This window comes from Phaeobacter sp. NW0010-22 (assembly GCF_040365955.1).
Classification (GTDB): domain Bacteria; phylum Pseudomonadota; class Alphaproteobacteria; order Rhodobacterales; family Rhodobacteraceae; genus OMPR01.
In genome coordinates, this window is sequence record NZ_BAABWT010000005.1 from 173,014 (window position 1) to 403,699 (window position 230,686).

Consider the following 230,686-nt stretch of genomic DNA (forward strand, 5'->3'; position numbering starts at 1 on the left):
CCGCAAACAATTGGCTGGGCTTTTCTAGGAGGCGCGATCGCCCTGCTTGGGGCTTGGGCTGCAAGACGGGTCATCAAGCACCGTGCAGCAAACGCGTATCGGAAAATCGCATTACAGAACCTTGAACACTTGCAAGATGACCCTGCCCAAATCGCCGTTCTTTTGCGACGTACTGCATTGGCTGCCTATCCGCGTAGCCGGGTTGCGGGATTGTATGGAAATGAGTGGCTCACGTTTTTGGACCGGACTAGCGGGAATTGTGGATTTTTGTCAGAAACCGGGCAAAACCTGATCTCTGCACCTTATCGGGCGCCGAAGCCCAATAAAGATGTGACCAAGTTGGCCCGTTTTTGGATTAACAAGCACCAAAGTGAGGTGCCGCAGTGAGCTATTCCATTGCCATGCCTTGGGTTTTGATCCTGCTTCCACTGCCATGGCTCGTCTGGCGTTTTTTGCCGCCGCACCGGGATCAGGTTGCTGCCATCCGTGTTCCTTTTTTTCGTCAAATTACTGAGGCCGCTGGAGTCGAAGCCCGCGCTGGTGCGGTCGTGCTACGGCGCAAACGGATACAGGTCATAGCAGCGATTGCTGTCTGGGTGCTCGTCCTTGTCGGGCTCTCTCGCCCCGAACGATTGGGGGAACCCATCGTTGTGGAGACTGCCGCGCGCGATGTGGTTCTTGCATTGGATATTTCCGGTTCAATGGATGATCGCGACTTCAAAACTGCTGATGGATCACGTCAACAAAGACTAGAGGCCGTCAAATCCGTTATCCGCAGCTTTATCGCCGAGCGTAGTGGTGATCGTATCGCGCTCATTATTTTTGGAACACGGGCCTACGTTCAGGCCCCCTTTACCGAAGATTTACAAAGCCTAAACGGCTTTCTTGATCAAATCGTTGTAGGAATCGCCGGGCCAAACACCGCTTTAGGCGATGCGATTGGTTTGGGAATTCAAACCTTTGAGGCCAGCGAAGTCGAAAAAAGATTGATGATTCTGTTGAGCGATGGAACCGATACCTCCAGTCGTATGACTCCGATCAATGCTGCTCAGATCGCTTCTGACAAAGGTGTGGTTGTTTATACGGTCGGCGTCGGGGATCCTGACGCGACGGGCGAAAGTCGCGTTGACCTTGCTACGTTGAAAGAGATCGCCAATCGCACAGGAGGGCAGTTCTTTTTCGCCGACGATGAAACCGCTCTGACCGCGGTGTATTCCGAGATCGACAAACAAAACCCGCGTGCCACCGAAACGTTGTCTTATCGCCCCAAACGCAGTCTGACACATCTCCCTTTCGCGCTCGCGCTTCTGATCATTTTAGGAACGGTTGCAGGGTTCACGTTATCTCAGCGACGCAACGCGCGGGCACGCCAATGATCGAAAGCTTTGATCAGTTTCATTTCCTTAGACCGCTTTGGCTATTGGCGCTTCCTGTCATTGCCTTGCTATGGCGTTTTGCCCGACCAAAGCGACAGACAAGCGAACCCGCAGTTCAGGGGATCGCACCGCATTTGGCCAAGGCCCTGCAGGTCGGAAGTGGTCAAACGCGACGGCTAGTTCCGATTGATGGTGTTATGCTGTGCGGTTTGCTTATCGTTTTAGCCGTTGCTGGCCCCACATGGAGCCGGGTTCCCAACCCTTTGGTCGCAGAAACCGCACCGCTGGTCGTGGCATTAAAAGTTACAGAGAGTATGGAGCAAAGCGATTTGGCGCCATCCCGTTTGGAGCGCTCAAAGTTCAAAATACTTGACCTGATTTCAGCGCGAGCCGGAGCGCGAACAGCTCTGATCGCCTACTCCGGAACAGCACATCGCGTTGCCCCGTTAACCGAAGACCCCAATATCCTCAGACCGTTGTTGGAAGGGTTATCGGCTGCTGTCATGCCAGTCTCCGGAGACGCGGCTGGTGCAGCACTTGAATTGGCTGTCGACAACATTGGAACAAAGAACTCTCCGGGGGCTGTTCTTTTTGTTTTGGATGATATGAATCCAGCTCAGATTGCCACCTTTACAGCAGACCGAGACCCACCACGCCCACCGGTCATTTTCCTGACCGCTCTGCCCTCTGGTTCCAAACTGTCTCAGTTGGGCAAAGTCCCGAATGCCAAAATTGTAGAAATGACAGCAGATAACAGTGACATCTTACAGATCGAGCGCGCCGTACGATCGGCATATGCTGCAGCGTTGGCCGATGACGATCGATTGGATTGGGATGACTGCGGCTGGATTTTGGGATGGCCTGCCCTATTATTAATTTTGTTTTGGTTTAGACGTGGTTGGACCATGAAATGGCTTAGCATTGGGATGTTCGGAGTTTGGGCGCTGGCGCCGCAAGCGAGCTATGCTGAAGGGTGGCAGGACTGGTTCTGGACCCCAGACCAGCAAGGACAACGCGCCCTTAACCATAAGGAATTTTCAAAAGCAGCGACTTTGTTTCAAGATCCTTATTTGAAAGGCTATTCGGCCTACAAAGCAGGGCAATACGCCGAAGCATCGGAAATATTTGCCGCCCAAGCTACTGCAGACGCTGCCTTTGCTGAAGGAATGGCCCGCATTCGAAACCGAGAGTATCGGCCAGCTATCGCCGCCTTTGACAAGGCATTAGAGCGCAAGCCAGGGTGGCAAGAAGCAGAACAAAATCGCGACCTAGCCAAATTTATTCTCGACTATGTGGAAACCAGCCGAGAGCAATCTGACACCGGTGAAGACTCTGGAATCGGGGCTGATGATGTTGTTTTTGACAACGCCGAGGCCAAGGGGAAGGATACAGTCATCGAAGCCTCAGATCTCGACGCCCCCCCTTTGACATCAGAGCAATGGATTTCCAGCATCGACACCGATATGGGCAAATTCCTGCGCAGCCGGTTCCTGCTTGATAATCAAGGGGTGCGCGAATGATACGGACTTTGATCTGTTTCTGTATGCTCGCCAGCCTAGGCTTGCCAGCCTTTGCACAAACACAGCAACGCAGGTCCTACCCGCAGCCATTGGCTCAGGAAAACGTGGCACCGACGCAAGACAGTATGCAAAATGCCCCCACATCTGAAGAAACGGCCGCCAAATCGAACCAGATCGAACCATTAATCCGTGTCGAAATACCGGAAGAAAACATAATCGTGGGCCAACCAGTCGTTGTTCGGCTGACGGTTCTGGTCCCGACTTATATGCCCAAGCCGCCAGTTTATCCCAATTTTGAAGTTCCTAATTTGATGGTCCGCCTTCCCGAGCGCGCCACCCAGCCAATTAGCGAGCGGATTGATGGGGAAACCTGGTCCGGAACAACCCGCAGCTACCGATTATACCCCTTGGTCGCCGGGGATTTCGAAATTGCAGGTCAAGACCTGATAATCACGTTCTCCGACCCCACATCCACAGGGGCAGAAAATCAGGTCAACGCCCCAATTGAACCGATACAATTTACTGCAATACTTCCGCCGGGGGCTCAAACACTCTATCCTCCAATTTTGGCACAGGGATTTACACTCAAACAAGAGATCGAAGGCCAACATAACCTTGAATTCGGTGATGCGTTTACTCGACGCATAACTGCGACGATCAGTGGAACAACAGCTGTGTTGATCCCAGAATTGATCCCCACTCTAGAGCCAGGTCCGCTGCGCGCTTATCCGAAGTCCCCTCGGGTCACAGAAACCGAAAACCGCGGTGTGCTGTCCGGTACCCGACAAGAAGAGACAGTATATATCGCTCAGGAAGGTGGAACAGTTCAGCTCCCCGAAGTGTCATTCCAGTGGTTTAATCTCCAAAGTCAAACGCTCGAAACAGTTACAGTCAACGGAATAGAACTCAGCCTCGCCGCTCCCCCATCTCCGCCCATCAACACACGCTCAATGGCAGTTTTCACGCTATTTCTGTTCGGCGCAGCAGCTTTGGCTTATGGAATTTTTCGCAGATACCGACGCACAGTTTCGCTTTGGTTTAACGCGCTTCATGAGCAGCTTCTTGCAACAGAACGCCAGGCCCATCGTGATGTGTTGAACGCAATTCATAAAAAAGACTTAGGCCTGTCGATTGAGGCGCTACGTCGTTGGAAAAGCTTCTATTCGTTTCTCGACTCGCGCTTAGAAAATAACGTAACATCAACCCTGACGAACATAGGAGGAAAGGAATTCAACTCCCCTTCCTCGCCTGTTAGCACGCAAGATTGGGATGCCCTTAAACGGTCCTACCTGACAGCTCGCCACGATGTGATTCAACAAAACAAAAGGTCAAAACACGCGAGTAGACTGCCAAAACTGAATCCTACTGGGGTGCAGTAATTGCAAAGAACAATCCCACAGGTCCTACAGACCTGTACAACCAAACCGCTCGACTCAAATATCGAAGAAATTTTCAAGTTCAAATTGCCAAAAAGGAGGCTTAAATGAACCTTATCCGAAACAGCCTAAAGCTTGTTTCGATTGCTGTCACCGCAACCGTGGTTAGTGCCACGGCTGGGTTTAGCGCCGATGGCGACAAACCAAATATCCTCGTCATTTGGGGCGACGATATCGGGCAATCGAACATCTCAGCATACACTATGGGTTTGATGGGGTATCGCACCCCCAACATCGACCGTGTTGCAAACGAGGGCATGATTTTTACCGACTACTACGGTGAACAATCCTGTACTGCTGGGCGATCTTCCTTCATTACCGGTCAGTCGGTCTTTCGGACAGGTCTGTCCAAAGTCGGCATGCCCGGCGCACCTGAAGGCATGCAGGTCGAAGATCCGACAATCGCTGGCCTGCTCAAGGCGCGCGGCTACGCCACCGGTCAGTTCGGCAAAAATCACTTGGGCGACCGGGACGAAATGCTGCCAACCAATCATGGCTTTGATGAATTCTTTGGCAACCTCTATCACCTGAACGCCGAAGAAGAGCCCGAGTTGGAAGACTACCCAACCGATCCCGCATTCCGCGAACGCTTCGGCCCTCGCGGTGTGATCAAATCCAAAGCAGACGGCACCATCGAAGACACCGGCCCGCTCACCAAAAAGCGGATGGAAACTGTTGATGACGAAACCGTTGCTGCGGCTTTGGATTTCATCAAACGTCAAGAAGAGCAGGACGTTCCTTGGTTCGTCTGGTGGTCTGGCACTCGGATGCATTTCCGGACACACGTCAAACCGGAATTGCGCGGGATTTCCGGGCAGGACGAGTATGGCGACGGCATGGTCGAACACGATATGCACATCGGTCAATTCCTGGATATGCTCGATGAAATGGGCATCGCGGATGAAACTCTGGTGCTGTATTCAACCGACAACGGTCCACACATGAACAGTTGGCCAGATGCGGCGATGACCCCGTTCCGCGGTGAAAAGAACACCAACTGGGAAGGTGGCTGGCGCGTGCCTGCAATGGTTCGTTGGCCCGGAAAAGTTCAATCTGGTACGGTTTCTAACGAGATCATGCACCACATGGATTGGTTGCCAACATTTGTTGCTATGGCGGGTGAACCACAGATCAAGGAACAGCTTCTTGAAGGTGGTGTCGAAGCCATTGGACGTGAATACAAAGTTCACTTGGACGGCTACAACACCCTGCCCTACTTGATGGGTGAAGAGGAAACCACACCGCGCAAAGAAGTGTTCTACTTCTCGGATGATGGCGACCTGACGGCTCTGCGTTATAACGATTGGAAGGTAATCTTCCTTGAACATCGTTTCCCGCAGACCCTACGCGCTTGGGCTGAGCCATGGACTGAACTGCGTATTCCATTGCTGTTCAACCTGCGCCGGGATCCCTATGAGCGTTCGAACATTACGTCGAACACATATTGGGATTGGTATCTTGATCACGTCTTCCTTCTGTTGCCAGCGGCTGACTATGTTTCGCAGTTCCTTGCAACGTTCGAAGCTTTCCCGCCGCGTCAGAAACCCGGCAGCTTCACCATTGGTGATGCGAAAACAAAAATCTTGTCTCAAGTCGGTTCCAAGTAAGCCGCTGAAACAATTGAGGCGCAACGGTTGTTGCGCCTCTTACAGTATTACCGGCCCTTGGGCTGTTGCTTATTATACAAATGGAGATTTCCATGATCAGCGTTGATTTTAAACTTCTCACAAGTGCAACGGGGATCGCAGTCCTGTTCGCAACAAGCGTTCTGGCGGATCCCTTGCCCTCTTGGACCGACACCGAGGCCAAATCACGGATCATGGCTTTTGTAGATACGGTAACCGACCCTGATTCAGTCCAATATGTCACCCAGTCTGATCGCATTGCCGTTTTTGACAATGACGGCACCCTCTGGGCTGAACAACCTGTTTATTTTCAACTCTACTTCGCCATTGATCGCTTACGTGAACTGGCTGAAAAAGACCCTTCGATATTAAAGACTGATGTCCTTCGATCCGCTGTTGCCGGTGATTTGGAAACTGTTGCCAAGGGCGGAACCGCGGCCCTGTTCGAGATACTTGATGCTTCTCATTCTGGTATGACAGTCGCGGATTTTAGCACCGCCGTTCGCGATTGGATAAATACTGCCAAACATCCGGACACCGGGATGGGTTATGACGAAATGACCTATCAGCCGATGACGGAATTGTTACGGTATTTGCGCGATGAGGATTTCAAAACCTACATCGTTTCAGGCGGTGGCATCCATTTCATGCGTGTCTTCGCAGAAGAGGCCTATGGCATTCCTGCGGAACAGGTGTTGGGGACTTACACAAATGTTGAATACCAAGTGAACGAGGGCAAACCTGTTATCGTCAAAACACCGGGTATTGCGTTTGTTGACGACAAAGACGGCAAACCTATCAACATCGAACGCACCTTAGGTAAGCGCCCGATCTTTGCGGCAGGCAACTCAGATGGAGACTTTGCGATGTTAGAGTGGACCACTGCTGGGGATGGTCCGCGATTTGGGATGTTGGTCCACCATACCGACGCACAACGAGAGTACGCCTATGATCGTGACAGTCACATCGGTCGGTTGAATGACGGGTTGGATAAAGGGCCGGATCTGGGTTGGCTCATAGTAGATATGGCAAAGGATTGGTCTCGAATCTACACTGGGACCAAATAACACCTTTCACCGCGGGGAACCATGTGGGCTTTTCTTGCCTCTCTTTTCGTAGTTGTACTTTATCTGGCAGCGGTAATTTCCGCTGTCCAAGCAGCAAAGACAGCCCGCACACCGCAAGGCGCGGTCGGATGGGTGGTTTTCCTACTGACAATACCTTGGCTTGCTGTACCGTCTTATTTATTTCTTGGCCATCATCGGTTCAGAGGGTATCGGATATCACGACGTGAGAGCCAGCGTGTTATGCAAGGGCTCAAGTCGTTTGCGGCGCAAAGGGCACCCCAAGCTCATACTCTGACCATGAACGTGCGCCCGTTTGAGGCGATTTCTAATCTAACAGTCACTTGTGGCAACAACATGGATCTTCTGATTGATGGAGACGCGACCTTTCGCTCCATCTTTGAGGCGATAGATGCTGCACAAAACTACATCTTGGTTCAGTTCTATATCGTTCGTGATGATGATTTGGGATTGGATTTGCAAGATAAGCTGATCGCTGCGGCAGCGCGTGGCGTTCATGTTCGGTTTCTGACGGATGCAGTTGGCAGCTACTCCCTCCCTCGTACTTACTACGAAGACCTACAAGATGCCGGCATTGATGTCGTTATCCCCTCAGAACAACGCGGCCCCAAATTTCGCTTTCAGCTAAATTATCGCAACCACCGGAAAACGGTTATTGTCGATGGAAACGTTGGTTTTATTGGCGGCCACAATGTCGGTATCGAATACCTTGGGCAAGATCCTCAAATGGGGTACTGGCGTGACACGCATGTGCGATTGACCGGGCCTATCGTATTGCAGTTACAGCTAATTTTTGCAGAAGACTGGCACTGGGCGAATGACGAAGAACTGTTGGATCAACTTAACTGGCAGACCACAATAGACGCAGCAGATAAGAATGCTTTGCTGGTCGCAACCGGTCCCGGGGATCAAACGGAAACGGGATCAATGCTGTTCTTTTCAGCTATCGCTGCTGCACAGGAACGGATCTGGATCGCATCCCCATATTTCGTTCCAGACATTGATGTAATGGCCGCGCTGAAAAACGCTGCATTCCGTGGGGTTGATGTACGCCTTTTGATTCCAGATAAAATCGATCACAAAACCCCATGGCTTGCAGCCTACGCATATTTTGATGAGATATGTGAAACTGGGGTTCGGGTGTTTCGGTATACCGATGATGGCTTTATGCATCAAAAAGTATTCCTAGTTGATAATTCTTTGGCCGCTGTCGGTACAACAAATTTGGACAACCGCTCGTTCCGTCTAAATTTTGAGGCGATGGCACTGTTTTTCGATGCTGACGCTGCGACCCAGATCCAAGAGATGCTGGAACGTGATTTCCTGCAAAGCAAAGAGATGGTCAAACCTTTGTCGTTGCAACCTGCCTATATTCGCTACGGTGCTCCTTTGGCGCGGTTGTTTTCACCGATCCTTTAGCGCGGCAGCTTACCCTCAAACAGGCGTGTCATCAAAGCAACCATATAGGCCGTCGATAATCCAAAGGCCAACAACCCAGCAACCGAAGCAAAAGCCCCAAATATCCGAAGTCCCGGCCCAAGAACGATATCGCCATAGCCCAAAGACGTGTACGTCACGAGCGAGAAATAGAGCGCGGAATTCCAATCCGGCATTACATCTCCTATCATCCATGCCCCAGCCCAAATCCAAACCTGAATCGTATGCGCCAACACAATGCAAAACAGGGTAAATGCAATGGGTGCAGCAATTCGGATTGTGTGAGAATATCGGTGCCAATGATGGGCAAACGCCTGAATCGTGAGCGAGCACCATACCAAAAGAGCCAACTCGACGGCAAAGCAAACGCCAAGGTAAAAACTACCCCACATAATTTGAAGCGGTAACGACACGCTGAATTTGCTCCTGATTGGGTTTCTCTGAGATACATACTTCCTGTTGTATCACACAGATCGCAAGCCCAATCCGTGTGCAAGCCCGCGCCCAAACGCAGCATGCTGCCCAATAGGTCTGGACTGGCAAGGGAAATGCACCACTATCCCTTTAAGCAAACGATTAAAGGCCACGATACCATGCTGTTGTCTGTTGACCGGATCAGTAAAACATATCCCGGATCACGGCCGGTGTTGCAGAATGTTTCCATCACGCTTGGACAAGGAGACACACTGGCACTGACTGGCGAAAGCGGCAGCGGGAAAAGCACCCTTTTAAATCTGGTGGCGGCGCTGGATGAATTTGACGAAGGTGAGATTACGCTAGGGACAAAGACATACTCAATGCTAAACGATGCGGGACGCGCTGAATTGCGGAGAACGCAAGTTGCGTTGGTTTTTCAACAGTTCAATTTGATCCCTTCTCTGACTGTAAAACAAAACTTGTCCTTTCATGCGCGCCTTGGAAACAAGAACGGCCCTGAATGGATCGCACATCTTACAGAAAGTCTGGGCCTTGAGGCTTTGGTATCGCGATACCCCGAACAGTTGTCTGGTGGCCAGCAGCAACGGGTCGCAATTGGGCGTGCTCTCGCGCTTAAACCTGCACTTTTGTTAGCTGACGAACCGACCGGAAATCTGGATGATACAGCCAGTAACGCGGTCATGACCTTGATGCTGGACTTGGTTCGAGAAACAGGCGCGGCGTTACTCCTCGTCACTCATTCAAACGCAATCGCGGCCCAACTGGACCATCGCATTCATCTGGCAGGTGGTCGGATTACATGATCTGGCCCGTCCTTTCAGCCCTTTGGTCCCATTGGAGGCGACATCCTATTCAATTGATCACATTGTTGACCGGCTTGGCACTGGCGACTGGGTTGTGGTCGGCAGTGCAGGCAATCAACACAGAAGCTCGTGCAAGTTACCAACGTGCCAATGCGCAACTTTCCTTTGGGCAGCTGGATCGATTGTACCCCACAAACGGATCGATACCACTATCACGCTACGTAGACTTACGCCGCAGCGGCTGGCAGGTTGCGGCCGTCTTAACGGATACACTTCGAGTTTCGGGATACTCTTATGACGTGTTAGGGGTGGATTTGCTGGCTTATCCCACCTTGCCTGCAATTGCCGAAGTTTCACAAACAGTCGGGGTTGCCCCTGTTGATGCGCTGACCGCACCGGGGCGATTGTTCATGCGGCCAGAAACGGCGCAAAACCTGCGCAAACAAGGCAGTTGGCCGCCGATAATCGAAACCGCGTCAGTCCCTCTGGATACAATATTGACGGATATTGGCGTTGCCGAAAATTTGCTGAATAGAAAAGAGCAGATTTCATATCTGCTTGTACTGCCAAACCAGCCAATGAACCGCCCTTCGTTGAGCCAAATCACACCTGAATTGAGACGAGTCGCCACTCAAGGAACAGATCAGACCACACGCCTTACGGACAGCTTTCATTTGAACCTGACGGCATTTGGATTGCTCTCCTTTGCGGTAGGATTGTTCATCGTCCACGGAACCGTCGGCTTGGCGTTTGAACAACGCCGCGGCATGATCCGAACCCTGCGTGCTTTGGGGGTTCCATTGCGCCTGCTCACTAGGCTTTTGCTGGCCGAGTTGCTTGTCTGCGCCATGGTCGGGGGCGCGATCGGGTTGGGACTTGGTTATTTAATAGCCGGTATTTTGCTGCCCGACGTGGCTGCAACGTTGCGGGGGCTATACAGCGCTCCGATAGAGGGCAATCTCAGTTTACGCCCAACTTGGATTGTCGCCGGCTTTGGAATGGCCATCTGTGGAACGCTCATTGCAAGTTTTCAAGCCTTGTGGCGTGTTTCACGATTACCATTGCTGGCGGCTCCGGGGGCACATGCCTGGGTAAGCAAGGGCGTTGATCGCCCAATTCAAGCAATCGCTGGAATGGGCCTGATCCTTGGCGGTATCAGCATATTCGGCGTTTTAGACGGATTGATTGCCGGGTTCATCATGCTTGCCGGTATTATGATGGGAACCGCCCTTTTACTCCCTTGGTGTTTAGAACAGGTCCTAAAATTCGGACAAGGTCGCGCCCGATCCCCGCTGAGTGAATGGGTTTGGGCTGATATGCGTGCGCAACTCTCTGGCCTTTCATTGGCCATGATGGCGCTCATGTTGGCCCTCGCGGCCAATATTGGCGTGGGAACGATGGTGTCCAGCTTTCGCCTTACTTTCACGGGCTGGCTTGACCAACGCTTGGCGTCTGAATTGTACGTGACGGCAAAAGATGACGTACAAGGGGCGAAAATCGCGATGTGGCTTTCAACGCGAAGCGACGCTGTTTTACCCATTCGCGCAAGCAAACTACAATTTCAAAACAAGTCATTGTTTGTTTACGGTATCGTTGATGATTCCACGTATCGAGACAACTGGCCTCTGATCGCTCAAACTCCTGAGGTCTGGGATAAAGTTGCGGCTGGTCAAGGGGTTCTGATCAACGAGCAATTGGCAAGGCGTGAACAAATATGGCCCGGGGATCATATTACCATTTTGGAGAATTGGACCTTTTCCATTGTGGGGGTGTACTCCGATTATGGAAACCCAACGGCACAGGCAATTATCAGTTTGCCCAGTCTACTGAACCATCTACCAGACCTCCCCAATCAACGCTTTGGGGTGCGTGTCGCACCAGACAAAGCTGCTGCGCTCGCAAACGACTTGATCACCCGGTTTGATTTACCGGCTCAGGCGGTTATCAACCAGGCGGGTCTAAAAGCAAGATCAATGGCCGTCTTTAACAAAACCTTTGTTGTAACAGGTACTTTGAATGTTTTGACATTGGGTGTTGCAGGGTTCGCGATACTCACCAGCATGCTCACGATGTGGACGCAGCGTTTGCCCCAAGTTGCTCCGGTTTGGGCTTTGGGGATCACGCGAAAACAGCTCGCCAAACTTGAAATTATCCGCAGTGTTGCATTGGCTGCAATGACCGCGTTGTTAGCTCTCCCGCTTGGTCTCGTTTTGGCTTGGGTGCTGCTCGAGATCATCAACGTCGAGGCTTTTGGCTGGCGCTTGCCGATGCACCTGTTTCCCACAGATTGGCTCATATTGGGTTTGGTTGCCCTCTGCGCCGCCAGCATCGCCGCGGTGCTGCCAGCGTTGCGCCTGAAACGCGTGCCACCATCTGATCTGCTCAAGGTGTTTACCAATGATCGTTAAGTTGTCGATGTTTCTAATGTTGTTTCCCTTTATGGCCGTTGCACAGGGATTTGCAGGCTTAGGGCAAGATGCCGAAGGGTTCGACGTGCCCTTTAAGGGCCATACTCTGACTTTCCCCAAAGACCATGGCGCCCATCCAGGGTTCCGGATTGAGTGGTGGTATGTCACGGCCAACCTGTCAGATGACAAAGGATCACAATACGGCGTTCAGTGGACCTTGTTCCGTTCAGCACTCAGACCACAACGTCAAAGCGGTTGGCAAGATCCAACGGTTTGGATGGGACATGCTGCCCTAACCACCCCAGAACATCATTTCTTCGGTGAGCGTCTAGCGCGCGGCGGTATCGGACAGGCTGGTGTAACCCCTACCCCTTTCAGCGCCTGGATTGACGAATGGCAGTTGCAAGGACCCACATTCCAAGACTTGTCGATGACAGCCGCGACCGAAGAATTTTCTTATAATCTACAGTTAACATCTCAAGATCCACTTATCTTACACGGTGAGAACGGATATTCGGTCAAATCCGAACAAGGCCAAGCGAGCTATTACTACGCCCAACCGGCCTATCAAGTTCGTGGGACGCTGAATCTTCCCGCAGGCCCCATTGCTGTGACAGGGACAGCTTGGCTTGACCGCGAGTGGTCTTCGCAACCGCTGTCGGCGGATCAAACAGGGTGGGACTGGTTTTCCCTCAGCTTTAATGATGGCACGCGCCTCATGGCGTTTCAATTGCGTGGCGAAAAATTCAATTTTATTTCAGGGACATGGATTACGGAAAAAGGCGAAACAACGCCACTCAAATCCAACGAGATTCTTCTAACCCCTCTTGCAACAACCGTGGTTTCAGAACGTGAAATCCCTACCCAGTGGTCCTTGAGCGTTCCCGAATATCAGGTTGATGTCACAATTTCTGCTCTAAATAGAGAGGCATGGATGGAAACCTCATTTCCCTATTGGGAGGGGCCTGTCAACGTCACAGGCAACCGGACCGGCGTCGGATACCTGGAAATGACGGGCTATGAATAACCTTGATCAAAAACCAACAACGTTTCAACTCAACGGGCAATAACGATGTCCGCACACAGGCCACCCAAACGCTTGCTGTCGCCCAAACGAAGCGTTCCACCATGGGCGCGTGCGATGTCAATTACGATCGCCAATCCCAGCCCTACACCAGACCCACGGTTTTGATTGCGGGCGGGGTCTAGTCTGGAGAACGGTTTTATCGCCTCTGTTCGCTTGTCGGCTGCAATGCCGGGTCCGTCATCTTCGACACGGATACGCAAAGACTTCGACGTCAAAACAACGCTCACCTCCGCCTTTGTTCCATATTGCACAGCATTCCCGATGAGGTTTTCGACGGCGCGGCGCAAAGCCAGCGTACGCAACATAACAGATCCATCACCCTCACACGTAATCAGATTAACGTCTTTACCCGACCGTTTTGCGTCTTCCACAATCAGTTTGATGAATTGACAAGGAATAACAGGTTCGGGTTCGGCCTCAGAAGTGCCCCGCGAGAAATCTAAAAAGGCGTCCAACAGCCTCTGCATTTCATCTACGTCATTCAACAATGGTTCAATATCATCTTGGGTGTCCAGCAAAGCCAACCCGAGTTTGAGCCGTGTCAAAGGGGTTCTTAGATCGTGACTGACTCCCGAAAGCATCAGAGTGCGCTGTTCTATCTGGCGCTCGATCCGAGCGCGCATATCCAAAAAGGCACTGCCAGCGGCGCGAACTTCGGTCGCACCAGACGGTGAATATGGCACCGTCCGACCGCGCCCAAATGCCTGCGCGGCGGTCGCAAGACGCGTAATTGGTCTTAACTGATTGCGCATGTAGAGAAACGCAATTGAGGTCATAAGAACCCCAAAAAAGACCATCGTCACAAACAGTTGATGAGGCGCCGCCGGAGAAAGTCGGCGACGATCTAGGGCGAGTTCTACGATCCCCTGTTCTGACTGGACAAAGATATAAGCCATCAAATTATCTGGCAAAACCACCTGCAACGTGTTCGGCAATTGCTCGGTCAACGTCTCTTTGGCAATGCGACCAGTATAATCATACCATCGTAGCTTTGACGTTTCAGGAACCTCCCCAGTGTTCACAAAGCGCATCTGAATTTGAAGCGCTGAGAGGTAGGGCCGCAGTTGCGCCAGAACCTCTTGTTGGTTCTCAGCCTGATCTACTTGGCCTGAGATCATGAGAATTTCGCGCACGACTGTTTTGGTCATTTGTTTTGTAACATCGTCAAGGTTTCGTTCGAGAAATGCGACTGATACAACCAGTTGCAAAACAACGACTGGCAGTATCAAAATGAGCGCGGCGCGCCCATAGAGGCTGCGCGGCATATAGTTTTTCAGCCATCGAAACATAACGCGTTGAACCTAACGACCAGAACAGCAGAGAGAAAGAGCCGATGCCCCTTCCGCCTGACAATTTCAACCCACCAGTTGGGCAAGCGATTCAATTATCACGGGGCCTTCGGCGTATTCTGGCCCCCAACCCGTCCCCGATGACCTATCGTGGTACCAATACATACCTGGTTGGTGAACGAGATATCGCTGTCATTGATCCTGGTCCTTTAAGTGAATCACATTTGGACGCGATCCTGAGCGCCTTGTTGCCGTCTCAACGCATCAGCCACATAATTGTCACCCATACGCACTTGGACCACTCACCTTTGGCTAAGCCGCTGTCTGAACGGTGCGGTGCGCCCATTTATGCGTTCGGCGGTCCAGAATCCGGGCGAAGCGAAATCATGCAGCGCCTCGTGCAAAACGGATTGCGAAGCGGCGGCGAAGGGATTGATCTCGCGTTTCGACCTGACATTGAAGTTGAGGATAAGGATCTCATCGAAGGGGAAGATTGGGCGTTCGAAATCATTCACACACCAGGGCATCTTGGCAATCATATTGCACTGGGATGGGGGGAACTGTGTTTTACAGCGGATCACGTCATGGGATGGGCCAGTTCCCTAGTGTCTCCTCCGGACGGAGACCTTACTGATTTCATGCAAGCTTGCCAGGATTTGCGGGCGCGGCCCTGGTCAGTGTTCCACCCTGGCCACGGTGCGCCAGTCACAGACCCAGCGGCCCGAATTGACTGGCTCATCCAGCACCGTCTGAGCCGCGAAACTGGGATTCTTAGGGCGTTAGAAGACGGGCATGCAACCGCTCACGACCTTGCCAAACGTATCTATACCGAGACGCCGGCGTCATTGCTCGGCGCGGCAGAACGAAACGTTTTTGCACACCTGATCGACCTCACAAATAGATCTCTGGTCGTGCCAACTCAGGAGCTATCAGAAACCTCAGAGTTCAATCTTTTAGCCTGATGTTTTTTTGCAAAAGAGTGCAAAATCCCTCTGGACCTTGGAAAAATCGATAGCTATACGATGCGAACCGTTCCGGCGTAGCTCAGCGGTAGAGCAGTTGACTGTTAATCAATTGGTCGTAGGTTCGATCCCTACCGCCGGAGCCAATTTACTGCTTGTTAGTAAAGCAAAATGGGCGATCCTATGGGTTCGTCCTTTTTCGTTTTTGCCGAGCAGGCGGGAGCCGCCAGGTTCACAGCCTATTCGCCCGGCAAACGACATTCAGTAGCACCAAAGTAAGGTGTTACCAAATATGGCCGGCTAAACACTTCAGTTGGCAATATGAACTTCATCGCGTTAGAGACCGAGCAGAAACCACACGGTGGTTACTATACTCCCTGCCCCCCCCAAAAAAAGTGGTCTGCGCCGATAATTATGAGACCGGAGGACCATAGATGGCGAAAAAGAATCCAAACCCGAAGAGAGTGTCGTGAAGTTGCAGCAGGTTGAAGTCCTGTTGGAGCAAGGTATGCCTTGTATAGACGCAATCAGACTGATCAATGTAACAGAACAAACCTATTAGTGCTGGAAGAAGAATTACATCAGATTGGGCACAGAACAACTCAGTGAACTGGAGCGGCTCCATAAAAAGAATGAACGATTTCGTCGAGCCGCGTCAGATCTGGCTCTAGACAAATTGATCTTGTCGGCAGCCACTCGGAGAAACTTCTGAGCCCTTCGCGTCATCGAGCCTGCATCAATCTCGTTCGCAGCAAGGTCGAGGTTTCCGAGCGTCGCCTTTGTCGTGAATTAGGCCAGCATCGATCCCCACAACGGCGATTGCCGCAGTATGTTACTGACGAGAAGCGCTTGGGCGCGCACATGATCGGGCTAACCCACCAATATGGCGATCGTCGAGTTATTGCCTTACTGCGAGACACTAGCTGGCAAGTGAACGACAAATGTTTCGAACGCCTATGGCCACGTGAGAGGTTTAAAGTGCCTATGACGTAACCCAAGTCGGGGCAGTTATGTCTCAAAAACGGTTCGTGTGTCCGGCTGCGACCGGGGTATCGCAACCACATTTGGTTGTATGACTTCGTGCATCATCAAATTTAAGACGGCAGTGCTTTCAGGACATTGAATATTCTGGACGAACACGGTCGAGAATATTTGACGATCCGGGAAAAGCGAAAACTAAACTCTAACGAGGTCATGGAAGCACTGACAAGCCTGTTAATCGTGCGTAACGTAATTGCCTCTATCATGTCGGACCACGGGCCTGAACTCATAGCTGAGGCAGCCAGGGGCTGGATCAAAGCTGTCCGGGATAAGACCACGTATATAAAAGCTGGGTCACCCTGAGAGAACGAGAACTGCGAAAACTTCAAAGGGCCAATGCGGAATGAATTGCTAAATGGCGAAATTTTCCACCTCTACGCAAAGCCCAAATCATCATCGAAAACTGGAGGAAACACTCCAACACCAGACTCCCCCCATTCCTCTGGGCTATCGCCCACCGGAGCCTGAAGCCATCGTTCAGATGGCCCAAAGCCAAACCATGCACTAACTTTCAAATGGGACCATTCAAATGAGGCTACTCAGGCCGCTTGGCAATCTCCCATCTAGATAGATGTGTTGCCCGAAGTTTGTACAACAACCGCCTTTTCATCCTCCCTAAGTATCTGAAGGTAGGCACTCAAGCCCCGAGGTTTCGCCACCAGAATCTCAACAGGGGCGAAGATTAGCCCCATCCGTTAAGGTGTTGAAATGTCTCGCTGTCTCGGCAAATCGATTTTGCGGAGGTCGAACACCCTGTTGGGTTCAGCTCAATCGATCATTTTTTGTCTCCAAAGAGATCCAAAATATATCAAACCAAAGGAAACAAACTCGGATCACTCCCATCCCCTAAAAATTTACTTAATTAAATCAATTGCTTAGAGTGGGAAAGGTATATTTATTCGTATCAGCCTATTGCGTGCCTCTAAGTGGGGCCCATAACTTGTTGTTTAGGTTTAGGCCCCAAGACACAGGCATTTGCATCAAGGTTAAACGGTTGGGAAACGTTTAACACGATACCCTCTCATCCTTATTGAACCGATTGTATCTCATTGCGTGTTCAGTTTAACTATTGTTGATCGAAGCGGAGGCAGCGCTGTCCATTTCAGCATTCAGAACGAGTGATAGCTATGGACGTCCGTTAAGGCGCGCCAAAGGTGGTGTTAGTACAAAGTTGCATACTTCCCCTGAGCCGATCGAGCGACCAATTCAGGTCGTCCTGTTTGCCAATCAAGAGATTGAGTATACTAGTGCCAGCACGCTGGTGAGAAACCTTCCCGCAACCGACCGGTAGCTTTGGAATCGTGGTGATTGGTCACACTGATTGCTAAACGGATGTTGAAACAAAATCAGCGATTTCAAGTCCCTAGGAAGAAACTTGAAATCGCTGATTTTATTTTGATAAACGGTCGGGGCGGCGAGATTCGAACTCACGACCCCCTGTACCCAAAACAGGTGCGCTACCAGACTGCGCCACGCCCCGGACCGTGTCGCCTTCCTAACTATACTGTAGGAGAATGAAAACCCCTAACATGGCCAAATTGCAGGTCCCTTTGAAAAAACTTTATGGCGCAGGACTGTGCCCTTAGAAATTCCATATCTCCGGGCGAGACCAGTATTGATTTCAAGCACGGCAAAGACGGAATCCCCCCCCGGAATCGGGGTTTCGTTCCCAGGAATCGCCCCTTCGTGCACCAAGGTTATGGTGCCGGTCTTATCAATAAAGATCATGTCGAGGGGAATCAGTGTGTTCTTCATCCAGAACGCCACACGCTGCGGCCGTTCAAAGACAAATAGCATTCCTGAATTTCGGGGAAGGTGTTCGCGAAACATCAAACCACGAGAACGCTCGGGCTGAGAATCAGCAAGTTCGATATTGAAGCTTACTTCGGTGAGGTCGTTACGAAGCTGGACTTGATCAAGTCTGCAAGGAGCTGCGTGCGCGGCCCCCAGACCTGTGATCAAAAACCCCAGTCCCACGGCCAACGCACGTATACCCATGTTTATTCCTCAGTGTTCAGCGCGGCCTCCCAAGCCAAAACTTCAGCAGCCATGCGCCCGCGTTTTCCATCGATTACACGCATAGCAAGGGCTTCGCCCGGCTGTAAATCCGCAAGTCCTGATTGGCGCAACACTTCAATGTGTACAAACACATCTTCGTCTCGGCCAAAGACGTTGGCAAATCCAAATCCCTTGCCCTTGTCGAACCACTTGACCCGCGCGGGTTCTAACGGCGCATCGGATAATGCTTCTACATCCAACTCGGCAAAATCGGACAATACCGCAGTCTCACCACGATCAGGCGGAACGATCGAAACGACTTCGACAGCTTGAACGCCCCGATCAGTTCGGTGGGTCGTAATCTCGATTTGGGCCCCATCCGCCACCGAACTTTGGCCAAAGTTTCGCAACACATTCACGTGCAGCAAAATATCAAGGCCACCATCTTCGGACACGACAAACCCGTACCCTTTTGTTGGGTCAAACCATTTCACGTGACCACGCACATGATATAAACTGCTCAGATCTTCAGCCACGTGTTTTCCCGTGCGGTACTTGTGTTATTTAGGCCCCAGATGTGCCGGATTTTCACGGCCAATATCAAGCGAAAAAATCCCTTCAATTTCAACATGATGCATTTCACGTTACGTGAACATCACGGATTCAAGCGCATTATGTCCCAGGTTGAGAGCTCATTTTGGCGCCGCCACACAAACCGATCATGCAAGCGAAATGCCCCATCAGCCCAAAACTCGATCTCGGTTGGCATCAGTCGAAAACCACCCCAAAAAGCCGGACGTTTTGGGTTGGTGCCTTGTACAGCGGTAACCTTGGCAACTTCGGCGACCAGCGCGGCGCGACTGCTTAGGGGCTGTGATTGTTTTGAAGCCCACGCACCAAGCTTACTTTTCAGAGAGCGGGACTGATAATAGTCATCAGCCTGTGCCCCCTCCTCGCGCGTCACAGCGCCTCGGACCCGAATCTGACGGCGCAGGGATTTCCAGTGCATAACAAAAGCAGCCTTGCCAGCTGTCTCCAACTCGACACCCTTGGCGCTTTCGTAATTCGTATAAAACACAAAGGCGCTTGCTTCAATTTCCTTCAAGAGAACCATGCGCGCATTGGGCAAGCCATCTTGATCTATTGTCGAAAGCGCAATGGCATTTGGGTCATTCAGTTCTGTCTTCTCAGCTTCGGCCAACCAACGACTCGCGATTACAAACGGGTCGTCACCAGCAAAGATGCCGCTGCGGTCTGTCATGTCCATCCCCTTGAACGTAATCCAGCGACCCTAAGACGTCCTGTTCTGTCCGGCAAGCCCACTCACCCTTGAAGCAGAGGGGCCAATGGCTTAGACCACAGGTTCATAACGCGAAGACAGGCGGAGAACCGAACATGTCAAATCAGTTGATGGCAGGCAAACGTGGCCTCATCATGGGGCTGGCGAACGATAAATCCATCGCGTGGGGCATCGCAAAAGCGCTGGCTGACGCCGGTGCAGAGTTGGCTTTTTCCTACCAGGGCGATGCCCTCAAGAAACGGGTCGACCCATTGGCTGCCCAATTGGGTAGTGAAATTGTACTGCCGTGTGATGTTGGTGACGAAGCATCCATTGATGCGTTGTTTGCTGCATTAGAAGAGAAATGGGGCAAGCTGGACTTTATCGTTCACGCGATCGGTTTCTCAGACAAAAACGAACTACGAGGTCGCTACGTCGACACCAGTCGATCAAATTTCCAGCTGACCATGGATATTTCGGTCTATTCCTTTACTGCCGTCGCTGCGCGCGCAGAAAAAATGATGACGGAAGGCGGCTCTATGCTGACGCTCACCTACTATGGCGCTGAGCAGGTCATGCCACACTATAATGTCATGGGCGTCGCCAAAGCAGCGCTGGAGGCGTCGGTCAAGTATCTGGCTGAGGATCTTGGCAAAGACGGCATTAGAGTGAATGCCATCTCAGCGGGTCCAATCAAAACACTGGCCGCCAGTGGAATTGGAGATTTCCGCTATATCATGAAGTGGAACGAGTACAATTCGCCTCTGCGCCGGAATGTAACCATTCAAGATGTAGGCAATTCTGCGCTCTATCTCTTGTCCGATCTAAGTTCAGGTGTGACAGGCGAGAATTTGCATGTGGATGCCGGATATCATGTGGTCGGTATGAAAGCCGTCGACGCCCCAGACATTACGAAGTAAGCACGAAAATGACTCTCACGGCTTTCTTCGCCACTTGGGCGATTTGCTTTTTGGCAGCCGCCAGTCCGGGGCCAGCCGTCTTGATGGCTGCTCGTATTGGGTTGACCGAAGGTTTTCGGACCGGCTTGGCGTTAGCCGTGGGAATCGGACTCGGCGCCATTATCTGGGCCATGGCGGCGCTCTTTGGTCTGTCACTACTGTTCGAGTTTGCACCGGTCTTACTCACTGCTTTCAAATTCGGCGGAGCCCTGTTTTTGATCTGGGTTGCCCTTAACATTTGGCGAAATGCAGATGCGCCCATTGCTGAACCAACCACTGGCGCGGCCTCCCGGACTATTCCAGGGGCGTTACGCTTGGGCGTGACCACACAGTTGGCTAACCCGAAACCAGCCATCTTTTTTGGCGCCGTTTTTGTTGGCATGGTTCCGACAGATACGCCGAACTGGATATTGGTTGCGCTCTTGGGGTGCATTTTCTTAGGCGAAACCTTGTGGACTGCTGGCGTCGCACGGCTTTTCTCTCTTGAGAAAACACGCCGCTTCTATATCACCGTCAAACATCTAATCGACCGCGCTTTTGGTGGGATTCTTGCGCTTCTGAGCATCAAGATTGCAACCAACTGACGCCAAAACGACCTCGTGGGGAGCTTAAACATGACTGACCGTCTGCCACATGAAAAAGGGTTCCACATAAGTTGGGATCAAATTCACCGGGATAGCCGTGCCTTGGCATGGCGGCTTGATGGCCAAGGCCCTGCCGAAGGCGGTTGGCGCGCGATTGTTGCCATCACACGAGGCGGCTTAGCTCCGGCCATGATCATCGCCCGCGAGCTGGATATCCGCACAGTTGATACCATTTCCGTAAAATCCTATCACCATCAGGACCAAGGCAGAGCACAAGTCCTGAAGTCCCCTGATGCAGAGCTGATGGGCGATGGCAGCGGCATTCTGGTCATCGACGATTTAGTAGACAGCGGGAAAACACTCGAGCTGGTTCGGGAACTGTTCCCAAAGGCCCATTTTGCGACAGTTTATGCAAAACCCAAAGGCCGCCCTATGGTTGATACGTTCATCACCGAGGTCAGCCAAGACACATGGATCTTCTTCCCGTGGGACATGGCGTTGCAATACGTCGAGCCCTATCGCGGCACCGATTGATCGGCAGAACGCGCCCCATTCTGGTCGCGGTTTTCTGTTCCTCTTAATCACTTACAATTTCAAGAACGCTCTGGCGCTCTTACAGCTGACAGGATCAGTCTATGACACAGAGCCGCACTGCCACCACGTTCGCCCCACCGGTGATGGAGGCCCGTCGTTGGCTCGAAGGTGTGAGCTTTCCAGTTGATCGCCCTTTGATCAATGTGAGCCAAGCCGCCCCCGTGGAACCACCCACACCGGAACTCCGCAAGGCCATGGCTGATTTTGCCCTGAACGAAGACAGCGCACATCTTTATGGCCCGGTTCTAGGCAATGACGACCTGCGCACAGAACTGGCCTACCAAATTTCAGAGCATTATCATGGCCAGGTGGCCCCGTCGCAGGTCGCGATTACCTCCGGCTGCAACCAGGCCTTTTCGGCGACAATATCCGCGCTGACGACTGAAGGGGACGAGGTAATCCTGCCAACACCATGGTATTTCAACCATAAAATGTGGTTGGACATGGCGGGTGTCACTTCGGTCGCGTTGCAAACTGGTGATGATCTCTTGCCCGATCCCACCAAAGCCGAAGCCCTGATCACCCCGCGTACCCGCGCCATATCCCTCGTCACCCCGAACAATCCCGGCGGTGTAGAATACCCAGCCGAATTGGTGCAGGCGTTTTTCGACCTAGCCCGCAAACATGGAATCCGTTTGTTGGTCGATGAGACCTACCGCGACTTTGACAGCCGCGATGGTGCTCCGCACACCCTATTCTCGATCCCGAATTGGGACGAAACGTTGGTCCATTTATATTCTTTCTCCAAGGCCTATCGTTTGACAGGTCACCGCGTCGGCGCCTTGGCGACCAGCACTACGCTTCTCGCAGAAATTGAAAAGTTTCTGGATACCGTCGCGATTTGCCCCGGACAAATCGGGCAACACGCGGCCCTTTGGGGTATGCAAAACCTCGAAACCTGGCTGGCAGGCGAACGGCAAGAGATATTGGATCGTCGCGCGGCTATCGCTGACTTCATGCCCGATATCGAGGCCAAAGGATGGAAACTACGCGGATTGGGTGCGTATTTCGCCTATCTGGAGCATCCTTACGACATGCCATCCGATGAGCTGGCGCGACGTTTGGTGTCTGATGCTGGCGTTCTATTGCTGCCGGGGACCATGTTTATGCCTGCCTCAGATGCAGCAGGTCAACGACAGGTGCGCATCGCTTTTGCCAATCTTGATCGTGCGGGACTGCGTCAACTGTTTGACAGATTGCAAAGCCTCAGCTTCTGACCTTGCCCACCGGCACAGCCCATCGTAGACAAGGCAACGATCAATAAGGCACAAATTGCCGAACAAGGGGGCGAACCATGGCTGCAGGCGTTAAAAGTCTATCGAAAACATTCGTATGGATCCTGATGGGCCTACTCATGCTAGGCCTTGCTGGGTTTGGTGCGGTGAACCTGTCCGGCACCGCCCGCACTGTGGCAGTCGTGGGCGATCAAACAGTAAGCGTTGACGCCTACGCGCGCGAGTTGCAGCGCGAAATACGTGCCGTCGAGGCGCAAACCGGTCAGACCCTTCCGATGCAACAGGTGCGTGCGCTTGGTATCGACCAACTGGCGCTTTCTCGTTTGATTTCGCTCGCTTCTATCGACAATGAAGTCGCTTCATTGGGCGTTTCCATCGGTGACGAGAACCTGCAAAAGGAAATCGTCACTATCCCTGCGTTTCAGGGCGTCGACGGCAGCTTTGATCGTGAAGGTTACCGTTTCGCATTGGAACAAGCAGGTTTGAGCGAACCCCAGTTCGAAGATGATCTTCGTCGGGAGTCGGCCAGAACTCTGGTTCAAGGTGCCATCATCGGTGGTGTGCAAATGCCAACAGTAATGACCGACACGATCGCCAACTATGTTGCTGCACGCCGCAGCTTCACAGTTGCGACCCTCTCCTCGGAATTGCTGGATGCCCCGGTGGCCACGCCAACCGAGGCGCAAATCCAAACCTTCTACGATGAAAATACTGAACAGTTCTTTCTGCCCGAAACCAAACGTTTGACCTATGCCGTATTGTCCCCTGACATGGTTTTGGATCAAGTCACCGTAGACGACAGTGCCGTCAAAAAGTTATTCGAAGACCGCGCAGTGGATTTCAATCAACCCGAACGGCGTTTGGTAGAGCGTTTGGTCTTTGGCGACACAGCCAAAGCAACAGATGCAAAAGCGCAACTGGAAGTCGGCGGAACAACCTTCGAACAGTTGGTTCAAGACCGAGGTCTTGCGCTGTCGGACGTCGATCTTGGCGATCTGACGGTTGAAGAGCTTGGCGAGGCAGCAGAGGTGGTATTTGGCGCGCAGGTTGGCGACGTAGTTGGCCCCTTGACGTCTGACCTTGGGCCCGCACTGTTCCGGATAAATGGCACACTGGCAGAACGCATCACACCGTTTGAGCAAGTCCAAACGGAGTTGCGCGATGAGTTGGCATTTGAACGCGCACGCCGCCTGATCGAAGCACAATCCGAAGACGTCAACGACCTCTTGGCCGGAGGTGCAACTTTGGAGGAGCTAGAGGCAGACAGCGGGATGAAAGTTGGAACCATTAACTGGACAACTGAAACCACTGAAGACATCGCGGCTTACGAGACGTTCCGCACCGCAGCCATGTCAGTGACCGCTGAGGATTTTCCCGAAATCGGATTCTTCAAAGACGGATCCATTTTTGCGCTGCGCCTTGACGAAGTTCTGGCTCCGCGTCCCGAACCTTTGGTTGACGCTCGAACTGCCGTGCAAAACGCCTGGATCATCGATCAGACACAGCAGGCGCTTCAAGCTAAAGCGAACAGTGTCATTGCGGATTTAGAAGCGGACGGCGACTTTACCAACTCAGGCCTGCCATTCCGGGTTGAAAATGCTCTTACTCGCACTGCCTTTCTTGAAAACACACCCGCCGATTTCATGAATCAAGTTTTCGATATGGATCTTGATCAGATTGTCGCAATTCCCGCTGAAGGCACTGTATTGATCGTTCGGCTAGAAGAAACGCTGCCTCCGGCAGAAACCGATGAGTTGATCCAGATGCAAACCGCATTCCAGCAGCAGATGAATCAAGCGTTGGCGCAAAACCTATTTGACGCCTATGTCCGTGATGCGCAGACCCGTAGCCAACCAATGTTGGATCAGGCTGCACTAAATGCCGTGCAGGCAAACTTCCAGTAACGAAGGCAGACCCATGGCCCTGACCCCTGACTTTGACGGCTTCGCCCGCGCCTATGAAGCGGGCGAAAATCAGGTTGTCTATACCCGCCTCGCGGCGGATCTAGATACGCCTGTGTCGCTGATGCTGAAACTGACTGGCGCGCAAAAAGACGCCTTTATGCTTGAATCAGTCACCGGCGGCGAAGTCCGCGGACGCTATTCCATCATCGGTATGAAACCGGATTTGATCTGGCGGTGTCACGGTGATCAATCAGCGTTGAATCGTACGGCCCGCTTTGATGCCGACGATTTTGTCGTGCAAGACGGCCATCCGATGGATAACTTGCGCGCCCTGCTCGCAGAGTGCCGGATTGATCTACCCGATGAAATGCCCCAAGCCGCAGCGGGGCTGTTCGGCTATTTGGGCTATGATATGGTGCGGCTGGTCGAACATTTGCCCAATGTGAATCCTGATCCGCTTGGCTTACCGGATGCTGTTATGATGCGCCCTTCGGTTGTTGCGGTGTTGGACGGCGTTAAAGGCGAGGTCACAGTGGTATCGCCCGCTTGGGCAAGTGAGGGTCAAAGCGCTAAGGCCGCTTATGCTCAGGCCGCTGAACGCGTAATGGATGCTGTGCGAGACCTAGAACGCGCAATGCCGGCGGAAACCCGAAACTTGGGCGAGGCCCACGAAACCAGTGCACCAGTTTCGAATTTCACGAAATCCGGGTATATGGAAGCGGTTGAAAAGGCGAAAGATTACATTCGTGCAGGTGATATCTTTCAAGTTGTTCCCGCGCAAAGATGGACACAGGAATTCCCGCTTCCTCCCTTTTCTCTTTATCGGTCTTTGCGACGGACCAATCCGTCACCATTCATGTTCTATTTCAACTTCGGTGGATTTCAGGTCATCGGGGCCAGCCCTGAAATCCTTGTGCGTGTCTTTGGAAACGAGGTCACTATTCGACCGATTGCTGGGACGCGCCCACGCGGAGCAACCCCTGAAGAGGATCGTGCACTCGAAGCGGATCTACTTGCAGATAAGAAAGAATTGGCCGAGCATCTCATGCTGCTGGACCTTGGGCGCAATGATACCGGACGTGTTGCTAAAATCGGCACGGTAAAACCTACCGAGCAGTTCATCATCGAACGCTATAGCCATGTGATGCATATCGTTTCAAATGTGGTTGGTGAGTTGGCAGACGGCAAAGATGCGCTTGATGCATTTTTCGCAGGTATGCCCGCAGGCACCGTCTCAGGTGCTCCTAAGGTGCGCGCGATGGAAATCATCGACGAACTGGAACCCGAAAAACGCGGCGTCTACGGTGGCGGTGTTGGATACTTTTCTGCAGGTGGCGATATGGATATGTGTATCGCGTTGCGCACAGCAGTCGTGCAGGACCAAAAGCTCTACATTCAGGCCGGTGGTGGTGTTGTCTACGACAGCAACCCCGAGGCTGAATATATGGAAACAGTCCACAAATCCAATGCTATTCGCCGGGCAGCAGCGGATGCAGCCCGGTTCGTTGGCAGCGGAAACAACTAATTCCCGTTGGGGCTCGAAACTCAATTTTGTGGCGTAAGGCAATGCCGCTTTACGCTACACATGTTTTTTAAGTTTGGTTCGGGCAAAGACCATTCCCAACTGAATCCGACCATTCGCCCAGACGAAATATTACTCTCGCGTCAAAACGGCGGAAACAGGGGCAAGTGCTACGCGGCTGACACGATCTTGCAATCCCCACAGCAGCAACGCCGACACAGTATCAGGACGGACACGGCCCAACATAATGACCGCCCCTTCCTGTCCTGCACGAAAGGCCGCTTGATCTAAGAAGCGGCGCATGATGGTGGGTGTTTGCCCTGCGCCATCAAAATCGCGAAACACAACTGCCGCAGGAACACCGGCCCGAACCGCCAGCTTTTGAACTGTGTTCAATCCATTGTCCTGCGTGATCAGCCCACGTCCCGTATCCCCTAAGATGGCGGACACCTGCCCAGATAGTTCCCGGTTTCCTTGAATGCCGCTTTTGGTGCCCTCAAGAATCGCAACGGTTTCTGGCAACGCATCGACCCAAACGGACAACGAAACCTCAGCATCCTGAGCCGTAGCTGCTGCTGGTAGGTCGGCAAGGAGCACGACTTCAAACCCAGAATCTCGATAACGCGCCATTTTTTCCTTGGCTAACGGGTCAGTGGGATCAATCGCAAAGCTCAGAGGATAGGGAAAATCTTGCAAAGCCTCTGCACCCAGCCCCTTTGCATCATCCATCAAAACGATCGCCATCATGGGTTTGTTTTCGGGGTTGTCGAAAGGTTCTGCATACATCTCAATCGGACGCTCTTCAGGATTGAGCGCTGTCGCGGTTTCACCCGTCGCGACTGGTACTGTATTGCGTTCGGTTAGGGGCACCACAGGTGTGCCAATTTGCGGCCGCACAGTACTGGTCTCATCACTTCCAATCTGCGGCAGAGCTGCAATTTCAGGCGCCGCATCAGAGGTTTGCGGGGCAGGACTTTCGTTTACCGGTATCACAGACGATGATTGCGTATCTATGCTGGGAGCTTGATCGCTTTGTGTAGCCGGCGTCGGTGCAGCAACTTCTTCCGTGCTCAAATCAGCATCAGGCTGAGAGGCTATGACTGGATCCGCCTCGGTTTCAACGGGCGATTCCAAGCCGGATCCGGTTTCCGAAACATCGGGCGTCAAGGGTTGCGTTGGTTGATCTTTGGAAACCGCGAGCTCAGCTTCATCTGTTGGAACGCTCGGAGCCTCACCCGGTGCAGGCGACATAACTGGGGCTTCGGTCTCAACCGTAACGGATGCGGTACTGGCAGTGTCGGGCTTGTCCAAAGCGCCGGTTGCCGCACCAACTTTTGGTTTATCTCCTGGCTCCGTGATCTCAGAGTCCAGCGAATTTAGGCTATCGGATGGCTGTTCTGTCTCGACAGGCGCGCGCGGTGCCAGTTCGACCAAATCAGCGTCTTGACCGGCAGGATCTACGCCACTGCCCCCGGTATCTGGTTCAGAGGATTCCCCCCCTGTCGTGGCTGGCGCAACGCTAGAAACGTCCGGACGTACCGGCAATGGTGATGTCAGCGACACATAAGCCGACACAGATCCAACAACGAGAATCCCTGTCAGAGCTCCCCCAAAAAATCCACCCATCCCCGTCTCGCCCCTTTTGGTCCCAGTTGCCCGTACGCATTGTCTTCGCCGTCTCAGCGGCGTTGATGAAGCATGCTCGGAATCGCCATGGCCCTTGACGCTGCCGCGCAACCCTGAACATGTATGTCCCGACTACTATACTGCGGCTGAGGCCCTCGCCACCAGCCCCTAATGAACGTGTTAAAATGCTGCTGCTGATCGACAACTACGACTCTTTTACCTATAATTTGGTCCACTACTTGGCCGAGCTTGGGGCGGATGTGGAAATTCGCCGCAACGACGCGCTGGATGTCCAAGAAGCTATGTCCTTAAATCCAACCGGCATATTGCTCAGCCCTGGCCCATGTGACCCAGATCAAGCGGGAATTTGCCTTGCACTGACTCAGGCGGCGGCTGAAACGAAAACGCCTCTAATGGGTGTTTGTCTTGGGCATCAGACAATCGGACAAGCCTTTGGCGGCAACGTTGTTCGGTGTCATGAAATTGTGCACGGCAAGATGGGAACTATGAAACACACAGGCAAAGGCCTTTTTGAGGGATTACCTAGCCCATTTGAGGCCACTCGCTACCATTCGCTGGTTGTTGATCGGGGCACTCTGCCTGACTGTCTAGAAATCACTGCCGAGTTAGATGATGGCACCATCATGGGGTTACAACACAAAGAACTCCCCATTCATGGCGTGCAGTTTCACCCCGAATCAATTGCTTCGGAACACGGTCATGCCTTGCTCCAAAACTTCCTGAACGAAATGAAGGTTTCCGCATGAGCGATGCTCTAAAGCCCCTGATTGGAGCCGCTGCTGAACGGTCCCTTACACGCGCCGAAGCGGAAGACGCGTTTGGCATCCTGTTTGCAGGTGAAGCGACACCCAGCCAAATCGGCGGGTTGTTGATGGCCCTACGCACGCGAGGCGAGACCGTGGATGAATATGCGGCCGCTGCGGCTGTTATGCGATCCAAATGCAACGCAGTCAAAGCCCCAGCTGGCGCAATGGACATCGTCGGAACTGGTGGTGATGGGAAGAACACGCTGAACATTTCGACCGCGACTGCCTTTGTAGTCGCTGGTGCAGGCGTCGTTGTCGCGAAGCACGGCAACCGCAATCTCAGCTCGAAATCTGGAACGGCTGACTTGCAATCTCAGATGGGCATCAATGTCATGGTTGGCCCCTCGGTTGTAGAACGCGCGCTGAACGAAGCCGGGATCGGCTTCATGATGGCCCCAATGCACCATCCTGCTACGGCCCATGTCATGCCGACCCGGTCAGAGCTAGGAACGCGCACGATCTTTAACATCCTCGGCCCCCTTACCAATCCAGCTGGCGTGACACGCCAGCTGACAGGTGCCTTTTCGCGTGATTTGATCCGGCCGATGGCTGAAACGCTCGGCGTGTTAGGATCAGAACAGGCATGGCTTGTGCACGGTTCTGACGGCACTGATGAGTTGACAATCACTGGCATCAGCTGGGTTTCGGCCTTGGAACATGGCGTTGTGACAGACGTCGAACTCCACCCAGAAGACGCTGGTCTGCCTGTGCATCCCTTTGAAGCAATCGTTGGTGGTACACCGGCGGAAAACGCCGTTGCCTTTCGCGCCCTGCTTGATGGAACCCCATCAGCCTATCGTGATGCCGTTTTGTTAAATTCTGCGGCAGCTTTGGTCGTTGCAGATGTGGCGAGCGATTTACGCGAAGGCGTTGCCATGGCAGTCGAGAGTATCGACAGTGGAAAAGCCAATGAAAAGATCGCCGCACTGGCCCGTATCACGCAGGATCCCGCATGACCGATACCATTCTCGACAAGATCAAAGCCTATAAACTGGAAGAAGTTGCTGCGGACAAAGCGACCAAATCCCTTGATGCGCTTGAGAGTGAAGCACGCGACGCCAGCCCCGTTCGCCCCTTTGCGCAGGCTTTGCTTGATGCCAGTCGTGATGGGTATGGGTTAATTGCGGAAATCAAGAAAGCCAGCCCATCCAAAGGCTTGATCAGATCCGATTTCAATCCTCCTGAATTGGCCAAAGCGTATCAAGCCGGGGGTGCAGCTTGTTTGTCAGTGCTAACAGACACTCCCAGCTTTCAGGGCGCCAAAGATTTTTTAACAACAGCGCGTGCAGCCTGTGATTTACCGGCCTTGCGCAAGGATTTCATGTACGACCCCTATCAGGTGATCGAAGCACGTGCACTTGGAGCGGATTGCATCTTGATTATTCTTGCCTCTGTCTCTGACGCTCAGGCGGCTGAGCTGGAACAGGTGGCTTTTGATTGGGGCATGGATGTTCTGCTCGAAGTTCATGACGAAGCTGAACTTGAGCGCGCCGAGAAGCTGAAAAGCCCGTTCATGGGGATTAACAATCGCAATCTCAAAACGTTCGAAACCACCCTGGATACCACACGCCGCTTGTCAAAACTGGTATCTGCGGAACGGACCATTGTGTGCGAGAGCGGCCTAACAGAACCGGCAGATTTGGCTGATATTGCGCGCTATGGCGCCCGCTGTTTCTTGATTGGCGAAAGCTTGATGCGGCAAGAGGATGTTGCCACCGCGACACGTGAGTTGCTTGACAATCCCTTGGTTCCAGGAGCTATGTAATGTCACTGACACATTTTGACGGCAAGGGCGATGCCCACATGGTTGATGTGTCAGACAAGGCCGTGACCTCGCGGATCGCCACGGCAGTCACTTGGATCAAAATGAGCCAAGACGCCTTTGATATCATCTCTGAAGGACGCGCCAAAAAGGGCGATGTTCTGGGTGTGGCCCGTTTGGCAGGCATAATGGGCGCGAAAAAGACCCCAGAATTGATTCCACTGTGCCACCCATTACCTATCACCAAAGTCGCAGTTGAACTGACACTTGATCCTGAACTGCCCGGTGTTCAAATCGAAGCAACGGTTAAAACCACAGGACAGACTGGCGTTGAGATGGAAGCGTTGACCGCAGCATCAATTACCGCGTTAACCGTCTATGACATGACGAAAGCTGTTGATAAATCAATGGAAATAGGTGGCTTGCGTGTGGTTCTTAAAGACGGTGGTAAGTCAGGGCGCTACCAAGCGATCTGATACACCCAATGTCAAGAACCCCCGCAGACAAGGAAGACACATGATCACCGTTGAAGCAGCGCAGGATCTCCTTTTCGGCTTAGTGTCCCCGCTTGAGGTGGAGTTTGTGCCACTTGCAAACGCTGCGGGGCGCGTTCTGGCGCAGGATGTTGTGGCAACGCGCAATCAACCTCCCTTTTCAGCCTCGTCGATGGATGGCTATGCCATGAAAAGCGACGAAGTAGAGTTGCATGCGATGTTCAAAGTTGTCGGGGAAGCGGCGGCGGGGCATGCGTTCCCGGAGATCGTTGGTGCGGGCCAGGCGGTCCGAATCTTTACTGGGGCGCCTGTGCCTGAGGGAACCGACTTTGTTGTTATTCAGGAAAACATTACCCGCCGAGGGGATTTGATTACAATTACGGATGATCCCGGAACCAAAAGCAACATTCGCGCTGCAGGCGTTGATTTCAAGGTTGGCACGACTCTCGAAAGCCCTCGTCAGCTTGCTCCGCAAGACATCGCGTTAATGGCTTCAATGAACATTCACCAAATCCCAGTGACCCGAAAACCTGTTGTCGCACTGATCTCGACCGGTGACGAATTGGTTATGCCCGGCGAAACGCCTGGCCCGGATCAGATCATCGCATCAAACACCTTTGGACTTAAGGCAATGCTTGAGGGTCTGGGGGCCGAAGTACGGGTTTTGCCCATCGCACGAGACACTGAACAGTCTTTAATAACTGCATTTGGGCTGGCTAAAGGCGCAGATTTGATTGTTACGATTGGTGGGGCATCGGTTGGCGACCATGATCTTGTTGGCCCCGTGGCCAAGGATCTAGGCATGGAGCAGTCCTTCTATAAAATCAAAATGCGTCCCGGCAAACCTTTGATGGCTGGGGGTTTGGGTGATAGTGTTTTGATTGGCCTTCCCGGAAATCCGGTGTCGGCCATCGTCTGTGGTCACGTCTTTCTAGCCCCCGTCATCCGCCTCATGTTGGGTTTGAAAGACATTGTTCCTACCTTGCAAACAGCGACACTGACGCACGCCTTGGAGGCGAACGGCCCACGTCAACACTATATGCGGGCGCGTGTCGACAACGGTCAGATGACTGTATTCGAAAACCAAGACAGTTCATTGTTGACGGTCCTAGCAGATGCCAACGCACTGGCTATACGCCCAGCCTCTGACCCAGCTTGTGAAGATGGGCAGCGCATTCACTATCTGCCAATATAGTTTCACCAATCACACCTATTGACACAAAACAAGAACATGCGTAGAACATTTGTAAACAGATGATCAAGAGGTGTGCACCATGCTGACCAAGAAGCAACTGGATTTGTTGGAATTTATCCATAAGCGGTTGCAGGCGGACGGTGTTCCTCCCAGCTTTGATGAGATGAAGGTCGCTTTGGATCTTCGCTCCAAATCCGGAATTCACAGATTGATTACCGCGCTCGAAGAACGCGGTTTCATTCGACGTTTGGCACATCGTGCGCGTGCAATCGAAATTGTCAAATTACCTGAAAGCCTTGGTGGCGCCTCAACCAGTGGGAGATTTAGCCCGCGTGTTATTGACGGCGATAAACCTCAAGCGGGTGCACCCGCAAATAGCGATCCCGTCGTTGTCCACGCAATTGAGTTGCCGGTTATGGGACGGATTGCAGCCGGTGTTCCAATCGAAGCAATCAGCCAAGTATCACATCAAGTTGCCGTGCCCGGTGGCATGGTTTCTGGAGCCGGCGAGCACTACGCACTCGAAGTCAAAGGCGACTCGATGATTGATGCTGGGATCAATGATGGCGACGTGGTTGTCATTCGAGACACAGCCACCGCCGACAATGGCGATATTGTTGTCGCTCTGGTCGAAGATCACGAGGCAACTCTAAAGCGGTTCTTTCGACGTGGAAATGCCATCGCTCTTGAAGCCGCTAACCCGGCTTATGAAACCCGTGTTTTTCCCGAGGATCAGGTTAAGGTGCAAGGGCGTCTGGTTGGGCTGATCCGTACCTACTGAAGTAAAGTCACCTGTTCTTTCTGTTCCACAATCTGTTTCCAGACAAAGATTCTGCTGTCACGATCCCTTTGGGGCCCAAAGCTAGGCTGCCAGTTTGTAAGAGACGTTTGCTATCGTAGATCTCACAAGGTCCATCTAGGGCGAATGGGACAGCGGAAATAACCAAGTCTTTGACCGAACAGGTTGTAAGCGATTGCGCCGCTTGTTTTCCGGTAACGTGGATGATTTTTGCATTGTCATAGTCGATGAATCGGAGCTTTCCCTGCTCGTCTGGCCATCGCTGTGCTGCCGCAATCTGGTTCGCTCCATCGCCGTCGTTTTCCAGCCAAACCTTTGCAACAAATCCGCTCCCTTTGGATTTGCTAAGGGCCCTGCCCTCATTAGTCATGACCCCAATCAGCCCACCAGTGCCTGCAATCAAAACGTCCGGGCGATGTACTAGACTCCAGCTAACGAACGCGCAAAAAATCGCGACAGACCCTGCCCATCTCAACCTGCCCCGCCAAAGGATGAGCCACAGGAACCCAAAAGCAAGCAATGGCAAAATCCAAGGTGTTGGTGTCGGAACATGACCTTGCGTTCCTGGTAAATTTGTTACCCATTCAGCTACTGTCAGAATCCAAACCAAGCCAAAACCCATCAGATCAAGTCCAACCCAATCCAAACCCAATGGGAAAAGCACAACTGCCAAGACGGCTGCGGGAATAACAATAATCCCCATCAACGGAACTGAAAGCAAATTGGCCAGCAATCCATAGTGCGCCAGAGTATTGAAATGCGCCGCTCCAATGGGAGCCGTTGCCAGCCCTGCCACCGCTGAAGAAAGCACAACGCTCAAGATCGCCGATATCCATTTTGGCCCCAATGAAATTTCGTTCTCTCGGATCACACCAAACACTGCCACCAATGCAGTTGTCGCAGCAAAAGACATTTGAAATCCGGGGCCCAACAAGGCTTCTGGACGAAGAAGCAAAATTAAAACCGCTGCAACAGCGACGGCCCGTAAGGATAGTGCACGCCGATCCACCAACACAGCGCACAACATGACCGCTACCATTACAAATGCCCGCTGGGTTGCAACATTGCCGCCTGATAAAACGAGATAACCCGACGCAACGATTAACGCACCGCAAGCGGCAAGTTTCTTTACCGGCAAACGCAATGCCAATGCCGGAAACAACGACAGGCCTATACGCAACGAAGAAAAGATAAATCCGGCCAAAAGCCCCATATGCAATCCTGAAATGGCCAACAAATGCGCTAAGTTACTGGCTCTAAGGTACCCCATTGTTTCCTGACTAATGGCACTGCGATCACCGGCGGTTATAGCCGCTGAAAATCCACCGACATCCCCCAACAATCTGCTGCGCACGCGTTCCGAAATCGCCAGTCGCATCCGCAAAACTAACAAATCACTAGAGGACTGGCCGGCTGGTTCAAGAGTCAAAACAGGTGTTCGTGAATAACCCACGCCGCCCAATTGTTTAAACCAAGCGTATCTGCGAAAATCGAACCCGCCGGGTTCCACTGGCCCTTGCGGAGGCGATAAATGGCCAGTCGTCATAATCCGTTGCCCCGGCTTTAGATCGATCCCGCCACCATGCAAAGATATTCGAACCCTCTCTGGTGCTTGGTCAAAAGAAATTCTGTTCAGGCGAACTTGATCTAAGGTAATCCGTTGGGCATCTGAGGCAGACCGGTCTAGGGCAACAACGCGCCCCTCAATGGGTCCATAATAGCGCCAAGCCAGGCTTGGCGTTCCAATTGCATGGCTTCGCCCCCCCGCCCAAATCAAGCCACTTACACTTAATGCTACGGCCCAAACCAAAGGCGACCAAACACCCGGCCAACGCATTGCGAAGGTGGTGGCAGATGCGGCCACACACGTCAGCAGCGCATAGCTAACTAAGCCCGGCTCTTGCGGCAGAACAAAGTATCCACCAATCCCAACTGCAAAGAAAACCGGCACCCATGGGAACAAATATCCCTGCTGATACAATACTGTCGCCTTGAGCTGCAGCAATATGCGCATGGTTGCTCCCGTCGGTCCGGCTCGCTAGACAGGCCTTAACGCTATCCGCTCCACAGTTACCAAAAGGTAAACGACAACAATGTTAGACCAAGTCGTCACCCGTTTCGCCCCTTCACCCACTGGCTTTCTACACATCGGTGGGGCACGTACAGCTTTATTCAACTGGCTTTACGCCCGTGGACGCGGCGGCAAATTCCTTTTGCGGATCGAGGACACAGATCGCGAACGCTCGACACCCGAAGCGACAGCAGCGATTCTACAAGGAATGGAATGGTTGGGATTGGATCATGATGGGGATGTGATCAGCCAATTCGAAGGTGCCGCGCGTCATGCCGAAGTCGCGCATGATTTGCTATCTCAAGGCAAAGCCTACAAGTGCTTCTCAACACAGGATGAAATTGCAGAGTTCCGCGATGTCGCGCGGGCCGCGGGAAAATCCACCCTGTTTCACAGCCCTTGGCGGGATGCGGATGACGCAACCCACCCCGAAGCACCCTATGTCGTACGGATCAAAGCTCCCTTAGAAGGGACAACAATCATCCACGATCAGGTTCAAGGTGATGTAACGATCCGCAATGATCAGTTGGATGACATGGTTCTGCTACGGTCAGATGGAACGCCAGTGTATATGCTGGCTGTTGTTGTTGATGACCATGATATGGGGGTTACCCATGTAATCCGTGGCGATGATCACCTCAACAACGCGGCGCGGCAGATGATGATTTACAACGCCATGGGATGGGACGTCCCTGTGTGGGCGCATATCCCGCTGATCCATGGCCAAGACGGCAAAAAACTTTCAAAACGCCACGGTGCGTTGGGCGCCCAAGAATATCAGGCGATGGGCTACCCTGCCGCGGGTATGCGCAACTATCTGACCCGCTTGGGCTGGAGCCATGGGGACGACGAGTTCTTTACCGATGCACAGGCACAAGACTGGTTTGATCTGGGGGGAATCGGCAAAAGCCCTGCGCGATTTGACGTCAAAAAGCTGGAAAATCTCTGTGGGCAGCACATCGCGATTTCAAATGACGCTGCACTGCGGCATGAGATAGAGGCCTTTCTGACCGCTGCAGAACTGCCCGCTCTCAACGAGACACAATCTAGTGATCTGGAACGTGCGATGTATTGCCTCAAGGACCGCGCGAAAACATTCCCTGAACTCCTTGAAAAAGCTGAGTTTGCACTGGTTTCACGCCCTATTTCACCAGACGAAAAGGCGTCCAAAGCCCTGTCAACGGTATCCAACGGTATACTGGATGAATTGACGCCGCAGTTGCAAAATGTTAGCTGGACCCGAGATGAACTGGAGGCGGCTCTGAATGCTTTTTCTGAAGCTCAGGGTACAAAGTTCGGGAAACTGGCGGGTCCATTGAGGGCTGCGCTGGCGGGTCGTGCTGTGACACCTTCGGTATTTGACATGATGCTTGTGCTAGGACGCGATGAAACCCTAGCACGGCTCTCAGACGCAGCGAACTTAGCCCGAACTTCATAATCGGGTAACGCTGCTCCGCTACGACCGGTCCTGCGCCTTGATGCGCAGGCACTGCCCGCACGGGTCAGGCGATGCCCCGCCCCGTGCCTGTAAGAGGAAGGGACATCTATGACCGAGAACAATAAATCAGCCACTCTAAATCTGAATGGCGAATCCTACGAGCTGCCAATTTTTTCACCGACCGTCGGCCCCGACGTAATCGACATTCGCAAGCTATACGCTGCAGCTGGCGTATTTACTTACGATCCAGGTTTCACGTCTACGGCTAGCTGCGATAGCACCATCACCTATATCGATGGAGAAAAAGGTGAATTGCTTCACCGTGGTTATCCGATCGATCAACTCGCAGGGAAATCGCATTTCCTCGAGGTTTGTTACCTGCTGTTGTACGGTGTTCTTCCAACTGCAGAAGATTTGGAAAATTTTGAAACAACAATCACTCGTCACACAATGGTGCACGAGCAGATGATCAATTTCTTCCGTGGATTCCGGCGCGACGCACATCCGATGGCTATCATCGTCGGTGTTGTGGGCGCAATGTCTGCATTCTATCACGACTCGACGGATATCAACGATCCCCGCCAGCGGGAGGTCGCATCGCATCGCCTGATCGCGAAGATGCCGACGATTGCTGCCATGGCCTATAAGTACACAATTGGTCAGCCGTTTGTGTATCCGCGCAACGATCTGGATTATGCGTCAAACTTCCTGCGCATGTGCTTTGCTGTTCCTTGTGAAGAATACGAAGTGAACCCGATCCTGAGCCGTGCTATGGACCGGATCTTTACGCTTCACGCCGATCACGAACAGAACGCATCTACATCAACTGTACGTTTGGCGTCGTCTTCTGGTGCAAACCCGTTTGCATGTATCGCTGCGGGTATTGCCTGTCTTTGGGGCCCAGCACACGGTGGCGCAAACCAGGCCTGCCTGGAAATGCTCAAAGAAATCGGCACTGTTGATCGCATTCCCGAGTTCATTGATCGCGCAAAAGATAAAGACGATCCTTTCCGTCTGATGGGTTTTGGTCACCGCGTTTACAAAAACTTCGACCCGCGTGCGACTGTGATGAAGCAATCCGCAGACGAAGTGTTGGATCTGCTGGGTGTTGAAAACAATCCTTTGCTGCAAGTGGCCAAAGAGCTGGAGCGAGTCGCGTTGAGCGATCCGTATTTTGCTGAGAAAAAGCTGTTCCCGAACGTCGACTTCTATTCGGGCATCATTCTCGAAGCGATGGGCTTCCCCACGTCGATGTTCACACCAATTTTTGCGCTGTCGCGTACTGTTGGCTGGATTTCCCAGTGGAAAGAGATGATTGGCGATCCTCAGAACAAGATCGGTCGTCCTCGTCAGCTGTATCTTGGTGAAACACAGCGCGACTACATTGATATCGAAAACCGCTAAAGCTTGAACTTTTGAGTTTTGAAGGCCCCGCAGAGACCACTCTGCGGGGCCTTTACTATTTGCACAACATTTTCACAAAGTTTTACAAAAAAACGCCGCATTTCCCGGATCTAGTGTTCTGGACAACCTCTCTTCTCGCGGGCGTAACTTATGCTTTTACTTATCGGTCTTATCAGTGCTGCAGCAGTCAGCGGAATCGTCGGTTATATCGACGAACTTGGCCCGGACGGCATTCCTCAGGAGGACGGCGGACCTGGCGAAGTGATGCGGGGGACTGACGATGATGACTTCATTACCGGGTCAAACCAAGATGATTTGCTGGCTGGGTTAGGTGACAACGACCAATTGGTTGGAGAGGCAGGAAATGACACCCTGAAGGGCGGTGCCGGAGATGATAACCTGTTGGGGTTCGACGGAAATGACAGCCTGTCTGGCTCAGATGGGAATGACTCTTTGTTTGGTCAAGCCGGGAATGACACTCTGTTTGGCGGCAACAATAACGACACATTGAATGGTGGTTCAGGAGATGACGCGCTGGGTGGCAGTCTGGGTCGCGACCTGTTGCAGGGCGAGTCGGGTGACGATTTCTTAAACGGCGGATACGGGCAAGATACACTGGAAGGCGGAAGTGGCAGCGATTCACTGCAAGGGCACGTCGGACGAGATATCCTGTCAGGGGAAGACGGAGAAGATCAGCTATCTGGCGGCGCAGATTCGGATATCTTGGATGGCGGAAATGACTCAGATATTCTGCTTGGAGATCAGGGCAATGACATCCTGCGCGGCGGTACAGGGAATGACACCTTGGACGGAGGCACAGGCCAAGAGATCCTAGAAGGTGGCGCCGGTTCTGACACCTTGTTAGGTGGGGATGGTGCTGACCTGTTAGTGGGTGGAACCGCGTTTGCGGATGGCACGTCATTATCGGATTTGATCGGCCTGAGATCAAATCTTGATGCAGGGATCAGCTCCACTTCACCCAACGCCCCATCACAATTCGTCGACGATGGTGAGGCAGATCATTTAGACGCGGGTGCCGGCGACGACATCATCGTTGCTGGTGACAATGATATCATTCTGACCGGAGATGGCGCTGATGACATCATTGTGCTGGATGGAATCGGTGATAACGCCGCCGTTATTGAGGATTTCAACGCTGCGATAGATGAAATCCTATATTATCAAAATGCCAACGACCCCGAACCAGACTTTGCGTTGGCCGCCAATGATGATGGGTCTCAAACCTTGTTCGCGGACGGTCAACCGTTTGTGGTGATCAAGGGAAGCACCGCTAGCTTGACAAACATCCGCGCGGTTATTCAAGCCGCGTAATACTTAAAAGAAACTCAGTTGGTCACCCGCTTGTTTCGGCAATGCAAATAGATCGGTTCGTAAAGACGGTGTGTTTGTTGCAAACCCTAACCGTTTTACAGCGGTGGCAAATCTTTGTGCGATGATACGCGCATAAGGCCCCTCGCCGCGCATACGATGCCCCCATCTAGGGTCATAGTCACGGCCCCCATGCATCTCTCGCAAACGGGACATCACTTTGTTCGCGCGCCCCGGCTCGTGCTCTGCAAGCCAATCTTGCCAAAGTTGGGAGATTTCGCGCGGTAGACGCAGCATGATCCAACTGGCTGCATCCGCACCAGCGGATCGACCGGCCGCCAACAACGCCTCTAATTCATGATCAGTCAGTCCGGGGATCACAGGCGAGGTCATCACCCGCACCGGAATGCCCGCACTGCTCAGACGTTCTATCATTTGAAGCCGTCGCACAGGCGACGGGGCTCTTGGCTCCAACTTTCGACTTAAACTGGGATCTAGCGTCGTCAACGATACCCCGACACGCGCAAGACCACGTTCGGCCATCAGGGCCAGAATATCGATATCGCGCTCGATCAACGCCCCTTTAGTGACAATCGCGACGGGATGACTAAATTCGGCCAGAACCTCAAGACAAGCGCGCGCAATGCCGCGTTCCTTTTCGGCGGGTTGGTAGGCATCGGTATTGGTTCCAATCGCAATGGGCGCCACCTTATACCGCTTTGATGTCAATTCTTTACGCAAGACATCCGCAGCATTGGAACGTGCAACCAATTGCGTTTCAAAATCCAAACCCGGTGACAACCCAAGATAGGCGTGGCTAGGTCGCGCGAAACAGTAAGCGCATCCATGTTCGCACCCACGATACGGATTGATAGAGCGATCAAATGGTAAATCTGGGGAGGTATTGTACGTAATAAGCGTACGCGCCTGTTCGTCTCTTACCTGAGTGCGAAAGGCCCCGCGTGATTCTGGTATGTCCCACCCATCCCAAATTTCGCGTCGGGCCAGATCAAAGCGGCCAGATTCATTTGTGGTGACGCCACGGGCCTTACGCCGGTCCAAAGCCAAAGAGAGTTCTACATTCATACCTAAACATAGAACAAAAAGTGAACACATGCAATCTCGGCAAGATCATTCTGCATATTTCTCATTATCAATGTAGGAAATTCCACCCTATAGGTCGGTTGCAGAACCGCCAATGTCGCAATCGACGCAGTCGAAATCCGACCAACACGCAAAAAAGAAAACAACGGCCAATATCGGGGAATCCCCGTCCAGCGTAAGGAATACCACCATGTCGGAAGAAGAAGACATCATCCTGTCGGAACTCGACGACGAAGAACTGGTCCAACAGATGTTCGACGACCTTTATGACGGTCTCAAAGAAGAGATTGAAGAAGGCGTCAACATCTTGCTCGAACGCGAGTGGGCCCCCTATGACGTACTGACCAAAGCGCTTGTGGGCGGCATGACCATCGTTGGTGCCGATTTCCGCGACGGGATTCTGTTCGTTCCAGAGGTTCTTCTTGCTGCAAACGCAATGAAAGGTGGCATGGCTATCCTCAAGCCACTGCTGGCAGCCACAGGCGCGCCACGCGTTGGTAAAATGGTAATCGGCACCGTCAAAGGTGACATTCACGATATCGGCAAGAACCTAGTTTCCATGATGATGGAAGGCGCTGGTTTCGAAGTTGTAGATCTGGGCATCAACAACCCTGTCGAAAACTATCTTGAAGCGTTGCAGAATGAAGAGCCTGACATTCTGGGCATGTCCGCCCTGCTGACGACCACCATGCCTTACATGAAAGTGGTCATCGATACGCTGGTCGAACAAGGCATTCGTGATGACTATATCGTGCTGGTCGGTGGTGCGCCCCTGAACGAAGAGTTCGGCAAAGCCATTGGTGCCGACGCCTATTGCCGAGACGCTGCGGTCGCAGTGGAAACGGCCAAGGATTTTGTTGGCCGCAAGCACAACCAAATGAGCGCCTGATCCGATGGTCAGACGCAGCAAATCGGCCCGCCCGCAAAGGCGGGCCGTTTTGCCTCCTACCGGGCATTCATTAGATGATCAAAGCCTGACAGAGACCGGCCTTGCCGCGCCGGAAAAGAAAGTTGGCCGCATACTTTTGATAGCCTGTGGTGCGCTCGCGCGCGAAATCTTGACGGTGAAAACACGCAATGGGTGGGATTATATGGATCTGACCTGTTTACCCGCGATTCTGCATATCCATCCTGAAAAAATCACCCAAGCGGTGCGGGAAGCGGTGGAGAAACATCGTGAGGTCTACGACCATATTTATGTTGTTTACGCTGATTGCGGCACGGGCGGTCTGCTCGAGGTGGCCTGTAAGGATCTTGGAGTTGAGATGGTCAAAGGTCCTCATTGCTATTCATTTTTTGAAGGCAATGATGTGTTCGATGCTCGAAAAGAGGATGAAACGACGGCGTTCTATCTGACGGATTTTCTTGCGCGCCAATTTGATGCATTCATCTGGAAACCCATGGGTTTAGACCGACACCCTGAATTGAGTGACATGTACTTTGGGAACTATACAAAGGTAGTTTATCAGGCCCAGCTAGATGACCCAGACCTCACAGCGCGTGCGAAAAACTGCGCAGACAAAATGGGTTTGGCTTTTGAGCGCCGGTTCACTGGGTATGGGGATCTGGAAACCACGATGGCGCAATGGGCGCGTACAGCGCCCACAGGTGGTACCCCCAAGAAATCGGATTGAAACGTAGTGTGCCTGACCAGCCTTTTGTCACCCGTTTGCTGCCAGGTTTTCTGTGGCAACTTGCTGAATGCGCTCAATCATCGAGCGAAGCCCGTTAGAGCGTTGCGCGGACAAATGGTCATTCAAACCCAGGCGCGCCAATTCACCACGTGCATCCGTTTTCGTAACGTCCAGAACAGATAGATCGTTATAAAGAGACCGCAAAACAGCAATCAGCCCCTGAACAATCATGGCGTCACTTTCACCATCAAATCGAAACACTCCGTCTTCGACAATGGGGTGCAACCAGACCTGACTGGCACATCCATGCACTTTAGTGGCAGGAACTTTCAGGGCCTCGTCCAACGGCGTCAGGGCCTTGCCCTGTTCGATAACGTAGCGATAGCGATCTTCCCAATCTTCCAGGAATTCAAAATCCTCGACGATCGCTTCGAATGCGGGGCTTGCCATGAATTTTCCTCTCAGAACGCGTTAGGTGTGACCTAAGCCTCTGACTGGGGCCTGTCCAGCCCTGCGATGCCTTTTCAATAGGGACAGGATGCGCTAACCGATAGACAGGAAAGTTTAAAATCGGCAGGGTCCTTATGCGCAAACCTCTGACAGTTCTTTTGACAGCCAGCCTGTTGCTATCTGCCTGTGGCGGGTGGAGCACTTCTCGGGTTAACCCTACCAATTGGTTTGGCAGCAGCAGCTCAACGCCCGTCCCTGCGACTGAGGGTACAACCGTTGCAGCAAACCCTCTGCTCCCGGCCAATGCTGACCGAAAAGGCGTTTTTTCACGCCCCGATCAAGTAGATAAAAGCGTTCCAATTCAAACAATCAGCGCATTGTCTGTGGAACCGACAACAACCGGGGCAATCCTGAGGGTAACAGGGTTAGCCTCCCGTCAGGGCGCCTATAATACCCACCTTAAACTTGACCTGTCTGAGGAAAATATCGCCAACGGGACACTCAGCTACACATTCCGCGTGGTTTACCCCAATGAGCCGACCCCTCAGGGGTCTGAGCGAACACGCACCATCACAGAAGCCGTCAGCCTGTCCAACAAAGACCTGGAAGGCATCAAACTTATCCGTGTTATTGGCGAATTAAACGTGCGTGAAACGCGTCGCCGTTGAGCGACGCGTCTTAAGCGAAGCACATGCGCTTGCTAAAGGGTTACAACTTTTACAGTTTGCCCTTTGGCGGCCAATGCAATCTTGCCATCGCACAGACGTAATGCATCTTCGCCAAACACTTCATACCGCCAGCCGGACAAAGCTGGCACATTGCGCTCACCCGCAGCGATCTGATCCAGATCTGAACTGGGTGCAATCAGTTTAGCAGCCACGCCCGCGCTTTCGGTTTTAGATTTCAATAGCACCCGCAACAGATCAGCCAAAGCGGGATTCACCTGAAGTTTTTCACGCGATTTATCTACCTTCGGATGCTTTTCCGGAGGGCAGTCAATGCCCCGTTGCACAGCCGCAAGAATACCCTCGGCAATCACGCCTTTCCTGGCCTCGCGTAGCAATAGCCGAGACCCACCCAAATCCGATATTGTGCGCGGTTTGGTCGAGGCCAGCTCGACCAATGCATCATCTTTGATAACGCGATTGCGGGGCACATTGTTTGTCTGAGCATGCGTTTCGCGAAATTGAGCAAGCTCTTTCACGACTGCAAGGAACTTACCCGAATTCGTACGCGTTTTAACGCGCTTCCATGCTTCTTCGGGCTGAATGTCATAGGTGGCTGGATTGGTCAGAATCTGCAGCTCTTCTGCAACCCAATGACTGCGCCCTGTCTTAGCTAATTCGGCCGCCAAGTATTCATAGATCTGACGCAGATAGGTGACGTCAGCCAGGGCATAGGTTTGTTGGGCCTGTGTCAACGGGCGACGCGTCCAATCCGTAAACCTAGAGGTCTTGTCCAAACCTTGTTTACAGATCTTTCGCACCAGCGTTTCATATCCGGCCTGTTCACCAAACCCGCAAACCATGGCAGCCACTTGGGTGTCAAACAAGGGTGTTGGAAACACACCGGATTCGACCCAAAAAATTTCGAGATCCTGTCGCGCAGCATGAAACACTTTGACGACATTTGGATTACGAAACAAATCCAACAATGGATCCAGCGACAGCCCCTCGACCAGCGGATCAACCAAAACGGCGCTATCTTCGCTATCTGAGGGGTACGCAAGCTGCACCAGACAAAGTTTGGAATAATAGGTCCGTTCCCGTAGGAATTCTGTGTCAACGGTAACATAGGGATGGGCGGCAGCCTGTTCGCAGAATGCTGCCAGCTCTTGCGTCGTGGTGAGGGTTTTCATTCAGGTTTGGCTTCTTGTTTTTGTTATTGATCAATCCGCCAATTGTTGGCGTGTCCGGTCATGCATGCAACCATAGGCCGATGTTGGACGCACTGCAAATCGCGGGTGTATTCTAACATGTGACACTTTCTAGCTCAGGAGTATCGGTGTTCGATCCCCTTGTGCAAACCGGCGCAAAACCGCCGGGTAAAGCAGGTGTTCTTTTTTAAGAACCCGAGCTGCCAGAAGGTCAGGCGTATCTTCTGGCAATACATCTACAGTTGCTTGCCCCAAGATCGGACCATCATCCAATGCGGCAGTCACTTCGTGCACAGTACAGCCATGATGTGCATCACCAGCCTCTAACGCGCGTGCATGGGTATGCAGGCCTTTGTATTTGGGCAGCAGTGAAGGATGGATGTTCAGCATCCGGCCCTGAAACTGGGTTACAAAATCTCCGGTTAACACCCGCATGAACCCAGCCAGACACACGATATCAGGCTCAGCTGCCATCAAAGGCTTAATCAATTCCGCCTCGAACGTAGCGCGATCGCCTTTGAAGGGGCGATGATCCACTGCAGCGGTTGTTATGCCTCGTACCGCGGCTTTCTTGAGGCCACCGGCCTCAGCATCATTGGACATGACTAGACAGGCACGTGCAGGGTGATCGCCAGTCATACTGTCCAGCAGCGCGACCATATTGGAGCCGCCACCGGACAGAAGTATTGCAACCTTTTTGTGGCTCACAACAGCGCGCCTGTATACTCAACACCCGGCGTGCCTGTCACGACACCCAAGCGAGAGACCGTCTCGCCCTGCTCACTCAGCAATGCGGTTAACTCATCTGCCTGATCCGCAGCACACACAACAATCATGCCAATGCCACAGTTAAACGTTTTCAGCATTTCAGCTTCAACAATACCGCCTGTTTCCGCCATCCAACGGAAAACGGCCGGCAATTCCCAGCTGCTCAAATCAATCGAGGCACCTAAGCTGTCAGGCAGAACACGTGGCAAGTTTTCAGTCAAACCACCGCCCGTGATATGAGCCAGCGCATGAACGCCCCCTGCCCGCACGGCAGACAGAACGGATTTTACGTACAAACGAGTTGGCGTCAGCAAATCCTGTCCCACAGTTCCCTCGCCAAAGGGGCTTTGCGAATCCCAATCGAGACCCGAAACCTCTACAAGGCGCCGGACGAGGGAATAGCCATTTGAATGCACACCGTCACTTGCAAGGCCAAGAAGAACGTCCCCTTCCTGCACCCCTGCGGGCAAGGCGTTTCCGCGCTCCATGGCCCCGACAGAGAAGCCGGCAAGATCAAAATCGCCCTCGGGATACATGCCCGGCATTTCAGCCGTTTCACCACCGATCAGGGCACAGCCGGATTTCTCACACCCTGTCGCAATGCCTTCGATGATCCGGGCTGCAATTTCTGTTTCCAACTTTCCAGTCGCGAAATAATCAAGGAAAAACAGAGGCTCAGCGCCCTGACAGACCAAGTCATTTACACACATTGCAACAAGGTCGATCCCGACCCCGTCCACATTTCCAGTATCAATGGCAATCCGCAACTTGGTGCCGACACCATCCGTCGCGCCTACCAAAATGGGGTCATTATATCCTGCGGCCTTTAGATCGAAGAGCGCTCCAAAGCCACCCAATCCGCTCATCACGCCCGAGCGATTAGTGCGTTTTGCCGCCGGCTTGATCCGATCGACCAAAGCGTTGCCCGCATCAATATCTACCCCAGCCTCGGCGTAGGTCATGCCGTTTTTGCCCGCTGTCATTGGTCCATCCTCATCATTGCTTTCGCGCGAATTATTCGATTGTGGCATCGTATGCAACGGTCAGGCTTGACGCGGGCGCGGATCATGGTACGGAAGGGACAAAGACGGGCCTGTAGCTCAATTGGTTAGAGCAGAGCGCTCATAACGCTTTGGTTGCGGGTTCAAGTCCTGCCGGGCCTACCAAATTTCCGTCTTTTGCTATTCACTGTGCACTATTGATCTGCAACTAGTGCAACTCAGAATTTTGAGTTTCAATGAGATGCACACAAGGGTCCCTCGGATCTTAAACTTTCGCAAAAAAGCGCAGATGACAACCATAGGATTCGCTTAGTGGTGCAACAATCCGCGTGGATACTCCTTAAAATCCGCGCCCGTTTCTGCTGTGTGAATGACCGCCCTGCCAAAAACTTTACTACGGCCGTCTCACACACTGAAGAAACAGATTTAAGCGGCGTGGATCACTGTCGAGCCATTGACGGATAGAGCATTGCCAAGCTGCGTCCCGAAAGCTTGGATCGATCCAGAGACGGGCTAGAAATCGCCACCAACTGGCAAACGGGGTCGACAGCAGAAATTTAGTGACGCCGCCATTCAAACTTGTCTGACGTAGGAAACCCTCTGGTTGGCATGTTGTTTTGCCAACCAGCTGCGGTCGTCTAGAGATAGCGGCGGCTGGTCGGGATGGACAGGGAGTTCCGGTTTTTAGTAACTTATTTCGAAACTGGATCGGAAACCATTGAAGAATCCGCACCGAAACGGACCCTCCCATGGTTTGCAGGCAAACTACAGCCAGAAAGTGGATGCACTGCCTGACACTACTCAGCCAACTACTGAGGACGAGAGACTTTGAAAGAAAGATCGCGAATAATCAAATTCGCCTCTTTGTCCTCTAACAAGATAGGGTTCTTGGCGTACCAGTGTCTGTGATAAACGGGGAATTCCCTCTGGGAAAAAGGTGAGAACGCCCTGCAACAGGATTATTACTAAATGGCCCATCAGCATCAGGCTGGCGCTGGTATCGTATAGCACGCTATCCTCTTCTCAAGTATTTCCTGAAACAGACCTATAAAGAAGCTTACAACTTTTGAGGATAGGTCCACACAAGGTTGGGGACGTCATTCATGAATAGCCCAACCGGCTCTCCAAGCGGGTTTTTTCGTCTTTCCAAGCAACATTCAACATTTGCTCTAACTGGCGTAAATTAGAAGACCCCGACTGCAGTTCATCTTCCAGCTGACCAAGCAATCGTGAGACAGCATCACACCCCAGAACCGAAGCAGATCCTGCACATTTGTGTGCTCGGGTCGCAAGTGCAACGCGATCAGTTTGCATCTTAGTGGAGTTTGAGAGCGTGGAAGTTACCTGATCCATGCTTGTAATGAATTCAATTACAAGATCACGAGCAGCTTCAGGACCTTTGCGGGCTTTTATAGCTTCCAAAACGCTTTCAATCCCTCGATCGGACCGTGCTTCCACACCTTTTCCGACACCTGCATGTGTCTCGATTGCTCGCAGTAACACTTCAGCGGTCAGTGGTTTGACAACAGTTTCCGAAATACCCGCATTCCGAAACCGGTCCTTATCTTGCGGGAGCGCATGGGCCGTCAAAGCCAGAATTGGTGTAGTACAGTTGGGACCTGACCCGTTGCGAATAATGCCGGTCGCCTCGACGCCATCTAATTCAGGCATGCTGATATCCATCAATATCAGGTCATACGCGTATTCATTTGCCATGCGGACACCTTCGACACCGTCCTGGGCGACGTCAGGAGAGTGGCCCGCCTGTTCAAGCATATCTATGGCTACTAGGCGGTTAATCTCGTTGTCTTCAACGACCAGAATTCTGACCGGAGTAACCGCGGACCTTTTTTGCGAAGCCTTGATTTCGTCAGCCCTCTTAGAGCGCTTATCCTCTTCAAAGAGGTTACGCTGCCCAATTGGCAACCTTATCCAAAAGATGCTGCCAACCCCCAACTCACTTTCCAAACCAATCGTGCCACCCATCGCCGTTACAATGCGTCGGGAGATCCCAAGGCCAAGACCGCTTCCTTCAGCCATCCGGCCATAGCTTGTATCCAGGGTTCGAAAATCCTCGAAAATTGTATCGTAATGCTCAGATGCAATTCCAATACCGGTATCGGTCACGCGGAATTCTACGGTTTCACCATCTGACAGCTGATCACAATCAACAGATATTGCACCGTTTTTCGTGAACTTATTCGCGTTGGCAACAAGGTTCAGAACAACTTGCAAAAGTTTAACCCTGTCGACCCAAATTCGATCAGGTGCGTGGTTCACATCGTAGATAATAGTGTTGCTGTTTGCTTTGAATGCGGGGCGCTGGCTCTCGACCAACTCTTCCAAGAAAGCTGAGGGTTCAAGTTCCGCATTTTCAATTTGCATAAAACCGGAATCTGCCCGTGACATGCTCAGTACGCCGTTCACATGATGCAAAAGTAGGTTGGCCGATGTCTCCATGCCTGAAAGATACTTACTTTGCGTGGTGTTCAGTCCTGTTCCCCCCAATAGCTCCATCGTGCCAATCAACCCATTCAGGGGAGTACGCATTTCATGGCTCATAACAGCGATTAGGTCTGCTTTTGCTTTTTCTCCCGCAACCGCCTTGTCGCGCGTTTCAATCAGTTCTTTCTCGACCTCAACACGACTGGAAATATCCCGAAGGTAGGACACAAAAATCGCTTTTCCATTGGCGGTCGCCGACGAGATGGACAATTCTACCGGAAACACCGAACCATCTTTGCGTTTGGCTTCCAATAACAACAGACCCTTCCCAACAACATGATGCTCGCCGGTTTCGCGAAATCTCGCCATCCCGGCTTCGTGTACATTTTGCAAGTGTTCGGGAATGACCAATTTGCTCATCAATTGACCAATGGCTTCTTGTCGCGTGTAGCCAAAGATCCGTTCAGCAGCACCATTGTAATCAAGAATGTGCCCATCTGTATTGATAGTAAGGATGCCGTCGATCGATGTAGAGATGACTTCCTGAATATGGTTGCGAGATTCCGCAGCTGCAGATTCAGCGCGAACGCTACGCTGCACAAGTTTAAGCAGAAATAAGACCACAACAAAGATTATGATTACGAGAGCCAAAGTCAGAAAGGCGATCCGACTAAGCAGGGTTCCAACTGAAGCTCTATGCGTATCGGCCCCTTCTGCGAACTCGCGTACCCCAGCCAGTGAGAATCGTCGTGCGTCTTGTGCGATGTTATGTAGCTCTTCATCGATTTCGGGCAATCGTTTGCGTATTTGCTCCTCATCGCCATCAAAAACAGGGGAGAAGGTATCCAAAAAGTCAGTCAGAGACTTCAGAGCATTTTGTGCGTTCGCTTCCCTACGAAGGCCTGCGAATTGCTGGCCATAGGCGATTGTGACGACCCTGCTGTAAAAGATATCGAAACGGTTCCGAAGCTCTTTAAGTGCGATGCCCTCGTCATTCATTGCCTCTAGAACCGCAAACTGCAAACGCCTGAGATCAACTTCTGTTTGGGCAAGAGACCATTGCGTCGTATCTGCTGTGGCCGTCGCCTGATCGTCAATCTCTTGACGCAGGCTGCCTGCGACCACAAAGATCATGACTGCAATAAATGCAATTGCTGTTGCGGACGCCAGCAAACCAGCGCCCTGAATCCCTCGGATTGGAAAAGTGGAAAGGCTTTTTAACAAGTTTAGAACACGCCTTTGATAAGAGGGAGCGGGGGGCAAATCTATTCGCTCACCACAATCCTATCAAGTTGCCATATACTACGGGAATACACAATTTCAGTCCGAAATTTGGCATCGGAATCATAAGGGTAAACAAGCCACAGAGGCCCCTTTTCACGAATGGACATACGCTCGTCATTTTTAAGGTACGCAATTATCGGGCCATCAAACAATGCTTCTGAAACCGGGATCTCGACTGCGTAGTCATTTACAGCCGTAGCTTTTAGAACCCCTGCTTTAAGATCCAACGAAGACACAAACATTGCGAGGGGCACGCCTGTGAATGTCTGTTCTCCCTCGGTCCAGGGCGTAGTCGTGGAAAAGGTTATTTCTCCAATCCGGCGGAGCTCTTCCAGCTCGAACTCAACCGTAGCTTCAGAACCAGAAGCCACAGGGAGGCCGGAAACAGTCAATATGGTTTCACTGGCTACCGTCGAAATCGCAGAAAGGAAGAGGAGCGTTAAGGCTGCTGTACATTGAGTTACAAATCCCATTGGTCTTCCTCGAGCCTGATTAATGATGTCGCTGAACGTGCCAGAAACATTCGCGCAGGTCACAGACGCATACGGTGGTTCGAGCTATACTTTAGTATAGGTGCTAAGGCGAATTCGCCGGACATGCCCCCATTTGGCCAGCAGTATAGAAAAATCGTGCCTGCTAAACCGTTATTGAACGCAAAAATCTTTAACGACTCTAACGAGTGCAAATTGGAGTAGGACCGGCTATGCATACTCAAGACATTGAAACCCCACCGTTTACGTATTCTCAAGCGGTACAAACAGGTAAATTGACGATGCGGGTACTTATTGCCGATGATCATGATCTCGTTCGCGAAGCGATCGCTTCGTTATTGGTGCAAGAAGGCATCGAAAATGTTGAAACCGTCTCCGATCTCAGTGAAGCAATCACGCGTGTGAACGAGACCGGTACGTTTGATCTTGTGCTCCTCGATTACAAGATGCCTGGCATGAATGGCCTTGAAGGGCTGACCAAAATGAAGGTTGCCAATGACGGCAAACCTGTTGCCCTTTTGTCCGGCAACATGTCCCGGGCTGCGGTTCAGGACGCCATCGATCAAGGCGCTGCAGGGTATGTTCCTAAAACGATGTCCTCCATGTCCCTGAGCAACGCAGTAAAGTTCATGATCGCAGGGGAAACCTTTGCCCCTTACAATTTCATGCAAGAACCCGATTCAGCAGTCGGTAACTTAAGTACCCGCGAAACCGAGGTCCTCCGCGGTTTGTGCGATGGTCTGTCAAACAAAGAGATTGCCCGTGATCTGGATTTGCAGGAGGCGACGATTAAGCTGCACGTCAAGACATTGTGCCGGAAACTAGAAGCCCGGAACCGAACCCATGCAGCCATGATCGCAAGGGATCAAAACCTCTTGTGACTTAGTCCAAGGTCAGTGATCCCATTTTGATCAATGCTAGGATCGCCTTGTGCTGCAAAAGTACTTAGTAGGCCCCTTGACCGCCAAGCACGGCGCCAACGGTGCGCAAAAGGATACGAACGTCGGTCAGCACCGAAACCTGTCGAACATACTCCAGATCCAAGGCAATCATTTCGTCAAATCCGATCTCAGCGCGACCCGATACCTGCCACAAGCCCGTAATCCCAGGCAAGACTTCGTGCCGTTGATGAGCGTATTCTGGGTATTGGGCAACTTCGCAGGTCAAGGCGGGACGTGGCCCAACGAATGACATATCACCCTTGAATACGTTGATAGCCTGAGGCAACTCATCCAATGACCAGCGGCGTAGAAACCGGCCCAATGGTGTTACGCGGGGGTCTCGTTTTACTTTGAGGCATATCCCTTCGCGGTCACTGAGTTGCGCGACTTCATCGCGTCGACTTTCCGCATCTGTGTACATCGACCTGAATTTGTACATTTCAAAGGTTTTTCCCCCCAATCCTACGCGCGTCTGAACAAAGAATGCCGGTCCACGCGATGTTGTTATGACTGCCAAAGCGACAAGAGCCAGGACTGGCACTAATATTGGAAGGGCGATCAAACAAAACCCGATGTCCATAAACCTCTTAAGGCTCCAGACTAGAAACTTTGGTTTTGAACAGGCAGAGTTCACGGTCATCATAACCATTGGGAAACCTCCATACGGGAAAACTCAGGTACGAACAGCCAGCCAGGGATCACTCGGCAGGGCATTTCTCATCACTGCGACGGTGCCATTGGCCGGCAAATTGTCGAGCTGCTCGACAAGACCCAAAACTGCTGCATGATTGTCGCTGGGCGTGAGATAACAAACGCCGACATCAGCATTTGACAGGATGAACTGGGCGGATAGGCAGTCCAGCATTCCGCCGGTTGAAACGATAACAACGTCAAATGATTTTGCAGCGCGTTTAAGTGCTGACTGGACCATTCGTGCGGATACATCGCTGTCTCCCACTTGATCAGCAGACCCCTTGCCAACAGTCGACAGTCCCGGAATACCGCTCGTGGAACGCGGCTTGATGCCGGCTCCAAGCAACAAATCGCTCCATCCTGCGGGTTCGATTTCCTGGTTCGACGTTGTTATATCTGCGTCAATGAACAGAACCTTCATGCGAGCGCGTGAAAAGCTCTCAGCGAGGGCACGCGCGCAATCCAAGCCGCCCCCGGAATGAAGACTGGTTACCGCGATAACTGGGGCAGTCCCCACCAATCTTGGCTTTCTAAGGCTTTGCAATTGTAATTCATTGCGCAACAGATCCGCAGCATGAGAGTCATCAGCGGAAGCGTCTGTAACCTGACGGATGGGCAGCTGTCCGTTGACTGACAAAAGACTTTCAGCATACCGAACACGCCGCTCACGCAGTCCAAGCACCAGCATAGTAACCAGCGCAATGACAAGGCCACAGGCAAAACCAGTCACCATCATTAGCTTTCGTGTATCTTCCGCCGGCTTGATCGGGCGCGAGGGTGGCGACATCACAACTGCATACCCCGGAAGCGCGCGCCCAAACTCAAGCCGGATAACCTCTAGGGCCCTGCGCGTTTCTTCTAAAAGCCTTTCCGCAGCGGAAATTTCTGTTTCGATCCCATCCAGATCGATACGGCGACGATTGAGATCTCTGGCTTCACCACGCGCTTTGCCCAATTGCCCAGATACCTTTTCGAGCAGAAATCTGATCTCAGCAAGCGTGGTGTCCTCGCCGGTATTACTTGCAGCGGTCAGGGCACCGGTCTGGCCCAACACGCGAATTTGATCTCGGCGATTGGATATTGCCTGTTCAATGACAGCGATCTCATCGATTTTTGAATCGACCTTACGCTGAAACCTCAGGTTGGTTTGGTCGCGATATCCGGCGCGCAGGCCTGCAAGCTCGCTTTTAAGTTTTGCACGCTCAAAGCTAAGATCGGCCATAGCGCGATCCAACAAAGTGGCACGCATGATTTCTTGATCTGAGGTATCCGCCGAAGAAGCAACATCCTCTGTTTCAAGAGCTGCGAGTGTTGCAGCAACTTCTGATTTACGGGCGGCCAATGCATCGACTTGAGCGATCTTTTCGATATGCGCCTTGGCCAAAGCATTCAGTCCGAACTCTCCTCCTGTTTCGAGTTGGTTCATGCGCAAGCCCGCAAGACGTTCAATGAGATCCTCTTCACGTGAGCGCAGTTCGGACAATCGCACGGACGTACGAACTTCTTCGGCTTCGGACTTTAGCGCCAGATAAGACGCAATAACCGCCTCAAGTTTTTGACTCGCAAAAGCTCTATCCCTGCTAAGCGTCGTTAAAACAATAAGGCTGTCGGATCGTTTGATATTCACCGAACGCGCCATGTCAGTCCCGGTCAACCCATCAGCCAAATCAGGTCGCGTGACCGACAATTCCTGCACTGAACGTTCCATGACTGGGTGTGAAGCGACATAGGTCGCTTCCGCTTTCACAAAGCTCGAAAAAATCTTGAGAACCGAGTCTTCGCCCGTCGAATAGAGGATGTTCGATTCTTGCGGGAAAACGCGCAGAATCGCTTGTGAATTATAGAGTTGGCTCCCAGAAAAGTAACCTAGCCCCGCAAAGGCGGGCGACAAGATCGCGCCAAGGGCAATCGTTTTAAACCATCTCCCCCGCATCGCTCGAGCGACAGAAGCAAATGGATTTGCCTGAACCGGTTCTTCGGCAACGGCGGCCTGAGACTCAAAAACATCGTCAGAATTGATTGCAGCTACGTGGACCATCGCGTCACCCGGCAGAACGGGTCGTCAGATCCCGTTCCCACAAATCATCATTAGCCACTGATCCTGCATTCCGTACCAAAGAAAGGCGGGCCCAGGCGTTTACGAAGGCGTAAACAATGATCGGAAGCGCCTTGGAAGGGTTTCGAAATGCGCGCATGGCTACCGTACCAGGGCTACCCCTCTCGGGGCTTGGAAGGCCAAGCTTTGTAAGGGCACGGGTGCCACGCAAACTGCGTCGCCGTACAGAAATCAAGCTACCGATTGTCTTTGGTGCGCGTGCCATGAACCGGCATTCAGGAACAAAGGCAATCTCTTCGCTCGGGAAACTGCGACGAATGTATTCATCGTCAGCAATGACGTTGGGAAGGGGAAAAACCCGCCTGGCGGCTTTAGCGGAAAGAACAAAGAGGCCGCCGAATTTCCCTTTGTCAAAATAGGGGTTCGTGCGCCAACCTTTGTAGTAAGCGCGTACAACTGAAGAAGTATCACCTGTTTGAACATCCATTTGCCCGCAGGCCGCATGTATTGAACTGTCGCGCAGCGCCTTGATAAGTGCCGTCAAACTTTCAAAAGTCACATCTAGATCAGCGTCGAGACAAATGATTGGTTTGTCCTTGCTGGCTATTTGGTACCCAAGATTGAGTGCATTGCATTTACCCGGCATGTCGGTCTCAATGACAGTTGCTTCGGGCTGCGCTGATAAGACCTTGGTTGCTGTCGCATCCGTACACGCATTCGCAATGACGACAATGTGGAACCTGTTCAATGGCAACCCGCGCGACATGTGCTGCAAGGTGCGCCCAATGACTGCCGCTTCGTTATACGCAGGAATGAGAATGGTAGCGTCGATCATGGCGAAGTTGCCTGGTTCTGGAAACCCATCGCCGTCTCAAGTGATGGGTCGGCCCACACAAAATCGCGAATGACATCAATGAGCGGGTCCAGCTCGGTTGGCACAATCTCTCCATCGCTTTGAATACTGCAAGCTTCCTGAGACACTGCGAAGTCCAGAGCACGGTGCAAGGCCTCTTGGTCCTGGACAACGGTCACGTTTGACAGTCGGGACATCTCTATTGCGGTATCCTGCTGGTGATCGTTCCGGTGCTCGTTGAAACACGCTCGTCGTGGCAAAAGAATGACCGGTTTACCAAGCTCAGCAGCCGTCAAGATCGTGCCCATGCCAGCGTGGGCTACAATGAGAGATGCGGCTTCAAAGTGACGGCGGAAGGCGCTGACGCCCAACGTGGGAGTGGTGTCGATGTGAGATATCCTGGCCTTGCTCAAACCACATTGCGCAAAAACTTGAGTGTTTGGATTGCGCTCGGCCCAGCTGTCCAAACCTGTTAAAAGGCGATCAAATGGTAACTGCGTGCCAACGGTAGCGAAAATCATGACATTGCCCTAACTTTGGTTTGGATTTCAGATGACCGCGCCGCGATATTCAGCACCAGTTTTTGCAGCCACGCCTGGCCATTGCGACAAGACATGATCAGCCACATTCAGGGCCAATCGGGCAGAAACAGACAGATTCCGCGCGTTTGCAATTGAGTCTATGAACATCGTCCGTGCGCCAAAAACCCGCCCGATCCGGATCGCAAGGAACCCACCTGCAGCACCTGTTGAAACGATCACGTCCGGGCGTACACGCAGAACGATCCAAGCCAATGTCAGGGCGCAGATCAAGAGGCGCAAAGGCGTGTCTTTGTTGGCATCAGGAAAGACGTGAAAATTACGCGTGCCTACTTGCTCAGACGCAGTTTCGTCGGTCGTTGCGTAGTGCACTTCGGCACCGGAAAAAGCGGGAGCCAGTCGTTGCATTTGCGTCCAGTGACCGCCGCTAGAGGAAACAGCGAGAACGACAGGTGCGGTTTTCTTTCTTCCAAACATTTTGGGTTTCCCTCATTTCAGATAATTCGATCTGAAATCAGGATACCCCCAATTAAATCATTGATGTTAATGTGGAAAAGTCTTGCCCACGGTCACAAAGGGGACGCGTAGCTATCCGAAAGTAGTAGGTCGGATCCATTTGGCTCATGCACGACTGACCTATAGAGCGTGACCAACCTGTCTGCTTTGTGATCCCAAAGACCTTCACGCAAAACTTTGCTGCGCGCGCCAGCGCCAAGCTGAGTTCGGATCGCAGGATTGCTCGCCAATACATGCAACGATTCTGCGATATCACGTGCATATGTATCAGGGTCGCTGACAGGAATACGAATACCAGATGCCTCATCAATGATCCAACTTGGACCACCTCGGTCCGCCGTGACTGTGGGCAAGCCATGACGCATAGCTTCGTACAGAACACCCCCAGCCGGTTCGCGAAACGACGGGAAACAAAAAACATCATGCGAGGCATAAAGCGCTTCGACGTCTTTTCGTGCGATCCTGCCTAGAAAATTCACCCGCTCCTGGACACCTAAGCGCGCAGCCTCAGCTCGACAGAGGTCTATCTCCTCCCCTGCCCCTGCGCTGGTCAATGTGATACCTGGCAAATTCTTGAGATGCGCCAATGCCCGCACAGTATCGCGCAGGCCCTTGGTTCGCACAGCGCGCCCGACATGGAGAACACGTAACTGGCCCACCACGCGTTGACGCTGCTGTATGGGTTCAATGTTATCAATACCCAATTCCAAAACTGGTTCAAATCGCTGCAACGGAATGTCTTTCAAGACGTCTCGGACGTAAGGCGCAACCCCTAATACACAGGCAGCCCGTTTATAGGTCTCGCGCAAAAACGGGTCATACTTGAAGCGAAAACGATCCAACTTCCGCAAACGGGTAAAGAGCGGGGCGCTGGCTGCTTCGGACTGAAAACTTGCGGGCGTATCCAATGCCCCTCCGAGGGGACCAACTAGGTATGGAATTAGAAAATGGCGCAAGGGTGATGCATAGCGGGCGGCTTGCGGCATCAACTGATGGGCAAGATCGAACTGCATGCCCCCCTTAAGCGCAGCTCGAAGCCAATGGCGAACACAGTGGGAAAAATATGGCCAGGCCGGTTTCAGCATGGCATTGATCCGCTCGTTTTTGCGCGCCCAGGCTGGCTCTGCCCATGTTACCACGTGAGCCAATGGCAATTGGGTTTGCAAATCGGGACGCCCCGGTCTTTGAAATGCCAGAACGGTCAATTCCACCCGTTCGGACAAGGCCTTGGCCCACTTATACGCCACAAAAGCTTCACCGACGTCGGTGGCGTCAATATTCGGTGCAATCAGCAGTACTCTCATGAACCTATCGCCCTTTCCCGTGCAGGCCATGCCCTAGGAAGGTCTACAACAACGCGTGAAAAGTGGCGCGCCCGATCTTTAGCGCCGGGGCGATCCAAGGTGCTGAGACATGCCCAAAAAACGGCGCGCGAAACATTGTGCGCCGCCAACAACAGGTAACAGATTACGCCCGCGAACAGGCCACCGTGTTTCAGATGTAACCTTGTTGTTCCTTCTGTCATCAGCACATCGCGGTTATGGTTCAGTTTTCCCGCAGATCCATTACCAAAGTGTGTGATTTCTGGAATGGGTGAAAAGACGACGTTCCAACCGTGTCCCCTGAAACGACGGCACCAATCAGTTTCTTCACCATAGAAGAAAAACGCTTCGTCCAATAAACCGACTTGCTGCATCGCTGAATGTCGCACGAACATAGCTGCCCCGGAAATTACGTCCACATGGCGTTCCGAACTACGGTTCCAACCGGTCATTCGATACCGATCAAATTGACGAAACCGCGTGAGTCCAGCCGTTTGCATGGCAAGGTTGCTCAGGCTGGGAAAAGCGCTGCAAGAGGGTTGTATAGTTCCGTCGGAATTGAGAACCCGCGGCCCCATGATACCGGCACTCGGATGGGCGTCCATCCAGCTGATAGCCGTTTCCAATACTGACCCATGCACCAGTGTGTCAGTATTCAGCAACATTACATAGCGTCCACAGGCCCTTTGCAGTGCCACGTTATTGCCCCCTGCAAACCCTAGGTTTTCTCTGTTTTCAATCAACTTCACCCATGGAAACTCGGTCTGAACCATCAAGGGTGACCCGTCATCCGAGGCGTTGTCTACAACGAAGACCTCTGCCTGCAACTTGCCCAACCCAAGTTCAACCGAAGACAGGCAATCACGCAGGAGATCTTGAGTGTTCCAGTTTACAATAACAATAGACAGATCCATGGGGTTTCCTGTGCAATGACTGGTTAAAAAAGACGCGCCGGACGCGCAGCGAGCAACGTGACAGGACGATGCCTTTTGGTTCGGTGTTCTCTGGGCGAAGTATCCAGCATCCAGGCACCTGTCCCGATCAGGAAAAAGAAAAGAACAAACAGAGCATTCCAAAGATGCACAGTGGCTGCCGCGACACTGATGCCAAACAAGGTAAAGGCCCACGCGTGCCGTGCTCTTCTCCAAGCAGGTGAGAAATTCGGCATTTGCCCTACCGCCCAAACAATCCCGAACAGCAAACCAACCTGTAGGAACAAGGCTGGCAGACCATACCGCACAGCTGTCACCAACCAAAAGTTGTCCATGCTATCAGACATCCATACCGGACGGATCCAGTCGCCCAAGCCAATGCCGAACAAAGGGTGTCGCGCGACCTCAGCGGTTCCGTATTCAAAGATGAGAATCCGGTTATAGGCCGACTCTTTGGAAAAGGTGAGATACTCAACAAAGACATGAAATGGTGTGCGATTAGACAAAAGGTCGATGCCGAAATAGACTATAGCAAAGAACGAAAACAACGCAGCCCACCGCCCTTGGACAGCCCCCAACACCCGCTCCCATGTACAAACAAACATCTGTGCCATGAGCACAACATACGGGCCGCCAGAAGCAGACATGAACGTGGCCAGCCCGACGCCAGCGACCTTGGATAAGTTACCGAATTTAGACAGTTTTCGCTCAGCTATGACAAAGTAAGCCAAAGAGAACGCAGAGGCAGAAAACACACCATAGAGAATGGGGTGATCAAAGGGGCCAAAGGTGCGTTCGATCCCCATGCGCGGTTCGATGTAGGCAGCTTTGGGGCCTCCAAATACCGCCGCAAGACTATCGTGCAGGATGTGATTGCCAGTCAGAGCTTCGGGCACGGTAAACACCAGAGTTGCAAGGACAAGCCCAACATAAGCCCGCGTCATGGCAGCAAAATCTTCGTACGATCGAATGTATAGCCGTCCCATCAGATAAGCGCCCGCACATTCAATCACATAGATCCCGCCGGATTCAATTCCTTGCGCAAGCCCACCCCACTTGATCAAAGCAAGCAACGCCCAACCGCAATGCGCCAGAACGAGACCATCAAAGATGTGCATTCGACCACGCTGGTTGGATAGAAGTTGCGACAACATCGGAACGAACATGACCAACAGAACCAACCTGTATGCTGATAAGCGTAACCCGCCTAAGTTTAGCGACACCGCTGTGGGCAACATTATTGCGAACAGAAAACAGGCAACGGGGACCGGCACCCCAAACACGGTTCTGGATTTTGTGCGGGCTAATGTCATAGCTTATATTTCCACTCGGCGCCAAATCACGCCAGGCCGCTCAACATAAGTCCAGCTCAACCATGCCAGTGGGTAAGTGGCAACAACGCTAACAACGGCCAGCAGCTCTGGACGAAGTCCCGGCAAGAGTGCGACCACAGTTTGCGCAACTGGCCAGCCATAAATGTACATCCCATAAGAGACATCTTTGAAAGGAGGAGCAATGGGCGCACGCAGAACTAGAACCAAAAGCCCGCCTGCAACGATTCCTGTAGCGATTGTCCAAGGAAGCAAGACAGTCAGCATACCCCCGACAAGTGGAAGCAGTGGGTTAAGCCTGATTTGATGCCGAAATACATGTGCCGCCATTCCCCAAGAAAATGCGGCAAACAGTGGTGCAAAAGTTGAAAGACGTCCCGGCAAAGCCTGATGCCACAAGGCGGCGAAACTCGTTGCGATGACCAAAGCTACGGCCAGCGATTTCCATCGCGAACCACCGACCATAACGAAGACCGCACAGAGTGCGTAAGCGACCCCTTCGTGAAACAGACTCCATAGCGGTCCGTTGACAACTTCGGGGAATGGGTTCTGTGCGAAAGCATCTGTCAGACGGTATTCTATCGACACAAGTGTCAGCGCCCGCACATACCATTCGACCAACTCTTGCAAGCTCGCGCTTGAACCGCTGGCTACGGCAAGACCCCCGGTGAAAATCAATGCTATCGCCAATCCCGGCAGAATTCGACGGGCGCGCGCATACCAAAAGTCAGTTAAGTCCCTGCGCTCGGCGCTCGCTGTAATGAGCAAGCCTGACAGAAAGAAAAAGACGCCTACAGCCCACCCCCCGAGTGATCGCCCGGTGAGGTGCTCCAATGGTTCCAAAGTACCTGCGCCGAGCGCAAGCGGCCAAGCGTGACTGATGATAACAGCAACCGCCAACAGGATGCGAAGTGTGTTCAGGTTGCTGCTTCTTGGTGAGTGCAGCGCCTCTGCCAAAGTCATCGCAGTCTCTCCGAAATGCGGACGCCACGCCAAAGGCGTTCTCTGATCACCCGTTTCCACGTCCCTAAAAAAGACTGGAACTTTTGCTTGGCTGGCAAACTCATCCAAAAGGAAAACAGTTTCTGACCCTTGTCTTTTGGTGTATCCAAGCCAACCATTCGCATCGCCGTTCGCCGTCCCCAGACTGCGCTATTGGTCGTCAACAAGTTTGGCTGAGCGCGCGCGATCACATCGCGACCTGCGGGCTGTGCAACCACATGACCTTTGTTTATCGCGTCCTCGATGAACCGCTGACCACGTGCAGTACGAGCGATAATTAGAGATTGCCCAGCATCTGTGTTCCCGTTTGGGGGGGTGTGCCAAGGATCTCCTACGGAAATATCGGCAAAAGCACCGGTGTGATCTGCACAAATACGGCAACGCCAACGTCGGCTCGCCTGCAAGATCGCGCCCCATCCTTCGGCGTAGGAAATTCCCTCGCTAACATGCTGGTCACCCCTTGAAGAGTCCCACCAGGCCTGCATGAGACCCGGCCATCCATTACCGCGATATCTAAGATCTGTCAGCTTACCGTCTTTGGGAACGGACAACCGTTCCAACAAACTATCCGTTGCTGCAAGGTTTGGCGCACCGGCACAGAAGATCGCGATGGTCAGCGGAATGCGAGCCGCCATCTCCTGATTATGTTCAGTAGCCTTATATACAGATGCGACATCACACGGTTTTCCAATAAAAACAATGGCCTCATCGTTCTCAGACATCTGGTCCAGCACCTCAGCAGGACTGGCTTGCGCATAACGAGAACCTGCCCCGCGCAACAGCCCTGCCCGGTCCTTACTGATGACGGTTTCATTCAGCCGTGGATCATTCTTTCTGGCTACGATGTGGGCAACTCCGGATGCAATTCCGCTTGTCATTGCATGGAACGCTAAAGCGGTCACAACACCGCCAGAAGAACCACGATGCCTGATTTCATCGTCCTGAGCGTAGCCTTGCCAGACCGCGCGTACTGGACCCCAAGCCTGGTCAATATTGTCAGCTATTTCTAGTGTGCCCCAATCTGTCGAAACTCCGGCGCAGCGTTTTTGTGCCTCTTGCGATGCCCGCAGACCTTTCGGAGTCTGGCTCACAACCGGGCGACGGCCGTGTTCGGGATCATCCACCATTCGGATAAGCATATCTTTTCCGATCGCACATGCACCACACCCCGTACACAAATTCTTCTCTACAATGGAAGTGATTGGATCTGTAGTCATGCCAAAACCTCTTGAGATATGCAGGGACGTCTTGTTTCAACCGCTAAGAAAAATGCGCGAAGTGTTGCACCAGCTTCACCTAGAGCCGCCGCGGCTGCTATCGCAATCAGGGGGAACCCCGCCATTGCGAATACCGATGCCGGAAGAATTGCCATCGCCCTAACTAAGTTAGCCCGCCCAGGGTCAGACGTGCGACCAACGGCAATTGCCAGTTGCGAAAAAGGCGTGCGTAGGATCCGGAACCCCGCAGCACATGCAAAAGCTAATGCCAGCCCAAACTCCGGCCGGAGGTCCTCCCCGTAAACGATTTCGATGATCGATGGCGCAATCAAGGCAAAGCCAAACACCATACAGGCAGCCAGAGCGACATGCACAGCGAGTGTTTGTGGCCAAACCTGTGTGAGTGTCTTGCTGGCCAGTGCGATCCGAAATCGCGGAAGGACCAGTGAGCCAGCCGCACGTCCAACGATCTGAGCTGGTAACATTGCCAATTGAAGCACAACTCCATAGAGCGCCAAAACATCCCAGTCAAAAGCCCGCGCAACGATCAAGCGATCCGCATAAAACGTCAGAAACATTAAGCCTGCGTTGAAGATCAGAGGCGCACCAAAAGTCCATGTACGACGCAAAAAGCGAAAACACATTTGCACCCTGTATGGCCGGGATGCCACCAAATGAGTGAGCGCCAGAAACGCCACGGCATGAGCAACTAGAACGGCTGACATTGCCCGATGATCTTGGAAAATCCAAAGGGCTGGACCAAGAGCAACCAACATTGCGAGGGTTGCTCCGCCCTCAGCCCATGCCATACGCAAATACGAAAATCGACGCTCAGCGCGTTTGAAATCAAGGTGTGCAAATCCGCGGAACACAGGGATGAGTGCCAGCACCGCATAGGTGCTTGCGTTTGGACCGTCTTGAAAGGTCATGGCCAATAACGGTGCCAGAGCCAACAAAACGACCCCACCAACTAAGCCCCGCAAAACGGCTACACCTTGCAAGGCTGATTGAAACTTAACCTCGTTTCCGTCTGGAGCCTGTAATAGCAAGCGATCAACACCCAGATCGCTGACCATTTCGACCAAACGTACCGTCAGGGCCAAGATCATGGCACGACCCAGTTCTTCCGGGCCAATGGCCCAGGCAAAGGCGATAGATCGGCCGAGCGCTGCGGTTTCGGCCACAATCGGTATGCCCCACGGCAGTGATTTGCCTGAAAGTGACAAACGCCTCATCAACTCAGACCCTAGCTTGAGACGCGATACAGTCCATCTCGCGCGTGGCTCGTTCATGAATACCCGCCAGAAGCTCTCCCAGCTGTCCTTGGACCCGATCCCGTTCAGCAAACGAGGCCACAGCACACTCGGCGAGCGCTCCGGGCGTCAGTCGGCGCAGATCGGCAACGTTTTTGCCAATCTTACATTCATCGAAAACACCTTGGGCCTTGTCCGTGTAACCAAGGCCTAAAGTCGGTACACCAGACGAAAACGCGCCAATAGTTGCGTGCATGCGTGCGCCGGCGAACCAGTCGAGCCGGGCGAGCACCCATTTCAATTCCATAGCGTTCAAATTTTCTTCGACGATTCGCACGCGCCCCTCAGCAATGGGCCCCAACCGTCGAACGAGGTTTCGCGCCGCAGCCAGATCACTTTCCACTTCTGTTTCAGGCTTGTGGACGTGCGAAATCAGAAGAAGTCGCAGGTTTGGCTGATTGCTCAGCAAACCACGCGCCAGAGCTTCGATTTGATCGCAATGTGATGCGGCAAGGCCAAACGCATTTCGCGCATTTTCCGCGTCGTTGCACAAAAGCCCTGACACGTTCAATCCCGCCAGAGAAAAGGATCGGGAAGCAGACAACCAGGCCTTTAGATCGCTCGATAACGTGGCGGGTTTTCTCTCAGGCAAGGCAACCGCGACATCAACCCCAAGTTTATGTTTCTGTGGGTCAAAATGCGACCCCAACTGGTTCTGAAGAAACGCAAAGCTTTGAGCATCCCTGACCCAGACAGCCTTGGCGCGGCGTAGGATGTCCGTTGCCTGTTCGGCTAACTGAGGTGACTTAAACGGCCCAAGCTTCTGGGGCAACAGGATCAAGGGGACACCAGCATCAAGTGCCATCTTCTTGGTTAGAACCATTGCCTCAAAGCGTTTGGGACCGTAGACATCCGTAAAACTGTCACCGCCTGAAATATCCATAACAGCACGTGCTCGAGCGACTGCTCGGGCAGAGGCACTAAAGCCGCCGCCAGTCCGCACCAATGCGTGCGCCGTGCGCAGGCTTTCCCCCCGCCAAAACCGCCGATTGTGCGTCAGACCTACCAAGTTCACCGACGCATAGCCCCAATTTGCGCGACGCAGGCCGCGCCCGTGATCGGCAACAGTAACGGACTTTGCACCTCGTTTCGTCAAACCCGCCACAACGGAGTGGCACAAGGCGCTTACACCTTGATTACCGGTATCCGGTGCAGCATTCAGCAATGTAATCATTTTGAACCTCATTCACTAATAACAGGTTACAGGATCCTTTCTGAGTCGGGTTTTGCGCATCGGCCGCAAGCAAGTGGCGAAAGCACAGCAAGGCCTATCCAAAAGTAGTAGGCGCTGGGGCAAAGGGGGATTATCACCCCAGCGAAGACCTTATGTTTTCATGCTGAGCTTTCGCACCCCGAACGCCGTCGAGGCGAATTGGTTCTATAAAAAAGATATGTTGGCGACTTCGATATCGTCATAGGTTAAGCCGCAAAACAGAACACTGTTTTCATCATCAAGGATTAGACGCGAGCCCCGGCTCTCCTCAGCCCAATCGACCGAATCCGCCTGAATGCCAATCAGGTGAACCATATCCTCTGTGATATTAAAGGTTCGAATTTCGTCAGTTCCTTCACCTGCGCGGAACTGAAATGTATCGGCACCAGAATCGCCGCATAAAAAGTCGTTCCCAGACCCGCCCGATAAGATATCGTCTCCGTCCCCCCCTGCCAGCGTATCATTTCCCTGACCGCCTGAGAGGGTATCATTTCCACTACGACCCAACAGTTTATCTGATCCGGCACCGCCCGAAACAGCATCGTTGCCTGCGCCGCCATCGATATGGTCGTTACCCCCATTGCCTGACACGATGTTGTCGCCGGAATTGCCGGTTATTCTGTTTGTGCCATCGTTTCCGGCTCCCAGAGAGTTTCCGTTTCCAAGAAGGACGAGGTCTTCGACATGGTTCGAAAGCGTAAAATCGACAAAAGCATGAACGACATCGTGGCCTTCATCGGCGTATTCGACAATTGTGTCGAGCGTGTCGGACACTTTGTAGGTGTCATTGCCAAGTCCACCATAGGCCGTGTCAGCGCCCGCATTACCGGAAAGCAAGTCGCGTCCGTCGCCCCCGTACATCACGTCGTCTCCATCACCAGGGCAAAGGATGTCATCGCCATCCCCACCGTGCACGGTATCATTACCCTTTCCGCCATGCAGCTTGTCCTTGCCGGCATCTCCGAAAAGTAGGTCCGCGCCGTCACCGCCATGCAGCTTATCGTGATCATCCCCTCCATACATGGTGTCGTCACCACCACTACCCATCATGTTATCGTTGCCCGCCAACCCCCGTAGGATGTTGTCGTTTCCGTTGCCAACGATCATGTTTCGGGCCGCGTTTCCTGTTCCAACAGCTGCCTCTGAACCCTTTAAGAGCCAAAGGTTTTCCAGTCCCTCGCCCAGCACAAAGTCCACTCTGGACTTAACGGTGTCAGTTCCATCACCGTCCATCTCAGAGACCTGATCCCCTACCGCATCCACGAAATAAGTGTCATTGCCCGTTCCACCGAACATCTGATCATTCCCGGACCCGCCATCCAGAACGTCCCGCCCCGCATCCCCAAAGATGACGTCATCCCCTGACTGCCCACGGATAAAGTCGTTTCCGCTGCCACCGTAGATGTCATCGTCTCCTGCTCCTGCGAAAATCTTATCATTTCCACCGTAACCAAGGATCACGTCATTCGGGCCATCCACCCCATCGATGTGCGTTCCGTCTGCATCAACGAAACCCACCATGTGATCGTTCTCAGCGGTGCCCTGAACCGGTGATGTTTGGATTGTCAGTGAGGCGGTATCGGTGATCCCGCGCTCGTTAACGATGCTGTAAGTCAATTCGACTGAGACATCCCGCGGCAGGCTTCCGGGCATTACGAAAACCTGACCATTCCCGAGATATGTAACAACCTCCCCGTTCTCCAGAATGTTTTCAACACCCGTCTCTACAGCTTCCCCGTTTAGGTGTGTCAATGTCAGCGCCTCGCCTTCTGACACTTCGTCATTCGCCAAGAGGTCTACGGTAATACCATCACCCTTTGCGGCAAGTTGAACCAAATCATCTTCTGCAACAGCGACTGACACGACCGGAGTCCGAAGCAGCACCGTAGAAGAGGTATCGATACCTAAAAACGGGTCCACCCCACGGGTGTCCATCGCGCCATCATTGCTGCCGACACGTGGGGCATCGGCCAGCAGTTCCATATACAAGTTGCCATCATCACCAGAAACGACGCGATAGAACCCTCCGGATGCGGGCGTCGAGCTGTCCAGATCGTGATCTGTGTTGTTCGCCCCGATATAGACGTTGCCGTCACCATCAACGATCGTTGCTCCAAAGGCGCCAGTTGGAATACCGTCTCGTATTTCTCCGTCGACTATAATGCCTGAAATTGTTTGTGTCGTAATTGTGGGGTCTCCGCCCAAGGCAACCTCTGAAATGTCGATAGAGACCAGCGTTCCGGGCTCGCCAAGTAACCCGGAATGCGCCACACCGAAAAACGTCTGTGACGATGCGTGAAAGGCCAAATCAGCAAGCCCAATTGTAGCAATTCCAATGGCAGGCAACGAAAGAGTCTGGTGAACCAGAGAACCATCCGCGTTTGTGTTCGAAAGGTCGTAAACCACGACTTGCCGAAGATTGCCGCTGAACGTCCAAAGGTTTCCCTGGTCATCAACATCCCCGATGTAGGAGCCCATCACACCATCCGAAACTGCATAAGTTGCACCTCGGGCGTCGATGGCAACAACATCGTTCCGGGCAATGGAATTGCCTTCTGCGTCCACCCCGTTTGATCTTGCAATGCCGTAGATCAAATTGTCTTCGCTTGAAAAGCCAATAGCATTCACGTTCACCGCAGCGGGAACCTCTGCTTCTGTGTAGCTGTTGGTCTCAAGATCAAACTTAACCAATTGCCCGTTCAGGACCTGATACACAGAGCTCTGACCGGGCGCGAATGCGTCTACGTTCACTTCGGAGCCCATAAAGTTCATCGTTTGGGTGTAACTTGGCACAACCCCGGACGTGTCTAGTTCACCGCCCTCACCGTCTGACACGCTGGTTATCTGAAACGAAAGTTCAGCTGTGCTTCCAGTCCCTTCAAAGTCAAAGACATAAGTCTCGAAAACGCCACCATCATGTACGATTTCACCGATGTTTTGGCCGTTGAAAATGACCTCTACCGTGACTCTTTCGACATCTGCCGACAAATTGGCGGCGAGATTAAATTCAAGTTCGTAAGGGACACCTGAGACGGTTTCAACAGACGTTGACAGAGTAGCAACACCATCTTCGCCATCTGCACCGACCCAATGGTCGGATACAGCGTATTGCTCAAACGTCAGACGTTCGTCCACGTCGTTCAACAAGTTACTCATATCGGGGCCGCCTTTTCAAAAACCAATCAACGTGCTCAAGCGATCCCAACGAAAAGTCGGTCGTATTCACCCAAGCCTGCCCAAATTGGCGGGTTTATTGTCTGTAGGCACGGACGCAAACGGTTGATAAGCATCAAAAATGGAGCACCAACCCACCAAAATTGACGCTGACTTATACATTCGACTCTAAAAGCTAACCTTTGGAACGCAGCGCTTTGTTTCAGCAAAGCTCATAACTTTGCCCCAAAGCGAAAAGCTTGAGGATGCAAGAGTGCTTTCCACGATCAAACGGTCGACGTGATTTGGCCGACTGCGAAGGTCATTTTGTCAGGAAATTAGACTATCAAGCACGCCAAATGCATGGATGGAGAAATCATTCAGAGTACTCGGCCAGCGACTCGCGCATTTCAAGTGAGGTTTCGATCAAAATTTTATCCTGCCGCTCTTTCTTGCTGACCATATTGATCAGCATGCGCGCCGCTTCTTTTCCCATGCGGCGATGCGGAACATGTACCGTCGTAAGAGATGGAGAAGATATTTTGGCGATCTCAAGGTCATCAAAACCCGTCACTGAAAGATCCCTGGGAATGTCAATTCCCAACTCCTTGGCCTTGGCAATTGCACCAACAGCCAGAACATCGTTGCCACACATTACAACAGAAGGTCGCGAGGGTTGAGACATGAGGTGTTCCAACGCTATCCCACCCTCGGCGATGCCATATGTGGTCTCAGCAATTGACAAAGTTTCTTCAGGTATCCCCGCGTCTGTCATTGCGCTGCGTATACCCCTCAAGCGTTCGGTAGATCTGTCGTTGTCTTGAGTGGCACCCGTAATCACGCCAATGCGGCGATGTCCCAAGCGGATCACTTTGTTCGCCAAGGCTTTCATTGCTGAAAAATTGTCGAACCCAACAGTTGGAAACTTGGCTTTGGGATCAAAAACCCAAGCGATAACAACAGGAACCCCCTGACGGCGAAGAAACTCGTAAATTTCAGGATCCCGATGATATCCAATAAGCAACAGAGCGTCGGCCCCACGTGATACGAGTGTTCTGATCTGCTCTTCTTCGAGACCGCTCTGGTAAGAGGACGAAGCAACCAACAAAGTCGTTCCATTGCGTCCCAGTTCTTCCTGAAACGCCTGCAAGCCACGTGCAAAAATTGCGTTTTCCATAGTCGGGATAATTGCGCCGATGGTGTTCGTGCGTTTCGCTGCAAGCGCACGTGCGTTAAAATTGGGTGCGTAACCCAACTTTCGAACCGCCTCTAACACTTTGGTGCGCGTCTTCGCAACAACTTGATCAGGTGAATTCAAACACCGCGACACCGTAGCTGTAGACACTTTTGCCTGCCGAGCAACATCAGCAAGCGTGGGCGTTCGGTCTCTTTTTGATTCATCCGCTTCCATTGCAAAATCTTTATCCTGTTTTCTCAAATGTCGCACTTCAAAATTTGAAATGTTGTCTGCATTTTCAAATTCCGAAATGTAAGCGCTTGCATGATGTGTTTGTAAGCGCTTACATTACCCAAGCGAATCAGGATTTTTACTGTTCCACAGGAGACACCAATGCTTTTGACCATTGCCTTACTGTTGTTTGCCACCTTTGGCGCAAATGTAGTTATGGGATCCATGGGTCTGGGAGGGTTTCTTGGGGACGTATCCGAAATGCTGACTTTGTTTGCCGCCACGATCTTCTTCGTCGCGGTCATTTTGCAAAAAGAAGCCGCTGAAAAAAAACCAAAATAACAGTCGAGCTGATGTGTCCATCGGGAGGAAAACATGGATCAAAACACCAAAGAACTTGCGTCATCTGCACGCCGTAACTTTCTAAAACTAGCCGGATCAGGCGGTTTTACAGCAGCGTTAGTTGCAGGAGCCGCGGGCACTCTCTGGTCAACAGAGGCAGCAGCTCAGACCAACAAAGAAGAGCGCGACCGCGAAAAGGCCGCTGACCATGTTATGACTTTGGCGACGGCCTATGTATTGGGGGCTTCTCGCAGCTACCCTATCATGCAGCTGGACCTGAAAGAGAACATCCAGAACGCAACCAATGGCAAAGTTTACGTCAAACTGGCCCCCGGCGGTCAACTTGGTGCAGGTGGAGCGCTGGTTCAAAAGGTGCAAGGTGGCACGATCCAAGCCGCGCAGCATTCGCTGTCGAATTTTGCGCCCTTTGCCTCGACCGTTGACTTGATCAACATGCCGTATCTCTGCGGTTCCAATCAGCGTTTCACCAACCTTGTGAATTCAGAACACTGGAAATCCGAAGTACACCCCAAGGTCGAGGCCGCCGGGTTCAAGGCGCTGTTCTATGTCAACATTGATCCGCGCGTTGTTGCGGTACGCAAAGGTGGCGCCGGTGCGGTGATGAGCCCATCAGATCTGTCAGGCGTCAAGTTCCGCGTACCCGGTTCGAAAATGCTGCAACAATATTACCGCTTGGTTGGTGCAAACCCGACACCAGTTGCTTGGGGCGAAACCCCCTCGGCGATCAAACAGGGGGTGGCCGATGCGCTTGATCCATCCGTTGGCGCGCTCTTTGTCTTTGGGTTCAAAGATATCCTTAGCCATGTGACCTTTACGCAGGCTGTACCTGACAGTCAGGTCTATTCCTGTAATCTGGAGTGGTTCAACAGCTTGCCTGCAGATGTGCAAGAGGGCGTAATGTGGGGATCTGAAATGACCGCACACCAGAACCTTTCCAAAGTCCCTTCTGCCCGCGCCTTTGCAATGTCTGAATTGGCTAAATCCGGCGTGCAATTCCACTCGCTCAGCGATGACCAATTGGGCGAATGGAAGGCTGCTGGTGGATATCAGCGTCCTGAATGGGATGAGTTCAAGAAAGAACTGGCCGGTTCGATGGATGCATTTTCCAAACTCGAAGAAGCCGCTGGCACCCAAGGGAAATACTACGTTCACGACGCGTGATTGTACCCTTTGAGAGCCTGATATCAGGCTCTCAATTTCCCCATAGCATTCAATTCGGCGCTCAAATTGGCGTTGACAATGCAATCCTCTGACCTCGGGGTAGGCAATGAATTTCCTAAAACATATTGATCGAAATGCCGAACGTTGGCTGCTTCTGGTCTTCTACGTGATGCTTGTCGTGACTATGGCCGTTGAAGTACTCCGACGAGAGCTGTTTTCCTATTCCTCAATTTGGGGCGAGGAGATCGTCAGATACTCCTTTATCTACCTTGCGTGGATCGGGGCTGCGGCAGCAGTCAAAGAGCGCGCCCACATTCGCATCGACGTGCTGCTGCATTACCTTGGGCCTAAGCCTAAAGCGCTTGTGTATATCTTTGGCGATCTGGTGATGTTTGTTGTCGCTTTAGTGGCTCTTTTCTGGTCGGTTGAAACTGTTCTGGTCTCAGCAAAATTCGGGTCCGTCACAGATGGGCTGCGCATTTCCAAGGTCTGGTTCCTTGCTGCTGTCCCGGTGGGCTTCTCACTCATGATCTTTCGTCTCGTGCAATCCTTCCTGCGTGATTTCCGATCTCTTCGTGACGGCACCCCCGTCTACGAAGGCGACAAACTGTTTGATTGAAGGACAACACGATGCTTTGGAACAATCTTCAACAAACAGTCGAACTCGGCTGGGATTTTTACCTGCCCGTCCTCCTCTTCGTGGGCCTTATCGCAATGGCCGTCCCCGTCTGGGCCTCTATCGGGTCCGCCGCGATCCTAATGCTGATCATGTCTGGCGACCTGCCACTCAGCCTTGTCGGTGAAAGCCTCTTTTCCGGCATTGATGCCTTTGCGCTAACAGCTGTGCCACTGTTTATTCTGACTGGTGATGTTCTGGTGCGAACGGGTCTTAGCCGCAAGTTCCTTAACGTAGCCGAGGCTCTGACATGCTGGGCCAAAGGTGGCTTTGGATCTGCAACAGTTCTGGTCTGCGGGATGTTCGCCGCAATTTCGGGATCTGACGCAGCCGGTGCTGCTGCGGTTGGGCGCATGACTATCGACCGGCTGGTCGAAAGCGGTTACCCCCGTCCCTATGCCTGCGCCTTGGTGGCTGCGGGTGCCTGTACCGGCATCCTGATCCCGCCGTCGATTGCCTATATCATCATCGGTCTTGTGCTTGGCATATCTGCATCGACCCTGTTTTTGGCGGCACTGATCCCCGGTTTGGCCATTCTTACCTCCATCCTGATCACAAACATCGTAGTGAACCGGATTTACGGATACGAGGGCGGCGGCAATCTGTCCTTTGGAGAATGGTTCGCCAATCTCCGCCGTGCGCTGGCGTCGGACTGGTATGCTTTTATCGTACCAGGCATCATCTTTTACGGCATCTTTTCCGGCCGTCTCACCCCGACCGAAGCTGGTGCGACCGCGGTTGTCGTGACCATCATCATGGGCTTTATGCTGCGCACCCTCAAGCTGTCGGATTTCCCGGCGATGCTGGTCAGCTCGGCCAAGGTCAACGGGATCATCCTGCCGATCATCGCCTTCTCGGCCCCCCTTGCAGAAGCGTTGGCGATCATGGGCGTCCCACAGGGGTTTGTCACATCTGTGACCTCCCTGACGGACGATCCCTATGTGTTGATCTTGCTAATGATCGGTATCTTGATCGCCGCTGGTTGTGTGATGGAAACCACGCCCAACATCGTAATCCTTGCACCGATCCTCAAACCGCTGGCCGACAACATCGGCATGAACGAAATCCAGTTCTGCATCATGATGATCACAGCGCTGGGTGTCGGGTTCATTACGCCGCCGCTTGGCCTCAACCTGTTCGTTGTCTCAGGCATCACTGGTGAATCGATCCTCAAGATCGCAGCCCGTGCCGTTCCCTTCGTTTTCTTCATGCTTCTGGTTGTCTTGCTGATTGCCTTTGTGCCCGCAGTTTCGACATCCTTGCTCCCCGATATCTACAAATAGGACCAACTCAAAATGGCTCGTGAATACCTTAAAAAGGCAACACTAACGTCGAAATCTGACGCGTCAGACGTGCATGATACCGTTGTCAAAATCCTTGCAGATATCGAGGCCGGCGGAGATGCAACGGCGCTGGAGTATGCTGCGAAATTCGACAACTACGACGGCAACGTACTGTTGACGGCAGAAGAGATTGAAACTGCCTGTGCGCTGGTTCCAGACAAACTCAAGACTGATATCCAGTTTGCCCATGACAATGTGAAACGATTTGCTGAGATGCAAAAAGCCACAGTTGCTGACGTAGAGTATGAAGTCGTTCCCGGGCTGACCGCTGGCCAAAAAGCGATCCCCGTTGATGCCGCTGGCTGTTATGCTCCCGGTGGGCGCTATAGCCACGTCGCCAGTGCGATCATGACTGTAACCACCGCCAAAGTGGCAGGCTGCAAACACATTACAGCTTGTTCGCCCCCTCGTCCGGGTATTGGGATCGCACCCGCAATCGTTTACGCCGCACACATCAGCGGCGCCGACAAAATCATGGCAATGGGTGGCGTGCAGGGCGTCGCAGCAATGACTTTTGGGCTGTTCGGATTGCCCAAGGCAAACATCCTCGTCGGTCCGGGCAATCAATTCGTTGCCGAGGCGAAACGCATTTTGTTCGGCCGTGTTGGCATCGACATGATCGCAGGCCCCACCGACAGTCTCATCCTGGCCGACAACACGGCTGATCCGCATATCGTTGCGACCGATCTCGTTAGTCAGGCTGAACACGGCTATAACTCGCCCGTCTGGCTGGTCACAGATGACCGCGCCTTGGCCGAGGATGTCATGGCCCGTGTTCCTGCGTTGATTGACGATCTGCCAGAAGTGAACCGGGACAACGCCTTTGCCGCATGGCGCGACTATGCCGAAGTGATCGTGTGTGATGACCGCGAGGAAATGGCAGCAACATCGGATGACTATGCGCCAGAGCATTTGACCGTTCAGGCCGAGGATCTTGATTGGTGGCTTGAGCGTCTGACTTGCTATGGGTCATTGTTCCTGGGCGAAGAGACAACAGTGTCTTACGGCGACAAGGCTGCAGGCACCAACCATGTTCTGCCAACATCGGGTGCAGCCAATTACACAGGCGGACTTTCGGTACATAAGTACATGAAAATCGTCACCTGGCAGCGCGCAACACGCGAGGGTTCAAAACCAGTGGCCGAAGCCACAGCCCGCATTTCCCGTCTTGAAGGCATGGAAGGACACGCCCGCGCCGCTGATGTGCGGCTGGCAAAGTACTTCCCTGACGAATCTTTTGATCTGACCTCCAATGGGTGAACCGAGCAATCTGTTCTCTGTAAGAGGCAAAGTTGCCTGTGTGACCGGGGCCAGTTCTGGTCTCGGACGCAGGGCGGCGACGGTGCTGGCGCAGGCTGGCGCGCATGTCATCGGTGTGGCACGCCGCGCAGACGCGCTTGCCGATTGGCAGAACGAAACCCAAGGCGAAACACATGCCATAGCCTGGGATATCTTAGACCGCGACGTACTCGGGGATTTGGCGCACGACATGTCCAAACCCTTTGGTGCCCCAGATATCGTGATCCATGCCGCAGGGATCAACACGCGACAAGTCGCAGATGACGTAACCCCGCAAGGCTGGGACACCACCCTAGGGTTAAACTTATCAACTCCGTTTTTCCTTAGCCAACATCTTGTGCCGGGAATGAAGGCAAAGGGATGGGGCCGTATCGTTAACTTTGCGTCCCTACAAACCACCCGGGCTTTTCCCGGCGGTATTGCATATGGTGCATCAAAGGCGGGCATCGCCCAGCTCACACGCGCAATGGCCGAAGCATGGTCGCCCGATGGCATAACTGCAAACGCGATTGGACCCGGGTTCTTTCGAACCGAACTGACTTCAGCTGTTTTCAACGACCCGGAACGCGCCGCAGGCAATGCGGCGCAAACCTGCATCGGGCGCAATGGCGAACCAAACGATCTGGATGGTCCACTCCTGTTTCTCTGCTCAGAATCGTCTGCCTATGTGACGGGACAAGTGCTCATGGTTGATGGAGGATTCACCGCAAAATGAAGGCATTAATTTACACCGGCCCAGAAGGTTTGGACTATATTGACGTCCCTGACCCGGCTCTAGAACTTGGGGACCAGTTGATCCGGGTTGCATTGGTCGGGATTTGCGGTTCTGACATGCATGCCTATCTTGGCCATGACAGCAGGCGCCCTGCCCCTCTGATCCTTGGTCACGAAGCAGCGGGTCGCATCGAAGGCGGCCCGCGAGATGGGGAACGCGTCACAATCAATCCGCTTGTAACATGTGGCGTGTGCAATGCGTGTCAGGACGGGCGCGACAACCTGTGCCCCATGCGCCAAATCATATCGATGCCCCCCCGCGAAGGTGGCTTTGCCGAATTGGTCGCAATGCCAGATCGTAACTTGGTTGCTGTTCCAGACTCGGTTCCCCTGTCCAAGGCCGCCCTTGCAGAGCCGATTGCATGCGGTTGGCATACCGCGCGTCTTTCACTTGAGGCCCTGCTGGGCACGCGTGACACGGCACTGGTGATTGGCGGTGGCGCAATTGGGCTGGGTGCGGCGTTGAGTTTGAAGGCACAGGGCGTTTCAGAGGTCACAATCATCGAACCCAACCCAACCCGCCGCGCGCACCTTATCAAGCGATGCGGGCAAACCGTGTTATCAGAGCCCCTGCAAGACACAGTATATGATCTGGTCATCGATGGCGTCGGCTATGCCGCCACACGCGCGACGGCCTCTGCCTGCGTGCGCCCTGGTGGTGTCATTGGACATATCGGGCTGGGCGAAGACACTGGCGGTCTTGATATCCGCAGGATGACCCTGCAGGAAATCACCTTTATCGGGACGTACACCTATACCGCCGAAGATTTCCGCCAAACTGCGCAGGCGATTTTTGATGGACGGCTTGGCCCGCTTGACTGGGCCGAGATCCGACATCTCTCAGAAGGGGCGGCCGCGTTTTCAGATATTCGAAATGGCACGGTAGCCGCACCGAAGATTTTGCTGCAACCTGCAACCACACCAGAAAGGACCTGATCGATGTATGATAAAATTATCCTCGCACTGTCCCTAGAGCATGGGTTTGCAGAACAAGCTTTGGAAACAGCCAAACGTTTGGGCGGCGCGGAAGCCGAAATAATCGCCGTGCACGTCTATGTACCACCTAACGCATCCGTAAGCACCTATCTTGACGAAGACTTGGTTCGCAAAGCGTACGAAGATTCAGAACGCGAACTCAACGCACGTGTCGCAGGTGTGCCAGGTGTTAAGTCTGTGATGCTCAAAGGGCATTCCAGCCGAACCATCACCGAATATGCCGCCAAAATTGGCGCAGACGCCATTATTGTCGGATCCCACAAACCAGGCTTAACCGACTATTTTCTGGGTACAACAGCGGCCCGCGTTGTCCGCCACGCCCCCTGTGCAGTCGTTGTTCTGCGATAAACCATCATTTTCTAGGAGTTCTCTTTTTTGTCTATCAACACAAAAATCGTTGGTGACCTCGTCGCCAACGATATCAGCTTTATCACCACCGTTCCGTGCAAACAACTGGCCGGCGTCATTGACGAGATCGACGCCCACCCGGACGTTCTGCACATCCCATCCAACAAAGAAGATGAAGGCATGGGCCTTTGTGCCGGTGCGTGGATGGGCGGAAAGCGCCCTGCAATCATTATGCAAAACACCGCTATTGGTGTGACCATCAACACCCTAGCGACGTTGATCCAATACTACAGAATGCCACTGCCAATGCTCATCTCATACCGAGGCGAATTGCGCGAACCCGTTGCTTGTCAGGTTGAAATGGCCGTGCACACCAAAGCGCTACTGGCGCAGATGAATATCCCAACTTACCACTTTCACACCCAATCGGATGCAGACGAGCTGGATGCGATCCTGAAATACACGTTCATGTGCAATAAACCTGTGGCTATCCTGACCGATGCCAATTTTTGGGGAGGCTACGGCGACCAATGATCCGCTCTGATATTCTGAAAGACATCGCGCCCATCCTTCGAGATCAGATGGTGATTTGCAACATCGGTCTGCCTAGTCAAGAACTTCATATGATAGATGATCAACCAAGCAATTTTTATATGCTGGGAACAATGGGATTGTCGTCGTCAATTGGGCTTGGGCTTGCCTTGGCACAGAACAAGAAAGTCATCTCCATTGATGGAGACGGGTCGGTCCTGACCAATTTCGGCACCCTGCCAACTATCGCAAACAACGTGGCCAATAACTACATTTTGTTGATCATTGATAATGGCAGCTATGGCTCTACCGGGGATCAGCCGACTTATGCAGGCAAAAAGACATCATTAACAGCTGTCGCCCGTGCGTGTGGTTGCGAAAATGTCGTTGAAGTGGCGGCCAAGGACACCGGAAAGGCGCTGCAAGCAGCCATTGACGGGGACGAAATGACTATCATTGTCGCCAAATGTGAAAGCGGAAATATCAAAGTCCCTGTGATCACCATGGACCCTGTTGTGATCCGCGACCGATTTATGAAAGCGGTCCAAGCGTAAGGTCACGCAATGCTCTTTGACACAGGTATACATTCAACAGCTGATGCGCGCCGACTGGCGCGCAAACGCCTGCCTTGGATGGTTTTTGACTACATAGATGGCTCAGCGGGCGAAGAGCATGGTGCAGCGCTCAACCGTAAGGCGCTCCAAGATATTCGATTGTCCCCGCGCGTTTTGCGAAATGTCAGCGATAGGGATCTGTCGGTAACGCTGTTTAATACACCGATGCAGCGCCCATTTGGTATCAGCCCGATGGGGATGTGTAATCTCTCAGCACCCGGGGCTGATCTGATGTTGGCCCAGATTGCGCGGGAATTCCGAGTTCCCCATGGCGTTTCGACAGTGGCATCCACCGACATGGAAACTCTACTCGACGCGTCAGATCGTAAGGCTTGGTTTCAACTCTATTTTAGTGGTGATGGAAGCGGCACCATGCAACTGGTCGAGCGCGCCAAGCGGGCGGGCTATGACACCTTGGTCCTAACGTTAGATGTTCCGGAAGTTGGCCGTCGGCCACGTGAATTGCGCCATGGCTTTAAGATGCCGTTTCGAATTGGCCCGAAGCAGTTTTTTGATTTTGCAATGCATCCGCGTTGGTCTTTGACGACATTGGTCAAAGGCAGCCCAACATTGGCGAACTTCGACGGCAAAGAATACGTGTTTGATCGCACAGAAAGCCGGGCAGCTGCGGATTGGAGTTATTTCGACAAACTGCGTGCTGCGTGGCCTGGAAAGTTGGTTATTAAGGGTGTCCTGCATGCTGGGGATGCGCGTCGCTTACGTGATGCTGGCGCGGATGCAATTCAAGTATCTAGCCACGGATGCCGACAACTCGATAGCGCACCTCCTGCCATTCTGGCCCTACGCCACATTCGCGCGGCGGTCGGCCCGGATTTCCCATTGTTTTATGACTCTGGCATTCGGACAGGCGAAGACATCGTGAAAGCGCTCGTGATGGGGGCCGATTTCGTTTTCCTTGGTCGGGTGTTGCTGTTTGGTATAGCAGCAGGCAAAGCCGAAGGATTACGTGCTGTATGGGATATCCTAAGTCAAGAAGTCAGCCTGACCATGGCGCAACTTGGAGCATCATCCATTTCTGACCTAAAAACCCCAAATCACCTGTGGCAGAATGAGGCCGCCTGACGGATTGACTTCTAACACCAACAAAAAGGCCTGCCCGTGCCCAGCAAGTGACATAGAGATCATATGCTGGGCTGATCAACTCACCTACACTTGTCAACTCACCTACACTTGCACGGGTTTTGAATATTTTTGGCCTGCACTGAAACACGATAGGCGCGCGGTATTTGGTAAGCGTTGCATCCAGCCCCCTGAATGACCCCTAAACCTGCTGGCCCTGTGAATGGTATTCAGGCCCCGTACAACTAGTCGGAGGTCAAAATGACTGAGCACGAGGTCTGGGGCTTCAAAATTCGCAAGTCAGCTTCTGGAAAGAACATCTGGCCCAACGAAGTGAAATGGGAAGCCACCCGTCGCATCCGGGAGGATGGTCAATCTGCAGGAGATGTCGCTGCAGAGCTTGGTGCCCATGAATGCCTTGTGCGAAAGTGGTCCGTTGCTGATCGGCGGCACCGGGGCGAGAAAATCCAAGTTGAAGGCCCTGCATTCACTGCGGTGAGCTTTGATGAAAAAGAATCTATCGGAGAAACACCGGCACCGGCAACTTCAGGCAGCCGAAGTAATTCTGGGCGCATTCTCTGTGGAGGCGTGGCTATCGAGTTTCCACTAGAGATTTCAGCAGGTGATCTCGTGAAACTTGTACAGGTTGCGGGGCAGTTCCAATGATTGCACCTTCTAGCACTTACAAAATCTATCTCGCTACGACTCCTGTCGACTTTCGCAAAGGCATGGACGGGCTGGCTAACTACGTCCTCAGCAATTTCGATCTCGATCCTCTGTGTGGAGCGTTCTTTGTCTTCAGGTCAAAGGGGCGAGACAAAATGAAAATACTGATGTGGGATGGGACAGGTCTTGTTTTGATCTACAAGCGCATTGAGGGAGCTGGTTTCGTCTGGCCGAAACTCAACGAGGGAACCATCTCTATGACAAAGGCCCAGTTTGAAACCCTGTTCGAAGGCCTCGATTGGCGACGCGTCGCGACCGCAAATTACCACCATCCAAAATTGACCTGAAGGGGCCAATACCATTGGCACTGGGGATCCTCGCCGACCAGAAAGGCTCGATGTAAATTGCGAATCACCCAATGTTGAACACTCTTAAGGGATGAAGCAAGGCACCCTATTTCAACAAAAAGTGGATATAACATATTATTCTTAAAGAATAATATGTGATGCCCTATTGCAAAATTCCCGGCTGACAGATTGCAAAAAATCAGGAATTCAACCGTTAAGTGCGCTTCCGCTGATTTTTCTTGCCATTGAAGCCGCCAACACACATGCAACCTCCGCCCGAGTTCACGCGAGCTTGAGCGAGCGATTTCCGCTCATTTTTGACTTGGATGGAGGGCGTGGTTGGTAGACCCCGTTTTATAGCATGACTGATGCGATAGAGATCCTGTTGGCTGACCTATTAGCTGCCGCTGGACCAGATGGCTCTATCCTCTCTGAGAGACTTAGAGCGCTTTGGCTGGATGTGGAGCTTGAGATTACGTCTCTCCGGGACGAATTGCTCAAAGCGAATTCAAAAATCCGGATCAAGAGTGCCGAAATTCGCGACCTTAAAGGGCAAATCGCCAAACTCTCGAAAATCAAGTTTGGCGTAAATGCGGACCGTAATCCTGAAAAAGGAAAGGCAAAGATGGACAATAATGCTAATGGCAAGAATGGCTGGGGCGAAGAACAGCCAGAGCCGCCCAAAAATCATAAAGATGGCCATAAGGCCACGAAACCAGCGCCAGCACCGCGCAACACAAACGGTCGAGGTCGCAGAGTATTTCCTAAGCACCTCGAAAGGCGCGAAATCTACATGGGAAAACCCGACAAAAAGTGCCCCTGCGGATGCGGAGGCTCGATACGTGGATACGACATTAACGAAACCCTAGAAGTGATCCCGGCGCGCCACTATGTAGCCGTGCGTAAATATCCAAGATTCCGGTGCCGTGTGAAAGACAAGGTGGTTGGAACCACGTTCCTTCCTCGCATTTTCCCTCAATCCACGATGAGCAACGGAATTGTGGCAAATGCCGTCTTTATGCGGTTTGGGGCGCAGCTACCTTGGTATCGGCAGGAGAACATTTTCAAGTCGTATGGCATAGACCTCAATCGCAGTACCTTGATGAAATGGTCGAACCGAGTTGCCACACAGACCCTTTTGCCCATCTATGAATTGCTGAAGTTGGAAGCGCAGCAGAACAGCGCGCGCTTGTTCATGGATGAAACAACGATTCCCATGCTTGCGCCCGGCAAAGGTTCAACCAAAACGAGCTATCTGTTCGCAATTCACCGCGATGATCGTTCCTTTGGAGGCAACTTGCCGCCTTTCGTACTGTATTGCCCTAGTAAAACAAGAGCGATGTACAAAATCCACGAGCTTCTCAACGGCGTCAGCGCAATTGTCCAAACCGATGCATACGCCGGATACGGGCAATTGGGACGAAAAGGCTCAGTTGTAGAGGGCATAATTTCCCCAAAGTGCTGGGCGCACACTCGACGGAACTTCACGGATGATTTCGAGTTCAACGAGACAGCAGATGCTAAAGTCGTTATCGGGATGATCGCCGAACTCTATGCGGAGGAGGCAAAGGTCAAGGGAAAGCCGCCACTCGTTCGCGAAGCGCATCGCCGAAAATACAGTGCGCCAATCCTTGATCGCTTGAAGGCATTTCTAAACGAATGCTCCGGACGCCATCTGACAAAAAGCAGGATGGCGAAAGCGATCAATTATGCGCATAACCAATGGTCTGAATTGGTGCTCTTCGTTGATGACGGACGCATTGATCTCGACACCAATCCAGTGGAACGTATGTTCAAGCCATCCATCTTGCTGCGCAAGAACGCACTATTCATGGGCAGCGACGAAGGCGCGGAGGCGTGGGGGATTCTCTCCTCCATCGTCGAAACCTGCAAGCTCAACGGGGTAAATGTCGAACCCTATCTGAACTGGGTTCTAGACCAGATCGCGGGGAAACTACCTCGCAGTGAATACGACAAGCTAATGCCTTGGAACGCTCCCGCAGAATTCAAAATAATGCTGTAACCTGTTATGCTCAAAGTTACCGGATCTATGTTAACTGAGTCCCCTCAACGAGACCAACTTTAAATTCATGTAGAACCCCTACGAAAGGAGCTTCAGGCACCCGAAATAGCGGTTAGTTCGGCGAAGCAAAAGGTTGATATCATAGTCACCTTTTGGAGATTTTCACATCATACTCTCTACTTATTGGGGTAGACCTAGCGCTCGAAATGCAACAGACTCCCGATGCATTCTATGACTTGGGAGAATAAGGTGAGTGCCAACAAAATTGTTTTTAATGACAGCATCAACATCGGGCAGAATGGCGCTGAACACGACGACGAGTTTCTCTTCAAGTGTTTTGTAGATCACCCTGCATACAGCGAAGTCACAGACGTAAATTCCCCTACAACATTTCTTCTGGGGAGCACGGGCGCAGGAAAGACTGCGATCCTACGAATGATTAATAAGCAAGAAGAAAACGTGTCTGACCTTGCGGTCCATGACATGGCGATGAATCACATAGCGAATAGCGACACAATTCTATTTCTGACCTCTCTGGGAGTTGACTTAAACCTATTCTTCCAAGCTCTTTGGAAACATGTGTTCTGCATTGAGTATATTAAGCTAGCAACTCATGCGCGTGACAAAGACCAGTTTCAATACAAAATGGCCAGATTGATTGACACACTGACTCGCGGGCGAGCCAGAGATAAGCTGGAGAGCTTTGTGGAGAATCATGCAGAGCAGTTTTGGAATACCATAGATGAGAATGTAATTGAGCTTACCGATTCATTGCAAAATGAGTTTAATGCGAATTTTGGCGGTGAGCTGAAAAAATTTGCAGCAAAAGCCGGATACGTCCACAGCCTTGGATCTCAGCAAAAAATCCAACTTCAGCAGCGCGCCAGAAAGTTTCTAAACCAAGCAACTCTAACAGAAATTCCAGCGGTTATTTCCGCGCTTTCAGACTATACTCGCGGACGACTAGACAAGTACTTCATCACTGTGGATGGCTTAGACGAGCATTGGGTGGATGAAGACATTAAATTTCAACTTCTTCAAGCTTTGTTCGAAAGCTTGAAGAATCTGAAAAAGCTAAGAAACTTTCAAGTCGTTGTGTCTCTTCGCAACGACTTATATGTTAGGATGGTACAAGAAACGCCATCTGGTAGGCGCCAAATTGAAAAGTATGATGATCTCATCATTAGATTGAGATGGTCCGAGCCGCAACTGAAGGAACTCGCTGAAAAACGTATAGGCGAGATGTGCCGCCGCCGGTACTCATCCGAAAACGTTGGCTTCTCAGACGTGTTCAAGCAGAATCCAACCACCAAATCGAATCCTTGGGATTACTTGTACGAAAGAACTCTGCGGAGACCTCGAGATATAATTAACTTCATTAACTTGGCCATGCAGGCAGCCGACAACAAATCCGCAATAAGTAAAAATAATTTGCTCAAGGGTGAGGCGAATTACTCCAACCTCCGGCATGAAACACTAATTCACGAGTGGTCTGGAACATTTCCGGGAATCGCGATTCTTTTGGAACAACTCAGGGGGCTACCAGCATACAGAAGTGCGAGTGAACTGGCACACTCCAAATTCATAGACGATTTGTATGACGCGTTTGGTCAAAATGCCAATTTGCACTCAGATGAAGTTTGGCTCAGGTTGCTTAACTACGTAAACGAGAACATTCATCTCGAGCCAATCGAACTATGCCAAATGGTTTTGTATCGATTGCATCTTGTCGGGGCTATCGGGCTGAAGCTACGCGAAGACAGACCTTGGGATTGGATTTTTGAAACTAATAGACCAGTTGCTGAGCGGCAAATAGATGGAACTACAAAGTTTCGAGTTCACCCCATGTTGTATGCAGCTCTCAGCATTAGAAAATAACCTAAAGGAATGGAAGCAGCCTGATTGAAGTTCATCACTATATTGGCGCTAAGCGCCAATATAGCAGGGCGAACGCTGTCTCCGAAAGCTCCAAATTGGGGGCCAGTTGCAGCGCTTACGGTATTTGCACACGCGGGCTTCGACTCATTAGGCCCAGAGGGCACTATTCATAGGCAGCGATGAACGGGCTGAGGCGTTGGGGGGGTGTCTTCTTTGGCGCCAACGCTCTTCATTGTTCTCTGGGAAATCCTCCTGAACCCTGTTGGTATTCCTCAAGAATACCGATCCTAAAACCCCGTACGGCGTCTCTTAATAGCTTGGCAAACATCAAACTGTTCCATCCTGGGTTGCCTTTGACATTCCCTAAAAATGCAATGGTGGCGTGTGGTTCGTATCCCGGTTCGTCAACGTAGGCTCTTTGACGTGTGCCTTTGGGCCCAAATCTTAAATTTACGAGATATTGGACACATTTGGAGACGCCCAATAGGCAGAACTCAAAAGTATGCTGGGATATGCCACTAAATCTCTCATTCAATGAGAGAAATGGCTCCGGCGGTAGGGATCGAACCTACGACCAATTGATTAACAGTCAACTGCTCTACCGCTGAGCTACGCCGGAACGGTTTGCACGATATAGCCCCAACGAATCCCTACGTCCAGAGGAAAAACAAAAAAAACATAACATACTGGAAAATAAACGTTTTCCCCTTACTAGCCTCTCTCCTCACGATCAAAAGCGTTCGACAGTGGGCCCTATAGATCTATGCGTCTACCTGTGATTATTTTTCGTGTCGCTCTCCAACCAAATCAGTTCACTGCCGCTACTATTTAGAGGTAGACGTTCCACTCTCAATGAGAGTGATCAAATCCGGTGTCCCGTAAAGAATACGACGTGGTTTGAGCTGATCGTCTGTGGTTGGCTCTGTTGAGCGCCCCAAAAACTGCGCGATTGCGCCCGGAGAAAACAGCATAACGCGCGGAGGCGGAATATAGTCCTCCCGCCTATTTTTATACGCGATGTTAGACCGCCCAAGCGCATTATCGAGATCGCTTGCTAGGATATCCGGATTTATGGATGGAGTATCTCCCTCCAATTCCAACATCCATAAATACCGCTGGGTCGTGCCCCCGCATTCAAGGGTAACGCCTGCATCTCTAAAAGTAATGCCCCTCAGCGACATAACTTCGGACAAGGCCTGATCTATGTCGGCTTCCGTCGTCATTTCGTGCACTGCTGACAACTGCCCACCACGACGGCGCAGGAAAGTTAGCCTTGGCGCCGAATTGTGCCAGCCGGTGATCCGAACAATATCGCCGATATCATAGCGCATAAGTCCGTGAAAGTTAGTGGTGACAATCCGGTACTCTTCGCCAACCTCTACCTCGTGTGCAAGCACCGTTTCAGGGTTTGAAGCATGCCATTGACACTGGGGGATGAACTCGAAAAAACCTGTGTTGATAGCCAAGGTTGCAGATCCATCATCCAGGTCCGTATGAATTCCAAAAATTGCTTCGGTAGACGAATATAACCCACCAAAGATAGGCAGTGGACCAAATGCTTTAGCGATCCTCGGTAAATAGGGGTCCGAGGCAACCCCACTTGAGGTGCACAAAGCAGATAAGCCAGGCCAGATATCCAAAGGTTTGAGCGTCTGTTTGGTTTCAAGAATTCGTTCCAGAAAATCTGCGCGGTTCGGATCAGCTGGCAACATGCGGTTCAGGCGTTTGCGGGTCGGGCCATCCAGATCGATACCATCTGGAACCCCGCCTTTGCGCAGCATAGATATCAGCAATGGCGTTTCTTCAGACAATTGCCCAGCGATCTGCAGCAAGAACGGCGGAAAGCTCCCTGAAATGAAGCGCAATTCTGGGTCCCGGATCGCGAAGAGAAAACTCATGATGTGGCGCTGGCGTACATTAGGGATCGCCATCACATCAAAGGGATAAGGTGTCACGACACGGGCCGAGTATTTGCTGCGGTTTAAACTGTGCGAACAGGCGCTGGTGTACCCAAATGGCACGCCGCCTTCTGTTTCCCCCATCATGGCGGCACTGCTCGTAACCATAAGACGCCCATGTGAAAGGGCCTTGTTTCGTAAGGCCCGCACCAAATAACCCGCCGCGGCAAGTCGTGCTTTCTGTCGCACGGCATGTGATTTCCGGGTGATCGGGATCATTTTGCGTTTTCCCGTCGTTCCACTGCTTGAAGCCAAGCACAGAACATGCTGGTTCGAGGTGATCCCTTTTTCCCCCTGTGCAATCCGGTCTGCGAAGGGGGAAAATCCGTCATACGTATGCAGCGGAACCTGACGGCGGAAAGCATCTACATCCATTCCCAATCTAATACCCAGAGCCCGCCCTATTACAGAAGGGGCTGAATACTTTAGAATCTCTTGCAAGGTACTTGTTTGGGCCTGACGACTGTAATGAGTGTTCTTATCGAACCGCGCCGCCTGATACAGCGATGCCTGCATCAGTAGAGATCTTAGTGGTAAGGACATTCTTCACTTTACTCGTTCAACGTGCTTGGCCTCTGAATTTAAGAGCCCACATTTCAAAAAGGAATGAACCTAAGAGGTAACCCGACCCGTCCATCCCACAAAAACAGCCCACCCCAAAGCACCGCCAATTCGGATAAGATGGTGCAAGGCCACCAACACTGGGCTTAACCCGAGACTAAGGGCAATTACGCTCAATTCTGCAACACCGCCGGGCGCAAAACACAAGACGAGGGCCTCAAAACTTGCTGGGCTAAACGGGTGAACGCACCATGCAGCGAAGAACGCCAGAGGTAAAGTCACCCCCACCACACATAGACCATTTATGAGTCCAGAGACCAATGCGTTAGCAGACGTTCCTGCGTATCGCACACCCAGGCTGACGCCGACAATAATTTGCGCTCCGGCAATCAACCACGCAGGTGGGTCAATTTGAACGTTCCCGCAAAGACTGAACAAGACCCCAACAGCCACCGGCCCAAGCAGGTGTGCCGAAGGCAGGCGCAGATAACGCGCCGCACTCATCCCCCCAAAAGCGACCCCTATCAAAAGTAGCAAATCCAACATCTTAAACGCAGCAGATGGTTCGTTTATCGCCTGAGCAACACGCAAGCTTTCCCCCGACATTTGGGAAAGGAAAATCGGCACGGTCAGGACAACTAACATGATCCGGACAAGATGCTGCAGGCTGATGCGGGCTGCGTCTCCACCAGCTTTTTCCCCTAATACCGAGGCTTCGATCAGGCCACCTGGTAAGCTGGCAAAGAAAGCGGTCGGGCGATCGTATTGTCCCAAAGTTCGAAGGACGGCATACCCCGCCCCATGCATGACCAACATGAGCGGTATCACCAGCATCAAAGAGATTGAAAGGCCGCTCATGTCTAACATTTCAGTCTGAGAGAACCGTACGCCAATCATTGCCCCCAAAATGGCAACCCCAATTTGACGAAAAGCGACAGGAAAGAAGGGCATTACATCCCAGATTGATGAAACCAAGATGGAATAAGCGGCGACAGCCAGCAAGCTCCCCAACAAAAAGGGTAAAGGACCATTAATCCAGATCATGCCCGCACAACCCAAAGTAGCCACTGCACAACAAACAAGTACATTGCCTACATTGCTTAGTGTTTTCTGATCAAATCGCAAATTCAAGAAGGCCCACTTCTACAAATTGATAGGAAAACTTGATTGCCCCGACCCGTTTATTTTTGCCAACTGTGATCGATAACGAACAGTTCTACAGTTCAGAAATGTGGTTCAGTTTAGGTTCAAATGCAAACAATTCTCTAATACCCACACGGTAATCGGCTCCCCGCGAAACCAGTACAACTCACATACTTAGAACAAACTCCACTGACATCAGAAAGTGTGATATGGCTAAAAAAAACAAAAGGTAGAATGGAAACGTGCCTCCTATTTTCATCCTCTCCAGCCCAAGGTCCTATTCGTCCCTGTTTGGCACAATGCTTGGCGAACACCCCGATCTTTTTGGTTTTCCTGAGATGCGCCTTTTCGCGGCAGAAACCGTGGGTCAGCTTCAACGCAGGTCGCGTTTGTATCGAATTTTTACACTAGACGGGATACATCGCACGATCTCGCTGTTGGAATTTGGGGGGCAATCCGCTGAGCAGGTTCAGGCAGCCATCGAATGGTTGAACAACCGTCGGGATTGGACAACCGCTCGCCTTTGGGCGCACCTCAGCGAACGGGTGGCACCGCAAACATTGTTGGCAAAGGAACCCATTTTAACGGCGCACCCCAATTTCCTGCATCGAACGGAACGCATTTGTCCAAACGCCCGATATATTCATCTGATCCGGGATCCCCGGGACGTGCGTTTGTCCATCCAAGAGGCGTTTAAAGGCGTTAAGCAAAGGTTCGGGATCCCTCTGCATTGGTTTGTCAAGGACGAGGCTGTCTGGACCTACTGCAACAAAAGGATCGTGGACTTCCTGCACACAATTCCGAAAGATCGCAAAGTCACGGTCAGAGGCGAAGATCTAATGACTCAGCCCGAAGCCCTCTTTAAGGATCTTACAGCACGCCTTCACCTGCCCTTTCACGCTGACATACTTGACCAAATGCTGCATCCGGAAAACGGACCTTTTGCGCATGTCGGGCCGCCGAACGCACCACTGGGAAATGATACAAAATTTCTGCACAACCCGGTATTTCGCCAAGGATCTACGAGATCAAAAACACCCACTGACGGGTTTAGCCCGTCGTCTCTCGCTCTGGCTACAGAATTAGGGTACCAGATTAACACATAAGCTAGGTTTACACGGGCCATCAATTGGCCCTTTTATAGTTCAAACTTTAACTCAAGACGGTATTGATGTTCAGAAAAACGTGGATCTCTTGGCTTCAGTTACGCCATCAAAAGGCGCAAACGGTTTCTGCGGCTTTAGGTATCACGTTCATCACCGTTCTTCTTTTCATGCAGATCGGGTTTCGCTCTTCCTTTTTGAACACGTTGCTGGATCTTCCCGCCAGTTTTAACGCCGATGCTGTGATGTTGAATTCATCTGCGGTTACGGTTCTTCGTACCCCCACATTTTCAGAACTGCGCCTAAATCAAACTCTAGCCTTTGAAGAAGTCACTCGCGTCGCTCCGGTTTACTGGTCCAGTGTTTTGATGCGCGACCCTGAAGGGGGCGAAAAATATCTGCGCAAAGTTCAAGCCATTGGTTTGCCACTGACCTGGGATGTCATGTTACTAGACAGCGTCTATGAGCAGTATGACAAGCTCAAGATAAAGCGAAATGTGTTGATCGACCAACGCTCCAAGCAGTCGTTTTCCAAGATCATCGAGACAGTGAAATCTGACGAAGATTATAGTATCGAAGTTCGCGGTGGTCGCCATCAAGCGCGCATTCGGGTGACTGGTTTGTTCGATGTTGGCGTGAACCAATCCGCGAACTCCCACATCATTACCAGCGACGAAACCTTTATGGAGGTATTTAACCGCCCGCGCTCCAAAATTAATCTGGGGCTGATCCAACTGCACCCCGGATCGGACGCCACGCAAGTCGCCGCGAGAATGAATGCGTACCTGCCAGAAGATGTTAAAGTTGTGGCGCTGCCAGACTTATTAGACCAAGAACGGGATTTTTATGAATTCCAAACTCCGATTGGGATCATCTTTCGCTTTGGACTTGGTGGGGCCGTCGCGGTTGGGATCGTCATTCTTTACCAAATCCTGTTTCAACTGATCTCAAAATACATCCGGGATTTTGCAACCCTAAAGGCCATCGGGTTCAGCAACGGACAACTGCGCAGGATCGTTCTGGGATCTGCTTTGATGTTAGCCGTTCTTGGGTTTTTACCTGGCCTCGGGCTTAGCTTTTTAATGTACGATGTCATTGCCAAGGCAACCGCGCTACGTTTCGAAATGACGTGGGAGGTCGCAGCTATCGTCTTTGGGGCCATCGCCTTCATTTGTGTTATTTCGGCCCTGTTGGCTATTCGCAAACTCAACGACGCCGATCCGGCCGATCTTTTTGGGTAGTCCAGACATGTCAAACACAGATGATACAATCGTAAAAATCCGCGGCCTCAAACACAGCTACAAAGACGCCTCTGTCATGAAGCAAGTGCTGCACGGAATCGATATTGACGTAAGGCCCGGGCAAAACGTGTTCCTCACAGGGTACTCCGGATCTGGCAAAACAACTCTGATATCTTTGGTTGGTTGCCTTCGTTCCGTCCAAGAAGGCAGCCTTAAGCTTTTTGGCGCTGAACTCCACAAAGCCAGTCCCCGAAAACTGTTGGAAATGCGCAAACGCGTTGGATATGTGTTTCAACACTTTAATCTTCTCGACTTCATGTCGATCCGGCAAAACGTACAACAAAGCCTTGAAATACAGCCCTATTACAACGCAAAAACAGCCCGGGCGCAGGCTGAGGAGATGCTGGATGCGGTTGGTTTAGGGGATCGGGTCAATGACTACCCTGCGGATTTGTCAGGCGGGCAGAAGCAGCGCGTTGCCATCGCGCGCGCGCTGGTCCACCGTCCCAAACTGTTGATCGCAGACGAACCTACGGCCGCTCTAGATACCTCTACCGGGCGTGACATTATTGACCTCGTCCAACGTCTGTCCAAAGCACAAAACAGTGCGGCCATCATTGTCACGCACAATATGAGAATCCTGGATAGCGCTGACGAGATCCTTCATATGATCGATGGGCGCATTGGCACGGCGATCACGGAACAAATCTCTCTTGTTTTGCCAAACCTTGATGATCGTCACCTTGCCGAAATTGCCTCAAAAGCTGTGTCGCGCGAATTCCAGCCCGGTGAACAAATTCTGAAACAGGGCGATCCGGCTGATGCATTCTTTATTTTGGTCAAAGGGGCTGTGAACGTGTTCCGCCAAGAAACCAATGGAAGCCGAAGCGATCTGGCCCATTTCCACAAACGCGGCACCTATTTTGGCGAAATGGGGTTGTTAACTGAGAATGGCCGTCGAAATGCGTCGATCGAGGTCCGTGGCGATCAACCTGTGCGCGTTCTAGAAATCAAAGCCGCGGATTTTTCGGAAATGATAAGTCGGTCACGTGCTACACGGGCCGTCATCACCGACGAGATGTGGTCCCGTTTCAACGTCGATACGCAGGCCGAGCAATCAGCGCCAATTTCAAGGATGAATGACGACTGAAACCTGCAGGTTTGTAAGCCCCGCAACATGGTGACTATCTTCTTCATTCAAAAGAATTTTCACCTCCACCACGCGGGCATCTACGTCCGCAGTAGGATTGTTCGACAACAGTTCATTACGGGAGACCGTCAGGCCGATTTTCTTCACGACGCCTTCGATTTTCTGCTCGATTCCATCCGCAATAACAGAGGCGCTTTGCCCCGGTTGCACTTTCAAGATATCACTTTCGTAAATCTCGGCTGACACCCACATGCGTTCTACAAATCCCATATCGACCAGCCCCGACGGGCCGATCCGTTCACCGGCTGTCGCGTGAACCTTTAAAATAGTTCCATTGGTCGGGGCGCGCACAAAAGTGCCCTCTAAAGCGACCCGCGCATGCCCAACGTTTGCGCGTGCACTTATCAATTCCGCTTCTGCGATCAAGATATCTTCGGGACGAATGGTTGCAACGGCAGCCAATGTCGCCTCGGCTTCGTTCAGGCGTCCCTCAGTCACATCAACGCGGTTGCAGTTTTGCAAGAACACCGCCTCTGAAATGATTTTCCGTTCATATAGATTTTGCTGGCGAATGCATTCTTTAACGACGTTTCCAAGTTCTTTCTTTAATCGATCAACGACTGCTTTTTTGGCATCCAGCTCACTTTTCATCGCGCCGGCCTGTACCCGCGCCAATTGAGCTTCTTGGACCTTAACCCTTGTTTCTGCTTGAATAAGGGCCGCCTGCATCAGCGCATTGTCCCCCAGTACGGCAATCAAATCTGCTCGTTTAACGGTATCCCCTTCGGCGACTTTTAATTCGTAAACAACGCTGTTGCTGATGGACGGACCTCCGGCAACTTTGGTAACGCCACCTTCGGGTTCCACATAACCAAGACCCGCAACAAGCGTTGGTGATGCAGGGGTTTGTGCCAAGCCACTATTTGTCGTTGCCACCGCAATGGTCGCACACATCAATAAGGTTTTCATCGCCATTCGCCTACTTTCTTCCTTTACTTTAGGTCCGCCCATCCAATTTCCGCTCGAACATACGATAGGTTTTATAGTGACGCCCTGCGGCACCGCGGATCAATCCCAAAGATCGTGCATTGTTTTCCCAAACCCAGGACAATTCCGCCCGTTGGTAAGGGTGCCCGCCAGATGCCCCGCCATCCATTCCTAGGTAAACAAGGGCCGGCCCCAAGGCGTAACGCGGTTTTTGAAACTCAGGTAGGATCGCAACAGCTAACACGCGCGCTGAATCCAGCCTACGTCGTTTCCATAACAAATGCGCAAACACAAGCGGAGTTGGCCACCCGCGTGAGGCGCGCAATGCGCGATTGATGTCCGGCAAACCAAGCCAGAACCCGACCACTTTTCCGTTATATTCAGCAACGGGAAATAACCTGGGGTCGATGATGTGCCTCATCTGCTCAGCTTCATCTACAAATTCAGAGACATCTCGCTCAGTTGCGCTCCAATTGTCTTCAAAACTGGTGGCGAATATGCGGTGTATCGCGCGCAGATCACTGCGCATTGCCTCACCTTTCGTATGAACCGCACGAAAGGTGATCCCCGCCCGTAGCGCCAAACGATACGCCCGCTCAAAGGCCGGGGCCAACGGTTCCATGGCAAAATCGAAAGCAAATGCATCCCGGACTCCGTGCCATCCCGCGCTTTCAATCAAAGAGGGATAGTAGCTCGGGTTGTAAGGCATTCTGATATAGGCAGGCTCATCAAACCCATTGACCAAAGTGAGCCCACCGATATGCGTGGACAGATCAATCGGACCACGGCCCAAAACACATCCCTGCTCTATCAACCAAGTTGTTGCTGCATCAAACAAGGCATCCGAAACATCGTGATCATGAATGGTCTCAAAATACCCGAAGCTACCAATTTGCTTACCTTCTTTTGCACAAAGTCGCGAATTAACCGAAGCAACGATCCGTCCCAGTAGCTCCCCGTTATCAGTTTGGGCGAGAAACGCCTGAAACCGACCGTATTGCAGAAACTTTGACTCTGGTCCCAATTGCCCCTTGATGGCGCCTGGCATGTCCGGAACCCAATTAGGGTCATCGCGATATACAACATTAGGAACGCGTTCGAACCGCTTAAAATCGGACGTATTTTGGATGGGTCCAACACAAAAATTCATACAGCATTGACCGCTGCAGAGTGTGGGTAAAACACTGAACGCATCTGATCCAAAGCATCAACTAATTTAGAAATTTCAGCGTTTGTATGTTGGGCCGAAACAACAGCGCGCAATCTTGGACGCGCGATATACCAAACCGGCGAGACCCAAATACCATGTTCTTCAATCAAATACCGCGCCACATGTTTGGGTGGCACCCCTGCAGGTAAAACCATGGGTAGAACATTCGTTTCTCCCAATACCTCAAACCCTGCCTGCTTCAAGTTTTCGCGCGCATAGGAGGCATTTTGCATCAACCTTGCCACCAATTCCGGGCGCCCACGGAGCTGTCGAATGGCTTCGGCAGCAGAAGCTGCAGCTGAAGGAGGCAATGAAATTGTCCCAATCGAAGTTGGGCAAGCATTCAACAGCCTCTCTAACCCTTTGGAATAGGAGCTGATCGCGGCTCCGGCCGACCCTGCAAACTTGGAAAACGTCGTCAGGATCACAGGATTAACCCCTTTGGCCATCAGCATCTCAGGCGTCATTCTATGATAGTCAAATATCCCGCCCCCACGAGGCCCGATAGCACCTGAGGCGTGCGCCTCATCCAACACCAAAGTGGAACCCGGATAATCCGCTAGGACATCAACGAGTTCCGGCAGCGGAACAATTGTCCCATCCATAGAAAAGACAGAGTCAGTTAGTAACAATACCCTGTCCTCGGGACGAGCCAGACGCTTCAGCTTTTTCCTCAAATGATCCATGTCGCAATGCTTGTAGCTTTTCACGCGAACCTCGGGACTGTTGGTGAGCAACTTCCCTGACCTAGATCCTGCATTCACAACCGCAGTGGTAATGCAGCCGTGATTTAAGATGTCAGTCATGACCAAAACGGGCCTTGTGTTGCTAAATCCGGGCACCGGTATCGCAAGGTGACAAAACCCATCCATGAAAGCCTGCAACGCCATCCAAGCATTCAGAAACAGGTGAGTATGCGGAACCCCTTTAAAATTGGCGATCTCTCGCTCCAATTCTTCGTGAGGGGTGCTGCGACCACACAACGCCATACACCCACTGTTTGAGGTTCCAAAATCCTCGATAGCCTGTATCGCAGCGTCTTTGACTGCCCTGTCTTGGGCAAACCCCAAAATGTCATTGTCGCAGAAATTCAGGACCCGATGCACCCTGCCCGTTCGCTTGCATTCCATGACAACTGTATTGCCCTGCTTTTCCCGAACAACAAATTCATCAGGATCCAGGTCGGCTGCAACAACGCTGTGGAGATAGTCATCAACTACTTGCATGAAAACTCAAACTATTCAGGGACAAGGCAATCCTTTGAAGCCTACAATCGAACCTACATTTAAACAAGGATGAGCAAATGCCAGAGCTAAAGACGGCTTTTGTGACAGGTGCAAACGGGTATGTTGGATCGCATGTTGTGCGGCACCTCCTTGCGCAAGGTTACGCCGTGACCGCCATGGTCAGGACAAATTCAAACTTGGATTTGCTTGAGGGTACAAGCGTGACCCGCGTTGAGATTGATCTGGCTCTGCCTCGGCAGACTAGCCGTTTGACCAAAGTTTTACACGGGATTGATCTTATAATACACACAGCGGCCTATGTGGATCTCGGAACAGTTGATCGCACCTTGATGAAACAGGTTAATCTGGACGGAACTCGCGCCCTATTAGAGGCAGCCCAATCCGCTAGTGTTCCTAAATTCATTTATTGCTCCACGGTTCGCACCCTGGGGGATACCGCTGGGGCCCGGGTAGATGGAGACCATGTTCGTACAGATACAGACTATGCCTCTTGCTATGATGAAACCAAGACCCAAGCTGAGGCCTTGGTACTCGCCAGAAATCGACCCGGATTCTCTACATATTCTGTTCTGCCGCCCGGAATTTTTGGGCGCGACGAACCTCACTTTGGCAGAGCTTTGCGCGCATACCTGAACGGGCACCTCCCGTTTTGGCCCGCACAAGATCGCCCCTTGGGTATGGTGCACGTCGAAGATCTGGCTGAATTGTTCTTCTTTGTGGCTCACCATGGTATACCCGGAACGCGCTATATTGCGTCCGCCGGTGAAGCTACCATGGGCGAAATTTTTGGAATTCTTGGGGAAATGACTGGGCGGAAACCTCCGCCTGACATGCCTGAAAGCTTGGTTCGGGCTGCTGCCATGGTTATGGATTGGATCGGATCATGGACGGGGCGTAATATGATTTTGAACAAAGAACGCATTGTCTTTCTTTACGACAAAGTTGTCAGGACCGATCCAACACGCAGTTACTCAGATCTGGGCTGGAACCCACGAAAACCGCGCGAAATTCTGGCCGCAATCCTTCCGAAAACTGAAGATTAGGTGCAAAGGTATTTTTCTGTTACCTATTCCCTACAAGGCCCAGTAATCCGCAAAGATTTTCAAGGTGGCGCGATATGAAGGTACTATTGATAAATCCCAATTTTCCTACGTCTTTTTGGTCTTTCGAAGGCGCTCTGAAACTATTGGGACGCAAAGCGCTCTTACCGCCTTTGGGTTTGCTGACAGTCGCAGCATTGCTGCCACAGGATTGGGAATTCCGATTGGTCGACCGAGATTTTCAAACCTTGGAAGATACCGATTGGGACTGGGCTGATCTCGTAATCATATCAGGCATGATCGTGCAACGCGCAGATATGCTTGGGCTGATCCGGGAATCAAAGCAACGCGGCAAGCCTGTTGCAGTTGGTGGCCCCTACGCAATGTCCCTGCCGGATGAAGTATTAGAAGCCGGCGCTGACTTCGCTGTTTTGGATGAAGGTGAGCTCACAATTCCCATTTTCGTCGAAGCGCTTCTAAATGGAGCAACGTCTGGAACTTTTACCGCAAAAGGGCAAAAGGCTGACATGCATACCAGCCCCAAGCCACGTTTTGATCTGATCAACATTTACGACTACAACAGTCTGTCTATTCAGTTTTCCCGTGGGTGCCCATTTTTATGTGAATTTTGCGATATCATAACTCTTTTCGGGCGGAGACCTCGGACCAAAACTCCCGCCCAAATTCGCGAAGAGTTGGACCAACTGTATGATCTGGGGTGGCGCGGTGGCATCTTTATGGTGGATGATAATTTCATCGGCAATCGGCTAACAGTGAAACCTATGTTGGACGAGGTGATCGCTTGGCAAACAGAGCATGGATTTCCGTTTACATTCACGACTGAGGCATCAGTGGATCTGGCCGAAGATCCGGGGCTTATGTCGATGATGCGCAAGGCGAATTTCACTACTGTCTTTGTAGGAATTGAAACGCCGGATGAAGACAGCCTTATCCATATCAAGAAAAAGCAAAATGTACGCGGGTCACTGGTTGATCGGGTTAAAACCATCAATCAGTCAGGCCTAAAAATCATCGGAGGGTTCATCATTGGGTTTGATGGCGAGAAACCCGGCGCGGACAAGCGCATTCTCGAATTTGTAGAAGATGCGCAGATCCCCATGGTGATCGTCAGCTTATTGCAAGCCCTGCCCAAAACAGCCCTAACAGATCGCTTACGCGCCGAAGGGAGATTACTGCAAACAGAGCGCGACGCGGATTTGAACTCAAATCGTTTAACTAATTTTGTCCCCACACGTCCCCTTACCGAATTGGCCCAAGAACACACCTCAATCTATGAAAACCTATATGAACCGAGGCATTACATGGATCGCGCCTATCGTCACGCCATGGCAACCAAGGACGGAGTTTGGCCAACCAAAGGTATCCCGCCAAGTTCATTTCCACTGAACTTCAAGCAAGTGATGACGATGCTCAAAGTCCTATCGTTACATGGTTTAATACGCTCTTCGCGTGGTTTGTTCTGGCGCGCCTCGCTTGATCTTTATCGGAACAACAAAGCCGGTCTCAAAGGGTTTTTCTCCATGCTGGCAATGTTCGAACATTTCTATGTCTTTAGAAATGACGTTCAGACGGAAATAGAAGGCCAGCTGGCACTACTCTCCGAAGAAGACCAAAACCGCACCTGGAGCCCCCCGGAACACGGTGAGGCAAAAGTTGGTTGATTGCCGGCAAATCTAATACCCTCCGATGCCACGTTGATACCAAGAGATCTGACCGCGCTATGGGCCACAATCACATGATGAGTCGCCTTACACACGTTATTCTGACCATCCAAACTTTGACGATGCTCTCACATGCTCAAACTGTGATGGCCGAGACACAGCTATTTGACGTTCAGATGATGGGCCGCACACTCGGGCAGGTCACCTATAGTCGCACGCAGAAAGACCACGGTTTACATAGCACCTTAACTGCACGTCTCAACAATACTCCAATGGGAGTTTTTGATGGTGTTTTCAAAGGCGTACGACAGCCGTCCACCGGTCCAGACGGTAGGCAGGCCTACGAATACCGCGTCAGTAACGTATCCCCGAAACGAACGCGAAAGGTTTCCGTTCTGTTTCGAAACGAACGCGTCGTTCAAACCCGTGTCACGCCCCCATACAAAAATGCGATGGCTCTCGATTTGGAAAACGCGCCCCTCATCGCCACCGATATGATAGACGCATTTGGCGCTGTTTCGGCTCAGACCCAATGTCCGGGATCCCTGCGCATTTATGACGGCAGGCGCCTTATTCGTGTTTCGCCCAAAAGTTCAATCGTGCAGAGCAAGCAACTGACCTGTTTGATGACTTATAAGGTCATCAAGGGCCCCGGTCACCTGCATCCCTTCAACTTCAGATCAGTTGGGGTTTCGCTGACTTATAAGACAGATACATTAGGTCGAAACGCTTTGGATCAGATCGACTTGAATGCAGGAGTTTTCAATATTTCACTTCTTCAAAACAACTGAAGAAAGCGCAACAAAAATCAAGTCAAAGAATCCAAATGAAATGAAACAAGGCTCAATGCGTTTCCGCATCGAGCCTTGTATTCGAAGCCTAACTATCTGACGTTAAACGTCTAAATAGATTGGTACCCAAGGCCGGACTCGAACCGGCACGCCCGTTAAGGCGGGGGATTTTGAATCCCCTGCGTCTACCATTCCGCCACTTGGGCTTCTGCGGTAGGGATTACCGTTCCCGAACAGAAAGGTCCATAGGCAAAAACCCACTTTTTAAAACTCTTGTCACACGCGCTTGGTTGACCTGCCCTCACGTACATGGTTCTTCCTCATAAAGCCCCTCTCTGAAGGCGAGTAAATCCATGTTACAGCGACTTTACGACAAAACCATCAGTTTTGCCGAACACCCGCATGCGCTCTGGGTTCTCGCTTTTGTCGCTTTCATTGAAAGCTCTGTCTTTCCGATTCCTCCGGATGTGCTGATGATCCCAATGATTCTTGCCCGGCCGAAGCAGGCCTGGCTCATCGCAACCGTGGCGTTAACCGCTTCAGTCCTTGGCGGGTTGTTAGGATATGCAATTGGTGCGTTTTTCTATGAGAGCATTGGCCAACCGATCCTTGCCGCAATGGGCAAAACGGACGCAATGGCAGAATTCAACACGCGTTTCAACGATCTGGGGTTCTGGGCCGTCCTAACTGCGGGCGTGACCCCCTTTCCTTACAAGGTCATCACGATCATGTCTGGCTGGACGGGCATGCCTTTGGGAACCTTTATCGCCACCTCAATTCTGGCCCGTTCATTGCGGTTCTTCCTTGTCGCAGGGCTACTTTGGAAATTTGGCGAACCGATCCGAGACTTCATCGAAAAGCGGCTCGGTCTGCTTTTCACCCTCTTCATCATCCTTCTCGTCGGGGGATTCTTGCTGGTGAAATACCTATGATCACTCAGAAAAGCCTTGTCCTGATGGCCGCTTGCGGCTCTGCCGCATTGCTTGCAGGTGCCTTTTTCTTTCAATCGCTCGGCTGGGCGCCTTGCGAAATGTGCCTGTGGCAACGTTGGCCACATGCAGCAGCAATTGGCGTCGGCTTAATCTATTTCCTGTTACCCGCACGCGCCTTTGCATTGCTGGGCGCATTTGCGGCGGCGGTTGCTGCCGGTCTCGCGATCTTCCACAGCGGAGTCGAGCGCGTTTGGTGGGAAGGCCCAGCTAGCTGCACTGGCAGTTCGGATGCACTCTCAGGACTTGATGCAACTTCGCTATTGCCCGGTGGATCAGATGTGCCAGCATTGGTCATGTGTGATACGTTGGAACCCTTCTTCTTGGGTTTGACAATGGCAAACTGGAATGCACTCGCATCACTCGGGTTGCTTGCGATTTGGATGATGGCAGCACGCGCACGATGACCGAGCCAGTTTAAGTCGACTTTTTGGTTGAAAGCAGCAAGCTGGTTTCACTGGACTGTACGCCTTCGAACATCCGTATCTTAGCTAAAGCGGTATCGAGCTGTTCCAACGTCTCGGTACCCAACTCAACGATCAAATCCCAGCGTCCATTGGTGGAATGTACTGCCCGAACTTCTTTCAACCCATGAAGTTGCCGGGTAATGCGGACTGTTCCACGCCCTTCGATTCCGATCATCATCAGGCCACGCACCGGATCGTGCAGGACATCTTCTTTGAGGACGACAGTAAAACCAAGGATATCCCCGCGCTGTGTCAATCTTTCAATGCGCGCACGCACAGTTGTGCGGGATAGGTTAAGCTGCAACGCCAGATCCGAAAGCGACGCACGCGCGTCATGGCGCAATGCAGCAATCAACCGCTCATCCGTTTTGTCCAACTTAAGCTCCAATTCGTTAAATTGACCTTCATTATGGTCGATTTAAGCAGTGGATTACAACACGAAATGCACAATTATTGGGTCATCACAATTTTTCCTGAGGCGGATGATGACTTCAAAACACTGTATCATAATCGGTGCACCAGTCGATAGCGGCAAGCGCAGAGCGGGCTGTCTTATGGGCCCGGATTCTTATCGCACAGCTGGATTAGGCGACGCGTTGCAGGACTTGGGTCATTCGGTCAAAGATATGGGAAACTTAACGCCTGCCAATCACCAACCTGAATCAGAAAGCACACACCTGAATCAGCTAAATGAAACAATAGGTTGGACACACCGGCTCATTCGTATCGCCGAGGATTCGATGGAACACGGGCTACCAATTTTTTTAGGGGGTGACCACGCGCTTGCCTTAGGCAGTGTTGCTGGCGTTGCAAACTATGCGGCCAAAAAGAAACGGCCCCAGTTCGTGCTTTGGTTAGACGCACATAGCGATTTCCATACCCCCCAGACGACGGATTCCGGAAATTTGCATGGGACGCCATTAGGCTATGTCACAGGACGCGAAGGTTTTACAGGGTTTCCGGCTGTCACATCACCAATCCCACAAGAAAACATTTGCATCCTTGGCCTACGATCCGTCGATCACGCAGAGCGTGAAGCGTTGCAACAGACCGCCATCCGATTTCATGACATGCGCCAGATTGATGAAACAGGGATTTCCAAGCCCCTCACTGATTTTCTTGCACATGTCGATGAACAAAATGGCCTGCTTCATGTATCATTGGATGTTGATTTTCTAGACCCCTCAATAGCACCGGCTGTTGGAACCACTGTTCCCGGTGGCGCGACGATGCGCGAAGGGCATTTGGTCATGGAACTGATCTGTGACAGCGGTTTGATGACCTCTTTGGATCTTGTTGAGCTTAACCCCTTTCTGGATGAACGCGGCCGGACAGCTCAATTGATGGTGGATCTTGCAGCCTCAGCGCTTGGGCGTCGTGTCTTTGACCGCCCCACGCGGAGCTTTCTATGACCACGATTCAAGCCCCCGCAGCCGTCGTTATGATTCGCCCCCACAATTTTCAGTCCAATCCCGAAACACGGTTCGACAACGCTTTTCAAACGCCTGATACCGCTACAAACGTCGCCCAACGCGCGCTTGAAGAGTTCGACACTGCCACCTCTTGCTTACGTAAGGCGGGCGTTCAGGTGCATGTCTTTGATGATTTCGGGGAAAGGGAGACACCAGACAGTGTTTTCCCAAACAATTGGTTCTCCACCCACACTGGAGGGCATGTTGCTCTCTACCCAATGCATGTGGAAAATCGCCGGCGCGAACGGCGTACGGACGTCATCGACATGCTCAAACAAGACTATCGAGTTTCCGACGTCGTTGACTACAGCGGCCTGGAACAAGACGGGCTGGCATTAGAAGGCACAGGGGCAATGGTGCTGGACCACATCGGGCGCATCGCCTACGTGGCGCGATCCGATCGGGCAAATCCCATTATACTGGAACGGTTTTGCACCCACTTTAACTATGAGCCGCTCTGCTTTGACGCCACCGATCAACAGGGACGCGCTATTTATCACACAAATGTCTTGATGGGCATTGGAACCGAATTTGCATTGATCTGTCTGGACATGATCAAGGATCTGGATAGACGTCGCACCATTCTGGACCGCCTTAGCGAAACCGGGCGCACAGTGATCGATCTTTCAGCCGAGCAAATTGCCTCTTTCGCAGGAAACGCGATTGAACTGACTGGCAACAAACGCGTTTTGGCATTGTCAGCACGTGCACTTGACGCTCTACGCCCTGATCAGATTGCCATCATCGAACGCACTGCAATACCCCTTCCATTAAATATCCCAACGATCGAAACCGCCGGCGGGTCTGTCCGCTGCATGATCGCAGGTATCCACCTCACTCGCCGCCCCAAAAGGACCGCAGCATGACCCACACATCCCTTTCCCCCTCCGACAAAGCTTTGGTTCCGTTTGTGTCAGTCGATCATATGATGCAACTCGTTCATCGCATCGGGATCGAACAGATGCTGACAGGGATCGCGGCATACATCGAAGCTGACTTTTTGCGTTGGGATCTGTTCGACAAAACGCCGCGCGTTGCCAGCCATTCTGCCGAGGGCGTGATTGAGCTGATGCCAACCTCTGACGGTGAAGTTTATGGGTTCAAATACGTCAATGGTCACCCCAAAAACACCAAAGAAGGGCTGCAAACAGTAACAGCATTTGGCCTACTGGCTGATGTCGCGACCGGCTATCCGGTTTTGCTCAGCGAAATGACTTTGCTGACTGCGCTGCGCACAGCGGCGACCTCAGCCCTTGTTGCCAAACATCTTGCCCCCAAAGGGGCGGATACGATGGCCATGATCGGAAACGGAGCCCAATCCGAATTCCAAACTCTGGCGATGAAGGCAATCTGTGGTTTGAAAACCGTAAGGCTCTACGACAAAGATCCTGCTGCAACTGCTAAATGTGCGGCCAACCTGGCTGGTCAGGGGCTGACTGTCGTTAGCTGCACTACTCCCGAAGAAGCAATTCAAGGTGCGCAGATTTTGACGACTTGCACAGCCGACAAACAATGCGCAACGATTCTGAGCGACAACATGGTAGGTAGTGGGGTTCACATCAATGCCATTGGTGGCGATTGCCCCGGCAAAACAGAATTGGCCGAGGCCATCCTGCATCGTTCTGACATTTTTGTAGAATATCCCCCTCAGACACGTATCGAAGGTGAAATTCAACAATTGCCAGACGATCACGAAGTCACAGAATTTTGGAAGGTCATTTCAGGAAAAGTTGCTGGCCGGACTTCAGAGACCCAGATCACCCTGTTTGACAGTGTTGGATTCGCGATCGAAGATTTCAGCGCTTTGCGTTTTGTTCGCGATCAACTGGAAACGACAGGGCTGTTTCACGCATTGGACTTGCTCGCAGATCCTGACAACCCTCGCGATCTTTTCGGAATGCTCCTAAGATCTTCAGCAAACTCGAACAACCACTAGGGCTTAGCAGACTCCTGTAATGAAGCTGCCAAGACCAGAAGAAGCGGGAAATTTTTAAGTCTTGGCGGCATTCTAAAATCCATCATAGGTATTTTGGTTCCGTCACCAGTTCTTGCACGATAAATGAGATGTGCCTCGCTTAACCAATGAGGAGCGAACTGCCTAAGCAAAGATCGTGAGAAAGCGGGAGGCAAGCCGAGATCTCATCAACTGAACACCTCAACGCGTTGTTTAACCTACGCTATCACTACTCATTTTCCTGATTGAAAAGTTCCAATCCCTTCAGGTTAGGCTATTACAAGGGCTGATACACAAGCGGAAAAGGCCCCCTGCTTTAGCCAAAAACCTGAAGGACCGCGGCCTAAAAATACCAGGAAATCTTGTTAAACATCGAAAGCAGCCGTTACGATAATCTCTACTTTCAATTCAGGTCTCGCAAGCTTTGCCTCACCACATGCGCGCGCAGGTGCTGCACCCTTTGGAACCCAAGCATCCCAGACGGCGTTCATTTCTGCAAAATCATCCATATCTGCGAGCCAAACGATAGCTTGTAAGATTTGCTCATTCGAAGACCCAGCGGTGGTCAACAATGCCTCGACGCGAGACAGGCAATCTTTTGTTTGATCTGCGACAGACTCGCCAGCGCCAACTTGCCCACATAGATAGGCCACTCCGTTGTGCTTTACGATCTTGCTCATCCGAGCGCCGGTCTCGATACGTGTTATTGTCATAGTCTGCTCCATTTTGTTCAGAGTACTTTTCGTTCATAGCGACCTATTCGAAAGGCCTTGAGATCAAAGTCGGTTTTTCCGTTTAAGACCAGATCGGCCAGCACTTTTCCGACAATTGGTCCCAGTTGGAAACCGTGCGCTGAGAACCCAAAGGCATGAAAGGCATTCTGTGCATTCACGGCCGGCCCAATCACTGGGAGATTGTCCGGCATGTATCCCTCAATTCCGGCCCACATCCGGTTAATCGACGCACTCGCCATAATCGGGAAAAACTCAATCGCTGTTTTTGCCGCGGAAGCCAGCTTTGAATAGTCTAGGCGGGTTGTGTTTTGATCGCGATCTGCAAACCCTTTGGCCCCACCACCAATCAAAACCGTTCCGTTTTCAAACTGCTTAAAGCTCAGCTGGCGACTTACAGCCCCAACCACTGGCTTTGCAAAATGAGGCAGACGTGCCGTGATCATCAACATTGGTGCAGCAAAACTAAGTGGGACATAATCTCCAATGCGCATCGCAACCTTATCACCCCAGGCACCCGCGCAATTGATGACCGTACCCGCTTCATAGGTCGTTGTTTGCGTTCGCCCAATCCAAACAGGGCCTACATGACGAAGCGAAGAGAGCTCCTCTCCTTCGACAAAACGGGCACCATACTGCATTGCTGCCTGACGAAATGCCATTGTCGCCTGATAGGGCAACGCATATCCATCAAGTTCAGACGTCACGCCCCCAACACAAGAAGAGTGCACATGAGGCAAAACCTCACGCAGTTGCGACTGATCCAGAAGATGTTCGTGGAAGTAGCCGGCCTTTTGCATAACTGTTTGGCGCGATTGCAGCATCGCGATGTCTGCCCCATCTGCCGCCACATTTACCAATGTTCGTCTACGGAATCCTGTCTCAAACTTAAGCGTTTCGTCCAGTGTCTGCCACATCTCCATTGAGGCTTTGGACATTGGTATCTCGGCCATGTCCCGTCCCAACAGCCGAACGCCCCCGGCATTCACACCCGATGCATGTCGCGCGATGTAATCTTTTTCAATCACGATGACAGAAACGCCCTGCAACGCTAGGTGATAAGCAGTTGAACAACCCTGAATGCCGCCACCAATGATCATTACATCCGCATTCATCCCGACACCTCTGCCTCGGTTCCGGTTTCATCATCATACCGAAAACGGCTAAACTCCGCTAAACTCAGCAAGCGTTGCGGACTGCGCAAACGGTAATAACCAACAGCCTCTTCTGGTTCTTGACGCCAGCGCGCCAACAGCGAACTGACGATAGGCCCGCATTGTCGCCCTTGGCAGGGCCCCATGCCACACCTGGTCAGAGATTTTAGGGCATTTGGATCGCGCGCTCCTGCTTCATAACCAGCGCGTAGATCCTTTAACCGCTGTTCTTCGCACCGGCAGACGAGGGTCTCTGGATCTTTAGGAAGTCTCAGCTCTTCGACAGGCTGATACAGGCGATCAAGGAATGCCCGAAACGGTGCCATTCCAATTAGCTTAGATTGATCTTCGCGCGCACGTTGGTCTCGTTCAGTCAGCGAAAACACATTCAGCCGATACAAAATGTTACAGGCCGCAAGCCGCCCGGCGCATTGGACACCATCAGCACCAATGATCCCAGCCCCATCCCCAGCGACAGCAATATGCGGGATTGAGCTCTGTCCCCATGAATCCGTCTTCACTTGCCAACACTGCTGCGCTTCGTTCCAAAGGTGCTCAAGACCCAGTGATCGAGACATGTTTGAATGAGGAATGACACCATGATGCAGAAATACTGTTTCCGCCTGAATTTCCTGAGCTCCGTTGCATTCGAATGCAAGGCCTGTGGCGGCTGTCTTTCCCAATATTGAAAGGTTTGTCGCGGCTTTGAATACCGGCACCCCAGAATTAGATATTTCGCGCATCAGGTTCAACCCCTTGCGCAGCATCGGCCAAGACCTCAGCGCAGCGACACCACCGGGAAGAGCGGCGAGATAGTTCGCTTTGGGCGTTGTATCTATAACGCCAGCAACTTTGACCCCAAGCCGAAGGTATTGCGCAACGATAAGGTAGAGTAAGGGGCCGGATCCCGCAAAAATTGCTTTTTCGGCAACAACGGCATCTGACTTTAGCATCACCTGAGCCGCGCCTGCGGTCATAACCCCCGGCAATGTCCAGCCTGGAATTGGCATCGGCCTCTCAATTGCACCGGGACACAACAGAATTTCACGTGCCTGCAACTGCCGCGTTGTGCCATTTAGGGAATAAAGTATCGTGCCGTCTTCACCGATGTGCCAGACGTCTGCCGCTGCGATGTGGGTTGCTGCGCAAGACTCGAACGCAGTGATCAACGCAACGCCTTCGGTGTAATCTAGGCCCAGTGCTTCTGGCCTTGGCAGAACACTGTCCGCTGCAGAACGATAGACCTGCCCACCCGCCCGCGCAGCTCGATCCATGATCACAACACGGACACCGGCCTCAGCCAACAAGATGGCAGCGTTCATCCCGGCAGGGCCACCTCCGACAATAGCGCAATCATAGATCATCAGTTGATGCCTCGGACCGGATGGTGAGATTTTGTGTTTCGATGTTCATGCCCTCTCGAGCGCGCCGCAAACAGGCTTGCTGATTTGCCATACCGTCAATTTCAACCAAACACTCAAAGCAAACACCCATTGCACAATAAGCGCTACGCGCCTCACCAGAAATAGCGGCCTGACGTGTCATGGTTTCTCCACACAAAGCCATCGTTGCCCAGACAGTTTGCCCTTCGGGTGCAGATATTTTTTGACCGTTTACGGTCACGGAAACAGTTTTCTCGGGCGAAAGCCGAAGCGACCTGAACATGAACGAAGCATCCTTGATAATGTTAGATGAACAGGGCGACCCAGGAGATGGCCGCCCTGTCCAGTATCACGCATCAGGGGAGAAGCTATTGCGCGATCTGGTCTAGAATGGACTGCCCCCAATCCTGCCCTACGTCGGCCAAGACCTGCGGCCAGACTTGCGCGCGTACGTGATCAGCAGTTGCGGCAAGTTCTGCATCGCTCAGCTTCACGATTGTGGCACCATTATCAGCAAGCTTTTGTTCAAAGGCGCCTTGATCCGATTCAGCTGTGGTCCAACGTTTTGCTTCGAACTCCAACGCAGCAGCTTCCAAAGCCTCACGATCACCATCGCTCAGGTCAGCTAATGCACCAGAGTTTACGATCATGTACCAAACCTCAAAGTGAGTATTCACAGGCACATAGGCTGAGGTGACATCTCGAAAAGACGCATAATATCCCTCGGCACCAGACCCCACGACACCATCAACTACTCCGGTTTGAACTGCTGTAAAGGCTTCTGAAAACGGTATCGGCGAAGAGATGTAACCCAACGCGTCTGCCGTCAACTGGAAGCTCTTAATGCCGGGCACGCGCACCTTGATGCCTTTGGCCGCGAGCGGGTCGCCAGGAGACACTGGATCGGTGTGCAGGGCAACCCCACCAAAATACACGGGATACGCTGCCAGCATGGTAATGTCTTGCTTGGAATACAAATCTTTCATCGCGCCGTGGATTGCGCCACCGGGGCCATAGATCTTTTTGGCTTCTAACCAATTTGCTGCCACATAAGGAAATGCGCTGATCTGCATACGCCGATCCACAGCGGTGGCAGCAGGCTGTACAGCCATGTCAATCGCACCAACTGAAATGCGTTCCTGTACCGATGTATAGTCCCCAAGTGCAGAAGCCGGGAACAGCTTCAGATCCAGCGAACCACCAGTGGCTATAGATACGTTTTCCGCAAAAGTCCTCAGTTCATTGTCGATGGTCGCGCCTTGAGGGCGAATGTGGCTCAGTTTGAGCGTATCAGCCGAAGCAATACCCGCCGTCGCAACAATAGTTGCTGCAAGACAAGTTGATTTCAGAAAGTTCATCATTTTTGGTCTCCTCCTAGAGTGTTTGAGATGATGTGTGTGAGTGGTGGGAACGGTTAGTAGCCAAAGAACCGAGGCAGCCCGAGCGACAGGTCCGGCCAAAAACTGGTCAGAAAAACAACAGGCAGATACCCTAGCAAGATCAACATCATGGCAGGGCGGATCACTTTGGTAACCGGGACCTTGCCGATACGAGCACCTAGATACAGGATCGATGCATATGGCGGGGTCACGCCTCCCATTGCGGTATTAACCCCCATGATCGCAGCGAACTGGACAGGGCTAACACCGATGGCTTGCATCAAGGGCAGCAAGAGTGGGGCAATCAAAATGATGGCGGTGACATCGTTTACGACCATGCCGACCAGAAACAACAGGACATTGATCAGGATCAGCAAGATCATCTTGTTGTTTGTGATTGAGAAAATCGCTTCAACCAAAGCTTGCGGGATACTCTCCAGCACAAACATCTGGCTCAAGATCATCGAGAACAGGATCATCAACATGATCGCACCGACCGATGTCGCTGCTTCGCGCCCTGCCCCAAGAAACGTTTTCACGTCCAGTCCGCGATAAATCAAAAACCCAACTGGGATGGCATAGATCACGGCCACAGCCGCGGCTTCCGTTGGTGTCATGATACCACCATAGATCCCGCCGAGAATGATCACAGGCATCAACAAAGCAGGTGTCGCTTTGAACCCCAGGCTCGTAGCTTCGGCCACGAACTCGGCACCTTTAGGGGGTTCATTCAGGTTCAACGGAAACTTGCGGGCCATTCGAATGTTGACGATCGAAAAGCTGAGCATGATCAACAAGCCGGGCCCCAGCGTTGCCAGAAAACACGCCAGGATTGATGTGTCTGTGACCCAGCCATAAACAATCATCGTTACAGATGGAGGGATCAGCAGCCCCAGCAAAGATGCATTGGCAATCAAAGCCGTCGCGTATTCACGAGGGTACCCTTGCTTTTCCATCTCAGGGATCAGCAAAGGGCCGATAGCCGCAACCCCTGTCAGGCCAGATCCGGAAATCGCACCAATCAGCGCACAAGATACTGTAGCAACAACCCCCAATCCGCCGCGCAAATGGCCGATGAAGATATTAACGAAATTGAGCAGCGATGCGGCAATGCCAGAGACACTCATGATCGTGCCGGCTAGAACAAACAAGGGGATCGCCAAAAGAACAGGATTGCCCAATTGCTGGAAACCCCAAAGCATATTGCCCTTCATCACAACATCACCGAGGTAATACATGACCATCAGGCCAGCCCCAAAACAGTAAGGCAACGGAACACCAAGCGTCAGCAAGACAACAAGGATCAATACCGCGAAAAGAGCGATTTCAATCATCAAAACGGTCCTTTGCAAAAATGGTGCGCAGGTGGGTAATCAGGTGACCTGCGGTGAACAGCATCATCAGGGTCATCCCCAAAACGAGTGAGACGTCGACCCAAAATGTCGGCAAATAGAGAGTTGGGCTTTCACGCCAAACGCGCATCGAATACTTGGCATAATCACAAGCCCAGTACGTTAGCCACACGCCGATGATCAGGCTGATAACTTCACCTACCGCTGCCTGAATCTGGTTGTGACGATCCGTTGTAAGGAAGATCTCAAGAACGTTGGCGCGGATATGCGTGTTTTCCCGAGAGGCGTTCACCGCCCCCAAAACATACAGCCACAAGGTCGGGAAAAGGAGACTTTCCTCTAACCCCATAACTGGAATTTCCAGTACATATCTAGTGATGACCTGCACAAACTGACCCAGCGCAACAACGCAGATCAGAACTGTTAACAGGATGTTTGCAAACGGCGTCATGAACCCCTCCGAACAAGCGCAAATGCGTCTGCGCTGATGATCAAAGGGTCGCGAGGTCAGCCCATTAAGTCAAAACGATTAAATTGATGAAAGTATAAAGTAAGCTTATGGTTTACTAAATTTATATGGAATTACAATCATTATGAACCTCAGCTTTCGACAGCTTCAGGCCTTCAGAGAGGTCATGCGCACAGGATCAGTATCCGAGGCGGCGCGAATCCTTGGCCGAACGCAACCCGCAGCCAGTGCGCTGATCGCCAATTTGGAAGCCGAATTAGGTCTGTCTTTGTTTCGCCGCCAGCGTGGGAAAATGGTTCCAACCCCCGAGGCGCGATATTTCATTACGGAAGCCGAAGCCATTCTAGACCGATTATCTCTTTCAACTCGGACCATGCGTGAAATCGGTGAGCTGTCACAAGGACGTCTGAAAATTGCATGCATGCCGGCTGCATCACCTGTTTTAATGCCTCAGCTAGTTGCTGAGTTTTTACACGACAAGCCTGACGTCAAAGTCTCGCTCATGATGCGGGCCTCTTCGGTGATCGAAGAATGGATTTCATCGCAACAGTACGACATTGGTCTTTCAGAAACGCCCGCGGTTTCGGGATCTTTGGATACTGAAGATTTCCGGCTATCCTGTGTTTGTGCCTTACCCGCCGATGATCCACTTGCAGCAAAAGATGAAGTTACGGCAGCTGATTTGGACGGACGACCAATGGCGGCGTTGCAAGACGGGCATCAAAACCTCATCGAAACAATGAAAGCGTTTGCAGAGCAAAAATCCACTTTCTTTCAGAGGTTTGAGCTGCGCAGTTTTCAACCGGCAATGACATTGGTAGAGAATGGATTGTGCTATTGCATCTGCGATCCGATTACAGCTGCAGGCTATATTAAGGGTCATGCCAAACCTCGACCCGTTGTGTTTAGACCATTTCGACCCAGTGTCGTCTTGGCCGTTTCCATTCTACAGCCCGCCCATCGCCCACCATCAACGTTAGCCACAAACTTCGCCCAAAGTCTCAGCCAAGAGTTGCGAGAACTTCAGGCCGTTTTTCATAAAGCAGATGGCGTGACCACAACATCCTAAACTGACGATTGCAAATCAACCGATTACGGACCTGAAAAGAGCGCGAACCCATCTAGGGTCCACGCTCTCAATTTCTAAACCTAGGGGATAGAGTTCCGGTCACCCCATCAAGGTGTTTTCAAACTGGTCTCGCAATGTTCGCTTAAGAACCTTACCTGTCGCGTTGCGGGGCAAAGTTTCCACGAAAACCACCTGATCAGGCACCTGCCATTTCGCAATTTTATCATCATAGAACGACAACAATTCGGCTTCTGTCGGGTCTTTGCCTTCCGCTTTGACTGCAACCAACAAAGGCCTTTCGTCCCATTTAGGGTGAGGAACGCCAATAACGGCAGCGTCCGCGAGTAATGGGTGACCAACTGCAATGTTTTCCAGTTCAACCGAACTGATCCATTCACCACCAGATTTTATGATGTCTTTGGACCGATCGCGGATTGTCATAAACCCATCAGGATCCAGCGTGGAAACATCGCCAGTTGCAAACCAGCCATCCTCCAAGAGTGCCTCGTCTTGTTTGCGGAAATAGCTATCCAACACCCAATGGCCGCGCACCATCAAATCGCCCTGTGTTTCACCGTCATTTGGAAGTTGATTGCCCTCATCATCGACAATCTTAAGCTCTACGCCAAACGGTGGGCGCCCTTGATTTTCGCGCAATTTGTTCTGATCTTCTTCAGAAAGGAGCGCGTGTTTGGCTAGTGGCATATTTGTGGATCCCAGGGGGCTCATCTCGGACATGCCCCACGCATGAATCGTTTCAACCCCGTATGTTTCCCGGAATTCTTCCATCATCGACGGCGGGCACGCTGATCCCCCGATAACCGTCCGCTCAAGGCTGTGCAATTTCGAACCTGAACTGCCAGCATATGTCAAAAGACCCTGCCAAATCGTTGGCACTCCCATCGCGAGCGTGACGCCATGATCATCTATCAGCTTAACCAACGCCTCTCCGTGCAGATCAGGACCGGGCATCACCATCCGGGATCCCGACATGGCACATGCATAGGGTGAGCCCCAAGCATTTACATGGAACATCGGAACAACGGGCATCACCACGTCAGTTGCTGAATATCCAACGCAATCCAAAGTGTTAGACGCAAAAGCATGCAACAATGTTGATCGATGAGAATACAACACGCCCTTTGGGTGCCCGGTGGTGCCTGAAGTATAACACAGGCTGGACGCGGTGTGTTCATCGAGGTCAGGCCAGGCAAAATCAGCATCCCCGGTTTCGATCAACTCATCATAGAACTGCAATCCGGGCAATTGTTCAGCGGCAGCATCATCGCGCGGGCCCATTAGTACTACATGCTTCAAATCCGGAAGCTGATCCCGCAAATTCACTGCGATCGGCAGAAACGTCGCATCCAGAAACAGAACCTGATCCTCAGCATGGTTGATGATATACACCAACTGTTCCGGGAACAGACGTGGGTTGATTGTGTGACAAACAAAGCCTGCTCCGGACACTGCATAATAGATTTCTAGGTGACGGCGGTTGTTCCACGCGATAGTAGCCACCCGCGCTTGCGGGTCCAAGCCAAGCTTGGTCAGCGCCGAGCCTAACTTGCGTGCATTGATGCCAACTTGTCCCCAAGACGTTTGCTCGACTCCGCCCGTCGTATTCACTGACCAGATTTCCGTTTCCCCGTGATATCGCGCAGCGTGATCGATAAGCGACGAAATCAGCAACGGCTGTGTCATCATCTGTCCAAGCATGACAGATCCTCCCAAAATAGTGCCGGATCGCATTCGGTCCGACAGTTCAATACCTTAAGTCCAGAAACGCATGAGACGTTCTTTCTCGTTCAATCAAGCGGCACAGGACTTCCCCTCACCGTCAGAGTCTGCCAATGAAATACCGACATTACAATAACCTGCTTGCCCAATCAGACTGCGACAGATAGCAGTTTGCCTTATGACCCTGCGTTACCACACCCCGCTTAGCTCAGACGACCAGCGCGCGAATGGTTTGCTTGAACCGCAGCCTTTGGCCATTGCGGATCGCGTGCGGTTCGCAGAGCTTGATCCTCTGCAACACGTGAATAACAAAGCCTATATTGAGTGGTTTGAAACACTGCGCGTGAGATATTTTGATGTTCTCTGCGCGTCATACTTTGCAGATGGTTTGCCCCCGCGATTGGTCATTCGCAATGCAAATGCCCATTATGTTCGAGAAATGGTCGCTGACGAAGATTACATTGTCACTGCCCGCGTCACAGAATTCCGCAACACCTCTTTCGTCATGGAGCAACAGCTTTGGGCGGGTGACCTGCGCGCAACCTTAACAGCAGTCATGGTTGTGATGCTCCCTGACGGCTCGGGGAAATATCCTATCCCTGATAAGCTTCGCGCTGTGTTTGAAACGCGCGATGGTGCCAAAGCCGTTTAGACATCTCTATGCTTTAACACGTAATCGACAAGACCGGCGGTTGACCCATCCTTTCCTGTCGCTGGTATTTCACCCGCAACGACAGGCACTAGCGACGTTGCCATGGTCTTCCCTAATTCAACACCCCATTGGTCGTAGGAATTAAGGCCTAACAACGCCCCTTCAACAAACACACGATGTTCATACAACGCAATGATCTGGCCCAAAACATAAGGGGTTAGCTTGGGGTAGATCAAAGTTGTTGAGGGCCGGTTCCCTTCAAACACGCGATGACGGACCTGTCGTTCCAGATCCACTGCGGACAAGCGCGGTTCTTGCAACAAAATACGTGTTTCATCAGCAGAACGTCCGCGCATCAATGCCTCTGATTGCGCAAGGCAATTAGCGACAAGCAATTGATGATGAGATTTCAAATCTTTCTCGTGCCCAAGCGCCCCAACCAGAAACTCACATGGCACCACAATGGTCCCTTGGTGAATGAGTTGGAAAAAGGCGTGCTGCGCGTTTGTTCCGGGTTCGCCCCAAACGATTGGCCCTGATGGTTCGGTCAAATCTGAGCCGTCCATGGCAATAGACTTACCATTGGACTCCATCTCAAGCTGCTGCAGATATGCCGGGAGGCGAGAAAGTCTTTGTTCATAGGGAATTACGGCCCGTGTCGGGTAACCGCAAATCTGATGATGCCACAGCCCAGTCAGCGCCAACATCACGGGCATGTTCTCACTCCAAGCGGTGGTACGGAAATGGCGATCCATGGCCTGCCCCCCCAACAAGAAGGCATTAAAATCTTCACACCCAATCCCTATCATCAATGATAAGCCGATGGGTCCCCAAATTGAATATCTGCCACCAACCCAGTCCGAAAATCCAAACACCCGTTCACTCGGGATTCCAAACTCCCGCGTTTTATCGACAGCCGTTGAAAGAGCTACAAACTGTGCTGCGGGATCACCGCCCCCTGCAAGAACCCAGTCCCGTGCCGCTTTGGCATTCATGATCGCTTCGACCGTTGTAAAGCTTTTTGAGGCCACAATAACTAGCGTTCGACGCGGGTCTAAGTGGTGCAATGTGTCCGTTATATGTGCTCCATCGATGTTTGAGACAAAATGACATCGAGGGCCATTTTGATACGGTGTCAAAGCCAATGCTGCCATTGCCGGACCTAAGTCAGATCCACCGATACCGATGTTGACGACATCAAGAAAACCGCCACCGGGCCCAGTTATTGCCCCACTGCGCACCGATTTGGCAAATGCCTGCATCCGTTCCAGCGTGGCCAACACCTCTGGCATCACATCCTGGCCGTCACAATATACCGGGTCGCCATCTAAATTGCGCAGCGCTGTGTGTAAGGCTGCACGCCCTTCTGTTTCATTGATTAGAGCGCCAGAGAAAAGGTTCTCACGCATGACATCAAGCTTACGCGCCTTACAAAACGCCCCCAATTCTTGCAGGATGTCTTCATCAATCTGAGTTTTGGAAAAATCAAAACGTAGATTGTCCGTGTCAATTGAGAACTGCTCAGCCCGGGAAACATCGCGCTGAAACAGATCGAAAATAGATCTGTCTTTCACCGCTGTATGAAGCGTTCTCAATCGTTCAAACATAAATCAATCTACTCCGCCCAATGCACAGTCATACTGTCTAATACAGATGTAATCGGCGCTTCTTCCGGGGGCAAGGTCAGCGCGTGCTCAAATGCATCACGTTTTTCTGTCCCAAAAACAACAAGATGTTTAGAAAGCGCTCCGTTTAGAACAGGTGCAGACATGGATATACGATCTTCTGGTTGTGAGTTCGGTTGTGCCAAAACCAATACCGGAGCGTTTGCAGACAAGGCCGCCTGCAAATTATCCATCCCCGGAAACAGAGACGCCGTATGCATATCGGCCCCCATACCTAGTAACAGCACGGACAAAGGCAATTCGCGTTCCAATATCACTGCAGGAGCCTCAGGCTGTTCATCAAACGGATCATACAATGGCAAAAACGTAGCCTCTGCCGCTTTACCAACGAACAACCGATCCATAATCATGCGCCCATTCGACCGCTCATCCGTGACAGGGACACACCGTTCATCTGTTGGAAGAACATGCACCCGATTCCAATCAAGCAGTGCCGCGCACAGGTTGTCAAAAATGGCCCCTGGTGTGGTTCCCCCGGGAACAGCTAGCGACACCGTTTCGTGATGCAGCAATGCCCCCTTCAAATCACCGGCAATTTGATTGGCCACATCAATGGCCAACATATCGCGATCCGAATATTCCAGAAAATTCATGGATTAATCCCCTGCCACTTGCGTCCGTCTCGTTTCATCAAAAGCTCAGCATCCCCCGGGCCGGTACTTCCACTGTCATAGGGTTTCGGAACGTCCCCCCTAGCCTGCCACCCCGCAATAATTGGGTCTGTCCACCCCCAGGCAGCCTCTACCTCGTCACCGCGCATAAACAACGTCTGATTACCGCGGATCACATCCACGATGAGCCGCTCGTAGGCATCTGGCGGATCTTCGCCTTCAGCCCCCAGCGCTTCAGCGAAGCTCATATCCAGTGGTACATCCAACAATCGCATGCCCCCCGGTCCCGGCTCTTTGATCGTCACCTTAAGCGTAATTCCCTCGTTAGGCTGCAACCGAATGGACAAAACATTAGCATGGCGTCCTGCTTCTTGGCCAAAAATTGCATGGGGTGCGTCTTTGAACATGACATTGATAACCGAAGATCGCGCTACCAAACGTTTGCCAGTACGCAGGTAGAAAGGCGTGTTGGCCCAACGCCAGTTGCTAATGTGAGCCTTAAGCGCAATATAGCTTTCCGTAGTCGAGCGCGGATCCTCGACAGCTTCGCGATAACTGGGGTGCGCATCTTCGTCACCCGGAGCGGCGTTATATTGCCCGCGAACGATATGGTGTGGTTGGACCGGATCCAGCGCCCTGATTACTTTTAGTTTCTCATCTCGGACGGCATCTGGATCAAACTTGGCGGGCGGCTCCATCGCTATCAAACACAATAGCTGCATCAGATGGTTCTGCATCATATCACGCATCGCACCGGCGCGATCATAATATCCACCGCGCCCACCAACGCCGACGCTTTCAGCGACCGTAATTTGAATGTGGTCGACGTACTGACTATTCCAGAGCGGTTCGAACAGCATGTTCCCGAACCGGATTGCCATCAAATTCTGAACCGTTTCTTTGCCTAGATAGTGATCAATCCGGTAAATTTGGCTTTCATCAAAATTGTCCGCCAATATCGCGTTCAGAGCGCGCGCGCTGGTCAGATCGTGTCCGAAGGGTTTTTCCACGACGATCCGAGACGTTTGCGTCGAAAGACCATAGCTGTTGATGCGCTCTGCAAGGGGTGCAAACAGGCTTGGCCCGACAGAAAAATAGAATGCACGAACACGGTTGCCCTGAATTCGTTCAACCAGTGTTTCCCAACCGTCTTTGCCCGTCGCATCTATAGCAACATAATCAATGATTGCTAGAAACCCGGCGAGCGTTCCCTCTTCGCAGGCGCGATTGGGAACGAACTCATTCAAGGCTTCGGTCACGAACCCCCGATATGTCGCCGTATCCAATGCACTCCGCGCCGCAGCAATGATTTGCGTATCAGGTGACATCTGCCCAGCACAAAACCGCCTGAACAATGCAGGCAGGATTTTGCGGCGTGCCAAATCCCCGGTGCCACCAAAAATCACCAGATCAAAGGGGTCGACTGGAATAAGTCGCGATACCATTCTGTGTCCTTTGTAGATTATCAAACGAGAGCATTCTGACTATCGCAGCCTTTGACCACGACTACATCACAACTCCGTCAAACCTTTTGTGACGACTTTAACTTCTCCCCCAGAATAGGCTAGATCAAACCGGAATTACCAAGCCGGATTGCGTCAATGAAAGATCTGAACCCATCAACAGCCAACGTCGGGAAGTTCCATGACCGTTTTGTGACTGCAGATGGGCAGACCCGAGCCTCGGTCGCATTGTCTCATCCTGAAACCCTTTGGTTCAACACAGGAACCCTGTGTAACATCGAATGCCTCAATTGTTATATTAACAGCAGTCCCACAAATGATGCGCTTGTATATATCACTGCTGATGAGGTCCGTACCTTTCTAGACCAGCTAAAAGACCGTAAATGGCCAGTGCGCGAAATCGCTTTTACGGGCGGTGAACCGTTCATGAATCCGCAAATGATCGCCATGGCGCGTGCGTCGATTGAACGTGGGCATGAGGTTTTGATCTTAACCAACGCGATGCGTCCGATGATGCGCAAATCTATGCGCGAAGGGTTGCTTGGGTTGAAAGCTGATTTCGGCGAAAAGCTTACACTGCGCATCTCCGTTGATCATTTTCGCGCTGATCTGCACGATGAAGAACGCGGCGTGGGAAGTTTTGAAAAGACGCTGCAAGGTATGATCTGGCTGCGTGACAATGGAATCAAGATGGCTGTTGCTGGCCGCACACTCTGGACTGATAGCGAAGCCGATAGCCGTGCTGGGTACGCACATTTCTATGAACAACACGGTTTTGATATCGACGCACATAATCCGGGACAAACTGTTTTGTTCCCCGAAATGGATGAATCCATCGAGGTGCCTGAAATCACAACGGCCTGCTGGGGGATCCTTAACAAATCCCCAGAGGCAATTATGTGTGCCAGTTCCCGAATGGTCGTGAAACGCAAAGGCGCAGAAACGCTAGCTGTTCTGGCCTGCACGCTTCTGCCTTACTCCCCTGAGTTTGAGCTGGGGAGCACGTTGGAAGAGGCTGAACAAGATGTTCAGTTGAACCACCCCCATTGTGCAAAATTCTGCGTTTTAGGTGGCGCGAGCTGTTCCGCCTGACAACTAATGCACTTTGAATTCACCAACCATGTTTTGCCATTCGCCTGGCCCAATCATCTTGCGGTGGGTAAAGCGGACCGAATGTAGCGGTCCGTCGATCTCTCGCTGCCAGTATTCGATGAAATCGAACAGCTTACGATGATCCGGTGCCAGATCGTAATCCTGCCAGACAAACGTATTCAGCACATGGATGTAATCGGGCATGTGGTAGAAAAATTCAGCCGTGGTTAAACCATAGCCTTTGAGCATCAGTTCTGTTTCGTTCTGCTCCATTATTGACCTCCAGTTTCTGGTTCGGTCTCTTTAGAGTATCATAAGATTGGTTAATGATGCACAAAAACAAAGTGTTACTGATTTTTGAATGGTAAATGACACCAGATCAACCTGCTGGCTTGCACCCCATATGCCCAGTCTGATATGGTACATCCACAATATATAGACCCTGCACAAAGAACGGGCTGCATACGTGAGCGATACGCCAGAAACCCCTGAAAACATGGATGAAACCCCACCGGCACGCCCCGCGTACGATGGGCCAACCGTTTCCATCGAATCTGAGATGCGCACATCGTATCTCGATTATGCGATGTCGGTTATCGTCTCTCGTGCCATTCCAGACCTGCGTGATGGCCTAAAACCGGTTCATCGACGCATTCTTTATGCGATGCACGAAACCAACAACACACACGAAAAGTCTTATCGTAAATCAGCGCGTCCAGTTGGTGATGTGATGGGTAAATATCACCCACACGGCGACAGCGCTATTTATGACGCTTTGGTTCGCATGGCTCAAGATTTCTCGATGTCCTTGCCGCTTTTGGATGGCCAAGGAAACTTTGGTTCGATGGACGGGGATAACCCGGCGGCCATGCGTTACACCGAAGTTCGGATGGATAAACCTGCCGCCTTCTTGTTGTCCGATATCGACAAAGAAACTGTCGATTTCCAAGACAACTATGATGGTAAGGACCGTGAGCCAACGGTTCTGCCGGCCCGTTTCCCAAATATGCTTGTGAATGGCGCGGGTGGTATTGCCGTTGGTATGGCCACCAACATCCCCCCGCACAACTTGGGCGAAGTGATCAATGCCACATTGGCTCTGATTGATGAACCGGATCTGACCAGCGAACAATTGATCGATTATGTCCCTGGTCCAGATTTCCCGACCGGCGGTATTATGTTGGGCCGCACAGGCGCGCGCAAAGCCTATCTTGAAGGACGCGGTAGCGTTGTTATCCGGGCCAAAACCCGCGTCGAAGAAATTCGTCGTGATCGTTATGCAATCATCGTAGATGAGATCCCTTACCAGGTGAACAAAGCATCGATGATCGAAAAGATCGCCGAAGCAGTGCGCGAAAAGCGGATCGAAGGCGTGGCGCATGTACAGGATGAATCAGACCGCAATGGTGTACGTGTTGTTGTCGAATTGAAACGCGATGCAACGCCCGAAGTTGTTCTGAATCAACTGTTCCGTTTCTCACCCATGCAGACCTATTTTGGCTGTAACATGCTTGCCTTGAACGGTGGCCGTCCCGAGCAATTGACACTACGGCGTTTCCTGACTTCGTTTATCGATTTCCGTGAAGATGTTGTTGCCCGTCGGACTGCGTATCTGTTGCGCAAGGCTCGGGAACGCAGCCACATATTGTGTGGCTTGGCCGTCGCTGTAACGAACATCGACGAAATAGTTGCGACCATCCGCCAGTCGGCCGATGCCGCAGAAGCCCGTGAAAAGCTAATGACCCGTCGTTGGCCCGCGCAACCGATCCTTGAATACATCGCGCTGATTGACGATCCAACCCATACAGCAAACGACGATGGCACCTATAACCTGTCCGAAACACAGGCCCGTGCCATTTTGGAACTCCGTCTACAGCGTTTGACACAGATCGGGGTCAAAGAAGTCACCGACGAATTGGAAGAACTCGCAGGTAAGATCAAGGAATACCTCGAAATTCTTGGCTCACGTGAGCGTATCATGGGGATCATCGGCGATGAATTGCGCGAAGTGCGCGATCAGTTTGCCGTGCCGCGTCGGACTGAAATCGTCGACTGGTCCGGAGATATGGACGACGAAGATCTGATCGAACGCGAAGACATGGTCGTGACCGTCACATCCGGCGGCTATATCAAACGGACCCCTCTGGCCGATTTCCGGGCGCAAAAGCGCGGCGGCAAGGGTGTTTCGGGTATGCAGACCAAAGAAGAAGACGTGATTACCACGCTCTTTGTTGCAAACACCCATACGCAACTGTTGTTCTTCACAACGGACGGCATGGTATACAAACTCAAGACGTGGCGCCTGCCCCAAGGGGGGCGCACTGCCAAAGGCAAAGCCATCGTCAACATTCTACCTATCCCGCCAGGCGTTTCGATTGCAGCAATCATGCCTGTAGACGTGCCAGAAGATGAGTGGGAAAATCTGCAGATCATCTTTGCCACCAGCGCCGGGGATGTTCGCCGTAACGCATTGAGTGATTTTACCAATGTGAAACGGAACGGCAAAATTGCGATGGAATTGTCGGACGAGGTCGAGCTCGTCAATGCGCGTATCTGCTCTGAAGACGACGATGTCATGCTGGTAACCAACTCTGGGCGTGCGATCCGTTTTCAAACCACAGATGTGCGCGTCTTCAAGGGACGTAAATCCACAGGCGTGCGTGGAATTAGACTGTCGAGCCCTGATCGCGTTGTTTCGATGTCAGTCATTCGCCATTTCGAAGCCACCTCAGATGAACGCGTCGCCTATCTGAAGATGCGCCGTGCAGTTGCGGGTCTGGCTGACGATGCGGAAATGCCTGACGAAGAAGAGGGCAGCACGATGGCGACAATTAGCCAAGAGCGTTATGCCGCTATGTCCGCTGCTGAAAATCTGATCCTTACCATTACTAAAGGTGGGTCCGGTAAGCTCAGCTCGTCACATGATTACCCTGTTCGGGGTCGTGGGGGTATGGGTGTAACGGCCATGGATAAAGCGATGCGCGGCGGAGATCTGATTGCATCTTTCCCTGTTGAGATGGACGACCAAATCATGCTCGCCACCTCAAAGGGGCAGTCTATCCGGGTGCCTGTTGACGGAATTTCCTTCCGATCGCGAAGCGCTGGTGGGGTCCGTGTCTTTAACACGGGCAAAGGTGAAGAAGTTGTCAGTGTCGCCTGGATCGCAGATCAAGGTGACGAAGAAAAGATCGACGAAGAATAAATGATAAAGGGTGCCTACTATGGCACCCTTTTTTTTGAAACCTCGGCGTTTTAGGTCCGTCAACCTGACATGCGCTCAAGTTTACGCTTCTCTAAATCGCACCGACTTTCAGATCAAATTTAATATATTTCAGCTACTTACACGCATACGTGAAAGTGCTTCTCTGAGTTGCGAGACACTGGTCTTTGCCTTCGCACCTTCATCAGCATCCATATATTTTTCAACTTTCTGAAGGGCTTGAACACACATCGATGGATCCAAAACAGATCCTGTTGCAGAAGACCGCCGCCGGATCGTCAGATACGAAACAGGGACGTCCTCTGCGCCTAGCCTGTATTTGTATTCCGCATCGCCATGACCAAAATCATAACTTGTACATTTGGCACGGATCGATTGGCGAATGGCATAGTGATGAAGCAATGTTCCAACGCCAAGATCCGCACAGTCAGGATCGCGCCCTTCGAGTACACTGTGCAATGTCATGGTGTCCCGATCGACAAGATGGGCCATTGATCCAAGCATCTTTTCACCATCCCAAAGGCTTACAAGAAACAGCATTCCCAGCCGATGGGATCGGTCCAAAAAATCACGATATTTGGCAGTCAAGGCTTTAACTTTGCCTGTGGATTTCTGCCCATCCCATTTCAGGCCCCAAAGTTCTAGCAACTTGTCCCAATCCGTTTCAACTTGTTCGCCTTTGGGAACGGAAAATCGCGGAGCTTCCAAGGCTGCCAGTCTACGCTCGTACCGTTTCAGTTGTTTGCGAGATCGACGCCCTAACCCAGATACAAAGGTTTCATAGTCCGGCGGCAACGCTAATACAGGGCAAACCAATTGGTTTGTTTTTCCTTTGTTGATCCGATAATCGGGCCAAGCGACCGAGAAGTCGTCATTCTTCTCAAACACATCCGCGAATATCCGAGATCGACGTTCGGTAGGTTCGTATCGCAAAGATAACCGGGCCCAAGGATCTTTGGCTAGGTGTTTGCCCAATGCTTCGATGGCCGAGGTTTCGAAGTTTGGTTCACAAACAAACCCCACGTAATCGCTAAGGCCCAATCGGCCCGCCGCAGAATAATAGGTCTGGAGTTCATCTTTCGTCTCGCTCCAATGCAGCGTTCGGGCCACCGGAAAAAAACCAGAATACCCAGTGGGGGCCTCGGAATTCTGAACGGCATACAACCGCCACCCACCTTGGTTTTTCGAAAAAATATCGAATAGCCATTCCCATGACAGGAACACGCCCGAGTCGGGATCGCGTTTTTGAACGCTCTTGTAAGCCTCGCTGAGCGGGAGAAGCTCTTTTAGGTCATCAATAACAATCACCTTAGACAACGGGCTAACCCGCGCTGGTGAAACACCGTCCACACGCTCAAGAATACTCATGCAAAATCCCCGCCACTCATAATACCGGGGGCAAAGATCACAAAAAAATGCGGCACAAATTTGGCCGCATTTCGCAGGTTTCAGGACAATAAGGTCAAATTAGAGCCCGTAAATCTCAGAAAACTTAGCTTCGAGATAATTCAAAAGTGGCAACTCTGACGGAGCCATTCCGCTGGCTTTTTCGATAACTTCACGTGGTGCATAAAGCCCCCCATGGCGTTGTAAATTATCACTTAACCAACTTGTGGCAGCGTTGGTTTCGCCCTTGGACAATTGAGCATCCAAATTCGGAACTGAAGATTTGAGCGCTTCGAACAAGCAACCGGCGTACACATTTCCCAACGAATAGGTTGGGAAATACCCAAACAGGCCAACCGACCAATGCACGTCTTGCAAACACCCGTTTGATGGTTTGTCGACCGCATACCCAAAATCAGCTTCAAACCGATCATTCCATGCGGCTTCCAACTCTGAAACTTGCAAGTCGCCCTGCATCAAAGCCCGCTCAAGATCAAAGCGCAGCATGATATGGAGGTTGTACTGAACTTCGTCAGCTTCGGTTCGTATGTAGCCGTTATTCACCTTATTCACGGCGGCATAAAAACCATCTGCATCTGCGATGCCGAAATCTCCAAAAACCTCAGACATTTCTTCAAAGAGCCACCCGGTAAAGGCCCGCCCACGCCCTAGTTGGTTCTCGTAAATACGGCTTTGGCTTTCATGTACACCCATCGACACACCGCGCCCCAATGGGGTCAGCAAATACTGGTCGTCAATGTTTTGCTCGTAACAACCATGCCCGACCTCGTGGATCGTCGAATAAAAGCAATTGAATGGATCCGTTGGGTTTGTTCGGGTCGTAATACGCACGTCCTGACCACTGCCAGAGCTGAATGGATGAACCGCCTTATCAACCCGACCACGGTTCATGTCATAGCCGAAGGTTTTCGCAAGCTTACGCGTCAGCTTCATCTGCTTGGATTCATCAAAGGTGCCTGTCACCCCTTTGGGCGCTGCTTTTTCAAGAACCCGAGATCTTAGATTCACGAGACGGGGGCGCATCGCCTCAAAGATCGTAGCGATCTCGTCACCCGTGGTGTTTGGTTCGTAATCTTCGATCATCGCATCGTACAGAGTGCCGCCATTTGCAAGCGCCGCACCTTCTTCGCGCTTTAGGGCGACAACCTCTTCCAAAACGGGTAAAAATGCAGCGACATCTTCGTCCGCTCTGGCTTGCGCCCATTTCCCCTGCGCCTCGGACGTGACCCGTGCAAGTGTTTTAGCCAGATCAGCGGGGACTTTGCCCGCACGCTCATAAGCGCGGCGAATTTCTCTCAATTGAGCCGCACCAACTTCGTCTGATGCCTGTGCTGTTTCAAGTAACTCGCCGATACGTGGGTCAGAGCGACGGGCGTGCAAAACCGCCTCGATCGCAGACATTTCCTGCCCGCGTTGCGCGGCAGACCCGCGGGGCATCATGGTTTCCTGATCCCAGCCCAACCGGCCTGAAATCTCGCCCAACGCGGCAGTTTCACGGGCAAAGCCCATCAGTTCATCAAATGCGGTCATACTGCGTGTCCTCGGACAGATGTTGCAATGGGATACAGGCTCAGGAAACGGGCGCGTAAGATTAGCGCCCACAGGATAACGGCCATCAACTGGTGAGTGATAGCAATTTGCCACTGTGCAGAATACAGAACAGTCACAATGCCCAATACAACCTGTAACAGCAACGCACAGAACACAGCATTAAAGGCAAACTGTGTTTGCGTATGTGCACTTGCTCGACCACGCAACCAAACCACGACGCCAAAGGCAAACAACAGATACCCGGCACAGCGATGCACAAACTGGACCAATCCAGCATTTTCAAAGAAGTTGCGCCAAATCGGTTCCAAGACGAATGGATCGGGTGGGATCATCTGCCCAGCCATCAGTGGCCAGTCCGTATATCCGCGCCCGGCATCGATCCCTGCGACCAGCGCCCCCAATAGAATCTGCAAAAAGGCGAAATGCAGCAACCCCGTAGACAGTCCAAAAAGCTTAGCCTCTTTGGCACGACGAGCCTGCATTAGGTCTCGCTCACTGCGGCCCATCATGTAGAAGTACCAGGCTATGAAACCTAGAATGACAAAGGCCAATCCAAGATGCGTTGCCAAGCGATAGCTGGCAACTGCAACCATGCCCTCGCCCTGTGTGACACCAGATGCAACCATCCACCAGCCGATACCGCCCTGCGCGCCCCCCAAAAGGCCCAGCAGGAATAACCGTCCGGTCCAACCCGTAGGGATTTGGCGTGCAATAAGAAATCCAAAGAATCCAAGCGCCCAAACAAGGCCGATCGCGCGGCCAAGTTGACGATGACCCCACTCCCACCAATAAATGGATTTGAAATCAGAAAGCTCCATCCATTGGTTCTGAATCTCCCATTGATCGATTTGTTTGTATTTGTCGAACTCAGCCTGCCACTCAACTTCGCTGGTTGGGGGGACGGCGCCGGTCAATGGTTTCCATTCGGTGATCGACAAGCCGCTGTCGGTCAAACGGGTCAAGCCGCCAACGACAATCATTGCCATGACCAGAACAAATAGCGCCATCAGCCAAACGCGGATACCCCTGCGAGCACCGCCGCGACCGCGGTCAATCATACCAGGTTGTACGGCCTCGAGTTTGCTGGTTTCTGATACGTCTTCAAAGATGCTGCGCTTGCCGCTCATTCCATCCTCTTTCCTTGATTTCACAACAAGCTAGGGCGCACTGACCAGAAGGTCCAGCATCACTCGTCGCCGCGTTCTTTCCAACGGACCATCTGACGCATTACACCGTGCATCATTTGCACATCGGCGCGCGTCAAACGCATACGGCTCCAAAGGTTGCGCAAGTTGACCTTCATACCTTCGGCCTTTTCTGGCGGATAGAAAAAGCCAGCTTGATCCAGACGGTCTTCGTAATGTTCCACCAATTTTTCGACTTCTACGCCGGTGGCCCAATCGCCTTTGCCCAAATCGGTCGCCTCGTGAGTCACCTGAGCCGATTGCCGCATCCACTCGTAAGATGTCAAAAGCACGCATTGTCCCAGATTGAGCGACGCATAAAGCGGGTTCACCGGAACAGAAATGATGGCGTTGGCTTTCGCAATATCTTCGTTTTCCAAACCAGCACGTTCGGGCCCAAACAGGATCGCGACCTTCTCACCCCCTGCTATTTTCTCTGCTGCCAGCTGCATTGCCCGTTCAGGGCTGAACACAGGCTTGGTCAAACCACGCTGACGTGCCGTGGTAGCAAAGGTAAACGTCCGATCCCCTAGCGCTCCTTCGAGATCGTCAAACAACTGCGCCTCATCCAATAAGCGCCCTGCCCCAGATGACATAGCTACGGCTTTGGGATTGGGCCAACCATCGCGTGGTGCCACGATCCGCATACGATCAAGCCCGAAGTTCCACATCGCCCGCGCAGCTGCGCCGACATTCTCACCCATCTGCGGGCGGACAAGGACAATCGCGGGCTGTGGGGTATCGCTGGGCATGGTTTTCTCCGAAAAATCTTGCCTGCTCTAGTCCGACAAAGCGCTTTGAGCAATCCCCTGACCCGGTCTTGGCTATCAAATCCAAAAATCCGAGGCAAAAAAGTTTTCATCCCAGCTCCAATCCGCTACACCGCCCGAAAGTCAACGCAAGGATCCGTCCCATGGATAACCCAGAGCAGCCACAGATCTACCTCATTACACCGCCCAGTTTGGATCTGGCCAGCTTTCCCGACACGCTGGCCCGTGTGTTGGACGGCGCGGACGTGGCATGTCTCCGGTTGGCAATGGCCGGCAGTGACGAAGACCAAATATCTCGAACCGCAGATGCTTTGCGCGAAGTTGCCCATGCCCGTGACATCGCATTGGTCATTTCTGATCATGTCTTGCTGGCGCAACGGTTGGGCCTAGATGGGGTTCACCTGAATGATGCGTCTAAATCGGTGCGCCACGCTCGCAAAGAGCTGGGCTCAGACGCCATTGTTGGCAGTTTCTGCAACAATTCCAGCCACGAAGGTTTGAATGCCGGTGAAGCAGGCGCAGATTACGTAAGCTTTGGTCCAGTGGGCACTTCCAACCTTGGCGACGGATCTATTGCCGATAGTGACTTGTTCCAGTGGTGGTCTGATGTCGTCGAAGTTCCCGTCGTGGCCGAAGGTGGTCTGACAACGGACCTGATTAACACTCTAGCGCCGCGCACGGACTTCTTTGGTTTGGGCGAGGAAATCTGGTCTACAGAAGATCCCTTGGCGACCCTGAAAACGCTTATCACAGCAATGACCTAAATCGCCCCGATCCGTTCAACGAACCAAAAAAGACCAATCATCGCAATCACGACCGAGGCGGGAATCGCAATCCTGCCGCGGTACCAATATTTATTGCGAAACCAGATCCCTACGGTCAGGAATGCAACAGCGATAACCGCGAGTTGCCCCAGTTCAACCCCAACATTAAAGCCGATCAAAGCAGGCAGGAATTGCCCCTGTGGCAGTCCAAACTCGCCTAAGACGCTCGCAAACCCGAGCCCATGCAGCAATCCAAACCCAAAGATGACCACGGGCCGCCAGGGGTGGAGCTTGCGCACAAAGATATTTTCGAGCGCAACAAAGACGATTGATGCAGCTATGAGCGGCTCCACTATGGCTGGATTAATCGAAATCCAACCTGCCGCCCCCATCGCCAGCGTGACGGTATGCGCCAGCGTAAAGGCGGTGATTTGCCAAACTAACGGCCGTAAGCGCGCGCTCAGAAAAAATAGTCCCAAAACAAACAGGATATGATCCAGGCCTTTGGGAATGATATGCGTGAATCCAACTGGAATATAGGATACCAGACTGTCCCACGCGCCAAGGGATGCGCCACCACCCAGCGGGATGTTTGGGCTGGTTTCCCCACCTTGCAAATACCCCGTGTAGGGATCGGTGACATCATGTTGTCGCAAAACCAAGGCGCCTGCCCCTTTGGGCCAAGTCACAGTAAGACTTTGTGCCCCGGTAGGTAGCGGCGCCTCAAGCAAGAGAAACGAAGCGCGCGGCAGATCTACGTTCCCGACAACCGGTATACGCGCGCCCTCATAAGACAAGCTTAGCGGGTTGCCCGCAGTTATGGTGATCTGATCTGCCCAATCAACCGCGTATTCGCGCACTCGTGGACTCAGCTCAGCAGACCCCAAAGCCCGCAGTTCATCATAACGCGCAGATTGATCATCCTCATCGGTGTTTTCCAAACCGTCGAGGTCTATCCCTGCCAAAAAGGCTTCGATGTTCAGTCGAAGTTCGAGTTGGACCAAACCACCTGTCACCCTAAGATCGCCAATAGTCGGCGTAACCTCGTGGGCCGTCGCCATCCCGGTGAAAACCCACAGGCTTGACATAATCGCTACAAGACGCAGCTTGAGCCCTGTCCAATCAAAGGTTCGCCCCATGATACCTCGTCTATTGTTTGCCATAACCATTTGTACGGCCTCGGCTTTGCCTGCACTTTCCCATGAGTTTTGGATCAAACCCCAGAATTATCAAGTCGAAAGCGGGGCACCTCTGTTGATGGATTTGATGAATGGTGAAAAGTTCGAGGGCAGACCTCAGGCTTTTTTCCAAACACGGACGGCCCGGTCAGAGCTTATCCAAAGGGACCAAACCATCCCATACACAGGCAGAATGGGGGATGTGCCGGCCATCCAAACGATCGTACTCAATGAGGGGTTGGCCGTTTATCTACACCAAACACGCCCCGCCACGCTGAAGTACAAAACTTGGGAGAAATTTGCAGATTTTGCGAAGCACAAGGATTTTCCTGATATTCGTGCCCGTCAAAGGGCTCGAGGCTTTCCAGAAAAAGATTTCTTTGAAACCTACACCCGATACACCAAGGCCCTCATCTCCGTTGGGCATGCCGGGGGTCAAGATGCTCCAACCGGAATGGAAACCGAATTCGTCGCATTGTCCAACCCATACTTAGATGATGTTGCCGCTGGATTGCCCGTTCTGCTCTTGTATCAAGGGAACCCAAGACCCGATGCGCAAGTCGAGATTTTTGAGCGAGCGCCAAATGGTCAGGTTGCCATCAGCTTAACCCGCACAGATGAATTGGGTCAGGTGTTAATCCCGGTGATTTCAGGGCATGAATACCTCTTGGATGCCGTCATTTTGCGCCCAGCCCCTGAGGGGCAGCAAGCCGTCTGGGAAAGCCTGTGGGCAGCAATGACGTATCTTGTTCCGTGAGCGTTAACGACCTGCTCTTGCGCCGCCTCAAATCCTGCGTCATGACTGCCTCATGACCAAAGACACTGATATTCTCTGTATTGGCTCTGTATTATGGGATGTGATCGGCCGATCAGCCAGCCACATGCAACAGGGCTCTGACGTTCCCGGACGCATCACCCGCCTACCGGGTGGGGTCGCGATGAACATTGCGATGACACTTGTGCGATTTGGCATGAGCCCCACACTGCTGACTGCGATTGGTCAAGATCCAGAAGGACATGAACTTGTTGATTCCTGTCGCCAGCTTGGCATGATCACGGATCACATCTATCGCTCCGAAGATTTGCCAACAGACCGCTATATGGCGGTCGAAGGGGCCAACGGGCTGATCGCAGCGATCGCCGATGCGCATTCTTTGGAGGCCGCCGGAACAAAGATTCTGCTGTCGCTACAAGATGGATCACTTGGATCTGAAAAAGCTCCATTCCAGGGTTTGGTTGCTTTGGATGGCAACCTCACCCAGCAACTTCTACAAGACATCGCTCTGAGCTCTACATTTACGCGTGCAGATCTAAGGGTCGCCCCTGCCTCGCCCGGCAAGGCGGAACGCTTGATGCCGTTTTTGGCGCAATCCCGCGGGACCCTGTACGTTAATCTTATCGAAGCCAATATCTTGTGCCAAACCGAGTTCGAGGGGTCCGCTGCCGCAGCACAGGGTCTTCTGAGCCGTGGGGCGCATCGAGTTTTGGTAACAGATGGTGGCAATCCGGCGACTGAGGCTGATGCAACCGATCTTATCACTCAAACACCGCCCGAAGTCCTAGTCACCCGTGTGACAGGTGCTGGCGATACTTTCATGGCAGCGCACATTGCAGCCGAGGCCGCAGGGGAAAACCGCGACGCGGCCCTCAACCGGGCCCTGCTGGCCGCGGCTACTTATGTTTCAGGAGAAACCCCACTGTGATCGACCTCCAATTTTCAACCGAAGTGAAGGCCGCAAAAGAAGCGGGAGGCGCCATTGTGGCGCTCGAAAGCACCATTATCACTCACGGCATGCCTTATCCGCAAAATATCGAGGTTGCTGCCCAAGTTGAACAAGACATCCGCGATGCAGGAGCTACCCCTGCAACCATCGCTGTTATCGAAGGCCGGCTGCATGTGGGTTTGGAACCTGAACAACTGAGCGGTTTGGGGCAAGCCAAAGGCGTCGCAAAGCTGTCACGCGCAGATATGGCTGCATGCATGGCCACGGGCGGAACCGGTGCAACCACGGTCGCGGCAACAATGATCGCAGCCCATCACGCAGGCATTAGCGTTTTTGCAACCGGCGGCATCGGAGGCGTTCACAAAGGCGCCGAAACAAGCTTTGACATATCCGCTGACCTGCATGAACTCGCTCAAACACCGGTAACCGTCATTGCAGCCGGAGCTAAGGCCATTTTGGATTTGGATAAAACGCTGGAAGTTCTTGAGACCCTTGGCGTTCCAGTGATCGCATTTGGTCAAGACCAATTTCCCGCCTTTTGGTCCGCGCAATCGAAACTCGATGCCCCGTTGCGCATGGATGACAGTGCTGACATTGCTAAATCCCATGCGATGCGCCGGGCACTTGGCTTGCCCGGTGGGCAACTTGTTGCAAACCCCATCCCGATCCAAGATCAAATCCCAGCAAGCGAATTGGCCCCGATAATTGCGCAGGCTCAAGCAGATGCCGATACCCACAATATCTCAGGCAAAGGCGTGACGCCCTATTTGCTGCAGCGAATTTTTGAACGCACTGAGGGTCGGTCACTAATCGCCAACATTGCGTTGGTGCGGAATAATGCACGTCTTGGCGCAAAAATTGCACAGGATTTGCAAAAAATTGCGTGAAACGGGCGCTTGGACTGCGACCATCCATTGCAGCCCTTGTTCTGAATCCTTACTTCTTGCTCTGCAACAAGCGGAAACCCGATGAACACCCCATTTGACGAAGAACCCACCCGAGGTCCCGGTCTGTTTGCCCGGATACGATCATCGTTTTTGACAGGTATTGTCGTCATTGCCCCTGTCGGGGTAACGATTTGGCTGATCTGGACCGTCATTGGGTGGATTGATGGGGTTGTCTTGCCCTTTGTGCCGCAAACGATCCAACCCGAAGAATACATCGGTATCAACTTACGCGGTGTAGGTGTAATCATCTTCTTGATTTTCACCGTTTTGGTCGGATGGATCGCCAAGGGAATTCTGGGGCGATCCCTGATCCATTTCGCTGAAGGTTTGGTCAATCGGATGCCGGTTGTTCGATCAATCTATTCTGGGATCAAACAGATTTCGGAAACTGTGTTTGCCCAGACAGAACGTAGCTTTGAAAAAGCTTGTTTGATCCAATACCCGCGCCGTGGCATTTGGGCGATTGGTTTTGTCTCAACAATGGCCAAAGGGGAAATCGCTGAACGTGCCGAGACTGGCACCGGTTTGATGAGCGTCTTTCTCCCGACAACCCCAAACCCTACTTCGGGTTTTTTGCTATATTTTCCGGTCGAAGACGTCATCATTTTGGATATGAGCGTCGAAGATGCGGCGAAATTAGTGATTTCTGCTGGATTGGTCTATCCAAACGATAAAGATCCAACACAACCGCCTGAATAGTCACCCAAACATATCGGCCAGATCTACAGTCGCTCGTTGCCCTAAGTCCGCTTTGTGATCTTGCAGGAACCGGTCCGTCGCATCGCGCCCAGCTTCTTTTAGGCGCGCCAACACCATCGGAGTGGGAACCAGTTTCGTTGCCACCGATAGATCCGTCATCAAATCATCGTCCGCAATCATATGGACCAACACGCGACTCATGGTCCCCGCCTTGATGGTCCCGTCTTCAAGCAATCGCGATACGAAATTGATGGCTCGGAGTTCTCGCAACAAAGATGAGTTAAAACTGATCTCGTTGACACGGTTCTGGATTTGCTGGGGTGTCACGGGCAATTCTGAACGCTCGAGCGGGTTGATGTTCACAATGACCAGATCATCCGGCAGGCCCGCGTTAAACAGCGGGTACAAAGCCGGGTTCCCGGTGTATCCGCCATCCCAATAGGGCTCCACTTCACCCGTCTCAGGGTCTGCGATCTCAACAGCTTGGAAAATGGTTGGCAAACAGGCCGACGCAAGAATGGTATCTGTTGTGATCTGATCCCCTTGGAAAACACGAATCTTTCCCGATCGAACACGTGTTGCACAAATAAAGAGTTCTGGCCCGGAGTCGGAACAGACTCCCTCAAAATCAAAAGCATCCACAACAGGGCGCAGTGGGTTGCGGTAAAACGGTCCATAGGCGTAGGGCGAAACCATGCGAGAATAGGCATCCGCAAACGAAAACGGAAAGGAATGTTCGATGGCCTGCGCCACTTGTGCGGGTTCCAATCCGCGCATCCAATTGGCAACCCGCATGTCCCCGACAGCGCCCATGCGCCCCCACAGACCATCCAGATTTGCGCGGGCGCCCTCGCGTCCCCCATTAACCATGCCGGCCTTAAAGGCCGCCCCGTTCAGAGCCCCAGCAGAGGTACCTGAAATCCCGGCAACCTCAACGTCTGGTTCATCCAGCAAACGATCCAGAACACCCCAGGTAAATGCCCCGTGTGCCCCGCCACCCTGTAGCGCCAAATTGATCTGTTTCACTGGCTTTGATCCTTAGCTTGCCCAAGAGCTCCCGGGCAGAAATTGGCCCCTGCGGGGCCAAGAGAGGCGTATTGCCTTTTTGCTTAAAGTGCCGTCCAGCCGCCATCGACAGACAAAGTTGTACCCGTTATCTGGGCAGCTGCGTCAGAACACAGAAACACTGCCGTGCCACCGAGTTGTTCAACGGTAGCAAATTCTCGGCTTGGCTGACGTTCCAACATAACCTTTTTGATCACTTCTTCGCGGCCCATATTGTACTTTTCCATGGTGTCAGGGATCTGTGCCTCGACCAACGGCGTCAAAACATAGCCTGGGCAGATCGCATTACAGGTGATCGGTTGCTCGGCCGTTTCCAGCGCTACAGTTTTGGTCATTCCGACAACACCATGCTTCGCAGCGACATAGGCCGCCTTGAACGGGGATGCGGTCAAGCCGTGCGCTGACGCAATATTTACAATACGTCCCCATCCGGCCTCGCGCATCATTGGCAACGCAGCCGCCATAGTGTGGAATACTGAGTTCATGTTAATGGCGATAATCGCATCCCATTTTTCGACAGGGAACTGGTCAATCGGCGCAACATGCTGAATGCCGGCGTTATTAATCAAAATATCGCAACACCCGGCCTTGTCGATCAACGCCCGGCAGTCATCCCCCTTGGACATATCCGCTTGAATGTAGCGTGCAGTCACACCCGTTTCAGACGCAATCGCGGCCGCAATCTCATGATCTTCTTCACGGTCAGTGAACGAATTCAGAACAACATCAGCACCCGCGCGTGCCATTTCCCAAGCGACACCCAAACCAATCCCAGAGTTTGATCCGGTAATGATTGCCGTTTTTCCAGTGAGCGACATGGCTCTTCCCCTTCTGCAGATCTGAAATCGTCAGCACCCTGACATGCTGCACTTGCAAAGTGAACGGGGAAATACGCACGGGCGAAACCCTGCTTGTTTCCACAGACAAATGACAAACCACTTGCACCATCAAAATTGAAGGGCAAAAAAAAACGCCCGCGCGAAGCGGGCGTAAAGTTATTGAGGCAGGTTTCATACAGGCAAGAAACCTATCGAGCAGTGAAACCTTTATAAGCAATTTTACTCTCACCTCCAAGCTAAAAGTTTGAAAAGACGTGAAACCCCCGTTAGGCTAAAACGCAACAAAATAAGGCCAGAGCAGGATTGTTGCCAAAGTGCGACCAGATAATTTCCGCCTCAAACAGGCGCTGACGACGGGAATCGCCGTCTTTTTTACCGCGAAATTTGCAGCCGCAGAATCGGTTCATGGCATAGCTATGTATGGTGACCCCGCATTGCCACCTGATTTTGTGTCTCTCCCCTATGCCAACCCAAATGCACCCAAGGGGGGGCGGATTGTCTTTGGCAACACTGGTGGCTTCGACAGTCTGAACCCGTTTATCCAAAAAGGAACCGTGCCTTGGCAACTGCGGTTTTGGGGATATGAAGGATTGATGGGCCGTTCCTGGGACGAACCTTTCTCTTTGTACGGGCTGTTAGCCGAATCGATTGAAACCGCCCCCGACCGTTCCTGGGTGGAATTTACCCTACGCCCTGAGGCCCGATTCTCGGACGGGAGCGTCGTCACGATTGAGGATGTCATCTGGTCATACGAAACTTTGGGGACCAAAGGGCATCTGCGGTATCGCGGACTGTGGAACAAAATTTCTGCCATTGAACCAACTGGAGACCGTTCGGTTCGGATTACATTTAATGAACCAGACCGTGAGTTGGCGCTTATTGCCGGGCTGCGTCCGATCCTGAAAAAGGATCAATGGCTTGGCATAGAGTTCGACCAAGGTGCATTAGCTGACATTCCAATCGGTACGGGCGCTTATGTCATTCAGAACTACGAAGCAGGACGCCATGTAGTACTGGCCCGAAATAAAGACTATTGGGGCAAGGACATTCCGTTTCGCCGAGGGACGCAAAATTTCGATGAAATGCGCATCGATTTTTTTGGTGATGGGACCGTTTTGTTCGAAGCCTTCAAAGCTGGCGATCTATCGGCAATCCGCGAGTTCAATGCGGACAAATGGAATGGTCAGTATGGCTTTCCCGCTGTTGTGCGCGGGGATATCGTCAAAACTGAAATCCCGCATCAAAAACCATCAGGCATGACGGGTCTCGTTATGAATACGAGACACGCACCATTTGACGATTGGCGTGTGCGCGAGGCGATGTTGCTTGCGTTCAATTTTGAATACATCAACGACACTGTAACCGGTGGAGTACAGCCCCGTATCTCATCCTACTTTTCCGGGTCTCCTTTGGCTGCGCAGGCCGGAGCAGCCACTGGGCGAACTCAGACTCTGTTGGCACCCTTTAACTCAGACCTATTACCCGGGACACTCGAGGGCTATGCACTGCCGCTAAGTGACGGGTCTGCACGAAATCGCAAAAACCTACGCAAAGCAGCTAAATTACTGGGCCAAGCCGGATGGGCTGTACAAGACGGGCAATTGCGCAACGATACGGGTGAGCCGTTCTTAATCTCTGTCCTCTTGCGACAGGGTGACACTGACATGCAAACCGTTGTCGAAATATACGCGCGCGCTTTGGAACGGTTAGGCATTTCTATGACCGCCGACAAAGTAGACAATGCACAGTATGCAGGCCGTGTTACAGAACTTGATTTCCAGATGACCCCCTTTCGACGCGCTCTCTCGCTCTCGCCCGGGAACGAGCAGCGGATTTATTGGGGAAGCGAAGTTGCCAACACACCCGGGACACGAAATTTGATGGGCATGGAGTCACCCGCAGCGGATGCGATGATTGACGCCATGTTGGCCTCGGAGACGCGCGCAGATTTCGTTGCTGCAACGCGAGCACTGGATCGAATTCTGACTGCTGGTCGCTATGTGATCCCAATCTGGAGCTTCGATGTCGGGCGCATTGCCCATATCAAGGAGTTAAGACAGCCAGAAACGGTCCCGATTTATGGGGATGGCCCTCAGTACATGCCTGATTTGTGGTGGCACCAAAAGTAAGCCCACCCCAGAAACTGGAACCATCAAGAAGCACCACACGCAAAAGGAGAGTGAAGCGTTAATAAAACGCCTATAATTCGTGCGACCTTTTGCCAGATCCTTACTCAACTGTTACATTCTTAGGCTGCAACTTGGGAGGAGCGTTTCGACAAACTCATAGAGGAATGCTCAAAATGATGAATTGGACTGAACTGACCCTTGATTGGGCTGCTTCTTTTCCACGTGTGAAAGATCGGTTTCCGCATCTGGACGATGGGGCTATGCCGTTCTTGAAACTCGACCAAAGCCGGTTCGAGGCCTATTTGGCCGACACCCACCAACTCACCCTCAACGAAGCGCGCGAGGAGTTTGCCGATTTCTTGTTTGTAGAGTCGCTCAACCGCGAGCTCGACACCTAAATCTGAAGTCTTTGAAACCTCAGGCCAGTGATGTAACCCAGAGTATAAGCGCGTCTTCGTCACTGACAGAGATCACGTTATGGCCCATGGTGCTGTCGTAATAACAACTGTCGCCCCGGCGCATTTCAATCGGTTCGTAAAACTCGGTAAACAGCTGCACGACACCCGTTAGGACATACAGGAACTCCTCGCCGTCATGGCGAACCCAACCATCAAACTCTTCCATCGATCGCGCCCGAACACGGGCCCGGTACGGTAGCATCTGCTTTTTTGTCAGCGTGTCCGCCAAAAGCTCATGTTCATACGTGGCCGTTGCATGGGCCGCGCCCTCACCGAATTTTGTAACAGCCATGCGCCCGTTGATTTGGTCACGCTCTGGCTGAGTGAACAATTGCGGAACCGAAATCTGCAATCCCACTGCCAACTTTTTGAGAGCATCGTAAGTGGGTGACATTTGACCATTTTCAATTTTGCTCAGCGTTGAACGCGCCAAACCAGCCTGAGTTGCGGCTTGTTCGAGTGTCCAATCGCGTGCTTTGCGAAGTTCTCGTACGCGCGCGCCCAGATCCAAAGGTTCGGCAGCGGTTTCAGCACCGGTGTCATGGGCAATGCGAATAAGCGATTTTGGATCACGGTTGGTCATGGCGCACTCTATAAGGTGATGCAGGGCAGCTTGCAACGCGCGCGCGGGCGCGATAGCCAAAGCGTATGTTGTCGATTTTTGACCAAGGCCCGCCCGATCCCTGCCCGTCGCCCTTTAATTTGGCGGCGCATGTCCTGCGTCACGCTCCGCATCAATCGGACAAAATTGCATTGTCTGTTATTGGCGCAAATGAATCAGACGACTGGTCATATGCGCGTCTAGAAACAGCGATTAGAGGAACGGCAACAGGGTTACTGAAAGCCGGCATCAAACCCGGCGAGATCGCATTAATGCGACTGGGGAACACCGTTGAATTTCCGATTGCCTATTTGGGCGCGATTGCAGCGGGAATTGTGCCCGTTCCGACGTCTTCGCAACTCACCGTGGCTGAAACCCAAAAGATTATTGATGAACTCGCGCCGGCTGTGATCCTGCGGGATCGAAATGTCGCCTGCGCCGATCATCCCCACCAGATAGATTTATCCGCACTGGAAAACATGCGTGACTTGCCTCCGGTGTCGTATGATATGGGGGACCCAAACCGTATGGCCTACGTGGTTTATACATCAGGGACCTCCGGTAAACCGCGTGCCGTTGCACACGCACATCGTGCCATCTGGGCACGTCAGATGATGGTGGATGGGTGGTATGGGCTGACTCCGTCTGATCGACTTTGTCATGCAGGGGCATTTAATTGGACCTATACCTTGGGAACCGGATTAATGGATCCTTGGGCGATTGGCGCCACCGCCCTTATCCCGGCTGCCGAGAAGGATATCAATAAGTTGCCTGCACTCCTTCGCGACCATGAAGCAACTATATTTGCTGCCGCCCCCGGTGTGTTTCGGAAAATTCTCCAAACCGATGAAAGTTTGCACATGCCAAAGTTGCGGCATGGGCTGTGCGCGGGTGAAAAGTTGTCGCGTCACTTGCACGAACACTGGCAACAAGCGACCGGAACCGGGCTATATGAAGCCTATGGCATGTCCGAAGTTTCGACATTTATCTCGTCGAACCCCGATCAACCGGCACGCGGCGACGCCCTTGGTCAACCGCAAGTGGGGCGTCGCATTGCAATCCTTGGACCCGATGGGCCAGTTGCCCAAGGTGACGAAGGAACCATTGCCGTGCATCAGACAGACCCCGGGTTGATGCTGACATACCTAAATGCCCCATCCGAAGCAGACGCAAAAATGCAAGGAGATTGGTTTCTTACTGGAGATCAAGGCGCAATGGCCGTCGATGGCCAGATCACATATCTTGGCCGTGATGACGACATGATGAATGCCGGTGGATACCGGGTTTCACCTGTCGAAGTAGAGGCCGCCCTGTCAAAACACCCTGGGATCACCCAGGTTGGTGCTGCAGCCGTCGAGGTGAAAGAAGACACCTATGTCATCGCCGCATTTTATACCGGCCCACAGAAACTGGACGAAGCGGATCTGAATGCCTATGTGCAAGAAAACCTCGCACGGTATAAACAGCCCCGTGCGTTCATCCATTTGGACGTTCTGCCCGCGGGCGGCAACGGCAAACTTCTGCGACGCGCCCTGCCCGCATATTTCAAGGTCTAAACCTCATGAGTGAACAAACCGTCAAACTTGATATCCTGTCTGATCCTATCTGCCCTTGGTGTTTCATTGGTAAAACCAATTTGGAACAGGCCTTGGCCAATGTGCCCTACCACCCGTTCGTAATCGAATGGCACCCGTTCCAGCTCAACCCTGAAATGCCAGACAGCGGAATGGACCGTCGCGCTTACCTAGAGGGTAAATTTGGGGGCAAAGAAGCGGCCGTAAAAGCCTATGCGCCAGTTGTCGAATATGCCGAGAAACTTGGCTTGAATATCAATTTCGAGGGCATGAAGCGCACTCCAAACACGTTGGACGCGCACCGTCTTATTCACTGGGCTGGGATTGAACAGAAACAAAATCAAGCGGTTGATGCCTTGTTCACGGCATATTTCGTAGAGGCGCGCGATATTGGCGATCATGAAGTACTGGCGGATGTTGCAGACAGCATCGGTATGGATGCATCGGTAGTGCGCAAATTGCTCAACTCTGATGCGGATCGTGATGACATCCGCAATCGTGATGCCCATTCACGCAAAATGGGTGTCAATTCAGTTCCAACCTTTATCGTAGCCAGTCAGCATGCCGTACCGGGCGCACAACCCCCTGAAATGTGGGAAAAAGTAATTGCGGATATCTTGTCCCAACTTGAGACTTCCCCTGCATAAAAACACAGAGGTGTGTGCAATTCTATCTCTGGTCCCAGTCAAAAGCGCGTGATAGCGCGATTGGGTAAGGAGTCCCCTATGCCCAGCCGAATTTCCAAATCCGAATTCATCTCTCTCATTGCGGTGATGTTCGCCACCATTGCATTCTCAATCGATGCGATGCTGCCTGCCTTGCCAGAGATCGCGGCTGAGCTGAGTGCGGGCGACGTTAATCAAGCCCAGTTGATCCTGACATCCTTTGTGCTTGGCATGGGGATTGGAACTTTTTTTACCGGTCCGCTTTCGGATGCGTTTGGACGCAAACCCGTCGTTCTAGTTGGTGCAGGAATCTACATTTTGGGTGCCTTTATCGCCTGGATCAGTTCCTCTCTCGAGATTGTTCTCGCCGCCCGTGTTTTGCAGGGGTTGGGTGCTGCAGCCCCGCGGATCGTTGGTGTTGCAATTGTACGAGACTATTATTCTGGACGCGAGATGGCGCGCATTATGTCAATCGCCATGATGATTTTCACCATTTTCCCAGCCTTCGCCCCGGCTTTGGCACAGGGGATCATCATTTTCACCGGATGGCGGGGGGTTTTCGTCGCCTTTATCGTCTTTGGAGTTCTCATTAGCCTGTGGGTCGCGCTCCGCCTAGAAGAACCCTTGGCCCGCGAAAACAGACGCCCATTTCAAGGAAAGCTCCTCTGGAGCGCAATGGTCGAGATGTTACGCCATCCTACCGTGCGTCTGTCTATTGTAGTTCAGACCCTGTGCCTTGGTGCTCTGTTTACAATGCTTACGATGGTTCAACAGATTTATGGACAGATCTTTGATCGTGCCGACAGCTTTCCATTCTGGTTTGGTGGCGTTGCCTTGATTTCTGGCAGTGCCAGTGTTTTAAACGCCATCCTTGTGGTCAAACTGGGTATGCGGCGCATTGTAACCTTAACCTTGGGCGCTCAAATCGTTTTGTCCACCGCCATGGTGCTTTTGGAGGGTGTAACCTTGAACGACACGCTCAGCTTTGCGCTATTTGTCGGGTGGCAGGCCACAGTGTTCTTTATGGCCGGCACCACTCTGGGTAACCTAAATGCTATGGCGATGGAGCCGATGGGGCATATCGCTGGCATGGCAGCCTCGGTCATTGGCGCGATTTCGACTGTGTGTGCTGCCGCCATCGCTGCCCCCGTTGGCTTGCTGTTTGATGGCTCTCTTCTGCCGTTGACGTTTGGTATTCTCACCATGTCGGTAATCGGATTTCTTCTCATGCTACGCATGGCCAAAATCGAAGACCGGCAGCTTGCGTAACTTTTGAAATCACCTACGCTCCTGATCAATTGGGAGAGATTTCATGGATTCATATTATCATCTTGGCCAACACAGCTGCGCGATAACAACTACGTCAGCGGACGCGCAACTGTGGTTTGATCGCGGCCTTATCTGGACTTTTGCCTACAACCATCAAGAAGCCGTTGCTTGTTTCAAGCGCGCTCTGACCCATGACCCTGACTGTGCAATGGCACATTGGGGTGTCAGCTATGCCGCTGGACCGAACTACAACATGCCTTGGGAACGGCAAGACCCCGCGACACAAGCAGACTCTCTGGCGACGGCGTTTGACGCCTGCCAGCACGCGTTGGCCAATGTTGAGGGGACCACCGCCGCTGAACAAGCGTTGATCCGCGCCCTTCCAGCCAGATACCCTCAACGTGACATCCTTGATGACATGCACGCTTGGGATCAGGATTTTGCCGTCGCGATGCGCGTGGCCTTTGCTGAGGTTCCCGATCATCTAGACCTGCGCACGATCTTCGTTGAATCTCTGTTGAACCTCACCCCTTGGCAAATGTGGGATCTCGCGTCAGGCGCGCCTGCTACAGGGGCCGCAACTCTCGAAGCGCAACACGTTCTCGAAGACGCGATGTCCAACATAGAAAATGCAATGTCCCATCCTGGCTTGCTGCACCTCTACGTGCACCTGATGGAGATGTCTCCCACCCCAGAAAAGGCGCTCAAGGCTGGGGATGTGTTGCGCACTTTGGTACCCGATGCGGGACATTTGGTCCACATGCCCACCCATATCGACGTGTTATGTGGGCATTATCAAAACGTGGTGCACTGGAATCAAAAAGCTGTTCAAGCTGATTTGAAATATTATGAACGCGAAGGCGCCTATAACATCTATACCGGGTACCGCCAGCACGACTACCACTTCGTCATTTATGGTGCTTTGTTCTTGGGCCAGATGCAGCCGGCCTTGGATGCCGTGCAAGGGATGTGGGACACGGTGCCCAAAGAAATGCTTGAGATTGAGAGCCCGCCAATGGCGGACTATTTTGAATCCTATATGGCAATGAAGCCCCACATCCTGATCCGCTTTGGCCGTTGGGAAGAAGCCATCGCATTGGAAGCGCCAGAAGATCAGCGCATTTATCGCACCCTGACAGCAACCACGCACTATGCCCGCGCCGTTGCATTTGCCGCCACTGGTCGTGTTGCCGAAGCTGAAGCTGAAGAGCAGGTCTTTCTAGCCGCTAAGGCGCGCGTTCCAGCCACTCGGCTACTCCACAATAACAAAATCTTAGATCTTCTTGAAATCGCAACGGAGATGCTGCGTGGAGAAATCGAATACCGTAAAGAAAACTACGATATTGCCTATACACATCTACGCAGGTCCGTCGCATTAGATGACGCTTTGCCCTACGATGAGCCGTGGGGGTGGATGCAACCCACGCGCCATGCTTTGGGCGCTTTGCTCTACGAACAGGGTCATGTTGCCGAAGCCGAAACTGTTTATCGCGAAGACCTAGGCTTAGGCGGACAACTTAGCCGCGCATCGATAAATCCGGACAATGTCTGGAGCCTAAAAGGATTACATGATTGCCTTAAGTCCAGAAGTGAAGTCATTGAAATTATTCAGATCAAACAAAGACTAGATCTAGCTTTGGCGCGCGCAGACCGAGCCGTGGCTGCTTCGTGTTTTTGTGCGCAGGCTGCTATGCACGGGGCCGCATGAGGACCTTGGCCATAGTGCTAGGTGTCGCACTAACACAACCCGCTTTTGCAGACCGTCAGCAGTTTCCACCTCTAGACCAAGCGACCCAAGACCCAAGCCTTGTAACCTTTCGCGAAGAACTGAAACAGGCCGTAGCAGCGCGCGATATCGAACGGGTAGTCTCTGTGGCATGTCCAGATATATACCTCAGCCACGGTGGCAATGGTGGCCCTGCAGAGCTGCGCCAGAACTTGACCCGCCCACTTGAAACATCAGGTGAGCCAGAACGTGATCAGGCAGATGCGCTGCGCGAAGCATATTGGGATAATCTTGCCGAGACGATCTCAAGCGCAGGGTATTTTGACGACGAAGGCGAATTCTGGATGCCGACACAGTGGGGTATTCGTCTGCCCCCTGAGCTGGATCCGTTTCAGACCTACTTCGTTGATGGCACTCGTGTTTCCCTGCGCCAAGGCTCAGGTCGGGATAGCCCACTGTTACAGACGATAAGCCACGAACTTGTCACTGTTTCTGCGTTCGACCTCGAACAGGACTACCAAAATGTTTTACTTACGGATGGAACCACAGGGTACATGCATCGGGATTTTCTGTGGTCGATGGTGGGACACCGTGCTGCGTTTTACAAAACCCGCCAAGGTATCTGGCAGCTCTGTACTTTTGTCAGCGGCGACTAAGCCAAGGCGCATCACCTTGGCTTAGCCCCCTTGTAAATGCCAGTTCAGCTCTTTGACTTGGCTTTGGCGCGTTTACGTTCGGCAACTAGTTTTTCTGCCAAATCGCGCGCAATGGCAAAGGCACCTTTGATCTTGTCGCTGTCTTTTCTCCAATCCCGACGTACAACAATCTTGTTATCTTTGACCTTAGCCAAGCCATCCTGGGACTGAATGAATTCAACCAGCCCCTGTGGCGAAGCAAACTTGTCATTGTGGAATTGGATCGTTGCTCCTTTCGGACCGCCATCAAGCTTTGCGATGCCAGCGCGTTTACACATCGCCTTGATCCGCACCACCAACAGCAATGTGTTGACCTCTTTGGGCAGGGCCCCAAACCGGTCAATCAATTCCGCAGCAAAGCCTTCAAGCTCAACTTTGGTACTGAGACCACTCAGTCGGCGATAGAGCCCCAGTCGCACATCCAGATCAGGAACAAAGTCACTCGGAATGAGGACCGGTACACCCAGATTGATCTGCGGCGCCCACTGATCATCGGCCTCGGACAACCCTTCCATTTCGCCGGATTTGATTTTTGCGATCGCCTCTTCCAGCATGGATTGATAAAGCTCATACCCCACATCCCGCATCTGTCCGGATTGCTCTTCGCCCAGCAAATTACCTGCGCCCCGGATATCGAGATCTTGTGATGCTAGTGTAAAACCAGCCCCCAAAGTATCAAGCGACCCAAGGACACGCAGACGTTTCTGGGCGGCATCTGTCAACTTGGCGCGTGGTTTGGTGGTGAGATACGCATAGGCCCGCGTTTTCGACCGCCCAACGCGTCCCCGAATTTGGTAAAGCTGCGACAGGCCAAACATATCCGAGCGATGCACGACCATTGTATTGGCAGTTGGAATATCCAGGCCAGATTCAACAATAGTTGTTGCCAGCAACACATCATATTTGCCGTCGTAGAACGCATTCATTCGATCGTCCAATTCACCTGCTGCCATTTGGCCATGGGCAACGACATAGCTGAGTTCGGGCATTTGATCCTTTAGGAACTCTTCGATCTCAGGCAGATCTTTGATGCGTGGCACCACGTAAAAGCTTTGCCCTCCACGATAGTGCTCCCGCAGCAATGCCTCGCGGATCGTGACCGCATCAAATTCGCTTATGTAAGTCCGGATCGCCAAACGGTCGACCGGCGGGGTGCCAATAATGGACAGGTCTCGAACGCCGGTCAGCGACAATTGCAGGGTCCGTGGGATAGGCGTGGCGGTCAGAGTCAAAACATGGATATCTGAGCGCAATTGCTTCAGGCGTTCTTTGTGACCAACACCAAAATGTTGTTCTTCATCAATGACCAACAAGCCTAAGTTATTGAACCGCAAACCCTTTGCCAACAACGCATGGGTTCCTACCACGATATCCACGATCCCGCGAGCCAGACCATCGCGGGTTTTTTGCGCCTCTTTGGCTGAAACAAATCGACTCAGTTGGCGTACTTCGAGCGGAAAACCACGAAATCGATCTGCAAAGCTGGCAGCGTGTTGCCGTGCAAGCAATGTGGTCGGCGCAACGACAGCAACCTGCACACCAGACATGGCCGCAACAAAGGCCGCACGCATGGCAACCTCGGTCTTTCCGAACCCGACATCCCCACAGATCAATCGATCCATCGGTTGGCCAGAATGCATATCGTCCATCACTTCAGAAATTGCGCGCAACTGATCGTCGGTTTCCTGATAGGGGAACCGGGCACTGAATTCTTCCCAAGCATGCGCTGGAGGGTCCATAATCGGCGCTTTCCGCAAAGCCCGTTCTGCAGCGATCCGTATCAGTTTATCCGCCATTTCGCGGATACGTTCTTTGAGTTTGGCTTTTTTCGCCTGCCATGCGCCACCACCAAGGCGATCTAGCAGACCCTCATCATGGCCGTACTTCGACAGCAGTTCGATGTTTTCGACCGGCAGATACAGCTTGGAGCGTTCCGCATACTCCAACAGAATGCATTCGTGCGCTGCCCCCGCAGCTGTGACCACCTCAAGTCCTTGGAACCGCCCAATGCCGTGATCAACGTGCACCACAAGATCGCCGGGGCTTAGGGATTGTGTCTCGGTCAGGAAGTTTTCGGCTGTGCGGCGTTTCTTTGGGGCCCGGATCAAGCGATCCCCCAGAACATCCTGTTCTGCGATCACCGTCAGATCCGATGTTGCAAACCCGTGTTCCAGCGCCCAGACCGCCAAGTGGAGACCGCGCTTTCCGATCCGCGTTCCATCCGCGATACTGATGGTTTCAGCAAGCCCTTCGTCTTCGATCAGTCCTGTCAGACGCTCGCGCGCGCCCTCAGAATAAGAGGCTATGACCACTGGCCCTTCAGACAAACGCGTCTTAATGTGGTCTGCCAAAGCCCCAAAAAGGCTCACACTTTCCTGCTGCCGCTCCGGAGAGAAGTTGCGCCCAATGCGCCCGCCTGCATCGATGACGCCAGGGCCAGTCGCTTGTGGCAACGGATTGAAATTCAGTCGGCGACGCCCTTGCAGCACCTCAACCCACGCCATGTCATTCAGATACAACAGCTCTGGAGGCGTCGGTTTGTAGACACTGTCCATCCGCGTTTTGGACTGAAGTGCAAGTTTGCGGGTTTCGTACTGATCGGCGATGCTGTCCCAACGGGCCAGTCGACTGGGTGTAATCTGGTCATCCAATGTGACGGTTGCATCTGGCAGGTAGTCAAACAGCGTCTCTAGACGCTGATGGAAAAACGGCAACCAGTGTTCAATACCTTGGTGTTTCCGCCCTGCGCTAACCGCTTCGTACAATGGATCATCTGTCCCAGCCGCCCCGAATTCGATGCGGTAGTTCTGGCGGAACCGCGTTATCGCGGCCTCGTCCAAGATAACTTCGGACACCGGTGCCAGTTCGATCACATCCAGTTTCTCAGTTGTCCGCTGGGTCACCGGATCAAAGCGGCGCGCTCCATCCAGCACGTCCCCAAAGAAATCCAGGCGGACAGGACCGCCTTCGCCCGGTGGAAAGATGTCAATGATACCGCCCCGGATCGCATAATCCCCTGATTCCATCACAGTCGGACTTTGCGTGAAACCCATCCGAACGAGAAATCCACGCAGGGCGGCCTCGTCAACACGCCCCCCCACCTGAGCGGAAAACGCTGCCTCGCGCAGGATCTTTCTGGCTGGGACCTTTTGCGTCGCGGCGTTCAAAGTCGTCAGTAAAACAAAGCGCGCGGGCATCTGGTGCACCAAGGCTGCCAATGTCGCCATCCGCGCGGCCGAGATGTCAGCGTTTGGGGATACACGGTCATAAGGCAAACAATCCCAACCGGGAAACACAAACACGGGCAGATCAGGCGCAAAAAAGGCAAGGGCTGCGCGCATTGCCTCTAACCGTTTGTCATCCCGCGCAATATGAAGGACCGGGCCGCTTTGGCGTTCGATCTCTTTCAAGATCAACCTTGCGTCGAACCCTTCGGGGGCTCCGCCCACGATGATTTGTTCGGATGCCATTTTTACTGCCTCGCGCGGGAAAGGGGTAAGAGAATTAGCCTAGTACACCAATTGACAGGTTCTGGTACATCCCCCAGAGCGCAGTTACAAAAATCGAAACCATACCGATGATCTGTGTGTAAATCCGGCAGCGGTTCAACCGCTTGATGAGATCAACCCCTTGCAAATCCTCAGCCCTAATCCGGCGCGCACCCGCCAAATTAACCAAACCAACAAGGGACATCGGAAACCCGATCAGAAACACGGCCTGAGCAAATTCGACAAAATAGTAAAAACCCAAGACCGCCAAGGTGGACAGGACAAAACAGATCACTCCCAATAACCACATGCCGGACAAGTGGTTGATATAGAGCATCCGATTTACGTTGACGCGAACAATGTCTTGCAGGTCAACCATCGCCTGCCCTCCTGTCCGACGAGCACGCACCACCATATCAAACGGAACACCAATGATCCAATGACTAGCAGTTGACCATCCTACAGCTAAAGCAATCCAGAACCAAAGGTTCGAAAAGCTGCGCATATCGATCAGTTCAAAAATCGAATTATACCAATCCAAATCCCCTGCCCTTTGTTTTCACGGTCCGTTTTTCGGCCCGGCCCATGCATTCAACTGCACGCGACGATTGTTTCTCTTGAGACCATCAGGATTCCATGCCACCCACAACACAATAGTTCAAGGAGCCGCGACCATGAAACCTACGATTGCCCCATTTCCCGCAGCCCGTCCAAGACGCACGCGAAAATCAGAGGCCATTCGCGGACTGGTTCGGGAAAACTCGATCAGTGTGGATGATCTGATTTGGCCGGTTTTTGTGCGCGACGGCGAAGGTATAGAAGAACCCGTCAATTCCATGCCGGGCGTGATGCGTCGCAGCGTCGATAAAATTGCACAAGCCGCAATTGAAGCGGCCGCATTGGGAATACCAGCCATCTGCTTGTTTCCATATACTGATGCCAGCCTCAAAACCGAAGATTGTGCCGAAGCCTGGAGCCCTGACAATTTGACCAACAAGGCGATCCGAGCAATCAAATCGGTCGCGCCTGATCTGGCAGTTATGACCGATGTCGCACTGGATCCTTATAACATCAACGGGCACGACGGGTATGTTGTGGATGGAGAAATTGTCAACGATGCCACTGTCGAAGCGCTGGTTAAAATGACACTGGCCCAAGCCGATGCAGGGGCCGATATCATTGGCCCCTCAGATATGATGGATGGACGGATCGGTGCCATGCGGCAGGCCCTGGAAACGACAGGTCACCACAATGTCATGATACTCAGCTACGCAGCGAAATATGCCAGCGCCTTTTATGGCCCGTTTCGGGATGCTGTTGGGGCGTCTGGTGCTCTGACCGGTGATAAGAAGACTTATCAGATGGACCCAGCCAATTCAAACGAAGCGATGCGAATGATCCAGCGTGACCTGACCGAAGGCGCAGATATGGTCATGGTGAAACCAGGCATGCCTTACCTAGATATTTGCCACCGGGTCAAAGACACATTCGGCGTTCCGACCTATGCCTATCAAGTATCCGGCGAATACGCGATGATCCAGGCAGCCGCCCAGAACGGATGGATCGACGGCGAAAAGATCATGTTAGAGAGCTTGATGGCTTTTAAACGCGCCGGTTGCGATGGTGTTCTAACCTATTTCGCGCCCGCTATTGCCAAATATTTGCAAGCATAAAGCGCGGGTCGCAAAAATTTTCATGGCGACAACCCGCCGAATAGGCGCCCTGCCCCCGTGACAGGGCGCCGCATTCTGCGTATGTTCTCCTTCAAGACCGGAAAACCGGCTTTTTCAGGCACGAATACAGAGACAGAAAATGAGCAGTTCCAATTCCCCTCGACTAACCCGTCGTGGCTTTGCCCTTGGTGTAGCAGGTTTATCTATGACCGCAGCCTGTGGAAACGGTGTCGGCAGCAATGCGTCTGCAACAATCGACGCCCGCGTAAACGCCACTCTTAATGAAATGTACAATCAGTTCCCCAACACAGTCGACATTGCGAATAAAGCCGCCGGAATGTTGATCATGCCCCTAATCACCGAGGCGGGGTTTGTATTCGGCGGTGGCTATGGTCGGGGCGCACTCCGAGTGAACGGTGTTACCCTTGATTACTACTCGGCGATCAAGGGCAGTGGGGGGTTTCAGATCGGGGCGCAGCAATATGCACACGTTCTGTTTTTCATGACCGATGATGCACTGCGCGATTTCCGCCATTCCAGCGGGTGGGCTGCCGGTGCCGATCTTGAATACGTGGTGAGTGATCAGGGCGACTCGCTGGCGGCTGACACGAACACATTGCGCTCGCCAGTTCTGGCCGCCGTGTTTGGTCGCGCCGGATTGCGTGTCGGTGCGACCTTGGAAGGGACAAAATACACACGGATCATCCCCTGATTTCCGAGGACATTACCGATGATTTTCAAGGGTGAAGCCGAATTGGCCTCACCCTTTTTCTTTGACCTCACTTAACCTTAGTGAATTCTGGAACATGGCATGATATATCTTTTGACTGCCAAGGTTTTGCATTGAAAATAGATAAGCTCTCACCTTTTCCCTGAACACCAGTTGATCTAGGGTGCCGAGCAACGTCACCTATACAGATGGATCACCCATGGCATTGTTGTTTCGCTGGCTAATGCGGCTTGCAGCCGGGCTAATTGCTCTTGTTGTAGCCAGCGTGGCGTTGATTTATTATCTGGCAGGTCAATCCTTACCTGACTACGATCAGACTGTTGACGTGCAGGGCCTATCCGCTCCCGTCGAGATCGTTCGCGACAACGCCAACGTGCCGCATATTTTTGGGGCAAACGATCCAGACACTTATTTTGGCCTTGGCTATGCGCATGCTCAGGACCGACTGTGGCAGATGACGATCTTTCGTCGCACGGTTCAGGGGCGATTGTCCGAAGTTTTTGGGGAGCGCACTGTCCGGATCGACCGATTACTCAGACGATTGGATCTGTATCGTCTTGCCCAGCAATCTGTCAGCGTGCAAACCGACTACACTCAGGCAGCCTTGCAGGCCTATTCTGCAGGTGTGAATGCCCGTTTGGCGGAAATCAACGAAGAAGCATTAGGACGCGGAGCGCCCGAAATGTTTCTATTCAATGCCCCGGTTGCACCGTGGCAGCCTGCGGATAGCATCGCGATAATCAAGTTGATGAGCTTGCAACTGTCTGGTCATCTGGAAGAGGAAGTCCTACGCGCGCGCACCTCGTTGATGTTGAACGACTCTAAGAAGCTGATTGATATTTTACCAGACACGCCCGGAACGGGCATCGCGGCGTTACCTGAATACGCAATGATTTTCCCCGAAGCCCCTAGGTTTGCCCAAAGCATTCCGATGCCATCTGATCCTTTATCCCCTTTTCCAGCCCGCGGATTGGCAGGTGCGTCTAACGCCTGGACCGCAGCGCCATCCCGATCCGCATCGGGTGGTACACTTTTGGCCAACGATCCTCATCTTGGGTTCAGCGCTCCAAGCACATGGTACTTGGCCAGGCTGGAACTGTCTAAAGGCGGGGTCATCGGGGCCTCAATCCCCGGTTTACCCGCAATCCTTACCGGGCGTAGCGATCGATTGGGCTGGGGCGTCACATCTTCTTATGCGGATGATCAGGATCTATTCATTGAGCGTTTGAACCCAGAGAACCCCGAGGAATATCTGACGCCGGATGGTTACAAGACATTTGAAACGCGCCCCTCGATCATAGAAATCAAAGACGCGCGCCCCATTACACTGACACTCCGGTGGACAGAAAATGGGCCAGTTTTGCCGGGTAGCCATTATTCGCTCAGCACTATCACCCCGCCGGGTCATCTGGTTGCTTTGGGGTGGAGCGCGCTTAGCCCCAAAGACACAACCCTTTCTGCAGCTCTGGACCTGATGCAATCCAAATCAGTACGCGAAGCAATCGCGATTGGCGAAGGTTTCATTTCCCCTTCGCTTAATCTCTCGCTCGCAGACAGGACAGAAATTGGCATGAAACTGGTTGGGGCTGTGCCCCGCCGCGATGCCCGGCACCAAAGCAAGGGCCGCCTACCCAGCCAGGGTTGGCGCATTGCAAACCGTTGGCAAGGGCGTGCGCCTTATGCAGCCAACCCGCAATTTGTATCGCCCCGTGGCGGGTTGTTGGGAAACACTAACAACAAATTGATTGAACGCCCTTTCCCAAACCACGTGTCCTTTATTTGGGGCGACAGTCAGCGCATCCAACGTTGGCAGCGGTTGATGCAATCGCGTCAGGTTCACACCCGCGACAGCTTTATCGAAGCGCAACTAGATCCCGTCAGCTCTACCGCCAGGTCTTTGCTCCCTCTGATTGGGGCGGACCTTTGGTTCACTGGGGAAGCAGCGCCCGAGGGGACTCCCGCTCGGCAACGTCAAATTGCCTTGGCCCTGCTTGCCGATTGGAATGGAGAAATGAACGAGCATTTGCCAGAGCCACTAATTTATGCGGCGTGGATACGCGCCCTTCAACAACGCCTCGTTGCAGACGAATTGGGACCGCTAGCCGAGGAGTTCAAACATGTTGAGCCGCTCTTTATCGAGCGTGTTTATCGAAATGTAGACGGCGCTGCGAGCTGGTGTAACGTACGACACAGCGCTGCAGAGGAAACATGTACGGAAATGGCTCGCCTCGCCTTAGATGATGCCCTGATCTGGATAAGTGAGCGATATGGAACGGCCCTTGAATCTTTGCGGTGGGGGGATGCCCATCAAGCGACCCACGATCACCCAACCCTAGGTAAAGTTCCTGTGCTTCGCTATTTTGTAAATATCCGTCAATCTACCAGCGGCGGGGACAACACATTGCAACGAGGCCGGACCTCTGGCGAAGATCCGTTTCCGTTCCAGAATGTTCATGGGGCTGGTTATCGTGGCGTCTATGATTTTGCGGATCCCAACAGCTCCGTCTTTATTTCATCTACCGGTCAATCTGGCCACTTCCTGTCACGATACTACGATGATCTTGCCCAACTCTGGCGGCGCGGCGAATACATTCCCATGTCCCTGGATACCAATTTGGCACGTGCCGCGGCGGTGGGTATAACGACCCTGACCCCCAAAAATTAGACCTCTAATTCAACCCCATAGACGTGAGCCCCAACTTTGACGTAGCCTAAGGTTCAATTGGAGGAATTCGTTTATGGCAAGTGCACGTGATATTTTGCAAACCCTCGCGCAGGAATATGCCATCGCGTGGAGTTCTGGCGATCCTGCGGCAGTCGCTGGGTTTTATGCTCAGGACGGGCAAATTTGTATTAACCAAGGCGAGGTTCTGAAAGGACGTGCCTCGATTATTGAGATGGCCGCCGGGTTCTATGCTGAGTTTCCAGATTTGGAGGTCCGATGCGATTTAATGCGTCGTGCCGGGAGCCACGCAATATTCATATGGACGCTTGAGGGGCACCACGCGGAAACCAAAAACCACGTTGTCGTTGGAGGATGGGAGGAATGGGAGTTGAACAGTGACTACCAAGTCGTTTCGTCGCTTGGTTGGTTCGATGCCGATGATTATCAGCGCCAGATTGAAGGGCGCTGATCGTTTTTACAAAGAGTCAAACTGCGCCTGTTGGACGGCCGTCCATTGAACGGTCAACACAAATCCATCTTCGGATTGAGTTTCCGAAATCACCAAATCTTGTTGAAACAGCCACGCCCGTTTTTTGCCTTCGGAAAACCCCAAGACCATTTCAGTCACATGACGTGCACCCTGGATTTGCTCGGCGATCGTCTCCAGAAGCGTATCCAGACCTTCGCCGGTGACCGCCGAAATACCAAATACAGCCGGATCGCGCTCTGCCCGCGCCCGAATGGCGTCGCCTTCCTCTGCGTCCAGAAGATCAATCTTGTTCCAAACTTCGAGCCGTGGACGCTCTGTATCAATCCCTAGGGTGCTAAGGATGGTTTCAACGTCTGTAGCCTGTGTTTCGGTATCCGCATGACTGATGTCGCGGACATGAATGATTAGATCAGCCCCCAAGACTTCCTCAAGGGTCGCACGAAATGACGCGACCAATTCAGTTGGAAGACTGGAAATGAACCCCACAGTGTCAGACAAGATCACCTCGGGCCCATCAGGCAAAACGACCCTGCGCATGGTTGGATCAAGTGTGGCAAAGAGCATATCTTTGGCCATAACATCGGCACCAGTCAAACGGTTGAAAAGCGTCGACTTTCCAGCGTTGGTATAACCAACAAGCGCAACAATTGGGTACGGAACCTTGGCCCGTGCCGCCCGGTGCAACGTGCGTGTTTTCACAACCTTATCCAGTTGACGACGCAAGCGGACCAGCTGATCATCGATGGCGCGACGGTCCGCTTCAATCTGGGTTTCACCCGGCCCCCCAACGAACCCAAGTCCGCCACGTTGACGTTCTAGGTGTGTCCATGCCCGAACCAATCGCGTCCGTTGATAGCTGAGCGCAGCCATCTCGACCTGCAAAACACCCTCGCGTGTCCGTGCTCGGTCACTAAAAATCTCAAGGATCAGGCCGGTTCGGTCCAGAATTTTAACGCCCCAAGCCTTCTCCAAATTGCGTTGCTGCACCGGTGTCACCGGTCCATCGATCAAGACCAAATCAATCTCGGCCGCGTGCAGCGTATCGTGCAATTCTTGAATTTTGCCAGATCCGAACAAATGCCCAGCATGCGCTTTGGGCAAGCGCACGATATCTGACCCGACCACATCAAGGTCAGGCAAAGCCGCAGCCAGAGCGACAGCTTCTTGCAGCGCCGGTTTGGGGTCGCGGCGGTCTTGGTCGGATTTTATTTCTGGGTGCAACACCCAAGCGCGGGTGAGGACCCTATCATGTTCCATCAAGAGGCGTCTTCGCCCTCATAAAGACTGATCGGCTGTGCCGGCATAATTGTCGAAATTGCGTGTTTATAGACAAGCTGCGACTGTCCGTCGCGGCGCAAAAGCACACAGAAATTGTCGAACCAGGTGATAACACCCTGCAATTTCACGCCGTTGATCAGGAAAATTGTGACCGGAACTTTGGTTTTCCGCACATGATTCAGGAACGCATCCTGCAGATTCTGTCTGTCCGAAGCCATTTTATTGAATTCTCGCCTTTGTTCTTACAACGCGCTGCGGATCAACGCGTACCCTGTGAAAAGAGTATGGAGTGCCATTAAGAGAGATTCCAGCCGAAAAAGCGATTGGTCAGCCGGAATGACCCAGACACAAAATTAGTTTCTCCACAAATTTGGCGTGATCAATGCGATGATCGCGAGGGTTTCCAGACGTCCGATAACCATGGCTGCACACATAACGCCTTTGGCTGCGGGCCCCAGATCCGTCAGTCGAATCGGAACTTCGCTGGCTAACTGGATCAGCGGTCCCGTTGTTGTCAGCGCTGAAATCCCAAGGATCAAAGCCTCGTCAAACCCGGATCCAAGCGCAGACAGAGCAAGGCAGATCACTGCTAGAGACAACGCGAACATCATAAAGAAAACCCACGCAATAAACGCACCATCTTTTTGAATGCGACGGTTACCGCCGCCTTCGCCACTGACAGACGACGGGTGCACAAGTCGTTCCATTTCGCGCAGCCCGTTTAGGTATAACGCAAACACACGCAACAGCTTGACGCCGCCCGCGGTTGTGGCGACCCCTCCTCCGATCATTGCAAGGCCCATCAGGATCAGACCCGGTGTCCCCAGACCAGACCATTTCCGGGCCTCTTCCCAATCGTTGCTTTCAAAGCCGGTCGTGGTGAGAAAAGACATTACCGTGAACATCCCTCCCCACAACGAGCGCAATCCGAGCCATAAGTTTTCCGAGGTACTGATCTCGTAAGCCGCCAGCCAGTGCCGCAAGAATAGCAAAATGGGGACCCCGACAACTATCATCAATCCGATGCGGAACTCTGGATCTTTGTCTAGCCGGGAATACCCACTCGTTGCGGTATCTGATGAGAACGTCAAACGTGACAGCGCAAAGAACATAAACAGAAACAAAATCACTTCACCTGTGATGCCTGCGGTTGACCCGTTCATCCCACCCACCGGGGAAATCCCCGAGGTAGCCAAAACGGACATAGCATGACAAATTGCGGTTAACGCCTGCTCGCCTGCGATTAACAACAAGACCCAGACAACAGTCGTGAGCGCCACGTAAATCGGGGCCAGGGTTCTTACCACGCGCAATAATCTACCCCTAGGATCGGCACGTTCAATTTGCGCCAATCCCGCCACGGCTCGTCCCGGTTCTCCTCGCGTCGTAACCTCAAACCCACCAAGGGATAAAGGCGCAAGGATCGCAGAGGCAGCTATCCACATCAAAAGACCGCCCATCCATCCGACCATGGCCCGCCACAAATGCACGGCCGATGGCAACCGGTCTGGATCTGGAAACATGTCCGCCCCAGTCGTTGTGATGGCGCTTACCATATCAAAGTAGGCGTTCAGAAAGCTGGTGGTTTGCAGGGCATCATGTAGGGGCACCGCCAAGAACACAGGCAGGAACGCAAAAGTTGCCAACAGTGCCAAAAGTTGCCCAAGAGTCCCATACCGAGGGACCCGGTTTTGCATCGAGATCGCAATCATCGTCACAATGATGATGCCCAGAATGCCAGAGTAGAAGAAGGACCGAGAGACCGGGTGATTGTCTTGGTTCAGTGCAAGCAATGCAGGGATCCACATCGACAACGCCGTTACGCCCCAAATCAACAGGAACAGTGGCAGCCGTCTTAAAGTCGACAGGTTTTGTTGCTTGCTATGCCGCATTAGAAAAAGTCGATCGAAACCTGCATCAGACGTTCTACTTCTGGAACATCATCGGCCATTGCAAAGATTGCGACAACATCCCCCGCTTCAATCCTGAGGCTTCCAGTGGGCCGCAGCACCTGATCATCTTTGCGCACAGCCCCCACCAAAACTCCTTCTGGAAAATCAATATCACGTAGCTTTTGCCCCGCCATGGGTGACGTCGAAAGCACTTCGGCCTCAATCACCTCAGCTTCAGCATCACCGATAGAGTAGACTTGCCGCACGCGCCCATGGCGGATGTGCCGCAAAATCGAACTCACGGTCGTGGCCCGCGGATTGATATATGCATCAATCCCCAAGGGCCCCATAAGCGGAACTAAGGTAGGGTCGTTGATCAAAGCAATGGCAAGCGGACATCCTTCGGCTTTAGCCCGGACAGCAGCCAACATGTTGGTTTTATCGTCATCTGTAACCGCCAACATCGCATCCGCTCGCGCGATTCCCGCCTCGCTCAACAAAGACGAATCCAGCCCATCCCCAAACAATACGATCGTCCGCTCAAGAACCTCGGCGGCACGTTCAGCACTGGGGCGATCCCGCTCGATCACCTTTGACCGAATTCGACCTTCCTGTTCTTCCAGTGTTTTGGCCACTTCCAACCCAACGTTCCCACCTCCAACGATGACAACACGATCCTGTTTTTTCTGCTCTTTCCCAAATACCTCCATCGTTCTGTTAACGTCGTCTACGTGTGTGAAAACGTAACATTCATCATCAACGAACAATTGATCATTTGGCTCCGGTGCAAACAGCGACCCCTTGCGGCGCACACCGACAACTATTGATCGCAATGTGGAAAATAGGTCGGTTAACTGCCGCAACGGCGTGTTCACGATGGGGCAATCTTCCCCAATCGAAACACCCAACAACTGCGCCTGTCCATCCATGAACACTTCGGTATCAAATGCCGCCGGAGCCGAGAGACGTCGCATTGCGGCCGCCGCAACTTCGCGTTCAGGGCTGATCACAACATCAATAGGCAGATGATCCCGTCGATAGAGATCCGAATATATGGCCGTTAGATAACTCTGAGATCGCAAGCGCGCGATTTTCCGTTGGATTCCAAACACTGAATGCGCCACTTGGCAGGTCACCATATTGACTTCATCCGAATACGTGGCTGCAATGATCATGTCAGCATCCCGCGCGCCCGCACGGTCCAAAACATCAGGATAGCTGGCAAATCCAGCAATACCTTGAACGTCTAAAGAGTCGGTGGCACGGCGGACCAGATCTGGGTTGCTATCAACCACAGTGACATCGTTGTGCTCTCCCGAAAGGTGGCGCGCAATTTGCCATCCAACCTGACCTGCACCGCAAATGATTACCTTCATGGTTCTGGGCCCTTTAATGCCTGAATGTTTTGAATGGCAGATGCAATTTGGAGCGTCAATTCAATTGTCAAATCGCCCCCAACCTCGCACAATAGCACAATGAGAGTTTCTATTCATTTTCTACCGCTTACGCTTGTCCTCGGTGCCTGCACCGGGCCGCTTGATGTATATTACAAACCTGGCGCCACTGTCACACGGCTACAAACTGACGAGACCAATTGCGAAGTCAAAGCTCTGAAGGATGTTCCGATATCCGAGCAGATCCGGCAACGCCCACCTATCTACTACCCCGGTTCATCGATCTGCAACGGAGCTGGTAATTGTTGGTATCGCCCGGGGTATTGGGTAGATGGCGGGATTTATTCAGTGGACGTCAACAAGGATTTGCGCAATCGCGTGCTGACTCAGTGCATGGCAAACAAGGGATATTCACCGGTCTCAATCCCACTCTGTAGTGCCGGTGTGAAAGCAAGCGCGCCCATTGCTACAACGACAACCCTGCCCTCGCTGACAGAAACTTCCTGTTACATCAAGAACGAGGACGGTGGTTTCCAAATCATCTCGCAAGTTAAGAGCAAACAGGGATAACCAGCTTTGGGTCTCAGTCTCATAACCAATGCACGCGATCTGCCTTAGTGGCGGTGGGTTATTCCACCGCCTCTGACACATCATCAACATGCGCGACCCGCGCTCCGGCTTTGTTTGACGTTACAACGCCGAGCGATTTCAGCTTGCGGTGCAAGGCACTCCGTTCCATCCCAACAAAGCTGGCGGTGCGGCTGATGTTACCCCCAAAACGGTTAATTTGAGTAAGTAGGTATTCCCGCTCAAAAGCTTCGCGAGCTTCTCTCAGGGGCAGTGTCGCAAGCGCCCCCGACAAAACGACCCGGCCATCTTCGGTGGTTTTCTCTTCGTCATTTGGCAACTCCCGTGCCTCAATCGGACCTGTGCTGTCGCCCAAAATTAGGACCCGTTCGACCAAATTCTTCAGCTGGCGCACATTGCCAGGCCAAATCATGGTTTGCAGCAAAGCAATCGCTTCATCGCTGAGCTCGCGTAGTGGCAGGCCTTGGGTCCCGTTGCACATTTCAATGAAATGCTCTGCCAGGACAGGGATATCTTCGCGGCGCTCTTCAAGAGACGGAACAGCAATCGGGACAACATTCAAACGATGGTACAGCTCTTCGCGGAACCGATCCGCCTGAATTTCAGTATCTAGATCCTTGTTGGTCGAGGAAATAACACGCAAATCCACCCGCACCTTGTCTGCCCCCCCAACACGCTGGAATTGCTGATCGACCAACACGCGCAGAATTTTAGATTGCGTACCCAAAGGCATATCCGCGACTTCGTCGAAGTAAACCACACCACCATGGGCCTGCTCCAACAAGCCCGTTTCAACTCCGCGTTCTGACGTTTCGCGCCCGAACAAGACCTCTTCGACGCGATCTGGTTCGATACCTGCACAGTTCACTGTCACAAAAGGCGCACTGGAACGGTTGGAGTTGGCGTGAATATACCGCGCTGCGATCTCTTTGCCGGATCCTGCCGGCCCCTTGAGCATAACACGCCCATTGGATTTGGTGACTTTATCCAGCTGCCCTAACATAGTCCGATACGAGGCCGAATTCCCGATCATTTCAGCACTTGTCACTTCGCGCCGCTTAAGCGAACTGTTCTCGCGACGCAGGACCGATGCCTCCATTGCGCGACGTATAACAACCATCAACTGATCTATGTTGAAGGGTTTTTCAATGAAATCGTAGGCCCCCTGTTTGATCGCGGCAACGGCGATTTCTATGTTACCATGTCCCGAGATAATCACGACCGGTACATCCGGGTTGTCCCGTTTGACCGCCTTCAGAATGTCGATCCCGTCCATGCGGCTGTCTTTCAACCAGATATCTAAGATCAATAGGCCCGGAGGTTCATCATTGATCGCAGTCATGCAATCATCTGAATTGCCCGCAAGACGTGTAGAATACCCTTCATCCTGAAGAATGTCAGAAACCAGTTCGCGAATATCGCGCTCATCGTCAACGATCAGAATATCACTCATATTACCCTGCTTTCACTGTTTGTCTTTGGCACCAGAACAGTTGGTGCTTGTTTGGGCTGCCGGTCCGTTTTCGGAAGACGGATCACCGCCTTCGCCCCGAAATGGCTTTGCCCGTCAAAAATCGGCGCATCCTCAAGAACGAGTGTGCCACCGTGTTCTTCGATGATTTTCTTAACAATTGGGAGGCCGAGGCCGGTCCCTTCGTCGCGAGTTGTGACATAAGGTTCAAACAACCGCGCCCGATCTTCAGGCAGGCCAATCCCGTTGTCAGCGATCGTGATGACGCTTCCGTTTTCAACGGCTTCGAGTATCACTTCGATTTGTGGCGTCAGGTCTTGAACTGTCCCCGCGGCCTTTAATGTCTCGATCGCTTCGCCTGCATTCTTGATCAGGTTCGTCAACGCTTGTCCAAGCATCGTCGCATCGATATCCACAGGTAATTCCCGATCAGGCAATACAGAACGTATATGTACATCCGGCTGGCCAGTTTGTTGCAACAGAACTGCGTCACGGACTAATCTTGTCAGATCCTCTTCTCGCTTTTCGGGGGCTGGCATACGAGCAAACTTCGAAAACTCATCAACAATACGACGCAAATCATTGGTTTGACGAATAATAACATCCGTCATGGATTCCAACTTATCCCGATCCTCGTCCGGCAGCATACGAGCGAATTTGCGCTTGATACGTTCCGCACTCAACTGAATTGGGGTCAAGGGGTTTTTGATTTCATGCGCGATCCGGCGTGCTACATCGCCCCAAGCAGCCATGCGTTGGGCACTGACCAGATCCGTCACATCATCAAAGGCGACCACATACCCCTCTAAGCCGTTGTCTTCACCACGTCGCGTTGCCATACGAACCAGCAGATTTTCCAACTGCCCTTTGCGGGTGACTTTAACTTCGTCCTGAATGCTCTCGGATCCACTTGTTTGAAGCGCATCGAACAGTGGCAGGAATTCGGGCACAGCAACCCCCAAGGCCAAAGTCCGCTCATCCCCATGCCAATCCAACAACCGCTCTGCAGAACGATTAACAAAGGTCACACGGCCATCAGAGTCCAACCCCACCACACCAGATGTGACCGAGGACAAAACGGAGTCAAACATCCGACGACGCATTTCGATTTGATGCGTATTTTCAAGCAGGGCGTCGCGCTGTCCTTTGAGTTGACGGGTCATTTGGTTGAAATAACGCCCCAGCATAGCGATCTCATCATCTCCATCCTCTTCGACAACCTGCACGCCCAAATCCCCGGCACCCACGCGTTGCGCAGCTGTGGTCAAACGCCCAACAGGGCGTGACAATCGCTCAGCGAACCACAGCCCCAACCAGACAGCCGCCAAGATCAAAATCACAGCAAATCCCAGATACAGCAGGCCAAATTCAAACAGCACACGCCCTCGGTCGCTTTCCAATTGTTGATACAGGCGTACCGTTTCTTTGGTGTCATCCAGCAAATTCAAGATCTGCCCATCAACGTCACGGCTGACATACAAATATCGATCAACATACGCTTGTAACGGCACCAAAGCCCGGAATTCGTTGTTATCCCAATCTTGGATAATCAACTGTCCGCTCTTGGTTGCATCACTAATTTGCGCTTTCGTCGGCTGCTCAAAATCAAAAAGGTAAGACCGGTCACCACGCGCGCGAATTTCACCCACGCCATCAATCACATAGGCCTCACGCAGCCCTCGTTGAATTTGGGACTGGCCTTGGGCCAGGACGCTTCTCAGTTCAGCATCACTAATGAAAAAGTTTCGCCCTCGTGCCTGATCCAGAAAACGGGCTAAGGCAAGCGCATCCTGACTAAGTCCTTGCTGATGTTCGTCCTCATACGCTTCGGCTGCGGATAAAGACGATCCAACAACCTCGCGGACGCGGTCAGAAAACCATCCTTCAAGGCCGATATTCACGGTCAAACCGGCAAAAATAGCCACAGTCACCGTTGGAATAAGCGCTAAGAGAGTGAAAACACCAATCAACCTAAGGTGAAGCCTAGACCCGGCAGATTTGGCCCGACGCGCAGCTACCAATCGCCCCACTTGCCCCAGTACCAAGGCAGCTAGAACAAGAATATAAACCAGATCTGCGAGTAGAATAAATCGCAGAGCCGGCGCGGAAACGCCCAGATCAAATGGCCCAAAGACGAGATAGGTCGCCAACGTCAGAACCGGGCCCAAAACAACCAACCCTAAGGTCCCGATACTACGGGCCCTTCTGGTTTTTCGCACCCGGCTGATCCAATTGATCGGCCCTTGCTGTGACCGAGTTGCCACTTGCTGCCCTCATTCTGATGTGTTGCTCGCGCAACGAACCGCCATATATCGTGGTCTTTACCATACTGAAGCATGGATGCCACGGTTTGTGTGGCGATATTACATCAGTTTGCGGCGCCGTGTCACCTGAATATCGAGGTCAGTGATTTTTTTCCGCAACGTATTACGGTTAATGCCTAACAGGTCCGCGCATTTTGCCTGATTTCCCCCTGTAGCATCTAACGCAATCTCAATCAGGGGCGCCTCAATCTCACGTAAGATTCGCGGATACAGCCCCGGTGGCGGCAACATGTTCCCATGCAAATCAAAATATCGACGCAGGTGCCGTGCAACCGACGCCGAGAGTTTTTCGCGGTCCCCGCCCCCAAGCACGGGCTCGACCTCGGGCTGACTCCCTAAAACCGCCTCAACTTCAGCTCGGGTGATTTCATCTGCACGGCTGGTTAATCCCAACCGCCGGATGGCATTTTCGAGCTGACGAACATTGCCCGGCCAAGAATAAATCCGGAACAAGTCCGCTGCATCTGCGCTCAACCAGCGTTTAGGCATGCCTTCACGCTCAGCTTTGGCTAGAAAATGCTCTGTCAAAAGAGGAATGTCATCTACGCGCTCGCGCACGGCTGGAACATGCACAGGTGCGCCACACAACCGATAATACAGGTCTTGCCGAACCTGTCCGGCCTCCATCGCAGCTGCCAAATCGCCCTGACTTGTCGCCATGAACCGCGGCACATGCTCGCCCGGGGCGTCTATCATACGCACCAAACGTGCCTGCACCTCGTCGTCGAGATCGGCAATTTCATCCACCAGCAACGTGCCACCCTTGACGCGTGCCAAGACACGCGCAGGCCCTTCTAGATCTTGCAAGTCAGCGCCAGTCACCGTCACAAATGGCAGGGTTCTGCGGTCTGAAAAGTCGTGTAAGGCCCTTGCAATCAAAGATTTACCGGTTCCGCTTTCGCCAGATATCACAACGGGCAAATCGGTATTCATGACCTTGGCGATCAAACGATAGAGCGATTGCATTACCGGCGTCCGCCCCACAAGGGGCAGTTCTTCAGGGCGCTCAGAACTGGTTTGTTGTGTCGGCGAGCTGTGTCGCTGTTTTTGCTCCAACGCACGCGCCGTGCGTTTCATCAAATCAGGCAGGTCAAACGGTTTGGGGAGGTAATCATAGGCCTCTGCCTCAGCCGCCTGAATCGCTGTCATGATCGTGTTCTGAGCAGAGATGACGATAACCGGCAACCCTGGCCGATCCTCAGCAATTTTCGGTAGCATTTCCAAACCGTTGCCGTCCGGCATAATGACGTCGGAAATGACCACATCGCCCTTTCCTTCGGCAACCCAGCGCATCAGTGTTGTAAGCGAACTGGTTGCATGCACCTTGCACCCGGCGCGTGTCAAAGCCTGTGTCAGCACCGTACGAATTGTGCGATCATCATCAGCGACCAGAACAGTACCATCCATCAGAGCGACTCCTCTTGTGATTTGGGGCGCGGAACACGCGGTAGGGATAGTCGAAACACCGTTTTTCCCGGAACCGAAGTGACCGATATCCAGCCGTCATGGTCCGAAATGATCTTGCTTACCAGAGCGAGGCCAAGACCGGTTCCGTTCTCACGCCCCGAAACAAACGGATCAAAAATATCGGCCCGGATTTTGTCCGGCAGCCCGGGACCGTCATCGATGATTTCGATTTGCAAAGGCAACGATTGACCACTGCCATCGCTACGGCGCATCCGGAACGAATGCTCGTAATAACTCCGCAGCCTAATTGTTCCGCCCTTGGGATTTGCAGCTTCAGAAGCGTTCTTGAGCAGATTCAAGACCACCTGCAGCAACTGATCAGGATCGCCATAGGCCATTGGCAACGAAGGATCATAATCCTCGATAATGGTCATATGCGCGCCGAAACCTAATACCGCTGATCGGCGCGCGCGATCTAGAACGTCATGGATATTTACAGGTTTGAAATCGGGAGCCGACAGGTTTCCAAACTGTTCCACCTGCTCCAAAAGCTTAACAATCCGACGGCTCTCTTCAACAATAAGGTCAGTTAATTCAAGATCTTCTGCCGGAAGGTTCATGCTAAGAAGTTGCGCGGCACCGGTAATACCAGCCAGCGGGTTCTTGATTTCATGCGCCAACATTTCAGCCATGCCAATGGCAGATTGGGCCGCCGACTTTACGGAATGGTTTTGCGTCATGCGCCCCGCCAGCTCTCGCGGGGTGATGATCAAGATCATGGTACCCGGGTGCCCTTGCAATGGCGCGATCTGCAATGCGCATTGCAACGGTGCACGTTGACCTGATCCAACATCGATGTCGTTTACAAACAAGGGCGTCCCGTTCGATCGCGCCCTCTCAAAGGCTTCTTCTATGGGCGCATCAATTGCAATCTGATCCCATACAGGATTGCCGGTGATTGCTTTGACCGAAGCGTTCAGGAACCCTTCGCCTGCTGAATTTACATCAGCAATGCGATCCCGATCGTCGATCAGAAAAGCAGGGACCGGCAAAGAGGCCCAAATGGCGTGATCTGACGTCATACCGCTTCCTCCGGGGCGAACATCAATGCCTCTGGCAACAGAGACAACACTTTGTCCGGGGCTTTGGCCGTCAATACCGCCCGTCGCATTGGGGCTGGGGTTGAAGCTTCGTCCATGTACCAGCCCAAATGCTTGCGCGAAACCCGAAGACCGAGATCGACTCCATAGAAAGCAAGCATCGCCTCATAGTGCGCGCAAACCAAATCAACCAAGTCTTGCCCACCCGGGATCTTGGGCGCGGGCTGCCCCCAAAGATCATGTGCAATCTGAGCCAACAACCAAGGGCGCCCCTGCGCGCCCCGGCCGACCATCACGCCATTGGCTTGTGACTGGACAAGTGCGGTGCGCGCGCGCTTGGTGCTCGTGATATCCCCATTCGCAATCACCGGGATGGTCACGGCATCTTTGACTGCACGGATCGCCAGCCAGTCCGCTGACCCTTTGTAAAACTGGCATCGAGTGCGACCGTGGATTGTCACCATCTGCACCCCAGCATCTTGGGCACGGCGGGCAACATCTGGGGCATTCAGCAACTTGTCATCCCAACCCAATCGGGTTTTCAAAGTCACCGGCACATCGACGGCCCCAACAACGGCCTCGATCAATGTGAGCGCGTGGTCCGGAGTTTTAAGCAAAGCAGAACCAGAATACCCATTTGTGACCTTTTTGGCGGGGCAGCCCATGTTGATATCGATCATCTGAGCGCCACGATCAGCAACCTGTCGTGCGGCCTCGGCCATCCAGTAAGCCTCGCGGCCGGCAAGTTGCACCGCGGTGTTTTCGACATTCGCACTCAGTTCGGCCCTTTCCCGAACACCTGGTTTGGATTGCACCATTTCTTGACTGGCAACCATTTCACTCACCACCATCCCAGCACCGAACCCCATGACGAGATCACGGAACGGACGATCGGTGATTCCAGCCATCGGGGCCAGAACCACCGGAGCGTTGATTTGTTTATCGGCAAGACGCAGGGTCAATGTGCCTAATCCTTGTGCAAGTGAGGCTTTTCTATCGAGAGGGCTGTAACTGCACAATGGAACGGTGTGTTTCAAGGCTCACCAAAACAGCATTTGCCTAAAATTTAAGCACGTTGACGCAGGTGATTGCTCAGACAGTCGGCACAGCCTAAATACAGGCGACACGTAACAGAGAGACATTCGATGACCACAGCAGCTCTGATTGTCGCCGCAGGTCGCGGACAACGCGCCGGAGGCGGCGTTCCCAAACAATGGCGCCCTCTGGCCGGAAAGCGGGTCGCCGATTGGGCACTACAACAATTTACATCGCTGAAGGTGGATCACATTGTTCTGGTCTTAGCGGAAGACGATCGCCAAGCTTGGGCCGAGTTTGAGAGCACCGATTTTATTCTTGCACACGGCGGGGCCAACCGGGCTGACTCCGTTCAAAACGGACTGGCCGTTCTTTCAGGGTATGGTGTGACCAAAATTCTGATCCACGATGTCGCCCGCCCCTGTGTATCGCACCGCGTAATCAATGACGTTCTGGACGCGTTGGAGCACTCACCTGCGGCGGCACCCGGCTTGGCAGTCACAGATGCCTTGTGGACTGGCGAATTCGATAACGTGACTGGCGTGCAAGAGCGCGATGGCTTGTATGCCGCGCAAACACCACAAGGGTTTCGCTATGATGCAATTGTAGCTGCACACGCTTCTCATCCGGGCGGAGCTGCTGATGATGTCGAAGTCGCACGCGCTGCAGGTATGACCGTCACAATCGTTCCGGGCGATTCAGATAATATCAAAATCACACGGCCCGAGGATTTTGCCCGCGCCGAAAGACTATTGAGGACAGACATGGATATCAGACTTGGCAATGGGTTCGACGTGCACCGCTTTGGACCAGGTGACCACGTGGTCTTGTGCGGCGTTGCTGTTCCTTTTGAGCGCGGACTGCAGGGCCATTCTGACGCCGATGTCGGCATGCATGCGGTAACAGATGCGATCTATGGCGCCTTGGCCTGTGGAGACATTGGCCAACATTTTCCTCCCTCAGATGCCCAATGGAAAGGGGCTGCCAGCGAGATCTTTCTGCAGCACGCAGTCGAGTTGGCAAAATCAATGGGGTATCGCATTTCAAACGTCGACTGCACGCTCATCTGTGAGTTTCCCAAAGTCGGACCACATGCTGTAACAATGCGTACTGAAATGGCCCGCATCATGGGACTGAGAGTCGATCGAGTTTCAGTCAAAGCGACCACATCAGAAAAACTGGGCTTCACCGGGCGCGGCGAAGGCATTGCTGCGCAGGCAACCGCCTGTCTGGTGTCGGCATGAACATCGCCACATTAATCGGCACCGTTGGCGGTGTTGGCTATCTGCGCCCTGCCCCCGGTACCTGGGGGTCTTTCGCCGCTCTGCCCATGGTTTTGGTTTTGCACTCATTGGGCGGTTTTCCTCTTTTGCTCATTGCCACCTTCATCGTGATCTTTGCAGGCATCTGGGCCACGGGTGTGATGACAGCAGGTAAGGAGGATCACGATCCCTCTGAGATTGTAATTGATGAGGTCGCTGGTCAGTTCATTGCCCTGATGGCCATTTCTTACCCGGCATGGGCAAATGACATTCCGATCACTGCCCTGTGGCCAGGTTGGATTGCAGGTTTCGCACTATTTCGCCTTTTTGACATTACCAAACCGGGACCGATTGGTTGGGCAGACCGCCGCGGTGATGCATTGGGTGTGATGCTAGATGACTTGATTGCAGGTGTTTTTGCCGCAATCGGAGTTATCCTGCTTGCCGGGTTTTCACACGGGGTGCTCGGTTTATGACGGTTACCGATCTCTTGAACAGAGCGCGTGACCTGGGTGTCATGATCGCAACCGCTGAAAGTTGCACAGGGGGCCTCGTCGCTGCCGCTCTAACCGACATTCCCGGTAGCTCGTCAGTCGTAGAGCGCGGTTTTGTAACCTATACTAATTTGGCCAAGCAAGAAATGCTGGGCGTCAAACTGACAACCCTTGATGCGCATGGAGCAGTTTCCGAACAGGTCGCTCAAGAAATGGCAGAAGGCGCCTTGAGCCATGCGCCCGTGCACCTAACGGTTTCAATCACGGGCATTGCTGGGCCGGGAGGATCCGAACACAAACCCGAAGGGCGTGTTTGCTTTGGACTGTCAGGTCGCGGGATCGACACGCAGGTCGAAACCATCGAATTTGGCGCCATCGGACGGGATAATGTTCGACTAAAAGCCCGCAATCATGCGCTGACCCTGTTACACAAGGGACTTTTACGCATCGGTGAAAAACGAGGCGATACAGCCTGAAAACGCCACATTATTAGTCAATTCAAAAAATGCGTCAAGAACTGGCGCATTTAAGAGCCCTTGCCTCTTTTTTCTACAACCTCCTTTCGCTTGAACCCTGAGCAACCCATACGCGGATTGCAAAGGAGAGGCCCATGAACGGTGCCGATACAGCCTGGATCATAGTGGCGACAGCCCTGGTTCTTTTCATGACATTGCCTGGATTGGCATTGTTTTACGGTGGACTGGTGCGAGCGCGAAATGTGCTCAGCGTGTTTATGCATTGCTTTGCTATCGCCTGCTTGATGAGCATACTGTGGATGGTCGCTGGCTATTCCATCGCTTTTGGTAGTGGAACAAGCGGCTATTGGGGCGGCTTGGATAAGCTGCTTTTGATCGGGATCACAGCGGACAGTCTCAGCGGCACTTTACCCGAAATCCTGTTCTTTGCCTTTCAAATGACATTTGCCATTATTACGCCTGCCCTGATCGTGGGCGCGTATGTGGAACGCGTTGGATTTGGTTTTGTTCTGTTGTTCTCGGGTCTTTGGATGCTGGTCTGTTATGCGCCTGTTGTTCACTGGATCTGGGGCGGCGGTTTCCTATCTGATGGTGGGCTCTTTGGCGAAATCGGCGTGAAGGACTTTGCCGGCGGTATCGTCGTGCACGAAACTGCGGGTTTGGCGGCGCTGATCATCGCCGCGTTCCTTGGTCCACGTCGCCACCGCACGACCCCGCCGCATAATCCTGGATTTGTTATGATCGGTGCCGCGATGCTCTGGGTTGGTTGGTTTGGCTTTAACGGCGGGTCTCAGCTCGCGGCAGATGGCGGTGCAGCCATGGCAATGACTGTAACCCATATTTCAGCTGCAGCCGCCTCGTTGTCGTGGGCTCTCTGGGAAAAAATCAAATACGGCAAAGCCTCTCTTGTTGGTTTGGTAACGGGCACAATCGCGGGTCTGGCGTCTATCACTCCGGCGTCCGGTTTTGTTGACCCGATCCAGGCCCTGATCATCGGCGCTGTCGCCGGTATCCTGTGTCAGGAAGCTGTCAATGTTGTACGAAACATCCTCAAGATCGACGATACGCTGGACGTCTTTGCCGTCCACGGGATCGGGGGCATCTTTGGCACAATCATGATTGCGGTCTTTGGTTTGGGCACATGGACGGCACAGTTGGGCGGATTGGCAATTGTTGGTCTCTTTACCACCGTAGTGACCGTTGTCTTGGTAAAAGCGGTTGCACTGGTGACCCCGCTTCGCGTAGACGCCGAAACCGAGACAAATGGCCTAGACCTAAGCGTTCACGGAGAACGGGCCTATGACATGAGCAGCTGAGCCCACCTCAGCATGTTCTGCCCTTACGGGGGTTGGGAAGCGGGCCACATTAACGGGCCCGCTTTCCTTTTTTCTGAGCCGACTTGCGGACCTCGAGTGCGGGTCCGATGCGCGGCTCAGCCATAGGCACACATTCCCTTGCATCAGACTTACGACCATCTCGTGTTAACGCAGCGAAGATGGGTTGGACCTATCCGCTGCAGCCGGTAACGGGGTGGTCCCAATGGCAGCAGCAAGCGCGTTTGCAGAGTTTTTGAACGAGGTTTCAAAGACCATTTAGAAAGCTCCAGCTTGGCCTCTTTTGAACGTTTCGGAGAGGCGGGTCGGGGTGTTTGCAAAAATCTCTGTTACGTTACGGCCCGACCAATGCAGCGTTTGAAAAGTACAAAGCTTTGTTCAGTATGATGAGGTTATAACATGTATTGGTTGGAAATAGTTGCCCCGGTCAGCCCCCATCGGGCACTGACTTAATACATCTTAGCGTAATGTGGCATTACTTCGGTAAACCGCTGCCTGGCCTGCTCCCAAACGATCAAGAAGTTCTTCGACTTTTTCCCTACGGCTTGGGTTCTTGGGACCGAGACGTATCGAGTGTATCAGAGACGGATTAAAGTCTATCTCAACTTTGGGTGATAGCCATCCATCATGCTCCCGAAAACCTAGATCGGCTATTTTTCTCGGCCTTTCAACCATCATGAGACGCCACTCATTTTCTTCTCCGAACGCGCTGTTTTAAGAACAATACAAAGCAGTGACCGCTTCAGTTTCAGCTTCTCTCTTTTTTGGATCATATGCGATTGAAGCAGAACCGCCGAACCCACCAGCGTCCATTTCAAAGTTGTTGATCCAACTTGAAAAGGCTGCGTTGACCAAATCAGTAAGTTCTCTGGAAGGACGCCCACCAAGAAGGTAAGCTTCGTCATAGTTAATTTCTTGCAACCTAAGTCTTGGATACTTGTCGCCGCAGAATTCAACGAGTTCAAATAAGCTTTCACGGCGAAATGACAAGCAAACCCCTCGTCCTTGATCCGCGTATCCTCGCCATTGACTCAGCAAATCATCTTTCCCCGACAAACACATTCCCAAAGCCACGTGTTCTCTCATGGCGGATGAAATACCAAGCTTCGCGCCTTCGTGCTTTTGAATGTCGAATTTTTGTTAAAACCTGAACTTCTTCAGAACACTGTCTCTAGCCCAAATGCCCTCTGCGCTATCGTTCGATGCGGTAAGATCGGTTAGCCATAGCCTGCGGCCTTTGATCAACTTCAAAAATGTCGATGAGGAACAATAGTAGTGAAGAAAGTCGGTACTCAAAGGGTGGCTCCAGAGAATGATTCTACGGCACTAGGGAAACTAGTTTCTGTCTTCTATCGCCGCAAGAACAATGCCTACCCGCTCGGACCACCAAAAACAGTTGCTGCAAATATCTCTGTTCCAGTTTGCAAAAATCCCTGTCGCGCTACACCAAAATCCTTGCCGCGCTCCCCACTCCCACTACGCCCCTTCCCGTAACGTCATATGCCACGTTCCGTTGACGACCTACCGGGTAGTATGTTTGCCTGCCTCCATCGCATCGTCAATTTCAAGGCAGCTATATCGTGCCCCAAACTGCTCTTTCTCCACGCAATGATCGCTCTGAACGTTACGAAGAATTGCTGTTCGCAGCCGCGCAGTGTTTTCAAAGCAGGGGATTTGCTGCGACTTCGATTGACACAGTGGCGCGCCACCTAGGAGCCACCAAGGGGCGCGTTTATCACTATTTTCCGTCAAAAATGGATCTTTTCAACGCGGTTCGTGACCGCGCAATGGATCACGTTTTTGATGGCACGCGCACTGGGTTTAATTCCGATGCGCCTACGATTGATCGTTTGATTGCCATGGCACGGGGTCATGTTCGGGCCATCCTTTACCAACACCCCTACATGCAGGTGCTGATGGATGGTTTGCAGATGAACCGGTATTCCACCACCACACAGTTTCAGCGCGAAGAGATGGAGCGCCATCTGGCGCGTCGGGACGAGTACGAAAGCCAATTTAGAGCCGTTATTGCCCAAGGCGCTGCCGAAGGGCAGCTCCATGTCGGCCCGTCGCAATCCATCACGGTCCAAAGCTTTTTCAGCGCCCTCAATGGGCCTGTTTTCTGGTTCCGTCCCCGCGATACCGACACAGCAGAAAGCCTGCACGCCATCACCGAAGATGTTCTGCGCTATTCTCTCTTGGGGCTTGGCGTCACCACTGAAACACAAAGTTACACCACACAAGAGGTTCCCTCATGAGTTCTGTTCCTGAAACGATGTTTGCCGTTTTGCAACGTCACGACGGCTATTCCGGCAAAGCAACGGGCCCAGCCATTGCGGATGCGGCTGATTGGTTAGAAGGCGCTGATATTGCGGTCCCAGCTCCTGGCCCCGGTCAGGTCCTGATCAGGCTGCGAATGGCGTCCGTAAATCCGTCGGATACGCATTTCATCAAAGGCGAATATGGACAACCGCGCGTAAAAGGGGCTCCCGCTGGGTTCGAAGGTTGCGGCGACGTTGTTGCCACTGGCAAAGGTGCCGACGCTCTGATGGGGCAGCGGGTGGCATTTGTCGCCTCTGGATCAGGTGCATGGGCTGAATATGCTATGACCGAGGCCATGATGTGCATCCCTTTGCGTCCCGACATCTCTGACGAGGACGGTTCAGCACAGATCGTGAATCCAATGACTGCCATGGCCATGGTAGATATTGCGCGATCCGAAGGTGACGCATTTGTTGTGTCTGCGGCCTCAAGCCAATTGGGGAAATTGATGTGCGCCCTGGGGCGGGACATGGGTCTCAAACCCATTGCTCTTGTTCGCCGTACCGAGGCTGTTGAAACGCTCAAAGCCCACGGTGCTGCCGAGGTTTTAGTGACGACTGATCCCGAATTCCTCAAGCAGTTCTCGACCCTTAGTGCACAAATGAAGCCACGTGTTTTCTTGGATGCGGTGTCTGATCAGCTCTCGGAACAAGTCTTTGTTGCTATGCCAAACAGAGCGCGCTGGATCAGCTATGGCAAATTGGATGCCGAAGTGCCGAAATTGACGCAAATGGGTCAACTCATTCTCATGGGCAAACGGATCGAAGGATTCTGGTTGACAGCTTGGATGCGGGATACACCACCCACTGATCAAGCTCGTGTTGCAGGCGAAGTTCAGGCACGGTTTGCAGATGGGCGCTGGAAAACCGACGTTTCAGTCCACGTACCACTGCGTGACGTTGTGTCAGATCTCGCCGATGCGCTGAAAAAGCCAGACGGAAAGGTGATGATCACGCCATAGTAGTTACCAGGCCCCCGATGAAGTGAGGAGCGTCAGGGGCTTATCAACAGACACCGGGATACCGGTGCAGGGAGGAAAATTTTGGATAACTTGCAGCTGCTGATCAGCGGGCTGGCGAATGGCTGTGTTTATGGCCTTATCGCGCTTGGCTTTGTGTTGATCTACAAGGCGACCGAAGCCGTGAATTTCGCGCAGGGCGATTTCATGATGCTGGGGGCCTTTGTCACCATCGGACTTACAAACACCGAATATATGGGCCTGCCATTTTGGATGGCTTTACCACTATCAATGGGCCTGATGGCGCTACTTGGCTATTTACTGGATCGCTTTGTCATCCGCCGCATGTTTGGGGAAAGCCAAACGTCAGTGGTTATCCTGACGATCGCGCTTGGGTTCGTCATCCGGTTCTTTGCTGGTCTGATCTGGGGACATGAACCGCAAACATTACAAAACCCATTGGCCGGAAAAGAGCTGGCTTTTGGCGGTCTTGTACTCGGTATGGAAGACGTTGCGGTTATCGTCGTTACGCTGCTATTGACGTGGGGCTTATATGTCTTCTTCAGCAAAACCAAACTGGGCCTTGCCATGCAGGGCGCATCACAAAACCAGTTGGCAGCCTATTACATGGGAATTCCGGTAAAGCGGGTTCAAGGACTTATCTGGGCCCTTGCCGGTGTGGTGGCTTGTGTTGCTGGCATCCTATTCGCTGCAAAAGGATCAGTTGATCCCAACGCAGGATTGATGGGGATTAAAGCCTTTGCCGCCGCTGTAATCGGCGGGTTCGGCAGTTTACCTGGGGCCTTAGCAGGTGGATTGATAGTTGGCGTAATCGAACCCTTTGCCAGCCGCTATATCGCTGCAGGTTACAGCCAGATTGCACCATACGCATTGCTGCTAGCCGTGCTGATCTTCCGTCCGCACGGGCTTTTCAGCCAAGTGCGCGTCAAGAAGGTATAAGCATATGCGGATAGTTTTCAAAACCGACTACATGCAAGACATTCGCCCATGGAAAGACGGATATCAGCTCAGCCTCTATTTGCTGCTCTTGGTGGCTGTGGTCATTGCCCCGTGGATCTTGGATGACTTCTACCTTGGGGAACTCACCAACGTCCTGATATGGGCGATCGCTGGGTTGGGTCTTATGGTTCTGACAGGTCATACCGGTCAAGCAAGCCTGGGACATGCCGCTTTTCTGGCCTTTGGCTGCTACGCAAATATCATTCTGATCGAAGCTGGTGTGCCTTTCATGCTGGCCTTTCCTCTCGCCGGTCTGATCACCGGGTTAGTCGGCGTTATTGTTGCCATCCCAGCTCTCAGGTTGCATGGGGTCTATCTGGCTATTGCGACCCTTGCCATGTCGATTCTTGTCGACGATATCATCGTGCTGACGGAACCCTGGACCGGCGGTGTTGGCGGTAAATACGCGCCAGCCGTGAATGTTTTTGGCATCATGATTGATCGTTGGAGCACTCCTAAAGAATTCTATTGGCTCACATTGGCCGTCACCGTCATCGTAACGCTTGGATACATAAATCTGCTTCGGGCCCCCCTGGGACGCAGCTTTATCGCGGTTCGTGATAGCGAAGTATCTGCTCAAGCGATGGGCATCGATGTCTCTCGCACCAAAGCCATCTCATTTGGACTGTCGTGTGCCGTGACCGGTTTGGCTGGGGCCCTGATGGGGCTTTATGCGACCGCGTTCAACAACGAAACCTTCAGCGTCGTGATTTCAATCCAATTGCTGATGATGATCGTCATCGGTGGGCTTGGTTCAATTCATGGTGCCTTCTTTGGTGCGATCGTTATCGGTTTCCTCCCTCAGTTTCTATCCATCTCGAAAGAGTATGTCGGCGCTGTGTTTGGAGGATCAACCGTGGCTATTCCTGGTCTAGAGTTTGGTATCTTTGGTATGATCCTGATAGCCTTTATTCTGTTTGAACCGATGGGGATTTACGGCCGTTGGCTGAAAATCCGAACATGGTTCGAATTGTTCCCCTTCTACCGCAAAGACATGTTCAAGCGGCAGAAATCCTACCTCAAGACGGAGCGCCTAAGATGAGTCTGCTTGAGCTTGAAAACGTCACTCTAAAATTTGGTGGCCTGACGGCAGTTGACGATCTGTCATTCTCTGTCGAAGAAGGTGAAGTGTTTGCGATCGTCGGCCCTAACGGCGCTGGTAAATCGACCGTCTTTAATCTGATTTCTCGTTTCTATGATCCCTATGCCGGAAAAATCCGATTTGATGGACATGACTTGTTAAAGGTGAAACCATCTGGCGTTGCCGCCTATGGGGTGGCGCGCACATTCCAGAACATCGAACTGTTCGAACATGCCACGGTTTTGCAAAACCTGTTGGTTGGTCGACACCGGCATCGCCAAACAAACTTGCTGAGTGAGATTTTCTTTACCCCGTCTGCCAAACGGCAGGAAATGGAGAACCGGGAAAAGGTTGAAGAGATCATCGATTTCCTTGATCTGCAGGCCTATCGCGACAAAATGATTGCTGGCTTGCCTTACGGCGTGCGCAAAGTTGTCGAAGTTGCCCGCGCTCTTGCCACGGATCCCAAATTGCTGCTGTTGGACGAACCTGCCTCAGGCCTTTCGGTCGAGGAAACCACCGACATGCGTTGGTGGATTGATGACATTCGCCGTCAAATGGGGATCACTGTCTTGATGGTGGAACACGACATGGGGTTAGTGTCAGGTGTTTCCGATCGCGTTCTGGCCATGGCCGATGGTGCAAAACTAGCGCTTGGCACCCCCGCTGAGGTTCAGGCCCACCCCGCCGTTATCGAAGCCTATCTGGGGAAAGCATCATGAGCGAACCCATTCTAAAAATCCGCAATATCGAAAGTTTTTATGGCCCAATCATGGCCATACGCGGTGTGTCTTTGGATGTGCATCCCGGTCGGATCGTGTCAATCCTTGGAGCCAATGGTGCCGGCAAGACGACGTTGATGAAGACAGTGTCGGGCGTGATGGATCCAGAAAAAGGAACCATCGAGTTTGACGGTCGTCAGATCCAAGGCTCAGAGCCGCACAAAGTTGTTCAACAAGGTATCGTTCATGTGCCTGAAGGCCGCGAAGTTTTCCCACTGCTCACCGTTGACGAAAACCTGAGCCTTGGGGCCTACACGTCCAATGACAAAGCCCAGATCGAACGTGACCGTGAACTGGTATTCAACTATTTCCCGATCCTGAAAGAACGCCGCAATCAAGAATCCGGCACGCTGTCAGGTGGGCAACAACAGATGCTCGCCATTGGGCGAGGATTGATGGCCAACCCAAAAATCATGCTGCTGGATGAACCCTCGTTGGGTCTGTCCCCATTGTTGGTGCAGGAAATCTTTGAGATCCTGAAACGGCTCAACGAAGAACAAAACATGACAATGATGCTGGTTGAACAGAACGCCAGCGCGGCGCTCAATCTGGCCCATGACGGGTATGTCATGGAGGTCGGGCGCATTGTTATGGACGGCACAGCTGCGGCCCTGATGGCCTCTGAGGACATCCAGAATTTCTATCTGGGTGTACAGGAAGAAGGCGCACGGGAAACCCGCCGCTGGAAACGCAAGAAAACATGGAGGTGAGCGATATGGTTGCACCCACCCAGCCCGCCCAGACCGAGATCAACGGGGTTTCATTCAATGCGAATCCCGGACAACGCCCCGTTTTTGTCGACGGTTCCGACACCATTGTCAGCCTGTTCCAAAAACGCTGCGCTGATCTGGGCAGTCGCACCGCACATCGTGAAAAAGATTTCGGCATCTGGAAAACCTATTCCTGGGCTGATTATTGGCAGCACGCCAAATGGATCGGCATGGGCCTGCGCAAGCTGGGCCTGCAAAGGGGCGAAGTCGTGTCGATCTTGTCCGAAGATCGCAAGGAGTGGGCCTATTCTGATCTGGGTATTCAATGCGTCGGAGGCATTGCTTCGGGAGTGTATACAACCGATTCAGCCAGTCAGTTAGCCTATCTGATCAACGACAGCGACAGTCGGTTTCTGATCCTTGAAAACGAAGAACAGCTAGATAAATTCCTACAAATCGAGGCAGAAGTTCCCGGCCTGCTGAATGTCATCATCCTTGAGGACGAAGGCCTGCACGATCTAGAGCATCACCGTTGCATCATGATCGACGACCTGTACGAGATTGGTCGTCAAGCCGAACAAGATGAGCCCGGTGTTTTTGAAACAGAAATCGAGTTGGCTCGCCCCGAAGATACCGCGTTGCTGATCTATACCTCGGGCACCACGGGCAAACCCAAGGGTGGGATGCTGTGCCATGAGAACGTCATGGCCGGGATCGAGGCAGGCGCGCACCGCCTGCCCACCTATGACACCGACGAACAGCTGTGTTTCTTGCCGCTGTGCCATATCTTAGAACGTAACGTATCGATCTATTTTCCGCTTGCGGCCAAATCGACGGTGAACTTTGCCGAAAGTCCGGAAACCGTATTTGCCAACCTGCAAGAGGTATCGCCTGCGACCTTTGTGGCGGTGCCGCGTGTTTGGGAGAAGATTTATTCACAAGTTCTGATACTGACCCAAGAGGCCACACCAACCGGGCGCATTGCCTTCGGCCTTGCGATAAAGGCTGGAATGGAGCGCGCCGAATACCTGTTAGCAAACAAACCAGTGCCTGCAGGTGTAGCGGCCAAATTTTGGTTCTGGGACCAGTTAGTGTTGCGTAATCTGAGACGGATGCTGGGCATGGACAAAATGCGGCGTGGCGGCTCTGGCGCGGCGCCGATCTCACCCGAATTGTTGAAATGGTACTGGTCTATTGGTGTGCCTTTGCTTGAAGGTTGGGGCATGACTGAAACCGCTGGCCTTGGGTCCATCAACACGATGGAGGAAAACAAGGTCGGCACAATTGGCAAAGCAGTGCCCGGTTATGACATCCGTATTGCCGATGATGGCGAAATCCAGACCAAGGGGTTGAACAATTTTCAAGGCTACTGGCGTAACAATGAAAAAACCGCCGAGACCTTTACCGCAGACGGCTGGCTGCGCACCGGCGATGTTGGGCGCATGGATGACGAAGGTTTCCTAACCATCACCGGGCGTCTCAAGGACATCATCATCACGGCGGGTGGCAAGAACATCACCCCGGCCGAAATTGAAAGCCGACTCAAATTCAGCCATTTCATTTCTGACGCGGTGATCATCGGTGACCGGCGCAAGTATCTGACCGCACTGATAATGATTGATCAGGAGAACGTTGAGAAATACGCTCAGGACAATAAGATTCCGTTTTCCAACTTTGCCTCGCTCTGCGCGGCGCAAGAGGTCAAAGATCTTATCGCCAAAGAAGTGAACGCGGTGAACAAGGAATTCGCCCGTGTCGAACAGATAAAGGATTTTCGCCTGATCGACGTGCTTCTGACTGCCGAAGATGAGGAGCTTACGGCAACCATGAAGTTGAAGCGTAGCTATGTTGAAAAGGCGCACGCTCATCTGATCGACGACATGTACTAAAACAAAAAGGTTCCATAGGGAGGAAACACATGAAAACACTTATCAAACGGCTGGCGACAGCCACCGCCCTGACGGCAGCAGCGACGCTGGCGCAGGCGGATACGCAGGGTGTCTCCGATACCGAAGTGACCATCGGGTCGGTCAATGACCTATCCGGCGTGTTTGCGGCCGTTGGGGTTCCAGCCACCAAAGGGGCAAACCTCTATTTTGACAAGGTGAACGCCGCTGGTGGCGTCCATGGGCGCCAGATCAAATTCATAGTCGAGGACAATGGTTACCAGATGCCGCGTGCAATGCAGGGCTATAACAAGCTTTTGAACCGCGACAAAGTTTTCGCCATGCTTCAGAGCCTTGGCACCCCGATGAACCTAGCCGGTTTTAAACTGCTGGATCCCAAGGGCATTCCCAACGTTGCCCCGCTGTCCGCAGCACGTCAGATGCTACAGGAACCGGTGCGCAACAAGTTCGTCTCTTTTGCGGACTATTTCGAACAGGCCCGTATCGGCGTGAAATTCTTAGCGGGTGAATTCGACGCGAAAAATGTTTGCACCATGTATTTGCCGACAGATTTCGGTAAAGAAATCCTTGAAGGATCGAAAGAAGGCGCCAAAGAAGCTGGCATCTCCTTTGCGGCCGAAACCACTCATAAACCTGATGAGTCCGATTTCGTCGGCTCGCTGTCCAAACTGAAATCTGAAGGTTGTGACATCGTTTCCATGGCGCTGACTGTGCGTCAGAGCATCACCGTTGTGGGCACTGCCAAGAAGATGGGCCTGAGCGACATGAAGTTCATGAACACCTCGGCCGGCTTCCTGACCGTGATTGCCAAGGTACCGGGTGGCGTGACTGAGGGGCTTTTTGCCGCGGCCAGTTGGCAGGATCTTTGGGCACGTGCTGACGAGGCCGCCCCAAAAGCGTTTATCGAGGAATACAAAGCAGCCAATGGCGAAGACCCGGTGGGTTTCGCAATGCTGGGCTATGCCTCGGCCGCGCTCATGGTGCGCGCACTTGAAGCCGCAGGCCCAGACCTGACTCACGACAGCTTTATCGCAGCGATGGAAAGCCTCAAGTATGAGGATGAGCTGGTGGGCAACTATATCGATTTTGGACCCGAAGATCATCAGGGGGCGGACACGGTCTATGTTTCTGTTGTCCAAGACGGGAACTGGAAGAAAGTCCATGAAGAATAAGCCATAAATAGATTGGGCGCCCGATTGTTTCGGGCGCCCTTTTTGTATCTCTTTTCCCAGCTGTTTCCCCGCGAGGACCCCATGCCAGAGCCGCAAACACAACATCGCACCTGCAATATCTGCGAGGCCATGTGCGGCCTGATCATCACCCATGACGGGGATCAAGTCTTGTCTATAAAGGCGGATCCAGATGATCCCTTGTCACGCGGCCATATCTGCCCCAAAGCCGTTGCATTGCAAGATTTCCGTACTGACCCTGACCGGATAACCAAACCTTTGCAAAAAATTGATGGCGCGTTTGTTGAGGTTGAGTGGGAAGACGCATTAGATTTCGCCGCTGAGCAGATCCGAGCCGTTCAAGATGCCCATGGGCGTGATGCTGTCGGCGTTTATTTAGGCAATCCCAATGCCCACAAATTTGGTAATTTGATGAACTTGCCGGGCCTGGTCAAAGCGATTGGCACCAGCAACCGTTACAGCTCTGCGACCGCTGATCAGATCCCGCATCATGTGGCGTCGATCCATATGCTGGGCCATCCCATGTTGATCCCTATTCCAGATATCGACCGGACTGATTTCATGGTGATCATTGGTGGCAATCCTCTGATTTCGAACGGATCAATGATGACAGCTCCGGGGTTTGGTCGACGGATAGAAGAGCTTCAAGCTCGCGGTGGGCGCGTTGTTGTCATCGATCCGCGTCGCACTGAAACGGCTGAAAAAGCAGACGACCACCACTTTATCCGTCCAGAAACTGACGCAAACCTGCTTTTGGCAATGATCCACGTTATTCTTGCCGAAGGGCTAGAGCATACTGATCACTTAGCCCCCCTAATTGATGGCATCGACGTACTGCGTACGGAAGTCGCCCCGTTCACCCCGGACCATGCCGCCAAATCCACAGGTATTGATGCGGACACTATCCGCAATCTTGCGCGCGCGTTCGCTCAAGCCGAAAGCGCGGTGTGTTATTCACGAATGGGGGCGTCGACCCAAAGTTTTGGAAGTCTCTGCCAATGGGCCACCAACGTTCTAAACATTATCACCGGGAACTTTGACTCCCAAGGCGGAGCGATGTTTACCACCCCTGCCCTAGATTATGTTGGAATGACATCACGCAAGGGCAAAGCGCGCAGCTATCCTGAACGCCGGTCTCGGGTGTCTGGCCTTCCGCTCTATAACGGAGAGTTTCCAGTTTCTGTGATGGCCGAAGAAATGGAAACCTCAGGAGAAGGCCAAATCAAAGCGTTGGTCACTGTGGCTGGCAACCCCGTTTTAACTGCTCCGAACGGACGCCGTATTGATCGGGCAATGGAGACGTTGGATTTCGTGATGTCCATCGACATCCATCTAAACGACACGACCCGCCACGCTGATCTTATCCTACCCGGCACAGTTGCTTTGGAAGAGATGAACTACGACATTGTATTTCACAGTTTTGCAGTTAGGAACACAGCCGCCTATGCACCAGCCGTGTTTGCTCCGCCAAACAATAATCCCCAAGAATGGGAGATCATTGCCAGACTGCAGGCGAAACTGATGGGGGCCAACACCATTGGTCCGGCACCAGAGCAGGTTCTCACTGCTTTGTTGGCCCGTGGCTTCCATGCAGACGACGTGACAATACCAAAACTTGAAGCCACACAAGGATCCGTTGATCTAGGGCCATTGGTGCCCAACCTAAGCACCCGCCTGGAAACGCCAGAAGGTCGAATAATGCTCGCGCCTAAGGTCTTTTTGGATGATCTGCCACGACTTCTGGCACAAGGTGATGCACAAGATCCAGAACGTCCCTTTGTCATGATCGGCCGTCGCCAAGCGCGCAGTCACAACAGTTGGACGCAAAACAGTGCACGGCTCGTCAAGGGGCGGAATCGTTGCACGCTTCAAATTCACCCTCAGGACGCCAGAAATCTTGGCATAAGCGATAGTGACAGCGTTCAGGTGTCAGCTCGCGTTGGAACAATCGTCCTACCCGTAGAACTGACCTCGGCAATGGCGCCGGGCGTTGTTTCTATCCCCCAAGGATGGGGGCAGGAAAAGGGGCAACTTGATGCGGCAACGCGTGTTCAAACTGTCTCAATCAACGATTTGACAGATGACACCCGTGTCGACCCTGTGAGCGGCAACGCTGCTTTCAATGGAGTATCTGTTGCCCTGGCCCTTGCGTAGTTTCGTTTCGGAGCTGCCAAGGCTTCAATCTTGCGGTTGCTTACAACCGCAAGATATTTCCAGTTTCAATTTTTCGCCATTGCGCTGTTAACAAACTGGGGTCAGGCGATCTAACGCCCGAAAACACCCCATAGCTTGCTTCTGGGACGTCTTGATTGTTTCCTAGCTGGACCGTCGAGCCACTCACCTTGAGCCGTTTGATTGTATCGCTCGCAATAAACGTCCTGTTCAGGCATTGCGTGCCACTCGACGATTTTGCTGAGGCTAAACACGAACTGTTCAGTTGGAGGCGACGAGCCCGTTTGGATGGACACTCATTCGCTATTGAAGTTTCACAGAACGTTCAATTTTCGAATTGATCTATCGAAAGCCAGCTGGTCGGCCATGGAACCCATCGACGATGTCGCATCTGTTGTGTGGGTTTTCAATAATCAGGCGCTGCCTCATACAACCAAAGCTCTTGAAGCCAGATGGCACAGGGTTGACCAACTCAATCAGATCACAGGGGCCAATCTTAGCAGCACTGAAGGCGTCCAAAATGGCCGCTTTGATTATTTGACGAGCCCAAACACCCACTGCCGGACCCTTCGAGCAGTGATCGGATCACGCAGAAAGAAGAGTATGGTCAAACTGTTAGCCTTGACCGCAACGCTCTTTCCCATCATGTGAAAGAGCGCCCTGCATTTATCTATGCGCATCCCACCGAATTGAAAAAACTGCATCACTGGCCCTAAGTCTCTGCTCGCCTAACTGGACACTCCGCACGACGTCCTTCATTGTCTAAATCGAATTATTCTTTGCCAGAGTTCGCGTTACGCGATCCCTGCCTGTTCTTCTCAATAGTGTAAGCTTTAAAATGACCGATAGTCCCGACCTGCGCGCCTTTCTAGAAACCGTCACCAATTTTACGCCTGTTGCGCAAGCCCACGCCATTATACACGCCGCAAAAACCACTGATGGTGGCAAAATCATCTTTCCAGAGTCAGGCAAACCCATTGATGATCAGCCAGGGTGGCGCATCACGGTGTACGAGGTCACGGCAAGCGGCAACACTCAAATCGAAATGATCGCAAACTGGATCCGCCGTGCTAACAAGCTGGCTCGCCCTGAAGTGGAAGGAGATGGTAGTATCACCTATTCTCCACCCTCCCTCAAACCGTACAGCGACAGCGATTAGGTTGCCAGTTAATGCGGCAATCCGCCAAAGCCGCTAGGGTCTACTCACTCAAACAACCATCGTCCTAACGAAACCTAGGCCAACGATGCACCAGCATACAAACTGGATCGTTCACATCGGGCGGTCCAGTTGGATGAAAAGGGCTGATTATTCAAAATATTGGTAGGTTACTCAAAGTTGAGGTCCAATAGGGAGGATTCCTAGAAAACCGGCCCAGATATGCTGAAATAACGAGCCTGTTGGCTCCCCCCGAAACAAAGATGTCGCCTTGTCATCTCGTTCGGTCAGCCAGATAATTCGATCTTTTTCGGTCAATTTCAGTTGATACGTATTTCTTGGCAACGCTTCTTCCAACTCACCAATTGTCCGCGAGACCAAGCGTGGAGAGTCGATGACAATGCCCATTTCTGTATTGATTCTGACTGACCTTGGATCAAAATTGAACGATCCTACAAAGAGATACCGGTCATCGATTGTAAAAGCTTTGGTGTGCAGACCAGATCGAGTGGTTTCCCAGTTGACCCCCAATTTCTCACGTTGGTCCGCATCCGGCCGAAGTTCGTACAGCTCAACTCCTGCGCGCAGCAGTTCTTTGCGTTTTTTAGCGTAGTGAGCATAAACTACCGCAACATCGTTAGACGTGATCGAGTTAGTTATGACTTCAACATCTACGCCGCGTTCCTCAAGTTCAGAAAGCCATTTTACACCGCTGTTGAGTGGTACGAAATAGGCAGAGATAATGTGTACTTCCTTCGATGCATTTTCAAAATAGGGCAGCAATTGTCGGGCAAGAATCTCATTCTCTTCGTTTTCGCGGGCGATTTTTGAGACCGGATCGGCGTATACCTTTGCTGACACCCACTCCACCCTAAAATTCTCACGTGCAAATGCGGTGCTGGCGGATTTAACCAAAGCTTCTGCAAACTCGGTCTGGAGTGCATCCTCTTCCAACTGTCGCAGTCGCATACGCACCTCAACCAGAGCTAAACCTTCGGGTTCGCCAGTAACAACACGTGCTGGAACCGCGAAACGACTATTCCAGTACTCGTCGAAACTATCAGAGACCTCACGGACAACGGGGCCTGTAGCAAGAACATCAAGATCCTTGTAGTTGCTTGTATCGTTGGCCAGAAAGTACTCCGCCCCAATGTTTCGACCACCAACGATTGTGAAGGCATTATCGAAAGTCATCGATTTGTTGTGCATCCGCCGATTGACACGTTCAAAATCAGTTAAAGCGTTAAAAAATTTCCCTTTTTCTCGCCAAAACGGATTAAAAAGTCTTATTTCCAAGTTGGGATGCAGATCGAGTGCGGCGGTCATATTGTCATAACCCGAAGTGGCCATATCATCTAAGAGAAGCCGCACCCTAACTCCGCGATCTGCGGCTCGGAGCAGACTAGATACAAATAGGTGACCGGTCGGGTCATCATGCAATAAGTAGTATTGCGCATCAATGGTTTGCTCTGCTTTTGCAGTCAAAAGCAATCTGGCAGCGAGGGCTTCCTCCCCGTTTGACAACATGCGCACGCCAGATTGGTCGTCACCGGGGTTGCCCAGCGACCTTGAACGATTTTCTAAATAACTTTGCGGCGGCGTTGTGATCGATCGCGTTACAGTTTTCTCAAATTCCCGTACTGAAGGACCGCACCCTGACACAACAGCCGCACTCAGAGAAAATAAAAGCATCAACCATAATTTATTGATACCTTGCGCTGCGAGGCAAGAAACTGACTGTTTACACATATAGTCAACAGATCCTTCAGTTCAGCTTCTGCGAATATTACATTTATCGAAGCCCTTGGAAAGATGACAAAAGATCTTTGAGGTTTCAATTTTTGATTGTTGCAAAATGAGCTTTTGTGAACCGACTGTATATGTGTCTTAACGCGACACGAGGTTTTTCTTAATTGGAACAGTAACCTTTGCTTGAGCGGGGAGCTGATCCCTAACGCTCTAATGGATACCAACGGACTAAGAGTAGCGTCCTCTTCTAGCCATCGAATGCAGTTATGCGCAAACAACGTGCTTTGCAAAGTCAGGTCCCAGATCAATATTGCCAGCCAAATTTGTTCAATCTTGCCACAACGTTTGTTATTGCTGACGTTCGTCACATTTGTACCGTTGTGGGTCATGTGAGGGGGAGTAACGTTGTACGGATCAAGCAATCGGAAGGTCCCAGATGCTGGCCGTCGCCGTAAAACACATCTTGTCGCCCTGAGCCGGTCACGCGTTCGACGCTGGTCATCGTCAAGCCTGCAGCCAGATTGGTGTTGTTGAATGGGTGGGCCAGATCCACCAGAACCCCGGTCGCCTGTGCGCCGGTAGGCGGTGCCCCATCTGTCGAAAACGGGTCTGAAATCACATTCCGAGCGCTGTTGGTCCATTCGACAAAGCCGACCATGTCCTGTCCGGTGCCGCCGTCCAGCGTATCGTTGCCAGTGGTGGCCACAAACCAATCGTAATCGCCTGCGCCACGCAGGTGATTGGCGCCATCGTCACCCCGGATGTAGTCGGCGAAGATTGTACCTGTGATGCGCTCGACGTTGTTCAGCGTGACCTGCTCTGAATTATCGTGATTGTGTGCAGTACCCGCACCCAAATCGATGGTTAGGCGGAACTGCACATTGGTGCGACCGGGCGCGTCGGGTAAATCGACGAAAGACACCATGTCATTGCCAGTAGCATCTAAATCGACAAAGTTCTGTGGAGTATCGGTGAAGCCCGTGTCGCTTGCAATTTCTGGCCCGAAAGGCGCAAGCGGATCGCGTTCAACCAAGTTGTCAAAATCTGCACCAACTCGAACCCAAACCCCAACACCGTTGGGTTCACTGTGACCCGCCGACGTAGTGACACCTGCGTAGGCATAGCGGTCATTTGTCAAAACTGTCATGTCCGAATAGAAATTCTGCTCGAACCGTGTCGTCTGAGATGAGCGTGTTCCTGCGTTCAGTACGGTATTCCCAGCACTGCCTTGCAAAAAGTCGTGTCATTGCTAGTTACAATGCCCCCATCGGCCAAAAATCTCAGATGATCGTTACTGAGGGCTACGAGCTCAAGGCGAGCGACATCCGACCTGCTGTTCCATGCAACATATTCCGGTCCGACACAGGTTCCATCGGCATCAAAATTATGCCCATACAAGTCATCGTCAAACGCCCCAGTGGCCCGACTGTCTTGCTAGAAGGCCACAAAACCACCATCCGCCAATGCAGCAAGATGAGGTATCCGCTGCTCCTGCAAAGACGATGTCGCAAGAGTGATTTCGATGCGGATGTTTGGTCGGTTCCAAACGTCTGATCCGTCCAGGCTATCACGAACCCACCGCCGGAAAGTCCGTAACTTCTGCATCGCTCTGAAGGAACGGTTCGGCCGTATTGACCTGAAACGCACCCCCAGAGAATGTCCCGTCCGCGTTCAGCAAACGGGCCGCTATTTCAGAGAAAGACGTATCTGTTGCGAACGGCACTGGCTGCGAAACCGTTTGCGACCAAGTGGCAACATATGTTCCGTTGGTTAGGGTTGCTGCTTCAGCTCAGTCACCTCCTGCACCAAATGTTGCGATACCAAACTCGGGAGCCGACGCGATCAATCCGGCCATAAAAACCTGTTCCAAATATTTGTCTATTCTAATTGCCCATGATTTTGGTTCCTTCTTCAAATTTAAAAGATTTTTGTGAATCAACCTGGCAACACCAAAGGTAACATCTGATTGGGGGTGAAGGCTGCTCTCGTCTCAAACCAGGCCTGATGGTGTCGACTGCTCGAGCAGCTAGAGCGGCAGCGCTTCGCATATAGGTAACTTTACAAGGTAATGCGAATGACCAAAACTCACTAGAGATTAGTAGATTTTTTGTCTCACTTTGGTCGTAGCTGAAACAACAAATTTTCACTTTGCGTTCGCGTTTCAGGGTTTATGACATTTTAAAAACATCAACGACTCCACCGCCGTATTGAAATTCGCCCTAATAATGTTGCTGCAGTTCTTGTCATAGTGAATTCAATACAAGGGCATTTCCCATTCCCACTTCCGGTCAGAGACTTTGACCTTACACAAGTGCAATCGAATGAAGTCAAAGGTTACCACCAGGGAATTGATGGTATCACATTTACCCCTTATCCATCAAATCTTCTATTTAGGTGAATACACAACAATACCAACCACTCCCTATGGACAGTGACTTTGGCATCACTCACGGCAGAGAGCTATTAGTGCGGTTTTTATATGGCTGAATTGGAGAAAATATCAAAACTCCAAACACCTAAAATTTGTGTCATAAAAATTAATGATCTTGATTGGCCCGTTTGGCTGGCCCACTTTGATAAAGAACCTAAGCCGGCGTGTTTTTACCTGATATCAATCATTCCCAAGAAAAATTTACGGTATTCTCGCAACAAGGTATGACACGGCGAGGCAATCTAGAGCTTGTCTAGGAACGTTGAACTGTGCAGCGTTATCGGACCTTGAAGTTGGTCAAAAAGCAAGCTTGCGGTGATTCAGCACCTGATTTTGTTTTTGCTTAGCTACGTCCATCTCATTGAGGCAGGCACATATTTGAGAGATATGTGGGCGTTGAGATGTCCGTTTTATCAGCAACACAATGGTCGAAATAAGGGGCGTGTAGATTTATCCCACATACCGGATACTATTTGGATGAAACACACCACCTATCTCTAGGGCATGCGCAACCGTCTCAGTTAAAAACTTAACGAGGCAAGCATATCTATGCGCGCCGCATCGCTGAACGCCAATGTCGGAGCATGCTAGACTCAGGCCATATTAAAGCGCACTCAAGAGCCAACTATCACAAAACTCTCTCAGGTATGCGTGGCAAACAACATTAGTTTACCATTTGTCATGTTTTGTTTTGAGATTTCTCCAGAAACTCGTCGCTTACTTGAGTTAATGGAGAGTGACCCTACTGCTCGAGATGACATCTTAGAGCTTCTAGAATGGAAGCAAGCTTTAAAGCTTTTTCTGTAAGATCGTGACCTCGATGTAAGATGTTTCCCGTATTTTCCCTGTAAGTTGGCTAAAGAGAAGTGTCTCCCCCCTTATAAGCACCTCAATTTACACAACCATGAGTAAAGATACTTGACAATACGCACCAAGAACGGCACCAAATATTCCTAAATTTAGGAATGGTGATTTTATGCGTGGTTTCCGCAAACGACTTGGCACTGCCATACAATCTTCTGAGCAATACAAAGATAAAATCTGGGCCCTTTCAGTGGATGCTGGCCTAGGGAAAAAGACCCTCTACAACACCCTGAACGATGAAGGCTTGGACAACTCTCAAACCGGCCCTGGGCTTTTTGGAATGGCACGTGTTGCAAGACTTCTGGGCGTTAGCTTGGACTACCTTGCTGGAAATGCGCCGCCGACAAATATTGAGCGTGACCGGGAATCTTCTCAGGCTCTTGTCCAACACATAACAAACGCGCTTCATTCGCAAGCCTCCCTTCCAAATGTGAGAGTGTCAGCTGATGGCCTCTTGCGCCTATACGCAAAATCGGGTGGCAAACTCGAAGGGTTTCATCAGGTTATGGATCAATGCGATCAATACACCGCACCCGAAATCCGTGAGGATCATCTAACAGTCATAGCAGTGGGTTCACGAAGTTTATCAGCAATTACAATGGGCAGTAACGACAGGCATTTGCTCCAGCAAGCCCTCATCACGGTTCCTGATGAACCCCTGAAGAAACGATGGCTCCAAGATTATCGCGAAGCTAACGAGCGGGGGTATTTGGTGACCATCGAGGAACTCAATGTCCAAATGCCCAACCACCCGGTATTAGTAAAGATGGAATTCCTTCGTGTACTAGTTGCAGTAGATGATCAGGGCGGAAAGAGAACCATTTTGAACTTCTCTTTACTTATGGCCTAATGGCAAGTCTTTCGAAATCGTACGGACTACAGCCTCCACAGATTCATCTAAACTTTGCCTTGGTAACGTAGCCAGCCATTCAGATCGGTCCCGTGGCGCTGGAGGCTCATCAACCCATTCAAAGGGAGACGGGTAAACTTGAGTAAAGCCATAGTTAGCAGAAGCACCTCTCAACACATCACGTTCGCGAACAAAACAATATGTCCAATCTGGATCCCATTTTAGGGAAACCGAAAGATGGCCCAGTGCAACAAACGACCTAAGCGCTTTACGCGACCCACGCACCCTAGGGTTTACAAAGAGATCGCCAAAGTAAACTACCCTTCCTGAAAAACCTCGTTCAATATCTCGACGCACACCACGAATGACTGGCCCAGCTCTTACGCCACCATATGCGCGACCGAAGCTTCGCCCCCAGTAAGATGAAATCCCCTCATCCCCGAGGTCCTCCAAACGAGCGCACCCCATGAATGCAGGTTCATCACCTTGCCAACCAACCAACCAAAGCGCTGTTTTCTGAGTGAAGTCATTGTGTTCTGGGGAAGAAAACGGCGTCAGGTACGGCTTACCTATGTTTTGAGTTAAGTCTAAAACTTTCGCAGGGTCTTCCACCTCTGCTACATCAAAACCGCAACTTCGAAGATGCTGGTGCAAAAGCCCTAAGTTCACGGCACGAGATACAGTTTTCATTGTTTCCTCACATGTATTTTTTCACCTCCTTTCCGCGCGATAAATCTCCGTTTTTCAAGACACTAACGGGAGGGTTTCTGAAAACTGCCCCTCTAAGCATTCGCTTTGTGAGCCACATGATATCGAGTAGCCGACAATTCGGATGCAAAACTTTCCACGGTCCTCGCCGATGACGCCCAATCAAAACAGCCACCGTGTGAAACCGACAGGAAATCGCTCAACTTGTCTTAGATCTGATATCGCCGCGGGGGAACAAATCAACTCTCACTCGCTCGGTCGTATACCACGCGGGCATTCACGCCACCAACCCCTACCGACGGGGACCTTCAGAAAAGCCTCTAGAAACTCATCGCGATGGTACATCACGCCGGCGACCATTCTTTTTGTGAATGAGACGCACCCCTATACGATACAAATCGACCCTATCCCATTCGAACCTTGCTAGGCAACGGCTCGCACCACACATGCAAACGCAAGCCGAAACGCTTGAAACGCTTCTACTCTCTTCTTGGATCAGGACCTCTTAGTTCAGTTGAGGTTGTCGTGTGCGCCTGCTTCCAGCTTCCAAACTAAAGCGTATACACGAGTATTCTTTTCAGGCTACGCCGAGATCAAATGGCGGCTGTCCAGACCGAATAAACAGGTCGACAGCCTGCAGCATGGATACCAGAAGGGTTTCGAAATTTCCTCCAGATAGATTGGGCACGAAGGCCTCCGGAATGTGTTGATTTGCAATCGGCCAAATGTCAGAAGTTTCTGCTGAAAAACCGAAGAAAAGCATGAGTTCCAAACCCGACCGGACCCTACATGAGCATTCTTGGGCCAAGTAGAAAGTAACCGCACCCGTAAAATGCATATCCAAAGGGACCGGTTCATTCAGCGTTCAATATGCGTTCCTGACTCTGCCCGTCTGAATTCAGGCCTTTGCTTTGCCAGGTATCTGTGCAGGTGGGCGATTGCGTCGCGCAAATTTGCAAAGGTGCGCCTTCAGCCTCACTTTCACCCCGATCCGAGGACGAAGGTTGGCCTAAAGCTAAACCTTCGAGGACAACACTAAAGCCGTTTACCGCCAGTCTGTTTTTCCTCGCAAACCAACTCGGCACAGTATTCCATGTTAAATTCGCGCAGAATTGCGGATAGGCCTGCCTAGGCTTTGGATTAGGTTTGGCGTGAGCAAGGTGGAGAAGGCGAGTTAAAGAGCCGTTTTGCCCAATCAGTTCGTTCTTATCGGGGCTAGTATTGCTGCCCGTGTCACTGCATCCACCGGCGGGTCGCGCGGGGTTGGCTGGAACGGGTTTTTTGTAACTGGGCTGACGTTGAATGTTAACGTCCACTCTTCGGCAAAGGGATCGGGTCTGACAATGTTCTTTTCGACAGAAAAATTGAACTTGACGATTTGCTCGCCAATGGCTGTCGTTTTGGCCAACGCCAATTGAACTGGGACTGTCCACTCCTGCCCAGATGGTGCCTTCCAGTCATAGGACACGGTCGGACCTGTTCCGATCTGCCAACCGTTACCAAGGCCATAGAACAAGAAATATTGCAGCGATGTGATCGAGGTGTCAGCGCCACTCCCGCCGACTTTTTCGTTGTGAAACGGGAAAATACCCGTCACGCCCCAGTCCAGCGTCTTCACTGCGAGAAAACTTGGACCCAAAAGCCAATTGTCTGATGAAGCATCCGAACCAACCGGGACGCTCCCCACGATACCTGCACCGACAGTCCATGTACCGGCCTGCCAGGAATAGAGAAGGTCATAGGGTATATCGTTCCATGAATTCAGCCCGTTAAACGAACCTATCGTAGGATCCTGACGCGGAGTACCCCAGCCATAGCTGAAGGCTGGGCGAAAGATCAGGTTGTTGCCGTTGTTCAGAACGAATGGCAGCACTGGCTGAAAGGTCAGCGTGGTGCTGTCTTGCTCACTAGCACCGGGCAAGTCGCCATCATAGCTTCGAAATTCAAGCTTGAAATTCATCGTGGCATTGGCGGCGCCCGGATTGGCCAGTTCGCGCGCTAGGTCGTCGATATTGGGCCCGACCTGTGCATTTGATTTGGATGCAGCCACTAGCGCCAACACAAGGGTGGCGGTCGAAAAAGCAGTCTGGAAGGTGGGGTATCTCATACACTTGGCCTCATTTTCTGCCATTTTGGCAAGGGAGGTTACAGGGCGGCCGAGGTAACGAAACCGCCCTGCTTCGGTATTATAAGTTACCGAAATAGGCGTCCCGTTTAGGGCCGGCTGGCGTAAATGCAGGAGCATTATCATCCGGCAGCCAGTTCTTATGAACAAGGCCGTCTTTCATCACGAAATCGACGTTGTCGCGCTTCAGTGCGTGGATGTCCTCGAGAGGATTACCGTCGATCAAGATGATGTCTGCGTAACCGCCTTCGGCGATCGTGCCAAGCGTGCCGTCCTTGTAGGGGTTCATGCCCCCGGACCAAGTCAGAACTTCGGCAGCGTCGCTCGTTGCCGTCTTCAGTGACAGATGGGGATTTTTGGCAATTTCATCGTTAAACCAGATGATGTTTTCTGCCTGACGTACGACATCGGGGCCGAACATGTCACCGCCAGTTACAATGATTAACTCATGCTTCACGGCCCATTCCAACATCTGTCGGGCACCGGTATTTACCTGAGTGGCCTTAGCTTTCTGATCGGCACTGAAAAAGGTGATGCTTTCAGGGTTACCAAAGGCCTCAAGCGACATCACGGCCTGAACCGAGAGCGCAACGCCCTCTTCCTTCATCCGAATAATTGTATCCTCGGAAACGAGGAAATTGTGTTCGATAGTTCGAACGCCGGCATCTATTGCGCGGTTGACGGCTCGGTCGTGGTAGGCGTGCACAGTAACATAGCTGCCATAGTCTTTTGCAACTTCGACAATTGCCTCCATCTCTTCAACGGACATCTGCGTCATGTGAAGTGGGTCAAATTCACTTGCAACACCCCCGCCGGCCATGACTTTGATCTGTGTGGCACCGCCTCGAAAATTATGCCGGGCAGCGCGTCGGGCCTCGGTCACCCCATCGACGATATAGCCCCAGCCGTTCCTTTCGAGTTCGTCCATGTCGCCCGGCCGGTCATTGAAGAATCCAATGTCACCGTGTCCGCCCGTTTGGCTTAAAACACCCCCGCTAGGGTAGATGCGCGGCCCCGGAATAATACCATTGTTCACGCCCTTGGCGACACCCAGCACATTGCACCCCGTATCGCGCGCAGTGGTGAACCCCTGATCGAGATATTCGAGTAAGACGTGGGCTGTGTAAGCGCCCGCCAACATCTGATCGTAATCAGTGCGGGCCCAAGGAATGCCGTCCCGCAGGCACAGATGCGAATGCATGTCGATCAGGCCAGGCATCAAGGTGCGCCCCTCACCGTCAACTTTAAAGGCATCCGGTGCTTCAATCGTCTCGGCAGAAACCGACTTGATCAAATTGCCCTCGACCAGAACCGAACCGTTCTCCATTAATTCGCCATCCACGCCGTTGAATATGTTGACGTTGGTGAACAGAACCTGTCGCGGCGCTTCATCCGAAGCCGCTGCAGCAAAAGCATTGCAGGCCAAAAGCCCTGCAATGAGTGAGGCTTGCAGTACATTGGCTCTTTTCATAAACCTTCTCCCTATTAAAACGGCCGTGTGGCAGCGGATCACGTAATATGATGGCACATAAGGCCATAGTTCACAGGTCATTTCAGGACAGGGTTGTACGAATTTTTGTCAAAAATGACCGGTCTTGATTGACCCAACCGCTCCATTTTGCCTGAATGTAGGCATGAACACCTGAATAGGTCGCTTGTCATGCCCGATTCCCTTCCGCTGGTTCAGCTTCAGCTTCTGATCCCGTTTCTCAACGGGCTTCGGTCTTGCGGGGTGGATCCGGAACCGGTTCTTGAAAGTGTCGGGTTGACACAAACCGCTGTCGATCAAGAAGGCGCCTCGGTGCATGTCATGGTCATACACCAATTTGTCGAGAATTGCGCAAAAGCGGCAGGCGACAAGACCTTCGGCGCCAAGATCGGATCCCAGCTTGACCCTTCAGGCTGGCCTATGATCCGCATGGCCATTGAACAGGCCACAACACTTGGGGATTTCCTGAACATATACGTCGCACAGGTAAACAAGTTCGCCTCATCCGTCACGCCCTATGTCGAGGTGAGAGGGAGTACGACCAGTTTTGGCGAAATCCGAAAGTTCAAACCGCTGATCGAACCGGCGCAAAATGACGGGTTCATGATTGGCCTTATGCTGTCCATGCTGGAGCGGGCAATGGGTGATCAGATGGATCCCCAGCGGATCATATTGGTGGTGAGTGATCCGTCCGTATTGCACAGCCGCTTTGCCCCTTTTCAGACTTTGCGGGGTAAAAACATGGGCAGCCGGATCCAGTTCCCGTCTGAATGGTTGTCCGTTCCAGTTTCTGGCGACCGAGCCCCGACCGAAGTGTCCGGGCAACCGACAGAGACCCGTCAGGATCCTTTCTTAACAGGATTTCAAAACCTGCTGATGCAGCATATCGGACATGGCGGGTTAACCGTGGGTCAGGCCGCAAATCTAGCGCACTTGAACACACGTAAACTGTCCCGGCAACTTTCAAAATTTGGAACCAACATGTCCAGGGAACTGACCCGGGCAAAAATAAATTATGCCAAAGAGACCTTACAGTATAGTGAGCGGTCGATAGAGGAAATCACCGGTGCGCTTGGGTATTCAGACCCATCTAACTTCGCCCGCGCCTTTTCCAAAGAGGTAGGGATTTCACCCTCGCAGTTTAGAAAAAATGAAAAGAGCACGGATCTACCTGTTCCTTCGAGCCGTGCGACCTCGAGGTAAAGTCAAGGCTCCAGCAGCGACAAAATCCAAGCTGCGGGACGGGCACAAACGTCCTCTGTAGGTATTCTCAGTGGCGACGTTTATTGTGCTTTTTCCTAGCGATACTGCAAGCCACAGAACACCTAAACTATCCCCTACTCTCTTTTCGAGGAGCCGTCCAAAAGTGAAAGAAACATGGAGTAACTCCGAACGGCAGAAGACTCTCACATACCTGATCAGACCTAAGAAATGCTGCACTTCGTCTCTAACGGCCGCCTCCGGGACGACGTATGCTCGCATAGTCGTTATGAACCATAGGAACTCTGCGAACCTGAGAAATAGCTTATTTTCCTTCTCTGTGCGGCATTTGACAGTTGGGCTCACGGCAGACTTGCGTCGATGCAGCAGGCAATTTTCTCCCTGCCTGCCTGTTTGCTGATCTCTGACCTATCGACTGGTTGCTGGTTCCAACCCGAAACAGACTGGTTCGGTTGACAAACTGGGCGAGAAGCGGCCCTTCGCTGCCCTCTCAGCCAAGGACCGCTTCGGAGGGACTTCTTGTCTGGACGCTTTCTTGTTGCAAACATGTCCGGCCTTAAGTTCAGTTTGTTGTCCACCCTGCAGACCTGAGAGAGTTTGCAACCATGTCGGCATGCTTTGCATCTTGATAAAAGCGGGAAAGAACATGCTTTGGGTTAAAGTCAGGGTAGGTTTCTTGAATTTCCCGAACCGTTCTCGCTGCTTCTGTCCTATTTCCCAACTCCACATGGGCAGCGGCGATAAAGACCAGTGTTGGCGCACTTACTGGCGCGCCTTCTTCAATGGCATGGGCAAAAGACGCAAGCGTGTCCGCGTAGTTGCCCAAGTGGAAAGAAGACACCGCAAAGACATTGCGTCGGGCCAGCCTTAGACCGTTGGTGTCAAGGTCTCGACCTGGAGCGGAAGCTTCAGCAGCTTCTTCGAAGTGTCCTGTCGTGAGCATGATGAAACCATACGTGTCCAGCACACTTCCATCATTGGGGGCCATTTCAAGCGCCAAGTCAGCAAGTCTGACCGCCTCAGGAAAGTTCCTTTGAGCAAACCTTACCCAAGCGCGGCCTGCATGGGACCACGCCTCCTGTGGGGCGAGTGAAACAGCCTCATCTGCCATTAACTGAGCGGTCTTAAGTAAGATCTGGCCTTCGCCATCAGTGGGAGACAAGAGCGCTAGCGTGCCAAAGCTATGCGCAGCACTGGCGTAACTGCCAAAGTAGGTCGGATCTAACTGTATCGCTTCTTCAAATGTTGCTATCGCAAGTTTTTGTCGGTTAGGATCCAAAATTGGGAAGAGAAGGTTCCGACCTTGCAAATCTAAGTTGGCAGCTTGGAGCGTTGCCATGGACTTTTCTCGAAGAGCAAGCCGTTCCAGTTCAGGCAATTGCGGCTGAGATAATGAAGCGTCTGACCCCATAAAACTCGTCACGACGAAAATGGCACCTGATGCCAGCACTGCTCCCACTATTCCCGCCAAACCTACAAAGCGCCAGTTGGTCTTCGTTTCTGATTCTGGCGGAGCGGAGACCTCCTTTGACACGATGGTTTCAAAGCGTGGTGCATACCCGCCTTGATCTATATGGATGCGCACGACGTGGTCTACGGTGGCATCCCGGTAGTAGTCATCAAGTTTTCGGCGCAACCGCCGCGCTTCAACCCGTACAACATTGTCGCTGTCGGGCTCACCCGGATCTCTTCCGAACACGTCGGCGGCAATCGTTTTCCCCCTGATTGCGGCACCGCGACCAGCAAGAGCCTCCGAAACGATATAGCCCAGGAACTCTTTTGAGCGGTCGGACTTGGCAAAAGTCTGGCTCCCGATCACCTGCAACAGTGTCTTTTGAACATCCTCTGAAGATGGTGCTGGGTGCTTTGTCATATTCAATAACTTCAATAACTTGAGGCAAGGTGACAGACCAGTGTCACACGAGTCTCACCGTATGTCACTACCGCTGCGGATGGCAACAAGGCAGCATTGAGCCGTTATCTATTGGATGGTGGAGCCTAATGCAGTGTCCCAAAAGTGTTGAATAAGGCATTCTCTGACCGGTTGCCTACGTTAAACGCGCCTTTGGTGAGAGATCAAATATTTCAGGAAATGGTTGCCGACTATCGGCAGCTTCTAACTGTTTTGGATGAGCAGTTTACCTGTATGGGCGGGCCGGACGAGATTGCCGTCAAAGACATTTCAGCCGCTCTTGCCGAGTTGGAAGAAGACCTGCGCGCGGCGCTGGACGTCGCCGATCACTCACGAAAGAAAAGCAGCCCATCCACTGACGTCACCCCACAACAATGAGGACATGAAAATGACCCTACTCTCTCGAGAAAATCGACGACAAATCGGCCTTTGGGCTGCTAGCTTGGTGAGCGTCGGCCTGTTTGGAGCTTCAGCTTTAGCGGAAAACAATATTGTGCACGATGCCGAGTATTACATACTCGAGGCGCAACACGGCGATGTCTGGGCCAAGGAGGATCAGACAATTGAGGCGCGTCTTGCAGAGTTTCGGGAGCGCAACAACGGAAAGCCGCCAAACATTCTGTATGTCCTCGTGGATGACCTCTCCTTCGGCGAAATGGGCATCCCCGAGATGAATTACGTGCGTGGTTCACAAACGCCGCGCATCAACGACTTTGCCGACGAAGGTCTGTCTTTGATGAGAATGTATACGGAACCCTCCTGCACACCGTCTCGGGCCGCTATGATGACAGGACGCCATCCGGTACGGAACGGTCTAGGTGAAGTGAAGGCCACTGTCGCGGGGGAATCTTTGGCTGGCAAAGAGGTCACAATTGCCGAAGTGCTATCAGAGGCAGGATACAACACGGTCCACATTGGCAAGTGGCACCTTGGGGACATCGAGGAAGGCTATCCTCACAATCAGGGGTTTGATTATGCCTCATTCCCCATCCATCAGCAGGTGTTGCTGGGGTTCATGACGCCTGAATCTGACTACTCGCAAGCCATGCAGGGCTGGTTGCCCGGCTCAAGCAATGACCCCTATGCGCTTGACGCCACCTTCAAACCCGATGGGTTGGTTTACTCGTTGGAAGCGCGCCGCGGTGAACTGGCGCGTGAAGTTGACTTTGAGGCGGGCGAGCGCTGGACGCAGGCGCACTATGACGCGATGCATGAGAAGTATCAGCGTGAAACCCTTGCCCATTTACAAGATCTGGCCGCCAAGGACGAGCCGTTCTTTCTGCAATACTGGCCGCTTATTCCGCTCGAGTTCGATCGCACCCGGTTTGAGACGTTCGAGACCGCCAACGGCGGCACAGGTGTGGAAAGCCTCCGCCAGTTGGACACATGGTTTGGCGACATTGTTGATGAAGTGGACCGCCTTGGCATAGCTGACAATACCCTGATCGTGCTCATGGCGGACAATGGTCGCTTCCGCCAATTTGACACAATTCTTGGCTTCAGCGGCACCATGTATCGCGGTGGTAAAGTCGACACCACCGAAGGCGCCCTTCGCGTGAATGCCTTTGCGCGGTGGCCGGGCATGATCGCAGAAGACACTCTGGCCGGAGACATGATCCATATCGCGGATCTTTTCACGACGTTTGCCCGCATCGGCGGCGGACTAAACCATGTGCCGACAGACCGCGTCATTGACGGGCTTGACCAATCCGCACTGTTGCTTGAGGGAGATGGACATGGCCGCCGGGATTACGTTTTTGTCTACAGCACTGACACGTTGAGCGCGGTTGTGAAGCAGAAGTTCAAACTGGAACTGCCGCCCCCCGGTGCGCCAGGCGTCGCCGCAGCGGTTTACGATGTGTATCGCGACCCCAGAGAGGAAAACCCTTTGACGCCAATCGCGTTGTGGGCGTCTGCAAGTTATCAGGACATTATTGAACGCCACATGAAGACTGTTCAAAAATACCCCCACGCGGAAGTCGGGCGTGATCGCCCCTACAGCGGCATCGAAAATCTACGGCCTGAGAGTGAGGAAATGGTAGACAAGTTCATGAGTTGGCTGGCGGAAACTGTCAGATGACTGCATTCAGCCCAGCTCGACCAATGCTGCGCCAGTCATTAACGGCCGCTTTGTTATCAATTGACCGAAGCCGCATACGCTCCTAATTGCTACGTCCGAACGTACTGGGCGACTGCGTTCTGGTCGATGGCATAATCCCATGCGGTTTCATTTGCTTTCATTGCGTCATTGACGACTTGCTTCAGTGGCAGCCGTTCCCAGACCTCGCTTTCTATTTTTTCTAAGTCAAAATGTCCCCCCGTGATCACCTTGTTCAGCGTCGCCTCTATCTCATGGCAATCAGCGTCTCCGACGCGGTTGTTCCATTCATTCGGGTCATCGCTGAGATTAAAAAGCTGCGGGTCAGAGCCATGACAGTAGTGGTATTTCCAATCCCCCAATCGGACCATGAAAGAAGGGCGCATGATGCCTTCGCCGTGGTATTCAGAAATGACCGGGATCGCCTCCAGTGCGGCGCCATGGATTGCTGGCAATAGTGATCGGCCTTCCAAAGGTTGAACAGGCTTCTGCCCGGCGATGTCGATCAGGGTCACAGGCACGTCCAGCAACGAAACTGGCGTGTCGATTTGCAGCGGAGCGACGTCTGGAATATCGACGAACAGCGGAATGCGGGTCGACCATTCATACAGACTCCGCTTCTGGATCATGCCCTTTTCACCAAGCATCTCACCATGGTCTGATGTCACGATAACAATCGTATCTTTGCGCAACCCGTTGTCTTCTAAAACCTCAAGCAGATCACCTATCTTGTCATCCACATAATGCGCCAAGGCAGCGAACCCCCGCCGCATGGCGATCAGGTTCTTGGGGTCACGTATCTCGTCGCCCCGCAAATGCAGCCCGTGCCAACGTCGTATGGCATGATCGTAATCGGAGTATTTCTCATCCATATCGTCAGGGTATTCGGGCAACGGGATGTCTGCGTCCTTATACATCTCCCAGTATTTCTTTGGCACTTTGTATGGCGGGTGTGGATTGGTGAAAGATACAGTTAGCATCCATGGTTTGTCGGGCGTATTGCGCAGATATTCCATGGCTTTGAAATGGGTCTCCTCGTCGTACTGAAGCTCTTTCGACCAACCCGGGCCAATGTTTTCCGCTAGGTATTGAGGTGCAAAGTCAAAGGCTTTGAAGCTGGGGTCATTTTCTGGCGGCATAGGGTAAGACCAGATGAAGCCTGATGGATAAACATCCGTGTTCAGTCGGCGCTGAAACCCGTGCAACTGATCCGCACCGATGAAATGCATCTTGCCCGAAAGCACCGTCTCATATCCGGCATTCGTCAGGTAGTGTGCAAAGGTTGGGATGAAGCTGTGATAGGGGTCACCATTGTCGTAGCAACCGGTGGTTGAGGTAAAGAGCCCCGTCATGAAACACGACCGCGCAGGCACACAGATCGGGCTTGGAGTGTAGGTATTGGTGAAATTTGCCGAACGCGCCGCCAATTTTGTCATATTCGCTGTCTTGGCACCTATGCCACCACAAGCATCTAGCATGAAAGGGGTCATTTGATCTGCCATGATCAACAGGATGTTCGGTTGCTTCGGTGTCATGGGGCACTTACTTCTTTCGGTAACAAACGCTTGCGACATCACGAGACCATTGAATCAACATGTGCCAAACTTGTCCAGCGGCAGTCAAAACCCATTTGCCAGCAGGCAAAATGGCACAATCAATAAAGCATCCATTCCAATTACTTAAGCAAAAGGAAGCTTTGTCTACAGAGCAGTCGTCACCGCGGCTAAGCTCAAACGTCTGCATTCAACGGAAGCAAAATTGATCCAAAGGAAACGTGAGCCCGTAACAGATAGTGTTAACTTCAAGAGTATGGATCAACACACGTGGCGTTCCATTTTGGGAAGTTGTTTTGGAAGGGAACTGAAGATGAGACAATTTATCGTAAACGGATGGAACTCAATATTCGATGCTGAAGTGAGTCCTCTTCGTAACATTCCGGATGTTGCCACAAGGCACTACGTACTGCAGGGACTGGCATTCATGTGGGCAGTTGCTTTTGCCACTGCTATTGGAAGTTACACGGTGTTGGCTGCAAGTATTCTTGGGCATACTGTTCTGATAGCAGCTGCGGCGATTACAGTTGCAACCTTTTCCACTGCTGCGGAGCGCCCTGAGTTGTTCGCAAATAATCTGGGTCGGCGCATCAATGGCGAGCACGAATAAGCGTTCAGCGAAGTGCCGCGTTGACCGCATGTGAGAGTTTCGACAGCGGTTCGGACAGCGGTCGATCACGCTTGGTGGCGGTCAATGACAGCTTTCGGGAATTCGCGCTACAGTGCTGCATCTTCCTTTGCAACGTGATGGGCGCGAACCAGCGATCTTCGCTGCACAAGCATCGGGCAGTTCTGTCCGCGCTGTGATCACAAGCCAAGTTTGACAGCAACGTACACTAAGAGCTGACTGCGGTCGTACGGGCCGACTTCAGCGGACGTCGGCTTGGAGCCCAACGCGTAAATTCCGAATGCTCGCTGCGCGCATCGCTCAAAAACTGCTGCAACTCCTCAAAAGTGAAGGCCGCATGGCGGCTAAAATATCGAGCATTCATGCAGCCTGCAGTAAACCCAAGACCGCAAATCCATCGACTGGGGGACGCCGTACGGCTTCGGTAAAGTTAAGCGTATCCGCGAACTGCAGAAAATAAGTGATCTGATTGGTGTCCACCTCTTCCCAACAGGCCTTAGTGCTATTGTATTGGACAATCTGTAACGATTGTCAGCCTTCTAAACTCTGCGGCAGGGGCTCTTCGCTCTGCTTAGGTCGCCAGAAGGTGGGTTTTGATCCGTTGGTAGCCGTATCCGATGTGGGTGCGCTGGATGTACCCGATTGCAGCAACATCGCCGAGTTCTAGCGCGGTGTTGATGTCGCCTAGTTCCGCCACCAGTGCTTGGGCCATTTCAAAACCTCTTTGGTTGCTCTGCCGATACCAGGTACTGGCCGCCTGACAGTAGGTCTGCCACCAAAATGATCTTAGGGTCCCATTGCCGATCAGGCTGGTGATTAGAACATGCAGGCGATGATTGATTTCGATGTATTGCCGGGGACCGAAATCAGTGCGCAGTGCTTTTGCTTCTTGCAGCAATGTCCGACCCATTTCGCAATCGATTTCGGTTATCGTGCAGGGTGACATGGTGCCGATTAGCGCCGCGAGCTCTAGCCGCATCTCATAGACATGGCGGATTTGCTCGGCAGACAACACGACAACGACCGTTCCCACTCCATTTCGAGTTTCCACCAGACCCAGATGGCTAATCCGGCTGATCGCATCGCGAATCGGGGTTCTGCTGACACCAAATTCCGCAGCCAGTTCAGCCTCTTTCAGCTGTTCGCCTGGCGGGTAATCCAGAAAACAAATTCGTTGCACAATTTCCAGCTGGATGTCTTCGACCGTACTTTTGAGTTCAGTCTCAGTAGTTTTCTGAGCGAGGGACATAAGAAACTTCCTTGGTTAAAGATGCATACACCAGAGGCAGGTAAGCTGCAATACTGGCCCAATTATTAAGTTTGACTCGCTAGGTGTATACAGCATATCCGTATGGGAAACCTTCCACCTAGAAAACTGAGGGAACTATCATGCTCGACGAAGCCAAAGCCCGCACCGTTGCCCTACAGTCGCGCATGAAGGACCAGGGCACCCAGCTTGCTGTTTTCACGGATGAAAGCTCAATCGCTTATCTCGCGGGGTTCTGGGGCTATCTTGGCATTGAATTTGGTCGTCCCACTATGCTGGTCGTTAATGCTGATGAGGCGCCTGTTGTGATCACGCCTCTGATGGAAAGCGAAATGGTGGGCGCAATGACATGGGTCGAAGATGTTCGCACTTGGGAGGACATGGGCCAGCGTACTTGGGGACGTGCCCTTGCGGGTGCTCTGGGTGACAAACCGGATAAGATCTGGGTGGAACGCAGCAGCATCCCCGCAATTGTGCGAAACCATTTGGACGACACCTATCCTAGTGTCCCAATCAAGGATATCTCGCCCGTTCTGGGGGCCATGCGGATGATCAAATCCCCATTTGAAATTCAGGTGATGAAAGAAGCAGGCCAGATCGCAGGTGCGATGATGAAGGCCGCGCATGGCAGCTTGCAACAGGGTGCTCAGGAATATGAAAGCGCACTGGCCGTGATCGAGGCCGGGTCGCGCAAGGCGGCATCTTTTCTGACGGACAAGGGTTGGGACAGGTTCGTCTCGCCGATGATCCACAATCTGCAGATCCTGCAAAGTGGCAAGGACACATCCATGGTGCACCGCCGTGCCTCGGTGCGTCAGTATCAGCGTGCCGATCCGGTCTATTTCTGCTTTTGCAACATGGCGCAGTTCAAGCAATACAAACTGGGTTTTGACCGGATGTTCCATATTGGCGAGGTGCACGATGACGCCGCCCGTGTGCAACAGGCCGCCATTGACGCCCAACAGGCTGCTATCGCCGCCATTCGCCCTGGCATCGAAGCACAGGACTTGGCCGCGGCTGCAAACGAGGTTTATGCTGAGCGCGGGTATGAGACCGGTTATCGCACCGGGCGGTCGATTGGTGTGGCCTACCTTGAGGCACCAGAGTTAAAAACCGGCGACACCACCATTCTGCAACCCGGCATGACCTTTGCCGTGGATGGGGGCATTTCGATTGATGGGGTGACTGCAGGGCGCATCGGCGATTCCGTCGTGGTGACAGAGACGGGGTTTGACTACATCACCGAGTATCCCCGCACATTGCTGGTTACGGATAGTTAAGGATGAGCCGCTCGTTTCGACTTGCAGTCGGTCAATCGCCCGCAAAATTGACCACGGTGCGTGATCGCTTGGATTGGCTGACGGGCGTGATGCCCGCAGTCGCCGCCAAGGGTGCCGACCTTCTGCTGCTGCCCGAGCTTTTTGCCAGTGGCTATAATATTGGCGAGCACGTCGTTGCGCGGGCTGAACCTGCTGACGGTCCCATTGCGCATGCCATTGCGACGCTTGCCAGAATCCATGGGGTCGCAATCCACTATGGGTTTCCCGAAGTCGATGGAGAGGTGATCTTTAACGCGGCGCAGTGCATCGGCCCGGACGGCACGCGTTTGGGCGGGCACCGTAAATTGGTCATTCCGCCGGGCTTTGAGGGGGACCATTTCACACCCGGTAGAGAGTGCGCACTTTTCTCTTATCGCGATGTGCGAATAGCAACACTGATTTGCTATGACGCCGAATTCCCGGAGACGGCGCGGCATGTGGCCTCAATGGGGGCAGAGCTTGTCCTGGTGCCCACCGCCCTTGGCGCTCAGTGGGATTGGGTGGCGCAACGCATGATCCCGACACGTGCTTTTGAAAACGGAGTCTTTCTAGCCTATGCCAACAGTGCTGGCAGCGAACACGGCATGGAGTTTCTGGGGCAAAGCTTTATCGCAACGCCAGACGGGCAAGAACTGGCACGCGCAGGCGCACATCCCGAGATAATCTATGGTACGTTGCAACTGGACAAAGTGTCAGCCGCGCAAACACGGCTTCCCTATTTAGCGGATCGTGAAGCGCTGAATGAAGTAATACGTTAACCTGCACCCAAAAGCTGCTTAGTCCCGCACCTCTACCATTCGATCATGCTTATTTTGGCCGCGCTTGCAGCGAAGGTCGGCTCTTTCCAATGCAGATGCGGCATGCAGCCAAAGAGATGTCGCCAGATCACGCGACTTTGCAAAGGGCGCTATCTGGGCAAAGCCGTCGTTGCCAATGTCCAATGAAGGTTGCACTAAACCATCGAAGGCTTGGAATGTCTGTTTCCAGCCCGAAACAGACATTCGTTAGGCGAGCAGCGGAGGGCAGCTACGAGCCCAGACTAGCTGATGCTTCGCCGCACAGGAAACTACATTGATACTTGGTGACGCGCGTAGGAGGTAATCATGCCAAAGGCTTATGCATCCCATAGCGCCAACTAAGCTGTTGCTTTTATTGAAGACTACCGGAGTGGACACATGCCGATGAGCTCACTATTTTTGCTGCATAGTTGCTCTGCACTACAACGACCAGATCGTCACATCCCCATCGTCAAACCGGAAGTACTCGACATCCACCAAATTGTCGGTGCCATCTGCCCCCACGACCGTCACGTTACTGCCCGAGCGCGTCAGCATATAGTCCGCCGAGTCGCCCGAAAACAAGGCGTAGTCCGAGCCTGCGCCGCCGTCGATCGTGTCGTTGCCAAGGCCGCCCATTATGTAGTCCGTGCCGCCCTTGCCAAAGATCATATCGTCGCCCTCCAGCCCATTGAGCTGGTTGCGCTCCGAGCTGCCCCGGATTTCGTCATCAAATCGCGAGCCGACAATGTTTTCCAACTCGAAATACAGGTCGCGCGCGGCGTCGCCGCCGTAACCAAACCCGGTCTCGCGGCCTCCAACCATGGCGCCGTTGCTTAGGCTCGCTTTAATGCCTGCGCTGGCGTTGAAATAGGTCACAGTGTCCAGTCCGTCACCACCAAAGTAGCGCTCGCGGCCGCCGGTTGACGAGACAAACCAGTCAAAGTCGCCGAGCCCGCGGAAATCGTTCTGGCCGCTGTCCCCAAAGAACACATCCTGTCGCCCAGAGCCGGTCACCCGCTCGACAGAGGTCAGATCAAGCCCCGCCGCGAGTCCCGTGTTGCCCGACGGGTCGGCCAAGTTCATCAGCACGCCCGACGCCTGCGCCCCCGTCGGCGGTAGTCCGTTTGAGTCAAATATATTGCCGATTACATTGGTCGCGCTCGACTGATATTCGAGGAAGGAAATCATATCCTGCCCCGTGCCACCATCGATCGTGTCGCGGCCCTCGGTTGCGATAATCCAATCATAATCGCCGAGACCGCGAATCTCGTCGTCACCATCAGATCCGCGAATCCAGTCTGCAAAGATCGTAGCCGTCAAACGTTCAACATTGGTAAACGAAATGTTTTCGCCGCCATCATGGCTCACCGCCCTGCCAGCACCCATGTCAATGTCGAGGCGGTACTGCACATTTGAACGCCCCGGAGTTTCGGCCAAGTTGAAGAACGAGAGCATATCGTTTCCGTCGCCGCCGTCGATTGTGTCTGAGCCGCCGCCCGGCGTAATCCAGTCGCCTCCGTCCAGCGCGTTGATGATCTCCGCCATCGGTGTGCCCAAAACGTCCTCGGCAGCGTTGGTGCCGGTGACAGGTAAACCGCTACCACTTCCGCTATCCAGAGATGTATCATCGCCGGGAAGAGCGATTTCAAACACATTGCCCCCGACGACGAAGGCCGAGTTGTTGTCGGTGCGAATGATATCATCACTTCCCCAAAGATAAGCACCAGTCTGGGTATCTAGGAGCGTTCCGTTAGCGTCATACTGTTTTAGCCGGCCTTCTTGTATGCCTGCAAAGTCCAAAACTGAGTAGCCAATAACAAAACCACTTTCGGTGATGACCACCAGTGGCGTATCCTCGCGCCCAGCAGTGACTTCCGAGTTGACCAGCGTGGCCCCGACCGACTGCGTCCCATCGGCGTTCAGGATCGAGAACCAAGTGGATGACTGATCGGTATCTGGCCCGGATGAGGTGCCCGCTTCTGTCCACACAACCAAGATGCGTCCGTCTGTCATGGTCTCGACTTGCACTGCCGGGGTAGCGCCAAATGGCGTCGAAGTTGCATTGCCTATAGTTATTTCGCTGCCGAAAAAACTGCCGTCCTTATTGACAAGCTGCAAGTGCACCGGAGGGCCAATTTGACCGGGAGCATAGTTGGTCCAAGCAACCAAAACCTTGTTGCCGACTTCAGTTAGGTCAACCAACAATTGAGAATTGTGGTTTAGGATAGCGTCGCCCAACACTGCGCTTAGCGCAACGCCGGTCCCATCAGGGTTGACGATTTTAAGAACGAATTTGTTCAAAACATTTGCCGTATCGACAACGGCAATTGTTCCATCTGACAGCGACACCGCTTGTTGCAACATCTGCCCACTTGCGCGACCCGAATTAGTGTGCCCTAAATTAGCCAGGCTGCCAGACTGCGAATACGGCAGTGTCTGAGTTGAGCCTATCTTGGCGCCCGTGTCAGCATCCAATGTCACGTAGAGGTCACTATGGTTCAAAGGCAGGCTCGGTCCTGTCAGCCGGAAATAGACGTTCATCGTATCGTCGCCGTTGTCATGCACGAAATAGGGGTCGACTTTACCCCAGCCTCCCGGCGCAGGCTCAAAATCCATCGCCTGAAATAGGACCCCTTCATCATTGATTGCCGCAATTTTGTTATCGCGGACAATGATGGCTCGATCTCCTACGCGGTATACGCGCCCGCTTGCAAGACCGATGTCACTGATAGTAGCCGCTGTTGACACAGTAATAGTCATGTTTGAACTCTCGCTGGAACCAAAATCGCTTAAGATAAATACTCTGCTATCCATACTGCGCTCGTTTTGAGCATCGATCAACCCGCTCACTTCCGTAGGGTAAGCTCTGAGAGACAAGAAATGGGATGCTGGCTGGCATAGCCAAGTTAAGGCGCCTACCGATCTAACGGCGGATAACTTACATAGAATGCGCAGGCTATCCTTCTCATGCTTTTGGTTTCCGCATCACTGACGCCGAAATAGGTCATCAAGAGAGGATGCTGCACTAAACTACAATTCTGGGAACGCTAAATTATGTCTCGATGTGTTACCAGCGGTCATTCAATTCCGCATGTCCAAGGACAACAAAGTCCGCAACTTACCAACTCGTGCATTGCGCAGTGAAGGTCAGGTACTTCAAATTCGCAATTATGGACATGAGGCCGCTTCGGGCTGGGCTGGCATCGGCAAGTTTGCGCAGATAGCGACCTTTGCAAAGCGTGACTAACGGCCCTAACCGAATTTTGACGGCAAGGCGAAGAAAACTATCCAAGGCGGACAAGGGGTTTAGTTCACAAGAACGGAAAGCTAATTGGCTTCTTTTGCTGGCGACCTCCGCTGCGTGGAACGACTAAAAGGTTATGCGTCGCGCTTTCAGCTGAACATATGGTGGTGGCGACCTCGCCGATCGCGCTTGAATTGAGTCAACCAAAACCGCAGTGTGGCTAAGTTTATAGACAAACAGAGACGAAACCATTCTAGACTTCGCATGTAGATGTTTGTGAAAAGGGAGAATCCGATGCGGTACCTCATAAAAGGTTTAATGGCGTTGGGTACGATTGCCCTATTTTTAATCTGTACAGCCTGGCTTATTCTTTCGTCGTCCATGTTTTCCTCGATAAGGACTGCTTTTATTGAAAACATGATAGCTAAGAAACTTGGCCAAACTGTTTTGATCGAAGATGATGTTCGAATTGGCATTGGTGCCAAGCTAGAAGTCTCAGCGACTGGTTTGCAGCTTCCCAGTTCGTCAATTGAAGGTGTCGACCTCGCGGTTATCGACACCTTGCACTTTGATATTTCAACAAAAGACTTATTGAAGGGCAAGGTGTCACTTAGCAAACTTACTGTGGCAGGGGTTCACCTGAATCTCTTCACCAATGCTGACGGTGCCACCACTTGGCAGGCGGTTTCCGAAAATGAAAACGGTCAAAAGAAACTCGCCAAATCTCCTGATAGTTCGGTCACCGAAATGCTTTCAGATCAGGAAATCGGTCTGAGCGACGTAATAGTCCTTTACCAGAATGCTCAAAACGGTCTGGACTTAGATATTCAACTTTCTGACATGGTTCTGAACAGAGACACTGCTACCGAAGATGCTACAGCGATTGGAGCCGGTACATTGAACGGTGAACCCTATAAACTGAAAGGCCTCTTTCCATCCGAGAACCCGTTTCATGTCTCGATTGAGTTTGAACACATTTCTATAGCCGCAAACCAAATCGCTCAGACCACCGGATTGGAAGTAAAAACGACGGTCGAGATCGTCGAACTTGGGCAGTTACAAGATTTGCTCAAACTTGATCGCGTTTTGGAAGGAACAGGGAGCATTAGTGCAACCTATAAAACCCAAGAAGAAGTGGCGCGTATTGATGATCTCGATGTCGAGGTGCAATTGGCCGGCGGGCAAAGCCTTGGCGTGATGGGACACATCGGCGAACTTGGAAACCCCGCAGATGTTTCGCTAACAACCCGGATCAGGCTTTATCCAGAGGACGATGAGCCCGCAGCTACCAATAGGCGCAAAGATCTTAAACTTATCGCTGTTGATATGATCATTGACAGCGTCCCTGGGCAAACGCCTCAGCGTCAGATGGTCATCAAAACCAATGGCTTTACTTTGGACACCTCTGGCGAAGGGCCGCCGCCAATAAAATTCTCCGGAATTTCCAGAACGCCCAACGGCGCCCTGCGGGTCGGCAACGTGAATTTGCGAATTGGGGTGCCATCCGATCCTATCATTATTTTGAATGGGTCCATCGAGGACGCTTTGCAGTTACAGGGTATTTCTGCGGAGGGTGTGCTGGACATTCCAGCCAGCAGCCTGATTTCACCAGAGCTGTTGGGGGCAGATGATCAACTGGGCAAGTTCACCGGTCTCTTTCACCTAGACGGCGACATCGACCAACTCTCACTCTCCGACTTGAATGGTGAGACTAGTGAAACAGATCTTTGGAGCCTCAACGTTCATGGAACAGTGAACAATGTCCTGAAATTTGAGAACATAGATTTGGGAATAAGCGTCAAGGTACCCTCCGGCGCAGAGCTCTTACAAGCATTGTCGCTTGAGCCAGTTGAGACAGGGCAGGCCAGCTTTGACGTTAACTTACGCAGTCAAGGTACCGATTGGAGCACAAGTGCCGACGTGGTCGTCGCTGACTCAGGGTTGAACATTTCAGCTGAGCTTGATGACGCAACAACCAATCCCGTTTTGCAGGCAACCATCCATAGCGACCTTATAAAGATTGACCAAATTCGCACGATTGTATTGGCTGCCCTACAATTAAGGAGATTAGGAAATTCGGATGACGCGAACACCCCGAGCGAAGACGCGGAAACGCCCGAAGGAGCTCCAAACCCTCTTCGCGATGTAACCCTCACTCCGATCGGTCGATCCATTCTTTTGTCCGGATTGGACATGGATGTCGACGTCGATTTGCGCCAAATCGAAGGCGCCAAGGGCATCAGCAGTTTGCAGAGCGAGGTGACTTTGGACGAAAAGAACCTCAGCTTTGGACCTTTGGAATTTGAATATGGCGGCGGCCACTTCCACGTGGACGGCCATATGGACCTTACCGATGATTCGCATCTACTAACAATTTCTGGCAAAGCTGGGGGATGGCAATTAGATGACATCCTGCACAGCCTGAATTTCAAAAAAGGGGCGAGCGGCACTATTCATGCCGATTTCAACCTCACAGGTGGCACAGAGTCGATCAAAGGCTTTGCACGTTCTATCTCAGGCAACGCGACAGTTTCCATGTCCGACGGATCGATTGAAACTCAGCTTCTCGACTTGGCTGGTCTAGGGGTATTGCCTTGGGTGTTTTCCAAAGAGAAACAAAAGGTTGCGCCCATTGCCTGCTTACGCGCGCCTTTGAGTATTTCCAATGGAACGATCTCAACCAAGAAGACCACGTTGGAAACGGATCAGGTGCAAGTCGTTGTCTTTGGAGGGGTGGACCTGAGGAAGAAACAATTGGATCTCAATCTACAGCCTCGCAAGATTGGTGATCCCCTTTCACGCAGCCCATGGCCAGCCACGTTAAAGGGGCCAATAAACCAGCCAAAGATCAAAGTTAAGGATGGGCCAAGAAAGTTAAAGCGTTCGGATGGTGCAGATCAAATGCCTGCAAAAAGACAACCCTGCGTTCCCGACATTTTACAGCTTCAATGACATCCAAGGCTCTGACATTGGCTACGGCTTTCCACTCACTCTACATACTTCGGTTTGTGGGATTGCGGCAATCTGGGACGCTGGTCGGCAAGCTAAACGATGATCGGCAAAGCAACGCTTCGCCAAGTTGTTGAGCGCAGGAGTTGGCGCAATCGAAGGTTCATTTCGAGAATCCTCCCTAACATCTTGCGCCGCCTGTGAATCAGGATTTCACGACTGGACCGCAATAAATCATGGGCGACGTGGGCCATAAGAAATGGCGGAAGCAACATCATGCCAGGGTGGTCGATTCATAGGCCAAGCGTGAGCGTTGCGCGACCACTGGACCGCCAAGCGCCCCATTCATCAGGTTAAAGAGGAATATACCGACAACTGCTCCCTCCCTGCCCTCAGCAGGATTTAGTCAGCAATTTTTCTACATGTCGGCTTCCAAACTCCGCGCGCACTGTCGAATCATGGGCTTCACATTTGATAAAAAAGATCTCGCATATATGAATACCTTGACGGAATCCTTCTGCCCGCCGACCTCTATTGCACTTCCTAAAAGAGGCCACGTGCAGTCCAATGCGTGAAAATGCGTGAAAATGCGTGAAACATTGCGCATTCTTGCCACATGGCGTCAAGCTAGAGGATGTAGGGATTTTCTTTATTGCTTTGAGCGAATTAGATCTACACCACGTAAAGCCGATCTAATAATGGTGCGGTCGAGAAGACTCGAACTTCCACGGGTGTTACCCCACAGCGACCTCAACGCTGCGCGTCTACCAATTCCGCCACGACCGCACAATCTAGGCTTGGTGAGGGGCGTATAGACGCTCTGTTCTGGGATGTGAAGAGAGAAATAACACATCAGCTTGATTTCCTTACCCCTCTGAACCTCCTCCACCGAAATGGCCCGCTTTTAAAGTTAAGAACCGGATAATCAAATATGAGAAACAAGCGACACAATCCGGAAAAGGTTGTCTCTAAACAACGAAATGTAGAGGTTCTCTGTGCACAGAGAACGCTGCTCGTTGATGCAATCAGCCAGGTGGAAACAACAGGATATATTGCTCACAACCGATCCACTCGAGCTTGCATTCGTCCATACTCCCCCCAGCCCTGTCCAGTCCCAGCTTGCGCCTGGGTTTCCGCAAAGCGACCGCTGATCCGCCCTAGCAAGGGGGCGAATCTGATTTCAGCCCTTAGCCGTAGTACCCACCGGACATTTTCGCAGGACCTGCCTGAGAGATATCTTCCTCAAAATCTGCACCGAGCCCAGCCTTGAGGATTGCTGCGTTGTCGATGAGCGGCAAGTATAACGGGCTTCACCGCAGCACAAAAGGAAAAGGTTTGATGGCAGCTTTGGGCCGTTCCTGCTCCGCAAATATGAGCGCACCACAATGAGTATGATAAATCTTTGCTTTTGGGCGATTCTTCTCACAGCAGCCGTCCGATTCAGCAAGACTGCCGCTGTAAAATGGATGGAGCGTGATAAATCGAAATGAAAGTCTACGTAGCAAATCTCGGCCGGCAGAACTACGAATGGTCAACTTGTCGAGAGCGTGGAACAGTCGCAACTATGAACGACATCGACGCCCAAAAGTTTTGGGAAGCGAATGACCGCGAGGGTTATGTTGCTACTCGAATGGCCAAAGACACCACTGCAGCAGGAAAAAAAACCGACCAAGGCAACAGCTTCTCGCTGGTTCAACTTGATGACTACCGTTGTTGAGACAGCAGGCGATATTTGGGTTCCCAAGGACGGGGACGAACTTTGGTGGACAACCTCCCGTAGTGACGCACCTTCTTTCGAAACTAAGCAGGAACCCATCGAGCGAGGGCGTGACGTCGTAATTTGCCATAAGCTCTGTGAGCCTTGGTCAAACAAGTCAAAGAAGGACGTTCCACTGAGGTGGAACGAACTACACCCTAAGGCGAAAGACTTCTTGTCCACTGAGGCTACGCTATAGTCTCTTAGCCCTTTGTACCGAGACTATACATTGGCACTGATCGCCGGAGATGACCTAAGCCAATGGCACGATACTCCACTTTGGGCAAAACGAAGCGAAACCGCCAAGAAAGGGTACGCACCGATCATGTATGGGTCGCAGGCAGACAAGATTGCGTACCAACGAGCTTCGGAGCTGTTCGAAGCGGCTGATGCCGCAGAACGCATGGCCCGTACCGCCGTTGCCACCACCAGTTCAGCAAATGGTCAGACGGTTGAACGTGTTGTGAAAAAGAAGGACCTTGGCTTTCCGTCGGCAGCAGCTCTTCAGGACTATATCCTGGAATTAGTGTGGGCACAGGAGTATTTCTGCGAATTAACAAATCTCCCGCTGGAACTGGATGAGGTCAACGGCGATCCTGCGATGTTCGCTTCTTTGGATCGCATCGACAGTAGTGGACATTATGCACCAGGCAACCTTCAAGTTGTCTGCCGTTTCGCAAACTTCTGGAAGGGTGCTTCAGATAATGTGGAATTTCGACGCTTGATCGAAGCTATTCGGTCATCTATGAGCATTTAGTTGGAACGCGATTGCGCAAATGTCAGCAAAGCGAACGGCACCTGCAGCATTTCTAACGCTCGGAGAATGGCTGATTTGGACTGTTCTCACAACTTTGCCAAGATCGCTTTCTGGGCAAGCTGTCGTTGCCTATGTCCAATGAAGGTTGCACCAAACCATCGAAGGCTTGGAAGGTCTAGTTCCAGCCCAAAGCACACATGACTGTCCTTCACCTCGGGCGGATTACGGACCTTCGCTGAAGGTTGTACCAAGGTTAGCTATGCGGGACTATGCTGTCATTAGCAGTCACTCTACCAATGTCTGCTAACCAACATATCGTTTCAAGAACTCCGAAGTTGCAGTCTGCCCTTCTGCAATCATCTGTTTGGGTGTTCCTTCAAATACCAGCTCTCCACCGTCGCGACCACCATCGGGCCCAATATCTATTATCCAATCGGCTTGCATGATGACATCAAGGTTGTGCTCGATTACGACGACGGAATTTCCTCGATCTGTTAGCGTCTCGATAATATCCACGATCTTCGCGACATCGGTAACATGCAGGCCCGTTGTTGGCTCATCAAGCACATAGGTGTTCCCGGATTTGTGCAACTCACTGGATAGCTTCACACGCTGACATTCACCACCAGACAGCGTGGAGAGCGGTTGGCCCAGGGTCAAGTATCCAAGACCAACCTGGTGCAACAGTTCCAGCTTGTGACGGATATCCGGATCGTCAAACACGGGGATCGCGTCTTCTACCGAAAGGTCCAACACATCAGCGATGGACCTACCCTTGTAGAGATGGCTCAGCGTCTCGGGATTGTAGCGTTTACCCTCGCATTCCTCGCACGTTGTCTTGACTGGATCAAGAAACGCCATTTCGGTTTCCGTATAGCCCAACCCTTTGCAGCGCGGACACGCACCCTTGGAATTGAAACTGAACAGCTTGGCCGAAACACTGTTGGCGTTTGCGAATACGCGGCGGATGTCATCAAACGCCCCGGTATAGGTCATCGCATTGGATCGACTGGACCGCCCTATACCCGACTGATCAACCGTGATCGCTTCGGGCTGCTGCTTCAATAACTCAGTGTTGATGATCGAACTTTTTCCCGATCCTGCTACGCCTGTGACGCAGACAAAGACACCCATGGGAATATCAACGTCGATGCCCTTGAGGTTGTTTGATCGGGCATCCCGAATGGGGAAATGCCCTTTAGCTACGCGGAATGTCTCTTTGACCTTCGGTTTGGCCGTAAGGCCGCGCCCTGTGAGGCAATCCGATGCCAAAAGCGCCTGATAACTGCCCTCAAACATGATCTGACCACCGTGACCTCCCGCCTGTGGTCCCACATCAATCACATGGTCAGCGATTTCAATGACATCAGCGTCATGTTCAACAACCAATACAGTGTTTCCGCGATCCCGCAGTTTGCGCAATAGGCTGTTGAGCTGGCTCACATCGCGGGCGTGCAGCCCTGTGCTTGGTTCATCCATGATATAGAGCATTTCGGTCAGGCTCGATCCAAGCTGATTGGCGAGTTTGACACGCTGCGCTTCGCCGCCCGACAGCGTTCCCAACTGACGAGAAAGAGAAAGGTAACTCAGCCCAATTTCCGCCAAGTGCTCTGACTTTTTGCGAATTTGATCCACCACCATTTCGGCGCGTGGATCATCAATCGCGTTCACAAATGCGATCAATTGATCAATCTCATAGTGCGACACAGTGTCGATGTTTTTGCCATAGATCGTAACGCCCAAGGCAGCTTGGTTCAGCCGCGCGCCGTTGCACGTTTCACAAGTTTGCACCGCCATATGCGCCTCAATCGTCTTGCGCTTGCGGTCTGACAATTCGTCAAAGTTCTTGTTCACATAGAGGCGATTGATTTTGGTGATCACGCCTTCATAGGTGACCGACAAGCCAGCCCCGTCACTCCCCAGAGTGATCAGCTCGGGCTCACCGAAGAGGAGCTTTTGATAGAGGTCTGTCGGGTATTGATCGAGCGGCATGTCATTGTCGAACAGTCCTGATCCCGCATAGAATTTCCAGTAGATACTATCGACATAGAATTCAGAAAACAGGATTGCGCCGCCGTTCAATGACTTCGTCGAATCGATAATCTTGTCCAACTCAATCTGCATAGTGTGGCCGGATCCGTTGCAGGTCAGACACATGCCATCGGGTGAATTGAATGAGAAATTGGTGGACGCCCCGATCACAGGTTCTCCGACCCGAGAGAACAACAGACGCAGATAGGTGTAAATCTCTGAGGTCGTCCCCACCGTCGAGCGCGACCCACCCACGTTGCGTTTCTGTTGCAGAACAATGGCGGGCGAGACGTTTTCAATTAGGTCGACATCCGGTTTCGGAATCCGAGGTAGCTTGCCCTGCACGAAGGTTGAGAACGTGCCATAAAGCTGACGCTGTGCTTCCGCATTGATAGTCTCGAACACCAGTGAGGATTTTCCTGAGCCTGACACGCCCGTAAACAACACGATCTTATTGCGAGGGATGTCGATATCGACATTCTTGAGATTGTTCTGGCGTGCGCCACGAATGGAAATATCAGTCATTTGTCACTTCCTATTGGTAGGCACTGCGCGATCTAAGACCCAATCAAGCCCATGCAGAAAGTCATCGGTGGTCAGTGGGTTATCGTCGCTCGCTGTTGCAGACAGAACAAATCCATGGCTGTAATCGACAAGCAGATGCAGCAGCACGTCGCCTTCATCCCCATCATTGAGAACCTTTGTGTTCTGGCTGAGTGTTTCTGTTATCTGATGTAGGGCTGGCCCCATAAGTGACGTGTCACTTAGGACTGCTCGCAGGAGGTGAGCATTGCGCAAGGCGCAAGTGCAGTAACGGGTCAAAATCAATCGCGCCTGTTCGGTTGCTGTCTGACCGTCAATCTCTCCGAGCGCGTTTTCGAACGCAGCCTCGATGAGATCAGCCAATAATTCGGTTTTGCTACCCGAATGGTATGTGACAGCCATTGGTGTCACACCAAGCTGGTTCGCAAGGGCGCGGAATGAAAGCGCGTCTACACCGTCTCGCTGCACGATGGGCAGAGCGACGGCAATGATGCTTTGCTTTGACAGCTTTGAATCGGATTTACGCGGACGTCCCGCACCCTGCGCCTTCGTCATGCGGCTTTGACTTTGTAGACAAGGTCAACCAGCCCCGATGGAAACTGCTCGCTTGAAACCATCTCAAGGTCCGTGTCGCAGTCCGCATTGTCGAAGATGCGAATACCCGCGCCTATCAAAATTGGAACAATCGTGATCTTCATGTCAGCGATCAGCTTCGCTTTCATGAAGGATTGGATGACCGCGCCGCCATCAACGTAAACGCGCTCAAAGCCGCGTTCAGTGAAGTTTGCCATCAACTCCGCAGGTTCATGCGCCATGATTTCCACTTTGCCCCGAATGCTATCGGGAACATCGTTTTGCGTCATTGACCGGCTCAAGACGACGACCGGCTTTGCATAGGGCCATTCGCCAAATCCAAGCACTGTGCGGAACGAGCCAGACCCCATGACGATCACATCAACGCTGTCCTGAAAGGCGTCAAACCCGTGGTCCTCGCCCTCAGACGGCTGCTTATCCAGCCAATCAAGAGTGTGATCCGGTCTCGCGACAAACCCGTCGAGGCTCGTCGCCATCATAATGTGTCCGGTTGGCATACTGGTCTCCGATGCAATTAATTATATGCCATATAAATAAATACATCAGAGCTGACAAGTGCAATGGTTCAGGCGGGTGAGGAACCCGCATTGCCGCCGCTCGATCCGCCCCGCCAGTGTGAGTTGGCTGGCGGAACTGTCAGGCGTCCGCTCGCAGCCCAAAGCGGCCCTTGCCTGCCGACAAGATGGGCGGATTGCAGACATTCGCCGCAAGTGCGAGAGCAAATGCTACGGTTCCCGAAAGCGGCCATTCAAAACTCGAAGCTACTCGGCGTCCATGCTGCGCCAAGGATCAAGGTCAGCAATGCGCAGATAGCGACCTTTGCAAAGCTTAACGAACGGCCCAAACCTGCCGATGACCAGATGTGCAAGCGCTGCATTGCAGCTTTCCCAAAGCAGCCGTTCGACACATGGTGCGGCATTTTTGATGGCTAGAAGGCAGCACTGCGCAGGAAGTGGACTTTGCAAAGCCAGAGCGGCTTACCTGAAGCGGAACTTAGTCCTGAGCGCGGCGAAAGCCAACGAAGAGCCCAAAACGTCGAAGCTCACGCAGCGTGACTTGCAAAACCGTGCTCAGGAAAGTCGCACTAAACTCATACGTTCGGGTGAAATAAATGCGGTGCGTTACAGTTGAGCTGGAACAACGCCCACTTCTTCAGAATAGGCTTCCCACGCGGTCGTTAGTTCAAGGAGTAGTTCTGGCATTTTTTCTGAAAGGTCGATGCTTTCGCCCGGGTCAGATACGAGATCAAATAGGTGCCAGCTCCCGTCGCCATATGGTGCCGGAACCAAAACCGCTTTGAAGTCTCCTTTGCGAACCCATTTGCCTCCTGCCATTTCTCCGGCAACAATTTCATCGGGACCATACAGAGAGTTTTCGTCACCGGTCAAAAGCGGCAACATCGAACGGCCTCGTGGAGGTTCGACCTGACGGCCATTGAAAGTCTCCGGATAATCTACACCAGCAGCGTCCAGCAGCGTAGGAAGGATGTCCCAAACATAGGCGAACGCCCCTGTCGTTTGGTCTTTTGAAATACCCGGGCCCGCGATAATCAAGGGCACGCGAATACCACCCTCGCCTACAGTTTGCTTGTAAAGCCCAAGAGCTCCGCTTGAGGCGGCCGCAAATCCGGGACCATACGCATAGTTTGAACCTGGGTGACCAAGGTTTTCGTAACTATGATCGAACTGGGCAATGAATTCCGGTTCATCCGCCCCCGGATAATCGACAGAATAGAATGGGTTGGATCCATTGTCGGAAAGGAACACAATTATTGTATTTTCCAGCTCACCAATGTCCTCCAGAAAATCAATGACGCGGCCATAGTGATAGTCCATGGCATCTATCATCCCGGCATAGACCTCCATGCCACGCGCTTCGGTTTGGCGCTCATAAAGTTGCAGTTCTTTCCATGGCGTCGTCATTGGTTGAGGGCCCGGCAAAGGCGCATCATTCGGGATCAGGCCAAGCTCTTTGGATGCCGTCCAGCGCTTGGTCTTTAAGACATCGTATCCCTCGTCGTACCAGCCGTCGTATTTCGACATCCACGGTTCCGGCACATGGACGGGATCATGTGGCGCGGTAAAAGCCAGATAGCCAAAGAACGGTTTTCCGTCGCCCCGATTGGCCCTAATTGATTTAATCAGAAAATCGGCATAGCTGCGACTTGAATAAAAATCTGTGGGAAGTGTTTCCAGAAACTGCCCGTTAGACGCATATTTGGCAGGGTCGTCTTCCGGTAATATACCAAGCCTATCAGCCCAATGACTGGCACCTCCAACAAGCATCGTCAGGGTTGTATCGAATCCTCGGGTGAAAGGAAGCCGGTCTTCTGAGTGGCCAAGATGCCATTTACCGGCCATGTAAGTGTTGTACCCTGCGCTCTGCAGAATTTCTGGTAACGCCGCGACGCGATCGTTTAAATAGCCCTCGTATCCCGGCTGACCGCGTTGGTTATCGACAAGCATCTCGCTCATGGTTCCAAGTCCCGCGATATGATTGTCATTCCCCGACATCAACATGGCACGAGTAGGAGAGCAGGATACAGATGCGTGAAAGTCAGTGAATAGCATTCCCTGCGCTGCCAATTCGTCAAGACGAGGGGTTTCAATTTCTCCACCGTAGGAGCCAATATCGCTCCATCCGAGATCATCAGCCATCACCAGAAGGATGTTTGGCCGATCCCCCGCTTGGGCCATCCCTGAAAACATGATCGAACTCAATACTACAAACGAATTGAGAATTAGACGCTGCATCAGAAAACTCCGGGAATTTGGTTTTCGCCAAAAGATAAGTTCATTAACGACGCAATCAGTTATTTTTGCAACCCCGCTCTGGGACCAGCTCAGTTGTGTGAGTGTCCGCTTTCGCCAAATTCACTCAAGAGTGCGACGGCGGCTTTGGGCTGCGAGCGGACGCCTGACAGTTCCGCCAGCCAACTCACACTGGCGAGGCGGATCGAGCGGCAGCAATGGGCAGAAAGCGAACTTTGCAAAGTCTGGAAATCTTACTGACAGCACTGTCTGAAACCGTTGCGATGCTGCGTGAAAAGCGGCCACTGGAAAAAGTTGCAGACCGACAAAATGGGCATTTGTTGTGCTCACGTCGAGCATCTAATCCTAGTTGGAAGTTTTCAGTTAGAAAGCAGAAATAGTATTTGCAACTATTTGGAAAGAGCAAATGTTTCCGACTTCTGACCGCTTGGGGACATTCCAAATTTTCGAGAATACTCACGGCTAAACTGTGTCGGGCTTTCATAGCCCACGTGGTAAGCCGTTGCAGCCACGGACTTGGTTCCAGAAATGAGAAGTTGCCGCGCCTCCAGCAGACGCAAATCCTTTTGATACTGTAGAGGTGTGGTGGACGTGACCGATTTGAAGTGCTCATGAAAGGCCGATAGGCTCATACCAGATGCAGCCGCAAGGTCGGCAACCAAGATATTGCTTTTGTAGTTATTGCGCAGTGTGGTGATGGTTTTGGATATACGACTTGCCGGGCTGTCTTGCTTGAGCAATTGACGCAGCATTGTACCATGACTTGCCCGCAGAAGTCGAAAGTGGATTTCCTTTAGCACCAGCGGTGCCAGTGCCTCAGTCTCAACCGGATCAAAGGACAGGCGAAACAATCTGCCCACGGCATCAATGAGTGCGGCGTCAGACGCTGCGGCGTTTAGCGAATGCATATTGCCACTATCAACGTCCTCAAGCCCCTGAAATTCAGCAGACATGCTGCGTAGCAAATCCAAGTCTAGCCGCAAGGCCAGGGCTGTGTAGGGTGCCTGAGGGCTGGCCTGAATGACCGCAGCATCAACCGGGACTGCGTGACTCACGATCAAGGTATCCCCGGCGGCATATTGGATGACTCGCCCACGGGCATAGGCCTCTTTTGCCCCCTGCAACACTAGGCACATGATCGGCTCATAAAATGCAGCGGAACAATCTGTCTTCTCGAGATTGCCGATTGCATAGAGCCCTTGAATATCGGTTTCGCAGCCAGTTCCCAGGGCTTCTTGGGATACCACGTGCTGAAAAACATCCCGAGCCAGATCGTCGAGTACCATGTGAGAGCCTCCCTGTTCCAGAAAATCATAGGTCATGATCGCGGTGCGGTGAACGTCAAAGCCGCAAGAACTGGAGAATTAGGCAGACCATTTGGAGGATCAGGCAATGGAACTGGGCTGGGCAATGCTAAATTAAAGACAGGCAAAAACAGGAGTTGTCTTCATGTCCCTGACCATTTTGATCACAGGCGCATCTTCCGGCATTGGCAAGGAAACTGCGAAACTCTTTGCCTCGCGCGGGTGGAATGTAGTTGCCACGATGCGTGCTCCTGACAAGGAAGACGATCTTGTTGGAAACGAGAATGTACTCGTCACCCATCTGGATGTGACCGACCCCGAGACGATCAACGCAGCTGTCGCCGCCGGAATTGCTAAGTTTGGCAAGATCGACGTTTTGCTCAACAATGCAGGCTACGGGGCTTATGGTCCCTTGGAAGCCTTTCCAATGGATCGGATCCGCCGTCAGTTCGACACAAACGTGATTGGCTTATTGGAAACGACCAAGGCAGTATTGCGGCACATGCGATCACAGGGTTCGGGCACAATCGTCAACGTCTCTTCAATTGGCGGCCAGATGACCTTTCCCTTGGGGGCGCTCTACCATGGGACAAAGTTTGCGGTCGAAGGTATTTCAGAAGCATTGCATTTTGAACTGGAGGCTGCGGGCATCAAAGTTAAAATTGTACAACCGGGCATGATTGCAACTGACTTTGGCGGGCGTTCATTTGATTTTATCAATGATGAAGCAATGACAGAATACCAACCTGTTGTTCAGGCCCTATTCGGAGCTTGGGGCAGCGAAGAAATGGCATCCCGTGCGTCGCAACCTATCGTCGTTGCTGAAGTTATTTATCAGGCGGTGACTGATGGAAGTACGACCCTACGCTACCGCGCTGGCGTAGATGCGGTTGAATTGCTCGATAATCGCAAGGCCTTGGACGACGCCGCGTTCATAAGCGGCATGAAGGCGCAGCTTGGTCTGTAATCAGGGCCGAAGAACGGGCTGGCACGATGCGTTGGCCGCATTAGCTGTTCCAGCTCTTTCATCTGACGTGGTCCAGGCACCTGCACAACAAGCTCTGCAAGATCTGAATGCGAACAAAAAATATAACCTCGAAAAAATAGCCAACAGGGAGTCCTAAAAGCCATGGCAATATCACTCAAACTAAACGGTGAGACACATACCGTTGACGCCGAACCGGGCACGCCACTCTTGTGGGTTATTCGGGATGAATTAAAACTAACTGGTACCAAATTCGGATGCGGTGTGGCCTCTTGCGGAGCCTGCACGGTGCATTTGGATGGCGAGCCTGTCCGCTCTTGCCAGACCTTCATTGAAGACGTTGAAGATGCAGAAGTCACCACCATTGAAAAGATGGAAGAGGATAGGATCGGTGCTGCGGTCCAAAAGGCCTGGTTGGAATTGGATGTGGTTCAATGTGGCTACTGTCAGTCTGGCCAGATCATGAGTGCAGTGGGGCTACTGCGTGAAAACGCGACCCCAACCGCGCAGGAGGTAGACGACTATATGCATGGCAATGCCTGCCGTTGTGCCACCTACCAGCGCATTCGCGCGGGTGTTCTCCGTGCAGCTGATATTCTGGAGGCTTAAAACAGATGACGATCAATACATCGCGCCGTAATTTTTTGAAAACCGCAGCCGCAGCCACCGCTGTCCTCTACGTCGGAGCAACCTCTAAAGGCGTCAGCGCGGCATCCGGTTCAGCAGATGCTATGTTGAACCCATTTGTTAAAATCGACAGCAATGGATCTGTCATTGCTATCGTAAAGCACTTTGAGAAAGGACAAGGCCCGGCCACTGGTCTAACGTCACTCATCGCCGAAGAGCTCGGTGTGACGATGGATCAAATTGGCTATGAATTCGCCCCCTCCAACCCAGAAGTCTACAACAACACGCTGTTTGGGCCGTTCCAGGGCACTGGCGGTTCAACGGCCATGGCGAATTCCTGGATGCAGTATCGCACGGCTGGTGCCAATGCCCGTGAAATGCTGATCAAGGCGGCGGCAAAGGAATGGGGCGTGGAGGCTTCGGCCCTGGATATTCAGGCAGGGGTGATCTCTGGTGCTGGTCATTCTGCACCTCTGGGGGCTTTTGTTGCCACTGCCGCTGGCATTGCACCCTCTGAAAGCCCGCGATTGCGCGAACCTTCAGAGTGGAAGATCATTGGCAACCCAAACACCAAACGGAAAGACAGCCCCATCAAGGTAAATGGCACGGCCAAATTTGCCATGGATGTGCATTTGGACAACCAAATGGTTGTGATGATCAAACGTACACCGCAACGTGGTGGTCTCGTGGCAAGCTTTGACGACAGCGCCGCAAAAGGCGTCAAAGGTTTCATCATGGCGCAGGCTCTGCCGACCAAACACGGCGTCGCTGTCTATGCAGAAAACACCTGGGCCGCAATGCAGGCGCGTGAAGCGCTGGAGGTCGAATGGGATCTCGCTGCGGCAGAAACGCGGTCCTCGCAGGAGATCAAGGACGAGGTTCTGGCAGCCCTTGGAACTGCACCGACCTATAACGTCAACAAGGCGGATCGAGCAGCGGTGAAATCCATGGTCGACGGTGCGGCCACGATGATTGAAAAGGAGTTCTATTTTCCGCTTTTGGCACATGCCCCAATGGAGCCGCTAAATTGCACTATTGAGCAGACCGCAGGGGGCGACATTGTGCTGCATGATGGCGCACAGATGCCGACGGGGCCGCATATGGCCTATCAGCAGATCTTTGGCCTTCCGGCGGAAAAGATCCACATCAAAACGATGTTAGCAGGTGGTTCTTTTGGTCGCCGCGCAACGCCGGATGCGGACTACCAGGTCGAAGCCGGGTTGGCCTTTGTTCTGACGGACCGGTCCCGCCCGGTGAAGCTGGTTTGGGATCGTGAGGATGACATCCGTGGCGGCTATTACCGGCCATCGGCGGGTCACAAAGTACGTGTGGGTTTGGATGGCGCAGGCAATATCATTGGTTGGGAGCATCAAGTGGCTGGGCAGTCGATCATGAAGGGCACCGCCTTTGAGGCTTTTGCTGTGCATGACGGTGTTGACCACTCAACGGTCGAAGGCATCGCTGACAGCCCTTACGCTATTCCAGGCATGGCGCTTGGTTTGACGGATACAGAAAAAGCGACGTCGGTGCTTTGGTGGCGTTCGGTTGGTCACACCCATACGGCCTATGTGATGGAAGTCATGATGGATCTGGCTGCCAGAACAGTTGGGCAAGATCCCGTAGCGTTTAGGCTGAAATATCTTGCAGGTGAGGCTGACCAAGCTCGCAAAGCAGCGGTTTTGAAACTGGCAGCGGAAAAGGGAAACTGGGGCAAACCAGCGGCAGGAAATGTGCAAGGCATTGCCGTGCACAAGTCCTTTGGGTCTTATGTGGCAGAAGTGGTGGAAATTTCTGGAAACTTGGCGGATGGTATCCAAATCGAAAAAGTCACCGCTGCCGTCGATTGTGGCATCGCTGTAAACCCCGATGTAGTCAAAGCCCAAATTGAAGGAGCCATAGGCTACGGCATTGGGCACGCCATGCGTGACCAAATCACCCTAGATGGCGGAGCGGTAGAACAGTCCAACTTCCCAGATTATGAGCCGCTAAGGATCTCTGACATCAAGGCGATTGAAACGCATATTGTGGCATCTGCCGAAGCCCCTAGCGGTATCGGAGAACCTGGCACCCCACCTTCTGCACCAGCATTGGCCAACGCAATAGCGCAGCTTGATCTTCTTGTTGCGGAATTGCCTATGAGCGCAAATGGAGTTTCATTCGCATAGTATTTTCGCAGCACAGCAACCAACTGTGCTGCGACCTCCTCTAAGTTTTCGTTTCACTTTTCCCATCTGTGGGCAAACGTCGATAACCGTTTTTGACAAGGTCAATGGAATTGCCTACAGCCACATTCATCTTCAAAAAGAAAGAAGGGATGCTTTGCACCGATTGGGTTTAATGCAGCGAAGTAGGTAGAGGTTTATACCAATTGAATGACCGCTTTCAGGAGGCTGACACTTAAGACTAGCAACTGCGGCATTGATAGCGCGGAGTTCCATGTTGGTGTCCGCTTTGGGCTGCGAGCGGACGCCTGACAGTTCCGCCAGCCAACTCACACTGGCGGGGCGGATCGAGCGGCAGCAATGCGCAGATAGTGAACTTTGCAAAGCGCAGCGTACGGCCGAGTCTGTTTGAAAACTCAGCTCAGTGACTTCTCTTGGCGCGTTCGTTTTATACACCTGTGGAAACGCTTCGCCAACTGCGCGACAAAACGCAACTAAGGCCCGTTTTTGGCAGGGCGAGCCGAGCGTCAGGAGTTTTCACACAGTCCTGGCCCAAATCGGAGCTCGGTGGCATTTGTCGTGAACGCCTGCTCACAAGAAGCTTAGTTTTTATTGTTTCGCTATTTGCAACCACTCTGGAAAGTTTGCGGAAATGAAGCCACTGGCCGTACAACGCCCCAATAGGTAAAAATGAAACGATACTGCAATTTTCAACCCGCCTTTCGCCGAAACTGACTTTCGAAACTGCACATTTTGGTAGAATGGCCCATCCAGTTTTGAACGAGCCATACAAGTATTAGTGCCAACTATCGAAAACCTCTCGGGTCTCGATGCTTTCCGGGCGCAAGTTCTCGATCCCTCCATAAGGCACGCCTTTGCCAATCGGCAAATGAGGATACTTTGCAATCATGTTCGTGTGGCGCTTGGTCATGTCCTGAAACGATGCACCGGCCCACAAGGCGATGCCGATGATCGGGTTCATCTCACGCGGGTCACGCAACAGGTTGAAGACCGGAGCAGCTGCCCCCGGCAATCCCGGTGCGGGCATGTGCATTTTGATATCCTGCTTTACAATCGAGCGCAGCAGAGGGCCTTCATAGACATACACATAGTCGCGACGCGAATTGCCTTCGCCTTCGATCAACAGCGCAGTTTGGTCCACACCATCAATCACCCGATCCCGTGGAATATAGTCCATGCCACCTGCAACGCGCGCAAATGTGGTGAACAGGTCGGAAACGTGAACGATGTCCCCCGCCGCACTGCCTGCCGGAATAACACCGGGCCAGCGCACAAAGGCATCCGTGCGCACGCCACCTTCAAGGTGCTGGGTTTTACCCCCACGATAGATCAACTCCATCATACCCGAGTTGGGCGAGTAGTAATTGAAGATGCCGTTGTCTGACATGAGTACGACAATCGTGTTGTCTGCCTTGTCGGTGTTGTCGATGGCGGTAAAAAACTCGCCCAGCCATTCGTCCAGCAACTCCATCTTTTCAGCCATGTAACCGCCGTTACGTGATTTCTGCTGCTCTTGGTCATAGACAAAATTCAGTGGGTACAGCGGCCAGTATTGCATAAAGAAGGGCTCGTCTTTAGCCGCCAGGCTGTTGATTTGTTCAATCGCCTGTGCCTGATAACGCACGTTCATCTCGTGATACTTGGCCTGTGTCCAGACTTCACCCGCTTCCATATGCACTTCGCGCGCCTGCTTGCCGGCTTCAGCTTCCAAGCCGGTCACAAGACCATACGGCCGGAACCGTTGGTCGATTGCGAATGGATTGGTTTCACCCGAAGGGTCAAACCCAATCATGTTGTTAGCTTTCATCGCATCTTGGGTCATGAGCGACAGCTGTACCTGCTGGTGAACTGGGAATGCGGCCCAGTCAAAGCCTTGGTTGTGTGGAAAAGACTGTTCGATGTCGCCTTGGTGCCACTTGCCGACGTGGGCGGTGTTATAACCAACCTCCTTTAGGATTTCAGCAATCGTGACCTCTTCGGCGGCCAGTCCCTCGCCAACAAGGGCGACCTTGACCTCTTCCTGCCCTGCACGTACCGGGTGTCGCCCTGTCAGCATGGCGGTGCGGGTCGGGGTACAGGATGGTTCAGTGTACATCCGCATCAAGCTCATGCCCTCGTCGGCAAAGTCATTGATGTTGGGTGTATTGATCCCGGTCACATAGTTCATTGCCCTGTTTCCAAGGATACCAAAGCTGACGTCATCTATCAGAACATAGACTATGTTTGGCGGTTTGCCGCCATTTGTATCACGGATTTCGGCGAGCTTGGCGTCTATGTCTTTGTCCTGAGCCGCCCATTGGTCGCCCAATTGAGCCTCGAGGTAGCGGTACTCTCCGTCGCGGACAATGCCGTCGCCTTCTGCCAAGACTGACGTCCCCAGCAAGAGCGAGGCGGCAATCACCATTGATCGTTTCATGCGCAATTCCTTTTTCTATGTTATCATAATAGCTTACGTTTAGCAGCGTGCGTTGATTTGATCCGTCCATGAAAATCATACCGTTCTACCATTAAAAAGCATATCTTTGTTTAAACTCAGATTTAAGCCTAGAAATTCTTTAGACCGAAAAGCTGCCATTCAGGCACATCACAGCGAGGGTTGAATTCCTGCCCTACGCGCAGATCGACCATGTCCGCTTTGGGCTGACTGCGGTCATCTGAAGGTTTTCCCCAACCAACCCACGCTGGCCGAAATGATCGAGTGGCAGCTTTGCGCAGATAGTGACCTTTGCAAAGTTTGTTTAAGTTTTGGCTGAGCGAACTTTTTTACGCCCAGCGAAAGCGCTTGTACTTGGCCCAGGTTTCGAAAACCGACATTGGGTCTACTTGCGACTTGCGCCATTTCGATTCCTTGTGCCAAGTGACATTTCCGGCGTTTGCGCGATGACTATTGGACGCGCAGTTATGCTTTGTTAGAGTGCGTTGATCTTGGGAGATCGAAATGACGCGCCACTTAGCTGCCATCCTTGCCGCTGACATTGTCGGCTATTCGGCCATGATGGGGGCCGATCAGGAAGGAACATTGACAGCGCTCCGATCGTTGCGGTCAGAGGTTTTTAGCCCGACGGTGGCGGGGCATCGGGGAAAAGTCGTCAAGTCGATGGGTGACGGTTGGCTCGTCGAATTTGGATCCAGCGTAGATGCCGTGACGTGCGCCATGCAGGTGCAGGACCGAGTAGCTGGGCAAGATAAGATCCGATTGAGGATCGGAATCCACATTGGCGACATTGTGCATGAGGATGAGGATGTCTTCGGCGATGGGGTCAATGTAGCCTCCCGGCTCGAAGCATTGGCTGATCCCGGGGCGGTGGCGATTTCGGATGCCGTGTTTGGCAGTCTTGATGGAACATTACAGCCTTCGTTCGATGATCTAGGCACCCAGGAGCTCAAGAATATTGCGCGGCCCATTCAGGTTTGGGGCCGAGGTAAGAGCACATCAGTTTCGGCAGATCGTGTGTCAGGGAATGCACGGTCCTCTCGAACTGGGTTTCCGCAACTTGCGGTCCTTCCTGTTTCTTCTTCGGACGCGCGAGAGGAAATCAGTGAACTCGCCAGCGCCTTAACAGCTGACTTTGCCGATTTTCTTGGCGGTGCGCGATGGTTGAAATCCTCGGTTCAGCAGGACCCGTCTCCAAATGCCAATGTGCTTGAGACAGCCCTAAGGGCTCGCGGCGACCGGCTGCGATTGGAGGTACGGGTGTTGGCTCCGGACGGTGCACAACTATGGACCGGGAAATACGACGGCAGCCTAGTCGACAGTTTCGATTGGCAGGACGAAATTGGTAGCGAGGTTGCGTCGGAAACTCTGACAGCACTTCTTGACCACGAGCGTGCGCGGTTGGCAGGCAAGACGTTGGACGAGATGTCCGCGGAGGAATGCTATGTCTCAGGTTTGATGAGTGTTGAGCTCGTCGATTGGGACGCGATGTCGAGCGCGTTGGAGTGCCTTACTGCCGCCATCGAGAAGGATCCCTCGTTTACAGAGGCTTATTCGGACGCAATTGTCTATTATTTTGCGGCAAGCAGCATCGGCTATGCGGACCTGACCGAGCTCTATGGCGAACGGTTCGGACAGTGGATGGCCGAAGCCAGCGCACATGTCAAAGCATCACCGATGATCGAACTCGCGCTTGGAATTGGCATGTTCCGGCGTGCCGGCGACGTAACCGTTTTGCGGCGAGCGATCCGTTCGGCGCTGCGACGGGCCCCGTTCACCATCGAGGTCGTTTTGTTCAGCGGCTGGGGGTATGCTTGGATGGGCGAACCAGAGCCAGCAATTGATTGTTTTCGTCAAAATGACCGCACAAACCGATTTAGCCCGTTCGTTGCAGCAGCGGCAGCCGGGCTGTCTTTTGCGTTGCTCCAGTCTGGCGAGGACGAGGAGGCAATCCTGGAGGCGAAGCGCGGCCTCGAACTCACGACGGAGTTCTCGACCTTGCATCGGGTCATTGCCTCAGCCGCCGCCCACCTTGGACGGATGGAGGAGGCCTATGAGGCTCAACGGGAAAATGAGCGGATCAATCCGGGCGACACAATCCAGATGGGCTGGAAGCGCAACGCTTTCGCCGATACCCCCGGCACCCGCCGATACTATGAAGGGCTGCGACTTGCCGGCATGCCTGAGGGAGATGAATGACCTGCCGTATATCCACGATCCTTTCTGCAGAATTCATAGTGGCCGCTTTTCATATCAGAGAAAGCAATCGGGCGGCCCTAGTGCTAACCTAATGAACGCTTTGTAACGCGCTTGGCCACAAAGCCTTCACTTAACGAATGTCTGATTAAACGATCCCTGACAGAGCACCCGCGTTGCAGTATCCTGTAAAATGCGGCTCGCAAATGCCCTTCTCTGCAGGATGTATCAAGGGCTGCTTGGGGCTGACTGCTGTAGTCCGCAGATCCGGCAGCGCCAGACCATACTCCGAGGTAAGAAAGGCGAAAGTGTGATCATCCAACTGCTTAAGTCCAAACCAATGCCATCTCTTGGAGCGACAGCTGTCAATGCAATTATTGACCTCCCGATCCCTCACGATAAATTCACAACTATGAAAAAACGCAAAAGTCCCTGCATCGATGTTTGTGAGTTTACTGGCCCGAGTGGCTGGTGTCTTGGCTGTGCCCGCACTCGGGAGGAATGCTTAAGGTGGAAAAAAATGAAACCTTACGAGGCAAATATCATTGAGAAGGAACTGAATCGTCGCATGACTAAAATGATCCAAACACCACCTTAGCTAGAATAAGGCTGTCATCAGACTTCGCAAAGCTCCCGGATTAAGTTTCTTTACGCCTAGGTCAGGCAACATCATAGATGGTAGACGAACGACAGCTTTGGGCTGGTAGCAGCCATCCGCAGGAGATAGCCGCTTTGCGCAGAAAGCGGAGTTTGCAAAGTTCAGCGAACGGCCCATACCGGCCCTTCATGCTCATCGCAACTAAGGACCGCTTCGAGCCCGAAGTGCATTTCTTCTGCATCGTCGCCAATGGCTGCTCTTGGGTTTGACACCAAAGGCGATGGCACTTAGGTAAATAGTACAGGGGTGCGCAAGAACCCCGTGAGGCGCCAGCTCAATCTTGCATCCTTCCAATTCTCACACCTTCCGAGGAGGATACTCTATGGCGTCTTATAATGAAATTTCCGTACCTACTTTGGCCCGCCTAATCGGGACCCCCGACTGCCCTGTGCTTCTTGATGTGCGCATTGATGAAGATTTCGACGATGACCCAAGGTTTATACCTGGCGCATTTCGCCACCCCTTCAAAGATGTCCTCGATCTTGTTGATGAGCTTCAGACGCGTTCGGTGATAGTCTATTGTCAAAAGGGTCTTAAGATCAGTCAGGGTGTAGCGGCTCAGCTACGCGCATCGGGGGTGCAGGCCGAAGTTCTTGAAGGCGGGCAATTCGCATGGAGAGATGCGAAACTCCCAATGGTCATGACGGAAAAACTTCCGCCGCTGGACACGTCAGGACGCACGGTGTGGGTGACGCGCCATCGGCCAAAAATCGACAGGATCGCCTGTCCGTGGCTCATTCGCCGTTTCATTGACCCAAAGGCCCAGATTCTGTTTGTTGCAGCCTCACAAGTGACCAATGTGGCAGAGCGTTTCGGCGCGACCCCCTTTGATATTGAAGACGTCTATTGGAGCCATCGTGGAGAGACCTGCACTTTTGATACGATGGTCGAAGAGTTCGGTATTGGACATGACGCACTGACAAAACTCGCTGCAATCGTGCGAGGTGCTGACACCAACCGACATGATCTAGCGCCAGAGACTGCTGGCCTGCTGGCAGCATCTTTGGGGCTGTCGCGCATGTTTCGCAATGATTTGGAGCAACTTGAGGCGGGTATGCTGTTGTACGATGCATTCTACCGATGGGCGCGCGACGCGACGAATGAAAGGCATGATTGGCCTGCCGCTTCGGCAAAGGGCTAAGTCATGAGTAATACGAATAGCGTCGAGCTGGACTTGATACCGTCTCTTGCCGACGCGACGCGCGTGTGGTGGAAAATCGGCATCCTTTCTTTCGGTGGGCCTGCTGCGCAAATCGCGCTGATGCACAAGGAGGTAGTTGATGACCGCAAGTGGTTGTCCGAGCAACAGTTCCTCAATGCATTGAGCTTTTGCATGCTTCTGCCCGGCCCTGAAGCTATGCAACTCGCGACATATGCCGGTTGGCGGCTGCATGGCACGATTGGTGGTCTGATTGCTGGATTGCTTTTTGTCATCCCCGGAGCGGTTATTATTATGACGCTCGCCGCGATTTACAGCATCTTCGGGAATGTACCACTTGTCGAAGCGCTGTTTTATGGGATCAAGGCCGCTGTCCTGGTGATCGTTATTGAGGCGTTGCTACGCGTTTCTAAGAAGGCCCTCAACCAAAGGCAGCATTGGGTCATCGCGGGTGCTGCTTTTGTTGGGATATTCTTCCTCACAATCCCATACCCGCTGATCGTCTTGATGGCGGGTTTCTATGGCTTGATCACCGTCCCCACGCAGTCCGAGCGCGACACGGTCGATATGACCCATGTTTCGGCTCAGAAGACAGCGGGTACAATCGTACTCTGGCTTGCCATCTGGTTGCTTCCGTTGGTGGCACTGACCTGGTTGGGCGCGCCTGATTTGCTTGTTAAGGTAGGGACGTTCTTTAGCACCCTCGCTGTCGTAACGTTTGGCGGTGCCTACGCCGTTCTTGCCTATTTGGCGCAAGACGTAGTGGTGCAGTTCGGCTGGTTGACCGCAGGCGAGATGATTGATGCCTTGGGTTTGGCCGAAACTACACCCGGCCCGCTGATCCTCGTGACACAGTTCGTAGGTTTCCTCGCGGGCTTCAAGGAAGCAGGCCTTTTGCTTGGTGTGATGGCTGCCGTCGTCGCGCTTTGGGTTACTTTCGTACCATGTTTTCTGTGGATCTTCGCCGGTGCCCCATACATCGAATGGATCTCAAACCAGCCAAGGTTGCAGAGCGCGTTAAAGGCGATTACGGCGGCGGTCGTGGGGGTCATTCTCAACCTCTCGGTTTGGTTCGCCCTGCATGTGCTGTTCGGCACCGTGACCCACGAAAGGTGGGGGATCGTCACACTGTGGCTGCCGAATCTTGCCACTATAGAGTGGCTCGCTTTGCTTCTGTTTGGTCTCAGTAGTTTTCTGGCCTTCCGATTTCACTGGGACATCATCCGCCTCCTAATCGCCGCTTCGGTTCTGGGCGCAGCATTGCGGTTACTACTCTGATGTGGTTGACGCAATTCCGGACTTTGATTTGAGAGCAGCAAAGTGGCGCCTTGTCCGCATAGCCGCCGTCCAATTCGCAAAACCCTCGACTTATCTGACTGAACTTGTCAGATGACTGCCATGAGCCCATTTTGCCTGATGCTGCACGGTCCACGGATCGCTGACCAACGCGCGAAAGAAGCTTTGCGCTGACGCCAGATACTGGAACCTGCGTCGCACAAAGTACAATCCGAAAACATCTTGTATCTACAATTATCGTCATGCTTCACATCCATCTAGGTGTAGTACAATCTGGCTGTATCTGGTGGGAAGGGAGTTTGGCTTGCAGTATCACCTAGAGGGCTTCCGAGCAGGCGATCCGTCAATTGCTAAAGCAAACGACAGGAAAGCAGACGATGAAGTAGATGTTCTTATCGTTGGGTGTGGCCCCGCCGGGCTGACCCTTGCGGCCCAATTGAGTGCCTTGGATGATCTCAAGGTGCGTATTCTTGAGCGCAAATCAGGCCCCCTGGAGGTTGGGCAGGCAGATGGTATCGCGTGCCGCTCAATGGAGATGTTCAAAGCTTTTGGTTTCTCGGAGAGGGTGATCAAAGAGGGCTACCACGTAAACGAAGTCAGCTTCTGGCGACCGGGACCGGATGGTGTGCCTCTTTCTCGCGCAGACCGCACCCAAGACGTCGAAGATGATCTTTCGGAAATGCCACACATCATTCTAAGTCAGGCTCGTATCCATGACTTCTATCTTGAAGTTATGGCCAATTCACCAAGTCGTCTGATCCCAGACTATGATCGAGAACTCGTTTCTTTTACGCGCGACGATACGCAGGCCTATCCGATTGAAGCCACGTTCAAATGTCTGGCCGCAGACGGAGGACCCGAGACCATTCGCGCGAAGTATCTTGTCGGTTGTGATGGCGCACGCAGCAAAGTTCGCTCCGGAATGGGCTTGGAGCTGAAAGGGGCATCAGCGCGGCAGCTTTGGGGGGTCATGGATGTCTTGCCACGCACCAGTTTCCCAGACATTCGCTTGAAATGCGCAATCCAATCAGTTGACCAAGGCAGTATCCTGATTATCCCGCGCGAGGGCGGATACATGGTGCGTCTTTACATTGAACTTGATGCTTTGAAGGAGAACGAGCGTGCGGCGGATCGCGGAGTTACTGCGGACCAATTGGTCGACAAAGCTCGCAAAATCCTGAGCCCATTTCAATTTGAAGCTGCTCAGGTCGCTTGGTGGTCGGCTTATGAAATTGGACAACGTGTTTGCGATAGTTTCGACGACGTATCACAAGACGTGGGTGGTGTGGCCGAACCGCGCGTCTTTATTGCCGGTGACGCGTGCCACACCCACAGCCCAAAAGCGGGTCAAGGCATGAATGTCTCAATGGCCGATGCGTTTAATTTAGGCTGGAAGCTCGCAGCCGTTTTACGTGGGCAGTCTCCGACAGAATTGCTTGATACCTACTCGTCAGAACGACAAACCAAGGCTCAGGAACTTATTGATTTTGATCGAGATATGGCGCGTCTGTTCAGTGAGAAGCCAAAGTCCAAAGAAGAAGCTGCGCATTTCCAAACCTACTTCAAGAAACACGGTCGCTATACCGCTGGGGTCGAGACATGCTATGATCCGTCGCTGATCACAGCCAATGACTCCACTCAAGCGCTCGCGACGGGCTATCCAACAGGCAAGCGCTTCCATTCTGCGCCGGTTATAAGGTTGGCCGATGCAAAATTCATGGAGCTTGGCCATACTCTAGTGGCGGACGGGCGTTGGCGGATCATCGCGTTTGCCCCGGCGTTGGATACTGGAATTCACGGCGGCCCGATCAGCAAGTTATGCGCGGGCTTGGCAAGCCTAATTGAGCGAGTAACACCTAGAAGTCGGGATGCAGATGCGGTCATAGATGTACGCGCAGTTTTTCAAGTGCCATACCGAAACATGGACTTCTCTGAGCTTCCGTTTGTATTAAGACCCTTCAAAGGAACGATGGGCCTCACTGATTACGAGAAGGTGTTTTGCGCAATTCAACAAGGAACCAACATCTACGATTTGCGTGGCATCAACCGTACCAAAGGGGTGGTCGTTGTCGTGCGCCCCGATCAGCACGTGTCTCTGGTTGCACCGTTCGATGGGTTGACCAATGTTAGCGACTATTTTGCAAAAGTTTTGCTAACTGTGGGCGATGCGTAAGACGTACCCAGGGTCGGGGTGGCAAGCTTTTTGAAACCTACGCTACCCGTGCCAAACCAGCCGTTGGTGAAAAAGCAGGGAAAGCTCACTTTGTCCGCTTGGTAGGCCTTTGTGATTATCGCCGCAAAAGTCGGGTGTTCACCCGGCGGGTAGATCAATCATGTCCGCTTAGAGCTGGGAGCAGCCACCCGCAGGGGATGGCCGCTTTGCGCAGTTAGTATACTTTG

190 protein-coding genes, 6 tRNA genes and 2 pseudogenes (1 of these 198 cut by a window edge) are annotated in these 230,686 nt (G+C 52.4%); 113 read left to right on the top strand and 85 right to left on the bottom strand.

Features of this window, described 5'->3' with window-relative positions; all coding sequences use genetic code 11:
• From ABWV33_RS12620 to cls, 7 genes are all read left to right on the top strand, one after another.
• Nucleotides 1-387 carry the 3' portion of a DUF4381 domain-containing protein gene (locus ABWV33_RS12620; RefSeq protein ID WP_215193651.1) on the top strand. 87 nt of this gene lie to the left of the window's left edge, so only the last 387 of its 474 coding nucleotides appear in the window; its start codon lies beyond the left edge, outside the window; its stop codon occupies nt 385-387.
• Nucleotides 384-1,376 carry a VWA domain-containing protein gene (locus ABWV33_RS12625; RefSeq protein ID WP_353331160.1) on the top strand — a complete coding sequence of 331 codons (993 nt, stop codon included), beginning with the start codon at nt 384-386 and terminating at the stop codon, nt 1,374-1,376. The genes ABWV33_RS12620 and ABWV33_RS12625 overlap by 4 nt, the downstream gene beginning before the upstream one ends.
• Complete coding sequence (locus tag ABWV33_RS12630) at nt 1,373-2,896, top strand: VWA domain-containing protein (RefSeq protein WP_353331162.1); 1,524 nt, start codon at nt 1,373-1,375, stop codon at nt 2,894-2,896. Before ABWV33_RS12625 ends, ABWV33_RS12630 begins: the two co-directional genes overlap by 4 nt.
• The gene (locus tag ABWV33_RS12635) at nt 2,893-4,275 is read left to right on the top strand and encodes a hypothetical protein (protein WP_353331164.1); all 1,383 of its coding nucleotides are present in this window, start codon (nt 2,893-2,895) and stop codon (nt 4,273-4,275) included. The genes ABWV33_RS12630 and ABWV33_RS12635 overlap by 4 nt, the downstream gene beginning before the upstream one ends.
• A 104-nt stretch (nt 4,276-4,379) precedes the next feature.
• Nucleotides 4,380-5,939 (top strand): arylsulfatase, encoded by a 1,560-nt coding sequence (locus tag ABWV33_RS12640; protein ID WP_121997352.1) that lies wholly within the window; start codon nt 4,380-4,382, stop codon nt 5,937-5,939.
• A gap of 92 nt (nt 5,940-6,031) precedes the next feature.
• On the top strand, nt 6,032-7,024 hold the full coding sequence (locus tag ABWV33_RS12645; RefSeq protein WP_353331166.1) for an HAD family hydrolase: 993 nt from the start codon (nt 6,032-6,034) through the stop codon (nt 7,022-7,024).
• Between the two features lie 21 nt (nt 7,025-7,045).
• Complete coding sequence (gene cls, locus ABWV33_RS12650) at nt 7,046-8,461, top strand: cardiolipin synthase (protein ID WP_353331168.1); 1,416 nt, start codon at nt 7,046-7,048, stop codon at nt 8,459-8,461.
• On the opposite strand, the gene ABWV33_RS12655 is transcribed toward cls, so the two are convergent.
• Entirely contained in the window at nt 8,458-8,871 is a 414-nt protein-coding gene (locus tag ABWV33_RS12655; protein ID WP_251134305.1) for an ion channel, read from the bottom strand. The two genes, cls and ABWV33_RS12655, sit on opposite strands and share 4 nt — an antisense overlap.
• A gap of 201 nt (nt 8,872-9,072) precedes the next feature.
• Here ABWV33_RS12655 and ABWV33_RS12660 point away from each other — a divergent pair, with 201 nt between their 5' ends.
• From ABWV33_RS12660 to ABWV33_RS12670, 3 genes are read left to right on the top strand one after another with little or no spacing between them, the layout of a single operon-like run.
• Nucleotides 9,073-9,720 carry an ABC transporter ATP-binding protein gene (locus ABWV33_RS12660; RefSeq protein ID WP_353331170.1) on the top strand — a complete coding sequence of 216 codons (648 nt, stop codon included), beginning with the start codon at nt 9,073-9,075 and terminating at the stop codon, nt 9,718-9,720.
• A complete protein-coding gene (locus tag ABWV33_RS12665; RefSeq protein WP_353331172.1) occupies nt 9,717-12,128 on the top strand; it encodes an ABC transporter permease in 2,412 nt (803 codons plus the stop codon). The genes ABWV33_RS12660 and ABWV33_RS12665 overlap by 4 nt, the downstream gene beginning before the upstream one ends.
• Complete coding sequence (locus ABWV33_RS12670) at nt 12,118-13,155, top strand: lipocalin-like domain-containing protein (RefSeq protein ID WP_353331174.1); 1,038 nt, start codon at nt 12,118-12,120, stop codon at nt 13,153-13,155. Before ABWV33_RS12665 ends, ABWV33_RS12670 begins: the two co-directional genes overlap by 11 nt.
• Nucleotides 13,156-13,184: 29 nt before the next feature.
• Here the strand turns inward: ABWV33_RS12670 and ABWV33_RS12675 are convergent, their stop codons facing one another.
• A complete protein-coding gene (locus tag ABWV33_RS12675) occupies nt 13,185-14,504 on the bottom strand; it encodes an ATP-binding protein (RefSeq protein ID WP_353331176.1) in 1,320 nt (439 codons plus the stop codon).
• A gap of 44 nt (nt 14,505-14,548) precedes the next feature.
• Here ABWV33_RS12675 and ABWV33_RS12680 point away from each other — a divergent pair, with 44 nt between their 5' ends.
• The 3 genes and pseudogenes from ABWV33_RS12680 to ABWV33_RS12690 all read left to right on the top strand — a co-directional run bounded on the left by ABWV33_RS12680 (nt 14,549) and on the right by ABWV33_RS12690 (nt 17,015).
• A complete protein-coding gene (locus tag ABWV33_RS12680; RefSeq protein ID WP_353331178.1) occupies nt 14,549-15,466 on the top strand; it encodes an MBL fold metallo-hydrolase in 918 nt (305 codons plus the stop codon).
• A 71-nt stretch (nt 15,467-15,537) separates the two neighbouring features.
• A tRNA-Asn gene (locus ABWV33_RS12685) sits at nt 15,538-15,612 on the top strand.
• Between the two features lie 284 nt (nt 15,613-15,896).
• Nucleotides 15,897-17,015, top strand: a pseudogene (locus ABWV33_RS12690) (integrase core domain-containing protein).
• A gap of 898 nt (nt 17,016-17,913) precedes the next feature.
• Here the strand turns inward: ABWV33_RS12690 and ABWV33_RS12695 are convergent.
• The 4 genes from ABWV33_RS12695 to pdxH form a co-directional block, all read right to left on the bottom strand.
• Nucleotides 17,914-17,987: transfer RNA gene (locus ABWV33_RS12695), tRNA-Pro, on the bottom strand.
• A 44-nt stretch (nt 17,988-18,031) separates the two neighbouring features.
• Nucleotides 18,032-18,505 (bottom strand): DUF192 domain-containing protein, encoded by a 474-nt coding sequence (locus tag ABWV33_RS12700; protein ID WP_215193654.1) that lies wholly within the window; start codon nt 18,503-18,505, stop codon nt 18,032-18,034.
• Between the two features lie 2 nt (nt 18,506-18,507).
• Complete coding sequence (locus tag ABWV33_RS12705) at nt 18,508-19,041, bottom strand: cold-shock protein (RefSeq protein WP_113824745.1); 534 nt, start codon at nt 19,039-19,041, stop codon at nt 18,508-18,510.
• 119 nt (nt 19,042-19,160) lie between these two features.
• Nucleotides 19,161-19,766: a pyridoxamine 5'-phosphate oxidase gene (pdxH, locus tag ABWV33_RS12710; protein ID WP_353331180.1), complete on the bottom strand. Its 606-nt coding sequence runs from the start codon at nt 19,764-19,766 to the stop codon at nt 19,161-19,163.
• 134 nt (nt 19,767-19,900) lie between these two features.
• Here pdxH and fabI point away from each other — a divergent pair, with 134 nt between their 5' ends.
• The 6 genes from fabI to trpE all read left to right on the top strand — a co-directional run bounded on the left by fabI (nt 19,901) and on the right by trpE (nt 26,585).
• Nucleotides 19,901-20,704 carry an enoyl-ACP reductase FabI gene (fabI, locus tag ABWV33_RS12715; protein WP_113824744.1) on the top strand — a complete coding sequence of 268 codons (804 nt, stop codon included), beginning with the start codon at nt 19,901-19,903 and terminating at the stop codon, nt 20,702-20,704.
• Nucleotides 20,705-20,712: 8 nt separating this feature from the next.
• Nucleotides 20,713-21,327 (top strand): LysE family translocator, encoded by a 615-nt coding sequence (locus ABWV33_RS12720; RefSeq protein WP_353331182.1) that lies wholly within the window; start codon nt 20,713-20,715, stop codon nt 21,325-21,327.
• 30 nt (nt 21,328-21,357) lie between these two features.
• Nucleotides 21,358-21,861 carry a xanthine phosphoribosyltransferase gene (gene gpt / locus ABWV33_RS12725; protein ID WP_113824742.1) on the top strand — a complete coding sequence of 168 codons (504 nt, stop codon included), beginning with the start codon at nt 21,358-21,360 and terminating at the stop codon, nt 21,859-21,861.
• A gap of 101 nt (nt 21,862-21,962) precedes the next feature.
• Nucleotides 21,963-23,138: an aminotransferase gene (locus ABWV33_RS12730; protein WP_353331184.1), complete on the top strand. Its 1,176-nt coding sequence runs from the start codon at nt 21,963-21,965 to the stop codon at nt 23,136-23,138.
• Between the two features lie 77 nt (nt 23,139-23,215).
• The gene (locus ABWV33_RS12735) at nt 23,216-25,060 is read left to right on the top strand and encodes a SurA N-terminal domain-containing protein (protein ID WP_353331186.1); all 1,845 of its coding nucleotides are present in this window, start codon (nt 23,216-23,218) and stop codon (nt 25,058-25,060) included.
• Between the two features lie 13 nt (nt 25,061-25,073).
• Complete coding sequence (gene trpE, locus ABWV33_RS12740; protein ID WP_353331188.1) at nt 25,074-26,585, top strand: anthranilate synthase component I; 1,512 nt, start codon at nt 25,074-25,076, stop codon at nt 26,583-26,585.
• Between the two features lie 129 nt (nt 26,586-26,714).
• On the opposite strand, the gene ABWV33_RS12745 is transcribed toward trpE, so the two are convergent.
• Nucleotides 26,715-28,208 carry a divergent polysaccharide deacetylase family protein gene (locus ABWV33_RS12745; RefSeq protein WP_353331190.1) on the bottom strand — a complete coding sequence of 498 codons (1,494 nt, stop codon included), beginning with the start codon at nt 28,206-28,208 and terminating at the stop codon, nt 26,715-26,717.
• Between the two features lie 185 nt (nt 28,209-28,393).
• Between ABWV33_RS12745 and ABWV33_RS12750 the strand changes: the two genes are divergently transcribed.
• From ABWV33_RS12750 to lexA, 6 genes are all read left to right on the top strand, one after another.
• Nucleotides 28,394-28,975 (top strand): anthranilate synthase component II, encoded by a 582-nt coding sequence (locus ABWV33_RS12750; protein WP_353331192.1) that lies wholly within the window; start codon nt 28,394-28,396, stop codon nt 28,973-28,975.
• Nucleotides 28,972-29,991, top strand: coding sequence for an anthranilate phosphoribosyltransferase (trpD, locus tag ABWV33_RS12755; RefSeq protein ID WP_353331194.1), 1,020 nt, complete (start codon nt 28,972-28,974; stop codon nt 29,989-29,991). Before ABWV33_RS12750 ends, trpD begins: the two co-directional genes overlap by 4 nt.
• Nucleotides 29,988-30,800: an indole-3-glycerol phosphate synthase TrpC gene (gene trpC / locus ABWV33_RS12760; RefSeq protein WP_353331196.1), complete on the top strand. Its 813-nt coding sequence runs from the start codon at nt 29,988-29,990 to the stop codon at nt 30,798-30,800. The genes trpD and trpC overlap by 4 nt, the downstream gene beginning before the upstream one ends.
• Entirely contained in the window at nt 30,800-31,273 is a 474-nt protein-coding gene (gene moaC, locus ABWV33_RS12765) for a cyclic pyranopterin monophosphate synthase MoaC (RefSeq protein WP_353331198.1), read from the top strand. Before trpC ends, moaC begins: the two co-directional genes overlap by 1 nt.
• A gap of 40 nt (nt 31,274-31,313) precedes the next feature.
• Nucleotides 31,314-32,486: a molybdopterin molybdotransferase MoeA gene (locus tag ABWV33_RS12770; protein ID WP_353331200.1), complete on the top strand. Its 1,173-nt coding sequence runs from the start codon at nt 31,314-31,316 to the stop codon at nt 32,484-32,486.
• 79 nt (nt 32,487-32,565) lie between these two features.
• The gene (lexA, locus tag ABWV33_RS12775; RefSeq protein WP_353331202.1) at nt 32,566-33,267 is read left to right on the top strand and encodes a transcriptional repressor LexA; all 702 of its coding nucleotides are present in this window, start codon (nt 32,566-32,568) and stop codon (nt 33,265-33,267) included.
• 7 nt (nt 33,268-33,274) lie between these two features.
• Here lexA and ABWV33_RS12780 read toward each other — a convergent pair whose 3' ends face one another.
• Nucleotides 33,275-35,299: a ComEC/Rec2 family competence protein gene (locus ABWV33_RS12780; RefSeq protein ID WP_353331204.1), complete on the bottom strand. Its 2,025-nt coding sequence runs from the start codon at nt 35,297-35,299 to the stop codon at nt 33,275-33,277.
• Nucleotides 35,300-35,378: 79 nt separating this feature from the next.
• Here ABWV33_RS12780 and gltX point away from each other — a divergent pair, with 79 nt between their 5' ends.
• The 3 genes from gltX (at nt 35,379) to ABWV33_RS12795 (ending at nt 39,530) form a co-directional block, all read left to right on the top strand.
• Nucleotides 35,379-36,794, top strand: coding sequence for a glutamate--tRNA ligase (gltX, locus tag ABWV33_RS12785; protein WP_353331206.1), 1,416 nt, complete (start codon nt 35,379-35,381; stop codon nt 36,792-36,794).
• Between the two features lie 108 nt (nt 36,795-36,902).
• Nucleotides 36,903-38,198: a citrate synthase gene (gene gltA / locus ABWV33_RS12790; protein WP_121997329.1), complete on the top strand. Its 1,296-nt coding sequence runs from the start codon at nt 36,903-36,905 to the stop codon at nt 38,196-38,198.
• Between the two features lie 150 nt (nt 38,199-38,348).
• Entirely contained in the window at nt 38,349-39,530 is a 1,182-nt protein-coding gene (locus ABWV33_RS12795; RefSeq protein ID WP_353331208.1) for a calcium-binding protein, read from the top strand.
• Nucleotides 39,531-39,533: 3 nt separating this feature from the next.
• Here the strand turns inward: ABWV33_RS12795 and ABWV33_RS12800 are convergent, their stop codons facing one another.
• On the bottom strand, nt 39,534-40,613 hold the full coding sequence (locus tag ABWV33_RS12800; RefSeq protein WP_353331210.1) for a PA0069 family radical SAM protein: 1,080 nt from the start codon (nt 40,611-40,613) through the stop codon (nt 39,534-39,536).
• A 208-nt stretch (nt 40,614-40,821) separates the two neighbouring features.
• Here ABWV33_RS12800 and ABWV33_RS12805 point away from each other — a divergent pair, with 208 nt between their 5' ends.
• The gene (locus ABWV33_RS12805) at nt 40,822-41,520 is read left to right on the top strand and encodes a cobalamin B12-binding domain-containing protein (protein ID WP_113824726.1); all 699 of its coding nucleotides are present in this window, start codon (nt 40,822-40,824) and stop codon (nt 41,518-41,520) included.
• 4 nt (nt 41,521-41,524) lie between these two features.
• On the top strand, nt 41,525-42,265 hold the full coding sequence (locus ABWV33_RS12810) for a DUF1638 domain-containing protein (protein WP_353331213.1): 741 nt from the start codon (nt 41,525-41,527) through the stop codon (nt 42,263-42,265).
• A 27-nt stretch (nt 42,266-42,292) separates the two neighbouring features.
• Here the strand turns inward: ABWV33_RS12810 and ABWV33_RS12815 are convergent, their stop codons facing one another.
• The gene (locus tag ABWV33_RS12815; protein WP_353331215.1) at nt 42,293-42,715 is read right to left on the bottom strand and encodes a SufE family protein; all 423 of its coding nucleotides are present in this window, start codon (nt 42,713-42,715) and stop codon (nt 42,293-42,295) included.
• A gap of 134 nt (nt 42,716-42,849) precedes the next feature.
• Here ABWV33_RS12815 and ABWV33_RS12820 point away from each other — a divergent pair, with 134 nt between their 5' ends.
• Nucleotides 42,850-43,383, top strand: a complete 534-nt coding sequence (locus ABWV33_RS12820) for a hypothetical protein (RefSeq protein WP_353331217.1) — start codon at nt 42,850-42,852, stop codon at nt 43,381-43,383.
• 32 nt (nt 43,384-43,415) lie between these two features.
• Here the strand turns inward: ABWV33_RS12820 and rnd are convergent, their stop codons facing one another.
• The 3 genes from rnd to purM form a co-directional block, all read right to left on the bottom strand.
• Nucleotides 43,416-44,573 (bottom strand): ribonuclease D, encoded by a 1,158-nt coding sequence (gene rnd / locus ABWV33_RS12825; RefSeq protein WP_353331219.1) that lies wholly within the window; start codon nt 44,571-44,573, stop codon nt 43,416-43,418.
• Nucleotides 44,574-44,702: 129 nt separating this feature from the next.
• Entirely contained in the window at nt 44,703-45,299 is a 597-nt protein-coding gene (gene purN / locus ABWV33_RS12830) for a phosphoribosylglycinamide formyltransferase (RefSeq protein WP_353331221.1), read from the bottom strand.
• Nucleotides 45,296-46,342: a phosphoribosylformylglycinamidine cyclo-ligase gene (gene purM / locus ABWV33_RS12835; protein WP_353331223.1), complete on the bottom strand. Its 1,047-nt coding sequence runs from the start codon at nt 46,340-46,342 to the stop codon at nt 45,296-45,298. Before purM ends, purN begins: the two co-directional genes overlap by 4 nt.
• 106 nt (nt 46,343-46,448) lie before the next feature.
• Between purM and ABWV33_RS12840 the strand changes: the two genes are divergently transcribed.
• Nucleotides 46,449-46,525: transfer RNA gene (locus ABWV33_RS12840), tRNA-Ile, on the top strand.
• A gap of 328 nt (nt 46,526-46,853) precedes the next feature.
• Nucleotides 46,854-46,949 (top strand): annotated as a pseudogene (locus tag ABWV33_RS22430) (IS5/IS1182 family transposase); the annotation flags it as partial.
• A gap of 512 nt (nt 46,950-47,461) precedes the next feature.
• Here ABWV33_RS22430 and ABWV33_RS12850 read toward each other — a convergent pair.
• The gene (locus tag ABWV33_RS12850; RefSeq protein WP_353331225.1) at nt 47,462-49,978 is read right to left on the bottom strand and encodes a PAS domain-containing hybrid sensor histidine kinase/response regulator; all 2,517 of its coding nucleotides are present in this window, start codon (nt 49,976-49,978) and stop codon (nt 47,462-47,464) included.
• Between the two features lie 92 nt (nt 49,979-50,070).
• On the bottom strand, nt 50,071-50,562 hold the full coding sequence (locus tag ABWV33_RS12855) for a putative pterin-binding protein (protein ID WP_353331227.1): 492 nt from the start codon (nt 50,560-50,562) through the stop codon (nt 50,071-50,073).
• Nucleotides 50,563-50,861: 299 nt separating this feature from the next.
• Here ABWV33_RS12855 and ABWV33_RS12860 point away from each other — a divergent pair, with 299 nt between their 5' ends.
• Entirely contained in the window at nt 50,862-51,461 is a 600-nt protein-coding gene (locus ABWV33_RS12860) for a response regulator transcription factor (protein ID WP_174217194.1), read from the top strand.
• A 64-nt stretch (nt 51,462-51,525) separates the two neighbouring features.
• Here the strand turns inward: ABWV33_RS12860 and ABWV33_RS12865 are convergent, their stop codons facing one another.
• The 14 genes from ABWV33_RS12865 to ABWV33_RS12930 form a co-directional block, all read right to left on the bottom strand.
• Nucleotides 51,526-52,170 carry a sugar transferase gene (locus ABWV33_RS12865; protein ID WP_215193674.1) on the bottom strand — a complete coding sequence of 215 codons (645 nt, stop codon included), beginning with the start codon at nt 52,168-52,170 and terminating at the stop codon, nt 51,526-51,528.
• A 24-nt stretch (nt 52,171-52,194) separates the two neighbouring features.
• Complete coding sequence (locus ABWV33_RS12870) at nt 52,195-54,252, bottom strand: hypothetical protein (RefSeq protein ID WP_353331229.1); 2,058 nt, start codon at nt 54,250-54,252, stop codon at nt 52,195-52,197.
• 4 nt (nt 54,253-54,256) lie between these two features.
• Nucleotides 54,257-55,105, bottom strand: a complete 849-nt coding sequence (locus ABWV33_RS12875; protein WP_353331231.1) for a glycosyltransferase family 2 protein — start codon at nt 55,103-55,105, stop codon at nt 54,257-54,259.
• Entirely contained in the window at nt 55,102-55,644 is a 543-nt protein-coding gene (locus ABWV33_RS12880) for a glycosyltransferase (RefSeq protein ID WP_353331233.1), read from the bottom strand. The genes ABWV33_RS12875 and ABWV33_RS12880 overlap by 4 nt, the downstream gene beginning before the upstream one ends.
• Nucleotides 55,645-55,671: 27 nt before the next feature.
• Nucleotides 55,672-56,139 (bottom strand): UDP-N-acetylglucosamine--LPS N-acetylglucosamine transferase, encoded by a 468-nt coding sequence (locus tag ABWV33_RS12885; protein WP_353331235.1) that lies wholly within the window; start codon nt 56,137-56,139, stop codon nt 55,672-55,674.
• A 92-nt stretch (nt 56,140-56,231) separates the two neighbouring features.
• Nucleotides 56,232-57,482, bottom strand: coding sequence for a glycosyltransferase family 4 protein (locus ABWV33_RS12890; RefSeq protein WP_353331237.1), 1,251 nt, complete (start codon nt 57,480-57,482; stop codon nt 56,232-56,234).
• Complete coding sequence (locus tag ABWV33_RS12895; protein ID WP_353331239.1) at nt 57,479-58,414, bottom strand: glycosyltransferase family 2 protein; 936 nt, start codon at nt 58,412-58,414, stop codon at nt 57,479-57,481. Before ABWV33_RS12895 ends, ABWV33_RS12890 begins: the two co-directional genes overlap by 4 nt.
• Before the next feature lie 23 nt (nt 58,415-58,437).
• On the bottom strand, nt 58,438-59,745 hold the full coding sequence (locus tag ABWV33_RS12900; protein WP_353331241.1) for an O-antigen ligase family protein: 1,308 nt from the start codon (nt 59,743-59,745) through the stop codon (nt 58,438-58,440).
• 3 nt (nt 59,746-59,748) lie between these two features.
• The gene (locus tag ABWV33_RS12905) at nt 59,749-60,726 is read right to left on the bottom strand and encodes an acyltransferase family protein (protein WP_353331243.1); all 978 of its coding nucleotides are present in this window, start codon (nt 60,724-60,726) and stop codon (nt 59,749-59,751) included.
• Entirely contained in the window at nt 60,723-61,982 is a 1,260-nt protein-coding gene (locus ABWV33_RS12910) for a Coenzyme F420 hydrogenase/dehydrogenase, beta subunit C-terminal domain (protein ID WP_353331245.1), read from the bottom strand. Before ABWV33_RS12910 ends, ABWV33_RS12905 begins: the two co-directional genes overlap by 4 nt.
• Nucleotides 61,979-63,274: an oligosaccharide flippase family protein gene (locus ABWV33_RS12915; RefSeq protein WP_353331247.1), complete on the bottom strand. Its 1,296-nt coding sequence runs from the start codon at nt 63,272-63,274 to the stop codon at nt 61,979-61,981. The genes ABWV33_RS12910 and ABWV33_RS12915 overlap by 4 nt, the downstream gene beginning before the upstream one ends.
• Complete coding sequence (locus ABWV33_RS12920) at nt 63,222-64,469, bottom strand: polysaccharide pyruvyl transferase family protein (protein WP_353331249.1); 1,248 nt, start codon at nt 64,467-64,469, stop codon at nt 63,222-63,224. Before ABWV33_RS12920 ends, ABWV33_RS12915 begins: the two co-directional genes overlap by 53 nt.
• Before the next feature lie 204 nt (nt 64,470-64,673).
• The gene (locus ABWV33_RS12925; protein WP_353331251.1) at nt 64,674-67,664 is read right to left on the bottom strand and encodes a calcium-binding protein; all 2,991 of its coding nucleotides are present in this window, start codon (nt 67,662-67,664) and stop codon (nt 64,674-64,676) included.
• A gap of 373 nt (nt 67,665-68,037) precedes the next feature.
• Nucleotides 68,038-69,072 (bottom strand): LacI family DNA-binding transcriptional regulator, encoded by a 1,035-nt coding sequence (locus tag ABWV33_RS12930; RefSeq protein WP_353331253.1) that lies wholly within the window; start codon nt 69,070-69,072, stop codon nt 68,038-68,040.
• Between the two features lie 159 nt (nt 69,073-69,231).
• Here ABWV33_RS12930 and ABWV33_RS12935 point away from each other — a divergent pair, with 159 nt between their 5' ends.
• The 15 genes from ABWV33_RS12935 (at nt 69,232) to ABWV33_RS13005 (ending at nt 83,168) form a co-directional block, all read left to right on the top strand.
• Nucleotides 69,232-69,411, top strand: coding sequence for a hypothetical protein (locus ABWV33_RS12935; protein ID WP_353331255.1), 180 nt, complete (start codon nt 69,232-69,234; stop codon nt 69,409-69,411).
• A 33-nt stretch (nt 69,412-69,444) separates the two neighbouring features.
• A complete protein-coding gene (locus ABWV33_RS12940; protein WP_353331257.1) occupies nt 69,445-70,593 on the top strand; it encodes a TRAP transporter substrate-binding protein in 1,149 nt (382 codons plus the stop codon).
• Between the two features lie 106 nt (nt 70,594-70,699).
• A complete protein-coding gene (locus tag ABWV33_RS12945) occupies nt 70,700-71,212 on the top strand; it encodes a TRAP transporter small permease (protein ID WP_121997304.1) in 513 nt (170 codons plus the stop codon).
• A gap of 11 nt (nt 71,213-71,223) precedes the next feature.
• The gene (locus ABWV33_RS12950; protein ID WP_353331259.1) at nt 71,224-72,552 is read left to right on the top strand and encodes a TRAP transporter large permease; all 1,329 of its coding nucleotides are present in this window, start codon (nt 71,224-71,226) and stop codon (nt 72,550-72,552) included.
• Nucleotides 72,553-72,564: 12 nt separating this feature from the next.
• Entirely contained in the window at nt 72,565-73,872 is a 1,308-nt protein-coding gene (gene hisD / locus ABWV33_RS12955; protein WP_353331261.1) for a histidinol dehydrogenase, read from the top strand.
• The gene (locus ABWV33_RS12960; RefSeq protein WP_353331263.1) at nt 73,865-74,626 is read left to right on the top strand and encodes an SDR family NAD(P)-dependent oxidoreductase; all 762 of its coding nucleotides are present in this window, start codon (nt 73,865-73,867) and stop codon (nt 74,624-74,626) included. The genes hisD and ABWV33_RS12960 overlap by 8 nt, the downstream gene beginning before the upstream one ends.
• Complete coding sequence (locus ABWV33_RS12965; protein WP_353331265.1) at nt 74,623-75,621, top strand: zinc-dependent alcohol dehydrogenase; 999 nt, start codon at nt 74,623-74,625, stop codon at nt 75,619-75,621. Before ABWV33_RS12960 ends, ABWV33_RS12965 begins: the two co-directional genes overlap by 4 nt.
• A 3-nt stretch (nt 75,622-75,624) precedes the next feature.
• Complete coding sequence (locus ABWV33_RS12970; protein ID WP_353331267.1) at nt 75,625-76,029, top strand: universal stress protein; 405 nt, start codon at nt 75,625-75,627, stop codon at nt 76,027-76,029.
• A gap of 27 nt (nt 76,030-76,056) precedes the next feature.
• The gene (gene comD, locus ABWV33_RS12975; protein WP_353331269.1) at nt 76,057-76,563 is read left to right on the top strand and encodes a sulfopyruvate decarboxylase subunit alpha; all 507 of its coding nucleotides are present in this window, start codon (nt 76,057-76,059) and stop codon (nt 76,561-76,563) included.
• Nucleotides 76,560-77,114 (top strand): sulfopyruvate decarboxylase subunit beta, encoded by a 555-nt coding sequence (gene comE, locus ABWV33_RS12980; protein ID WP_353331271.1) that lies wholly within the window; start codon nt 76,560-76,562, stop codon nt 77,112-77,114. Before comD ends, comE begins: the two co-directional genes overlap by 4 nt.
• 9 nt (nt 77,115-77,123) lie before the next feature.
• A complete protein-coding gene (locus ABWV33_RS12985; protein ID WP_353331273.1) occupies nt 77,124-78,257 on the top strand; it encodes an alpha-hydroxy acid oxidase in 1,134 nt (377 codons plus the stop codon).
• Nucleotides 78,258-78,515: 258 nt separating this feature from the next.
• Nucleotides 78,516-78,920 carry a hypothetical protein gene (locus ABWV33_RS12990; protein ID WP_353331275.1) on the top strand — a complete coding sequence of 135 codons (405 nt, stop codon included), beginning with the start codon at nt 78,516-78,518 and terminating at the stop codon, nt 78,918-78,920.
• Entirely contained in the window at nt 78,917-79,267 is a 351-nt protein-coding gene (tnpB, locus tag ABWV33_RS12995; RefSeq protein ID WP_164620995.1) for an IS66 family insertion sequence element accessory protein TnpB, read from the top strand. The genes ABWV33_RS12990 and tnpB overlap by 4 nt, the downstream gene beginning before the upstream one ends.
• A gap of 385 nt (nt 79,268-79,652) precedes the next feature.
• Nucleotides 79,653-81,290 carry an IS66 family transposase gene (gene tnpC, locus ABWV33_RS13000; RefSeq protein WP_353331277.1) on the top strand — a complete coding sequence of 546 codons (1,638 nt, stop codon included), beginning with the start codon at nt 79,653-79,655 and terminating at the stop codon, nt 81,288-81,290.
• Nucleotides 81,291-81,539: 249 nt separating this feature from the next.
• Nucleotides 81,540-83,168 (top strand): P-loop ATPase, Sll1717 family, encoded by a 1,629-nt coding sequence (locus ABWV33_RS13005; protein ID WP_353331279.1) that lies wholly within the window; start codon nt 81,540-81,542, stop codon nt 83,166-83,168.
• Between the two features lie 544 nt (nt 83,169-83,712).
• On the opposite strand, the gene ABWV33_RS13010 is transcribed toward ABWV33_RS13005, so the two are convergent.
• The 3 genes from ABWV33_RS13010 to ABWV33_RS13020 form a co-directional block, all read right to left on the bottom strand.
• Nucleotides 83,713-83,787, bottom strand: a tRNA-Asn gene (locus ABWV33_RS13010).
• A gap of 205 nt (nt 83,788-83,992) precedes the next feature.
• On the bottom strand, nt 83,993-85,642 hold the full coding sequence (locus ABWV33_RS13015; RefSeq protein ID WP_353331281.1) for a GH3 auxin-responsive promoter family protein: 1,650 nt from the start codon (nt 85,640-85,642) through the stop codon (nt 83,993-83,995).
• Between the two features lie 96 nt (nt 85,643-85,738).
• Nucleotides 85,739-86,731 (bottom strand): AbrB family transcriptional regulator, encoded by a 993-nt coding sequence (locus ABWV33_RS13020; protein ID WP_353331283.1) that lies wholly within the window; start codon nt 86,729-86,731, stop codon nt 85,739-85,741.
• A gap of 341 nt (nt 86,732-87,072) precedes the next feature.
• On the opposite strand from ABWV33_RS13020, the gene ABWV33_RS13025 reads away from it, so the two are divergent.
• The 3 genes from ABWV33_RS13025 (at nt 87,073) to ABWV33_RS13035 (ending at nt 90,324) form a co-directional block, all read left to right on the top strand.
• Nucleotides 87,073-87,936 (top strand): sulfotransferase family protein, encoded by an 864-nt coding sequence (locus tag ABWV33_RS13025; protein ID WP_353331285.1) that lies wholly within the window; start codon nt 87,073-87,075, stop codon nt 87,934-87,936.
• Nucleotides 87,937-88,001: 65 nt separating this feature from the next.
• On the top strand, nt 88,002-89,174 hold the full coding sequence (locus ABWV33_RS13030; RefSeq protein ID WP_353331287.1) for an FtsX-like permease family protein: 1,173 nt from the start codon (nt 88,002-88,004) through the stop codon (nt 89,172-89,174).
• A 7-nt stretch (nt 89,175-89,181) separates the two neighbouring features.
• A complete protein-coding gene (locus tag ABWV33_RS13035; RefSeq protein WP_353331289.1) occupies nt 89,182-90,324 on the top strand; it encodes an ATP-binding cassette domain-containing protein in 1,143 nt (380 codons plus the stop codon).
• Here ABWV33_RS13035 and ABWV33_RS13040 read toward each other — a convergent pair.
• The 3 genes from ABWV33_RS13040 to ABWV33_RS13050 form a co-directional block, all read right to left on the bottom strand.
• On the bottom strand, nt 90,304-91,293 hold the full coding sequence (locus tag ABWV33_RS13040; RefSeq protein WP_353331291.1) for an efflux RND transporter periplasmic adaptor subunit: 990 nt from the start codon (nt 91,291-91,293) through the stop codon (nt 90,304-90,306). The genes ABWV33_RS13035 and ABWV33_RS13040 overlap by 21 nt on opposite strands.
• 28 nt (nt 91,294-91,321) lie before the next feature.
• Nucleotides 91,322-92,359: a GNAT family N-acetyltransferase gene (locus tag ABWV33_RS13045; protein WP_353331293.1), complete on the bottom strand. Its 1,038-nt coding sequence runs from the start codon at nt 92,357-92,359 to the stop codon at nt 91,322-91,324.
• Nucleotides 92,360-92,457: 98 nt separating this feature from the next.
• Complete coding sequence (locus ABWV33_RS13050) at nt 92,458-93,747, bottom strand: aminotransferase class I/II-fold pyridoxal phosphate-dependent enzyme (protein WP_353331295.1); 1,290 nt, start codon at nt 93,745-93,747, stop codon at nt 92,458-92,460.
• 77 nt (nt 93,748-93,824) lie between these two features.
• Here ABWV33_RS13050 and ABWV33_RS13055 point away from each other — a divergent pair, with 77 nt between their 5' ends.
• The 3 genes from ABWV33_RS13055 (at nt 93,825) to ABWV33_RS13065 (ending at nt 97,281) form a co-directional block, all read left to right on the top strand.
• Nucleotides 93,825-94,811: an NAD-dependent epimerase/dehydratase family protein gene (locus tag ABWV33_RS13055; RefSeq protein ID WP_353331297.1), complete on the top strand. Its 987-nt coding sequence runs from the start codon at nt 93,825-93,827 to the stop codon at nt 94,809-94,811.
• A gap of 74 nt (nt 94,812-94,885) precedes the next feature.
• A complete protein-coding gene (locus ABWV33_RS13060; protein ID WP_353331299.1) occupies nt 94,886-96,490 on the top strand; it encodes a B12-binding domain-containing radical SAM protein in 1,605 nt (534 codons plus the stop codon).
• A 176-nt stretch (nt 96,491-96,666) separates the two neighbouring features.
• Nucleotides 96,667-97,281 (top strand): hypothetical protein, encoded by a 615-nt coding sequence (locus ABWV33_RS13065; RefSeq protein ID WP_353331301.1) that lies wholly within the window; start codon nt 96,667-96,669, stop codon nt 97,279-97,281.
• A 120-nt stretch (nt 97,282-97,401) separates the two neighbouring features.
• Here the strand turns inward: ABWV33_RS13065 and ABWV33_RS13070 are convergent.
• Nucleotides 97,402-97,487: transfer RNA gene (locus ABWV33_RS13070), tRNA-Leu, on the bottom strand.
• A gap of 147 nt (nt 97,488-97,634) precedes the next feature.
• Here ABWV33_RS13070 and ABWV33_RS13075 point away from each other — a divergent pair.
• Nucleotides 97,635-98,213, top strand: a complete 579-nt coding sequence (locus ABWV33_RS13075) for a YqaA family protein (protein ID WP_353331303.1) — start codon at nt 97,635-97,637, stop codon at nt 98,211-98,213.
• Entirely contained in the window at nt 98,210-98,677 is a 468-nt protein-coding gene (locus ABWV33_RS13080; RefSeq protein WP_353331305.1) for a disulfide bond formation protein B, read from the top strand. The genes ABWV33_RS13075 and ABWV33_RS13080 overlap by 4 nt, the downstream gene beginning before the upstream one ends.
• Nucleotides 98,678-98,687: 10 nt before the next feature.
• Here the strand turns inward: ABWV33_RS13080 and ABWV33_RS13085 are convergent, their stop codons facing one another.
• On the bottom strand, nt 98,688-99,113 hold the full coding sequence (locus tag ABWV33_RS13085) for an Lrp/AsnC family transcriptional regulator (RefSeq protein ID WP_113821577.1): 426 nt from the start codon (nt 99,111-99,113) through the stop codon (nt 98,688-98,690).
• Nucleotides 99,114-99,222: 109 nt separating this feature from the next.
• Here ABWV33_RS13085 and rocF point away from each other — a divergent pair, with 109 nt between their 5' ends.
• From rocF to ocd, 3 genes are read left to right on the top strand one after another with little or no spacing between them, the layout of a single operon-like run.
• Nucleotides 99,223-100,149, top strand: a complete 927-nt coding sequence (gene rocF / locus ABWV33_RS13090; RefSeq protein ID WP_353331307.1) for an arginase — start codon at nt 99,223-99,225, stop codon at nt 100,147-100,149.
• The gene (gene ctlX, locus ABWV33_RS13095) at nt 100,146-101,075 is read left to right on the top strand and encodes a citrulline utilization hydrolase CtlX (protein ID WP_353331309.1); all 930 of its coding nucleotides are present in this window, start codon (nt 100,146-100,148) and stop codon (nt 101,073-101,075) included. The genes rocF and ctlX overlap by 4 nt, the downstream gene beginning before the upstream one ends.
• On the top strand, nt 101,072-102,145 hold the full coding sequence (ocd, locus tag ABWV33_RS13100; RefSeq protein WP_353331311.1) for an ornithine cyclodeaminase: 1,074 nt from the start codon (nt 101,072-101,074) through the stop codon (nt 102,143-102,145). Before ctlX ends, ocd begins: the two co-directional genes overlap by 4 nt.
• A 383-nt stretch (nt 102,146-102,528) precedes the next feature.
• Here ocd and ABWV33_RS13105 read toward each other — a convergent pair whose 3' ends face one another.
• The 7 genes from ABWV33_RS13105 to ABWV33_RS13135 form a co-directional block, all read right to left on the bottom strand.
• Nucleotides 102,529-102,876: a RidA family protein gene (locus ABWV33_RS13105; protein ID WP_113821581.1), complete on the bottom strand. Its 348-nt coding sequence runs from the start codon at nt 102,874-102,876 to the stop codon at nt 102,529-102,531.
• Between the two features lie 17 nt (nt 102,877-102,893).
• The gene (locus ABWV33_RS13110; protein WP_353331313.1) at nt 102,894-104,009 is read right to left on the bottom strand and encodes an NAD(P)/FAD-dependent oxidoreductase; all 1,116 of its coding nucleotides are present in this window, start codon (nt 104,007-104,009) and stop codon (nt 102,894-102,896) included.
• Nucleotides 104,006-105,412: an FAD-dependent oxidoreductase gene (locus ABWV33_RS13115; protein WP_353331315.1), complete on the bottom strand. Its 1,407-nt coding sequence runs from the start codon at nt 105,410-105,412 to the stop codon at nt 104,006-104,008. Before ABWV33_RS13115 ends, ABWV33_RS13110 begins: the two co-directional genes overlap by 4 nt.
• On the bottom strand, nt 105,402-105,713 hold the full coding sequence (locus ABWV33_RS13120; RefSeq protein WP_121997280.1) for a (2Fe-2S)-binding protein: 312 nt from the start codon (nt 105,711-105,713) through the stop codon (nt 105,402-105,404). The genes ABWV33_RS13115 and ABWV33_RS13120 overlap by 11 nt, the downstream gene beginning before the upstream one ends.
• Before the next feature lie 85 nt (nt 105,714-105,798).
• Entirely contained in the window at nt 105,799-106,791 is a 993-nt protein-coding gene (gene dctP / locus ABWV33_RS13125; protein ID WP_353331317.1) for a TRAP transporter substrate-binding protein DctP, read from the bottom strand.
• A 53-nt stretch (nt 106,792-106,844) separates the two neighbouring features.
• Entirely contained in the window at nt 106,845-108,143 is a 1,299-nt protein-coding gene (locus tag ABWV33_RS13130; RefSeq protein WP_353331319.1) for a TRAP transporter large permease, read from the bottom strand.
• A complete protein-coding gene (locus tag ABWV33_RS13135) occupies nt 108,136-108,612 on the bottom strand; it encodes a TRAP transporter small permease (protein ID WP_353331321.1) in 477 nt (158 codons plus the stop codon). The genes ABWV33_RS13130 and ABWV33_RS13135 overlap by 8 nt, the downstream gene beginning before the upstream one ends.
• Nucleotides 108,613-108,754: 142 nt before the next feature.
• Between ABWV33_RS13135 and ABWV33_RS13140 the strand changes: the two genes are divergently transcribed.
• Nucleotides 108,755-109,699 (top strand): LysR substrate-binding domain-containing protein, encoded by a 945-nt coding sequence (locus ABWV33_RS13140; protein ID WP_353331323.1) that lies wholly within the window; start codon nt 108,755-108,757, stop codon nt 109,697-109,699.
• Between the two features lie 99 nt (nt 109,700-109,798).
• Here the strand turns inward: ABWV33_RS13140 and ABWV33_RS13145 are convergent, their stop codons facing one another.
• Entirely contained in the window at nt 109,799-111,418 is a 1,620-nt protein-coding gene (locus ABWV33_RS13145) for a long-chain fatty acid--CoA ligase (protein WP_353331325.1), read from the bottom strand.
• 199 nt (nt 111,419-111,617) lie between these two features.
• On the opposite strand from ABWV33_RS13145, the gene ABWV33_RS13150 reads away from it, so the two are divergent.
• Nucleotides 111,618-112,091 (top strand): acyl-CoA thioesterase, encoded by a 474-nt coding sequence (locus ABWV33_RS13150; protein WP_353331327.1) that lies wholly within the window; start codon nt 111,618-111,620, stop codon nt 112,089-112,091.
• Here the strand turns inward: ABWV33_RS13150 and pgi are convergent.
• Genes pgi through zwf form a run of 3 tightly spaced genes read right to left on the bottom strand, consistent with a single transcriptional unit; the run spans nt 112,088 to nt 115,832 of the window.
• Nucleotides 112,088-113,698 (bottom strand): glucose-6-phosphate isomerase, encoded by a 1,611-nt coding sequence (gene pgi / locus ABWV33_RS13155; protein ID WP_353331329.1) that lies wholly within the window; start codon nt 113,696-113,698, stop codon nt 112,088-112,090. The two genes, ABWV33_RS13150 and pgi, sit on opposite strands and share 4 nt — an antisense overlap.
• A gap of 8 nt (nt 113,699-113,706) precedes the next feature.
• A complete protein-coding gene (gene pgl / locus ABWV33_RS13160; RefSeq protein ID WP_353331331.1) occupies nt 113,707-114,369 on the bottom strand; it encodes a 6-phosphogluconolactonase in 663 nt (220 codons plus the stop codon).
• On the bottom strand, nt 114,366-115,832 hold the full coding sequence (gene zwf / locus ABWV33_RS13165; protein WP_113821593.1) for a glucose-6-phosphate dehydrogenase: 1,467 nt from the start codon (nt 115,830-115,832) through the stop codon (nt 114,366-114,368). The genes pgl and zwf overlap by 4 nt, the downstream gene beginning before the upstream one ends.
• A gap of 156 nt (nt 115,833-115,988) precedes the next feature.
• On the opposite strand from zwf, the gene ABWV33_RS13170 reads away from it, so the two are divergent.
• Nucleotides 115,989-116,942 carry a radical SAM protein gene (locus ABWV33_RS13170; RefSeq protein WP_353331333.1) on the top strand — a complete coding sequence of 318 codons (954 nt, stop codon included), beginning with the start codon at nt 115,989-115,991 and terminating at the stop codon, nt 116,940-116,942.
• 3 nt (nt 116,943-116,945) lie between these two features.
• On the opposite strand, the gene ABWV33_RS13175 is transcribed toward ABWV33_RS13170, so the two are convergent.
• Nucleotides 116,946-117,215: an usg protein gene (locus ABWV33_RS13175; RefSeq protein WP_113821595.1), complete on the bottom strand. Its 270-nt coding sequence runs from the start codon at nt 117,213-117,215 to the stop codon at nt 116,946-116,948.
• A 223-nt stretch (nt 117,216-117,438) separates the two neighbouring features.
• Here ABWV33_RS13175 and gyrA point away from each other — a divergent pair, with 223 nt between their 5' ends.
• Nucleotides 117,439-120,144, top strand: coding sequence for a DNA gyrase subunit A (gene gyrA, locus ABWV33_RS13180; protein WP_353331507.1), 2,706 nt, complete (start codon nt 117,439-117,441; stop codon nt 120,142-120,144).
• A gap of 129 nt (nt 120,145-120,273) precedes the next feature.
• On the opposite strand, the gene ABWV33_RS13185 is transcribed toward gyrA, so the two are convergent.
• From ABWV33_RS13185 to ABWV33_RS13200, 4 genes are all read right to left on the bottom strand, one after another.
• Complete coding sequence (locus ABWV33_RS13185; protein ID WP_353331335.1) at nt 120,274-121,530, bottom strand: GNAT family N-acetyltransferase; 1,257 nt, start codon at nt 121,528-121,530, stop codon at nt 120,274-120,276.
• Nucleotides 121,531-121,629: 99 nt separating this feature from the next.
• On the bottom strand, nt 121,630-123,099 hold the full coding sequence (locus ABWV33_RS13190) for a carboxypeptidase M32 (RefSeq protein ID WP_353331337.1): 1,470 nt from the start codon (nt 123,097-123,099) through the stop codon (nt 121,630-121,632).
• On the bottom strand, nt 123,096-124,247 hold the full coding sequence (gene ctaA / locus ABWV33_RS13195; protein ID WP_353331339.1) for a heme A synthase: 1,152 nt from the start codon (nt 124,245-124,247) through the stop codon (nt 123,096-123,098). The genes ABWV33_RS13190 and ctaA overlap by 4 nt, the downstream gene beginning before the upstream one ends.
• 59 nt (nt 124,248-124,306) lie before the next feature.
• The gene (locus ABWV33_RS13200; RefSeq protein WP_353331341.1) at nt 124,307-125,056 is read right to left on the bottom strand and encodes an RNA methyltransferase; all 750 of its coding nucleotides are present in this window, start codon (nt 125,054-125,056) and stop codon (nt 124,307-124,309) included.
• 161 nt (nt 125,057-125,217) lie between these two features.
• Between ABWV33_RS13200 and ABWV33_RS13205 the strand changes: the two genes are divergently transcribed.
• Entirely contained in the window at nt 125,218-125,838 is a 621-nt protein-coding gene (locus tag ABWV33_RS13205) for a thiamine phosphate synthase (RefSeq protein WP_121997265.1), read from the top strand.
• On the opposite strand, the gene ABWV33_RS13210 is transcribed toward ABWV33_RS13205, so the two are convergent.
• Nucleotides 125,835-126,977, bottom strand: a complete 1,143-nt coding sequence (locus ABWV33_RS13210; protein ID WP_353331343.1) for a HupE/UreJ family protein — start codon at nt 126,975-126,977, stop codon at nt 125,835-125,837. The two genes, ABWV33_RS13205 and ABWV33_RS13210, sit on opposite strands and share 4 nt — an antisense overlap.
• Here ABWV33_RS13210 and ABWV33_RS13215 point away from each other — a divergent pair.
• The 4 genes from ABWV33_RS13215 to ABWV33_RS13230 all read left to right on the top strand — a co-directional run bounded on the left by ABWV33_RS13215 (nt 126,976) and on the right by ABWV33_RS13230 (nt 130,386).
• Entirely contained in the window at nt 126,976-127,773 is a 798-nt protein-coding gene (locus ABWV33_RS13215) for a DUF4198 domain-containing protein (RefSeq protein ID WP_353331345.1), read from the top strand. The genes ABWV33_RS13210 and ABWV33_RS13215 overlap by 2 nt on opposite strands.
• A 52-nt stretch (nt 127,774-127,825) precedes the next feature.
• Nucleotides 127,826-128,719, top strand: coding sequence for a PfkB family carbohydrate kinase (locus tag ABWV33_RS13220; protein ID WP_353331347.1), 894 nt, complete (start codon nt 127,826-127,828; stop codon nt 128,717-128,719).
• Nucleotides 128,716-129,627: a pseudouridine-5'-phosphate glycosidase gene (locus tag ABWV33_RS13225; RefSeq protein WP_353331349.1), complete on the top strand. Its 912-nt coding sequence runs from the start codon at nt 128,716-128,718 to the stop codon at nt 129,625-129,627. The genes ABWV33_RS13220 and ABWV33_RS13225 overlap by 4 nt, the downstream gene beginning before the upstream one ends.
• Nucleotides 129,628-129,708: 81 nt before the next feature.
• Nucleotides 129,709-130,386: a DUF502 domain-containing protein gene (locus ABWV33_RS13230; protein ID WP_113821605.1), complete on the top strand. Its 678-nt coding sequence runs from the start codon at nt 129,709-129,711 to the stop codon at nt 130,384-130,386.
• Here the strand turns inward: ABWV33_RS13230 and ABWV33_RS13235 are convergent, their stop codons facing one another.
• Nucleotides 130,387-131,412 carry a patatin-like phospholipase family protein gene (locus ABWV33_RS13235; protein WP_215193689.1) on the bottom strand — a complete coding sequence of 342 codons (1,026 nt, stop codon included), beginning with the start codon at nt 131,410-131,412 and terminating at the stop codon, nt 130,387-130,389. It lies immediately after the preceding gene.
• An 83-nt stretch (nt 131,413-131,495) separates the two neighbouring features.
• Nucleotides 131,496-132,269: a 3-hydroxybutyrate dehydrogenase gene (locus ABWV33_RS13240; RefSeq protein ID WP_121997259.1), complete on the bottom strand. Its 774-nt coding sequence runs from the start codon at nt 132,267-132,269 to the stop codon at nt 131,496-131,498.
• A 335-nt stretch (nt 132,270-132,604) separates the two neighbouring features.
• Here ABWV33_RS13240 and ABWV33_RS13245 point away from each other — a divergent pair, with 335 nt between their 5' ends.
• Both ABWV33_RS13245 and ABWV33_RS13250 read left to right on the top strand, forming a co-directional pair.
• Nucleotides 132,605-134,419: an extracellular solute-binding protein gene (locus tag ABWV33_RS13245; protein WP_502930913.1), complete on the top strand. Its 1,815-nt coding sequence runs from the start codon at nt 132,605-132,607 to the stop codon at nt 134,417-134,419.
• A 173-nt stretch (nt 134,420-134,592) separates the two neighbouring features.
• On the top strand, nt 134,593-134,817 hold the full coding sequence (locus tag ABWV33_RS13250; RefSeq protein ID WP_181824504.1) for a hypothetical protein: 225 nt from the start codon (nt 134,593-134,595) through the stop codon (nt 134,815-134,817).
• Nucleotides 134,818-134,836: 19 nt separating this feature from the next.
• On the opposite strand, the gene ABWV33_RS13255 is transcribed toward ABWV33_RS13250, so the two are convergent.
• Nucleotides 134,837-135,460 carry a helix-turn-helix domain-containing protein gene (locus ABWV33_RS13255; RefSeq protein ID WP_113821609.1) on the bottom strand — a complete coding sequence of 208 codons (624 nt, stop codon included), beginning with the start codon at nt 135,458-135,460 and terminating at the stop codon, nt 134,837-134,839.
• 65 nt (nt 135,461-135,525) lie between these two features.
• Here ABWV33_RS13255 and ABWV33_RS13260 point away from each other — a divergent pair, with 65 nt between their 5' ends.
• The 5 genes from ABWV33_RS13260 (at nt 135,526) to ABWV33_RS13280 (ending at nt 141,368) form a co-directional block, all read left to right on the top strand.
• Complete coding sequence (locus ABWV33_RS13260) at nt 135,526-137,034, top strand: class I adenylate-forming enzyme family protein (protein WP_353331352.1); 1,509 nt, start codon at nt 135,526-135,528, stop codon at nt 137,032-137,034.
• A gap of 5 nt (nt 137,035-137,039) precedes the next feature.
• Nucleotides 137,040-137,699: a DsbA family oxidoreductase gene (locus ABWV33_RS13265; RefSeq protein ID WP_353331353.1), complete on the top strand. Its 660-nt coding sequence runs from the start codon at nt 137,040-137,042 to the stop codon at nt 137,697-137,699.
• 78 nt (nt 137,700-137,777) lie between these two features.
• Entirely contained in the window at nt 137,778-138,986 is a 1,209-nt protein-coding gene (locus ABWV33_RS13270) for a multidrug effflux MFS transporter (protein ID WP_113821612.1), read from the top strand.
• 43 nt (nt 138,987-139,029) lie between these two features.
• The gene (locus ABWV33_RS13275) at nt 139,030-140,694 is read left to right on the top strand and encodes a tetratricopeptide repeat protein (RefSeq protein ID WP_353331355.1); all 1,665 of its coding nucleotides are present in this window, start codon (nt 139,030-139,032) and stop codon (nt 140,692-140,694) included.
• Nucleotides 140,691-141,368, top strand: coding sequence for an SH3 domain-containing protein (locus ABWV33_RS13280; protein ID WP_353331357.1), 678 nt, complete (start codon nt 140,691-140,693; stop codon nt 141,366-141,368). The genes ABWV33_RS13275 and ABWV33_RS13280 overlap by 4 nt, the downstream gene beginning before the upstream one ends.
• Before the next feature lie 44 nt (nt 141,369-141,412).
• Here ABWV33_RS13280 and mfd read toward each other — a convergent pair whose 3' ends face one another.
• Nucleotides 141,413-144,877, bottom strand: coding sequence for a transcription-repair coupling factor (gene mfd / locus ABWV33_RS13285; protein WP_353331359.1), 3,465 nt, complete (start codon nt 144,875-144,877; stop codon nt 141,413-141,415).
• Between the two features lie 34 nt (nt 144,878-144,911).
• A complete protein-coding gene (locus ABWV33_RS13290; RefSeq protein ID WP_113821616.1) occupies nt 144,912-145,436 on the bottom strand; it encodes a component of SufBCD complex in 525 nt (174 codons plus the stop codon).
• Between the two features lie 133 nt (nt 145,437-145,569).
• Here ABWV33_RS13290 and hemB point away from each other — a divergent pair, with 133 nt between their 5' ends.
• From hemB to ABWV33_RS13310, 4 genes are all read left to right on the top strand, one after another.
• Nucleotides 145,570-146,568 (top strand): porphobilinogen synthase, encoded by a 999-nt coding sequence (hemB, locus tag ABWV33_RS13295; protein ID WP_353331361.1) that lies wholly within the window; start codon nt 145,570-145,572, stop codon nt 146,566-146,568.
• Between the two features lie 139 nt (nt 146,569-146,707).
• A complete protein-coding gene (locus ABWV33_RS13300; RefSeq protein WP_164621953.1) occupies nt 146,708-147,280 on the top strand; it encodes a lipid-binding SYLF domain-containing protein in 573 nt (190 codons plus the stop codon).
• A gap of 217 nt (nt 147,281-147,497) precedes the next feature.
• On the top strand, nt 147,498-149,963 hold the full coding sequence (locus ABWV33_RS13305) for a penicillin acylase family protein (protein WP_353331363.1): 2,466 nt from the start codon (nt 147,498-147,500) through the stop codon (nt 149,961-149,963).
• Between the two features lie 73 nt (nt 149,964-150,036).
• Nucleotides 150,037-150,432: an SgcJ/EcaC family oxidoreductase gene (locus tag ABWV33_RS13310; protein WP_353331365.1), complete on the top strand. Its 396-nt coding sequence runs from the start codon at nt 150,037-150,039 to the stop codon at nt 150,430-150,432.
• A gap of 6 nt (nt 150,433-150,438) precedes the next feature.
• Here ABWV33_RS13310 and hflX read toward each other — a convergent pair whose 3' ends face one another.
• The 4 genes from hflX to trkA form a co-directional block, all read right to left on the bottom strand.
• Entirely contained in the window at nt 150,439-151,710 is a 1,272-nt protein-coding gene (gene hflX, locus ABWV33_RS13315) for a GTPase HflX (RefSeq protein ID WP_353331367.1), read from the bottom strand.
• Complete coding sequence (gene hfq / locus ABWV33_RS13320; RefSeq protein WP_008204623.1) at nt 151,710-151,949, bottom strand: RNA chaperone Hfq; 240 nt, start codon at nt 151,947-151,949, stop codon at nt 151,710-151,712. The genes hflX and hfq overlap by 1 nt, the downstream gene beginning before the upstream one ends.
• A gap of 135 nt (nt 151,950-152,084) precedes the next feature.
• Nucleotides 152,085-153,623, bottom strand: coding sequence for a TrkH family potassium uptake protein (locus ABWV33_RS13325; RefSeq protein WP_113821622.1), 1,539 nt, complete (start codon nt 153,621-153,623; stop codon nt 152,085-152,087).
• The gene (gene trkA, locus ABWV33_RS13330; protein ID WP_121997245.1) at nt 153,623-154,999 is read right to left on the bottom strand and encodes a Trk system potassium transporter TrkA; all 1,377 of its coding nucleotides are present in this window, start codon (nt 154,997-154,999) and stop codon (nt 153,623-153,625) included. Before trkA ends, ABWV33_RS13325 begins: the two co-directional genes overlap by 1 nt.
• Before the next feature lie 99 nt (nt 155,000-155,098).
• On the opposite strand from trkA, the gene ABWV33_RS13335 reads away from it, so the two are divergent.
• A complete protein-coding gene (locus ABWV33_RS13335) occupies nt 155,099-155,587 on the top strand; it encodes a hypothetical protein (protein WP_121997472.1) in 489 nt (162 codons plus the stop codon).
• Nucleotides 155,588-155,645: 58 nt separating this feature from the next.
• Here ABWV33_RS13335 and ntrX read toward each other — a convergent pair whose 3' ends face one another.
• The 5 genes from ntrX to dusB form a co-directional block, all read right to left on the bottom strand.
• Nucleotides 155,646-157,058 carry a nitrogen assimilation response regulator NtrX gene (gene ntrX, locus ABWV33_RS13340; RefSeq protein WP_353331370.1) on the bottom strand — a complete coding sequence of 471 codons (1,413 nt, stop codon included), beginning with the start codon at nt 157,056-157,058 and terminating at the stop codon, nt 155,646-155,648.
• A complete protein-coding gene (locus ABWV33_RS13345; protein WP_353331372.1) occupies nt 157,055-159,340 on the bottom strand; it encodes a sensor histidine kinase NtrY-like in 2,286 nt (761 codons plus the stop codon). The genes ntrX and ABWV33_RS13345 overlap by 4 nt, the downstream gene beginning before the upstream one ends.
• A 99-nt stretch (nt 159,341-159,439) precedes the next feature.
• The gene (locus tag ABWV33_RS13350; protein WP_113821626.1) at nt 159,440-160,807 is read right to left on the bottom strand and encodes a response regulator; all 1,368 of its coding nucleotides are present in this window, start codon (nt 160,805-160,807) and stop codon (nt 159,440-159,442) included.
• A complete protein-coding gene (locus ABWV33_RS13355) occupies nt 160,807-161,889 on the bottom strand; it encodes a two-component system sensor histidine kinase NtrB (protein WP_113821627.1) in 1,083 nt (360 codons plus the stop codon). Before ABWV33_RS13355 ends, ABWV33_RS13350 begins: the two co-directional genes overlap by 1 nt.
• On the bottom strand, nt 161,886-162,869 hold the full coding sequence (dusB, locus tag ABWV33_RS13360) for a tRNA dihydrouridine synthase DusB (protein ID WP_121997240.1): 984 nt from the start codon (nt 162,867-162,869) through the stop codon (nt 161,886-161,888). Before dusB ends, ABWV33_RS13355 begins: the two co-directional genes overlap by 4 nt.
• A gap of 183 nt (nt 162,870-163,052) precedes the next feature.
• Between dusB and ABWV33_RS13365 the strand changes: the two genes are divergently transcribed.
• From ABWV33_RS13365 to ABWV33_RS13380, 4 genes are all read left to right on the top strand, one after another.
• The gene (locus tag ABWV33_RS13365) at nt 163,053-164,186 is read left to right on the top strand and encodes a bifunctional 2-C-methyl-D-erythritol 4-phosphate cytidylyltransferase/2-C-methyl-D-erythritol 2,4-cyclodiphosphate synthase (protein ID WP_353331375.1); all 1,134 of its coding nucleotides are present in this window, start codon (nt 163,053-163,055) and stop codon (nt 164,184-164,186) included.
• The gene (locus ABWV33_RS13370; protein ID WP_353331377.1) at nt 164,183-164,680 is read left to right on the top strand and encodes a phosphatidylglycerophosphatase A family protein; all 498 of its coding nucleotides are present in this window, start codon (nt 164,183-164,185) and stop codon (nt 164,678-164,680) included. Before ABWV33_RS13365 ends, ABWV33_RS13370 begins: the two co-directional genes overlap by 4 nt.
• Nucleotides 164,677-165,174, top strand: a complete 498-nt coding sequence (locus tag ABWV33_RS13375; protein ID WP_353331379.1) for a CinA family protein — start codon at nt 164,677-164,679, stop codon at nt 165,172-165,174. The genes ABWV33_RS13370 and ABWV33_RS13375 overlap by 4 nt, the downstream gene beginning before the upstream one ends.
• Nucleotides 165,175-165,308: 134 nt before the next feature.
• Complete coding sequence (locus tag ABWV33_RS13380; protein WP_113821632.1) at nt 165,309-166,490, top strand: ammonium transporter; 1,182 nt, start codon at nt 165,309-165,311, stop codon at nt 166,488-166,490.
• Between the two features lie 732 nt (nt 166,491-167,222).
• Here ABWV33_RS13380 and ABWV33_RS13385 read toward each other — a convergent pair.
• On the bottom strand, nt 167,223-167,582 hold the full coding sequence (locus tag ABWV33_RS13385; RefSeq protein WP_353331381.1) for a DUF2971 domain-containing protein: 360 nt from the start codon (nt 167,580-167,582) through the stop codon (nt 167,223-167,225).
• Between the two features lie 506 nt (nt 167,583-168,088).
• Here ABWV33_RS13385 and ABWV33_RS13390 point away from each other — a divergent pair.
• The 10 genes from ABWV33_RS13390 to ABWV33_RS13435 all read left to right on the top strand — a co-directional run bounded on the left by ABWV33_RS13390 (nt 168,089) and on the right by ABWV33_RS13435 (nt 179,809).
• Nucleotides 168,089-168,766 (top strand): TetR/AcrR family transcriptional regulator, encoded by a 678-nt coding sequence (locus tag ABWV33_RS13390; protein ID WP_181824507.1) that lies wholly within the window; start codon nt 168,089-168,091, stop codon nt 168,764-168,766.
• Nucleotides 168,763-169,791 carry an alcohol dehydrogenase catalytic domain-containing protein gene (locus tag ABWV33_RS13395; RefSeq protein ID WP_353331383.1) on the top strand — a complete coding sequence of 343 codons (1,029 nt, stop codon included), beginning with the start codon at nt 168,763-168,765 and terminating at the stop codon, nt 169,789-169,791. The genes ABWV33_RS13390 and ABWV33_RS13395 overlap by 4 nt, the downstream gene beginning before the upstream one ends.
• Nucleotides 169,792-169,872: 81 nt before the next feature.
• On the top strand, nt 169,873-170,748 hold the full coding sequence (locus ABWV33_RS13400) for a branched-chain amino acid ABC transporter permease (protein WP_113821636.1): 876 nt from the start codon (nt 169,873-169,875) through the stop codon (nt 170,746-170,748).
• Nucleotides 170,749-170,752: 4 nt separating this feature from the next.
• Nucleotides 170,753-171,850, top strand: a complete 1,098-nt coding sequence (locus tag ABWV33_RS13405) for a branched-chain amino acid ABC transporter permease (RefSeq protein ID WP_353331385.1) — start codon at nt 170,753-170,755, stop codon at nt 171,848-171,850.
• Nucleotides 171,847-172,611, top strand: a complete 765-nt coding sequence (locus ABWV33_RS13410; RefSeq protein WP_121997231.1) for an ABC transporter ATP-binding protein — start codon at nt 171,847-171,849, stop codon at nt 172,609-172,611. The genes ABWV33_RS13405 and ABWV33_RS13410 overlap by 4 nt, the downstream gene beginning before the upstream one ends.
• A complete protein-coding gene (locus ABWV33_RS13415; protein ID WP_113821639.1) occupies nt 172,608-173,381 on the top strand; it encodes an ABC transporter ATP-binding protein in 774 nt (257 codons plus the stop codon). Before ABWV33_RS13410 ends, ABWV33_RS13415 begins: the two co-directional genes overlap by 4 nt.
• Before the next feature lie 5 nt (nt 173,382-173,386).
• The gene (locus ABWV33_RS13420) at nt 173,387-175,270 is read left to right on the top strand and encodes an AMP-dependent synthetase/ligase (RefSeq protein ID WP_353331388.1); all 1,884 of its coding nucleotides are present in this window, start codon (nt 173,387-173,389) and stop codon (nt 175,268-175,270) included.
• Nucleotides 175,271-175,299: 29 nt separating this feature from the next.
• On the top strand, nt 175,300-176,460 hold the full coding sequence (locus ABWV33_RS13425; protein ID WP_353331390.1) for an ABC transporter substrate-binding protein: 1,161 nt from the start codon (nt 175,300-175,302) through the stop codon (nt 176,458-176,460).
• Nucleotides 176,461-176,541: 81 nt separating this feature from the next.
• Nucleotides 176,542-178,632: a molybdopterin oxidoreductase family protein gene (locus ABWV33_RS13430; RefSeq protein ID WP_353331392.1), complete on the top strand. Its 2,091-nt coding sequence runs from the start codon at nt 176,542-176,544 to the stop codon at nt 178,630-178,632.
• 856 nt (nt 178,633-179,488) lie between these two features.
• Nucleotides 179,489-179,809 carry a hypothetical protein gene (locus tag ABWV33_RS13435; protein ID WP_353331394.1) on the top strand — a complete coding sequence of 107 codons (321 nt, stop codon included), beginning with the start codon at nt 179,489-179,491 and terminating at the stop codon, nt 179,807-179,809.
• Between the two features lie 171 nt (nt 179,810-179,980).
• Here ABWV33_RS13435 and ABWV33_RS13440 read toward each other — a convergent pair whose 3' ends face one another.
• Both ABWV33_RS13440 and ABWV33_RS13445 read right to left on the bottom strand, forming a co-directional pair.
• On the bottom strand, nt 179,981-181,555 hold the full coding sequence (locus ABWV33_RS13440; RefSeq protein ID WP_353331396.1) for a phospholipase D family protein: 1,575 nt from the start codon (nt 181,553-181,555) through the stop codon (nt 179,981-179,983).
• A 385-nt stretch (nt 181,556-181,940) separates the two neighbouring features.
• Nucleotides 181,941-182,702, bottom strand: a complete 762-nt coding sequence (locus ABWV33_RS13445; RefSeq protein ID WP_353331398.1) for a hypothetical protein — start codon at nt 182,700-182,702, stop codon at nt 181,941-181,943.
• A gap of 2,260 nt (nt 182,703-184,962) precedes the next feature.
• Between ABWV33_RS13445 and ABWV33_RS13450 the strand changes: the two genes are divergently transcribed.
• Nucleotides 184,963-185,700, top strand: coding sequence for a hypothetical protein (locus ABWV33_RS13450; RefSeq protein WP_353331400.1), 738 nt, complete (start codon nt 184,963-184,965; stop codon nt 185,698-185,700).
• Here the strand turns inward: ABWV33_RS13450 and ABWV33_RS13455 are convergent.
• The 3 genes from ABWV33_RS13455 to ABWV33_RS13465 form a co-directional block, all read right to left on the bottom strand.
• The gene (locus ABWV33_RS13455; RefSeq protein WP_353331402.1) at nt 185,686-186,390 is read right to left on the bottom strand and encodes a hypothetical protein; all 705 of its coding nucleotides are present in this window, start codon (nt 186,388-186,390) and stop codon (nt 185,686-185,688) included. The two genes, ABWV33_RS13450 and ABWV33_RS13455, sit on opposite strands and share 15 nt — an antisense overlap.
• Before the next feature lie 1,213 nt (nt 186,391-187,603).
• Nucleotides 187,604-188,515: a hypothetical protein gene (locus tag ABWV33_RS13460; RefSeq protein WP_353331404.1), complete on the bottom strand. Its 912-nt coding sequence runs from the start codon at nt 188,513-188,515 to the stop codon at nt 187,604-187,606.
• A gap of 79 nt (nt 188,516-188,594) precedes the next feature.
• Nucleotides 188,595-190,004, bottom strand: coding sequence for a metal-dependent hydrolase family protein (locus ABWV33_RS13465; protein WP_353331406.1), 1,410 nt, complete (start codon nt 190,002-190,004; stop codon nt 188,595-188,597).
• A gap of 189 nt (nt 190,005-190,193) precedes the next feature.
• On the opposite strand from ABWV33_RS13465, the gene ABWV33_RS13470 reads away from it, so the two are divergent.
• Entirely contained in the window at nt 190,194-191,225 is a 1,032-nt protein-coding gene (locus ABWV33_RS13470; RefSeq protein WP_353331407.1) for a helix-turn-helix domain-containing protein, read from the top strand.
• A 580-nt stretch (nt 191,226-191,805) separates the two neighbouring features.
• On the opposite strand, the gene ABWV33_RS13475 is transcribed toward ABWV33_RS13470, so the two are convergent.
• Nucleotides 191,806-193,116 (bottom strand): tetratricopeptide repeat protein, encoded by a 1,311-nt coding sequence (locus ABWV33_RS13475; RefSeq protein ID WP_353331409.1) that lies wholly within the window; start codon nt 193,114-193,116, stop codon nt 191,806-191,808.
• Nucleotides 193,117-193,311: 195 nt separating this feature from the next.
• Between ABWV33_RS13475 and ABWV33_RS13480 the strand changes: the two genes are divergently transcribed.
• Complete coding sequence (locus ABWV33_RS13480; RefSeq protein WP_147232818.1) at nt 193,312-193,533, top strand: hypothetical protein; 222 nt, start codon at nt 193,312-193,314, stop codon at nt 193,531-193,533.
• 10 nt (nt 193,534-193,543) lie between these two features.
• Nucleotides 193,544-195,235 carry a sulfatase-like hydrolase/transferase gene (locus ABWV33_RS13485; protein WP_353331411.1) on the top strand — a complete coding sequence of 564 codons (1,692 nt, stop codon included), beginning with the start codon at nt 193,544-193,546 and terminating at the stop codon, nt 195,233-195,235.
• Between the two features lie 89 nt (nt 195,236-195,324).
• On the opposite strand, the gene ABWV33_RS13490 is transcribed toward ABWV33_RS13485, so the two are convergent.
• On the bottom strand, nt 195,325-196,788 hold the full coding sequence (locus tag ABWV33_RS13490; RefSeq protein ID WP_353331413.1) for a sulfatase-like hydrolase/transferase: 1,464 nt from the start codon (nt 196,786-196,788) through the stop codon (nt 195,325-195,327).
• A gap of 331 nt (nt 196,789-197,119) precedes the next feature.
• Here ABWV33_RS13490 and ABWV33_RS13495 point away from each other — a divergent pair, with 331 nt between their 5' ends.
• Entirely contained in the window at nt 197,120-197,416 is a 297-nt protein-coding gene (locus tag ABWV33_RS13495) for a hypothetical protein (protein ID WP_353331415.1), read from the top strand.
• 589 nt (nt 197,417-198,005) lie between these two features.
• Here the strand turns inward: ABWV33_RS13495 and ABWV33_RS13500 are convergent.
• The gene (locus ABWV33_RS13500) at nt 198,006-198,683 is read right to left on the bottom strand and encodes a GntR family transcriptional regulator (protein WP_353331417.1); all 678 of its coding nucleotides are present in this window, start codon (nt 198,681-198,683) and stop codon (nt 198,006-198,008) included.
• A gap of 140 nt (nt 198,684-198,823) precedes the next feature.
• On the opposite strand from ABWV33_RS13500, the gene ABWV33_RS13505 reads away from it, so the two are divergent.
• Both ABWV33_RS13505 and ABWV33_RS13510 read left to right on the top strand, forming a co-directional pair.
• Entirely contained in the window at nt 198,824-199,981 is a 1,158-nt protein-coding gene (locus ABWV33_RS13505; RefSeq protein ID WP_353331419.1) for a M24 family metallopeptidase, read from the top strand.
• A gap of 2 nt (nt 199,982-199,983) precedes the next feature.
• On the top strand, nt 199,984-200,778 hold the full coding sequence (locus tag ABWV33_RS13510; protein ID WP_353331421.1) for a carbon-nitrogen hydrolase family protein: 795 nt from the start codon (nt 199,984-199,986) through the stop codon (nt 200,776-200,778).
• A 459-nt stretch (nt 200,779-201,237) separates the two neighbouring features.
• Here ABWV33_RS13510 and ABWV33_RS13515 read toward each other — a convergent pair whose 3' ends face one another.
• Complete coding sequence (locus ABWV33_RS13515) at nt 201,238-203,559, bottom strand: calcium-binding protein (RefSeq protein WP_353331423.1); 2,322 nt, start codon at nt 203,557-203,559, stop codon at nt 201,238-201,240.
• A 778-nt stretch (nt 203,560-204,337) separates the two neighbouring features.
• Here ABWV33_RS13515 and ABWV33_RS13520 point away from each other — a divergent pair.
• On the top strand, nt 204,338-206,995 hold the full coding sequence (locus tag ABWV33_RS13520) for an AsmA family protein (RefSeq protein WP_353331425.1): 2,658 nt from the start codon (nt 204,338-204,340) through the stop codon (nt 206,993-206,995).
• A 696-nt stretch (nt 206,996-207,691) separates the two neighbouring features.
• Here the strand turns inward: ABWV33_RS13520 and ABWV33_RS13525 are convergent.
• Nucleotides 207,692-207,778: transfer RNA gene (locus ABWV33_RS13525), tRNA-Leu, on the bottom strand.
• 778 nt (nt 207,779-208,556) lie between these two features.
• Here ABWV33_RS13525 and ABWV33_RS13530 point away from each other — a divergent pair.
• Complete coding sequence (locus ABWV33_RS13530) at nt 208,557-208,709, top strand: hypothetical protein (RefSeq protein WP_353331427.1); 153 nt, start codon at nt 208,557-208,559, stop codon at nt 208,707-208,709.
• A 268-nt stretch (nt 208,710-208,977) separates the two neighbouring features.
• Nucleotides 208,978-209,505: a hypothetical protein gene (locus ABWV33_RS13535; protein ID WP_353331429.1), complete on the top strand. Its 528-nt coding sequence runs from the start codon at nt 208,978-208,980 to the stop codon at nt 209,503-209,505.
• Nucleotides 209,506-209,808: 303 nt separating this feature from the next.
• Here ABWV33_RS13535 and ABWV33_RS13540 read toward each other — a convergent pair whose 3' ends face one another.
• The 5 genes from ABWV33_RS13540 to ABWV33_RS13560 form a co-directional block, all read right to left on the bottom strand.
• On the bottom strand, nt 209,809-212,061 hold the full coding sequence (locus ABWV33_RS13540; protein WP_353331431.1) for an ATP-binding cassette domain-containing protein: 2,253 nt from the start codon (nt 212,059-212,061) through the stop codon (nt 209,809-209,811).
• 3 nt (nt 212,062-212,064) lie between these two features.
• Nucleotides 212,065-212,634, bottom strand: coding sequence for a TetR/AcrR family transcriptional regulator (locus ABWV33_RS13545; protein WP_353331433.1), 570 nt, complete (start codon nt 212,632-212,634; stop codon nt 212,065-212,067).
• The gene (locus ABWV33_RS13550) at nt 212,631-213,170 is read right to left on the bottom strand and encodes a dihydrofolate reductase family protein (RefSeq protein WP_353331435.1); all 540 of its coding nucleotides are present in this window, start codon (nt 213,168-213,170) and stop codon (nt 212,631-212,633) included. Before ABWV33_RS13550 ends, ABWV33_RS13545 begins: the two co-directional genes overlap by 4 nt.
• A 624-nt stretch (nt 213,171-213,794) precedes the next feature.
• Nucleotides 213,795-215,426: an arylsulfatase gene (locus ABWV33_RS13555; protein ID WP_353331436.1), complete on the bottom strand. Its 1,632-nt coding sequence runs from the start codon at nt 215,424-215,426 to the stop codon at nt 213,795-213,797.
• Nucleotides 215,427-215,833: 407 nt separating this feature from the next.
• Nucleotides 215,834-216,730: an AraC family transcriptional regulator gene (locus ABWV33_RS13560; RefSeq protein ID WP_353331438.1), complete on the bottom strand. Its 897-nt coding sequence runs from the start codon at nt 216,728-216,730 to the stop codon at nt 215,834-215,836.
• Between the two features lie 163 nt (nt 216,731-216,893).
• On the opposite strand from ABWV33_RS13560, the gene ABWV33_RS13565 reads away from it, so the two are divergent.
• From ABWV33_RS13565 to ABWV33_RS13575, 3 genes are all read left to right on the top strand, one after another.
• Nucleotides 216,894-217,715 (top strand): SDR family oxidoreductase, encoded by an 822-nt coding sequence (locus ABWV33_RS13565; protein WP_353331440.1) that lies wholly within the window; start codon nt 216,894-216,896, stop codon nt 217,713-217,715.
• Between the two features lie 162 nt (nt 217,716-217,877).
• Entirely contained in the window at nt 217,878-218,342 is a 465-nt protein-coding gene (locus ABWV33_RS13570; protein WP_353331442.1) for a (2Fe-2S)-binding protein, read from the top strand.
• A 5-nt stretch (nt 218,343-218,347) separates the two neighbouring features.
• The gene (locus ABWV33_RS13575) at nt 218,348-220,525 is read left to right on the top strand and encodes a xanthine dehydrogenase family protein molybdopterin-binding subunit (RefSeq protein ID WP_353331444.1); all 2,178 of its coding nucleotides are present in this window, start codon (nt 218,348-218,350) and stop codon (nt 220,523-220,525) included.
• A 793-nt stretch (nt 220,526-221,318) separates the two neighbouring features.
• On the opposite strand, the gene ABWV33_RS13580 is transcribed toward ABWV33_RS13575, so the two are convergent.
• Complete coding sequence (locus tag ABWV33_RS13580) at nt 221,319-222,959, bottom strand: sulfatase-like hydrolase/transferase (RefSeq protein ID WP_353331446.1); 1,641 nt, start codon at nt 222,957-222,959, stop codon at nt 221,319-221,321.
• A 522-nt stretch (nt 222,960-223,481) separates the two neighbouring features.
• On the opposite strand from ABWV33_RS13580, the gene ABWV33_RS13585 reads away from it, so the two are divergent.
• From ABWV33_RS13585 to ABWV33_RS13605, 5 genes are all read left to right on the top strand, one after another.
• Nucleotides 223,482-225,176, top strand: a complete 1,695-nt coding sequence (locus tag ABWV33_RS13585) for an adenylate/guanylate cyclase domain-containing protein (protein ID WP_353331448.1) — start codon at nt 223,482-223,484, stop codon at nt 225,174-225,176.
• Nucleotides 225,177-225,585: 409 nt separating this feature from the next.
• Nucleotides 225,586-225,771 carry a DUF1289 domain-containing protein gene (locus ABWV33_RS13590; RefSeq protein WP_353331511.1) on the top strand — a complete coding sequence of 62 codons (186 nt, stop codon included), beginning with the start codon at nt 225,586-225,588 and terminating at the stop codon, nt 225,769-225,771.
• Nucleotides 225,772-226,153: 382 nt separating this feature from the next.
• Nucleotides 226,154-226,972 carry a chromate resistance protein ChrB domain-containing protein gene (locus ABWV33_RS13595; RefSeq protein ID WP_353331450.1) on the top strand — a complete coding sequence of 273 codons (819 nt, stop codon included), beginning with the start codon at nt 226,154-226,156 and terminating at the stop codon, nt 226,970-226,972.
• Nucleotides 226,973-226,975: 3 nt separating this feature from the next.
• A complete protein-coding gene (gene chrA, locus ABWV33_RS13600) occupies nt 226,976-228,268 on the top strand; it encodes a chromate efflux transporter (RefSeq protein ID WP_353331452.1) in 1,293 nt (430 codons plus the stop codon).
• A 322-nt stretch (nt 228,269-228,590) separates the two neighbouring features.
• Complete coding sequence (locus tag ABWV33_RS13605; RefSeq protein WP_353331454.1) at nt 228,591-230,459, top strand: FAD-dependent monooxygenase; 1,869 nt, start codon at nt 228,591-228,593, stop codon at nt 230,457-230,459.
• Nucleotides 230,460-230,686: the final 227 nt, after the last annotated feature.

Excerpts from the sequence above, each read along its gene's own strand:
- ABWV33_RS12630 (WP_353331162.1), top strand. The coding sequence starts at position 1,373 with ATGATCGAAAGCTTTGATCAGTTTCATTTCCTTAGACCGCTTTGGCTA.
- ABWV33_RS12635 (WP_353331164.1), top strand. The coding sequence starts at position 2,893 with ATGATACGGACTTTGATCTGTTTCTGTATGCTCGCCAGCCTAGGCTTG.
- ABWV33_RS12640 (WP_121997352.1), top strand. The coding sequence starts at position 4,380 with ATGAACCTTATCCGAAACAGCCTAAAGCTTGTTTCGATTGCTGTCACC.
- ABWV33_RS12645 (WP_353331166.1), top strand. The coding sequence starts at position 6,032 with ATGATCAGCGTTGATTTTAAACTTCTCACAAGTGCAACGGGGATCGCA.
- cls (WP_353331168.1), top strand. The coding sequence starts at position 7,046 with ATGTGGGCTTTTCTTGCCTCTCTTTTCGTAGTTGTACTTTATCTGGCA.
- ABWV33_RS12655 (WP_251134305.1), bottom strand. The coding sequence starts at position 8,871 with ATGTGGGGTAGTTTTTACCTTGGCGTTTGCTTTGCCGTCGAGTTGGCT.
- ABWV33_RS12660 (WP_353331170.1), top strand. The coding sequence starts at position 9,073 with ATGCTGTTGTCTGTTGACCGGATCAGTAAAACATATCCCGGATCACGG.
- ABWV33_RS12665 (WP_353331172.1), top strand. The coding sequence starts at position 9,717 with ATGATCTGGCCCGTCCTTTCAGCCCTTTGGTCCCATTGGAGGCGACAT.
- ABWV33_RS12670 (WP_353331174.1), top strand. The coding sequence starts at position 12,118 with ATGATCGTTAAGTTGTCGATGTTTCTAATGTTGTTTCCCTTTATGGCC.
- ABWV33_RS12675 (WP_353331176.1), bottom strand. The coding sequence starts at position 14,504 with ATGTTTCGATGGCTGAAAAACTATATGCCGCGCAGCCTCTATGGGCGC.
- ABWV33_RS12680 (WP_353331178.1), top strand. The coding sequence starts at position 14,549 with ATGCCCCTTCCGCCTGACAATTTCAACCCACCAGTTGGGCAAGCGATT.
- ABWV33_RS12700 (WP_215193654.1), bottom strand. The coding sequence starts at position 18,505 with ATGGGTATACGTGCGTTGGCCGTGGGACTGGGGTTTTTGATCACAGGT.
- pdxH (WP_353331180.1), bottom strand. The coding sequence starts at position 19,766 with ATGACAGACCGCAGCGGCATCTTTGCTGGTGACGACCCGTTTGTAATC.
- fabI (WP_113824744.1), top strand. The coding sequence starts at position 19,901 with ATGTCAAATCAGTTGATGGCAGGCAAACGTGGCCTCATCATGGGGCTG.
- ABWV33_RS12720 (WP_353331182.1), top strand. The coding sequence starts at position 20,713 with ATGACTCTCACGGCTTTCTTCGCCACTTGGGCGATTTGCTTTTTGGCA.
- gpt (WP_113824742.1), top strand. The coding sequence starts at position 21,358 with ATGACTGACCGTCTGCCACATGAAAAAGGGTTCCACATAAGTTGGGAT.
- ABWV33_RS12730 (WP_353331184.1), top strand. The coding sequence starts at position 21,963 with ATGACACAGAGCCGCACTGCCACCACGTTCGCCCCACCGGTGATGGAG.
- ABWV33_RS12735 (WP_353331186.1), top strand. The coding sequence starts at position 23,216 with ATGGCTGCAGGCGTTAAAAGTCTATCGAAAACATTCGTATGGATCCTG.
- trpE (WP_353331188.1), top strand. The coding sequence starts at position 25,074 with ATGGCCCTGACCCCTGACTTTGACGGCTTCGCCCGCGCCTATGAAGCG.
- ABWV33_RS12745 (WP_353331190.1), bottom strand. The coding sequence starts at position 28,208 with ATGGGTGGATTTTTTGGGGGAGCTCTGACAGGGATTCTCGTTGTTGGA.
- ABWV33_RS12750 (WP_353331192.1), top strand. The coding sequence starts at position 28,394 with ATGCTGCTGCTGATCGACAACTACGACTCTTTTACCTATAATTTGGTC.
- trpD (WP_353331194.1), top strand. The coding sequence starts at position 28,972 with ATGAGCGATGCTCTAAAGCCCCTGATTGGAGCCGCTGCTGAACGGTCC.
- trpC (WP_353331196.1), top strand. The coding sequence starts at position 29,988 with ATGACCGATACCATTCTCGACAAGATCAAAGCCTATAAACTGGAAGAA.
- moaC (WP_353331198.1), top strand. The coding sequence starts at position 30,800 with ATGTCACTGACACATTTTGACGGCAAGGGCGATGCCCACATGGTTGAT.
- ABWV33_RS12770 (WP_353331200.1), top strand. The coding sequence starts at position 31,314 with ATGATCACCGTTGAAGCAGCGCAGGATCTCCTTTTCGGCTTAGTGTCC.
- lexA (WP_353331202.1), top strand. The coding sequence starts at position 32,566 with ATGCTGACCAAGAAGCAACTGGATTTGTTGGAATTTATCCATAAGCGG.
- ABWV33_RS12780 (WP_353331204.1), bottom strand. The coding sequence starts at position 35,299 with ATGCGCATATTGCTGCAGCTCAAGGCGACAGTATTGTATCAGCAGGGA.
- gltX (WP_353331206.1), top strand. The coding sequence starts at position 35,379 with ATGTTAGACCAAGTCGTCACCCGTTTCGCCCCTTCACCCACTGGCTTT.
- gltA (WP_121997329.1), top strand. The coding sequence starts at position 36,903 with ATGACCGAGAACAATAAATCAGCCACTCTAAATCTGAATGGCGAATCC.
- ABWV33_RS12795 (WP_353331208.1), top strand. The coding sequence starts at position 38,349 with ATGCTTTTACTTATCGGTCTTATCAGTGCTGCAGCAGTCAGCGGAATC.
- ABWV33_RS12800 (WP_353331210.1), bottom strand. The coding sequence starts at position 40,613 with ATGAATGTAGAACTCTCTTTGGCTTTGGACCGGCGTAAGGCCCGTGGC.
- ABWV33_RS12805 (WP_113824726.1), top strand. The coding sequence starts at position 40,822 with ATGTCGGAAGAAGAAGACATCATCCTGTCGGAACTCGACGACGAAGAA.
- ABWV33_RS12810 (WP_353331213.1), top strand. The coding sequence starts at position 41,525 with ATGGTCAGACGCAGCAAATCGGCCCGCCCGCAAAGGCGGGCCGTTTTG.
- ABWV33_RS12815 (WP_353331215.1), bottom strand. The coding sequence starts at position 42,715 with ATGGCAAGCCCCGCATTCGAAGCGATCGTCGAGGATTTTGAATTCCTG.
- ABWV33_RS12820 (WP_353331217.1), top strand. The coding sequence starts at position 42,850 with ATGCGCAAACCTCTGACAGTTCTTTTGACAGCCAGCCTGTTGCTATCT.
- rnd (WP_353331219.1), bottom strand. The coding sequence starts at position 44,573 with ATGAAAACCCTCACCACGACGCAAGAGCTGGCAGCATTCTGCGAACAG.
- purM (WP_353331223.1), bottom strand. The coding sequence starts at position 46,342 with ATGACAGCGGGCAAAAACGGCATGACCTACGCCGAGGCTGGGGTAGAT.
- ABWV33_RS12855 (WP_353331227.1), bottom strand. The coding sequence starts at position 50,562 with ATGGGATTTGTAACTCAATGTACAGCAGCCTTAACGCTCCTCTTCCTT.
- ABWV33_RS12860 (WP_174217194.1), top strand. The coding sequence starts at position 50,862 with ATGCGGGTACTTATTGCCGATGATCATGATCTCGTTCGCGAAGCGATC.
- ABWV33_RS12865 (WP_215193674.1), bottom strand. The coding sequence starts at position 52,170 with ATGGTTATGATGACCGTGAACTCTGCCTGTTCAAAACCAAAGTTTCTA.
- ABWV33_RS12870 (WP_353331229.1), bottom strand. The coding sequence starts at position 54,252 with ATGGTCCACGTAGCTGCAATCAATTCTGACGATGTTTTTGAGTCTCAG.
- ABWV33_RS12875 (WP_353331231.1), bottom strand. The coding sequence starts at position 55,105 with ATGATCGACGCTACCATTCTCATTCCTGCGTATAACGAAGCGGCAGTC.
- ABWV33_RS12880 (WP_353331233.1), bottom strand. The coding sequence starts at position 55,644 with ATGATTTTCGCTACCGTTGGCACGCAGTTACCATTTGATCGCCTTTTA.
- ABWV33_RS12885 (WP_353331235.1), bottom strand. The coding sequence starts at position 56,139 with ATGTTTGGAAGAAAGAAAACCGCACCTGTCGTTCTCGCTGTTTCCTCT.
- ABWV33_RS12890 (WP_353331237.1), bottom strand. The coding sequence starts at position 57,482 with ATGAGAGTACTGCTGATTGCACCGAATATTGACGCCACCGACGTCGGT.
- ABWV33_RS12895 (WP_353331239.1), bottom strand. The coding sequence starts at position 58,414 with ATGGATCTGTCTATTGTTATTGTAAACTGGAACACTCAAGATCTCCTG.
- ABWV33_RS12900 (WP_353331241.1), bottom strand. The coding sequence starts at position 59,745 with ATGACATTAGCCCGCACAAAATCCAGAACCGTGTTTGGGGTGCCGGTC.
- ABWV33_RS12905 (WP_353331243.1), bottom strand. The coding sequence starts at position 60,726 with ATGACTTTGGCAGAGGCGCTGCACTCACCAAGAAGCAGCAACCTGAAC.
- ABWV33_RS12910 (WP_353331245.1), bottom strand. The coding sequence starts at position 61,982 with ATGACTACAGATCCAATCACTTCCATTGTAGAGAAGAATTTGTGTACG.
- ABWV33_RS12915 (WP_353331247.1), bottom strand. The coding sequence starts at position 63,274 with ATGAACGAGCCACGCGCGAGATGGACTGTATCGCGTCTCAAGCTAGGG.
- ABWV33_RS12920 (WP_353331249.1), bottom strand. The coding sequence starts at position 64,469 with ATGATTACATTGCTGAATGCTGCACCGGATACCGGTAATCAAGGTGTA.
- ABWV33_RS12925 (WP_353331251.1), bottom strand. The coding sequence starts at position 67,664 with ATGAGTAACTTGTTGAACGACGTGGACGAACGTCTGACGTTTGAGCAA.
- ABWV33_RS12930 (WP_353331253.1), bottom strand. The coding sequence starts at position 69,072 with ATGGAAGCGGATGAATCAAAAAGAGACCGAACGCCCACGCTTGCTGAT.
- ABWV33_RS12935 (WP_353331255.1), top strand. The coding sequence starts at position 69,232 with ATGCTTTTGACCATTGCCTTACTGTTGTTTGCCACCTTTGGCGCAAAT.
- ABWV33_RS12940 (WP_353331257.1), top strand. The coding sequence starts at position 69,445 with ATGGATCAAAACACCAAAGAACTTGCGTCATCTGCACGCCGTAACTTT.
- ABWV33_RS12945 (WP_121997304.1), top strand. The coding sequence starts at position 70,700 with ATGAATTTCCTAAAACATATTGATCGAAATGCCGAACGTTGGCTGCTT.
- ABWV33_RS12950 (WP_353331259.1), top strand. The coding sequence starts at position 71,224 with ATGCTTTGGAACAATCTTCAACAAACAGTCGAACTCGGCTGGGATTTT.
- hisD (WP_353331261.1), top strand. The coding sequence starts at position 72,565 with ATGGCTCGTGAATACCTTAAAAAGGCAACACTAACGTCGAAATCTGAC.
- ABWV33_RS12960 (WP_353331263.1), top strand. The coding sequence starts at position 73,865 with ATGGGTGAACCGAGCAATCTGTTCTCTGTAAGAGGCAAAGTTGCCTGT.
- ABWV33_RS12965 (WP_353331265.1), top strand. The coding sequence starts at position 74,623 with ATGAAGGCATTAATTTACACCGGCCCAGAAGGTTTGGACTATATTGAC.
- ABWV33_RS12970 (WP_353331267.1), top strand. The coding sequence starts at position 75,625 with ATGTATGATAAAATTATCCTCGCACTGTCCCTAGAGCATGGGTTTGCA.
- comE (WP_353331271.1), top strand. The coding sequence starts at position 76,560 with ATGATCCGCTCTGATATTCTGAAAGACATCGCGCCCATCCTTCGAGAT.
- ABWV33_RS12985 (WP_353331273.1), top strand. The coding sequence starts at position 77,124 with ATGCTCTTTGACACAGGTATACATTCAACAGCTGATGCGCGCCGACTG.
- ABWV33_RS12990 (WP_353331275.1), top strand. The coding sequence starts at position 78,516 with ATGACTGAGCACGAGGTCTGGGGCTTCAAAATTCGCAAGTCAGCTTCT.
- tnpB (WP_164620995.1), top strand. The coding sequence starts at position 78,917 with ATGATTGCACCTTCTAGCACTTACAAAATCTATCTCGCTACGACTCCT.
- ABWV33_RS13015 (WP_353331281.1), bottom strand. The coding sequence starts at position 85,642 with ATGCAGGCATCGCTGTATCAGGCGGCGCGGTTCGATAAGAACACTCAT.
- ABWV33_RS13020 (WP_353331283.1), bottom strand. The coding sequence starts at position 86,731 with ATGATCTGGATTAATGGTCCTTTACCCTTTTTGTTGGGGAGCTTGCTG.
- ABWV33_RS13030 (WP_353331287.1), top strand. The coding sequence starts at position 88,002 with ATGTTCAGAAAAACGTGGATCTCTTGGCTTCAGTTACGCCATCAAAAG.
- ABWV33_RS13035 (WP_353331289.1), top strand. The coding sequence starts at position 89,182 with ATGTCAAACACAGATGATACAATCGTAAAAATCCGCGGCCTCAAACAC.
- ABWV33_RS13040 (WP_353331291.1), bottom strand. The coding sequence starts at position 91,293 with ATGAAAACCTTATTGATGTGTGCGACCATTGCGGTGGCAACGACAAAT.
- ABWV33_RS13045 (WP_353331293.1), bottom strand. The coding sequence starts at position 92,359 with ATGCCAGGCGCCATCAAGGGGCAATTGGGACCAGAGTCAAAGTTTCTG.
- ABWV33_RS13050 (WP_353331295.1), bottom strand. The coding sequence starts at position 93,747 with ATGCAAGTAGTTGATGACTATCTCCACAGCGTTGTTGCAGCCGACCTG.
- ABWV33_RS13055 (WP_353331297.1), top strand. The coding sequence starts at position 93,825 with ATGCCAGAGCTAAAGACGGCTTTTGTGACAGGTGCAAACGGGTATGTT.
- ABWV33_RS13060 (WP_353331299.1), top strand. The coding sequence starts at position 94,886 with ATGAAGGTACTATTGATAAATCCCAATTTTCCTACGTCTTTTTGGTCT.
- ABWV33_RS13065 (WP_353331301.1), top strand. The coding sequence starts at position 96,667 with ATGATGGGCCGCACACTCGGGCAGGTCACCTATAGTCGCACGCAGAAA.
- ABWV33_RS13075 (WP_353331303.1), top strand. The coding sequence starts at position 97,635 with ATGTTACAGCGACTTTACGACAAAACCATCAGTTTTGCCGAACACCCG.
- ABWV33_RS13080 (WP_353331305.1), top strand. The coding sequence starts at position 98,210 with ATGATCACTCAGAAAAGCCTTGTCCTGATGGCCGCTTGCGGCTCTGCC.
- rocF (WP_353331307.1), top strand. The coding sequence starts at position 99,223 with ATGACTTCAAAACACTGTATCATAATCGGTGCACCAGTCGATAGCGGC.
- ctlX (WP_353331309.1), top strand. The coding sequence starts at position 100,146 with ATGACCACGATTCAAGCCCCCGCAGCCGTCGTTATGATTCGCCCCCAC.
- ocd (WP_353331311.1), top strand. The coding sequence starts at position 101,072 with ATGACCCACACATCCCTTTCCCCCTCCGACAAAGCTTTGGTTCCGTTT.
- ABWV33_RS13105 (WP_113821581.1), bottom strand. The coding sequence starts at position 102,876 with ATGACAATAACACGTATCGAGACCGGCGCTCGGATGAGCAAGATCGTA.
- ABWV33_RS13110 (WP_353331313.1), bottom strand. The coding sequence starts at position 104,009 with ATGAATGCGGATGTAATGATCATTGGTGGCGGCATTCAGGGTTGTTCA.
- ABWV33_RS13115 (WP_353331315.1), bottom strand. The coding sequence starts at position 105,412 with ATGATCTATGATTGCGCTATTGTCGGAGGTGGCCCTGCCGGGATGAAC.
- ABWV33_RS13120 (WP_121997280.1), bottom strand. The coding sequence starts at position 105,713 with ATGTTCAGGTCGCTTCGGCTTTCGCCCGAGAAAACTGTTTCCGTGACC.
- dctP (WP_353331317.1), bottom strand. The coding sequence starts at position 106,791 with ATGATGAACTTTCTGAAATCAACTTGTCTTGCAGCAACTATTGTTGCG.
- ABWV33_RS13130 (WP_353331319.1), bottom strand. The coding sequence starts at position 108,143 with ATGATTGAAATCGCTCTTTTCGCGGTATTGATCCTTGTTGTCTTGCTG.
- ABWV33_RS13135 (WP_353331321.1), bottom strand. The coding sequence starts at position 108,612 with ATGACGCCGTTTGCAAACATCCTGTTAACAGTTCTGATCTGCGTTGTT.
- ABWV33_RS13140 (WP_353331323.1), top strand. The coding sequence starts at position 108,755 with ATGAACCTCAGCTTTCGACAGCTTCAGGCCTTCAGAGAGGTCATGCGC.
- ABWV33_RS13145 (WP_353331325.1), bottom strand. The coding sequence starts at position 111,418 with ATGCTTGGACAGATGATGACACAGCCGTTGCTGATTTCGTCGCTTATC.
- ABWV33_RS13150 (WP_353331327.1), top strand. The coding sequence starts at position 111,618 with ATGACCCTGCGTTACCACACCCCGCTTAGCTCAGACGACCAGCGCGCG.
- pgi (WP_353331329.1), bottom strand. The coding sequence starts at position 113,698 with ATGTTTGAACGATTGAGAACGCTTCATACAGCGGTGAAAGACAGATCT.
- pgl (WP_353331331.1), bottom strand. The coding sequence starts at position 114,369 with ATGAATTTTCTGGAATATTCGGATCGCGATATGTTGGCCATTGATGTG.
- zwf (WP_113821593.1), bottom strand. The coding sequence starts at position 115,832 with ATGGTATCGCGACTTATTCCAGTCGACCCCTTTGATCTGGTGATTTTT.
- ABWV33_RS13170 (WP_353331333.1), top strand. The coding sequence starts at position 115,989 with ATGAAAGATCTGAACCCATCAACAGCCAACGTCGGGAAGTTCCATGAC.
- ABWV33_RS13175 (WP_113821595.1), bottom strand. The coding sequence starts at position 117,215 with ATGGAGCAGAACGAAACAGAACTGATGCTCAAAGGCTATGGTTTAACC.
- gyrA (WP_353331507.1), top strand. The coding sequence starts at position 117,439 with ATGGATGAAACCCCACCGGCACGCCCCGCGTACGATGGGCCAACCGTT.
- ABWV33_RS13185 (WP_353331335.1), bottom strand. The coding sequence starts at position 121,530 with ATGAGTATTCTTGAGCGTGTGGACGGTGTTTCACCAGCGCGGGTTAGC.
- ABWV33_RS13190 (WP_353331337.1), bottom strand. The coding sequence starts at position 123,099 with ATGACCGCATTTGATGAACTGATGGGCTTTGCCCGTGAAACTGCCGCG.
- ctaA (WP_353331339.1), bottom strand. The coding sequence starts at position 124,247 with ATGAGCGGCAAGCGCAGCATCTTTGAAGACGTATCAGAAACCAGCAAA.
- ABWV33_RS13200 (WP_353331341.1), bottom strand. The coding sequence starts at position 125,056 with ATGCCCAGCGATACCCCACAGCCCGCGATTGTCCTTGTCCGCCCGCAG.
- ABWV33_RS13205 (WP_121997265.1), top strand. The coding sequence starts at position 125,218 with ATGGATAACCCAGAGCAGCCACAGATCTACCTCATTACACCGCCCAGT.
- ABWV33_RS13215 (WP_353331345.1), top strand. The coding sequence starts at position 126,976 with ATGATACCTCGTCTATTGTTTGCCATAACCATTTGTACGGCCTCGGCT.
- ABWV33_RS13210 (WP_353331343.1), bottom strand. The coding sequence starts at position 126,977 with ATGGGGCGAACCTTTGATTGGACAGGGCTCAAGCTGCGTCTTGTAGCG.
- ABWV33_RS13220 (WP_353331347.1), top strand. The coding sequence starts at position 127,826 with ATGACCAAAGACACTGATATTCTCTGTATTGGCTCTGTATTATGGGAT.
- ABWV33_RS13230 (WP_113821605.1), top strand. The coding sequence starts at position 129,709 with ATGAACACCCCATTTGACGAAGAACCCACCCGAGGTCCCGGTCTGTTT.
- ABWV33_RS13240 (WP_121997259.1), bottom strand. The coding sequence starts at position 132,269 with ATGTCGCTCACTGGAAAAACGGCAATCATTACCGGATCAAACTCTGGG.
- ABWV33_RS13250 (WP_181824504.1), top strand. The coding sequence starts at position 134,593 with ATGATGAATTGGACTGAACTGACCCTTGATTGGGCTGCTTCTTTTCCA.
- ABWV33_RS13255 (WP_113821609.1), bottom strand. The coding sequence starts at position 135,460 with ATGACCAACCGTGATCCAAAATCGCTTATTCGCATTGCCCATGACACC.
- ABWV33_RS13260 (WP_353331352.1), top strand. The coding sequence starts at position 135,526 with ATGTTGTCGATTTTTGACCAAGGCCCGCCCGATCCCTGCCCGTCGCCC.
- ABWV33_RS13265 (WP_353331353.1), top strand. The coding sequence starts at position 137,040 with ATGAGTGAACAAACCGTCAAACTTGATATCCTGTCTGATCCTATCTGC.
- ABWV33_RS13270 (WP_113821612.1), top strand. The coding sequence starts at position 137,778 with ATGCCCAGCCGAATTTCCAAATCCGAATTCATCTCTCTCATTGCGGTG.
- ABWV33_RS13275 (WP_353331355.1), top strand. The coding sequence starts at position 139,030 with ATGGATTCATATTATCATCTTGGCCAACACAGCTGCGCGATAACAACT.
- ABWV33_RS13280 (WP_353331357.1), top strand. The coding sequence starts at position 140,691 with ATGAGGACCTTGGCCATAGTGCTAGGTGTCGCACTAACACAACCCGCT.
- mfd (WP_353331359.1), bottom strand. The coding sequence starts at position 144,877 with ATGGCATCCGAACAAATCATCGTGGGCGGAGCCCCCGAAGGGTTCGAC.
- hemB (WP_353331361.1), top strand. The coding sequence starts at position 145,570 with ATGAAACCTACGATTGCCCCATTTCCCGCAGCCCGTCCAAGACGCACG.
- ABWV33_RS13300 (WP_164621953.1), top strand. The coding sequence starts at position 146,708 with ATGAGCAGTTCCAATTCCCCTCGACTAACCCGTCGTGGCTTTGCCCTT.
- ABWV33_RS13305 (WP_353331363.1), top strand. The coding sequence starts at position 147,498 with ATGGCATTGTTGTTTCGCTGGCTAATGCGGCTTGCAGCCGGGCTAATT.
- ABWV33_RS13310 (WP_353331365.1), top strand. The coding sequence starts at position 150,037 with ATGGCAAGTGCACGTGATATTTTGCAAACCCTCGCGCAGGAATATGCC.
- hflX (WP_353331367.1), bottom strand. The coding sequence starts at position 151,710 with ATGGAACATGATAGGGTCCTCACCCGCGCTTGGGTGTTGCACCCAGAA.
- hfq (WP_008204623.1), bottom strand. The coding sequence starts at position 151,949 with ATGGCTTCGGACAGACAGAATCTGCAGGATGCGTTCCTGAATCATGTG.
- ABWV33_RS13325 (WP_113821622.1), bottom strand. The coding sequence starts at position 153,623 with ATGCGGCATAGCAAGCAACAAAACCTGTCGACTTTAAGACGGCTGCCA.
- trkA (WP_121997245.1), bottom strand. The coding sequence starts at position 154,999 with ATGAAGGTAATCATTTGCGGTGCAGGTCAGGTTGGATGGCAAATTGCG.
- ABWV33_RS13335 (WP_121997472.1), top strand. The coding sequence starts at position 155,099 with ATGAGAGTTTCTATTCATTTTCTACCGCTTACGCTTGTCCTCGGTGCC.
- ntrX (WP_353331370.1), bottom strand. The coding sequence starts at position 157,058 with ATGAGTGATATTCTGATCGTTGACGATGAGCGCGATATTCGCGAACTG.
- ABWV33_RS13350 (WP_113821626.1), bottom strand. The coding sequence starts at position 160,807 with ATGGATGGTACTGTTCTGGTCGCTGATGATGATCGCACAATTCGTACG.
- ABWV33_RS13355 (WP_113821627.1), bottom strand. The coding sequence starts at position 161,889 with ATGACGTCAGATCACGCCATTTGGGCCTCTTTGCCGGTCCCTGCTTTT.
- ABWV33_RS13365 (WP_353331375.1), top strand. The coding sequence starts at position 163,053 with ATGACCACAGCAGCTCTGATTGTCGCCGCAGGTCGCGGACAACGCGCC.
- ABWV33_RS13370 (WP_353331377.1), top strand. The coding sequence starts at position 164,183 with ATGAACATCGCCACATTAATCGGCACCGTTGGCGGTGTTGGCTATCTG.
- ABWV33_RS13375 (WP_353331379.1), top strand. The coding sequence starts at position 164,677 with ATGACGGTTACCGATCTCTTGAACAGAGCGCGTGACCTGGGTGTCATG.
- ABWV33_RS13380 (WP_113821632.1), top strand. The coding sequence starts at position 165,309 with ATGAACGGTGCCGATACAGCCTGGATCATAGTGGCGACAGCCCTGGTT.
- ABWV33_RS13395 (WP_353331383.1), top strand. The coding sequence starts at position 168,763 with ATGAGTTCTGTTCCTGAAACGATGTTTGCCGTTTTGCAACGTCACGAC.
- ABWV33_RS13405 (WP_353331385.1), top strand. The coding sequence starts at position 170,753 with ATGCGGATAGTTTTCAAAACCGACTACATGCAAGACATTCGCCCATGG.
- ABWV33_RS13410 (WP_121997231.1), top strand. The coding sequence starts at position 171,847 with ATGAGTCTGCTTGAGCTTGAAAACGTCACTCTAAAATTTGGTGGCCTG.
- ABWV33_RS13415 (WP_113821639.1), top strand. The coding sequence starts at position 172,608 with ATGAGCGAACCCATTCTAAAAATCCGCAATATCGAAAGTTTTTATGGC.
- ABWV33_RS13420 (WP_353331388.1), top strand. The coding sequence starts at position 173,387 with ATGGTTGCACCCACCCAGCCCGCCCAGACCGAGATCAACGGGGTTTCA.
- ABWV33_RS13425 (WP_353331390.1), top strand. The coding sequence starts at position 175,300 with ATGAAAACACTTATCAAACGGCTGGCGACAGCCACCGCCCTGACGGCA.
- ABWV33_RS13430 (WP_353331392.1), top strand. The coding sequence starts at position 176,542 with ATGCCAGAGCCGCAAACACAACATCGCACCTGCAATATCTGCGAGGCC.
- ABWV33_RS13435 (WP_353331394.1), top strand. The coding sequence starts at position 179,489 with ATGACCGATAGTCCCGACCTGCGCGCCTTTCTAGAAACCGTCACCAAT.
- ABWV33_RS13440 (WP_353331396.1), bottom strand. The coding sequence starts at position 181,555 with ATGTGTAAACAGTCAGTTTCTTGCCTCGCAGCGCAAGGTATCAATAAA.
- ABWV33_RS13445 (WP_353331398.1), bottom strand. The coding sequence starts at position 182,702 with ATGACAGTTTTGACAAATGACCGCTATGCCTACGCAGGTGTCACTACG.
- ABWV33_RS13450 (WP_353331400.1), top strand. The coding sequence starts at position 184,963 with ATGCGTGGTTTCCGCAAACGACTTGGCACTGCCATACAATCTTCTGAG.
- ABWV33_RS13455 (WP_353331402.1), bottom strand. The coding sequence starts at position 186,390 with ATGAAAACTGTATCTCGTGCCGTGAACTTAGGGCTTTTGCACCAGCAT.
- ABWV33_RS13460 (WP_353331404.1), bottom strand. The coding sequence starts at position 188,515 with ATGAGATACCCCACCTTCCAGACTGCTTTTTCGACCGCCACCCTTGTG.
- ABWV33_RS13465 (WP_353331406.1), bottom strand. The coding sequence starts at position 190,004 with ATGAAAAGAGCCAATGTACTGCAAGCCTCACTCATTGCAGGGCTTTTG.
- ABWV33_RS13470 (WP_353331407.1), top strand. The coding sequence starts at position 190,194 with ATGCCCGATTCCCTTCCGCTGGTTCAGCTTCAGCTTCTGATCCCGTTT.
- ABWV33_RS13475 (WP_353331409.1), bottom strand. The coding sequence starts at position 193,116 with ATGACAAAGCACCCAGCACCATCTTCAGAGGATGTTCAAAAGACACTG.
- ABWV33_RS13485 (WP_353331411.1), top strand. The coding sequence starts at position 193,544 with ATGACCCTACTCTCTCGAGAAAATCGACGACAAATCGGCCTTTGGGCT.
- ABWV33_RS13490 (WP_353331413.1), bottom strand. The coding sequence starts at position 196,788 with ATGACACCGAAGCAACCGAACATCCTGTTGATCATGGCAGATCAAATG.
- ABWV33_RS13495 (WP_353331415.1), top strand. The coding sequence starts at position 197,120 with ATGAGACAATTTATCGTAAACGGATGGAACTCAATATTCGATGCTGAA.
- ABWV33_RS13500 (WP_353331417.1), bottom strand. The coding sequence starts at position 198,683 with ATGTCCCTCGCTCAGAAAACTACTGAGACTGAACTCAAAAGTACGGTC.
- ABWV33_RS13505 (WP_353331419.1), top strand. The coding sequence starts at position 198,824 with ATGCTCGACGAAGCCAAAGCCCGCACCGTTGCCCTACAGTCGCGCATG.
- ABWV33_RS13510 (WP_353331421.1), top strand. The coding sequence starts at position 199,984 with ATGAGCCGCTCGTTTCGACTTGCAGTCGGTCAATCGCCCGCAAAATTG.
- ABWV33_RS13515 (WP_353331423.1), bottom strand. The coding sequence starts at position 203,559 with ATGACTATTACTGTGTCAACAGCGGCTACTATCAGTGACATCGGTCTT.
- ABWV33_RS13520 (WP_353331425.1), top strand. The coding sequence starts at position 204,338 with ATGCGGTACCTCATAAAAGGTTTAATGGCGTTGGGTACGATTGCCCTA.
- ABWV33_RS13530 (WP_353331427.1), top strand. The coding sequence starts at position 208,557 with ATGAACGACATCGACGCCCAAAAGTTTTGGGAAGCGAATGACCGCGAG.
- ABWV33_RS13540 (WP_353331431.1), bottom strand. The coding sequence starts at position 212,061 with ATGACTGATATTTCCATTCGTGGCGCACGCCAGAACAATCTCAAGAAT.
- ABWV33_RS13545 (WP_353331433.1), bottom strand. The coding sequence starts at position 212,634 with ATGACGAAGGCGCAGGGTGCGGGACGTCCGCGTAAATCCGATTCAAAG.
- ABWV33_RS13550 (WP_353331435.1), bottom strand. The coding sequence starts at position 213,170 with ATGCCAACCGGACACATTATGATGGCGACGAGCCTCGACGGGTTTGTC.
- ABWV33_RS13555 (WP_353331436.1), bottom strand. The coding sequence starts at position 215,426 with ATGCAGCGTCTAATTCTCAATTCGTTTGTAGTATTGAGTTCGATCATG.
- ABWV33_RS13560 (WP_353331438.1), bottom strand. The coding sequence starts at position 216,730 with ATGGTACTCGACGATCTGGCTCGGGATGTTTTTCAGCACGTGGTATCC.
- ABWV33_RS13565 (WP_353331440.1), top strand. The coding sequence starts at position 216,894 with ATGTCCCTGACCATTTTGATCACAGGCGCATCTTCCGGCATTGGCAAG.
- ABWV33_RS13570 (WP_353331442.1), top strand. The coding sequence starts at position 217,878 with ATGGCAATATCACTCAAACTAAACGGTGAGACACATACCGTTGACGCC.
- ABWV33_RS13575 (WP_353331444.1), top strand. The coding sequence starts at position 218,348 with ATGACGATCAATACATCGCGCCGTAATTTTTTGAAAACCGCAGCCGCA.
- ABWV33_RS13580 (WP_353331446.1), bottom strand. The coding sequence starts at position 222,959 with ATGAAACGATCAATGGTGATTGCCGCCTCGCTCTTGCTGGGGACGTCA.
- ABWV33_RS13585 (WP_353331448.1), top strand. The coding sequence starts at position 223,482 with ATGACGCGCCACTTAGCTGCCATCCTTGCCGCTGACATTGTCGGCTAT.
- ABWV33_RS13590 (WP_353331511.1), top strand. The coding sequence starts at position 225,586 with ATGAAAAAACGCAAAAGTCCCTGCATCGATGTTTGTGAGTTTACTGGC.
- ABWV33_RS13595 (WP_353331450.1), top strand. The coding sequence starts at position 226,154 with ATGGCGTCTTATAATGAAATTTCCGTACCTACTTTGGCCCGCCTAATC.
- chrA (WP_353331452.1), top strand. The coding sequence starts at position 226,976 with ATGAGTAATACGAATAGCGTCGAGCTGGACTTGATACCGTCTCTTGCC.